The organism is Actinomadura sp. 9N215, assembly GCF_044326345.1.
Classification (GTDB): Bacteria; Actinomycetota; Actinomycetes; order Streptosporangiales; family Streptosporangiaceae; genus Spirillospora.
This window is the reverse complement of the sequence record NZ_JBIRBA010000004.1, coordinates 287,316-509,957: the sequence shown is the minus strand read 5'-3', so window position 1 is coordinate 509,957 and position 222,642 is coordinate 287,316. Positions and strand designations below refer to the sequence as shown.

At 70.8% G+C, this 222,642-nt stretch carries 171 protein-coding genes, 2 tRNA genes, 2 pseudogenes and 2 riboswitches (1 of these 177 cut by a window edge); of the genes and pseudogenes, 102 read left to right on the top strand and 73 right to left on the bottom strand.

What is annotated here, in order from left to right:
- Positions 1-355: 355 nt before the first annotated feature.
- Positions 356-838 carry a hypothetical protein gene (locus tag ACH34T_RS10350; protein ID WP_395991788.1) on the bottom strand — a complete coding sequence of 161 codons (483 nt, stop codon included), beginning with the start codon at positions 836-838 and terminating at the stop codon, positions 356-358.
- A 1,410-nt stretch (positions 839-2,248) separates the two neighbouring features.
- Between ACH34T_RS10350 and ACH34T_RS10345 the strand changes: the two genes are divergently transcribed.
- The 10 genes from ACH34T_RS10345 to ACH34T_RS10300 all read left to right on the top strand — a co-directional run bounded on the left by ACH34T_RS10345 (position 2,249) and on the right by ACH34T_RS10300 (position 14,309).
- Positions 2,249-3,325, top strand: a complete 1,077-nt coding sequence (locus tag ACH34T_RS10345; RefSeq protein WP_395991787.1) for a methyltransferase — start codon at positions 2,249-2,251, stop codon at positions 3,323-3,325.
- Positions 3,326-3,405: 80 nt separating this feature from the next.
- Positions 3,406-4,314 carry an aromatic prenyltransferase gene (locus tag ACH34T_RS10340; protein ID WP_395991786.1) on the top strand — a complete coding sequence of 303 codons (909 nt, stop codon included), beginning with the start codon at positions 3,406-3,408 and terminating at the stop codon, positions 4,312-4,314.
- A gap of 196 nt (positions 4,315-4,510) precedes the next feature.
- Complete coding sequence (locus ACH34T_RS10335; RefSeq protein WP_395991785.1) at positions 4,511-5,167, top strand: undecaprenyl diphosphate synthase family protein; 657 nt, start codon at positions 4,511-4,513, stop codon at positions 5,165-5,167.
- A 341-nt stretch (positions 5,168-5,508) separates the two neighbouring features.
- Positions 5,509-7,086: a vanadium-dependent haloperoxidase gene (locus tag ACH34T_RS10330; protein ID WP_395991784.1), complete on the top strand. Its 1,578-nt coding sequence runs from the start codon at positions 5,509-5,511 to the stop codon at positions 7,084-7,086.
- Between the two features lie 91 nt (positions 7,087-7,177).
- On the top strand, positions 7,178-8,080 hold the full coding sequence (locus tag ACH34T_RS10325) for an aromatic prenyltransferase (RefSeq protein ID WP_395991783.1): 903 nt from the start codon (positions 7,178-7,180) through the stop codon (positions 8,078-8,080).
- A gap of 68 nt (positions 8,081-8,148) precedes the next feature.
- On the top strand, positions 8,149-9,675 hold the full coding sequence (locus ACH34T_RS10320) for a DUF6851 domain-containing protein (protein WP_395991782.1): 1,527 nt from the start codon (positions 8,149-8,151) through the stop codon (positions 9,673-9,675).
- A gap of 115 nt (positions 9,676-9,790) precedes the next feature.
- Positions 9,791-11,326, top strand: coding sequence for an MFS transporter (locus tag ACH34T_RS10315; protein WP_395991781.1), 1,536 nt, complete (start codon positions 9,791-9,793; stop codon positions 11,324-11,326).
- A gap of 11 nt (positions 11,327-11,337) precedes the next feature.
- Positions 11,338-11,967: a TetR/AcrR family transcriptional regulator gene (locus ACH34T_RS10310; protein WP_395991780.1), complete on the top strand. Its 630-nt coding sequence runs from the start codon at positions 11,338-11,340 to the stop codon at positions 11,965-11,967.
- A gap of 258 nt (positions 11,968-12,225) precedes the next feature.
- Positions 12,226-13,188 carry a 4-hydroxy-3-methylbut-2-enyl diphosphate reductase gene (locus tag ACH34T_RS10305; RefSeq protein ID WP_395991779.1) on the top strand — a complete coding sequence of 321 codons (963 nt, stop codon included), beginning with the start codon at positions 12,226-12,228 and terminating at the stop codon, positions 13,186-13,188.
- Between the two features lie 65 nt (positions 13,189-13,253).
- Positions 13,254-14,309: a polyprenyl synthetase family protein gene (locus ACH34T_RS10300; RefSeq protein WP_395991778.1), complete on the top strand. Its 1,056-nt coding sequence runs from the start codon at positions 13,254-13,256 to the stop codon at positions 14,307-14,309.
- Positions 14,310-14,457: 148 nt separating this feature from the next.
- Here the strand turns inward: ACH34T_RS10300 and ACH34T_RS10295 are convergent, their stop codons facing one another.
- The gene (locus ACH34T_RS10295) at positions 14,458-15,684 is read right to left on the bottom strand and encodes a cytochrome P450 (RefSeq protein ID WP_395991777.1); all 1,227 of its coding nucleotides are present in this window, start codon (positions 15,682-15,684) and stop codon (positions 14,458-14,460) included.
- 368 nt (positions 15,685-16,052) lie between these two features.
- Between ACH34T_RS10295 and ACH34T_RS10290 the strand changes: the two genes are divergently transcribed.
- On the top strand, positions 16,053-17,561 hold the full coding sequence (locus tag ACH34T_RS10290) for an SAM-dependent methyltransferase (RefSeq protein WP_395991776.1): 1,509 nt from the start codon (positions 16,053-16,055) through the stop codon (positions 17,559-17,561).
- A 5-nt stretch (positions 17,562-17,566) separates the two neighbouring features.
- Here the strand turns inward: ACH34T_RS10290 and ACH34T_RS10285 are convergent, their stop codons facing one another.
- Both ACH34T_RS10285 and ACH34T_RS10280 read right to left on the bottom strand, forming a co-directional pair.
- A complete protein-coding gene (locus ACH34T_RS10285; RefSeq protein WP_395991775.1) occupies positions 17,567-18,799 on the bottom strand; it encodes a cytochrome P450 in 1,233 nt (410 codons plus the stop codon).
- 123 nt (positions 18,800-18,922) lie between these two features.
- Positions 18,923-20,578 carry a tannase/feruloyl esterase family alpha/beta hydrolase gene (locus tag ACH34T_RS10280; protein WP_395991774.1) on the bottom strand — a complete coding sequence of 552 codons (1,656 nt, stop codon included), beginning with the start codon at positions 20,576-20,578 and terminating at the stop codon, positions 18,923-18,925.
- 169 nt (positions 20,579-20,747) lie between these two features.
- On the opposite strand from ACH34T_RS10280, the gene ACH34T_RS10275 reads away from it, so the two are divergent.
- The 17 genes from ACH34T_RS10275 (at position 20,748) to ACH34T_RS10195 (ending at position 38,384) form a co-directional block, all read left to right on the top strand.
- On the top strand, positions 20,748-22,349 hold the full coding sequence (locus ACH34T_RS10275) for a CehA/McbA family metallohydrolase (RefSeq protein WP_395991773.1): 1,602 nt from the start codon (positions 20,748-20,750) through the stop codon (positions 22,347-22,349).
- A gap of 31 nt (positions 22,350-22,380) precedes the next feature.
- A complete protein-coding gene (locus ACH34T_RS10270; RefSeq protein ID WP_395991772.1) occupies positions 22,381-23,193 on the top strand; it encodes an SAM-dependent methyltransferase in 813 nt (270 codons plus the stop codon).
- Positions 23,194-23,590: 397 nt separating this feature from the next.
- A complete protein-coding gene (locus ACH34T_RS10265) occupies positions 23,591-24,964 on the top strand; it encodes an NtaA/DmoA family FMN-dependent monooxygenase (protein ID WP_395991771.1) in 1,374 nt (457 codons plus the stop codon).
- Positions 24,961-26,169, top strand: coding sequence for an LLM class flavin-dependent oxidoreductase (locus tag ACH34T_RS10260; RefSeq protein WP_395991770.1), 1,209 nt, complete (start codon positions 24,961-24,963; stop codon positions 26,167-26,169). Before ACH34T_RS10265 ends, ACH34T_RS10260 begins: the two co-directional genes overlap by 4 nt.
- A gap of 73 nt (positions 26,170-26,242) precedes the next feature.
- A complete protein-coding gene (locus ACH34T_RS10255) occupies positions 26,243-27,358 on the top strand; it encodes an LLM class flavin-dependent oxidoreductase (protein ID WP_395991769.1) in 1,116 nt (371 codons plus the stop codon).
- A gap of 288 nt (positions 27,359-27,646) precedes the next feature.
- Positions 27,647-28,696, top strand: coding sequence for an ABC transporter substrate-binding protein (locus ACH34T_RS10250; RefSeq protein ID WP_395991768.1), 1,050 nt, complete (start codon positions 27,647-27,649; stop codon positions 28,694-28,696).
- Positions 28,693-29,562 carry an ABC transporter permease gene (locus tag ACH34T_RS10245; RefSeq protein ID WP_395991767.1) on the top strand — a complete coding sequence of 290 codons (870 nt, stop codon included), beginning with the start codon at positions 28,693-28,695 and terminating at the stop codon, positions 29,560-29,562. The genes ACH34T_RS10250 and ACH34T_RS10245 overlap by 4 nt, the downstream gene beginning before the upstream one ends.
- Positions 29,559-30,323: an ABC transporter ATP-binding protein gene (locus tag ACH34T_RS10240; RefSeq protein WP_395991766.1), complete on the top strand. Its 765-nt coding sequence runs from the start codon at positions 29,559-29,561 to the stop codon at positions 30,321-30,323. Before ACH34T_RS10245 ends, ACH34T_RS10240 begins: the two co-directional genes overlap by 4 nt.
- The gene (locus tag ACH34T_RS10235; protein WP_395991765.1) at positions 30,320-31,348 is read left to right on the top strand and encodes an ABC transporter substrate-binding protein; all 1,029 of its coding nucleotides are present in this window, start codon (positions 30,320-30,322) and stop codon (positions 31,346-31,348) included. The genes ACH34T_RS10240 and ACH34T_RS10235 overlap by 4 nt, the downstream gene beginning before the upstream one ends.
- Positions 31,345-32,274, top strand: coding sequence for an LLM class flavin-dependent oxidoreductase (locus tag ACH34T_RS10230; protein ID WP_395991764.1), 930 nt, complete (start codon positions 31,345-31,347; stop codon positions 32,272-32,274). The genes ACH34T_RS10235 and ACH34T_RS10230 overlap by 4 nt, the downstream gene beginning before the upstream one ends.
- A complete protein-coding gene (locus tag ACH34T_RS10225) occupies positions 32,264-33,457 on the top strand; it encodes an LLM class flavin-dependent oxidoreductase (RefSeq protein ID WP_395991763.1) in 1,194 nt (397 codons plus the stop codon). The genes ACH34T_RS10230 and ACH34T_RS10225 overlap by 11 nt, the downstream gene beginning before the upstream one ends.
- Positions 33,454-34,359: an ABC transporter substrate-binding protein gene (locus ACH34T_RS10220; RefSeq protein ID WP_395991762.1), complete on the top strand. Its 906-nt coding sequence runs from the start codon at positions 33,454-33,456 to the stop codon at positions 34,357-34,359. Before ACH34T_RS10225 ends, ACH34T_RS10220 begins: the two co-directional genes overlap by 4 nt.
- Before the next feature lie 239 nt (positions 34,360-34,598).
- Positions 34,599-34,817 carry a hypothetical protein gene (locus ACH34T_RS10215; RefSeq protein ID WP_395991761.1) on the top strand — a complete coding sequence of 73 codons (219 nt, stop codon included), beginning with the start codon at positions 34,599-34,601 and terminating at the stop codon, positions 34,815-34,817.
- A gap of 17 nt (positions 34,818-34,834) precedes the next feature.
- Entirely contained in the window at positions 34,835-35,401 is a 567-nt protein-coding gene (locus ACH34T_RS10210) for a MauE/DoxX family redox-associated membrane protein (protein WP_395991760.1), read from the top strand.
- 9 nt (positions 35,402-35,410) lie between these two features.
- Entirely contained in the window at positions 35,411-35,968 is a 558-nt protein-coding gene (locus tag ACH34T_RS10205; RefSeq protein WP_395991759.1) for a TlpA family protein disulfide reductase, read from the top strand.
- A 41-nt stretch (positions 35,969-36,009) separates the two neighbouring features.
- Complete coding sequence (locus ACH34T_RS10200) at positions 36,010-37,851, top strand: ABC transporter ATP-binding protein (protein ID WP_395991758.1); 1,842 nt, start codon at positions 36,010-36,012, stop codon at positions 37,849-37,851.
- Entirely contained in the window at positions 37,848-38,384 is a 537-nt protein-coding gene (locus tag ACH34T_RS10195; RefSeq protein ID WP_395991757.1) for a S26 family signal peptidase, read from the top strand. Before ACH34T_RS10200 ends, ACH34T_RS10195 begins: the two co-directional genes overlap by 4 nt.
- Here the strand turns inward: ACH34T_RS10195 and ACH34T_RS10190 are convergent.
- The 3 genes and pseudogenes from ACH34T_RS10190 to ACH34T_RS10180 all read right to left on the bottom strand — a co-directional run.
- Positions 38,366-39,493: an alpha/beta fold hydrolase gene (locus ACH34T_RS10190; RefSeq protein WP_395991756.1), complete on the bottom strand. Its 1,128-nt coding sequence runs from the start codon at positions 39,491-39,493 to the stop codon at positions 38,366-38,368. The two genes, ACH34T_RS10195 and ACH34T_RS10190, sit on opposite strands and share 19 nt — an antisense overlap.
- A 266-nt stretch (positions 39,494-39,759) precedes the next feature.
- Entirely contained in the window at positions 39,760-39,957 is a 198-nt protein-coding gene (locus ACH34T_RS10185; RefSeq protein ID WP_395991800.1) for a YdeI family protein, read from the bottom strand.
- Positions 39,958-39,987: 30 nt separating this feature from the next.
- Positions 39,988-40,170, bottom strand: a pseudogene (locus ACH34T_RS10180) (DUF1905 domain-containing protein); the annotation flags it as partial.
- Between the two features lie 26 nt (positions 40,171-40,196).
- Between ACH34T_RS10180 and ACH34T_RS10175 the strand changes: the two are divergent.
- A complete protein-coding gene (locus ACH34T_RS10175; RefSeq protein WP_395991755.1) occupies positions 40,197-40,895 on the top strand; it encodes an LLM class flavin-dependent oxidoreductase in 699 nt (232 codons plus the stop codon).
- Positions 40,896-40,943: 48 nt separating this feature from the next.
- Here the strand turns inward: ACH34T_RS10175 and ACH34T_RS10170 are convergent, their stop codons facing one another.
- Positions 40,944-42,212, bottom strand: a complete 1,269-nt coding sequence (locus tag ACH34T_RS10170) for an MFS transporter (RefSeq protein ID WP_395991754.1) — start codon at positions 42,210-42,212, stop codon at positions 40,944-40,946.
- A 60-nt stretch (positions 42,213-42,272) separates the two neighbouring features.
- Complete coding sequence (locus ACH34T_RS10165) at positions 42,273-43,061, bottom strand: MBL fold metallo-hydrolase (protein ID WP_395991753.1); 789 nt, start codon at positions 43,059-43,061, stop codon at positions 42,273-42,275.
- An 87-nt stretch (positions 43,062-43,148) separates the two neighbouring features.
- Here ACH34T_RS10165 and ACH34T_RS10160 point away from each other — a divergent pair, with 87 nt between their 5' ends.
- The 10 genes from ACH34T_RS10160 (at position 43,149) to ACH34T_RS10115 (ending at position 53,019) form a co-directional block, all read left to right on the top strand.
- On the top strand, positions 43,149-43,748 hold the full coding sequence (locus tag ACH34T_RS10160; RefSeq protein WP_395991752.1) for a CGNR zinc finger domain-containing protein: 600 nt from the start codon (positions 43,149-43,151) through the stop codon (positions 43,746-43,748).
- Positions 43,749-43,907: 159 nt separating this feature from the next.
- On the top strand, positions 43,908-45,068 hold the full coding sequence (locus tag ACH34T_RS10155; protein ID WP_395991751.1) for a glycosyltransferase family 4 protein: 1,161 nt from the start codon (positions 43,908-43,910) through the stop codon (positions 45,066-45,068).
- A gap of 32 nt (positions 45,069-45,100) precedes the next feature.
- Positions 45,101-45,862 (top strand): DUF2334 domain-containing protein, encoded by a 762-nt coding sequence (locus tag ACH34T_RS10150; protein WP_395991750.1) that lies wholly within the window; start codon positions 45,101-45,103, stop codon positions 45,860-45,862.
- Positions 45,859-46,986: a glycosyltransferase gene (locus ACH34T_RS10145; RefSeq protein WP_395991749.1), complete on the top strand. Its 1,128-nt coding sequence runs from the start codon at positions 45,859-45,861 to the stop codon at positions 46,984-46,986. The genes ACH34T_RS10150 and ACH34T_RS10145 overlap by 4 nt, the downstream gene beginning before the upstream one ends.
- A 202-nt stretch (positions 46,987-47,188) precedes the next feature.
- Positions 47,189-47,680, top strand: coding sequence for a TetR/AcrR family transcriptional regulator (locus ACH34T_RS10140; RefSeq protein ID WP_395991748.1), 492 nt, complete (start codon positions 47,189-47,191; stop codon positions 47,678-47,680).
- A 132-nt stretch (positions 47,681-47,812) separates the two neighbouring features.
- Positions 47,813-48,385: an ester cyclase gene (locus ACH34T_RS10135; protein ID WP_395991747.1), complete on the top strand. Its 573-nt coding sequence runs from the start codon at positions 47,813-47,815 to the stop codon at positions 48,383-48,385.
- A gap of 8 nt (positions 48,386-48,393) precedes the next feature.
- Positions 48,394-49,143 (top strand): MBL fold metallo-hydrolase, encoded by a 750-nt coding sequence (locus ACH34T_RS10130; RefSeq protein WP_395991746.1) that lies wholly within the window; start codon positions 48,394-48,396, stop codon positions 49,141-49,143.
- Between the two features lie 80 nt (positions 49,144-49,223).
- A complete protein-coding gene (locus ACH34T_RS10125; RefSeq protein ID WP_395991745.1) occupies positions 49,224-50,369 on the top strand; it encodes an MFS transporter in 1,146 nt (381 codons plus the stop codon).
- Positions 50,366-51,754 (top strand): flavin monoamine oxidase family protein, encoded by a 1,389-nt coding sequence (locus ACH34T_RS10120; protein WP_395991744.1) that lies wholly within the window; start codon positions 50,366-50,368, stop codon positions 51,752-51,754. Before ACH34T_RS10125 ends, ACH34T_RS10120 begins: the two co-directional genes overlap by 4 nt.
- A 2-nt stretch (positions 51,755-51,756) precedes the next feature.
- Positions 51,757-53,019 (top strand): aromatic ring-hydroxylating dioxygenase subunit alpha, encoded by a 1,263-nt coding sequence (locus ACH34T_RS10115; RefSeq protein ID WP_395991743.1) that lies wholly within the window; start codon positions 51,757-51,759, stop codon positions 53,017-53,019.
- 60 nt (positions 53,020-53,079) lie between these two features.
- Here ACH34T_RS10115 and ACH34T_RS10110 read toward each other — a convergent pair whose 3' ends face one another.
- Complete coding sequence (locus tag ACH34T_RS10110; RefSeq protein WP_395991742.1) at positions 53,080-54,270, bottom strand: winged helix DNA-binding domain-containing protein; 1,191 nt, start codon at positions 54,268-54,270, stop codon at positions 53,080-53,082.
- A gap of 93 nt (positions 54,271-54,363) precedes the next feature.
- The gene (locus ACH34T_RS10105) at positions 54,364-54,996 is read right to left on the bottom strand and encodes an IclR family transcriptional regulator (protein ID WP_395991741.1); all 633 of its coding nucleotides are present in this window, start codon (positions 54,994-54,996) and stop codon (positions 54,364-54,366) included.
- 516 nt (positions 54,997-55,512) lie between these two features.
- Between ACH34T_RS10105 and ACH34T_RS10100 the strand changes: the two genes are divergently transcribed.
- The 3 genes from ACH34T_RS10100 to ACH34T_RS10090 all read left to right on the top strand — a co-directional run bounded on the left by ACH34T_RS10100 (position 55,513) and on the right by ACH34T_RS10090 (position 59,108).
- A complete protein-coding gene (locus ACH34T_RS10100) occupies positions 55,513-57,138 on the top strand; it encodes a flavin monoamine oxidase family protein (RefSeq protein ID WP_395991740.1) in 1,626 nt (541 codons plus the stop codon).
- Positions 57,139-57,417: 279 nt separating this feature from the next.
- Entirely contained in the window at positions 57,418-57,762 is a 345-nt protein-coding gene (locus tag ACH34T_RS10095; protein ID WP_395991739.1) for an ArsR/SmtB family transcription factor, read from the top strand.
- 2 nt (positions 57,763-57,764) lie between these two features.
- Positions 57,765-59,108: an alpha/beta fold hydrolase gene (locus ACH34T_RS10090; RefSeq protein WP_395991738.1), complete on the top strand. Its 1,344-nt coding sequence runs from the start codon at positions 57,765-57,767 to the stop codon at positions 59,106-59,108.
- Between the two features lie 154 nt (positions 59,109-59,262).
- Here ACH34T_RS10090 and ACH34T_RS10085 read toward each other — a convergent pair whose 3' ends face one another.
- The 7 genes from ACH34T_RS10085 to ACH34T_RS10055 are packed head-to-tail and all read right to left on the bottom strand — an operon-like array spanning position 59,263 to position 67,026.
- The gene (locus tag ACH34T_RS10085) at positions 59,263-59,784 is read right to left on the bottom strand and encodes a GNAT family N-acetyltransferase (protein WP_395991737.1); all 522 of its coding nucleotides are present in this window, start codon (positions 59,782-59,784) and stop codon (positions 59,263-59,265) included.
- Between the two features lie 56 nt (positions 59,785-59,840).
- Complete coding sequence (gene dgoD / locus ACH34T_RS10080; RefSeq protein ID WP_395991736.1) at positions 59,841-60,986, bottom strand: galactonate dehydratase; 1,146 nt, start codon at positions 60,984-60,986, stop codon at positions 59,841-59,843.
- Between the two features lie 10 nt (positions 60,987-60,996).
- A complete protein-coding gene (locus ACH34T_RS10075) occupies positions 60,997-61,776 on the bottom strand; it encodes an SDR family NAD(P)-dependent oxidoreductase (protein WP_395991735.1) in 780 nt (259 codons plus the stop codon).
- The gene (locus ACH34T_RS10070) at positions 61,773-63,911 is read right to left on the bottom strand and encodes a beta-galactosidase (RefSeq protein ID WP_395991734.1); all 2,139 of its coding nucleotides are present in this window, start codon (positions 63,909-63,911) and stop codon (positions 61,773-61,775) included. Before ACH34T_RS10070 ends, ACH34T_RS10075 begins: the two co-directional genes overlap by 4 nt.
- Positions 63,908-64,768, bottom strand: coding sequence for a carbohydrate ABC transporter permease (locus ACH34T_RS10065; protein ID WP_395991733.1), 861 nt, complete (start codon positions 64,766-64,768; stop codon positions 63,908-63,910). Before ACH34T_RS10065 ends, ACH34T_RS10070 begins: the two co-directional genes overlap by 4 nt.
- Before the next feature lie 17 nt (positions 64,769-64,785).
- On the bottom strand, positions 64,786-65,751 hold the full coding sequence (locus ACH34T_RS10060; protein WP_395991732.1) for a carbohydrate ABC transporter permease: 966 nt from the start codon (positions 65,749-65,751) through the stop codon (positions 64,786-64,788).
- A 21-nt stretch (positions 65,752-65,772) separates the two neighbouring features.
- A complete protein-coding gene (locus ACH34T_RS10055; protein WP_395991731.1) occupies positions 65,773-67,026 on the bottom strand; it encodes an ABC transporter substrate-binding protein in 1,254 nt (417 codons plus the stop codon).
- Between the two features lie 255 nt (positions 67,027-67,281).
- Between ACH34T_RS10055 and ACH34T_RS10050 the strand changes: the two genes are divergently transcribed.
- Both ACH34T_RS10050 and ACH34T_RS10045 read left to right on the top strand, forming a co-directional pair.
- Complete coding sequence (locus ACH34T_RS10050) at positions 67,282-67,608, top strand: hypothetical protein (RefSeq protein WP_395991730.1); 327 nt, start codon at positions 67,282-67,284, stop codon at positions 67,606-67,608.
- Positions 67,590-68,084 carry an ATP-binding protein gene (locus tag ACH34T_RS10045; RefSeq protein ID WP_395991729.1) on the top strand — a complete coding sequence of 165 codons (495 nt, stop codon included), beginning with the start codon at positions 67,590-67,592 and terminating at the stop codon, positions 68,082-68,084. The genes ACH34T_RS10050 and ACH34T_RS10045 overlap by 19 nt, the downstream gene beginning before the upstream one ends.
- A gap of 57 nt (positions 68,085-68,141) precedes the next feature.
- Here ACH34T_RS10045 and ACH34T_RS10040 read toward each other — a convergent pair whose 3' ends face one another.
- A complete protein-coding gene (locus ACH34T_RS10040; RefSeq protein ID WP_395991728.1) occupies positions 68,142-68,831 on the bottom strand; it encodes a TetR/AcrR family transcriptional regulator in 690 nt (229 codons plus the stop codon).
- Positions 68,832-68,905: 74 nt separating this feature from the next.
- Between ACH34T_RS10040 and ACH34T_RS10035 the strand changes: the two genes are divergently transcribed.
- From ACH34T_RS10035 to ACH34T_RS10020, 4 genes are all read left to right on the top strand, one after another.
- A complete protein-coding gene (locus tag ACH34T_RS10035) occupies positions 68,906-69,331 on the top strand; it encodes a nuclear transport factor 2 family protein (RefSeq protein WP_395991727.1) in 426 nt (141 codons plus the stop codon).
- 95 nt (positions 69,332-69,426) lie between these two features.
- Positions 69,427-71,520: an MMPL family transporter gene (locus tag ACH34T_RS10030; protein WP_395991726.1), complete on the top strand. Its 2,094-nt coding sequence runs from the start codon at positions 69,427-69,429 to the stop codon at positions 71,518-71,520.
- A 106-nt stretch (positions 71,521-71,626) separates the two neighbouring features.
- Positions 71,627-73,054: a beta-propeller fold lactonase family protein gene (locus ACH34T_RS10025; RefSeq protein WP_395991725.1), complete on the top strand. Its 1,428-nt coding sequence runs from the start codon at positions 71,627-71,629 to the stop codon at positions 73,052-73,054.
- A 165-nt stretch (positions 73,055-73,219) separates the two neighbouring features.
- The gene (locus tag ACH34T_RS10020) at positions 73,220-74,299 is read left to right on the top strand and encodes a hypothetical protein (RefSeq protein WP_395991724.1); all 1,080 of its coding nucleotides are present in this window, start codon (positions 73,220-73,222) and stop codon (positions 74,297-74,299) included.
- Here ACH34T_RS10020 and ACH34T_RS10015 read toward each other — a convergent pair.
- Positions 74,278-77,493 (bottom strand): AfsR/SARP family transcriptional regulator, encoded by a 3,216-nt coding sequence (locus ACH34T_RS10015; protein WP_395991723.1) that lies wholly within the window; start codon positions 77,491-77,493, stop codon positions 74,278-74,280. The two genes, ACH34T_RS10020 and ACH34T_RS10015, sit on opposite strands and share 22 nt — an antisense overlap.
- A 163-nt stretch (positions 77,494-77,656) precedes the next feature.
- Between ACH34T_RS10015 and ACH34T_RS10010 the strand changes: the two genes are divergently transcribed.
- From ACH34T_RS10010 to ACH34T_RS09995, 4 genes are read left to right on the top strand one after another with little or no spacing between them, the layout of a single operon-like run.
- Positions 77,657-78,472, top strand: a complete 816-nt coding sequence (locus ACH34T_RS10010; protein ID WP_395991722.1) for a GNAT family N-acetyltransferase — start codon at positions 77,657-77,659, stop codon at positions 78,470-78,472.
- A gap of 26 nt (positions 78,473-78,498) precedes the next feature.
- On the top strand, positions 78,499-79,464 hold the full coding sequence (locus tag ACH34T_RS10005; protein WP_395991721.1) for a pyridoxal-phosphate dependent enzyme: 966 nt from the start codon (positions 78,499-78,501) through the stop codon (positions 79,462-79,464).
- A complete protein-coding gene (locus ACH34T_RS10000) occupies positions 79,458-80,306 on the top strand; it encodes a TauD/TfdA dioxygenase family protein (protein WP_395991720.1) in 849 nt (282 codons plus the stop codon). The genes ACH34T_RS10005 and ACH34T_RS10000 overlap by 7 nt, the downstream gene beginning before the upstream one ends.
- Positions 80,303-81,490 carry a cytochrome P450 gene (locus tag ACH34T_RS09995; protein WP_395991719.1) on the top strand — a complete coding sequence of 396 codons (1,188 nt, stop codon included), beginning with the start codon at positions 80,303-80,305 and terminating at the stop codon, positions 81,488-81,490. The genes ACH34T_RS10000 and ACH34T_RS09995 overlap by 4 nt, the downstream gene beginning before the upstream one ends.
- A gap of 194 nt (positions 81,491-81,684) precedes the next feature.
- Here ACH34T_RS09995 and ACH34T_RS09990 read toward each other — a convergent pair whose 3' ends face one another.
- The 3 genes from ACH34T_RS09990 to ACH34T_RS09980 form a co-directional block, all read right to left on the bottom strand.
- Positions 81,685-83,454, bottom strand: coding sequence for a family 20 glycosylhydrolase (locus tag ACH34T_RS09990; protein WP_395991718.1), 1,770 nt, complete (start codon positions 83,452-83,454; stop codon positions 81,685-81,687).
- Positions 83,455-83,474: 20 nt separating this feature from the next.
- Complete coding sequence (locus tag ACH34T_RS09985; protein WP_395991717.1) at positions 83,475-83,861, bottom strand: hypothetical protein; 387 nt, start codon at positions 83,859-83,861, stop codon at positions 83,475-83,477.
- Between the two features lie 65 nt (positions 83,862-83,926).
- Positions 83,927-84,334, bottom strand: a complete 408-nt coding sequence (locus ACH34T_RS09980) for a zf-HC2 domain-containing protein (protein ID WP_395991716.1) — start codon at positions 84,332-84,334, stop codon at positions 83,927-83,929.
- Positions 84,335-84,661: 327 nt separating this feature from the next.
- On the opposite strand from ACH34T_RS09980, the gene ACH34T_RS09975 reads away from it, so the two are divergent.
- Positions 84,662-86,530 carry a CocE/NonD family hydrolase gene (locus ACH34T_RS09975; RefSeq protein WP_395991715.1) on the top strand — a complete coding sequence of 623 codons (1,869 nt, stop codon included), beginning with the start codon at positions 84,662-84,664 and terminating at the stop codon, positions 86,528-86,530.
- 170 nt (positions 86,531-86,700) lie between these two features.
- On the opposite strand, the pseudogene ACH34T_RS09970 reads toward ACH34T_RS09975, so the two are convergent.
- From ACH34T_RS09970 to ACH34T_RS09960, 3 genes and pseudogenes are all read right to left on the bottom strand, one after another.
- Positions 86,701-86,850: pseudogene (locus ACH34T_RS09970) on the bottom strand (SAP domain-containing protein); the annotation flags it as partial.
- Between the two features lie 138 nt (positions 86,851-86,988).
- Positions 86,989-88,014 carry an agmatinase gene (speB, locus tag ACH34T_RS09965; protein WP_395991714.1) on the bottom strand — a complete coding sequence of 342 codons (1,026 nt, stop codon included), beginning with the start codon at positions 88,012-88,014 and terminating at the stop codon, positions 86,989-86,991.
- Positions 88,015-88,058: 44 nt separating this feature from the next.
- Entirely contained in the window at positions 88,059-88,667 is a 609-nt protein-coding gene (locus ACH34T_RS09960; RefSeq protein WP_395991713.1) for a TetR/AcrR family transcriptional regulator, read from the bottom strand.
- A gap of 115 nt (positions 88,668-88,782) precedes the next feature.
- Here ACH34T_RS09960 and ACH34T_RS09955 point away from each other — a divergent pair, with 115 nt between their 5' ends.
- Positions 88,783-90,282, top strand: a complete 1,500-nt coding sequence (locus ACH34T_RS09955) for an APC family permease (protein ID WP_395991712.1) — start codon at positions 88,783-88,785, stop codon at positions 90,280-90,282.
- A gap of 9 nt (positions 90,283-90,291) precedes the next feature.
- Positions 90,292-91,896: an amidohydrolase gene (locus tag ACH34T_RS09950; RefSeq protein WP_395991711.1), complete on the top strand. Its 1,605-nt coding sequence runs from the start codon at positions 90,292-90,294 to the stop codon at positions 91,894-91,896.
- 195 nt (positions 91,897-92,091) lie between these two features.
- Here the strand turns inward: ACH34T_RS09950 and ACH34T_RS09945 are convergent, their stop codons facing one another.
- Positions 92,092-93,666, bottom strand: coding sequence for an FAD-binding oxidoreductase (locus ACH34T_RS09945; protein ID WP_395991710.1), 1,575 nt, complete (start codon positions 93,664-93,666; stop codon positions 92,092-92,094).
- A 622-nt stretch (positions 93,667-94,288) separates the two neighbouring features.
- Here ACH34T_RS09945 and ACH34T_RS09940 point away from each other — a divergent pair.
- A complete protein-coding gene (locus ACH34T_RS09940; RefSeq protein ID WP_395991799.1) occupies positions 94,289-94,762 on the top strand; it encodes a DUF2637 domain-containing protein in 474 nt (157 codons plus the stop codon).
- An 809-nt stretch (positions 94,763-95,571) separates the two neighbouring features.
- Here ACH34T_RS09940 and ACH34T_RS09935 read toward each other — a convergent pair.
- From ACH34T_RS09935 to ACH34T_RS09910, 6 genes are all read right to left on the bottom strand, one after another.
- Entirely contained in the window at positions 95,572-98,385 is a 2,814-nt protein-coding gene (locus ACH34T_RS09935) for a DUF5682 family protein (protein ID WP_395991798.1), read from the bottom strand.
- A gap of 100 nt (positions 98,386-98,485) precedes the next feature.
- Positions 98,486-99,604, bottom strand: coding sequence for an AAA family ATPase (locus ACH34T_RS09930; RefSeq protein ID WP_395991709.1), 1,119 nt, complete (start codon positions 99,602-99,604; stop codon positions 98,486-98,488).
- 192 nt (positions 99,605-99,796) lie between these two features.
- Positions 99,797-101,035, bottom strand: a complete 1,239-nt coding sequence (locus ACH34T_RS09925) for a VWA domain-containing protein (RefSeq protein ID WP_395991797.1) — start codon at positions 101,033-101,035, stop codon at positions 99,797-99,799.
- Positions 101,036-101,202: 167 nt separating this feature from the next.
- Positions 101,203-102,600, bottom strand: a complete 1,398-nt coding sequence (locus tag ACH34T_RS09920) for a hypothetical protein (RefSeq protein ID WP_395991708.1) — start codon at positions 102,598-102,600, stop codon at positions 101,203-101,205.
- Positions 102,600-103,049 (bottom strand): hypothetical protein, encoded by a 450-nt coding sequence (locus ACH34T_RS09915; protein ID WP_395991796.1) that lies wholly within the window; start codon positions 103,047-103,049, stop codon positions 102,600-102,602. The genes ACH34T_RS09920 and ACH34T_RS09915 overlap by 1 nt, the downstream gene beginning before the upstream one ends.
- A 143-nt stretch (positions 103,050-103,192) precedes the next feature.
- Complete coding sequence (locus ACH34T_RS09910; protein WP_395991707.1) at positions 103,193-103,477, bottom strand: hypothetical protein; 285 nt, start codon at positions 103,475-103,477, stop codon at positions 103,193-103,195.
- Positions 103,478-103,480: 3 nt separating this feature from the next.
- Between ACH34T_RS09910 and ACH34T_RS09905 the strand changes: the two genes are divergently transcribed.
- On the top strand, positions 103,481-103,777 hold the full coding sequence (locus ACH34T_RS09905; protein WP_395991706.1) for a hypothetical protein: 297 nt from the start codon (positions 103,481-103,483) through the stop codon (positions 103,775-103,777).
- A gap of 748 nt (positions 103,778-104,525) precedes the next feature.
- On the opposite strand, the gene ACH34T_RS09900 is transcribed toward ACH34T_RS09905, so the two are convergent.
- From ACH34T_RS09900 to ACH34T_RS09890, 3 genes are all read right to left on the bottom strand, one after another.
- Entirely contained in the window at positions 104,526-104,651 is a 126-nt protein-coding gene (locus ACH34T_RS09900; RefSeq protein WP_395991705.1) for a hypothetical protein, read from the bottom strand.
- 376 nt (positions 104,652-105,027) lie between these two features.
- Positions 105,028-106,719 (bottom strand): hypothetical protein, encoded by a 1,692-nt coding sequence (locus tag ACH34T_RS09895; RefSeq protein WP_395991704.1) that lies wholly within the window; start codon positions 106,717-106,719, stop codon positions 105,028-105,030.
- 13 nt (positions 106,720-106,732) lie between these two features.
- On the bottom strand, positions 106,733-108,340 hold the full coding sequence (locus ACH34T_RS09890) for a hypothetical protein (protein WP_395991703.1): 1,608 nt from the start codon (positions 108,338-108,340) through the stop codon (positions 106,733-106,735).
- A 348-nt stretch (positions 108,341-108,688) separates the two neighbouring features.
- Here ACH34T_RS09890 and ACH34T_RS09885 point away from each other — a divergent pair, with 348 nt between their 5' ends.
- From ACH34T_RS09885 to ACH34T_RS09860, 6 genes are all read left to right on the top strand, one after another.
- The gene (locus ACH34T_RS09885; protein WP_395991702.1) at positions 108,689-115,321 is read left to right on the top strand and encodes an RHS repeat-associated core domain-containing protein; all 6,633 of its coding nucleotides are present in this window, start codon (positions 108,689-108,691) and stop codon (positions 115,319-115,321) included.
- Positions 115,322-115,345: 24 nt separating this feature from the next.
- The gene (locus tag ACH34T_RS09880; protein WP_395991701.1) at positions 115,346-117,445 is read left to right on the top strand and encodes a WD40 repeat domain-containing protein; all 2,100 of its coding nucleotides are present in this window, start codon (positions 115,346-115,348) and stop codon (positions 117,443-117,445) included.
- Positions 117,446-119,676: 2,231 nt separating this feature from the next.
- Positions 119,677-120,336: a hypothetical protein gene (locus tag ACH34T_RS09875; protein WP_395991700.1), complete on the top strand. Its 660-nt coding sequence runs from the start codon at positions 119,677-119,679 to the stop codon at positions 120,334-120,336.
- Positions 120,337-120,562: 226 nt separating this feature from the next.
- A complete protein-coding gene (locus ACH34T_RS09870) occupies positions 120,563-121,762 on the top strand; it encodes a tetratricopeptide repeat protein (protein ID WP_395991699.1) in 1,200 nt (399 codons plus the stop codon).
- Between the two features lie 612 nt (positions 121,763-122,374).
- The gene (locus tag ACH34T_RS09865; RefSeq protein ID WP_395991698.1) at positions 122,375-123,388 is read left to right on the top strand and encodes an alpha/beta fold hydrolase; all 1,014 of its coding nucleotides are present in this window, start codon (positions 122,375-122,377) and stop codon (positions 123,386-123,388) included.
- Positions 123,389-123,939: 551 nt separating this feature from the next.
- Positions 123,940-124,794: a hypothetical protein gene (locus ACH34T_RS09860; RefSeq protein ID WP_395991697.1), complete on the top strand. Its 855-nt coding sequence runs from the start codon at positions 123,940-123,942 to the stop codon at positions 124,792-124,794.
- 655 nt (positions 124,795-125,449) lie between these two features.
- Here the strand turns inward: ACH34T_RS09860 and ACH34T_RS09855 are convergent.
- Positions 125,450-125,908 carry a DUF3085 domain-containing protein gene (locus ACH34T_RS09855; RefSeq protein WP_395991696.1) on the bottom strand — a complete coding sequence of 153 codons (459 nt, stop codon included), beginning with the start codon at positions 125,906-125,908 and terminating at the stop codon, positions 125,450-125,452.
- A 399-nt stretch (positions 125,909-126,307) separates the two neighbouring features.
- On the bottom strand, positions 126,308-126,799 hold the full coding sequence (locus ACH34T_RS09850) for a hypothetical protein (RefSeq protein ID WP_395991695.1): 492 nt from the start codon (positions 126,797-126,799) through the stop codon (positions 126,308-126,310).
- Positions 126,800-127,300: 501 nt separating this feature from the next.
- Here ACH34T_RS09850 and ACH34T_RS09845 point away from each other — a divergent pair.
- A complete protein-coding gene (locus tag ACH34T_RS09845) occupies positions 127,301-127,813 on the top strand; it encodes a site-specific integrase (protein WP_395991694.1) in 513 nt (170 codons plus the stop codon).
- 9 nt (positions 127,814-127,822) lie between these two features.
- Positions 127,823-128,098, top strand: a complete 276-nt coding sequence (locus tag ACH34T_RS09840) for a TetR/AcrR family transcriptional regulator C-terminal domain-containing protein (RefSeq protein ID WP_395991795.1) — start codon at positions 127,823-127,825, stop codon at positions 128,096-128,098.
- Here the strand turns inward: ACH34T_RS09840 and ACH34T_RS09835 are convergent.
- The 3 genes from ACH34T_RS09835 to ACH34T_RS09825 are packed head-to-tail and all read right to left on the bottom strand — an operon-like array spanning position 128,095 to position 130,767.
- Complete coding sequence (locus ACH34T_RS09835) at positions 128,095-130,128, bottom strand: hypothetical protein (protein WP_395991693.1); 2,034 nt, start codon at positions 130,126-130,128, stop codon at positions 128,095-128,097. The genes ACH34T_RS09840 and ACH34T_RS09835 overlap by 4 nt on opposite strands.
- 6 nt (positions 130,129-130,134) lie before the next feature.
- A complete protein-coding gene (locus tag ACH34T_RS09830; protein WP_395991692.1) occupies positions 130,135-130,383 on the bottom strand; it encodes a hypothetical protein in 249 nt (82 codons plus the stop codon).
- A gap of 21 nt (positions 130,384-130,404) precedes the next feature.
- Positions 130,405-130,767: an SCP2 sterol-binding domain-containing protein gene (locus tag ACH34T_RS09825; protein ID WP_395991691.1), complete on the bottom strand. Its 363-nt coding sequence runs from the start codon at positions 130,765-130,767 to the stop codon at positions 130,405-130,407.
- A gap of 649 nt (positions 130,768-131,416) precedes the next feature.
- Between ACH34T_RS09825 and ACH34T_RS09820 the strand changes: the two genes are divergently transcribed.
- Both ACH34T_RS09820 and ACH34T_RS09815 read left to right on the top strand, forming a co-directional pair.
- Positions 131,417-132,010, top strand: a complete 594-nt coding sequence (locus ACH34T_RS09820; protein WP_395991690.1) for a hypothetical protein — start codon at positions 131,417-131,419, stop codon at positions 132,008-132,010.
- Entirely contained in the window at positions 131,943-132,347 is a 405-nt protein-coding gene (locus tag ACH34T_RS09815; protein WP_395991689.1) for an integrase core domain-containing protein, read from the top strand. The genes ACH34T_RS09820 and ACH34T_RS09815 overlap by 68 nt, the downstream gene beginning before the upstream one ends.
- A gap of 112 nt (positions 132,348-132,459) precedes the next feature.
- Here ACH34T_RS09815 and ACH34T_RS09810 read toward each other — a convergent pair.
- The 4 genes from ACH34T_RS09810 to ACH34T_RS09795 all read right to left on the bottom strand — a co-directional run bounded on the left by ACH34T_RS09810 (position 132,460) and on the right by ACH34T_RS09795 (position 138,933).
- Positions 132,460-132,532, bottom strand: a tRNA-Lys gene (locus ACH34T_RS09810).
- Between the two features lie 69 nt (positions 132,533-132,601).
- Positions 132,602-133,171 (bottom strand): response regulator transcription factor, encoded by a 570-nt coding sequence (locus tag ACH34T_RS09805; RefSeq protein ID WP_395991688.1) that lies wholly within the window; start codon positions 133,169-133,171, stop codon positions 132,602-132,604.
- A 302-nt stretch (positions 133,172-133,473) separates the two neighbouring features.
- Positions 133,474-136,944: a CHAT domain-containing protein gene (locus tag ACH34T_RS09800; RefSeq protein ID WP_395991687.1), complete on the bottom strand. Its 3,471-nt coding sequence runs from the start codon at positions 136,942-136,944 to the stop codon at positions 133,474-133,476.
- Between the two features lie 42 nt (positions 136,945-136,986).
- Positions 136,987-138,933 carry a CHAT domain-containing protein gene (locus ACH34T_RS09795; protein ID WP_395991686.1) on the bottom strand — a complete coding sequence of 649 codons (1,947 nt, stop codon included), beginning with the start codon at positions 138,931-138,933 and terminating at the stop codon, positions 136,987-136,989.
- Positions 138,934-139,443: 510 nt separating this feature from the next.
- Here ACH34T_RS09795 and ACH34T_RS09790 point away from each other — a divergent pair.
- Together ACH34T_RS09790 and ACH34T_RS09785 are read left to right on the top strand one after the other, a co-directional pair.
- The gene (locus tag ACH34T_RS09790) at positions 139,444-139,914 is read left to right on the top strand and encodes a CATRA system-associated protein (RefSeq protein ID WP_395991685.1); all 471 of its coding nucleotides are present in this window, start codon (positions 139,444-139,446) and stop codon (positions 139,912-139,914) included.
- Complete coding sequence (locus tag ACH34T_RS09785) at positions 139,874-141,625, top strand: CATRA conflict system CASPASE/TPR repeat-associated protein (RefSeq protein WP_395991684.1); 1,752 nt, start codon at positions 139,874-139,876, stop codon at positions 141,623-141,625. Before ACH34T_RS09790 ends, ACH34T_RS09785 begins: the two co-directional genes overlap by 41 nt.
- Positions 141,626-141,641: 16 nt before the next feature.
- Here the strand turns inward: ACH34T_RS09785 and ACH34T_RS09780 are convergent, their stop codons facing one another.
- The gene (locus tag ACH34T_RS09780; protein WP_395991683.1) at positions 141,642-142,514 is read right to left on the bottom strand and encodes a macro domain-containing protein; all 873 of its coding nucleotides are present in this window, start codon (positions 142,512-142,514) and stop codon (positions 141,642-141,644) included.
- A 367-nt stretch (positions 142,515-142,881) separates the two neighbouring features.
- Here ACH34T_RS09780 and ACH34T_RS09775 point away from each other — a divergent pair, with 367 nt between their 5' ends.
- The 3 genes from ACH34T_RS09775 to ACH34T_RS09765 are packed head-to-tail and all read left to right on the top strand — an operon-like array spanning position 142,882 to position 147,094.
- On the top strand, positions 142,882-145,122 hold the full coding sequence (locus tag ACH34T_RS09775) for a serine/threonine-protein kinase (protein WP_395991682.1): 2,241 nt from the start codon (positions 142,882-142,884) through the stop codon (positions 145,120-145,122).
- Entirely contained in the window at positions 145,119-146,456 is a 1,338-nt protein-coding gene (locus tag ACH34T_RS09770) for a hypothetical protein (protein ID WP_395991681.1), read from the top strand. The genes ACH34T_RS09775 and ACH34T_RS09770 overlap by 4 nt, the downstream gene beginning before the upstream one ends.
- Positions 146,453-147,094, top strand: coding sequence for a 4Fe-4S single cluster domain-containing protein (locus ACH34T_RS09765; RefSeq protein ID WP_395991680.1), 642 nt, complete (start codon positions 146,453-146,455; stop codon positions 147,092-147,094). The genes ACH34T_RS09770 and ACH34T_RS09765 overlap by 4 nt, the downstream gene beginning before the upstream one ends.
- Positions 147,095-147,174: 80 nt before the next feature.
- On the opposite strand, the gene ACH34T_RS09760 is transcribed toward ACH34T_RS09765, so the two are convergent.
- The 3 genes from ACH34T_RS09760 to ACH34T_RS09750 form a co-directional block, all read right to left on the bottom strand.
- Positions 147,175-147,250 (bottom strand) — tRNA-His (locus ACH34T_RS09760).
- A gap of 54 nt (positions 147,251-147,304) precedes the next feature.
- The gene (gene orn / locus ACH34T_RS09755) at positions 147,305-147,901 is read right to left on the bottom strand and encodes an oligoribonuclease (RefSeq protein ID WP_395991679.1); all 597 of its coding nucleotides are present in this window, start codon (positions 147,899-147,901) and stop codon (positions 147,305-147,307) included.
- Positions 147,902-147,953: 52 nt separating this feature from the next.
- Positions 147,954-148,604, bottom strand: a complete 651-nt coding sequence (locus ACH34T_RS09750) for a pyridoxamine 5'-phosphate oxidase family protein (RefSeq protein ID WP_395991678.1) — start codon at positions 148,602-148,604, stop codon at positions 147,954-147,956.
- A gap of 69 nt (positions 148,605-148,673) precedes the next feature.
- On the opposite strand from ACH34T_RS09750, the gene ACH34T_RS09745 reads away from it, so the two are divergent.
- Positions 148,674-150,062 carry a PLP-dependent aminotransferase family protein gene (locus tag ACH34T_RS09745; RefSeq protein ID WP_395991677.1) on the top strand — a complete coding sequence of 463 codons (1,389 nt, stop codon included), beginning with the start codon at positions 148,674-148,676 and terminating at the stop codon, positions 150,060-150,062.
- Between the two features lie 46 nt (positions 150,063-150,108).
- On the opposite strand, the gene ACH34T_RS09740 is transcribed toward ACH34T_RS09745, so the two are convergent.
- A complete protein-coding gene (locus ACH34T_RS09740) occupies positions 150,109-150,804 on the bottom strand; it encodes a hypothetical protein (RefSeq protein ID WP_395991676.1) in 696 nt (231 codons plus the stop codon).
- A gap of 424 nt (positions 150,805-151,228) precedes the next feature.
- Between ACH34T_RS09740 and ACH34T_RS09735 the strand changes: the two genes are divergently transcribed.
- Positions 151,229-152,359, top strand: a complete 1,131-nt coding sequence (locus ACH34T_RS09735) for a phosphotransferase family protein (protein WP_395991675.1) — start codon at positions 151,229-151,231, stop codon at positions 152,357-152,359.
- Between the two features lie 37 nt (positions 152,360-152,396).
- Here the strand turns inward: ACH34T_RS09735 and ACH34T_RS09730 are convergent, their stop codons facing one another.
- The 3 genes from ACH34T_RS09730 to ACH34T_RS09720 all read right to left on the bottom strand — a co-directional run bounded on the left by ACH34T_RS09730 (position 152,397) and on the right by ACH34T_RS09720 (position 158,296).
- A complete protein-coding gene (locus ACH34T_RS09730) occupies positions 152,397-153,851 on the bottom strand; it encodes an RNA polymerase sigma factor (protein WP_395991674.1) in 1,455 nt (484 codons plus the stop codon).
- Between the two features lie 227 nt (positions 153,852-154,078).
- A complete protein-coding gene (locus ACH34T_RS09725) occupies positions 154,079-155,578 on the bottom strand; it encodes an RNA polymerase sigma factor (protein ID WP_395991673.1) in 1,500 nt (499 codons plus the stop codon).
- Positions 155,579-155,920: 342 nt separating this feature from the next.
- Positions 155,921-158,296: a substrate-binding domain-containing protein gene (locus ACH34T_RS09720; RefSeq protein ID WP_395991672.1), complete on the bottom strand. Its 2,376-nt coding sequence runs from the start codon at positions 158,294-158,296 to the stop codon at positions 155,921-155,923.
- Between the two features lie 764 nt (positions 158,297-159,060).
- Between ACH34T_RS09720 and ACH34T_RS09715 the strand changes: the two genes are divergently transcribed.
- The gene (locus ACH34T_RS09715; RefSeq protein WP_395991794.1) at positions 159,061-159,876 is read left to right on the top strand and encodes a TrmH family RNA methyltransferase; all 816 of its coding nucleotides are present in this window, start codon (positions 159,061-159,063) and stop codon (positions 159,874-159,876) included.
- A gap of 18 nt (positions 159,877-159,894) precedes the next feature.
- Here the strand turns inward: ACH34T_RS09715 and ACH34T_RS09710 are convergent, their stop codons facing one another.
- From ACH34T_RS09710 to ACH34T_RS09695, 4 genes are all read right to left on the bottom strand, one after another.
- Positions 159,895-160,929 (bottom strand): hypothetical protein, encoded by a 1,035-nt coding sequence (locus ACH34T_RS09710; protein WP_395991671.1) that lies wholly within the window; start codon positions 160,927-160,929, stop codon positions 159,895-159,897.
- A 109-nt stretch (positions 160,930-161,038) separates the two neighbouring features.
- Positions 161,039-161,407: a hypothetical protein gene (locus tag ACH34T_RS09705; protein ID WP_395991670.1), complete on the bottom strand. Its 369-nt coding sequence runs from the start codon at positions 161,405-161,407 to the stop codon at positions 161,039-161,041.
- The gene (locus ACH34T_RS09700; RefSeq protein WP_395991669.1) at positions 161,404-164,952 is read right to left on the bottom strand and encodes an SseB family protein; all 3,549 of its coding nucleotides are present in this window, start codon (positions 164,950-164,952) and stop codon (positions 161,404-161,406) included. Before ACH34T_RS09700 ends, ACH34T_RS09705 begins: the two co-directional genes overlap by 4 nt.
- A 101-nt stretch (positions 164,953-165,053) precedes the next feature.
- Complete coding sequence (locus ACH34T_RS09695) at positions 165,054-166,391, bottom strand: aminotransferase class V-fold PLP-dependent enzyme (protein WP_395991668.1); 1,338 nt, start codon at positions 166,389-166,391, stop codon at positions 165,054-165,056.
- Between the two features lie 40 nt (positions 166,392-166,431).
- A riboswitch (SAM riboswitch) is annotated at positions 166,432-166,548 on the bottom strand.
- A gap of 50 nt (positions 166,549-166,598) precedes the next feature.
- Here ACH34T_RS09695 and ACH34T_RS09690 point away from each other — a divergent pair.
- Complete coding sequence (locus ACH34T_RS09690) at positions 166,599-166,979, top strand: hypothetical protein (RefSeq protein WP_395991667.1); 381 nt, start codon at positions 166,599-166,601, stop codon at positions 166,977-166,979.
- A 31-nt stretch (positions 166,980-167,010) separates the two neighbouring features.
- Here ACH34T_RS09690 and ACH34T_RS09685 read toward each other — a convergent pair whose 3' ends face one another.
- A complete protein-coding gene (locus ACH34T_RS09685) occupies positions 167,011-169,548 on the bottom strand; it encodes a transglycosylase domain-containing protein (RefSeq protein ID WP_395991666.1) in 2,538 nt (845 codons plus the stop codon).
- A 221-nt stretch (positions 169,549-169,769) separates the two neighbouring features.
- Complete coding sequence (locus ACH34T_RS09680; RefSeq protein WP_395991665.1) at positions 169,770-170,933, bottom strand: FKBP-type peptidyl-prolyl cis-trans isomerase; 1,164 nt, start codon at positions 170,931-170,933, stop codon at positions 169,770-169,772.
- A gap of 394 nt (positions 170,934-171,327) precedes the next feature.
- Here ACH34T_RS09680 and ACH34T_RS09675 point away from each other — a divergent pair, with 394 nt between their 5' ends.
- Positions 171,328-172,152, top strand: coding sequence for an exodeoxyribonuclease III (locus ACH34T_RS09675; protein ID WP_395991664.1), 825 nt, complete (start codon positions 171,328-171,330; stop codon positions 172,150-172,152).
- A 41-nt stretch (positions 172,153-172,193) separates the two neighbouring features.
- Here ACH34T_RS09675 and ACH34T_RS09670 read toward each other — a convergent pair whose 3' ends face one another.
- The 7 genes from ACH34T_RS09670 to ACH34T_RS09640 all read right to left on the bottom strand — a co-directional run bounded on the left by ACH34T_RS09670 (position 172,194) and on the right by ACH34T_RS09640 (position 178,619).
- Entirely contained in the window at positions 172,194-172,781 is a 588-nt protein-coding gene (locus tag ACH34T_RS09670; protein WP_395991663.1) for a hypothetical protein, read from the bottom strand.
- Between the two features lie 97 nt (positions 172,782-172,878).
- Positions 172,879-173,640, bottom strand: coding sequence for a class I SAM-dependent methyltransferase (locus ACH34T_RS09665; protein WP_395991662.1), 762 nt, complete (start codon positions 173,638-173,640; stop codon positions 172,879-172,881).
- A gap of 26 nt (positions 173,641-173,666) precedes the next feature.
- Positions 173,667-174,713 (bottom strand): hypothetical protein, encoded by a 1,047-nt coding sequence (locus ACH34T_RS09660; RefSeq protein ID WP_395991661.1) that lies wholly within the window; start codon positions 174,711-174,713, stop codon positions 173,667-173,669.
- Positions 174,714-174,833: 120 nt separating this feature from the next.
- Complete coding sequence (locus ACH34T_RS09655) at positions 174,834-175,283, bottom strand: SAM-dependent methyltransferase (protein ID WP_395991660.1); 450 nt, start codon at positions 175,281-175,283, stop codon at positions 174,834-174,836.
- Positions 175,280-175,798: an ATP-binding protein gene (locus ACH34T_RS09650; protein WP_165969268.1), complete on the bottom strand. Its 519-nt coding sequence runs from the start codon at positions 175,796-175,798 to the stop codon at positions 175,280-175,282. The genes ACH34T_RS09655 and ACH34T_RS09650 overlap by 4 nt, the downstream gene beginning before the upstream one ends.
- Positions 175,799-176,131: 333 nt before the next feature.
- Positions 176,132-177,190 (bottom strand): restriction endonuclease subunit S, encoded by a 1,059-nt coding sequence (locus tag ACH34T_RS09645; RefSeq protein WP_395991659.1) that lies wholly within the window; start codon positions 177,188-177,190, stop codon positions 176,132-176,134.
- Positions 177,183-178,619 (bottom strand): N-6 DNA methylase, encoded by a 1,437-nt coding sequence (locus ACH34T_RS09640; protein ID WP_395991658.1) that lies wholly within the window; start codon positions 178,617-178,619, stop codon positions 177,183-177,185. The genes ACH34T_RS09645 and ACH34T_RS09640 overlap by 8 nt, the downstream gene beginning before the upstream one ends.
- A gap of 121 nt (positions 178,620-178,740) precedes the next feature.
- On the opposite strand from ACH34T_RS09640, the gene ACH34T_RS09635 reads away from it, so the two are divergent.
- The 5 genes from ACH34T_RS09635 to ACH34T_RS09615 all read left to right on the top strand — a co-directional run bounded on the left by ACH34T_RS09635 (position 178,741) and on the right by ACH34T_RS09615 (position 187,493).
- A complete protein-coding gene (locus tag ACH34T_RS09635) occupies positions 178,741-179,976 on the top strand; it encodes a glycosyltransferase (RefSeq protein WP_395991657.1) in 1,236 nt (411 codons plus the stop codon).
- 122 nt (positions 179,977-180,098) lie between these two features.
- Positions 180,099-182,159 carry a UvrD-helicase domain-containing protein gene (locus ACH34T_RS09630; RefSeq protein ID WP_395991656.1) on the top strand — a complete coding sequence of 687 codons (2,061 nt, stop codon included), beginning with the start codon at positions 180,099-180,101 and terminating at the stop codon, positions 182,157-182,159.
- A gap of 32 nt (positions 182,160-182,191) precedes the next feature.
- Positions 182,192-182,578, top strand: a complete 387-nt coding sequence (locus ACH34T_RS09625) for a DUF6221 family protein (protein WP_395991655.1) — start codon at positions 182,192-182,194, stop codon at positions 182,576-182,578.
- 122 nt (positions 182,579-182,700) lie between these two features.
- A riboswitch (S-adenosyl-L-homocysteine riboswitch) is annotated at positions 182,701-182,781 on the top strand.
- Positions 182,782-182,801: 20 nt separating this feature from the next.
- Positions 182,802-186,401, top strand: coding sequence for a methionine synthase (gene metH / locus ACH34T_RS09620; RefSeq protein ID WP_395991654.1), 3,600 nt, complete (start codon positions 182,802-182,804; stop codon positions 186,399-186,401).
- A gap of 120 nt (positions 186,402-186,521) precedes the next feature.
- Positions 186,522-187,493, top strand: a complete 972-nt coding sequence (locus ACH34T_RS09615; RefSeq protein ID WP_395991653.1) for a suppressor of fused domain protein — start codon at positions 186,522-186,524, stop codon at positions 187,491-187,493.
- Positions 187,494-187,513: 20 nt separating this feature from the next.
- Here ACH34T_RS09615 and ACH34T_RS09610 read toward each other — a convergent pair whose 3' ends face one another.
- The 3 genes from ACH34T_RS09610 to ACH34T_RS09600 form a co-directional block, all read right to left on the bottom strand.
- Positions 187,514-188,341 (bottom strand): NAD(P)H-binding protein, encoded by an 828-nt coding sequence (locus ACH34T_RS09610; RefSeq protein ID WP_395991652.1) that lies wholly within the window; start codon positions 188,339-188,341, stop codon positions 187,514-187,516.
- A complete protein-coding gene (locus ACH34T_RS09605; RefSeq protein WP_395991651.1) occupies positions 188,338-188,877 on the bottom strand; it encodes a TetR/AcrR family transcriptional regulator in 540 nt (179 codons plus the stop codon). Before ACH34T_RS09605 ends, ACH34T_RS09610 begins: the two co-directional genes overlap by 4 nt.
- Before the next feature lie 127 nt (positions 188,878-189,004).
- Positions 189,005-189,529, bottom strand: coding sequence for a hypothetical protein (locus tag ACH34T_RS09600; protein WP_395991650.1), 525 nt, complete (start codon positions 189,527-189,529; stop codon positions 189,005-189,007).
- Between the two features lie 182 nt (positions 189,530-189,711).
- On the opposite strand from ACH34T_RS09600, the gene ACH34T_RS09595 reads away from it, so the two are divergent.
- Positions 189,712-190,083, top strand: coding sequence for a hypothetical protein (locus tag ACH34T_RS09595; protein ID WP_395991649.1), 372 nt, complete (start codon positions 189,712-189,714; stop codon positions 190,081-190,083).
- Positions 190,084-190,178: 95 nt separating this feature from the next.
- Positions 190,179-191,630, top strand: coding sequence for an MFS transporter (locus ACH34T_RS09590; RefSeq protein WP_395991648.1), 1,452 nt, complete (start codon positions 190,179-190,181; stop codon positions 191,628-191,630).
- Positions 191,631-191,756: 126 nt separating this feature from the next.
- Here ACH34T_RS09590 and ACH34T_RS09585 read toward each other — a convergent pair whose 3' ends face one another.
- On the bottom strand, positions 191,757-192,320 hold the full coding sequence (locus tag ACH34T_RS09585) for a snapalysin family zinc-dependent metalloprotease (protein ID WP_395991647.1): 564 nt from the start codon (positions 192,318-192,320) through the stop codon (positions 191,757-191,759).
- Positions 192,321-192,403: 83 nt separating this feature from the next.
- Entirely contained in the window at positions 192,404-193,150 is a 747-nt protein-coding gene (locus tag ACH34T_RS09580) for a S1 family peptidase (protein WP_395991646.1), read from the bottom strand.
- Between the two features lie 412 nt (positions 193,151-193,562).
- On the opposite strand from ACH34T_RS09580, the gene ACH34T_RS09575 reads away from it, so the two are divergent.
- The 18 genes from ACH34T_RS09575 to ACH34T_RS09490 all read left to right on the top strand — a co-directional run bounded on the left by ACH34T_RS09575 (position 193,563) and on the right by ACH34T_RS09490 (position 220,816).
- Positions 193,563-194,777 (top strand): tetratricopeptide repeat protein, encoded by a 1,215-nt coding sequence (locus ACH34T_RS09575; RefSeq protein ID WP_395991645.1) that lies wholly within the window; start codon positions 193,563-193,565, stop codon positions 194,775-194,777.
- 120 nt (positions 194,778-194,897) lie between these two features.
- Entirely contained in the window at positions 194,898-195,596 is a 699-nt protein-coding gene (locus ACH34T_RS09570) for a Crp/Fnr family transcriptional regulator (RefSeq protein ID WP_395991644.1), read from the top strand.
- Positions 195,597-195,759: 163 nt separating this feature from the next.
- Positions 195,760-197,034 (top strand): tetratricopeptide repeat protein, encoded by a 1,275-nt coding sequence (locus ACH34T_RS09565; protein ID WP_395991643.1) that lies wholly within the window; start codon positions 195,760-195,762, stop codon positions 197,032-197,034.
- A gap of 301 nt (positions 197,035-197,335) precedes the next feature.
- Positions 197,336-199,684 (top strand): VWA domain-containing protein, encoded by a 2,349-nt coding sequence (locus tag ACH34T_RS09560; protein ID WP_395991642.1) that lies wholly within the window; start codon positions 197,336-197,338, stop codon positions 199,682-199,684.
- Positions 199,685-199,710: 26 nt separating this feature from the next.
- The gene (locus ACH34T_RS09555; RefSeq protein ID WP_395991641.1) at positions 199,711-202,857 is read left to right on the top strand and encodes a tubulin-like doman-containing protein; all 3,147 of its coding nucleotides are present in this window, start codon (positions 199,711-199,713) and stop codon (positions 202,855-202,857) included.
- Positions 202,854-205,037, top strand: a complete 2,184-nt coding sequence (locus ACH34T_RS09550) for a hypothetical protein (protein ID WP_395991640.1) — start codon at positions 202,854-202,856, stop codon at positions 205,035-205,037. The genes ACH34T_RS09555 and ACH34T_RS09550 overlap by 4 nt, the downstream gene beginning before the upstream one ends.
- Complete coding sequence (locus ACH34T_RS09545; protein WP_395991639.1) at positions 205,034-206,089, top strand: hypothetical protein; 1,056 nt, start codon at positions 205,034-205,036, stop codon at positions 206,087-206,089. The genes ACH34T_RS09550 and ACH34T_RS09545 overlap by 4 nt, the downstream gene beginning before the upstream one ends.
- 3 nt (positions 206,090-206,092) lie before the next feature.
- Complete coding sequence (locus ACH34T_RS09540) at positions 206,093-208,042, top strand: hypothetical protein (RefSeq protein ID WP_395991638.1); 1,950 nt, start codon at positions 206,093-206,095, stop codon at positions 208,040-208,042.
- Position 208,043: 1 nt separating this feature from the next.
- Positions 208,044-209,732, top strand: coding sequence for a hypothetical protein (locus tag ACH34T_RS09535; protein ID WP_395991637.1), 1,689 nt, complete (start codon positions 208,044-208,046; stop codon positions 209,730-209,732).
- Positions 209,733-209,749: 17 nt separating this feature from the next.
- Positions 209,750-210,619 (top strand): hypothetical protein, encoded by an 870-nt coding sequence (locus ACH34T_RS09530; RefSeq protein WP_395991636.1) that lies wholly within the window; start codon positions 209,750-209,752, stop codon positions 210,617-210,619.
- Positions 210,616-211,503, top strand: a complete 888-nt coding sequence (locus ACH34T_RS09525; RefSeq protein WP_395991635.1) for a hypothetical protein — start codon at positions 210,616-210,618, stop codon at positions 211,501-211,503. The genes ACH34T_RS09530 and ACH34T_RS09525 overlap by 4 nt, the downstream gene beginning before the upstream one ends.
- The gene (locus tag ACH34T_RS09520; RefSeq protein WP_395991634.1) at positions 211,500-213,794 is read left to right on the top strand and encodes a hypothetical protein; all 2,295 of its coding nucleotides are present in this window, start codon (positions 211,500-211,502) and stop codon (positions 213,792-213,794) included. Before ACH34T_RS09525 ends, ACH34T_RS09520 begins: the two co-directional genes overlap by 4 nt.
- The gene (locus tag ACH34T_RS09515; protein ID WP_395991633.1) at positions 213,791-214,591 is read left to right on the top strand and encodes a hypothetical protein; all 801 of its coding nucleotides are present in this window, start codon (positions 213,791-213,793) and stop codon (positions 214,589-214,591) included. Before ACH34T_RS09520 ends, ACH34T_RS09515 begins: the two co-directional genes overlap by 4 nt.
- Positions 214,588-216,804: a hypothetical protein gene (locus ACH34T_RS09510; RefSeq protein WP_395991632.1), complete on the top strand. Its 2,217-nt coding sequence runs from the start codon at positions 214,588-214,590 to the stop codon at positions 216,802-216,804. Before ACH34T_RS09515 ends, ACH34T_RS09510 begins: the two co-directional genes overlap by 4 nt.
- A 5-nt stretch (positions 216,805-216,809) precedes the next feature.
- Positions 216,810-218,000: a hypothetical protein gene (locus tag ACH34T_RS09505; RefSeq protein ID WP_395991631.1), complete on the top strand. Its 1,191-nt coding sequence runs from the start codon at positions 216,810-216,812 to the stop codon at positions 217,998-218,000.
- Positions 217,988-218,875 carry a protein phosphatase 2C domain-containing protein gene (locus ACH34T_RS09500; RefSeq protein WP_395991630.1) on the top strand — a complete coding sequence of 296 codons (888 nt, stop codon included), beginning with the start codon at positions 217,988-217,990 and terminating at the stop codon, positions 218,873-218,875. Before ACH34T_RS09505 ends, ACH34T_RS09500 begins: the two co-directional genes overlap by 13 nt.
- A complete protein-coding gene (locus ACH34T_RS09495; protein WP_395991629.1) occupies positions 218,872-220,080 on the top strand; it encodes a hypothetical protein in 1,209 nt (402 codons plus the stop codon). The genes ACH34T_RS09500 and ACH34T_RS09495 overlap by 4 nt, the downstream gene beginning before the upstream one ends.
- A gap of 43 nt (positions 220,081-220,123) precedes the next feature.
- A complete protein-coding gene (locus ACH34T_RS09490; protein ID WP_395991628.1) occupies positions 220,124-220,816 on the top strand; it encodes a VWA domain-containing protein in 693 nt (230 codons plus the stop codon).
- A 25-nt stretch (positions 220,817-220,841) separates the two neighbouring features.
- On the opposite strand, the gene ACH34T_RS09485 is transcribed toward ACH34T_RS09490, so the two are convergent.
- Together ACH34T_RS09485 and ACH34T_RS09480 are read right to left on the bottom strand one after the other, a co-directional pair.
- Entirely contained in the window at positions 220,842-222,086 is a 1,245-nt protein-coding gene (locus tag ACH34T_RS09485; RefSeq protein WP_395991627.1) for an acyltransferase family protein, read from the bottom strand.
- A gap of 291 nt (positions 222,087-222,377) precedes the next feature.
- Positions 222,378-222,642, bottom strand: the 3' portion of a protein-coding gene (locus ACH34T_RS09480; protein WP_395991626.1) for a glycosyl hydrolase family 18 protein. It continues 2,300 nt past the right edge of the window; 265 of the gene's 2,565 nt are visible here — the last part of the coding sequence; its start codon lies off the right edge, out of view — the gene reads right to left on this strand; its stop codon occupies positions 222,378-222,380.

Below are 222,642 nucleotides of genomic sequence, written 5' to 3'. Positions count from 1 at the left end.
TCACCGGTGGCCTCGGTCAGCACGGCTCAGGTACGAGGACGAGGACGAAGTCGGCCTGGCGAGGGATCAGAGAGCCCACGGCCGCCGCGCCTGGGGTGCTCTCGTTCCCGTACGGCGCAGGCGCGTGCCCGGGTGGAGCGGCTACCCGCCCGACCACGTCGCGGACCTCGTCAATGGATCGCGAGGACTTTTGCCGGCTTGGCGGTGCCGACAAGTGCGGTTCGAGCCTCGCTGAACGGCGACGCCCGAGAACCGCCACGAATTCGGCAGGTAATTCCCGACCCGAGACGCCGGTGGTCGCGGCCGTTGGCCCGCCAGGGGCAAGCTGCGATATCAATGGGAAGTCGATGCGGGGTTAGGAATGCCGGCTTCCCCCTCCTTGGCTTTGCTGCATCTTGCGGGCGAGCGTTGCCCACCGGGTGGCCGGCCACGAATGGTCCGGTGCGGTGGTGCAGACGATTTCGGACGGAAGCGGATCGTCCCGATTGCGCATGAGGACGACCAGCTCCCCATTGCAGGTGGGGCAGTCGCCGACGCGCACTCGCCCGGCGCCGTTCGGATAGGCGACTTTGCGAGCGGAGCGCGTGAGATCGCCGATCTCGTCCACCATCTCGCCCGCGGCGGGATGGCTGGCGATCCACTCGGCGTGCCGGGAGAGGAATCGAGCGAGTGCTCCGATGTCCCGTGCCGGAGGATTAAGCCGGCGTTCGTCGGCGACGAGGCTGGCCCAGGAGGCCAGGACCGTGCGAATGGCGGCGCGCGTCTCGGTCGCGGCGGGACTCAGCAGATCATTGACGGCGCTCTTCCGGGGACCATTACGTATCACGCGTGACGGCAATGATCCCGAGTCCCTGCGGATGATGCAGTCGTCATATAAAGCAGGTAAGTTCCGTAAGTCGCCTAACAAGCGCTCGGAACACACCGAACACACGAACCAGCCGTCGCCGGCTCTGCGCACCCCCTTCCCGATGTCCGCGTTGCGCCGTGGTTGACACGAAGCAGCCTGACACAGTATGCGTCCTGTCATGATCTCCCCCGTAGGAGACTGGTTCACGAGCCTTGCGGGCGGTCACATAGAACCGGTCATTCTCTCTGTATGGTCTTCAAAACGCTCAAGCACGTCAACAGGCACGGAGCAAACACAGGAAGTAAGTAGCCAAACAATCCGCTGAACTGCGAAGACTCCAGGCCCATCCTCGATCTTTCCAGGAGGGCCGCCATTGGGTCGTTAGGCGACCCAACGAGGCGCCGTTTGAATGACGCGTCGGCCAGGAGCTCCGCCAGTCGCAGCGGGTAGGCCGGGGTTCTGCGAAGCGCCCGTACGGTCGCCTTTCCCGACGCCGCTCAGGCCACATTTCAGCTGGTCAAGCGGATGCCGTACCCACAGGGCCTCCGAGAGGCCTGCCGCAGCGGTGATCACGTCGGCCCATTTCCAGTTCGCGACGAGGCCCCCAGTCGGAGACGTCGTCCGTATTCGGCCAGGGCGCTCCGCGGCAGCGAACCGGCGTCGGTTCAGCCGTTTGGATTCCCGCAGTGACCGGATGGTCATGGAGAGCGACCATCCGCGTTCAGGCCGTCAACTTTGAAGTCGGCGCGGCCCGTTCTCGGCAGGCCTCGATGCGAGATGAAGCCATGCGGCGGGAGAGGCCGCGATCATCAGCCTAAATGATCGGAGAACGCCCCGGCAGGGCCCAAAGATCGGCGATCGGTGAGAGCCTTGACAACCAGCGGCGAAGAACCTATATATATGATCGTACCTCTGGATTTTGCCCACTCGCCCTCTCTGCTCGCGAGATGCATAGCGACAGTGCGCACTTGATGACGTAGCCACTCCGTATTCCGTGCGACATCTGGACGTCACCACGCGGTCGCCATCCGGTACTACAGGTCGCAAACGCGCGACGCTGGACTGTCACCTTTGCGATCGGCATTGCCACAACGTCATCGCTGTTGTACCTTCTGCGCGATCAGCGTTAGATCCGACATTACCGTAAAATGCACTATTTGTTCGGCTTCAGCAACACCAATGACGCCAACGCCACCATTCTCGTCCCCCGCCGATATATGGAGGTCGCCGACGCCGCCGACCGGCAGGTACGGGGATGCGGTCACCCGCGCGGAACACGACCGCACCCCCCGCCTGGCGGCGGCCACGGTTCGCCTCCCGACGGTGATCGACCAGCCTGATGATCGACCAGCCTGATGATCGACCAGCCTGATCCAGCCGCCACCTGAAAGGGCCTGTGTGATGACTGCGGATGCCACGCTCGCGCGATTTCGTGAATTCATGGTGGGACCGACGCGGTTCATGACGCTGTTGTCATGTTTCGAGCTCGGTCTGATCGACGCCATCCGGACCCGTCCCGGGCAGAACGCGGCCGAGCTCGGCGCGGCGGTCGGTGTCCGCCCGGACGCGGTGGAGCAGTTGTTGTTCCTGCTGGTCAAGGAGGGCTTCGTCACCCACGACACGGGCACCGGCGGCGGCGGGTATGCGCTGGGCGCGCTGGCCGAGGTCGCCGAGCGGGACCTGAGGCGGGCGTTGACGTACATGAACATGATCAAGGTGGTGGCGTTGCGGCAGTTGTTCTATCTGACCGAGAGCGCGCGGTCGGGGACGCTGGTGGGGTTGAAGGAGTTCTACGGCGCCGAGGGCACCCTGTACGGGGCGGTGGCCGAACACCAGGACCTGCGTGAGTCGTGGGCCACGCTGATGGACACCGTGACCGCGAACATCGATCCGTGGTTCTTCGGCACCATCGACCTTCCGGCGGGGGCGCGGGTGTTGGATCTGGCCGGTAACACCGGGCTGGGTGCGGTGCATGCGCACCGGTTCAAGCCGGATGCGGGGTTGCGGGTGACCACGTTCGATCTGCCCGACAAGGAGCGGGAGTGCCTGGCGACGTTCCGTGCGCATGGGCTGGAGGGGGTGTGCTCGTTTGTCGGGGGTGATGTCTTCGAGGGTGTCCCGGGCGGGTTCGAGGCGGTGTTGGTCAAGCATTTCCTGGACATGTTCGATCGGGAGGCGGTGTTGCGGATCTTGGCGGGGGTGTACGGGGCGTTGGAGGTGGGTGGTCAGGTTCATGTGCTGGTGCCTGTGTATCCGGAGGATCTGACCGAGGCGGGTAACTACAACGTGGACTTCTTCCCGGCGTTCTTCGTCGGTTGCACGATGGGGCAGGGTGGGCCGCAGAAGTTGTCGACCTATCGGGGCTGGTTGGAGGAGTCGGGGTTCAAGGTGACCAGAGCGGTGACCAAGGACGCGGCCGAGTTGCCCCCGGACGTCATCCCGGTCCCGGCCGTCCTCAGCGCCACCAAAACCGAATGACCCGGCCGAGCCCAGGCCCGGCGGTCCGTCCGATGATTCGCCAGATTCACCCGAACACCAAGATCGACGTGGGAGGAAAAATGACCGGGACAAGCGAGCTGGAAGCCCTCTACTCCGACATCGAGAAGGCGGCCGGCCTGCTGGACGCGTCCTGCTCGCGCGACAAGGTCTGGCCCATCCTGACCGCGTACGCCGACGTCATCCCTCCGCAGGCGCAGATGGCCTACAGGGTGGCGACCAACTCGGCCGGCCTCGACTTCCGTATCGCGTCGCTCGCCGAGGACCTCGATCCCTACGCCCTCGCGCTGTCGAACGGCCTCACCGAGAAGACGGACCATCCCGTCGGCACGCTGCTGTCGGACATCCAGGAACGCTTCCCGCTGGACTACCACGGAATCGACTTCGGGGTCGTCAGCGGCTTCAAGAAGACCTGGACGTTCTTCCCGCTGAACGACCTGCAGAAGGTGACGGAGCTCGCCCACGTCCCGTCCATGCCGCGCAGCCTGACCGAGAACCTCGACTTCTACACCCGCCACGGCCTGGACGGGAAGACGAGCCTGATCGGTATCGACTACCCGAGCGAGACGCTGAACATCTACTTCCTCGGCGCGCCGGACGAGACCCGCGAGCCGGAGGCCGTCCGATCGATGCTGCGCGAGTTCGGGCTGTCGGAGCCGAGCGAGCAGATGCTCGCGCTCGCCAAGCAGTCGACCGGCTTCTACACCACCCTGAGCTGGGACTCCTCGAAGATCGAGCGGATCACCTTCGCCGTGATCGTCCCGGACCTGACGGCGTTTCCGGACCGCGTCGACGTCGATCGGAAGATCGAAAAATTCGCGCGGAACGCACCGCACACGTACGGTCCCGCCGATCGCAAGGGCATCTACGGCGTCACGGCGTCCCCCCGCGGCGAGTACTACAAGCTCCAGTCGTGGTACCAGATGCCGGCGCAGATGGTGAAGATGCTGTCGCCCGACTCCAGCCAGTAGCACTTCGCACTGACCCGCACGGTCACTTCATCGCAGCGAGCACCCGCCACCGGGTCTGGTCCGCACAGGCCGGCATTCCGGTCGGCGGGTGCTGCCGTCGGGGCGCCGGGGTCGGCGGGCCGAGTCCACCTCGGTGCATCGACATTCCACCTTCAGTGAGTTCCCGCACAGATGACAGAGAGGTAGGCGTATCACGGTGACCAACTTGATGCTGCTGCCGGACGGAATGCGCCGCTGGTCCCAGGAACACGGCGTCTCCCTCGACGACGGCTACACGGCGATGGCGGACAAGCTCATCGAGTTCATCGGCTGGGCCAGGGGAGAGGGCATCACGACCCTCTACATCACGACCTCGTCCGCCGCGAACTTCAGCCGTCCCGAGTCCGCGGTGACGACGTTCCTGGTCGCGTTCAACGACGTGGCGCGCCGATGCCACGACACCTGCAACTTCGACTTCACCGGGTCGCTCGACCTCGTGCCCGACCGCTACCTCACGGAGCTGGAGGAACTGCGCGACAAGTCGGACAAGGCGTCGGAGTTCACGCTCCACTACATCCTGGGAATGTCCCTCTCCCGGGAAGTGATCAGCATCTTCAACCGGTTCAACGGGAAGATTCCCGCCATGACCGAGGATCTCCTCGCCGAGAGCGCGTACGTCCCCAAACCGGTCGACTTCATCATCCGCACCGGCGGGGCGATCCGTATGTCGTCCTTCTTTCCGCTGATGTCCCCGTACGCCGAACTGCACTTCTCCCCGGTGCTGTTCCCGGACATCACGCGAGCCGAATTCGACACCGCACTCCAGGACCTCCGACGGCGGGAGCGGCGCTTCGGCGGCTACCCGGCGACATGACAGGTCCGTGCACCGGCGAAAGGCTCGGTCGCGGAGAGGACGATCGGCGTCGAAACCGACCCGGACCGCCCGGAACGCTCAGACCGTCCGGACCGTCCGGAAAACCCTGGCCGCTCAGCCCGAACGAGCGGATTCGGGCGTTATGCCATAAGCGCGGTGGAATGGGAGCTCGCGGCCCACCGGCAGGTTTCGACCCCCCGAATCGGCGCCGCAGGTACGTATGGCGACGCGGGCCAGCGCGTCGCAGCGAACCGGACGGCGTTCGTGCATAAAATGGCCCACCCCCAGAAAACCGTGCCATAGAAGCACCCCAATCCACCGCGAAGACAGGGAATTCGCCCATGACGAAGTCCAAGCCTTCTTCCGCCTCAGACTTCTCGCCGCAGCGCAGATCGCTGTTGCTGTTCGGCGGGCTCAGCGTCGCCTCGACCGCGGCGCTGAACCTGGGAACCCCCGGCGCGGCCTCCGCCGCCAAAGCCGACGCCCCGCCCCAGATCGAGTTCGACCTGGACAAGGACAATTACCTCAAAGCGCTGGGGCCCAACGAGCAGAACCCCAGCCAGTCGATCAACGAAGACATCTTCGGCTCCATGGACATCTCCGCGTTCCTGTGGCTGAACCGCATCACGGCCATCGCGGCGTTCGACGCGGTGGCGCCGTACCACAAGACCGCGGTCGGCATCTATACCAAGATCGCACGCCGTCCCGCCAAAGAGGCGACCATCCGCAATATGAACATCGCCGGCCTTTTCGCCGGATGGCGGGTGTGGCAGGGCGTGTTCGGGGAGTCGAGGCCGGCCGTCCGCGAGTTCATGAAGCAGATCGGCCTGAACCCCGACGACCAGTCGACGGACCCGGCCACCCCGGTCGGCATCGGCAACCTCGCGGGCAAGGCCGCCTTCGAAGCTCACATACGGGACGGCATGAACGTCCTCGGCGACGAGGGCCGGAAGTACAACCCCTCGCCCTGGGCGGACTACACCGGCTACAAGCCCGTCAACACCGCCTTCGAGGTGACCAATCCTTCGCGCTGGCAGCCGCAGCTCGGCAGGCACAACGGTCGCCGCGTCGGCGGGGGACACGGTGACATGGGCATCTACGTGGTGCAGCACATGATCACGCCGCAGGCGGGACGGGTCAAGACGCTCACCTACAAGTCCCCGAGCCAGTTCAAGGTCCCACCGCCCGACTTCAGCGACCACACCGACCGCCGCGCGTACAAGCGCTCGGTGGACGAGGTCCTGAAGGCGTCGGCGTCGCTCACCGACGAGCAGAAGGTCCTCACGGAGGTCATGGACGACAAACGCTGGGGCATCGGCTTCTCGGCGGTGGTCATTCTCCTCAAGCACGATCAGAAGGGCGAGCAGGGCATTCCCGGCTGGGCCTTCTTCCTCCTCGTGCACACGCTGGCGACGTTCGAGGCGGCGATCGCCGCCTGGTACCAGAAGGTCAAGTACGACGCCGTGCGTCCGGTCACCGCGGTCCAGCACGTGTACGGCAAGCGCGCGCTGACCGCCTGGGGCGGCCCCGGAAAGGGGACGGTCGACGACATCCCCGCCAATGAGTGGACCAGTTACCTGCCCGTGGGGGACCACCCGGAGTACCCGTCGGGTTCCACCACCCTGTGCGCCGCCTCGTCGCAGGCCGCGCGGCGCTACTGGGGCAACGACGTCCTGGACTGGAGGTTCACCTTCAAGGCCGGCGCGGGGAAGACGGAGCCGAAGCTCGTCCCGGCCAAGGACATCGAGCTGCACTTCCCCACCTGGACCGACTTCACCACGAAGTGCGGCCACAGCCGGGTGTGGGGCGGCGTGCACTTCCGGCAGACGATCGAGACGTCCTTCGTCTTCGGTAAGCAGTTCGGCGATCTGGCCTACGACTTCGTGCAGCGGCACATCAAGGGCGAGGTCAAGGGATGACGGCCGCGGCGGCCGCGGGCCTTCGCCCCCGCGGCCGCCGCGCGCGGAATTCCCGTGCAAACAAGCGTCAAGGTCGATAATTGGAGGATGAATGTCCGGGGCCGCTGGGATCGAAAACATTTACTCGGCCATCGAGGAGTCGGCTCGGCTGCTGGGCACGCCCTGCTCGCGTGACAAGGTCTGGCCGATCCTGACCGCGTACGGGGACGCGCTCACCGAGGTCGCGATCATTTTCAGCGTCTCCACCGGCAGCCAGGAATTCGACTACACCATCCAGGTGCCTTCCGGGATCGACGACCCCTATGCGCACGCGGTCTCGCACGGCCTCGTCGCGGAGGCGGACCATCCCGCCGGCTCGCTGCTCTCGGACATCCAGGCGCGCGTTCCCGTCAGCGAATACTTCTCCGACTACGGGGTCGTCGGCGGCTTCCAGAAGCTCTACGCGAGCTTCCCCAAGGAATTGCAGGCGGCCTCAAGCCTTGCCGACATCCCGTCCATGCCGGACGCCGTCGCAGAGAACCTGGATCTTTTCACCCGCTACGACCTGGGCGACGTGGCGCTGGTGGGGATCGACTACAAGCGCAAGACGATGAACCTGTACTTCCAGCTCCCCACCGCTGTCGCGGGTGACGTGGAACCGAAGCTCATCCGGTCGCTGCTCGGCGAAATCGGAATGCCGGATCCCGACGAGCAGATGCTGGAAACCGCGGTCGGAGCGTACCGGGTCTACGTGACCCTCAGCTGGGAATCCCTGAAGGTCGAGCGGATCTCCTTCGCCCCCCGGCCGACCCAGGGCCTGGACCTGTCGGCGATCCAGGCCCGGCTGGAACCAAGAATCAAGCAGTTCATGAGCGACGGCCCGTACGCATACGCCGAGGAGCGCGTCAGCATTTCGGTCCCCAAATGGACGCCCGACGGAAGCCACTTCAACCTCGGGTACTACTACCAGATCTCCCCTCAACTGAGGGCGATCATAGCCACCCACGGATCATAGCCACCCACGACGAATGATCAGCGGTACCGCAAGCAGCTGCTAAGAGAGCAAAGAAAGGACACAGCCCCATGACGACGTCCGATCATTCTCCTGCCTCGACCGCAGCGCAGGAAACCGGGGACGACCCCGACACGGCCGCCGCCGACAAGCCCGCCCCGCAGCCTGCGGAGCCGGCCGCCCCGCAGATCGCCTACGACTTCGACAACGGCAACTTCATCCGGGACCTGATCACCACCAATGCCGACGGCCAGTTCCCCGCAGAGGACTCCATCGGCCCCACGGACGCGCCCATCTATATCTGGATCAGCCATTTGTTCATGATGTCGTGGTTCGACGCGCTGGCGCCGTACCACCCCACCGCGGTCGGCGTGTGCTCCCGGATCGCGCGCCGTCCCGCCAGTGAGTCCGCCACGAACAGGAACAAGAACATCGCGGGCCTGTACGCCAGCTTGCGGGTATTGCAGAGCGTGTACAAAGAGCGTTCGGTGGTCATGGGGCAGGCGCTGGGCCTGTTCGGCCTGGACCCCGACGACGAGTCGGAGGACCCGACCACCCCGATCGGCATCGGCAACATCGCAGGCAAGGCCATCGTGAAGGCCCGCGTGCGGGACGGCATGAACCACCTCGGCGACATGGGCCGCACATTCAACCGTGAGCCCTTCGAGGACTACACCGGCTACGAGCCCGTGAACACGCCCCGCAAGCTGGTCAACCCCTCGCGCTGGCAGCCGGCGGTCCATCGCCACCGCCGCCGCCTCGGCGACGGACCCGGCGACAGGGGAATCTTCGTCGCCCAGCAGTTCATCACCCCGCAGGTGCGGCTGGTCAAGCCCTTCACCTACAGCGACCCCGGCGAGTTCGAACTCGCCCCGCCCGACCACACCGACCACACCGACGCCGACCGCTACAAGAAGTCGGTGGACGAGATCCTGGCGGCGTCCGCCGGACTCACCGACGAGCAGAAGGTCAAGGCGGAGTTCTTCGACCACACGGGCGCGGCCATCACCCTGGCGCCGCGCGCCGCGGCCCTCGCCCACGACCTGGACCTGGACGGCTGGGCCCAGCTGTTCATGGTGACGTCCCTGGCCCGGTTCGACGACATGATCGCCGCCTGGCACCAGATACACAGGTACGACGCCGTGCGGCCGTTCAGCGCGGTCCGGCACGTGTACGGCGGCTCCAAGGTGACGGCCTGGGGCGGAGCCGGCCTGGGGACGGTCGACGACATCCCCGCCGAGGAGTGGTCCGGTTACCTGCCCCCTGGCGACCACCCCGAGTACCCGGCCGGCTTCGCGACGATCTGCGCCGCCCAAGCGCAGGCGGCGCGGCGCTTCCTCGGCGACGACGTCCTGGACTGGACCTTCCCCTACGCCGGAGGCTCCACGCTGACGGAGCCGGGGCTCGTCCCCGCCAAGGACCTCGAACTGCACTACGCCACCTGGACCGACTACGAGCGCGACTACGCCCACAGCCGGGTGTGGGCCGGCGTGCACTTCAGGGAGACGGTCGAGCGGTCCCTTCCGTTCGGCGCGCAGTTCGGCGACCGGGCCCACGAGTTCGTCCAGCGGCACATCAAGGGAGACGTCGAGGACTGACCCCCCGCCCGCGCCGAGGGGCCGACGCGTAACGATCCGGTAGCCGGAAGACGGTGCCGAGTCGAACACGCTAGGTCACTCTTGCGTCGTTCGCGGGATGGACTATCATTTGAACATGGCTCTCAAAAACCGTTGGTTGGCGCTGATCAGCCTGATCATCAGCGTGATCGTCCTCGGGCTCGACCTGACGATCATGAATGTCGCCCTACCCACCATGGCGGCCGACATCGGCGCCAGCACGGGCCAGCTGCAGTGGATCGTCGACTCGTACGCCCTCGTCTTCGCCGCCACCATGCTCCCCGCCGGACTGCTCGGCGACCGCTTCGGACGGCGCAAGCTCCTCATCGCCGGGCTCGCGATCTTCATGGGCGGCTCCATCCTCGGGGCGCTCGTGTCCAGCCCGGACGGCGTCATCGCGGCCCGCACGATCATGGGTCTGGGCGCCGCGCTGATCATGCCGCTCGCGCTGTCCGTCATCCCGACCCTCTTCGAGGGCGAGGAGCAGACCAAGGCGGTCGCGGCCCTCACCGTCGGGATGTCCGCGGGCCTGCCGTTCGGACCGCTGGTCAGCGGCTGGCTGCTCGACAACTTCTACTGGGGCTCGGTCTTCGTCATCAACATCCCGCTCGTCGCCGTCGGGATCGTCGCCTGCCTCGTCCTGATCCCCGAGACGCGCGACCCGTCGTCCCCCCGCATCGACATGGTGAGCACGGTGCTCGGCATCCTCGGCCTCGGCGCCCTGGTCTACGGCCTCATCGAGGCGCCCGTCGAGGGATGGGGCGACCCCGTCATCGTCGCCTCGATGGCCCTCGGCCTGCTGATGCTCGTCGGCCTCGTCCTCCGCGCGCGGCGCGAGACCCGGCCCATGCTGGACCTGGAACTTCTGAAGAACCCCGCCTTCCGGTGGAACGTCGTCATCGCCACGCTGGCCATGTTCGTGATGATGGGCCTGGTGTTCGTCCTGCCGCTGTACCTGCAGGCCGTCCTGCACTACGACGCCTTCGACACCGGCCTGCGGCTGCTCCCGCTCCTGATCGGCATGATCGTCGTGGCGCGCGCCGTGCCGCCGCTGACGACCCGCTTCGGCTCCCGGCCGGTGATGGTGGCGGGCATGGGCCTGCTGGGCATCGCGATGCTGCTCGGCAGCAGGACCGACGCCGACTCCGGGTACGGCTTCGCGGTGCTGTGGATGACCATCACCGGGCTGGGCGTGAGCTTCGCCATGATGCCGGCCATGGACAACGCCCTCGCCGCGCTGCCCAAGGGCCGGGAGGGCATCGGCACCGGCCTGCTGACGACCCTGCGGCAGGTCGGCGGCGTCCTCGGCGTCGCGCTGCTGGGCAGCCTGCTCAACGCGGTCTTCACGGACCGGATCGACACGGCCGGCCTGCCCGCCCAGGCGGCTGAGGCGGCCGAGGAGTCCGTGGTGGCCGCGCAGGCCGTCGCGGCGCGGCTCGGCATGTCGCAGCTGGCGGAGTCCGCCGAGGCCGCCTACATCGACGGCATGGGACTGGTGCTCCTGGTCTGCGGCATCGCCGCGCTCGCCACGGCCGTCCTCGGCATCTTCGTCCTGCCGGACGACCGGAAGGAGAAGGAGCCGGAGGACCAGACCCTGGTGGAGTCCCACTCCGGACCGGCCGACGGTGCCTGACAATGAGCCGTATGTCCTCAGCCACGCCCAGCACGCCGACATCGCCGCCCGCGGCCGCCAAAGCAGGACTCGGCCTGCGCGAACGCAAGAAGCTCCGTACCCGCCAGGCGATCCGGGAGGCGGCCCGCAGGCTGATCGAGAGCCGCGGGTATGACGACACCACCATCGAGCAGATCGCCGCGGCGGCCGAGGTCTCGGTCAGCACCATCTTCCGGTACTTCCCCAGCAAGGAGCACATCGTCCTGACGGAGGACTTCGCCGCCTCCGGCATCGAGCGCCTCCGCAGCCGGCCGGCGGACGAGCCGCCGCTGGTCGCCCTCCGGGAGGCGCTGACCGGGATGGTGCGCGAACTCCACGAGGACTACAGCGCCGAGTACCGGTGGCGGAGGGAGCTGGTGCGGACGGTGCCTTCGGTGCGGGCGTACATGCACGAGGCCCAGGACAGGATGATCGAGGCCGCGAGCGCGGCGCTCGCCGAGCGGACCGGCCGCGCGGAGGACGACCTCGAACTCCGCATCCTCGTCGGCGCCATGACGGGCGCTCTCCACCAGGTGCTGTGGGGCAACCACAGCCAGGAGGGCGACCTGATGAAGATGATCGACCGGGCCCTGACGGTGCTGGAGCGCGGCCTGACCCTCTAGGCCGCCCGCCGTACCCGGCGAGCGCCGGCTGAAGCCTCGGGAGATCTTCTCCTGGTGCGAGTACGAAGCAGGCCCGCGGCGACCCTTCGCCGCGGGCCTTACCCTTGCCCGGACTTCACCGGACGGACGGTGGCGATGTGCGCCGCCCTTCCCAGCCGTGCCTTCACCGATATCCGCCTCCAACCCGGGTAGGCCTTCGCGACGAGGGACTTCAAAATCTGATCGTCGAGTTTTGTTCTTGTCTTCTTGAGAGGGATCATGTCGTTTTCGCGAGGTCGGGTTCTGCTGGCCAAGCCGCGTGGGTTTTGCGCGGGGGTGGAGCGGGCGGTCAAGACGGTGGAGGTGTGTCTGGACAAGTACGGGCCTCCGGTCTATGTGCGTAAGCAGATCGTGCACAACCTTCATGTGGTGCGGTCGCTGGAGGAGCGGGGGGTGGTGTTCGTGGAGGAGACCGAGGAGGTGCCTGCGGGCGCGATCGTGGTGTTCTCCGCGCACGGTGTCGCCCCGACCGTGCACACCGAGGCGGAGGTGCGGAGTTTGACCACGATCGATGCGACGTGTCCGCTGGTGGGGAAGGTGCATCGGGAGGCGGTGCGGTTCGCTGAGGCGGGTTACGACATTCTGCTGATCGGGCACGAGGGTCATGAGGAGGTCATCGGCACCGTCGGTGAGGCGCCCGACCACATCCACCTGGTCGATGGCCCCGACGATGTGGCCAATGTCGAGGTGCGTGATCCGGATCGGGTGGCGTGGTTGTCGCAGACGACGTTGTCGGTGGATGAGACGTTGGCGACGGTGGCGGCGTTGCGGCGGCGGTTTCCGAATCTGTTGGATCCGCCGTCGGATGATATTTGTTATGCGGCGCAGAATCGGCAGTCGGCGGTGAAGGAGATCGCTGTGGGTTCTGATTTGGTGGTGGTGGTGGGGTCGGCGAATTCGTCGAATTCGGTGCGGTTGGTGGAGGTGGCCAAGGAGCATGGGGCGGCTGCGGCGTATTTGGTGGATCAGGCGCAGGAGATCGAGGAGTCGTGGTTGGAAGGGGTGGGGACGGTCGGGGTGACCAGTGGCGCCTCGGTGCCGGACGAGCCGGTGCAGGGTGTGCTGGACTGGCTGGCCGAGCGGGGGTTCGACGACGTCCAGGATGTTGAGCTGGTCAAGGAGACCATGCACTTCGCGCTGCCCCGCGAACTGCAGCTGTCAGCCACCACAGACACTCTCTGAGAGAAGTGACGTCCGAACCGGCGGCACAGACACGCCGACGAAATCACCGAAGAGGAGATTCTGGCATGAGCGCCAACCAAGTGGCCGCCGCTGTGCCCGCCGAGGCCAGGGACGCGCTGCTGAGCCGGGTCGAGGACCGCCTGCGCGACCTGTTCGCCGGCGAGAAGTCCCGGTGGTCCGCCGTGGACCCCCGCGCGGCGGTGCCCGTCGAGGCGGTGGCCACGCTGGTGGGAGCCGGTGGCAAGCGGCTGCGTCCGTCGTTCTGCCTTGACGGTTTCCTCGCCGCCGGCGGCGATCCGGCGCTGGAGCCGGTCGCGGTGGACGCCGCCGCCGCGCTGGAGGTCCTGCAGGCCTTCGCCCTGCTCCACGACGACGTCCTGGACGACTCACCGCTGCGGCGCGGCAAGCCGACTGCGCACGAGCGGCACGCCGCTGCCCACCGCGACGCCGGTTGGGCCGGAGAGCCGCGCCGGTACGGCGAGGGCGTGGCCGCACTGGCCGGGGACCTGGCGCACGTCTACGCCTCCCGGCTGGTCAGCGCGCTGTCGCCGGCCGCCAGGGAGATCTGGCACGAGCTGAGCATCGAGATCATGATCGGCCAGTATCTGGACATCCGCGTGGCCGCCGAGCGGATCGCGGATCCCGAGCTGTCCCGTTGGATCGCGCTTTGCAAGTCCGGGCGGTACACCGTCCACCGTCCGCTGACGCTCGGCGCGGCGATCGCGGACCGGCTCGACCTCGCGCCCGCGTTCGAGCGGTACGGGGCCGCTCTCGGCGAGGCGTTCCAGCTGCGCGACGACCTGATCGACGCGTTCGGCGACAGCACCGTCTCCGGCAAGCCGACCCAGCTGGACTTCGCCCAGCAGAAGATGACCCTGCTGGTGGCCCTGGCGATTCAGCGCGACGACCGGATCTCCCGGCTGCTCGCGGACGGGGGCACCGGCGACGGCGCCACCCTCGCCCAGATGATCACCGACCTGGACGTGCGCGATGAGGTCGAGCGCCGCATCGACCACCTGGTGGAGCAGGCCCAGGCCGCGATCGAGGCTGCCCCGCTCGACGCCGGATGGCGAGAGGAACTGTCCCGCGTCGCGGTCCAAGTCGCCTACCGCCAGAAGTAGGCGGAGGCAGCTGGCACCCGGCGCTCCGCCATTTGCAAAGCGCCTGAGAAAGCTAATGCGCTGAGCGTGCGAGCGGCGGGCAGCGGGCAGTCGGCGGCGGTATCGAGTTAGCTACCGGTGCCCGGGGCCATTGACGGGTCTCCGGGCGTTAACCCCAGGTCACGTGGAGTGCCTGGGGGCCGCGGTGCATCAGGCTGGGGAAATACGTCGGCGGACGACTGGCGTCCAATTTCGGGTCGGGGAGCCGTTCGGCCACGGTGTCGAGAACGATCCGGGTTTCCAGGCGGGCGAGTGACGCGCCGAGACACGCGTGAATTCCGTGGCCGAATCCGAGATGCCGGTGGTTGTTGGCCCGGCCCGGATCGAACAGGTCGGGGTCGGCGAAGACGGCGTCGTCGCGGTTGGCCGAACCGAACAGCACCATTACCTTCGCGCCCGCGGGAATGCGCGCTCCGCCGAGCGCGACGTCCTCCGTCGTCGTGCGGAATGTGCCCTGCACCGGCGTGTCCATCCGCAGACCTTCGGTGATCACATCGTCGGTCAGGGCCGGGTCGTCCCGGAGGGCGCGCAGCGTGTCCGGACGCGCGAGCAGCAGCACCAGGAGGTTGCCGATCAGGTTGGTCGTGGTCTCATGGCCCGCGAAGATCAGGACGATGAGCAGGTTGACGAGTTCGGCGACGTCCAGCGGCTGCTCGCCGTCGACGCGCGCGTTGATCAGCGCGGTCAGCAGGTCGTCTCGTGGCGCGCTTCGGCGCGCCTCGATCTGCGTCGCCAGGTAGTGCTGGAACGCGACCGAGCTGCGCGCGCACTCCAGCTGCCGCTCGCCGCCGGTGCCGGGCGCGCCGAGCGCGACCAGGTCGTCGGTCCAGCGTTTGAGCTGGTCACGCGCCTCGACCGGAAGGCCGGTCAGCGTGCAGATGATCTCGATCGGCACCGGGTAGGCCAGCTCGGCGATCAGGTCGGCGCCGCCGTCGGGCGCGAAGCCGTCCACCATCCGCGTGACGATCGCCCGAACGCTCGGTTCGAGCGCCGCCACCAGCCGCGGCGCGAACGCACGGCTCACGAGACCGCGCGTCCGCGTGTGGCTCGGCGGGTCGTCGTTGACCAGCATCGGCAGCTCGGGGTACGCCTCCCGCAGCACCTCGTCGACCGCGGGCGGCGCGTCCGGTGGCGTGCGCATCAGGAACCGCGACGAGAAACGCGCCGTGTCTTTCAGCACCGTCCACGCGTCGTCGTAGCGGGTGACGAACCAGAGCCCGAAATCCGGACTGTAGAACACCGGCGCCTCGCGGCGAGCGCGTGCGTACAGCGGATATGGATTCTCCAGGTAGGGCGGCTCAAGCCGGTTGAACACCCACGGCAGCGCAGTTTCCACCCGTCCTCCTCGCGGGACCGTTCCCAATGATACGGGCAAGCGGCGCGGCCGTCCGCAATCTGCTTCAGAATTGTCATAGCGCTCGTCGTCCAGCTGCGGCTTCCCCGGCATGGGGGTCGCTCTGACCGGCTTCCAGTCACCGATCAGTCATTGCGTGTTGTCAGTCCGCCTCGCCAGCTGAGTCGATACGGTGTCGTGTCCGGATCCGGTCATCGGGTGGTTGGTCAAATGGCCATCTCAATAGCGTTCAGCCCTGGCCGATATCTGACCCGACCGAAGCGAGGCGCTGGGTGGAATTCCGTATCCTTGGCAGCCGGGTCGACGTTCGGAATGACGGCGGCGAATCCATCGGCATCACCCGGCCTCGCGTGCGTCGACTGCTGGCGGTGCTCCTTGTCGAGGCGGGCGGACCGGTCCCGGCCGACGTCCTCGCCGAACGGCTCTGGGAGCCAGGCGATGGCGATGGCGATGGCCTGGACGCGGGCGCCGCGCTCAGGGAGATCGTCCAGGCCGCGCAGCGAGCGTTGCCGCCCGGCCGGCTTGTCGCCGAGGCCGCCGGATATCGGCTTCGGCTGGAGAAGCACGACTATCTGGATCTCGGCGAGTTCCGGGAGCTGGCCGCGCGTGCCCGGCGGCTGCGGCGCTCCGACGCCTCCTCGGCGATCGTGAGCTACCGGGAGGCGCTGGGGTTGTGGGGGGATCAGCCGTTGCGCGACCTGCTGGCCACCAACGCGATGGAGCCGATCCACCGCTCGCTTCTCGGTGAGCGGGTCGACGTGTGCGAGGAGCTCGCCGAGGTCCAGCTCGCGGACGGCCGGCACCGCGAGCTCGTCGAGCCGGGACGGGACTGGGTGGCCCGGGAGCCGTCGAACGACCACCTGCGGAGCCTGCTGATGCTCGCCCTGCATCGGACCGGGCGAAAGGGAGACGCGCTTCGCCTGTACGAGGAGGCGGCGGCCCGGTCGGAGCCGGCCGGCCCCGGACCTGCGCTCCAGCGGATGGCCGCCCAGATCACCCGCGACGACCCGAGCCTGGACTACAGGCCCCGTCCGATCGTGACGCCGCTGGCCCCCGACCGGGCCGCCGACCTGTCCATCGACACCCACCAGGCCTCGCCGGCGAGGATCTACGACTACTTCCTGCACGGCAAGGACAACTACGCCGTCGACCGGGAGGCCGCCGAAGAGATCATGAAGACGGTGCCGGAGGCCCCGGCGTGCGCGCGCGCCAACCGGGCCTTCCTGACCCGGGCGGTCCGGTACCTGGCGGGGCAGGTCGGCATCCGGCAGTTCGTCGACATCGGCCCGGGGCTGCCCACCCAGGGCAACGTCCATGAGATCGCCCACGATGTCGCGCCGGACGCGCACGTCGTCTACGTCGACAACGACCCGGTCGTGCTGGTGCACGGCCGGGCGCTGCTGGAAGGCAGCCCTGACGTGGCGGTCGTCCAGGGCGACCTGCGCCGTCCAGAGGAGATCTTGGCCGACCCGCGGCTGAACGAACTGGTCGACCTCGGCGAGCCCGTGGGCCTGCTTCTGGTTGCCATCCTGCACTTCATCCGGGACGACGAAGACCCCGCCGGGCTCGTCGCGCGGCTCGTGGACCAGCTGCCCCCGGGCAGCCATGTGGTGATCTCACACGGCTATGAGGGAGGCATGGACCCGGACGCCACCGAGCACGCCACGGCCGTGTACCGAAAGTCGCGCCTGCCGATCTGTTCACGGGATCCCGCCCAGGTGGCGGAGTTCTTCGCCGGGCTCGACATACTGGACCCGGGCATTGTCTGGGTTCCCGAATGGAGCCGTCCACGCCGCCCGGCCTTCATGCCGAACCCGCAGCTGAGCCATTTCATCGGCGGCGTCGCCCGCAAACCCTGAACCGGTCAGCCCCTCTTGGACGTTATCGCGGTCGGCAGGCATGCGAAACCGCGCACATACGGTGAATTGATGCGGCGAGCGCCGGATTCGTCGATGGTGTAGTCGCTGACGCGTGCCGTGAGCTCCTCCAGCGCGACCCGGGTTTCCAGCCGCGCCAGATGGGCGCCGATGCAGTAATGCCGCCCGGATCCGAAACTGATCTTCGCGGTGGTGTCGCGGTCCAGGTCGAATCGGTCGGGGTCGCCGAACGCGCGCGGGTCGCGGTTGGCCGAGCCGATCACCAGCAGGGTCCGGGCGCCGGCCGGGACGGTGACGCCGTGCAGCGTGAATTCCTCGGTCGCGGTCCGCCCGTTCGCCTGTGCCGGCGATTCCAGCCGAAGCGTCTCCTCGATCCAGTCGCCGATGCGGTCGAAGGCGACCGATGGGCGTTCCAGATGCCACCACGCGCAATGCCAGGCGTTGGATATCAGATTGGTCGCGGTCTCGTTCCCCGCCGCGATCAGGATGAAGATCACGCCCAGGGCCTCGCCCTCGGTCAGGCGATCGTCGCCCTCAGCGGCGTCCAGCAACGCCGACACCAGGTCGTTCCTGCGTTCCCTGCGGCGTTCTTCGATCAATCCTTGGAAGTAGCCCATCAGGGTGCGGACCGCTTGGCGCCCGGCGGACGACAGATCCTGGACACCTTCCTGGTGACGCACGATGGCGTCCGCGAGCCGTCGCAATTCGGCACGGTCAGCGGCCGGGACGCCGACCAGTTCGGAGATGACGTCCATCGGCAGCAGGGCCGCGAAGTCCTCCACCAGGTCGAATTCGTCGCCGTCGAGGGCCCGGTCCAGGTGACCGCGCGCGATATCGCGGACGCGCGGCTCCAGTTCGGCGACGCGTCGCGGGGTGAACGCCTTGGAGACCAGGCCGCGTATCCGGGTGTGCTCGGGCGGGTCCATCGCCAGGAACGAAGCGTGCGTACGCGCGTGCGGCCCCCACACCGACGGCTCCAGCAGGATCCCGTTGGCATTGGAGAACCGCCGGAAATCCCGGAACGCGGCGGTCACGTCTTCGTGCCGCGACAGCGACCAGAAATCCTCGTCCTCGTTCCGGTAGACGGGTGCCTCGTCCCGCAGTCGCGCATACACCGGATAAGGGTCCTGCTGAATCCGGTAATCGTACAGACTGTATCGGAAGCCCATCTGCGCGCTCCTCACCACTTGTCCATGAATACCTAGCAGGGCCTTCAGCACCTGCAAGTCCAGAGCTGCCCCCACCTCATGGGTGGGGGCTTTTCGTCGTGTCAGGCGATTTGCCCCCAGAGATCGAAGACCCCTATCTCCGGCAGGCGTTCACCGTGGTCGATCATTGGAGTGTCAGGGCGCTGTGGGGCCGGGGAGTGCGTGGAGGTAGCTGCCGGTCCAGCGGATGGTGTCGTCCGGCGTCTTGGACGGGTTCGTGGGGGTGAAGTTGGCGGCGTCGTTGATGTCGCCGGAGCCGTCGTAGGTGGCCCGTTGCGGGTAGGGGAAGACCGGGCGTGTGCGGGGGTGGCCGTTGGCGTCGGTGCCGGTGGCGATGATCCGGTCGGGGGCCTTGCCGTGCTCGACCCAGCCGGTGAGTTGGGGGAACGGGTCGAACGCGGACAACCGGTAGCCGCCGAGGGTGCAGTGGTACATGGTCGGCACCATGAAGGCGCGGGCCCAGGTCCGGGTCTGGTGGAGGCCGCCGTTGCGTTGGGTGAGCTGCTGGTAGTAGTCCAGCGTGCCGGCCGCCGGGATCGACGCATCGTCCCGGCCGTGCCAGAGCAGCAGCTTGCCGCCGCGGCGGCGGAACGCGCTCAGGTCGAGGCTCATCGCGTTGCCCTTGGCGCCCTCGGGGGTGAGCCGGTGGAACTGGCGGGCGGTGAACCGGAAGTCGGCGAGGGAGGAGTGTGGCTTTCCGACCGGGTAGCCGACGTACTTGAGGTAGTTGTCGGGGAGTTTGGCGAGGGAGCCGTACTGGTTGGGGATGATCGATCCGTCCCAGGCGAGTTCTGAGCCGCGGCTTTGCCAACCGGGGTAGAGCCGGCGCCCGTGCGGGTCCCGGGGGCCGTCGTAGAGCTTGCGCGTGACGGTGACCTGGGCGGGGGTCAGGCAGTTCGGCTGGTCGGCGCCGGGCTCGCACTGGATGGCGACGGGGTCGAAGCGGCACGGGTAGGGGTCGTCGATCTGACCGTCTGTGAGCCCGTCCCCGCCGTCACAGGCGCGCAGGACGGCGCCGTGCAGTGCAGGCAGCTTGGCCGCGGTGACGATCGGCGAGCCGTTGCGGTCGTTGTTCACCGTGGAGAGCCAGGTGAAGTAGACGCCCAGCAGCGGGCCCATGTAGGCGGCCGGGGCTCCGGCGACGATGCCGTCGAAGTCGGCCGGGTAGCGCTGGGCGAGCAGCAGTCCTTCCCGGCCGCCCGTGGAACAGCCGTTGAAGTACGAGTACTTCGGCGCGGACCCGTAGAAGGTCTTGATGATCTGCTTGGCGGCCACCGACACGACATGAGGCGCGCGGTAGAAGTAGTCGGCACGGGCGGCCGGATCGCCGGCGAGCGCGCGCCCGTCGACGATGGCGTCGAAGAAGCCGCCCTCACCGACGTGGCCGTCGTCGGTGGCCGCGACGGCCATGTCCCGGGCCGGGGGCCCGCCGCAGGCGGGGAACGCCGGCTCCGCGATGGATCCGCAGAGGCCGCCACATCCGTGCTGCATATAGCGTCCGCCGTAGGTGTCCATGGGCAGTTTGAGCTGGAACCTCACGGCGGGTTCCACGTAGCCCTCCAGCAGACAGTGCCGCGGCTGGCCGGTGACGGTCCGGACCTGCGCCTTCTCGACGTGGGTGACCGCGCCCGGGATCGTGAAGATTCTCGCCAGCTCCTCGCAGGTGCCCACCGGCCGTAACGCCGGTGCCGGCTCGGCTGCGGAGGCGTCAGCGGTGAACGTTGTCGCCGCCGGTAGCCCTGCTACGGCGGCGAGGAGCGCGATGACTACGCGCAGGACTCTGGATCTCATCGTGATTGCTCCGTTCCGCCGGGACTCGCGCTTGGCGCTGCGCCGTCACGACTCCTCGCCCTCGGGCTCCTCGCCGGTCGCCGAGGAGGTGTGATCAACGATGCCACCCGGGGCGAGGGGATCACAGGTCCTGTGATCAAGCCGCTGGCCAAGGCCGAGGCATCTTGACATGGCTGCGCCACATTTACCCGGCATACCCGAAATGGTTACGTGGGGCTGGCTGACTTCGTCTGGCCGTACGCGAATCAGAGGTCGGCGTGAAGAACCGGAGGTCGGCGTGAATCAGTTGAGCAGGCGTGGTCTTCTCGCCGCCGGAGGCGCCATCGCGGCGGCGAACCTGTTGCCGGGGGTGGCGTTCGCCGAACAGGCCGGAGGCGACAAGACACGCACGGTCACCGGCCATTTTCCGCCGAGTGTCGACGACTGGTTCTACCTGCCGGTGGAAGTGCCGCACGGGGTCAACGAGATCGAGGTGATCTACTCCTACGACAAGCCCGCGGTCCCGGCGGGCACTCGCGGAAACGCCTGCGACATCGGGATATTCGGACCGGAGGGGCATGAGCTGGGCAACGCGCGCGGTTTCCGCGGCTGGTCCGGCGGGTTCCGGGACCGCTTCACCATCAGCGCGTCCGGCGCCACCCCGGGCTATCTGGCCGGTCCGATCAGGCGGGGCACCTGGCATGTCATCCTCGGTCCGTACACCGTCGCCCCGCAGGGCATGGCCTACCGCGTCGACATCACGCTGCGCTTCGGGCCGCCCGGCGCGCCCTTCAAGCCCAGACCGGCTCCCGAGAGCGCCCCGGCCCGGGACCGCGGTCGCTCGTGGTATCGCGGCGACTGCCACCTGCACACCGTCCATTCGGACGGCCGCCGGACCCCCGAGGAACTCGTCGCCGCCGCGCGTGCCGCGGGATTGGACTTCATCACCTCCACCGAGCACAACACCTCCTCGGCGTCCCTGCAATGGGGCCATCACGCCACCGACGACCTGCTGATCCTCAACGGCGAAGAGGTCACCACGCGTTCCGGGCACTGGCCCGCCATCGGCCTGCCCGCCGGAATGTGGATCGACTGGCGCTACCGGGCCGGGGACTCGCGCGATTACCGGCGCTTCGTCCACCACGTCCATAAGGCGGGCGGACTGGTCACCGCCGCGCACCCCTTTGCCACCTGTTTCGGGTGCAGCTACGAATTCGCCTATGAACTGGCGGATCTCGTCGAGGTGTGGAATCAGAACTGGACCGAAGAAGAGGAAGCGGCACTCAACCACTGGGACGGCCTGCTGCGCTCCGGCCGATGGATTCCGGCGATCGGCAATTCCGACGCGCACAACCCGCAGAACACCGTCGGGTCCCCGCAGACCGTGGTCCTCGCCGATCGCCTGCGCCGCGACTCCCTGATGGCCGGGTTGCGCGCGGGCCGTTCCTGGCTGGCCGAATCGTCCAAGGTCGACCTGAGTTTCACCGCCACGGACGGAAAACGAGCCGCCGGGATCGGCGAACACCTCCGCGTGGACACCGGCACACCGGTGACGTTCCAACTATCGGTTAGCGGTGTGCCGGGCACGAGAGTGCGGCTTCTGGACCAGGTGGGACAGCAGCACACCGAGGTCGTCCCCGACACCGGCACCGTGACCGCGCGTTGGACGACCTATCGCCGCTACACCCGCTGGGTGCGCGCGGAAGTGCGCAGGTCCGGCACGATGGCGGCCATGACCAACCCCATCTTCCTGGACGCCCCCGAGCGGCAGGAGCACGCCGGGTCAACCTGACAGGTCGCGCCGCAACTGCAACAATCCGGTCATGGCCGATGACCCCCAAGACCCGGACCGGTCGCGGATCGACAGTTCCGTTCCGCATTCGGCGCGGATCTGGAACTACTGGCTGGGCGGCAAGGACAATTATCCGGTCGATCGAGCGGTCGGCGAGGACATCAAGAAGGTGTTCCCCGGCATCGTCCTGACCGCTCTCGCCGACCGGGCATTCCTCGGCCGCGCGGTGTGGCATCTCGTCGACGAGGTGGGCATCCGGCAGTTCCTGGACATCGGCACCGGCCTGCCGACCGTGGACAACACCCATGAGGTCGCCCAGCGGATCGCACCGGAATGCCGGGTCGTCTATGTCGACAACGACCCGCTGGTGCTGACGCACGCTCGGGCCCTGCTGACCGGTAGTGCTGAAGGCGCCACCTCGTATATCGACGCCGACGTTCACGACCCCGGGCACATCCTGGCCCGGGCGCGCGAGACTCTCGACTTTGACCGTCCGGTCGCCATCATGCTCCTGGGGATCGTCCATTTCATCCTGGACGACGAGGAAGCTCAGGCCATCATCAAAAGTCTCGTGGACGCCGTACCCTCCGGCAGTTATGTCGCCATGACGCACGCCTGCGACTTCGTCAACGCCGAAGAGATCCACGCCAACGTCAGGGAATGGAACAAGCACGGCACCCCGAAGATGACCGTTCGCTCCTACGACCAGGTCCGCCGTCTGTTCACCGGCCTGGAACTGGTGGAGCCGGGACTGGTGTCGCTGCCGCGGTGGCGCCCCGAGGCCAGCCCGTGGGGCGAGCCTCCTGAACTCCCCGGAATCTGCGCCCTCGCACGAAAGCCCTGACAGCCCGGCTCAAAACCGTCGGCAAGAGTGGCGGGTCACCCGGCGTCCTGGCGGCTACCTTCTGGGGGCCGAGGAATCCCACGTTGATCTGTACCAGTTCCGGCGGATGTCGAGGGCCCTTGGGCGAACGCGGGCATCACGACCCGGGCAGGCGTGCAGATCCAGCGCCCGGCTGTGTGGACGTCCTACCGGAACTATCGGACCTATAAGGCCTGCAAGACCCAGGGTCACGCGTAACCCTCCTCCAGACCACCGGCGGCCGCATCTCGGGACTCACCGATGCGGCCGCCTTCTTGACGATCAAACCAACTTTTCCTACCTTAAAAGTAGGATTGAAACCGTTCCAGTGCGACGGCCGCAGGTTCCCGGACCGCCCCTCGTTGGAGGAACACTTCCGATGTCCGTCAAGCCCGTCCATCTCGCGGCGCACTTCCCCGGAGTGAACAACACCACCGTCTGGTCGGACCCCGCCTCGGGAAGCCAGATCGACTTCGCCTCGTTCGTCCACCTCGCGCAGACCGCCGAGCGCGGCAGGTTCGACTTCCTCTTCCTGGCCGAGGGGCTGCGGCTGCGCGAGCTGAAAGGCCGCATCCACGAGCTGGACGTGGCCGGACGCCCCGAGTCGCTCACGGTGTTGTCCGCGCTGTCCGCGGTCACCACGCGCCTGGGCCTGGCCGCGACGGTCAACTCCACCTTCAACGAGCCCTACGAGGTGGCCAGGCGGCTGGCCACGCTCGACCACCTCAGCGAGGGCCGCGCCGCCTGGAACGTGGTGACGAGCTGGGACGAGTTCACCGGCGAGAACTTCCGGCGCGGCGGCTACCTGGACGAGGCCGACCGCTACGGCCGCGCCGCCGAGTTCCTGCACACCGCCCGCGAGCTGTGGGACTCGTGGGCGCCAGGCGATCTGGTCGCCGATCCGGGGACGGGCGAGTTCGCCCGTCCGGGGAGCGGCGCGTTCGCGCACCGCGGCCCGCAGTTCGACATCGCCGGCCGGTTCAACGTGCCGCGCGGGCCGCAGGGCCATCCGGTGATCATCCAGGCGGGCGACTCGCCGCAGGGACGCGAGTTCGCCGCCGCCGACGCCGACGTGATCTTCAGCCGGCACGGGACGCTGGAGGACGGCCGCGCCTTCTACAAGGACGTCAAGGGCCGGCTGGCCCGGTACGGCCGCCGCCCGGACGAGCTGAAGATCATGCCCGCGGTCACCTACGTCCTCGGCGACACCGAGGAGGACGCGGTCGAGCGCGCAGCCGAGATCCGCCGCCGCCAGGTCGGCCCGCAGACCGCGATCGCCTACCTGGAGGGGTACTGGGGGCGGGACCTGTCCGCCTACGATCCCGACGGACCGCTTCCCGACGTCGAACCCGACCTGGGCGAAGGCGTCTCCCGGGGACGGGCCCAGTTCCGCGGCGACCGGAGCGAGACCGTCCGCAGGTGGCGGGCGCTGGCCGCCGAACGCGGCCTCAGCATCCGCGAGCTGGTCATCGAGGCCACCGGGAGGCAGACGTTCGTCGGCACGCCCGCATCGGTCGCCGACCAGATCGACGCGTTCGTGCAGACCGACGCCGCCGACGGTTTCGTCTTCGTGCCGCACCTGACCCCGGGCGGCCTGGACGACCTGGTCGAGCACGTCGTGCCGCTGCTGCAGGAGAAGGGCGTCTTCCGCGCCGACTACACCGGGCCCACGCTGCGCGACCACCTCGGTCTCGGGCCCCCGCGCACACCGAGGGCCCCGCGCGCACCGCGCGCACCGAGGAAGGTCTCATGACCGGTCTGCACCTGTCCGCCGCCCTGAACGACGCCGGCTGGCATCCGGCCGCCTGGCGCGACCCCGGCGCCCGCCCCGCCGGCCTGTTCACCGCCCGCTACTGGACGGACCTGGCCGCCGAGGCCGAGCGCGGACTGCTCGACTTCGTCACCATCGACGACTCCCTCGGCCTCCAGTCGTCCGGTTCCACCGCGTCGGGTTCCACCGCGTCCGGCGACCGTACCGACCAGGTCAGGGGGCGGATGGACGCCGTCCTGGTGGCCGCCAGGATCGCCCCGGCGACCGAGCGGATCGGGCTCGTCCCGACGACGATCACCACCCATACCGAGCCGTTCCACGTCGCCATCGGCATCGCGTCCCTGGACTACGCGAGCCAGGGACGCGCGGGATGGCAGCCCCGGGTCGGCGACCGGCTCTCCGACGCCGCCCATTTCGGCCGGCGCGCCTTCCCGGACCTCGACCGGCCGTGGTTCGCCACCGCGGAGGGCGCGGCGCTCGGCGCAGAGCTGTTCGGCGAGGCCGGCGACTTCGTGGAGGTCGTGCGCCGGCTGTGGGACAGCTGGGAGGACCGCGCGGAGATCCGGGACGTCGCGACCGGCCGGTTCCTGGACCGCGGCAAGCTGCACTGCATCGACTTCGAGGGGCCCCACTTCAGCGTCCGCGGACCCTCGATCACACCGCGGCCGCCGCAGGGCCAGCCGCTCGTCACCGCACTGGCGCACGACGTCCTGTCCTACGAGTTCGCGGCGCGGGGTGCGGACGTCGTCTTCGTCACCCCGCGTTCGCGGGCGGACGCCGTCACCGCCGTCGCCCGGGTCCGCGAGGCGGAACGCGCCGTCCGCCGGCCAGGCGAGCCCCTCCGGATCCTCGCCGATCTGGTGGTCTTCCTCGATGAGGTGCCGGGCGCGGCCGCCTCCCGCAAGGCCCGCCTCGACGACCTGGACGGCGCCCCACTCAACTCCGACGCCGAGGTCTTCACCGGCACGCCCGGCGAACTGGCCGACCTGCTGCTCGACTGGCGGAACGCGGGCCTGGACGGTTTCCGGCTGCGCCCCGGCGTCCTGCCCTCCGACCTCGCCGGGATCACCCGGGGCCTCGTGCCGGTGCTGCGGGAGCGCGGCGTTTTCCGGACCGGCTACCAGGCCGCCACGCTGCGGGGCCATCTCGGTCTGGCACGTCCCGCCAACCGTTACGCGGCGACGTGACGGGCCCGGACCGGCATTTTGCGGGCGGCTGTCCGTTCCCTCCGAATCCCGCCGTCGCTCATGGGAGGCGTCCGTGATCCCCCTGTCCGTCCTCGACCTCGCGCCCGTCACCGCCGGCGCGACCGCGCGCGACGCCTTGCGCAACACCCTTGACCTGGCGCGCCGGACGGAGGCCGCCGGCTACCGGCGGTACTGGCTCGCCGAGCACCATCTCGCTCCGGGCGTGGCCAGCGCGGCGCCGCAGGTCCTCATCGCGGCGGTCGCCGCGGCCACCTCCCGGATCCGCGTCGGCTCGGGAGCGGTGCAGACCGGCCACTGGACCGCGCTGTCCATCGTGGAGCAGTTCGGCACCCTCGACGCGCTGCACCCCGGCCGGATCGATCTCGGACTCGGCCGTTCCGGGCAGCGCCGCGCCGAGATCGCCCGCGGGGCCGCCGCCGCGTCCGGTCCCGCCCGCGACGGCAGGGTCGCCGAGGAGGTGGACGGGCTGCTCATCCCCGCGCCGTTCGACGCCGCCAAGCTCGCGACGTCCCCGAAGTTCGCCCTGCAGGACGCGCTGCTCCGGCAGCCGGGCGCCGAGCCCCGCGACTTCGGCGACATCGTGGGGGACGTCATCGCCCTCCTGGACGGCGGCTACACCTGGGACGGGCACGAGGCCCACGCGAACCCGGGCGAGGGCGCCGGGCTGGAACTGTGGATCTTCGGCAGCAGCGGCGGGCAGAGCGCCCGCGTCGCGGGGGAGCGCGGGCTGCCGTTCGCGGCGAACTACCATGTCAGCCCGTCCAACGTGCTGGAGGCCGTGAAGGCGTACCGGGAGGCGTTCCGGCCCTCGGACACGCTGGACGAGCCCTACGTCGTCGTGTCCGCGGACGTGGTGGTCGCGCCCACCGACGAGGAGGCCCGGGAGCTGGCGTCGCCGTACGCGCTGTGGGTCCACAGCATCCGTTCGGGGCTCGCCGCGATCCCGTTCCCGACGCCCGCGCAGGCCGCCGCCCACCGGTGGCGTCCGGGGGAGCGCGACCTGGTGGCCGACCGCGTCGCCACCCAGTTCGCCGGCGCGCCGGACACCGTGGTGGCGGGGCTGGAGACGCTCCGGCGCGTCACCGCCGCCGACGAACTGCTCATCACGACGATCACGCACGATCACGCCGACCGCGTCCGCTCCTACGAACTGCTGGCCGACGCCTAACCGGCCGAACTGCCGAACGGCAAGGTGTAGAAGGGGATCGGTCGGCCTGACCTGCGCAATACGGGCTTGACACATATTTTTCCTACCATAATTATAGGAATATGGCGCACGCACTGACCGTCCGGCGTGTGGTGGACCACATGCGGCTGGACAGCACTCTCTGTCGCTGATCCGGATCTGCCCTCTCCCCTCCTCTCCCCGAGTTCTCCTCCCGCGAGAACCCGCCGCCGTCTCCTGTCCGGACGCGGCGGCGGTCTTCTCGCTCGTTCGTGAAGGGCCAAGTCAGCCATGTCGAGTTCTGTCCCGCACGCCTCCCGGGCGAAGTCCCCGCGCCGTCGGCCACCGTTGGTCTGCGCCGTCCTCGCCCTGCTGCTGAGCCTGGCCGCCGCCTGCGGCGGGTCGGCCACGGCCGGGGGAGGCGGCTCCGGGCCCGGCTCGGTGATCAAGCTGAAGGACCCGGGCAACGCCGGTGTGCTCGCCTACGCCAAGCGCGAGAAGATCTTGGAGGAGCGGCTCAAGGCCGTCGGCGCGCGGGTGGAGTGGGGCGGCTCGTACGCCTCGTTCACGGCGACGATCGACGCGGTGCGGTCCCGGTCGGTGAACGTGCTGGAGGGCGCGATCTCACCGGCCGTGGGCTACCTGGCCAACGGTCGCGACCTGCGCATCTTCGCCGCCGCCGACCGGGTCGCCGACAAGGCCGCGCCGCACGAGGACGGCCTGGTCGTCAAGGCGGACAGCCCGGTCAGGACGGTCCGCGACCTGGTCGGCAAGCGCGTCGCCGTCAACAAGGCCGGGCGCGGCGAGTACCTGCTGCTGCTCGCGCTCAAACAGGCCGGGATTCCGGCCTCGCAGGTCCAGCGCGTCCATCTGAACCCGGCGCAGGGCGCGTCGGCGTTCGCGACCGGCAAGGTGGACGCTTGGTGGGCGATCGTCGACGCCTATCCCGAGGTGGTCGCGAAGGGTGCGCGGGTCCTGGTGCACGGCCGCGACCTGCCCGATCGGGACCTCACCATCTTCGCCGCCCGCACCGAGGTGCTCCAGGGCAACCCGCGCGCCGTCCAGGTCTTCCTGGACGTGGTCCGCGAGCTGACCGAGCAGGAGAAGCGCGACCCGCGCAAGTTCCAGAACGTGTTCCTCGACAAGGGCCCGACCGCCCTGTCCGGCGCACGGCTGGACGACGCGATCGCCAAGGCCCGCTTCCAGAGCGTGCCGCGTCCCGTCACCGACGCCGACGGAGCGCACGTCACCGCGGTCGCCGGTCTGTTCCAGGAGCAGGGCGTGCTGCCGAACGCGATCCGTCCCGAGGACGTCCTGTTCAAGCTGGGGGCCGCCCGATGACCGCGGAGATCGCGTCCGATGCCGGGGCCGTGGGGCGGCGTCCGGTAGAGGAGACCGCCGGCGAGCTGCGCCCGCCGCCGTGGCTGGGGAAGCGGCGGCGGCGTCCGGCGACCTCGCTGGCCCTGCGGCTGTCGGTGCCGCTGGCGCTGCTGGTCGCCTGGTGGTGGGGGGCGAGCAGCGGGCGCATCCCGCCGGACGTCCTGACCGGGCCGGGCGCGGTGCTGTCCGCTCTGCGGGAGCTGGCGTCCACCGGGCAGCTCGCCGACTACGTGCTCGCCTCGGCGCGCCGCGCGGCCCTCGGCGTCCTGGTCGGCTGCGGTGCGGGGCTGGTGCTCGGCGCGGCCGCCGGGCTGTCCGCGCTCGGCGAGGAACTGATCGACCTGACCCTGCAGATGAAGCGGGCGGTGCCGTTCCTGGCGCTGGTGCCGCTGTTCATCTCCTGGTTCGGCGTCGGCGAGACGTTCAAGGTCGCGCTCATCGCGGTGGCCGCGTCCGCGCCCATGTACGCCTACGTCTACCTGGGCGTGCGCAGCGTCGACCGCAAGGTGGTGGAGGCCGCGCGCGGGTTCGGGCTCCGCGGGGCGCGGCTGGCGGTGGCGGTGGTGCTCCCGTCCGCGCTGCCCAGCGTGCTGATGGCGCTGCGGATCAGCCTGTCGGTGTCGCTGACCGGGCTGATCGCCGCCGAGCAGCTCGGCGCGACCGAGGGCATTGGCTACCTGGTGACGCTCGCCCAGCAGTACTACCGCAACGACTACATGGTGCTGTGCATCCTGATCTACGCGCTGCTCGGGCTGCTCATCGACCTGGCGATCAGGGGTCTGGAACGGCTCGCCACGCCGTGGCGCGGGCAGGTGACGGCCCGATGACCCGCGACGGGCGCGAGGTGGCGGTGCGGGTGCGGGGGCTGCGCAAGGCGTTCGGCGCCAAGACCGTCCTGGACGGGATCGACCTGGAGGTCAGGCGCGGCGAGTTCTTCGCGCTGCTCGGCCCGAGCGGCACCGGCAAGACCACGCTGCTGCGGCTGCTGGCCGGTCTGGAGCGGCCCGACGCGGGGACGGTGCTGACCGCGCCGCGCGTCACCACGGTCTACCAGGAGCCCCGGCTGGTGGTGGCCAGGCGCGTGCTGGCCAACGTCACGCTCGGGCTGCCGCGTTCGATGCGCGGCAAGGGCGGCCGCGCGCTCACCGAGGTCGGCCTGGGCGGACGTGAACGCGCCTGGCCCGCCACCCTGTCGGGCGGGGAGGCGCAGCGGGTGGCGCTGGCCCGCGCGCTGGTGCGCGACCCGCAGGTGCTGCTGCTGGACGAGCCGTTCGCCGCCCTGGACGCCCTGACCCGGCTCCAGGCCCAGGACCTGGTGGCCGAACTGTGCGCCCGGCACCGTCCGGCGGTCGTGCTCGTCACCCACGACGTGGACGAGGCCGTCCGCCTGGCCGACCGGGTCGCGGTGCTGGACGACGGCGCCTTCGTGGTGGACCGTGCCATCGATCTGCCCCGTCCCCGCGGCGTGTCGTCGGCCGCGTCCGACCCGGTGGTGCTGGAGCACCGCCGTGAGCTGCTGGCCCGCCTGGGCGTCTCCGTGCCGTCCGAGCAAGTAGTCCTGCCGTCCGACCGAGGAGTGATCGCATGAGCAGTCCGCGTAACCGTGGTGTCGACAAGATCTGGTTCACCCGCTGCCCGGTTCCGACCGCCAGCGGCCTCGCCCACCGGCTCGGCGGGCTGGCCGAGGCGTTCGCGCCGTACGGGCTGGAGGTGGGCGTCCTGCAGGACGCGGAACCCGAGCTGGCCCGCCACCATTTCGACCACGACCTGCCGGGGCTGTTCCGCGAGGGCGGCAACGTCCCCGCGCTGGCCGCCCGCAGCGAGGGCGCGCCGACCAGGCTGATCGGGCTGACGTGGATCGAGGAGTGGCAGTCGGTCCTCGTCCGTCCGGGCTCGGGTATCGGAGGGCCGGAAGATCTGCGCGGCGCCCGCGTGGCGCTGCCCGGCTGGGCGCGGACGAGGGCGCAGAGCTTCCCGCGCGCGATGGCGCTGCACGGCGTCAAGGGCGCGCTCACTCAAGGCGGCCTCACCCTGGACGACGTCACGTTCGTCGAGGTCGCCGCCGACCTGTCGCCGTCGGTGGGACGCGACGCGCGCGGCGGCCGCATCGCCTGGCCCGGCCTGGACGAACTCGCCCGCGGCCAGGTGGACGCCGTCTACGTCAAGGGCGCCCGCGCCGCCGAGCAGGCCGCCGCTCTCGGCCTCGTCGTCGGCGTCGACCTGGACGCCCATCCCGACCCGTCGACCCGCGTCAACAACGGCACGCCGCGGCCGATCACCGTGCACGAGCGGCTGCTGGACGAGCGGCCCGAGCTGGTGACCGCGTTCCTCGCCGCCACGCTCCGCGCCGCCGACTGGGCCGCCGCCGACCTGGACGGCGTGCGGCGAATTCTCGCGGGGGAGACCCGGTCGGGCGCGTCCGGCGTGCGCACCGCCTACCGCGACGGGTTCCACCGCACGCTGCGTCCCGACCTGTCGCCCGAACGCCTCGACCTGCTCGTGAAGCAGAAGGACTTCCTGCTGCTCCACGGATTCCTGGCCGCCGACGTGGACGTCGTGTCGTGGGCGGCGCCCGAGCCGCTGCGCGAGGTCTCCGCGAGGGCGGCGGCATGACGCCGCCGCCCAGGTTCCTGCTCACGCTGCCGACCACCGGGCCGGACGCAACACCGGCGCCGCTGCCGGAGTTCGTCACCGACATCCGCCAGGGCAGGTACGGGCCCTTCGACAGGATCGGTGAGGTGGGCCGCGCCGCCGAGGTCACCGGGTTCGACGGGGTCGTCGCCCCCTTCGCGCCGGACGCGGAGGAATCGCTGGTGGTGGTCGCGGGGCTCCTGCGCCATAACCGCTGGATCCACGGCGTCGCGGGCTTCCATCCGGGCGTCGGGACCCCGGTGTACGCGGCCAAGCTGTCGGCGTCGCTGCAGCGGTTCGCCAAAGACCGCTTCGGCTGGTGGCCGGTCGTCGACCTCCCCGCGGCGACGGCGCGCGCGCACGGCGACTTCCTGGACGGCCCGGACCGGTACGCCCGCGCCGACGAGTTCCTCACCATCGCCAAGGGCGTGTGGAAGCACGAGGACTACACCTACGAGGGCAGGTTCTTCCAGGTTCTCGCGGGCGGCTTCCAGGGTCCGCTGGCCGGACGGCGCTTCCCGGCCGTCCATCTGTCCGGCGTCTCGGCCGACGCGCTGGACCTGTCCGCGAAGCACGCCGACGTCCACGTCTTCGACGTCACCGACGACCTCGACGCGCTCATCGCCGACCTGGGCGAACGCGCCGCCGAGCGCGGCCGGAGCGTCGCCTCGGGACTGCGGCTGACCGTGGCGGCGCGCGAGGACGAGGTCGAGGCGCACGCCGTCCCGAACGTCCCCGAGCATGCCCTCACCGGGACGTTCGAGCAGGTCGCGGCGCAGCTGCGGGCCTATGCCGGCCGGGGTGTGAGCACGTTCGTCCTGGAGCCGGCGCCGCACGTCGAGGAGATCTACCGGCTCGGGGAGCAGCTGCTGCCCCTCTTCGTTCGGGAGCGAGCCCATGTCGATTGACATCTACTGGCGCATCGGGACGCACGGCGACCAGCCGTCGCTGCGCCGCCGCCTGGTGACCCGCGGCGACTGGTCGCCTGGCGTGCCGGGCAGCATCACCCCGGGGGTGCGCGAGGGCCGTCCGGACGGGTACAGCCACCTGGACCACATGGCCGACGTCGCCCGCTCCACCGAGCTGTCCGGGTTCGTCGGCGGGCTGCTGCCCTCGTTCCCCTTCACCGACGACCCCTGGGCGGCGGCCGCGAGCCTGGCACGCGAGACCACCACCTACCGGTTCATGATCGCCTTCCAGCCCGGTTTCCTGCACCCGGTGCAGGCGGCGCGGATGTCGGCGAGCCTGCAGCGCGCCACCGGCGGACGCGTCGTCTACAACATCATCTCCGGCGGCGGCGGCCCCGCCCAGCTGTGGTGGGGCGACAAGGTCGGCCACGACGACCGGTACGCCAGGACCTCGGAGTTCCTCGACGTCCTCAAGGCCGTCTGGTACGGCGGCCCGGTCACCCACAACGGCCGCTTCTACCGGGTCGAGGGCGCGGGTCTTCCGGAGCGCCTCGCCGGGCAGCCCTTCCCCGAGATCTACTTCTCGGGCTCGTCCAAGGCGGCGATCGAGGCCGCCGGGCGGCACGCCGACTACTACCTGTCGTGGCTGGAGCCGTTCCCCGCGCTGGCCGCGAAGTTCGACCAGGTCCGCGAGCACAGCGCCGCGATCGGCCGCTCGTCCAGGTTCGCCGTGCGCATCGACGTGCTGGCCCGCGAGACCGAGGACGAGGCGTGGGCGGAGATCCGCCGCGGCTGGCGGCACGTCGACCCCGAGCGGCTGCGGGGCCCCGAGTCCACCGGCGACTCCGTCGGCTGGCTGCGCAGCTCGCGGTTCGTCGACTGGCCGGTGCGCGCGCCCCGCGAGCTGGAGGCGAGCCCCAACGTGTGGGGCGGGTTCCACCTGCTGCGCGGCGGTCCCGCGTTCGGGCTGGTCGGCAGCTACTCGCAGGTCGCCGCCCGGCTCGACGAGCTGATCGCGCTCGGCGTGGACGCGTTCATCCTCGCCGGGGTGCCGCACCTGGAGGAGGCGCGCCGCGTCGGCGAGAACGTCCTTCCCCTGCTGCGCGGCCGCTGGCCGGACACCGCGCCCGACACGTCCGTCCCCTCCCTCGAAAATCTCCAAGCGAAAGGATCCACCCGATGACCCGCGTCGGCTTCTTCCCCCACAACAACTCGCTCTGGGTGCTGCGTCACCGGGGCGTGCTGGAGCGATCGCTGCCGGACGTGGAGTGGGTGGACCTGCGGTCGCTTCCCGCGGGCGACCGTCCCGCGCCCACGGAGGGCCTGCCGTCCCTGCACGGCGACCACCTGTTCGACGGCGGCTACGACTTCATCGGCACCGGCTCCACGCCGCCGGTCACCGCGCAGGCCCGCGGCCACGACATCGTCTACGTGGCGATCTCCGGCCCGCGGGTGGACAACGGGCGCCTGGTCGCCCTGCCGGGCTCCGGCATCGCCTCCCCGGCCGACCTGGCCGGGAAGCGGGTCGCCCTCGGCCACGGCTCCTGGCAGACCACGCTCCTGCTGCTCGCGCTCGACCAGGCCGGGCTGACCTGGCGCGACATCGAGCCGGTCGACGCCGGCGCCGAGGGCGCGCAACTGCTCCTCGACGGCAAGGTCGACGCCTGGACGGGCAGCTACCCCGCGCTCGCCGCGCTGGAGAGCGAGACGGAACCGCGGACGCTGATCGAGACCGAAGGGCTGTTCAGCCACCGCTCGCTGTGGTTCACGCGGCGCGACTTCGCCGTCCGGCACCGCGACGTCCTGGCGACCATCGTCGGGGCGCTACAGGAGTCGGACGCCTGGATCCGCGCCAACCCCCGCGAGGCGGCCGCGCTGTTCGCCGCCGACGCCGGCGACGACCTCGACGCGTGGGAGCACGCGCTGCGCGGCCGCCCGTTCGGGCTCCTCCCGGTCGGCGACGACTTCGTCGCCGAGCAGCAGCGGGCCGCCGACCTGCTGCACGCCAACGGCCTGCTCGACCGGAAGATCACCGTCGCCGACGCCGTCCTCCCGGACCTGGCCGACCTGATCACCCGCGCGTAGCCGACGCTCCCGAAGGCCGTAGCCGGCGGACGACGACGCCGAGCACGCCATCGCCGGAAAGGTAGCCGCATGTAGCAATTGGTCGCCATGGAACCACGATGTGTTCGACTGTCGGTGTGGCGTGAGCCGAATGTCCGGACAATGTCCGGTCGCCGCCCTCGGACGGCCCCGTCCGCTCATCCAGACTCTGCGCAGAGACTGCGCCTTCGCCGGGTGCAGCGGAGAAAGGGACCACTGCCATGACGCTCATCACGAAGACCGCCCGCCTAGCCGACCGGCTGCTCGCCGGCCTGGTGCCGAACATCACCGCCGCCGCCGCGGACCAGTGGTACGAGGACTGTTCGTGCCGTTGCCACACGATCTGCCAGCGCTCCTGCACGCGGTACCAGAGCGGCCAGGTCGTGTGCGGCCCCTGCAACCGGAACTGCCGGAGCACGGCCGGCTGCTCCAGCTGCTGAGGCGACCGGCGACCTTGGTGCACTACTTGCACTTCGCGGACACGGTCCTGCTCACCGTGGTGTTCGCGGTCGCGGCCTTCGCCAAGGCCCGCTCCGCGGACGCGTTCCGGGACTTCGCCCGGTCGCTGCGACGGCTCGGCGTGCCCGCCCCCCGCGCGGGCACGCCGATCGCCGTCGCGGTCGTCGCCGTCGAGGCCGCCGTCGCGGTCCTGCTGGCCTGGTCGGCGGCGCTGACGGCGGCCGGAGCGGACGGTCCGTGGCGGACGGCCCCCGGCTCCGCCGGCCTCGCCGCCGCGGCCGCGCTGCTCCTCGCCTTCAGCGCGGGAATCGGCGCGGGCCTGCGCCGCGGCGGACGGACGACGTGCCAGTGCTTCGGGCCGTCGGCCACGGTGCTCGGCGTGCGGCACATCGTCCGCAACCTGCTGCTGGCCGGCCTCGCCGCGGCGGGCCTACCCGGCACCGGCGGGGACGGTCACGCGGCGGGCCTGCTCGTCGCGGCCTGCGCGGGCGCCACGGCGGCGCTCCTGGTCATCGCGTCGGACGACATCGTCCGGCTGTTCCGCGCGGACATCGTGTCAAGCTGAGGAGTTCCCATGCCCTACCTGACCGCGGCGGTCGTCCTCGTCGGCGCGCTCTGCCTGGCCGACCTCGTCCTGAGCCTCGGGATCGTCCGCCGGCTGCGGGTCCACGGCGCGCTGATCGAGCACGTCCTCACCCGGAGCACGGAAAAGACGCCGATCAAGCGGACGGGCGAGCGCGTCGACGCCTTCTCCGCGGTCACGTCCGGCGGTGGGCTCGTCACGCGGGAGTCGCTGACCGAGTCCGCCGAGAGCGTGCTCGTCGGCTTCTTCTCGCCGGACTGCGCGACCTGCCGGGAGCGGCTGCCGGGGTTCGTCCGCGAGGCCTCGCGACGGGACGAGACGATCGCCGTCGTGGTCGGGGACGAGCCCGCCGCCACGGAGCTCGTCGGCTCGTCCGGGCTGGACAGGGCGGCGCGCGTGGTGCTGGAGAGCCCGGCGGACTCGCCGATGGCGGATGCGTTCGGCGTCAGCGCCTTCCCGTCGGCGTGCGTCGTGGACGGGACGGGCGTCGTCCTCAGCAGCGACGCGGACGGCCACCGGCACGAGTCCGCCGCGGCGAGCGCACACTGAGCGGCCGTCGCGGAACCACTGTGAGCGCATCGCGAACACCGGTGACGCCGAGACGGGATCTGCTGCGGAACTGCGGGGCGGCGGTGGTCCTCGCGTTGCGCGCGGCGCCCGGCGTCGCGTCCGCGCAGATCGCGGCCACGCTGGCGACCGGGTTCGTCCCGGTGGCCACGGCCTGGACGACCAAGCTCGTCCTGGACAAGATCGTCGCGCACGCGCCGCGCGGGGAGCTGATCGGGACGGTCACCGCGCTGGCGTGCATCGGCTGCGCCGGCCTGATGCTCGCCCAGGTCACCCGGTACCTGACGAACGAGCTGGGCCGGGCGGTCGCGCTGGACGCCAAGGACCGCCTCTTCGACGCGGTCAACCGGCAGACCGGCCTGTCCCGGCTGGAGGACCCGGGCTTCCAGGACCGGCTCCGGCTCGCGCAGCAGGCGGGCGGCTCCGGTCCCGGGCAGGTCCTGGAGGGGATGGTCGGGATGGCGCAGAGCGCGGTCACGCTGGCCGGGTTCCTCAGCGTGCTCGTCGTGCTCCATCCGCCGATGGCCGTGCTGCTGCCGGCGGCGGCCGTCCCGGCGATGCTGCCGGAGCTCGCGCTCAGCAGGCGCCGGGCCCAGATGGTGTGGGGCGTCGGCCCGGCCGAGCGGCGCGAGCTGTTCTACGGCGACCTGCTGTCCAGCCTGACGGCCGCGAAGGAGGTGCGGCTGTTCGGGCTCGGCGATCTGTTCCGGACGCGGATGCTCGCCGAGATCCGGACGGTCAACCGGGAGCGCAGGTCGATGGACCGGCGCGAGACCCGCGCCCACAGCGCCCTCGCGGCGTTCTCGGCGCTGATCTCCGGGACGGGGCTGGCCTGGGCCGTCCTCCTCGCGGCGGAGGGCCGGCTCTCCGTCGGCGACGTCGCGGTCCTCGTCGCGGCGGTCGCGGGCACCCAGGGCGCGCTCAGCGCCGTCATCGGAGAGGTCGCGACGACCCATCACGCCCTGCTGCTCTTCGGCCACTTCCGCCACGTGACGTCCCTCGAACCGGACCTGCCCGCCGCGACGGCGTCCCCGGTCCGCGCCCAGGCCCGGCGGCCCGGCATCGAGTTCGAGGACGTCTGGTTCCGCTACGGCGACGACCTCCCGTGGATACTCCGGGGCGTCGACCTGACCATCCCGGCGGGACGGTCGCTCGGGCTGGTCGGCGCGAACGGCGCGGGCAAGAGCACGATCGTCAAGCTGCTGTGCCGGTTCTACGACCCGACCCGCGGCCGGATCCTCTGGGACGGCACGGACATCGCCGCCCTGCCCGTCGCGGACCTGCGGCGGCGGATCGGCGCGGTCTTCCAGGACTACATGTCCTACGACCTCCCGGCGGCCGAGAACATCGGGATCGGCGACGTCCACGCGCTGCACGACCGCGCGCGGATCGAGCGCGCGGCCCGGGAGGCGGGCGTGCACGAGGCGCTCGCCGCGCTCCCTCACGGCTACGACACCATGCTCTCCCGCACGTTCTTCCTCGCCGCGGACGGGACGGGCCGCGACGAGGACGACCCGGAGACGGGCGTGCTGCTGTCCGGCGGGCAGTGGCAGCGGGTGGCGCTGGCCCGCGCCTTCCTGCGCACCGGCCGCGACCTGCTCATCCTGGACGAGCCGAGCTCGGGCCTGGACCCGGAGGCCGAGCACGCGATGCACGTCCAGCTGCGGGAGTTCCGGCGCGGCGCCACCAGCCTGCTCATCTCGCACCGGCTCGGCGCCGTCCGCGACGCGGATCTCATCGCGGTCGTCGACGCGGGCCGGGTCGCCGAGACCGGCACCCACGCCGAGCTGCTCGCCTCGGACGGGCTGTACGCCCGTCTCTTCCGGCTCCAGGCCGGCGGGTACGGCGTGGAGACACCGGCATGATCGGCGCGGCCGTCGCGGGCGCGGCGGGCGCGGGCGCGGCGGGTGCCGCGCTGCTCGCCGCGGGCGCGTGGACGCTGCGCCGCCGTCTGGTCGTGGTGACCGTCCGCGGGCCGAGCATGGAGCCGACGCTCCGCCATGGGGACCGGCTGCTGGTCCGCGTGCTGCCACCGCACCGGCTGTCCGCCGGGCAGGTGGTCGTCCTGGCCGACGGGAGCGGCGCGCACGAGTGGATCGTCAAGCGGCTGGCCGCGCTGCCCGGCGACCCGGTGCCGCACGACCGGGTGCCGTCGATCACCGACGCGCGGGTCCCGCCCGGATGCCTGATCCTGTTCGGCGACAATCCCGAGCGAAGCAGGGACTCCCGGGACGCCGGCTATTTCGCGACCGGCTCCGTCCTGGGCGCCGCCGTCCGCAGACTGCCGCCTAGATCGCCGCGTTCTGTGCGGGCTGCCAATTCGCCGACCGTCGTGCCGGGATGCCTCAGCCGAGAGGAATCACTGGGCGGACGAGGATTTCACCGGCGTCGTCTTTGAGACCGGGGTCGTGTGTATTCGCGTCGTAGGAAGTCGATCAGGTGCCGGTTCACCTCGTGCGGCCGTTCCTGCTGGGTCCAGTGGCCGCAGCCGGGCATGACGTGGATTCGGCGCAGGCCCGGCACCATCTCTCGCATCGGATCAAGGGAACCGCCGAGGCGGTAGGCGGAGTCGAGTTCTCCGGTCAGATAGAGCGTGGGCTGGTGCACCTTCAGCGTCCCCTCCTGCGGTAGGTCCGACCAGTCGAGGTCGAGGGCGCGGTAGCGGCGGAGCGCGCCGCCGAACCCGGTGCGCCGGAACTCGCGGGCGAACCGGCCGAACTCGGCGTCGCTCACCCAGCGGCACCAGCGGGACGGCCGTCCTGGGTCGGGGAGCGGGTCGAGAAAGCCGGCGCCCTCGGGGGTGTTCAGCAGCCAGCGCGGTACCAGGTCGAGAGGGGCCTGCCCGGACAGCGCGTACAAGGTCATGCGCAACGTCCGGGCCGGATCTGCGTCCAGTTCGGCCTCGGCGACTCCCGGCGGCTGGAAGTAGAGCACCACGTTGAACTTGCCCGGGTTGTTGCGCCGGAGGTACTCGGTGAGCGGCATGGGGAGCCGGGGCGAGTAGGCGACGCCGAGCGCGACCATCGCCGGGAAGCGGTCGGGATGGAACTGCGCGCCGGCCCAGGCGATTCCGGCGCCCTGGTCGTGTCCGACCAGCGCCGCGGTACGTACGCCCAGCGCGTCCAGCAGGCCGGTGAGATCGGCCAGGTTGCTGCGCAGGGTGTAGCCCCTCACCTCGGCGGGGGCGTCGGTACGGCCGTAGCCGCGCAGGTCGGGAGCCAGCGCGCGGAACCCGGCCGCGGCGAGCGCGGGCAACTGGTGGCGCCAGGAGTACCAGAGCTCGGGGAAGCCGTGCAGCAGCAGGACTGCGGGCCCGCGGCCCGCCTCGGCCACGTGCATGTCGATGCCGTTGGTCCGCACGATCCGGTGCGTGACCGCCGTGGTCCGGGACGTGCCGGCCGCGGCCGACGCGGGCCCGACGCCCGTCGCGAGCCCGGCGGCCGAGACGCCGGTCGCGAGGCCGGCCGCGCCGGAGATCTTCATGAACTGTCGACGATCGAACGCCATGGATATCGCTCCTCGGTTGAGGATGTCGCGGTGTCGGAACGTGGTGTTGGCGGCCGCCACAAGAGCGAAGGGACGAGGCCTCCATGAGCGCAACGTTGACGGCCCGGCGATGCGGTCGGCGTCCCCCAGCAGGAGTAACCAGACCTACCGCGGCGGGCGTACCCGGGACACACCGGCGAGCCCGTCCCCGCCCGGCCACCACCACAAGGATGACCACGCACGACGCCCTGGTCGGCCGCCTGCACGTGAAGATCTTCCCCGGTTTTCTACCGGCGTTTGCGATGGTCCCGCAGCGCGGTCATGGTCTCCTCCAGCCGACGCTGCCGGGTCTCCGGCTTTCTGGCCTGCTCGATCCATTCGGTGTAGCCCCGTTGCTGGCTCGGCGTGAGCCGATCGAAGAACGCTCGCACCGCCGGCTCGGCGGCCAGGGCCGCGTCCAGCTCGTCGGGTACCGGTACGTGCACAGGCAGCGTGGACAGCTCGATCTCGACGTCGAGCTGCTCACCGGCCTCGACGCCCGCCGCACCGCGGACCGCGGCGCTGACCGGAATCATGACCTCGCCCGCCATCGACCCAAGGCTCGTCTGGAACGCGTAGCCGTTGAACGAAACCGCGACGCGTGGCCGACGGCCGCCGCCCAGGGCCTCCACCACGCTCTCCGGGACCGGTATTCCGGTGGCCGTCTTCCCGTTGAGCCGGGCAGATGGGAGTGCTGCCTGACCGGCCTCTCGCGGCGGTCTTCGAGACCTTCGATGCGCTGCGTGCGCTCCTGGCCGGGCGCACCGTCAGCGGGACCTACGGGCCGCACCGGTTCGAGGAGGTGCGGCTTGACTTCCCGCCGGAGCGGCCGCCGGAGTTGTGGGTCGGTGCGGTGGGGGAGCGAGCCCTACGGCTGGCCGGGGCGAAGGCCGACGGCGTCCTCCTTTCGGTGCTGTCGGGGCCCGCGTACGTCCGGTGGGCGCGGGAGCGGGTCGCCGAGGGGGCGGCGGAGGCCGGACGGACGGCACCGCCGCCGATTACCGCATACGCGCTGGCGTCCGTGGACGACGATCCGCGGATCGCGCGGGACGCCGTACGGGACGCGGTCGGGTTCTTCCTCCGGGCGGAGGCGCACACGGCGCTGGTCGGGCGGTCGCGGTACGCCGACGAGGTACGGGAGCGGGGCGCGGCAACGGTCGGCGACGATTGGCTACGGGAGTACGCGGTCGCGGGGACGCCGGAGGAGATGGCCGGGCAACTCCGCGGCCTGTACGACGCAGGAGCGGACACGGTGGGCCTGTGGGTCTTTCCGGCGGCCCGGTTCGCCGGCGTCCTGCGGGACATCGCAGCCGAAGTGCTGCCCAACGCTCAACTCGGGACCACCACCGCCTCCGGCAGGGCCGCCCCCGGAGGCGGGCAATAGCCGATGCACCCGCGGGGTGGCCGCTCAGGCGGGGCGTCCGGTGGCTGATCATCGGCTGCGCGCGGTGGCGACGGCCGCCGGGACGATCGCCATTGCCAGGATGCCGCCGCAGATGGCCAGGAACGGGTAGCCGGCAGTGGCGACGACGAGGCCCGAAGCCATTCCGCCGGTGGCGCCGGCGACGGCGATGGCGACATCGACCAGGCCCTGGGTCTTGGCGCGGGTGGCCAGCGGGACGGCGTCGGTGACGATCGCGGTGCCGGTGACGATGCCGAAGTTCCAGCCCAGACCCAGCAGCGCGAGGGCGACCACGAGCGGAGCGACGGAGCCGCCGGGGGCGTTGGCGGCGAGGATCCCGGCGGCGAGCAGGGTCAGCCCGGAGGCGGCGGCGATCGTGAGGCGGCCGAAGCTGTCGACGAGCCGTCCGGTCAGGGGCGAGGGCAGGTACATCGCGCCGATGTGGACGGCGATGACGAAGCCGGAGGCGCCGGTGCCGTGGCCGTGGTCGTGCATGTGGACGGGCGTCATCGTCATGATCGCGACCATGACCAGCTGGGTGAGCACCATGACCAGCGCGCCGACCAGCAGGCGGGAGCGGTGTTCTTCGACCGCCGGGCGTGGCCGGCCTGTGGCGTCGCCCGGCTGCGCGCACGCCTCGGCGGTGCGTCCGGCTTCCAGGGTGCCGGCCAGGAGCAACGGATCGGGACGCAGCCAGAGGGCCAGGATCAGGGCGGCCATCGCGTAGGCGGCGCCCGCGAGAAGGAACGGCCCGGCCAGGTAGGGGACGCCGAGGATGTGAGCGAGGTCGCCGGTGGGTGCGGCGAGGTTGGGCCCGGCCACGCCGCCCAGGGTGGTCGCGACGAGCACGGTGGACACGGCGCCGGCGCGGCGCGCGGGGGATGCCAGATCGGCTCCGGCGTAGCGGGCTTGCAGGTTGGTGGCCGTACCGGCGCCGTAGACGAACAGCGAGAGGAACAGCAGGACGGCGTCGCCGACGACGGCCGCGGCGATGACGCCCGCGCTGCCGACGGCACCGGCCAGATACCCCGCGGCAAGGCCGGGGCGGCGGCCGCGGGCTTGGGAGATGCGCCCGACGGCGAGGGCCGCCAGCGCGGAACCGGCGGTGCCCAGGGCGCTGGGCAGACCGGCGAGGCTGGTGGAGCCGAGCGTTTCCTGCGCGAGCAGGGCACCGACGGTCACCCCGGCCGCCAGTCCGGCGCCGCTGAGGACCTGAGCGGCGACCAGGACGATCAGGATGTGACGCTGCACCTGGGCACGCGGGAGGTCCTCGGCCCGGGCGGGCACGGTATTCGTCACGAGGGAGTTCTTTCGGTAGGCGTGAACCGTCCGAGCGGAGCCGGTGCCCGGCTTGCCCGGTCAGCTCGGGTCGCCGAAGTCCAGGCGGTCGACCAGCCCGGCGGCGGTGAAGGCGGCCACCAGAGCGTCACGGCCCTCGGTGAAGTGCGCCCAGCCGTCGTAGTGGACGGGAACCACCCGGCGGGCGCCGAGGATCTTGACGGCCTCGGCGGCCTGGGCGCTGTCGAGGACGAGGGGCGCGTTGTCGAAGAGGTCGGTGAAGCGGGGAGCACCGGCGAAGAGGATCGCGGTGTCGACCGGGTCGAAGCGTTCGGCGATCTGCTCGACCGCTTCGAGCGAGGCGTTGTCGCCGCTGACGTAGATCGTGGGGAGGCCCTCCCCGGTCAGGACGAATCCGACGACCTGGCCGGTGATCGGTTCGACCTCCTCGCGTGTGCCGGGCCCGTGGACGGCGGGCACGCCCGTCACGGTGATCGTGCCGCCGCCGGGACGATCCAGCTCGATCGGCTCCCAGTCGGCCAGTCCCTTGGCCCCGTCCCCCAGACGCTGCCCGGCCCCGAGCGTGGTGAGGGTGAGCGGGACGTCGGCGAGCAGTGCCCGGCCGGAGTCGTCGAGGTTGTCCGGGTGCTCGTCGTGAGAGAGCAGGACCACGTCGATACGGCCGAGGTCGCCCGGTGCGGCGGAGGAGTGCGCCGTCTTGGCCAGCCGGCCGCCCGGGACGTCGTACTCGCGGGGAGGGTCGAACGTCGGGTCGGTCAGGAATCGCAGGCCACCGTACTCGAAATGGGCGGTCGGGCCGCCGAGGACGCGGACGGGGATCTGCCCGGGGGTCGTGCTGGTCCTGGCCATCAAGGCACCTCATGGATGAGAAGTGGTTTATCCGTGAAGGACGGTAACGGCTTCTCACGGAAGAGCGCAAGCCCTACCATGAGAGCCATGAGTGGGACGCTGACCGCCGAGCCCGTGCTGCCGCCCGCGCCGGGGGCGGGGGACTATCTCGCCCTCGACTTCGTCAACAGCGCCGTCGCGCTGCCCGGCGGGCAGCTCATCGATCTCCTCGGCACACCCGCGGCGACGAATCAGTGGCTCACCGAACGCGGCCTCGCTCCGGCCGATGCCGGGGTGCAGGAGATGTGCGCTGCGCAGCTGCGCGCGCTGCGCGAACACCTCAAGGCGTTGTTCGCCTCCCATGTCGCCGGGCTGCCCGCTTTGCCCGCGGCTCTGTCCGCCGTCAACGACGCCCTGAGCAGGGCCCCCACGGCCGCCCTGCTGTACTGGGACGAGAAGAACGGCCCCTATCGCGCGGCCCCATGCCCCACCAACGAGATCCTCGACCACGCCCTCGCGACCCTCGCAGCCAACGCGGCAGACCTCCTGACCGGTCCCGATGCCGAGCGCATCACCGCGTGTGGTTCCACCCCCTGCAACCGCTACCTGCTGCGTCACGGCCGCCGCCACTGGTGCTCCGTCCGCTGCGGCGACCGCGCCCGCGCCGCACGTGCCTACGCCCGGCGCACCCAGCCGAACGCAGACTGACGAACGTTCCGCGTAGCGCTCGGCCCGGTCCGTTTTCAGCCGCCGCCTCTGGTCGGACGGACGGATCCAAGGTTTTCGTGTTGTTCGTCTTTTCGGATGGCATGCGCGGTTGAGAGGTCGTACGAGGCGATCACTCTGTGTGCCGTGAAAGTCGCCATTGTGACCGAATCGTTCCTGCCGCAGGTCAACGGTGTCACCGGCTCGGTCTGCCGCGTCCTCGAACAGCTCGCCGCGCGCGGGCACCAGGCGCTGGTCGTCGCGCCCCGTCCTGGGCTGGTCTCCGGTGGAGACCCCCACGCCCCCTGGATCTGCCCGGAGTCCTACGCCGGGGCCCGGGTGGAGCTCCTCCCCGGCGTCAGGCTCCCCTTCTACTCGTCGGTCGTCGTCGGGTTGCCGACCCGGCGCGTCACCGCGGTGCTGCGGGACTTCGCGCCCGACGTCGTCCATCTCGCCGCGCCGATGGTGCTCGGCGCCTCCGGGCTGGCCGCGGCGGAACGGCTGGACGTCCCGGCCGTGGCGGTGTTCCAGACCGACATCGCCGGGTTCGCCCGGCGGTACGGGCTGCGCGGCACCGACCGGGCCGTGTGGTGGTGGCTGCGCCGCCTGCACGGGCGCGCCGACCGTACGCTCGCGCCGTCCACTCCGGTGCTCGCCGAGCTCGACCGCCGCGGCGTTCCGCGGCTGTCGCTGTGGGGACGGGGCGTGGACCGGCAGCGGTTCCACCCCGTGCACCGGTCCGCCGGGGTGCGGGCCGTGCTCGCCCCAAACGGTGAGGTCCTCGTCGGATACGTCGGACGGCTCGCCGCCGAGAAACGTCCGAAGATGCTCGCGACGCTGGCCGGCCTTCCCGGAACGCGGCTGGTGCTCGTCGGCGACGGCCCGGAGGAACGCCGCCTGCGCCGCATGATGCCGGACGCGGTGTTCACGGGATTCCGCACCGGGACCGAACTGTCGCAGCTCATGGCGTCCCTGGACGTCTTCGTCCACACCGGCGCCGACGACACGTTCTGCCAGGCGATCCAGGAGGCGCTGGCCTGCGGGGTGCCCGTCGTCGCGGCCGCGGCGGGCGGTCCGCTCGACCTCGTCCGGCCAGGGGTGAACGGGCTGCTGTTCTCACCCGACGACAGCGACGGTCTGCGAGCGGCCGTGTCCGCGCTGGTCGCTGACGCCGAGCTGCGCCGCCGCCTGGGCGGCGGGGCGCTGGCCTCCGTCGAGGGGCGCGGCTGGGACGTCGTGTGCGAGGAGCTGTTCGGCCACTACCGGCAGGTGTCCGGCGGCGCGTGCACGGCGGCCGTCCAGCATGCCGACGACGCCGCATGAATCCGCCGAGCCGCATGAATCCGCCGAGCCGCATGAACTCGCTGAGCCGCATGAACCCGCCGGAGAGCTTCCCGTTCGTGGTGTCCGTGCACGACGTGGCCCCGAGCACCGCGACGGCGACCAGGCGGTGGCTCGCCGACCTCGACGAGCGCGGCGTGCCCGCCACGTTGCTGCTCATCCCCGGGCCGTTCGGGGACGGCCCGGCGCTGCCCGGCGACCCCGTCCTGGTCGAGCACCTGCACGAGGCGGCCGCCCGCGGACACGAACTCGCCTTGCACGGATACCGGCACGAAGGCGTCCCCGGCGGTCCGCACTGGCGGCGGGGCGTGAACCGGGTCCTGGTCAGAGGGGCCGGGGAATTCTGGACGCTGACCGAGCAGCAGGCCAGGCAGCGGCTGCGCGCGGGCCTGGACCTGCTGGCGGACGCGCGCATCGAGGCGGCCGGATTCACACCGCCGGGCTGGCTGGCGTCGCCCGGCACCCGGCAGGCGCTGGCCGCGCTCGGGTTCGCCTACTGGACGAGCCACCTGGCCGTCCACTGCCTGCCGGACGGGCCGGTGCGGCGGATGCCCGCGCTGTCACACCGTCCGGGAGGAGCAGGGGAGCGGGCGGGCGCCCGGCTGATGGTCGACGCGGCACGGACGTTCGCCCGGCTGCGGATGCCGTTCCGGATCGCGCTGCACCCCGCGGACCTGACGCGTCCCGGCCTGCGCCGCGCCGCGCTCGCCGCCGTCGACCTGGCCGTCGCGGCGGGCGGGCGCCCGACGACCTACGAGGCGCTGGTCACGGCATGAGGATCGTGCAACTCGCCAACCTGTACAGCCCGGTGTCCGGCGGGCTGCGCACCGCCGTCGACATGCTCGGCGCGGGCTACGCGGCCGCCGGTCACCAGCGGGCGCTGGTGGTGCCCGGCCGCGCGCACACCCGGACGGAAAGCGAGAAGGGCCTGCTCATCACGGTGCCCGGTGCGTCGGTCGCGCCCGGGTACCGGCTCGTCCTGGACCCGCGCCCGGTCCTGCGCGTACTCGCCCGCCTAAAACCGGACGTGGTGGAGGTCTCAGACAAGGCCAGCCTCACCGTGGCGGCCCACTGGGCCCGGCGGCGCGGGGCCCGCGCGGTGCTGTTCTCCCACGAACGGCTGGACGCGATCCTGGCGCCGCACCTGCCCGGCCGCCTGCCGCTGGACCGGGTCACCGACCGCTGGAACCGGCGGCTCGCCGCGATGTTCGACGAAGTCGTGACGACGTCGGCGTTCGCCGCGGCCGAGTTCGCCCGGGTGGGGACGCCGCGCCTGCACCGCGTCCCGCTCGGCGTCGACCTCGCCACGTTCCGTCCCGCCGACGACACCGCCGAACGCCCAGGCTCATCGTGCGGGGCCGCCCCCGCGAAACGTTCTGGATCGTTCCGGCTCGTTCATCTGGGGCGGCTCTCCCGGGAGAAACGTCCCGACCTGGCATTGACGACGGTGCGGGAACTACGGCGGCGCGGCGTTCCGGTGCACCTGGACGTCGTGGGCACCGGGCCGCTGCATGCCGCGCTCCGCTCGCTGGCCGTCCGGGAGGCGCTGCCCGTCCGCTTCCACGGGCACGTGCACCGCCGCGAGGACGTGGTCCGGCGGCTGGCCGCGGCGGACGTGGCCCTCGCCACCTGTCCCGTCGAGTCGTTCGGCCTGGCGGTGCTGGAGGCGCTGGCCTGCGGCGTTCCCGTCGTCGCGGCCGACCGCGGCGCGGCCCACGAACTGCTCGCCCCCGGCGCCGGGGTCGCCGTCCCGCCCGCCCCCGAACGCTTCGCCGACGGAATCGAAGAGCTTCTCCGCGTCCCGCGTCCGCTCCGCCGATCCGCCGCCCGCACCCGTGCCGAGCAGTACCCCTGGGCCACCACGACCACCCGGATGCTGGAGATCCTCGAAGGCCCCTGACCTCTTCGTCAGGCGCCGGGGAGGACGCGGGACGGTCCTCCTCGCCCGGGTGACCGCCGGGCTGTTGACAGAGGGCAGAGACGTGCGCGTATATTTTGAGACATCATTGTCTCGTTCGAGACGATGATGGAAAGGGGCGATGGTGAGTGCGAGGCGGGCCGCCGAGGGGGCAGTGTTGGACGTCGCCGCGAGGGTGCTGGTCATGGACCGTGGGTCGTCGATGCAGCGGATCGCGGACGAGGCCGGGATCGGGCGTGCGACGTTGCATCGCCGATACAAGTCGCGGGAGGAACTGCGTCAGGCGGTCACCCGGCACGCCCTGCAGGAGATCGGCGCGGTGATCGATCGGGTCGGGCTGGAGGACGGCGGCCCGGTCGACACGGTGCTGGCGCGGCTGGCCGAGGCGCTGGTCCCGATGGGGGAACGTTACGCGTTCCTGCTGCGCGAGCTTCACCACGATCGGGAAGTGCAGGTCGCGGTGGACGAGTTCGCCGAGGAACTGGCGGCGTTGATGCGGCGCGGCCGGGCCGACGGCCTGCTGCGCGCAGACGTCCCAGTGGTGTGGGCCGTCGACACGTGGCTGGGGCTGGTCGAGATGGCCTGGGAGGGCGTCCAGCACGGACGCCTCGCGCCCCGCGACGCGCCGCACCTGGTGCTCACCACGTTCCTTTCCGGTATGCGGGCGGACGCCTGAACTCCGGACGCCTGAACTCCGGACGCCTGAACTCCGGACGCCTGAACTCCGGACGCCTGAACTCCGGAGGCTGAACGCCGGCCGGCCGAAGGGGGCCGCCGCATCGATCAACAGAGCGACCAGGAGGTAGCCATGGGTACAGCACAGACACCGTCCGAGGACCGGCGGCGTCGCGTCCACGAGACGGTCATGGCGTTCGTGGCGGGAGGCGACGGCGACACGGCGAAGCTCCGGGCCCTGATGACCGACGATGTGCGGCTGCACGACTTCATGGGCATGGGCGCGGCCCTCGTCGGATCGGACGCGGTGCTGGAGGAGTTCTTCGGCCCGCTGGCCGAGGCGATCCCCGACGCCCGTTTCGAGGTCGCCGACGTGCTCGTCAGCGACGGCGGCGCGGTCGTGCGGGGTGAATTCTCCGGCACGTTCACCAGGGAGTATTACGGGCTGCCACCGACCGGACGCCGGGTGCGCTGGACCGCGCACGACATCTACCGCACCCGTGGCGGGCGGATCTGCGAGATCTGGCTCGGCAATGACACTCTTCAGGTGGCCAGGGAACTCGGCGCCGTCCCCCGGGACGTCCAACCGTGGACGGCCGCCGAAACAGCCGCCGAAACAGCCGCCGAAACAGCCGCCGAAACGGCCGCCGAAACGGCCGCCGAAACGGACGGCGGCGGAGAGACCGCCGGATCGGCGGGCCGGTGAGTGGCGCCGTGCGATGGTTCGAGGAGATCCCGGGCAGCGACGGGATCACCGGTTGGACCGAGCCGCACGTGCACCCGTTGCTGCGCGCCAACTTCTGGTGGGTGCGCGGCCGTGACCGCGACCTGGTCGTGGACTCCGGCTGCGGGATCGGCCGGTTGCGCGCGGCCCTTCCCGAACTGTTCCGCCACGACCCGCTGCTGGTGTGCACCCACGGACACTACGACCACGTGGGCGGCGCCGCGGAGTTCGCCGACCGCGCCGTCCACGCCGCCGAGCAGTCAATGCTGTCGACCCCCGAGCCGGCGACGCTGCGCGGCGAGGACTTTCCGGCCGAGTTCCGCGTGGAGATGGCGCGGCTGGGCATGGCCCTGGACGGCGTCCTGATCGACGCGCTGCCCGAGGACGGCTACGACGTCGACGCCTACGCCGTCGCCCCGGCTCCGGCGACCCGGCTGCTGAGCGACGGCGAACCGATCGACCTCGGTGACCGGTGCTTCGAGGTGCTGCATCTGCCAGGACATTCGCCCGGGTCGATCGCGCTGTTCGAGCTCGACACCGGCGTGCTGCTCTCCGGCGACACGATGTACGACGGGCCGCTGCTGGACGGCCTGCCCGGCTCGTCGGTCGACGACTACCGCGGCAGCGTCAAGCGTCTGCGTGCGCTGGCGGTCGGTGTCGTGCACCCCGGGCATGACGAGAGCTTCGGCACGGACCGCCTGGCCGAGCTGTGCGACGCCTATCTGCGGGACACCGGGTGAGACGCCTGTCTGCGGGACAGCGGGTGAGACGCCTGTCTGCGGGACAGCGGGTGAGGCGCCTGTCTGCGGGACGACGGGTGATGGGACGGCGGGCGGTCGCGGCGCTGACGGCCGGCACGGTCGCCGGGCTGATGGCCTCGACCCTGATGCCCGTCCTGCTCGCCGACTACCGGCGGGACCTGGCGCTCAGCCGGTCCCAGGCCGGGCTCGTGGCGACGGCGGCGCTGCTGGCCGCCGCGATGGCCGCGTTCGCCGCGATCCGTCCCCTCTCGCGCCGGAACCCGCGCCCGGTGGGAACGGCCGCGCTGCTGCTCGCAGCGGTGGGATTCCTGCTGGCCGCGGCACTGCCCGGATGGCAGGGACTCACCGCGGGACAGGTCGTCGCGGGGATCGGGTCCGGTGTGGCCGGGGCGACGGCCAACGCCGCCGTCGCCGTCACCCCCGACCCGGACCGGATGACGGCGCTGGCGATGTTCTGGAGCACGCTGATGATCGCCGCGCTGCTGGCAGCGCTGCCGCCGCTGACGTCCGCCGGCGGCCGGGCCGGGTCCTTCGCGATGCTCGGCCTGGTGTGCCTCCTGCTCGCTCCGCTCAGCCGCTGGCTGCCCCGCGCGAGCGGCCGCCTCGCCTGCGGGTCGCGGGGGCCCCGCAGGCAGGACGCGATGCTGTTGCTGTGCGCCGGGGCGATCTTCACCGCCGGCGAGTCGGGGCTGTGGGCGCTCTCGGCGGAGATCGCCGCCGACCAGGCCGGGATGAGCACGGGCGTCGCCGCCGCGGTCCTTTCGGGCGCGGTCCTGGCCGGCATGCCGGCCTCCCTCGCCGTCGCCCGGCTGGCGGACCGGTACCGGCGGATGGGCCCGCTGCTCGTCACCATCGTGATCGGCACCCTCTGCAAGGTCGTGTTCGCCGTCACCGCGAGCCCGGTCCTGTTCACCGTCGCGCAGCTGGTCTGGGGCGCGGTGATCGTCGCGAGCCTGACGTATCTCGTCGTCGCCGCCGCGGTCCTGGACGTGCGAGGCCGGTGGGCGGCGGCGATGGCCGGGGCGCTGTCGCTGGGCGGAGCCGTCGGCCCCGCCCTCACCGGCGTCGTGGACGAGGCGAGCGGCCACCGTGCCCTGGCCGTCCTGGAACTGGCGATGGCCGCGGCGGTCGTCGGAATGCTGCTGCTGATGGGTCCCGCCGCGCGGCGCGGCGGCGAACCCGCCACCGAAAGGATCACCGCGTGAGTTCCGCCATCGAGACCGATGTCGTGATCGTCGGCGCCGGGCTGTCCGGGCTCGCCGCCGCGCGCCGGCTGGCCGCCGCCGGGACGGAGGTGATCGTGCTGGAGGCCGGCGACCGCGTCGGCGGCCGGGTCCGCACCACCACCGTGGACGGCGTCCCGATCGACCTCGGCGGCCAGTGGAGCGGCCCCGGACAGGACGCGCTGTCCGGACTCGCCGCCGAACTGGGCGTCGACACCGTGCCCACCGAGACGGACGGCGACCTGGTCGAGTGCGAGAACGACCGCCGCCGCGCCGCGCCGGACTGGCCTGCGCTGGAGGCGGCGGCGCGGGCCATCGAGCAGGCCGACGCCCTCGCGCCCGGGCTCCGTCCGGACGCGCCATGGACCTACCGGCACGCCGCGGCGCTGGACCGCCGCCACGTCGGCGACTGGCTCGCCGACGTCGCGCATCCCGGGGCCCGATGGCGGCTGGAGACCGGCCTGCGCGGCCTCTGGGGGGTCGAGCCGCACGAGATCAGCCTGCTCCACCTGGCCGTCTACGCCGCCGCCGACGGCGGGCTCGGCTACCTGCTGGGCATCGACGAGGGCGCGCAGCAACGGCGGTTCGCGCCAGGCGCCCAAGCGATCGCGGAGGCGATCGCGGCCGGCCTCGGCGCCAGGGTCCGCCGGGGCGACGCGGCCCGCACGATCACCTACCACACCGACGCCGACGCCGACACTGCCGACGTGCGGCGGGCCGGCTCTGCCGTGACCGTGACGACGGCGGCCGGGTCGCGCGTCATGGCCCGGCGGGTCGTCGTGGCGCTGCCGCCCGCGCTGGCCGGACGCCTCGCCTTCGACCCGCCGATGCCCGCCGACCGCGACGCGCTCGGTCAGCGACTGCCGCTGGCGGCCGGCTTCAAGGTCGTGGTCGTCTACGACGAGCCGTTCTGGCGCCGGGACGGCCTGTCCGGGCAGGCGCTCGCCGACACCGGCATGATCCGCTACACGCTCGACTCGTCCCCGCCCGGAGGCCCGGGCGTGCTCGTGGGGACGATCGACGGCGACGACGCGCGCCGCGCCGCGCACATGCCGTCCGCTGACCGCAGAACGGTGATCCTCGCCGAACTGGCGCGATTCTTCGGGCCGCGCGCCGGGCGTCCCGTCGCGGTCCTCGACCACGACTGGGGCGACGAGCCGACCGTACGCGGCTGTGTCACCACCTTCCCCGTGGGCGCATGGAGCGGCTACGGGCGGGCGTTGCGCACACCCGTGGGTCCCGTCCACTGGGCCGGCACGGAGACGGCCACGACCATGCTCGGCCAGATGGACGGCGCCGTGCGCGCCGGACGCCGGGCAGCCGACGAAATACTGCGCGGCCTCGCCGGCTGCGAAGGAAGGGAATGACCATGAGCGACGCCAGCACCACGGAGCCGGCCGGCGACGTGGAACCACCGCGCACGGAACCGGCCCGAACGCCACTGGTGCGCGTGCTGGACCAGATCCGCCGAACCGCAGGCCTCCCGCTCGAACTCGGCGAGACGCTTCCGCCGGCCGCCTATTCCTCGCCGGAGCTGTACGACCTGGAGGTCGAGCGGATCTTCCGCCGCGAGTGGCTCTGCGTGGCCCGCGCCGACCAGATCCCCCGTCCCGGGGACTACCTCGCGCTGGACGTGCTGACCGAGCCCATCGTGATCACCCGGGACGAGGACGGCGCCCTGCACGCCCTGTCGCGAGTCTGCCGGCATCGATTCATGGACGTGCTGCCCCCCGGCCACGCGCCACGCCAGGGCAACCTCAGCCGGCTGACCTGCCCCTACCACACCTGGACCTACCGCCTCGACGGCCGGTTCGCCGGGCAGCTCACCGGAGCGCCGCTCATGCACAAGGTCGACTTCGACCGCGCGAACTGCCGGCTGCCGCTCGTCCGGCTGGCGGTCTGGAACGGCTTCGTCCTGATCAACCTGGACGCGGACGCGAGCCCGCCCCGGCTCGACGGGCCCGCCGGGGAGCTCGCCGCCTACGGCCTCGACGACTGGGTCACCGCCGAACCCCTCACCTGGACGGACGTCGCGGCGAACTGGAAGGTCGCCGCCGAGAACGGCGCGGAGAGCTACCACCACCTCGGCACGCACGCCGCGACCCTGCAGCCGCTGCTCCCAGGCCAGGCCACGCAGATCACCGAATGCGGCGAGAACTGGTTCTCCATGCGCAACCCGCTCCACCCCGACGCGGCCCTGAACAGCGGATTCCCTCCGGTGCCCGGGCTGAGCCCCGAACAGCGCTCCGGACTGCTGATCACCGGCGTCTTCCCGACGTTCGTCCTGACCGTCATGCCCGACCACGCCGCCTGGTTCCGCTGGCTGCCCACCGGCCCGGCGACGCACGAGACCCAGATAGCCATCCTCACCCCCGGGACGACCCGCGACCGTCCCGACTATCAGGAGGTCATCTCGACCTACCGCGCCTTCTACCACCAGGTCCAGACCGAGGACCTCCTCGCCATCCACGGCGTCCAGCGAGGACTGGCTTCGACCACGTCCCACCCCGGCCGGCTCTCCCACCTGGAACGACCCATCTGGCAGTTCCAGCGCTATCTAGCCAAAGCCCTGACAGACCGCCGCAACGACCAGACCCCTCCCGCCGGCGACTCCGCCGGTAAAAGCCCGTGAAGCGATCGAGGTGTTGACGTAAGAGTGCGACAGCGGTGCACTCGCCCGGCGCTGCATTGGTCAATACGAGTCGAACTCGACGTCGACGGATGAGGCGCCCCGCAGTGTTGCGACCTGCTCCGCCTCTGCTTGCAGTGGCTTCTTGGTCCGAACTGGCAAGGTGCCGAAGGATTTCAGAGAGATGGTCAGCTTCCGCCCGCGCTTGCGCGGACGCCAGACACCGGCGATCTCGCCGTCCACGAGAACGGTGCCCGGGTCGCCCACGGGCCTCCACACGTCCCGGTGATACTGCTTGTCAACGGTTGTCTCGCGGTCACGGGACTGCGTGTAGGGGTCGCGAGGGGGAAGCAGACGTACCCCCTTGGGCATCGTGGCTGACTGCAACGCATCGAGGTCCTCGGTGAGTATCCACGTCTTGCGGCCGAACTCGACCTCTGTCATCTCGTCCTCGACCAGGCTCCACCAAGGGCCGGCGTCGCCGGCGCGGACGCCCAGCCATGCGGCGAAGTCCGCTCGGGTCGACGGACCGTAGCAGCGGAGGTATCGGCGAAGCAGCTCGGCCCGCGCGGTCTCCGGGTCGGTATCCGGGATCGGATCACCCAACCACTCATCGACCAGCACGAACGGTGCCGTGTTCCCGTCGCGTGGCGCGAAGCAGACCACTTTCTGCAAGGTGAGGATGCGGATGCAGAAGTGCACGACGGCCTCGCCGAGCGGTTGTCCGGCGGCATGGGGACCTTCTTGTTCCCAGATGTCGCGTTGCTTTCTCGACAGCCTGGGGGCGATCCGTTCGGCGAGTTCTGCGCCGAGTTCGTCGATGGCGAGTCGGCGTCCGGTCAGGACGTCGCCGATCTCGGCGCCGGTCAGCGCAACGGTCTCGGTCAGGCTGAGGCTGAGCTTGTCGACCGACTGCCCTGCCCCGAGGACGAACTGGCGCATCGCCTCCTCGGTCGGCGGGAGCACTCCGGTGGTGAAGACCGGTGCGTCAGCGGTCGGGAAGTAGAACGGTGAGCCGCGCATGCACCAGCTCTGCAGGAGGCTCTTGTCCTCGGCCACTGCTTCGTCGACCCGATCCCGCGAGAGATCGCGCACCCGGGCGTGCAGGGCCAGCATCGCGGACCCGGGCGGGCTGTTCTGGACACCGCACAACCCGGCCGCGTCGAGCAGCTCCTGCTCGTCCAAGCGTTCGGTGAGGTGCTGGGAGTGGAGGCGAAACGCGATGACGTCGTCTCTGGAAGCCTTCACGGCCATCAACTCAGGCTACCCCCCGGGGAGCCGCGACGGGCCGAGGGCTGCCCAGCCCGTCCGTGATGTGGCCGTACCACCCACGCCGCCCCTTCGGTCTCAAGCGTCGGGGGCGAGTTGGGCGGTCAGCTCGCGGGCGTGCCTCGCCACCAGGGCACCGATGCCGGCCAGGTCGTCGTCGCCGATCCGGTAGGTCGGTCCGACGACGCTGATGGCGGCGGCCACGCCGCCGCGCGGCCAGTGGACGGTCGCGGCGATCGCGGTGACGCCGGTCTCCACCGTGTACCGGGTGCTGACGAAGCCGCTGGATCCGCATTGGTCCCGTAGCGCCGCGCCGATCGCGGTGCTGCGCACCGGAACGGTGCGGCCCAGCCAGTTCGCGTGCCGGATCGGCTGGGGACTGTCGGCGATGCGCGCGTACAGGACGGTGTCGCCCGGGCCCGGCACCCCCAGGTAGGCCGACTCTCCCGTCGCGTCCCGCATCGCCTCCAGGTGCGGAGTGGCCAGCTGGTAGAGCGGTGTGCTGGTCATCGCGGTGACCGCTATCTGATGCAGCCGCCCGCCCGCGTGGTACGCGCGGTCGCCGTCACGCTGGACGAATCCTTCCTCGGCCAGCGTGTTCAGTAGCCGCGCCGCGGTGCTCAGCGACAGCCCCGTCGCCTGAGCGGCCTCGGTCAGCGCGATGCCGTCGTGTTCGGCGACCTCGCCCAGGAGCGCGAGGGCCCGCCGCACGGTTCGCGTCGTCCCCTTTCCCGGCTCTCCCTCGGAGTCGTCCCGGGGGCGCCGGGCCGGTCGGGCGCCGGACTGATCGCTTGCCACATCCCCTCACATGTGCTGTCATCTGTTGGGAGTGAGCTTCCACTGAATGGCAGAATTGCAGATGATGGACGAGCTGTCCAGGTCCCTGGAACCGCTCGTCATCGGATGAGCCGGCCGGCGCCGGCTCCCACGACTTCACCACCGACACCATTCCCGCCCCGCCCCCGCCCCGCTTTGCCGAGCCGGGCGGCCTGCACGCCGCCGTCGACGACGAGCAGAGGCCTCTTCGACATCGCCGACCGTGGCCGCGGCCCGGCGACATGCCATATCCGCACGACCACTCGAAGCCGCCAAGCGAGCCGAAACACCTCCCAGCCCGGTAAGGGCGCCAAACACCCGTGAATGGTCGCGTGTTTCTGCCGACGTCTCCCCGGAAGGAGCATGATGGAGCAACGACACAATGGCTCTTCGCGTCGCACATTCCTGGGCGTGGCCGCGTCCGCCACCTTGGTTCAGGTCATGACCGGCGCCGTCCCGGCCGACGCGGCGTCCGCGCCGACCAGTCTGCTGACGCCGCCCCGGAGGAAGGCCGGCGGTAAGACCGTCGCGATCCTCGGCGCCGGGATCAGCGGGCTGACCGCCGCGCTCACATTCGCCGAGGCGGGATACCGGGTGACCGTCCTGGAGGCGCAGGGGCGCATCGGCGGCCGCAACCTCACCGTCCGGCGCGGCGACACGGTCACCGAGGTCTGGGCGGACGGATCCGCACGCACCCAGACGTGCCGGTTCGACCGCGGCCTTTACGCCAACCTCGGCCCGGGGCGCTTCGCCCACCAAGACCAGCGGGTCTTCGCATTGTGCCGCAGGCTTCGCATCCCGCTCGAACCGTTCCTCGTACAGACCGCTGCGAACCTGCATCAGACCGACCGGGCATGGCAGGGGGCGCCCATCCAGCACCGCCGGATCGCCAACGACACGCGCGGATATGTCGCCCAGTACGCGGCGGCCGCCGTCAAGAAGGGGCTGCCCGACGATGGCGGACTGAGCGGCGCCCAGCGCGACCTGTTGCTGGCCCTGCTGGACGAGTTCGGCGATCTCGACGAGACCGACCACGCCTACACCGGGTCGCTGCGCTCGGGACTGGCCAAACCGCTCGGCATGACACAGCAGCCCGAAAAGCTCGACCCGCTGGCTCTTTCAGATCTGCTGGCAAGCAGATTCTGGGAGCGTCAGTTCTATTTTGAATTCGAGCACGACTACCAGCCCACACTTTTCCAGCCGATCGGCGGAATGGACGTCCTCGCCCGCCGCCTCGCGGCCGCGCTGCCCGACGGGACGGTCACGCTCAACGCGCCCGTCCACGCCATCAGGTCAGCGGAGGACGGGGTACGGGTCGCGTGGAAGCACGCCGACCGCGAGCACGACAGGCGGTTCGACTACTGCCTGAGCAGCGTCCCCATTCCGGTCCTGAAACAGAGCGTCGAACTCGAAGGGTTCTCCGGCGAATTCGCGCGCGCCGTCGCGAACGTCGAGTTCGCACCCGCGTTCAAGATCGCCTGGCAGGCGAACCGGCGGTTCTGGGAATCGGAGAAGTACCGGATCTACGGTGGCATCAGCCGGGTCGACAGCGATATCAGGCAGATCTGGTACCCGTCGTCCGACTATTTCTCCCGCACGGACAAGGGCGTCCTCATCGGCGCCTACAGCTCATACGAGAGGGCCGAGAAGCTCGGCGACCGCCCGTACGACGAGCGCCTGAAGATCGCCCGTGAGGCCGGGGCGAAACTGCACGGGGAATTCGCCGACCCGTCCATCGTTCCGGACCGGCAGGGCCTGTCCATCGCCTGGCACAAGATGCCCTACCAGGCCGGCGCGTGGACCGACTGGGACCACACCGTCCCCGAACAACGAGAATGGTACGAGACCCTGATCAACCTCCAGGGGCACGGCAACGTCATGGTGATCGGCGACCAGATCGGCCCGCTGCCCGGCTGGCAGGAAGGCGCGATGATGTCCGCGGAATGGGCTTTCGCGTCCGTCCACGGCCGCCGCCGCGGCGGCCGCGTGGCTGTCCAGCGGATCCCGAATTCCAAGCTGCTGACCGAAGGCCACTGACACCCGGCGCCCCGCGCCGCGCGATGCCCGCCTCTCACATGGGTCGCTCCGGAACGTCCGACGTCACGGCCTCTACGGGATGGGATGCACCCGGGACCGCTGTGTCACGGGCACGCCGTCGACGCCTACCTGGCGTCCGGCAACTGCCCAGCACGGGCGTGACCCGCGACCGGGAATCCTGATCGTGTCAGCGGCAGGGCCACAACCTCGCTACATACATTTGCACATATATATGTGCTCGTGTATCTTCGAGGTGTGGTCAACAACGTGCAACAGCGAATGACGGCGATCTCGGAGCCCAACCGGTTTCAGATCGTCGAGTTGCTCAAGGACGGCCCGCGGTCGGTGGGCGCGATCGTCGACGCGCTGGGCCTGGGCCAGCCGCAGGTGTCCCGGCATCTGCGGCTGCTCGCCCAGGCGGGCGTAGTTGAGGTGACCAAACGCGCCCAGCAGCGGATCTACCGGCTGCACCCCGAAGCGATGCGCGAGCTGAGCGACTGGGCGCAGGGGTTCGCCGCCCTGTGGTCGGAGCGGATGGACCGCCTCGGCGCCTTCCTCGAAGACGACGACCCTGCACCCGACGATGACCCTGCACCCGACGACGCGAACCAGCAAGGAGGTTGAACATGCCCGAAGGCACCGCGGACGGCATCGTGATCGACAGGTCGAGCAACACCATCCATATCAGCCGTACCTACGCCGCCGGCGTCGAGCGTGCGTGGTGGGCATGGACCGATCCCAAGGCGATCACTCGCTGGTGGGGCCCGCAGGGCTGGGCCGCGACCGTGTACGAGATGGACGTCCGTCCAGGCGGACGCTGGCGTTTCCAGATCGCGCCAGTCGACGGATCGGCCGCCCCGGTCCGCAGCATCGCCACCTACAAGACGGTCGTCACCCGCGCCGAGTTGCGCTACGACGACGAGTTCGCCGACCAGGCGTGGCAGTCCGACGGCACGGGCACCTTCCCCACCGCGGTCACCTTCGTCCCGACCGGAACCGGCTGCACCGTCGAGGTCACGGCCGGCTTCCCCGACGGCCAGGCGCTACAGCGGGCCGTCGAGCTCCAGATGGCCGAAGGCTACGCCGAGGCCCTGGACCGGCTCGGCGACCTGCTGGACACCCCGCACACCGACACACCTTCACCCGAAAGAGAGACGATCATGTCCGACCTTCGCACCGTCACCTCCGCCGACGGCACCACCATCGCCTACGAGAAGACCGGTTCCGGCCCCGCGATCATCCTGATCAGCAATGTCGCCGAAGACCACACCGGGGTCGCCGGCATGGCCCAGGCGCTGTCCGAGCACTTCACGGTCATCAGCTTCGACCGCCGCGGGCGCGGCGCCAGCGGCGACCCCCAGCCCTACGACCCGGCGCGCGAGATCGACGACATCGCGGCACTGATCGATGTCGCGGGCGGCTCCGCGGCCCTGACCAGCGGATCGGGTGGCTGCGGCCTCGCCCTCGACGCCGCCAGCGCGCTGGGCGGCAGGGTGACAGGCCTCTACCTGTACGAGCCGCCCTTCATCGTCGACGACTCCCGCGCTCCGGCGCCCGCGGACTACCTCGAACACCAGGAAGCGCTGATCGCGGCGGGCAAGCGCAGCGAGGCGGTCGAGTACTTCATGACCGAGATGATCGGTGTCCCCGCCGAGTACATTCCCGCGATGAAGCAGGACCCTTCCTGGGACGCCATGGCCAAATACGCCCACACCTACACCTACGACGGCCGCATCATGCGCGGGCTCCAGGACGGCAAACCGCTGCCCGCCGACCGCTGGTCGATCGACGCGCCGATCGCGGTGGCCGTCGGCGGCAACGGCGAGGAATTCATCCGCCAGGGCGCCAACGCGCTGGCCGCACTCCTGCCGAACGTCACCGTGCTGACCCTGCCCGACCACGACCACTCCGCGTTCTGGATGGCGCCGGGACCGGTCGCCGAACAAGCACGCGCCTTTCTGCTCGGCTGACGACCACTGCCATCCCTGCCCCTGACGACGTCATGGGGCAGGGATGGCTCATTCGTTTGATGTGTACGACTCGCCGATCGAGACCGCGACGTACCGCGACGTACCGCGACGTACCGCGACGTACCGCGACGTACCGCGACGTACCGCGACGCGATCAGACCTCGGGCGGCCTGTCGAGCCGCCAGTGCCACAGCTCGCCCCGTTCCACGCAGGCGAAGCCGAGACGTTCCAGGACGGCGATCGACGGATCGGCCGGGAACCCCTCCTCCGGGGAGACGGCCCCGGCGGGGAACGTACGGGCACCGACCGCCCTGGCCTCGGGGTGCGCGAAAGCGGTCACCACGAGAAATCTGGCGAACTCCGTCGCCAATCCTTTCCCGCGATAGGCCGGGACGAGGCCGTACCCGAACACCGCTTCACCGCTTTCGTCGGGTGGGACGAGCCCGCCCTCCAGGATCAGCACCGAATCGGCGGCATGAACGGCCCAGTAGGGACGCCACGGCGAGGTGTCTTCAGGCACCTGCTCAGGACGGGCGATGCTCTCGGGAAAGAGCGGCCATTCCTGCGGCACCTCCGCACCGATCAGCGCCGCCAGGCCGTCGCGCCCCCGCTCCGCCAAGGCATCGAAATGCTCCAGTGCGGGACGCACGATGACCAGCCGCTCCGTCCGTTCCATGTTTCCACCCTTCCGGATCAGCGATCGCCTTCACCCTTGCGGATCAGCGATCGTCTTCACCATTCGGCGAAGCCGCCGTCGTCGTGCCGCCAGATCGGATTGCGCCAAGCATGGCCCGTCCGGCCGGCGCGGCGTACGGCCGCCTCATCGATCCGGACGCCGAGGCCCGGGTCGGACGGCGGTCCGGCATGGCCGGCGGTGAACTGGAAGACCGCTGGATCGAGAACATAGTCGAGCAGGTCGGCGCCGGTGTTGTAGTGGATGCCGATCGAGTGTTCCTGGATCAGGAAGTTCGGGGTGGCGAACGCGACCTGCAGGCTGGCGGCGAGGGCGAGCGGACCCAGCGGGCAGTGCGGCGCCAGGTGGGCCCCCCACACTTCGGCGAGCGCGGCGATCCGCCGGGTCTCGGAGATCCCGCCGGCGTGCGAGACGTCCGGCTGGACGACCGCGACGCCCGCTTCGAGCACGGGCCGGAAGTCCCAGCGCGAGTAGAGCCGCTCGCCCGTGGCGATGGGCACGCCGCTGGCGATGACGACGTCGCGGAGGAGATGCGGGCTGTCGGGCAGCACCGGCTCCTCGGCGAACAGCGGATGGAACTCCGCCAGCAGCGGTAGCAGCCGCCGGGAGTCGGCCGGGGTGAGACGGCCGTGGAAGTCCACCGCCACGTCGCGTTCCGGGCCGAGCGCCTCGCGGGCGGCGGCGACCCGGTCGACCACCGCGGTCATGGCGGCGCTGCCGGCCAGCGGCGCCATCCTTCCGGAGGCGTTCATCTTGACGGCGGTGAACCCCTCCTCCATCCGGGCCGCGATGCCGTCCGCCAGCGCCGCGGGCTCGTCGCCGCCGACCCAGGCGTACATCCGGACGCGATCGCGTACGGGGCCGCCGAGCAGCGCGTACACCGGTACGCCACGGGCTTTCCCGGCGATGTCCCAGAGCGCCTGGTCCAACCCCGCGAGCGCACTGGACAGCACCGGCCCGCCCCGGTAGAAGCCGCCCTTGGCGAGGACCTGCCAGTGGTCCTCGATGCGCAGCGGGTCACGTCCGATGAGCTGCTCGGCGAGGACGTCCACCGCGGCGCGGACCACCTCGGCCCGGCCCTCCACCACCGGTTCGCCCCAGCCGACCAGGCCGTCGTCGGTCTCGACCCGGCAGAACAGCCAGCGCGGCGGGACCGGGAACGTCTCCACCCTGCTGATCTTCATAGCGACCCCCTCAGGCCGAGTCCTTCTTGGCGCTCCAGCCCCCGTCGACGAGCAGGCTCGCCCCGGTGACGTAGGAGCTCTCGTCCGAGGCGAGGAAGGCCACCGCCGCGGCCACCTCGTCGGGCCGGCCGAACCGTCCGGCCGCGGTGCCCGCGACGCTGCGGCGGCGTCCTTCGTCGTCGATGCCGTCCCAGGCGGGGGTCAGGATCGGTCCGGGGAGGACGGTGTTGACACGCACCCGCGGCCCGTATTCCACCGCGAGCTGGCGGCCCAGCGAGCACAGTCCGCCCTTGGCCGCGGCGTAGGCGGGACGTCCCGGCAGCCCCGCGGTGGCGTGCACCGACGACGTCAGCACGACCGCGCCGCCCGCGTCCCCGGACGGCGCGTCCCCGGACGGCGGGGCCTCGGCCAGCAGCCCGACGCAGGCTCTGACCCCGAGGTAGGCGGCCTTGAGGTTGACGGCGAGTTGCCGGTCCCAGTCGTCCTCGTCGAGCTCGTGCGCCGGAGCGTGGACGCTGAATCCGGCGTTGGAGCACAGCACGTCCAGACGGCCGATCTCGTCGCGGGCCAGGCCCGCCACCTGCGCCCAGGTATCGGCCCGGGAGACGTCGCCCGGCACCGGCCGTACCGCCGCGCGGCCGGCGGCGACGTCGCGCAACGGGTCCGCGGCCACGTCGACGGCGATCACGGTGGCGCCCTCGGCCACGAACCGGTCGACGATCGCGGTGCCGATGCCCGACGCGGCGCCCGTCACCACGGCGCACTTGCCGTCGAGCAGCTTCGCGGTCATGCCGGACCTCCGTGCCGAGACCCCGTGGGGGAGGGCGGATAGCGGACGACGAGGACCCCGCGGGCGCCGAGCCGGTACGGCGCGACGACGTCCGTGCCGTCGCGCGGATCGACGCCGCCGGGTGGCAGCGGTACGGTCACCGGCCCGTCGTCGTCGTGGTTGAGCACGATCACGAAGCGGGTGCCGTCCTCGGCGTGGCGGACGGCGGCCTCGGCGCCCTCGGGGAGGTTCGGCAGGTCGGGCGCGGCGCCCGCCTCCCGGCACACCCGGCGGAGCACCGAGTTCATCGCGGCGGGGTCGGGCCGGGTGGCGAGGTAGTAGGCGGCGCCGCCGCCGAACCGGTTGCGGGTGGCGGCGGGACGGCCCGCCAGAACGCCGGAGGCGAACGTGGCCAGCGGGGACGCCTCGTCCAGCCGGACCTCCTCCGACCACAGGGAACCGCGCGCCGCGCCGCCGTCGAACCAGCCGGGCTCGGCCTCCTCGACGTCGACGTGCTCGCCCTTCGCCAGCGGCCAGAACTCCGCGACCCGCAGGCCGAGGACATCGGCCAGCGGTCCGGGGGCGCCGCCCGGGTGGACGCGGTCGCGGTCGTCGACCACGCCGGAGAAGAACGACACCACCAGACGGCCGCCGGCGCGGACGAAGCCCGTCAGGTTCGCCGCGTCCGACTCGGTGATCATGTACAGGTTCGGGACGACGACCAGCCGGTACCCCGACAGATCCGCCGACGGCCGGACGACGTCGCACGCCACCCCCGCGCCGAACAGGGGTGCGTAGTGCGCGAGGTTCGCCTCCCGCTGCCTCAGCAGGCCGGACGGGTGGCCGTCCTGCTCCAGCCCCCACCAGCTCGGCCAGTCCAGCACCAGCGCGACCGGCGCGCGGACCCGCGTACCGGCGATCTCCGGGACCGCGGCCAGTTCCCGCCCGAGCTCGCGGACCTCCCGGAACGTCCGCGTCCCGGTGCCCGCGTGCGGCACCATCGCCGAGTGGTACTTCTCCGCGCCGCCGCGGGACGCCCGCCACTGGAAGAACATCACCGCGTCGGCGCCGTGCCCGACCGCCAGCCAGGACCACAGCCGCATCTGCCCCGGCGCCTTCGGCCGGTTGACGCGCCGCCAGTTCACCGCCGCGGGCGCCTGTTCGAGCAGCAGCCACGGCGCGCCGTCCTTCAGCGACCGCATCAGGTCGAAGCCGAACGCCGCGTCGACATGGGCGCCGGGGTCGGCGGGGTCGGGATAGGAGTCGTAGGAGACCACGTCCTCGTGCCGGGCCCAGGCGTGCAGGTCGAGCGTGTCCCGCAGCGGAACGAAGTTCGTCGTGATCGGGACGTCCGGCGTGACGCGCCGCAGCACCTCCTTTTCGGCCAGGAAGCATTCCAGCAGCGCGTCGGAGGAGAACCGGCGGAAGTCGATCCGCTGGGCGGGGTTGGGGAAGGTCGGGGTCTGCCGGGGCGGGTTGATCTCGTCCCACGCGGCGTACCGCTGTGACCAGAACGTCGTCGACCACGCCTCGTTGAGCGCGTCGATCGTCCGGTAACGGCGCCGCAGCCAGTCGCGGAACGCCACCGCGTCGACGTCGCCGTAGGAGCCGGACACGTGGCAGCCGTACTCGTTGCCGACGTGCCATGCGGCGAGCGCGGGATGTCCGGCGTAGCGGGTCGCCAGCCGCTCGACGAGGCGGGTCGCGTGGTCGCGGTAGACCTGGCTGGACGGGGTGAAATGCTGCCGTGCGCCAGGCCACAGGACGGTGCCGTCCGGCCGGACCGGCAGCGTCTCCGGATGCAGCCGCGCCAGCCACGGGGGAGGGGACGCGGTCATGGTGGCCAGGCACACGGCGACGCCGCCGTCCGCGAGCAGGTCCATCACCCGGTCCAGCCAGCCCCAGTCGAAGGTCTCCGGGTCCGGCTGCACCCTCGCCCACGCGAAGATGCCGAGCGACACCAGGTTCACGCCCGCCTCGGTCATGAGCCGGACGTCGTCGGCCCAGACGTCCTCGGGCCACTGCTCGGGGTTGTAGTCGCCGCCGTAGCCGATGCCGCCGAGCCGCGCGCGCAGAGCCGTGGCGAGCCGCTCGCCGCGCTCGTCTTCGCCCCGCTCGCCGCGCTCGTCCGCGCCCTGCTCGCCTCGATCAGTCAAGCCTTGACGCTCCCTTCGGTGAGTCCGGTCCGCCAGAACCGCTGGAGGACGACGATCGCGACGGCCAGCGGCACCACGGACACCAGCGCGCCGCCGATCGCGAGCTGATAGAGGATCGGCTGCCTGTCGACGATCGACTGCCACGACAGCAGGCCGAGCGGGATCGGGTACAGGTCCGGGTCGGACAGCATCACCAGCGGCAGGAAGAAGTTGTTCCAGATGCCGATGAGCTGGAACAGGAAGACCGTGACCAGCGCGGGCGACATGATACGCAGCACGACCGTGAAGAAGATGCGCAGCTCGCCGGCGCCGTCCACACGCGCGGCCTCTAGCAGTTCGTCCGGCACCGCCGCCTCGGAGTAGATCCGGCACAGGTACACCCCGAACGGGCTGACCACGCTGGGCAGCAGCACCGACCAGTACGTGTTGGCGAGTCCGATCCTGCTGAACATGAGGTAGAGCGGCAGCGCGAGCACGGTGGTGGGCACCAGCACACCGCCGAGCACGACCTTGAACGCCGCCTCCCGGCCGCGGAAGTCGTACTTCGCCATCGCGTGCCCGGCACCGGCCGCGAGCAGCGTGGCGACGAACGCGCCGACACCCGAGTACAGCACCGTGTTGCCCAGCCACCGCAGGTAGATGCCGTCGTCGTAGGTCAGCAGGTCCGTCAGGTTCCGCCACGGCCGCGGCTCGGCGAACCAGAGCGGTGAGCTGCCGAGAAGCCGGTCGGTGGTCTTGGTGGACGCCACGACCAGCCAGTAGACCGGCACGAGGAAATAGCCTGCCGCGACGGCGAGGACCGCCACGACGAGGACGCGCGCCCCGATCCCTGCCGGGCGGGCCGACGCCCCGTCCATCGCCCTCCCTCGCGCGCTCACCGGCCCCCGCCTCCGGCCCGTCCGCCTCCTGACCGTCCGCCTCCTGCCCGGGCGCCTCCGGTCCGTCCTGTCCGGCCGACGAGGCGCAGGAAGCCGAACGAGAGGGTGAACGCGGCGAGCGCGAGCAGCACCGCCTCGGCCGCCGCGAGGCCGTAGTCGTTGTACGTGAACGCCTGGTTGTAGGCGGACACGTTGGGCGTGTAGTCGTTCGTGACGGCGGGCGCCGCCCGTTCCAGCACCAGCGGCTCGGCGAAGAGCTGCACCGTCCCGATGATCGTGAAGACCGTGGCCAGCACGACCGCCGGACGGATCAGCGGCAGTTTCAGGTACCGGACGAGCTGCCACGCGTTCGCCCCGTCCACCCGGGCCGCGTCGTACAGCTCCCGCGGCGCCGCCTGCAGCTGCGCGACGACGATCAGCATGTTGTAGCCGGCGAACTCCCAGAGCACGATGTTGGCGATCGCCCACAGCACCGAGTCGCCGGCGAGCGGCTCGAAGGTGATGCCGGCCTTCTGCGACACCTCCAGGATCGGGCTCAGCTCCGGCAGGTACAGATAGCTCCACAGGATCGACGCGATCACGCCCGGGACGCCGTAGGGCAGGAAGTAGACCGTCCGGAAGAACCGCGGCCACACCGCCGCCGCCGAGTCGAGCAGCAGGGCCAGGACGACCGCCGTGAAGATCATCAAGGGCACCACGACGAGGCCGAAGACCAGGATGCGCAGCAGGCTTTCGGTGAACCCCGTCTGCGTCAGCGCGTCGGAGTAGTTGCTCAGCCCCGCGAACGTCGTCTCGCCGGCGCCCAGCCCGAGCGGTCCTGAGCGGCGCACGCCGGTGAAGCTCTGCCACACCGCGTACCCGATCGGCACGATGAAGAACGCGAGGAACATCACCGCGAACGGCCCGAAGAACAGCAGCGGAGCGTGCCGCCGTCCCGGCGTGCGAGCTGTGGGGCGGGTCATGGGCGCCTCCTCGATCGCTGCTCAGTCATCGACGGTGAGGCCCTTGCGGCGCATGTCGCGCACCGTGCTCCGCTGCGTCGCCTGGACGGCCTCGACGAAACCGCCCCGGCCGCCGACGGCCTCGGTGAACCCGCTGTTCAGCGAGTCGAGCATCGCCGCGGTGGTCGGGACCCACCGCCACCCGGTGTCGACGTGCCGGTCGGCCTCGGCGAACACGTCGTTGTAGCGCTGGCCGCCGAAGAACGGGTCGGCGCGGTCCAGCGCGGATCCCCGCGCGATCCCCGCGGCGGCGGGCCAGCCGTACCCGCCCTCGATGAGGTGATCGACGCTGCGCCGATCGGTGTTCAGCCACACGGCGAACCGGAGCGCCTCGCGCGGATGCCGCGTGCCGCGCAGCACCGCGGTCGACGAGCCGCCCCAGTTCGCGGACGCCCGCGCGGCGGTGCTCCACTGCGGCATCGGGGCCACCCGCCACTTCCCGGCGGTGTTCGGCGCGTTGCCCTTGAGCAGCGCGTCCCCCCACTGCGGCCCCAGCCACGCGACGATCTTCCCGTCGCGGACGGCCTTGTACCAGGCGGTGTGGACATCGGGCATGGTGAAGATCAGCCCTTTCCGGCGCAGCCCGTCCCAGTACGCCGCGACCCTGCGGGTCGGACCGTCGTCGATGTCCACCGACCATCGGCCGTCGGCGCCGAACCAGCGCGCACCCGCCTGCCAGGCCAGCGCGACGAACCACTGGGAGTTCGCCGGCGGGAACGTCCCGATGCGGGCGGACGGGTCGGCGCCGCGGATCCGCCGGGCGGCCTGCTCGTACGCGTCCCAGGTGGCCGGCGGTTCGACGCCCCATTTCTGGAAAAGGTCGGCGCGATAGTAGAGCGCCATCGGCCCGGACGCCTGCGGGATCGCGTACACGCCGTCGTTGAATTCACCCTGCCGCCACTGCCACGGCACGAACTGTCCGGCATGCTGCCGGGCGCCGTACCGTCCCAGCTCGACCAGCCCCTGTTCGAGCAGGAAAGCGGGGATCTCCCAGTATTCGACCTGCGCCAGATCCGGTGCCGCGCCTGCCTTAACCGCGGAGAACATCTTCGCGTAGCCGCCGTCCACCCCGCTCGTGATGCTTTCGAGCTCGACCTGGACGTCCGGGTTCTGGGAATTCCACAGGTCGATCGACTTCTCGATGCCCGGGACCCACGTCCAGAAGGTGAGCGTCACCTGGCCGGGCCGACCGCCGCAGCCGGTCACCGCGGCCAGAACGACCAGCACGCTGAACACGGACCGGAGCCGAAGCGCTCGCCCCAACTTGATCACTTCCCTGCGTACGCGGTCGGGCAGCAGTGATCAAACTTTCCCGCAGTATTGTTCCCGGTCCATGCACGGCCAAAAGCGATGCGAGCGCTCAGTTTTATGTCGACGTCGGCCGCCCTCGTCGCCGAACAGGACTGCGTACGCCCACAATTACCTTGTTCCTAATGGCCTTGATCAGGACACTGGCTCACGGGACGGGCCCCTGTCGGAACGGAGGCCGGTATGACACGCAAACAGGCACGCATCGGCCTGGTGATCTCCCTGCTCCTCACGCTCGGCGCCTCCCGACAGGCGGCGCAGGGGCCCGCCGACCTCTATAACCGTCCCGTCGAGGCTTTCTTCCTTTTCTTCGGACCGCTGATCAGCCTGGTCTTCCTGGTCCTGTCGTTCGTCGGCCGGAAGGACAAGCTGGCCTCGGCGATCGACGCGACCGGCTTTTCGCTGGGGAAAGCGGAAGGGCGGTATGAACTCGGGGCGCGAGGGCGAAGCGGGCCGCCGCCGGGTGGACGGGGCTGGGTGACACTGGCTGGGTGGAGGAACCGTTCGTAGGGCGCAGGCGGGAGTTGGCGGAGCTGGAGCGCGCAGGGGCGGAGGCATCCGAGGGGCGCGGGTCCGTCGTGCTGGTCAGCGGCGAGGCGGGCGCCGGCAAGTCCGCCCTGGTCCGCCGGGCCGTCTCCCGGCTCGGGGACGCCGTCGTGCTGACCGGACGCGCCGTCCAGGAAGAGGGGGCGCCGGACTTCTGGCCGTGGTCGCAGCTCATGGAATCGCGCGCGGCCCTGGGGCTCGGCCTGCGCGTGCTCACGCCGCCCGGGCAGGACGCCGCGAGCCTGCGGTTCGAGGCCATCGACCGGGCCGTGCACGATCTGGCTGAGGCGGCGGAGCGGCACCCGCTCGTGCTGGTGCTGGAGGACCTGCACTGGGCCGACGAGGCCTCCAGGCGGCCGGGTGCGGTGGATCCATCGCCAGGACCCTGGGCGTGCTCGCGACCTGCCTCCGCCGGTTCGACGACGCCGAACGGCACCTGACGGCGGCGGCGAGGATGGAGCGCGTCCGCGCGACGGGCCATGGGCCCCACCTCGGGTTCAGGTGGTTCGTCCCGCTTGCGGGTGACGATGGCGGGCGCCCAACGGCTCAGGGGCGCCTTGGTCGGCGCCTTGGTCGGCGGCTTGGGCGAGTGCGGCTTGGATGAGGGCTTGGGCGGCCCAGCGCATGACGTCCTTGGCTTCGTCGGGTTGGAGTCCGCAGGCGTCTCTGGCGGCGATCATGGCTTCGACGCCGAATACCAGGAGCACGGACATGGTGAGTTTGCGGTGGAGTTCGGGCGGCAGGGCGTCGCTGAGCGGCGCGAGCGCTTCTTGGGCCATGGTCAGGCGGTGGCTGCCGCGGATCGGCAGGCGGTCGGCCTCGGGAAGGTCGGCCTGGGTGAACCAGCGCTCCAGGGCGGCGCGCATTATCGCCCGCCAGGTGGCCTCATCGGCCAGTTGCGCGTCGGCGACGGTGGCGATGACGTGGTCGATGCGCGCGGCGGGTTCCGCGGGCGCGCCGTCCAGGGTGGTGTCCACACTCAGGGCGCCTGCGTTGAGGTTGGCGACCTCCTCCCACAGTGCTTGGGGGTTGGGGAAGTACCGGTAGGCGGTCGCGGGGGAGACGCGTGCGGCCTCGGCCACCTCGGCGATCGCCAGTGACCGGCCCTGGCGGGCCAGCTCGCCGGCGGCGTCGACGATGGCGTCGCGGGTGCGTTGTTTCTGGTTGAACCGTTCGCTGCTCGACACACGACGAGAATATACCCTTGACATGAGAGATGATTCTCATAATGATATGGGTATCTTAATTGAGAGGAGGCGGGATGACCCGCGAGGAGATGGATCGGGTATTGGCGAGGCACTTCCAGGCGGAGGCGGCCAACGACCTGGACGGGGTGCTGAGCACCCTCACCGACGACGCCGAACACGACACCGTCGGTGACCCGACCCCGGTGCTGCGCGGTCACGCGGCGATCAAGGATCGGTACATGCGGGTGTTCGCCGACTTCGCCGAGGAGCGGTTCGAGCCCGTCCGCCGCTATCACGGGCCGGATTTCGTCGTCGACGAGTGCGTCTTCACCGCCCGCGCCGTCGGTGAGCCGTTCGGTGTCCCCGGAGACGGCCGCGAGGTGTCCTTCCGGCTGCTGCATGTGTGCGAGTTCCGCGACGGCAAGATCAGCCGCGAGAACGTGTGGATGGACACCGCCGCCGCCCTCGCCCAACTGGGCGCCCTGCCCGCAGGCGCCTGACCCGCCGGGGCGGATACCCGTGGTGTAAAGCGGCACGTTTGGGAATCAGGTAGCGGAAAGTCCTGGTGAGCAGCGGGCGCCGATCGGGGGATGATGTGGCCGCGATAGACCGGGTTACCGCGTTCGTCTTGGGCCGGCGCGGCAAGTGGGTCGTGCTGGCGGTATGGGTGCTGGTCCTGGTGGTGTCGGCGCCGCTGGCCACCAAGCTCGCCGGGGCCCAGGACAACGAGGCGTCCTCGTGGCTGCCCAAGGACGCCGAGTCCACCCAGGTCCTGGAACAGTCGGAGCGGTTCGTCCCCAGCGACGTCCTTCCGGCCGTGGTCGTCTACGACCGCGGCGGCGCGGCCGTCACCGACGCCGACAGGGCCAAGGCCGCGGCCGACGCCCGGCGGTTCACGACCGTGCGGGACGACGACGGCGCGAAGATCATCACCAAGGTGCAGGGTCCGATCACCTCCCAGGACGGCCAGGCGCTGCAGACGATCGTCGACATCAAGGTCGGCGAGGAGGGCTGGGAGAAGCTCGGCCCCGCGGTCGAGGACATCCGCGACATCGCCCAGCGGGACGACGGCGCCCCGGGCCTGGCGGCGCACGTCACCGGGCCGGGCGGATACTCCGGCGACTTCGCCCAGGTCTTCTCCGGTTTCGACGCCACCCTGCTGTACATCACCGCGGTCATCGTCGTGGTCATCCTGCTGATCACCTACCGCAGCCCATTCCTGTGGGCGGTGCCGCTGATCTGCGTCTTCTTCTCCCTGACGGTCGCGCAGGCGCTGATCTACCTGCTGGCCGAGCACGCGGGCCTGACCGTCAACGGCCAGAGCGCGTTCATCCTCATCGTCCTGATGTTCGGCGCGGGCACCGACTACGCGCTGTTGCTCATCGCCCGCTACCGCGAGGAACTGCGCCGTCACTCCGACCGGCACACCGCGATGGCGATGGCGCTGCACCGCGCCGGCCCGGCGATCCTGGCCAGCGGCACCACCGTGGCGCTGAGCCTGCTGTGCCTGCTGATCGCGACGCTCAACTCGTCCAAGAGCATGGGACCGGTGATGGCCATCGGCGTCGCGGTGGTGCTGGCGTCCATGCTGACGCTGCTGCCGGCGCTGCTGGTGATCTGCGGACGATGGCTGTTCTGGCCGCGACGCCCTCACCACGGCTCGTCCGAGCCCACCGAACGAGGCGCCTGGGCCCGCATCGGCGGCGCCATCGCCCGGCGTCCCCGGATCACCTGGATGGCCACGGCGCTCGTCCTCGGCGTCATGGCCATCGGCATGACCGGCCTCAAAACCGAGTACCTGGCGCAGCGGGACGCCTTCTGGGGCGAGAAACGCGACTCGGAGATCGGCGAGGAGGTGCTGGTCAAGCACTTCCCGGCCGGCGCGGGCGCCCCGGTGCAGGTCGTCGCCTCGGCCGGCTCGGCGCGGGCCGTCGCCTCGGCGCTGGACTCGGTGCCGAAGATCAGCGACGTCCGGCAGGTGGGGCCGCCACGCGACGGCCAGGCCTTCCTTGAGGGCACCCTCGACGCCCCGCCCGACGCCCAGGAGGGCTTCGACGCCATCGAACGGGCCCGCGACGCCGTGCACGCGGTGCCCGGCGCCGACGCCAAGGTCGGCGGGACCACGGCGGTCACCCTGGACGTCAACGACGCCGCGAGCCACGACCAGAACGTGGTGATCCCGCTGGTGCTCCTGGTCGTGCTCATCATCCTGGCGGTGCTGCTGCGCGCCCTGATCGCCCCGCTGATCCTGGTGGCCACGGTGGTGCTGTCCTTCGCGGCGGCCCTGGGCGTCAGCGCGCTGGTCTTCAACCACGTGTTCGACTTCGCCGGGGCGGATCCCCAGTTCCCGCTGTGGGCGTTCGTCTTCCTGGTCGCGCTCGGAACCGACTACAACATCTTCCTGATGACGCGGGTGCACGAAGAGGCCAAGCAGCACGGCACCCGCCGCGGGGCGCTCATCGGACTGGCCGCCACCGGCGCGGTCATCACCTCCGCCGGGACCGTGCTGGCCGGCACGTTCGCGGCGCTGGGGTCGCTGCCGCTGGTCTTCGTCACCGAGCTGGGCTTCGCGGTGGCCTTCGGCGTGCTGCTCGACACCTTCATCGTCCGGTCGGTGCTGGTCAGCGCGCTGACGATGGATGTACGCCGGTGGATGTGGTGGCCGAGCGGCCTCGCCCGCAAGCGGTAATACACGGATTTGTTTGTCAGTTCAGCCCCGGAACCAAAAAACTTCCGAGTGCTAGAACTAGATGAACGTCACCACGGCTGTTCGTCATAGGGACCGAGGAGAGTTCATGATCGCTCGATTAGGCGTCGTCGTGCTCGCATTGTGCGGCACGTGTTTTTCGGTGCTGCCTTCAGTGGCGGCGGGTGCGAGGCCGGTGGCCCGCACGTTATATGTGACCAGCTCGGATACCGGGACGGTCACGGCATTTCGGATCGGGCCCGCCGGAGGTCTCACCCGCATCCAGGATCCGCTCGCGGCCGGAGAGGCGGCGCGGGCGGTGGTGGTGACGCCGGACGGCGGGTTCGCCTATGTGGGAACCAGCGACGGCGGCGGCCGGATCTTTGCTTACCGGGTCACGGCGTCGGGCGCGCTGGCCGCGACCGGTAGAAGCTTCGACACGGGCGGAAGAGTCTTCGGGATGGCCATCGCGCCGAACGGCGCCACGCTCTATGCGACTGATCAGACGAACCATCGCATCCTGGCGTTCGCGGTCGCCCGTGATGGCGGCCTGGAGCTGATCGGCGCGAAGTCCTCGGGTGGGGTCAACCCGCGCGGTGTGGCCGTGGCTCCCGATGGCCGCCACGTCTACCTCGCCAACGGCACCCGTACGGCCGAGCCGGACACGTTGATGTCGTTCGCGGTGCGCGCGGACGGCGGCCTGGCGGAGGGCGTCCGCCAGGAGGTCGTGGGCGAGTTCGCGGCACAGATCTCGATCAGGCCCGACGGGCGGTTCCTCTACGCCAACGCTCAGGCCGACAACGAGATCTGGGCCTTCCGCATCCGCGCCGACGGCGGGCTGACCGCGGTGCCCCGCTCTCCCTTCCCGGCGCCGAACGCCCCGGAGGGCAGCAACCTCACCCCCGATGGGCGGCACCTCTACACCCAGAACGTGCACGGCGACCTCAACCCGGACGGGGCCAACGCCGTCGCGGGCTGGCGCATACGCCCCGATGGCCGGCTCCGCGGGATCGACGGTTCCCCGTTCAAGGCGGGCGGCTCGCCCGTCGCGGGCACCACCTCCCCGGACGGACGGTTCATGTACGTCTCCAACGTCGATTCCAACGACGTCTCCGGGTTCGCCATCGACCCGTCGGGGGCCCTCCGCGAGGTCGACGGATCACCCTTTTCCGGCGGGCTGTCCGGCCCCTCCTTCCAGTCCGTCGCGGTCTCCCCGAACCAGGGCCCATCCGCGCGCTTCTCAGCGGACCCGGGTCCGGACCCGGGTCCGGACCACACCGTACGGTTCGACGCCCGCGCCTCCTCCGACCCCGACGGCCACGTCGTCCGCTACAGGTGGGACTTCGGCGACGGAACCGGGCTCCCGGACGGCGGGCCGCGCCCGGCGCACCGCTACCCGCGGCCGGGCACCTACCGCGTCACCCTCACCGTCACCGACGACGAGGGCTGCTCCGATCACTACGTTTCCTCCGGCCAGTCACCGCTGTGCAATGGCACCCAGGCCGCCCGTTTCCAGCTCGGCGTCGCCGTCCCCTGACGCCGCACCTGCCGGGGACGAGGCGCCCGACGTCGGTCTCGGCCTCGGCCGACGTCGGTCGAGGCCCGGCTTCGGCATGACGTACGAACGATTCCCGAGCCGTTCCCGCCACCCATGCTCACGGTCGAGACAACCGGCCTTCGAAAGGCCCGAAAGGTGTGCACCATGCACGGGATCCGCACGATATCCGCTGTCACCGTACTCATGACTCCCCTCGCGCTCATCGGCACCGGACCCGCCGCCGGTCCGGCATCCGCCGAACGCAGCGACGCGCGGCCGACGATAGAGCAGATAATGGCCTCCTTCCGCGACCAGTGGGGGCGTCTCACGTTCCCGGGAACCGGCGTCGTCGGATGGCTGGCCGATTCCACCTGGACCACACGATCGCAGTTCGGATTCGACCCCGGCACCGACGAGACCAACGCCAAGCCGAAGCCACAAACGCCCACCCGGGACATCACGTACGACATTTTCCGGCGCACCATCAATGGCACCGACACCGCACCGCCGCCCCAACGCGAGCTGGAGTACCAGATCGTCGAGGACGTCAAGTCGAAGGACGGGACCCACGCGGTCAACCGGTTCCCGGTGTTCCTCGGCACCCGGGCCTCGTTCACCTTCTACAACACCGTCGCGCACCCGCCCCTGCCAGGTGAGTTCGAATACACCTGCCGGACCTTCCGCAAGGCAGGGGACGAGTTCCTGCCGTGCAGGATCATCACACCTGAGCGCGGTATCAACTACCAGATCAATATCGCGAAAGGCACCGACCCGGGCGTGCTCCCGACGGACGAGGAGGTGCTGAACGCGTTCCGCGACCAGTGGGGCAAGGTCACCTTTCCCCGGCTGAACGTCACGAACTGGGCACCGCACGAGACCTGGCCGCGGCTGGCGGTCTACCCGCTCGCGGAGGGCCAGACCGAGTTCACCACGATCCCGCGGCCGCAGCCCACCTCCAAGCCGCAGGTCGCCACGGTCTTCAACCGGAAGGCCGTGGGCCGCGACGAATATCAGGTCATCGAGGACACCACCGAGCCGGACGGCACGCACTCCCTCAACAGCTTCCCGGTCTTCAATGGGCAGCCCGACTGGTTCGTCTTCTACAACACGGTCGCCCGCAACGTCCCGGTCCCCGGCGAATACCAGGAAACCTGCCGGACCCTGTCGAACCAGGGAAAGAAATTCCTCGCCTGCCGCACTCTCACCCCGAGCAGAACCATTATCTACGAGCTGCACGGAAGGTAGCCCTCAGCCGACCAGTCCGTGCTGTCTGGGACGCCCAGTTCGGTGTAGCCGGTCAGGGCCTGTCGCCGGTGCTCACGCGCCTGGCGGTGGTGGCCGAGATCGTGGTGGGCGCGGGCGAGGCCGTCGTGGGCGCGGGCCTGCTCGTATCGGTCACCGATCTCGGCGGCGATGGCCAGGGCCTCCTGGTGGTGGGCGCGGGCGCGGTTCGGATCGCCGGTGCGGCGCACGGTCTCACCCAGCCTGTTCAGCGTCTCGTCTTCGAGCGGACGATTGGCGGTGGCGCGGGCGAGGTCGAGCGCTTGGTGCAGATGGTCTAGCGCTTGGTCATGGTGTCCCGTCCGTCCGTAGACGCCGCCGAGTTCGCACAATGCTGAGCCTTCGAGAAGAGCGTTGGCGGTTGAGCGGGCGAGATCGAGTGCTTGGTGAAGGTGGTCTAGCGCTTGGTCGTGGCGTCCCGTCCGGCTGTAGGCGCCGCCGAGTTCGCACAATGCTGAGCCTTCGAGGAGACGGCTGGCGGTGGCGCGGGCCAGGTCGAGTGCTTGGTGAAGGTGGTCCAGTGCTTGGTCGTGGCGTCCCATTCGGCCGTAGACGCCGGCGAGTTCGCACAGCACGAAGGGCTCGTGCCGGTGGTTTCCGCTGTCGCGCGTCAGGACGAGGGACTGCCTGTAGTGAGTGATGGTCCGGTCGTAGCGTCCCTGCTGCTTGTAAACGGAACCGAGGCCCTCCAAGGCAATGCATTGGAGAGCGAGATCGCCGATCTCGCGCGCCAACGTCAGGGCCTGCCCGTAGCGGTCGAGCGCATCGTCGCCGCGCCCCAGATACCACAATGTGGAGCCGAGGTTGCCGAGAATGCGGCCCTCAAGGACGCGATCGCCCGTGTCGCGCGCCAGGGCGAGGGCCTGCCCGTGGTGGACGAGGGCCTGTTCGTTGCGCCCTCGGTGCCGGTGGAACAGACCGAGGTAGTGCAGCGCCTGGCTCTCGTGTTCGCGGTCGCCGGCGCCGCGCGCGGATGCGAGCGCGTGCGTGTACAGGCCGACGGCCTCGTCATGGCTGCAGCGGTGCTCGATGAAGCACCACAGGGAGTTGGTGAGATCGGCGACATGGGCCGGCCAGCCGTGTTCGGCGGCGTGCGTGGCGGCGGAGACGAGATTGGCCCGTTCGGCCTCCAGCCACGCCACCGCCTGGTCGAAGTCGGCGAAGTGCGGTGCCGGGGTCGTCGCGGCGGGGATGCCGGGCCAGTAGTACTGGTCGTAGCAGACGGCGGAGTTCACGGCGAGGGCGGCGGCGTGACGATAGTGGTCGAACGCCCGGGTCAGAGCGGCGCGCCGGTCCGTTTCGTCGTCTTCGGCGTTCGCGAGGTGGACGGCGTGCAGGCGCAGAAGCCGGTGGAAGCGGTAGCGGTCGGCGGTGGGCTGCTGCAGCAGGTGTACGTCCACGAGCTGCTGAAGGAGGCGGTCCGCCTCGTCCAGCGTCATGTCCGCCAGCGCGGCGGCGGTGTAGGTGTCGAAGTCGGCACCGGGGTGCAGCCCCAGCATCCGGTAGAGACGTTGCTGGTCAGCGGTGAGGTGCTGGTAGGAGAGCGCGAAGGCGGCGGCGACGCCGCGGTCTCCGACGGCGAGTTCGCCCAGCCGCCGCTGCTCGTGCCGCAGCCGTTCGATCAGATGGGCGAGGTCCCAGGCGGGCCGGGTGCGCAGCCGCGCCGCGGCGAGGCGGACCGCCAGGGGCAGGCGCCCGCACAGCCGGACCACCTCCTTGACGCCCTCCGGGTCGGCGGGCGCGCGGGCATCGCCGACGATGCCGGTGAACAGCTCCGCCGCCTCGTCCCGGGACAGGACGTCGAGCGAGAGGGCATGGGCGCTCTCCAGGTCCGCGAGCCGGCGACGGCTGGTGATCAGCACCATGCAGCCGGGGGTGCCGGGCAGCAGCGGCCGGACCTGGGCGGCGGTGGCGGCGTCGTCCAGCACCACCACGGCGCGGCGCCCGGCGAGCCGGGCGCGCCACAGCGCGGCCCGTTCCTCGGCCCCTCCCGGGATCATCTCGCTGGGGACCCCCACCGCGCGCAACAGCGTGTCCAGCGCCGTCGCCGCGCTGATGGGCTCCTGCTCGGGACTGTGCGCATGGAGATCGACGAACAGCTGGGCGTCCGGGTAGCGGTCGGCCATGCGGTGGGCGGCGTGCACGGCCAGGGTGGTCTTGCCGATGCCGGCCATCCCGTCGATCGCGCTGATCACCACGGCTCCGGTGTGTTTCCCGTCCGCCGGCAGGACGGAGAACAGGCGGTCCAGTTCAGCCGTACGGCCGGTGAAATCGGTGATGGCGCGCGGCAGGAAACGGACGCACGTCGTGGACGGTGCCGGCGCGGGCGGGGCCGATGACGACATCGGCGTGGAGGAGGCTGGCCTCAGGGAGGTCGATGACGAGATTGGGACGGGCGAAGCCGGTGATGGGGAAAGCGCGGCGTCACGAGTGAGAATCCGCTGGTGCAGATGCTGCAGTTCCTCGCCGGGCTCGATTCCGAGCTGCTCGATCAGCAGACCCCGGACGTCGTGGAAGCCTCGGAGCGCTTCTGCCTGCCGGCCGGATCGGTACAACGCCAGTATGTAAAGGCCGGTGAGACGCTCTCGCAGCGGATATTCCGCCACCCATTGGACCAGCTCGGCGGATAGCGCATGGTGTCGGCCCATGGCCAGTTCCAGGTCGACGCATTCCTCGAGGGCGGCGAGGCGGTTCTCGTTCAGAGCGTTTCGCTGCGGCGCCAGCGCGGGACTGTCCAGACCCGCCAGCGCCGTGCCCCGCCATAACGCGAGCGCGCCGCGAAACTCGCCGACGGCGGCGGGGCCCCGGTTCTCGGCGGCGGCCATGCGGGCCCGGGAGACCCGGTCGTTGAACACGAGTGCGTCGAGTGCGTCCGCGTCGACCGACAGCCGGTAGCCGCTTTGACCCGCCGTCACCAGATCGGCCGCCGCCGTGCCGTTCAGGACGCGCCTTAGGTCCGAAACAATGTTACGGGCCTGCTTTTTCGCCGTGGGAGGCGGGTCTTCGTGCCAGGCGGCATTGACCAGGCGGTCCAGTGAGACCACCTGATCGGCGGCCAGCAGCAGGGCCGCCAGCACTTTCTGATGGCGTGCCGTGCCCGGGCGCAATGGTTTGTCGGCCGTCCATAATTCCAACGGCCCCAGGATCTTGAATTTCATCGCCCTCACCGATGGGATTCGTCTGACCATCACCACACACTGTGTCAACTCGCTTTGCAAGCACCCGTGGCGGTACGAGCCTGCCGACTGCGTGCACGAGAACTGGGACGAGAGCAGGACCCGGCGAGGACGGGACCAGGATGGCGGTATCTACGTTGCTCGCATGCCAGATCAGGAGCCGTCACACAGGGGCGCGTCGCTGATAACCGGACGTCGCGGCAAGCACCCGTTGCTGCGAACGGTGAAGTCGAACCGGTACGCGACACTCGCGTCGTTATTCGGGCCCTCCTATCCCAACCTCGCGTTCGTCCATGCCGCCGTTGAGGGGAAGATTCCCGCGAAGGCGTGGGCGCAGCACGAAGGCGATGGCGTTTCGGCGTGCCTCATCACCACGCGGTCCCGCTTCTGCTTCGTCGCCGGGACGATCACTTCGGATCTCATGGACGAAATCTACGCGCTGGTGCGGGGGAGGCCGCCCATCACGCTCATTCACCCCGCGGGAAGTGACGTCGTCCCACGATCGGGCTTCGGTAAGTCCGAACGTGTCCAGTTCAGCCGTCATCACGATGCCGATGGGACACGGTGCGCGCCGCCCGAAGAGTTCGATCTGCTCAGAGTCGACGCACGGTTGTTCGAAAAGCTGAACTGGCGGGACATGGTCCTTTCCATCTTCGGATCGGCTGCCAACTACCTGAAGAACGGCTACGGGTTCTGCCTGGCCCGTGATGGGCACGTCGTGGCGGAAGGTCATGGGGTGGTGGGCGGCGGGCTGGTCGAACTGGGAGGCTTCACCCATCCGAAGTACCGGCACCGGAATCTGTACACCGCCATGAGCGCTCAGGTCATCGGATACGGCGCGGAACTCGGCCTGCGCCCGGTGCTGTCGTGCCAGGCCGACAATGAGGCGAGCGTCGCGGTGGCGAAGCGCATCGGCCTGACCGAGGACTTCCGCTATGAAGTCGCGTTGTCGGGCTCATGAGCGTCCATGCACCGGCGCCTTCACTGGTGGCCGACGTCCATCAGATGATCTCGCCCCACATCCGGCGGACGCCCCTCGTGAGGTCGACGGGACATGGGGACGTCTTCCTCAAATGTGAGAATCTTCAGCTCACCGGATCGTTCAAGGTGCGCGGAGCATTCGGCGGTCTCCTCGGCTACAGGCGCTTCCAGCCCGAAACGTGGGCCCGGATGAGAAAGCACGGGGTGGTGACCTGCAGCTCGGGAAACTTCGCGCAGGCGCTGGCGCACACGACGGCCCGTCTGACAATGGATTACACGGTCATCGTGCCCGAGCACATAGCGCCCGCGAAGCTGGCCGGCATCGTCGAGAACAATCCACTCACACGAATCGTGCATGTCCCGTACAGAATGTGGCGGGAGACGATGCTGGCCGGGGAGCATCCGGATTTCGCGGGCTTCTTCCTCTCCTGCGAGACGGACGAGTACGTCACGCGGGGCAACGGCACGGTCGGCCTGGAGATACTGCAGGACCTTCCCGCGGTCGACGCCGTCCTGGTCCCCTATGGCGGCGGCAACCTGACCTACAGCCTCGCCACATTGTTCGCCGAGCGGAACATCGGCGTCTTCGCCGTCGAGATCACCACCGGCGCCGCCCTGTCCGCCTCGCTGCGGGCGGGAGAGCCCGTCGAGGTGGAGTACTCCTCCTCCTTCGTGGACGGAATCGGCGCCAGCTTCGTCCTCCCGGAGCAGTTCTACCGGGTCAAGGACGTCATCGCGGGCGTCCTCACCGTGACGCCGTACGAGGTCGCCGAAGCGCTGAGCTCGCTGCTCCTCGACGACAAGATGCTGTCCGAAGGCGCCGGAGCGGCAGCCTTCGCGGCAGCGCAAAAGTACTCGGACGCCTACCGATGGGAATGTCCATGCGCCATTGTCAGCGGCGGGTCGATCGATCTCCACAGCCTGCTGGGCGTACTCAACGACACACCTGAGAAAGGGGAGACAATATGCTAGCCATCGAACAGGTCAGCGTGGCCGCCGGTGCCCGGGTGACCGGGGTCGACCTTTCCCGGGAACTGCCCGCCGACCAGTGGAAGGAGATCAGGCAGGCCTTTCATCGGCACAGCCTGCTCATCTTCCCCGAACAGGTGCTCACCATCGCGGATCAGAAAAGGTTCTCCCGCCGATTCGGTGACCTGCTGATCCAGGAGCACCTGCTGCCGATGACGGTCGAAGGCCACCCCGAATGCATGCGGCTGCACAATGACGCGGACAACCCGCCCGGCCTCAACACCTGGCACACCGACAACAGCGGCTGGCCCGAACCGCCTCTGGGCACCGTCCTCTACGCGAAGAAGACACCCGCCGTCGGCGGTGACACCCTGTTCTCCAACATGTACCTGGCTTATGAGACGCTCTCGCCGCCGATGCAGGAGATGCTCGGCCAGCTGACCGCGACTCACGACGTCAAGAAGGCCTTCGGCGCCGACTACCCCGAACTGAGCGAAATGCTCAAGAAGAAGTCCATCGAGATCAACGACAGGTTCGGGGGCGGCGAGGCCGTGCATCATCCCGTGGTGAGAATCCACCCCGAGACCAAGAGGAAGGCCCTTTACCTCTCGGCCCCCTATGTCACGGGAATCGACGGCCTGTCGGCGGCGGAAGGCCGGGCCCTCCTCGACTTCCTCTACCGGCACATCGAGACGAACGAGTTCGTCTACCGGCACCGATGGCAGGCCGACGACCTCCTCATCTGGGACAACCGCTGCCTGCAGCACTACGCCGTGGCCGACTACTTCCCCCACGAGCGATTGATGTACCGCATGAACGTCCTGCAGAACGGGGACGGACGATGACCGACGTCCTGAGCGGCAATCCCGCCGCCCTGCCCTGTCCGGCGGCGGCCTACCACCACGCGCGTCAAAAGGGTGTGCACTTCTCCGAGGCGATGAACGCCTACGTCGTCAGCTCCCATGAGGACGTACTTCGCATCGTCCTGGACGCGCAGACCTTCTCGTCCTCCAATGCCCTGGGCGCGCCGGCGCCCGGCCCCGAGGAAGAGATGTCCAATTATCTGCCCTACTTGCTGACCTCTTCCGAGCCCGAACATGCCCACCGCCGGTCGATCGTCAATCGGGCGTTCACTCCCAGGCACATCGCCGAGCACGAACCGGCCATCGGGGCCATCTGCCAAAGGCTCGTGAACTCACTCCGGCACAAGGACGAGGTCGACTTCGTCAAGGACATCGCGGTCACCCTGCCGATCTCCGCCATCGTCCACGTTCTCGGCCTACCCGACGAAGACCTGCCCGACCTGCTGCGATGGTCCCAGGCACTCGTCGAGGCCACCGTGGGCGTGGAGGAATTCGACGCTCAGCGGATCATCCCGCCGGGGCGCCCTCTCGCCGCCCGGATCACCCAGCGTCTCAGCGGCGCGCGCCGGGGCGTCCTGCGCCTCATCGACCAGTCCGGCATTCCACCCGCCGATGCCGCCCGCTTCGTCATCGATCTCCTCGTGGCCGGGAACTTCACCACCACCGCCTACTTGTCCAGCGCCGTGCACGTCCTCGCCCGCGCTCCCGAACTCGCCGACCACCTGCGCGCCCACCCCGCCGACATGGCCGGGTTCGTCGAAGAGACCCTGCGCCTGGAAAGCCCGCTGCAAGGGATGTACCGGAGGGCGACACGCGACTGCGAAATCGACGGCGTCCCCATCCCCGAGGACGCACGAATCCTGCTGCTCTTCGGATCCGCCAACCACGACCCGGCCAAGTGGCCCGCCCCCGCCATTTTCGATTCGCAGCGCACCGACGCGGCCAATCACCTCACCTTCGGCCACGGCACGCACTCCTGCCTCGGCTCGGGACTCGTACGGCTGCAAAGCCGGCTACTTCTCCAAACCCTGCTGGCCAATACCGTGCGGATCCGCCCGGCGGACCAGATAATCACCTACCTGCCCAATCCCATCTTTCGCTGCCCGGCCGCACTTCGGCTAGGAGTGACCTGGGCAGCTCCGAACACATGCAGTCCTGACCCGTAGGACACGCTCTCAGGCCTGCGAGCGGTTGCCCCGACGCATTGGCGCCCATGACCGCGCACTTCCAGAGCAATTCGGCCCCGCCCCAGGTCGGCAACGCTTGCCGGGCTGATTGACATCGAATACATCGACATCTTCATCCTGCTGGCTCCGGTCGGGTCACCTTCGCCTAGATGGGTCGGCCGGTTCGCCGGCCGTCAGCATGGCCCGTTGTCGGTCCAGACGTCCTGGGAGTTTTCGCCGGGAACGTCACCCCGGGTCCACCATCTGGCGGTCCAGGTGTGGTCGTTGTACGACACCTGCTGACCTCCGGTGTAGGCCACCGAGGACTCCCACGCGGCCGCGGAGCACGACCCCGGTGGGCCTGGGTCGCCGGTCTTCCACGGCACCTGGCTCGATCGATAGAAGTCGACGCCCATGACCTGCCATCGCGGTCCCTGCGCGCCCAGCCGCTGCCGGAAGGCGCTCCAGTTGTGGGTCGACTGCGGCGACCAGCCGAGCTCGGCGATGGCCGGCAGCCGGGGAAACGCCATGAACTCTATGTCGTCGATGTTCTGCAGGGTCTCCGACCACAGCGGCGCCTCGACGCCGAACACCTGCGACTCGGTCACGCCGGACAGGTGCGCTCCGGGATTCCACTCGTAGGCGGTCTGCACCTCGATGAAGCCCGCCCAGCTCAGCCCGAGACGCGTGCTGGAGTTGTACTTCATGTCGAGGTAGGCCTTGTTGGCGGGGGACATGAGGATCTTGTTGCCTCGCCTCGCCGCCGCCTGGACCCCCGCGTGCGACGTCCCCGTCTGCCAATACTGCGGCACGGCCGAGGTGGGCGGGGTGGCGTCGACGATGTCGTGCCAGCCCATCGCGGTCTTTCCCTGCTGCTGGACGAGCGGCAGCACCTTGTTGAGGAACGTGACGTAGTCCTGCTGGGACGTGGAGTTGGCCTCGTCGCCGCCGATGTGGAGGTAGGGGCCGGGGGTGAGCGCCGCGACCTCGCGGATGACGTCGGCGACGAACCGGTAGGTGACGTCCTTGCCGATGCACAGCGAGCTGTAGCCGACCTCGATGTCGGTGCGGCGCGGCGGCGCGGTGTTGTTGCAGTTGAGCTCCGCGTACGAGGCCAGCGCCGCGTTGGTGTGGCCGGGCATGTCGATCTCGGGGACGACGGTGATGTGGCGGCTCTGCGCGTACGCGACGATGTCCCGGTACTGGTCCTGGGTGTAGTACCCGCCCGGGGTGCCGCCGACTTCGAGCTCGCCGCCGTACGTCGCCAGCCGGGGCCAGCTGTTGATCTGTATCCGCCAGCCCTGGTCGTCGGTCAGATGCAGATGCAGATGGTTGACCTTGTACAGGGAGATCTCATCGACGTACCGCTTGACCTCGTCGACGGTGAAGAAATGGCGGGCGACATCGAGGTGGGCGCCGCGATAGGCGAACCGTGGATGGTCGACGATGCGGCCGCCGGGGATCGTCCACGGACCCGGTTGCGTGCTGGTGTTCTCGACCGCCGCCGGGAGAAGCTGCCGCAGCGTCTGCACACCCGCGAACAGACCGGCGGGCTGATTCGCCCGGATCACCACCGCGGACGCCGTGACGTCCAGCTGGTAGCCCTGGTTGCCCACGGTCGGGTCGGCGCCGGTGAGCAGCAGCGATATGCCGTCGGTGGGCGTAGCGGGCGCGGTCTTGACCGGCAGCGGGTAGCCGGTCGATCGGCGCAGGAGGGCGGCGAGGTAGTCGCCCACTCCGGCCGAACCGGGCTGGACATAGATCGCCGTGTCGCTTGTGATCGCGTGGTCGGCGCCTGTGGCCGGCTCGGTCTTGACCGGCACCGGAACCACGTCCTGCATGCTCGCGACCTGGGCGGCGGCGGGCGCCGGACGCACGCCCGCACTCACCGCCGGCCCCGCACCGGCCACTGACAGCATCAGCGAGGAGAGGATGACCAAGAGCTGCTTGGAGCGCGATCGCACGCGCGGAAGTCGGGTGGAGTTCATGGGAGCGGACCGTTCAGCGGCGGGAAATTGAAAGGTTTGTTGTCAGTTAGAACTCTTCCCGGCCCGCTGTCAAGGGGTGTCCACCCTCCAACCAACCCGGTGCGGTCACGGCGGTACGGGGCATGGCCCCGGTGGACTTCATCGTTCGCCTCGGTGCCGACCGCCGCATGGCCGAACGGCCCGTGCCGTTCAAGGATTTCGACCGGCGGAGCGTGGACTTGGCCGACAGTGTGGCGATGTTCGGCCGCAGCGGCGATTGGACGTACGTTCTGGAGGTCGAAAAGTCCACCTGGCACCTGATCTTCCTCGACCGGCTGGGCCAGGACACGTTGGTGGGGCAGGGCGAAGAACTTGTCCGCTTGGATCGCTTCCTGCATGAGCATCCGTGGACGTACTACATCGACGCCGTCGGCGAAGTGCGTTCTAACCTGCTCTGTCTTCGCTGCTGCTACACCACGTTGCCAGAAGTGCCCGGCAGCATTGATCGACAGGCGTCGCAATCAAGGGTGTGGAGGGACGCCCGCCGCCGGGCAGCTGGTGACAGTTCCCCGTCCACCCAGGCGGCAAGGCTCTGTCCCGGGACCAAGTGCTCCTCCGCCACGATCGATCGCGCCTTCGCCATGCCGTCCGGGCTGAGCCGGTACCTCCGTTGACCACGGCCCTGAGTCTTCGGATCCACATACGACTCGCTGATCACCCAGCCGTCCCGCTCTAACCGGGCCAGGATGGGCAACACGCTGCTGGCGGGACGGCCGGTGGCTTTGGCGATCTGCGATGCATCGGGCTTGTCCTCAGGGCCGAGCAGCGCGCCCAGTACGTCGAGTGTCGCTCCATTGGTGCGGAGTCGCTCGCCCATCCCTGAACTCTAGAAGTGATGCCCGGACGCGCGCCACTCCGATCCGCGAGCGGACAGGGCCTCACCGGACCCAGTGGACTCCCGTTGGCGGTGGGTCAGGTTGAACTTCGCAAATAGCTCATACGGCGATTTGTTGACAGAAGCTCTCATACTGCTCGCCGCGCCGGGACTGCCGCTCGGCGCAACGCTCCGGCCGTCCTCCTGACCGTCCGACATGATCATGCGATGCTCCGGCCGACGATGTCGAGCGGTCGAGAGGCGATCCGGCGGCCGGCCCGCGGGTACGGCGACCGGCCCCGCCGGCCTCGACCGGGAAGGGATGCGGCCATGACGGCAAAGCGGCGAATGACCTGGGCGGGCGGAGGAAGCCGGGGCTGGCGGCTGGCGGTCGGAGCCGCGGTCATCGTGCTCGGCGGCACGGTGAGCGCCCCCGGCGCCGGGGCCGCCGACGTCCGGTCGGCGCCCAGCCGCTGCGAGTACACCGTCCAGAAGGACGTCCCGGCCACCATGCGCGACGGAACCGTGCTGCGCTCCAACGTGTTCACCCCGAAGGGCGAGGAGGACTTCCCGGTCATCTTGATCCGGCTGCCCTACAACAAGGACGGCGCAGAAGGCTTCTTCTACGGCGACCCCGCCCTCTACGCCCAGAACTGCTACATCGTCGTGTCGCAGGACGTCCGCGGCCAGTACCAGTCGGACGGCACCTTCTACCCCTACCAGGCCGAGGCCGAGGACGGTTACGACACCGTCGAGTGGGCCGCGAAGCTGCCGCACTCGAACGGCAAGGTCGGCATGTACGGGTTCTCCTATCCGGGGCTCACGCAGTGGTTGCCGGCCACTCTCACACCACCGCACCTGGTCACCATCGTCCCGGCGTACACGTCCTCCGACATCTATGACGGATGGACGTATGAGGGCGGAGCGCTGTACCAGTCGTTCACCCAGGACTGGCCGCTGAGTTTCCTCGCCAGAGGCGCCATCCGCCGCCTTCCCGACGGCGCGAAACTCGCGGCGGAAATGACTCAGGCGTCGAGACAGCTGTTCAGCAAGTGGTACTGGCATCTGCCGCTGGACGAATTCCCGCCCCTGTATCCCAAGGACGAGCGCGTCGCGCCGTACTGGTACGACTGGGTCGACCATCCGAGCGACGACTCCTACTGGAAGCGGTGGAGCATCCGCACGAAGTATCCGAAGGTCACCGTGCCGTCATTGAACTTCGGAGGCTGGTCCGACATCTTCCTGAACGGGACGGTCGAGAACTTCGCGGGAATGCGCGCGCAGGGCGGGTCGCCGACCGCCCGGCAGGGCACGAAAATGCTCATCGGGCCATGGACGCATGGAGGTGCGGGCCGCCGGACGGGCGCGGTCGACTTCGGCCCGGACGCCGTGGTCTCGGTCTCCGGCATCCACCTCCGCTGGTTCGACCGCTGGCTCAAGGGCGAGCGCAACGGCACCGACACGGACCCGGCCGTGAAGATCTTCGTGATGGGCGCGAACAAGTGGCGCACCGCTGACTCCTGGCCGATCCCCGGCACCCAGAACACCACGTACTACCTGCACAGCAATGGCGACGCGAACACGCTGACCGGCGGCGGTACGCTCAGCGCCGCCCAACCGGCGACCGGGGAGACGCCCGACCGCTACCGGTACGACCCGGAGAACCCGGTGCCGAGCTTCGGCGGACGGTTCCAGAGTTCTGTGCCCGGCGGCCCCCAGGACCAGCGGGTCGTCGAGCAGCGGCGGGACGTCCTCGTCTACAGCACGCCGCCGCTGGCGAAGGACACCGAGGTCACCGGCCCGATCTCGGTGACGCTGTACGCCTCGTCCTCGGCGCGCGACACCGACTGGACGGCGAAGCTCACCGACGTCCAGCCGGACGGCAGCTCGATGCTGATCCGGGACGGTATCCAGCGGGCCCGCTACCGGACCTCGCTCGAACGGCCGTCTCTGATCCGTCCCGGAAAGGTCTACGAATACACGATCAAGCTGTGGCCCACCAGCAATCTGTTCAAGGCAGGTCACCGTATCCGGCTGGAGATCTCCAGCAGCAACTTCCCGATGTTCGACCGCAACCCGAATACGGGTGGAGAATTCGGCGCGGACGATGAGACGAGGGTCGCTTCACAGACGGTCCTGCACGACGCGGAGCACCCGTCCTCGATAACCCTGCCGATCGTCCCGCAGCCCATCGACTGATAGCGGGTTCCGGACGCCGGACGGAAACCGGGTTCGATTTCGGCCGCCTCACGCTGGATGAACTCCTTGGTCGTCTTGTCGCCGGTGTAGTTCACGACGGGGAGATCGAGGCGCAGACCTTTGTCCACGTCACGCTCGCCGGATCTGGCGGTGGGTCGTCGAGGCGGGCTCGGGGGCCCGCCAGTGCGGATGAAGTGCTTGATGGCCGCTTCGAGCTCGTCCTTTCGCAGCCGCGCGGAGGACGGGATGCCGACCGCTCTGGCGAATCTTCTGAGATCCGTCACGTACCAGTAGCCGTTGTCGAACTCGTCTTCAGTCATTGATGGCGAGAGTTCGGGCTCTCTGTCCATGACGTGTCCCTCCTCCGCGCGTGCCGTCGCCGAAAGGCCGTCGTTCTTGGACGGCAAGCGTACGGCCGCCCTCGGCGACTGGTCGAAGGGATGCCCGTCCCGTTCGGATCAGGTGTCTGTGCCGCGGGCGGAGAGCAGTGGCTGGCGAGGGTCCCAGATCGCGTCGTTGGTCTGGTCGTGCCGGCGGCGGGCGAAACCCGACAGGGCTTCGAGTATCACGCGGTTGGCGAGCATGCTGGTGATGTCGGCCTGATCGTAGGGTGGCGACACCTCGACTATGTCGATGCCGGTGACGGGCAGTTCGTAGCAGATGCGGCGGACCGAGTCCAGGAGCTGGCGTGCGGTGAGCCCGCCGGGTTCCGGGGTGCCGGTTCCGGGGGCGTGGCCGGGGTCGCACACGTCGATGTCGACCGACAGGAACACGCCGTCGCAGTCGTCGGTGGCGATGGCGAAAGCCTCGGTGAGGCAGTCGTCGAGCCCGCGGTTGACGATCTCGGTCATCTCATAGGACCGCATCTGCTCGTCGGCCATCCAGTCCAGGGTTTCGGGGCCGGGCGAGTAGCCGCGGAGCCCCATGTGCAGGAACCGGTCGCCGCGGACCGCTCCGGATTCGATGAGGCGGCGCATGGGCCGGCCGTGGCCGGTCAGTGAGCCGGACTCGGTGTCGCCGGTGTCGGCGTGGGCATCGAAATGGATCGTGGAGAGGCGGCCCAAGCCGATGTGCTGGGCCACGCCCGCCACGTCGGGCCAGGTGATCGTGTGGTCGCCGCCGATCACCAGCGGGAGCGCTCCATGGGAGGCGACGGTGTGCACCGCCTCCTGGAGGCTCTTGGCGGAGGCGACGGCGTCGCCGGAGTACGACTCCACGTCCCCGGCGTCGTAGACCCGCAGATCCTTCAGGCCGTCGACGCGCAGCGCGAGCGACGGGCGCGAGCCGTCCTGGGGGAGGTAGCAGGACTGGCGGATGTGCCGGGGGCCGAAGCGCGTCCCGGCGCGGTGGGAGGCGCCGTCGTCGAACGGCGCGCCGAGGATCACCACGTCGGCGTCGGCGTAGGTGCTCGGCTCCGACCAGTCGCACGGGTCAACGCCGAGGAAGGTGATGTCGGGGCCGTATTGGGCGCCATAGCGGGTCATCGCGAACTCTCCTTAGTCGTTCATTTCTCTAGTCGTTCATTTCTCTAGTCGTTCATGGCTCTGAGGGCGTTGAGCAGGGCGCTGAGGCCGAACTCGAATGCCTGGTCGGAACGGGTTTCCGAGGTGGCCTGGGCCGCCAGGGCCCGGGACAGGTGCGGGGCCTGGACGCCGGGATCGACCTCCCACATGATCTCCGGGGCGGCCAGGTCGAGCGCGGAGCCCAGCAGGAAGTTCTCCAGGGCGGTGTAGGACGGCATGACCTGCTCCGGGGCGAAGCCGCCCTCGATGAGCAGCGCGGCGATCGTGTCGTAGACCGCCACGACGCGGGGCGCGTGGACCGTGGTGGTCGCCAGGAGCGGGATGAGGCGGGGGTGGGCGGCGAACGCGGCGCGGTGGGAGCGGGCGTAGGCGTCCAGCGCCCGGTCCCAGGGGCGCAGGTTCAGGAGCTCGGAGTCGATCTGCTCGTCGATCTTGGCGCGCAGCAGCTCGATGACTCCGGCCCGGCCGTCCACATGGTGGTAGAGCGACGGGGTCTGGACGCCGAGCCGCCGGGCCAGTCCGGGCATGGTGAACTCGCCGTCCTCGTCGACCAGCTCCAGCACGGCGGCCGCGATCCGGTCGTGGTCGAGCAGGGGTTTGCGTGGACGTGCCATCCCACCTCCTTCATCGATCCGTGACATGAACCGTCTGGTGCGACGTGGTCATCGGCCCTAGCATGCCGAAAACCTAAATCTAATAGATTTAGGTTACAGTATGGAGGTGGGTTCCATGGCCGGGGCAACGAAGCCAGCGAAGCCGCAGACGGAGCTGCGGCGCGGGGTGCTGGGCACCGGCGCCATCACGTACTACGTGGTGTCCGCCGCCGCACCACTGATGATCATGGCAGGGCTGGCGCCGTTCGCGCTGCTGGCCGGCGGGATCGGCGCCCCGGCGGCCTATCCGGCGGCCGGGGTCGTCCTCGCGGTCTTCGCGGTCGGCTTCACCACGATGTCGCGGCACGTCACCGGCGCGGGCGCGTTCTACACCTACGTCGCCCGCGGGCTGGGACGTCCGGCGGGCGTGGCGGCGGCCGTGCTCGCGCTGATGTCCTACAACGCCCTCCAGATCGGCATGTACGGCCTGCTCGGCGCGGCCGCCCGGAGCACCGTCGACTCGCTGACGGGCGTCGACCTGCCCTGGCCCGGCTACGCGATGGCCGGGATCGCGGTCGTCTGGTACGCGGGATTCCGCAGCGTCGAGTTCGGGGCCAGGATGCTGGCGGTCCTGCTGCTGGCCGAGACCGCCGTCCTCGTCGTGCTGAGCGCGGCGGTCCTGATCGACGGCGGAGCGCACGGGCTGGGCGCGGAGCCGTTCGCGCCGTCCAACGCGCTGGACTCCGGGACGAGCGCCGCGCTGCCCTTCGCCTTCGCCGCGTTCATCGGCTTCGAGTCCACCGTGCTCTACCGGGCCGAGGCCCGCGACCCCCGCCGGACCATCCCGCGGGCGACCTTCGCCGCGGTCGGCTTCCTCGCGATCTTCTACGGCTTCGTCGCCTGGATGATCGTCCAGGCATACGGCCCGCGCGAGATCATCGCGGCGGTCGCCGCGGACCCGGAAGGGCTGTTCTTCGGCGCCGCCGCGACCCACCTCGGATCCTGGGCCGCCGACGTGATGCACGTGCTGGTGGTGACCAGCCTTGTCGCCTCGCTGCTGGCATTCCACAACGCCATCAACCGCTACTCCCTCGCGATCGCCCGGGACGGGCTGCTGCCCGCGCGGCTCGGCGTGACCCATCCGCGCACGCACTCGCCGTACCGGGCCGGAGCCGTCCAGACCCTGCTCAGCGTGCTGGTGGTCGGCGCCTTCGCGCTCGCCGGCGCCGACCCGACCAGGCAGTTGCTGATCTGGGTCAACACGCCCGGCCTGGTCGGGCTCATCCTGCTCCAGGTGATGGTGGCGGTCGCGGTCCCGCTGTTCTTCCGCCGCTTCCCCCACCGGGAGGGCGCGGTGCGCACGGTCTGGGCCCCGGCCCTGGCGGCTCTGCTGCTGTCGTGCGCGCTCTATCTGGTGATCGACAAGACCGCGCTGCTGACGAACGCGTCGCCCCGGGTGAACACGGCGATCATCGTGATCGTCCCCGTCGTCCTGGCCGCCGGGTTCGTGCTCGCGGCCTGGCTGCGGCGGGCGCGGCCCCGGCTGTACGAGCGGTTCGGCCAGGACGCCCCCGACCCCGACGATCGGGGCGGCCCGGCCGACCCGGCCGCCTCCGTGCCCGAGACGACCCGCTGAGGAGCGACGATGACCATTGCCGAGACCCTGCTCGTCGGCGGCCGGGTGTTGACGCTCGACCCCGTGCGGCCGTCCGCCACCGCGGTCGCGATCAAGGACGGGACGATCGCATGGGTGGGTGACGCCGCCGGGGCCCGCGAGTGGCGGGGCGCCCGCACCACGGTGATCGACCTGGACGGGGCCACGCTGACGCCCGGGCTGGTCGACGGCCACACGCACCCCGTTTCCGGCGTCGACGCGGCGGGCGGCCTCGACCTGTCCGGCTGCCGGACGGTCGACGACCTCCGCGCCGCCCTGGCGGCCGCGGTCCGCGACGTCGGCCGCGGGGACTGGGTGGAAGGCCACGCTCTGGATCACAACGTGTTCGGCGGCCGGCGCATCAGCCGCGACCTCATCGACGACGTCCTCGACGGCGTCCCGGCCTTCCTCCGCCTCTACGACGCGCATTCCGCGCTGGCCGGCTCCGCCGCCCTGGAGGCCGCGGGGATCACCGGCCCCCGCGCGTTCGACCAGCGTGCCGCCGTCGTCTGCGACGCCGACGGCCGCCCCACCGGCCACCTGCTGGAGCACGCCGCCATGGACCTGGTGCGCCGGCTCATCCCGCCGGCCGACCGGAGCGCTCGCCGTCGGCGCCTCCTCGACCTGCTCGCCTCGATGGCCGCGACCGGCCTCACCGGCGGCCACGTGATGGACGGGCAGCCCGACGCCCTCGCCCTCGCCGCCGAGATCGAGGAGGACGGGGACCTGCCGCTGCGGCTGCGATTCGCGCCCTGGTGCATGCCCGGCGACGACCTCGACGCGGTCCGGGCACTCCAGCGCGAGCACGGCCGCCGGTGGTCCGTCGGGGCCGTCAAGTTCTTCGTCGACGGAACGGTCGAGGGCGGCACCGCCTGGCTGGAGGAACCGGACTGCCACGGCGAGAACACCGACTCCTTCTGGCGCGACCCCGCCGAGTACACGCGCGCCGTGCACAAGCTGGCCGCCGACGGAGTCCAGACCGTCACCCACGCCATCGGCGACGCGGCCGTCAAACACGCGCTCGATTCCCTCGAAACCGCCGAACGCACGAGCGTCCGTCACCGCATCGAGCACATCGAGACGGTCGGCCGAACCCAGATCGACCGCTTCGCGTCCCTCGGCGTCGTGGCGTCCATGCAGCCCGCTCACTGCACCTACGCCCGCGCCGACCAGAGCGACGGGTGGTCCCGCCGTCTCGGTCCCGAACGGGCCCGGCGCGCCTGGCGCTGCCGCGACCTGCGCGAGGCGGGCGCGATCCTGGTGCTCGGCTCGGACTGGCCGGTCGCCCACTTCGACGCGCGTGAGACGCTCGTCGCCGCCCGCATCCGCACGTTCCCCGGCTCCGGCGCCGCTCCCGTCAACCCGGCACAGGCCCTGACCCCTCGCATGGCCCTTGAGGGGATGACCACTCACGCGGCCCTGGCCGCGGGTGAACCGTCCCAGACGGGACGCATCACCCCCGGCTCCCGAGCCGATCTCACCGCCTTCGCCGTGAACCCCCTGCGGGCCACGTCGTCCGAACTGGCCGACGCTCCCGTCCGCCTCACCCTGGTCGACGGTCGCCTCACCCACATCGCCGACGACGGGCCCCGTTGACACCGATCGGCGGGGCATGGGCGGCGACCGGCTTCGCCGGCCCGCTGGACGCTCCCGGCACCCGCCAATCCAACCTGGAGAACCCTGGCCTGCGACTATGTCGCGAAGCCGACCATCAACCCCACCCTCGCGCACGGCCTCGCCGACAAGGTCACCTGCTGGCGGGCTGCTGCGCAGGTGTGCGCTGTGGTGCTATCAGGTCTTACGGCGTGGTGCGATGGACTGTTTGTGGCGGAAGATGTTGAGCGGGTCCCACCGTTTCTTGATTTTCTTGAGTTCGTCGTAGTGGTTCCCGTAGTAGAGCCGGGTCCAGGGTACGCGCGAGGTGTTCCATTTCCGGTCGTTGAGGTCGACGTCGGGGTATCCGATGTAGCAGCCGTCGGTGATGTGCTGGTTTTTGTGGCCGTTGGGGACGGGTACGCCCCCGGTGGGGGCGTACATCTTCTGGTACAGGGTGCGGATCCACCGCAGGTGATCCTCGCCGTTCTGGCCGGCCGGCCAATAGATCTGGTGCTGGAGTTTGAGTACCGAGTCGCGCTGAATGACCGCGGTGTCGGCGGGCTTCTTGGTGTTGATCGCCGCGCCGTAGGAGTCGATCTGGACGACCGCGTCGCGTTTTGTGTCGGGGTCTTCGAGGGCCAGGGCGTTCCACAGTGCGTCGATCTGGTGGACCGGGAGCGGTTTGCGCATGTAGGCCGATTTGTGTTTGCCGCAGCGGAGATTGTCCACCGGTCCGAGCAGCCGCTCCACGGTGTTCCAGGGCAGCATCGTCGGGGTGTCCAGGCTCGTCAGTGCCGGGTATTCCCCGTACGCCTCGGTCAGCGGTTCCCGTCCGGCAGCGGCCTTGTCGTCCATGGCGGCCAGGAACTCCTCCAGCCGGTCGCGGGCCTGGGGGACCGAGGCGTCGATCTGGGCGATCAGCCCGATCTTGTCCTGGCTGCGGTGGGTGAGCAGCAGAATCGCGAACAGCGGACCGTAACGCCCCTGGGCGCTTTTGCCGGTGGTGGCGAAGAAGTCGCCGAAGTTGTTGATGATCTGGGTGAAGCTCGCTTTGTTCATCTCCGACCAGTTCCACCCGCTGGCGGTGAGCAGCACTCGCTCCGGCGCCTGGGGGAGGTCGCGGAACCAGAACCGGGTGACGATGCCGAAGTTGCCCCCGCCGCCTCCGGTGTGCGCCCACCACAGATCCCGGTTCGGATCCTTCTTGTTCCGGGTGGCGACCACCAGCCGCACATTCCGGTCCTTGTCGACGACGGCGACCTCGACCGCGTACAGGTAGTCCACGGTGAGGCCGAACTGCCGTGACAGCAGCCCGAAGCCGCCCACCGGGACGTGCCCCCCGACCCCGACCGACGGGCACGAGCCGCCCGGCAGCACCCGGCCCGTCCGCAGGAACAGGTCTTTGCGCAGGTCACCATTGGTGGCCCCGGCCTCGACGCAGATCGCCTTCATGTCCGGGTCCGCATAGATCTCGTCCATCAGCGAGACGTCGATGATCACTCGGACGTCCTCGGAACAGACGAAATCCTCATAGCAGTGCCCGCCGGAGCGGACCGTGATCCGATCCCGCCGGTCGTCCGGGGAGGGCTCGGTGACCGCCTGCTGCAGCGCCACACGGACCTCCTCGCCGGTCCGCACCAGCCGCACATACTCCGGATCGGCCCGCCACCGCGGATTGAACCCCCGGCACAGCGCCGCGAAGCGCCGATCCCCCGGCATGATCTTGATCCCACCCTCATCGACCACCGCTCCCGCCGTCTCCTCACTCACCGCGCCTCCTCACCTCACCATGGACAACCCTCCGGCCAGGGAGCCGCCGACCACGGATCAACCCCGCCGCGGCCCCGGTCACGGGGTCCCTTCCACAACCCGGGCAAACCCCACCCCAACGAAGCGGACACATCGCCCCACCAAATCACTTCTAGAGTAGGTCCGATTACACAGGGTCGCGAGTTGGTTTCCGCGTTCTGCGACCCGTCCGAAGGCCGGTAGTCCAGGGCAGGGCCACACTGGATCCACCGCGACGGCCCGCCACGCTAGCTGTACTGGTCCCGCACCGGGTTACGGCGTCCTCGGCCGGTACTGGGATTCCCATATCTTTCCCACACCCACCCGGGAAGGACGAAAGGCGCTCTTCAAAAGAGAAGAACGCCCAAGTCAGAGGGAAACGCGGGTGCGCCGTCAGGGACTTGAACCCCGAACCCGCGGATCAAGAGTCGGCGACCAGCCTAATCAGGACGGTTCTGGCGGTGACAAATGATGCCGATTCGTGCCATTCCGTCCGGGTTTTCAAAGCCGTTCGTGCCATCCCGTGTCGATCCGTGCCGGGCCGGTCTGGTCCTGCCGTTCCCATACCGTTCCCATCCTGCTCCCTCTCATCCCCTGGGGGTGGATGACCGTGGCTGAGGGACGTGGGGGATGGGCGGATCGGCTGGTGCGGTGGACGACCACCGGGTGTGTGGTGGTGCTGGCACGGATCGCCGCGGTGATCTCTTACAAGCACATGTTCGTGCTGGTGCAGCGGTATGGGGAGACGTCGTGGACGGCGGCGTTGTTGCCGGTGTCGGTGGACGGGATGATCGTGGCGTCGTCGATGTCGTTGCTGGACGATTCCCGCGCGGGTCGACGGAGCGGCCTGCTGCCGTGGGTGCTGCTGGTGATCGGCAGCGCGGCGAGTCTGGCGGCGAACGTGGCGGTGGCCGAACCGTCTGTGGTTGGCCGGGTGATCGCGGCGTGGCCGAGCTGCGCGCTGATCGGGGCTTATGAACTGCTGATGCGCCAGGTCAGGCAGGGCTCATGGCATCAGTCCGCCGTCATGGGAGAGTCCACGCATGAGGGTGGCGGAGAACGAGCCGGATGCTTCTGACGCCGCAGCTCCTGCGGGTCTCTCTACGAGGCTGCTCGAGGTAGGCGCTTCATACGAGACTCATATCTCCCGTGCCGGGTGGTTGAACGGCTCCGATGGTGCGCGGACGAAGGGCGCCGGGAGCCTCATGTGGGACGCGGGTCGGGTCCAGGCGCAGGAGGCTCCTGCGGACGAAATTCGGAAGCATCCGCAGGCTGTGAGCCGGTCTCGGTGCTGCAGCGCGAGGCGTGGCAGTGGGCTTTGGCCCATCGCACACCGGCGGGAGATCTTCCTTCGGGGAAGGTGATCGCGGAGCGTTTCGGGCGCCGCGAACGGTGGGGGCGGCTGGTCAAGCAGGCCGGGGCGACCGGCCGCCTGAATCCCCCTGCCACCAGGTAGCCGGACTCGGTCGGCATCACATCACACGCGGCCGGGGAGGCACGGCTTCGGCTGGGCCACAAACACACATGCCGATGAGCGGTTGAGGGATCCGGTGTATTACGTCAGGGTCTGCAATTAGCAGAGCGCCCTTAGTCGCCTCGCACTGGTGAATTCCTCCGCTGCGAGGCGGCTCGTGTATTCGTAGGCGGCCGTTGATGAAGCGCGCTCACCCCGGCGGGCTTGTGGTAGCGCGCGTTCCTAAGTTTCTTGTCGCTGGCGCGCACCCGCCCCCACAGGGTGGTGAGGGCGGCGCCGATTTCGGTGTCGGTGACCTCGGCCAGGCGGCTTGTTCCGCCGAGTTCGGCGATGGTGCAGTCGGTGACTGCACTCCACCTGGTCTAGAACCGAGGTCGGCGCGCCAGGGCTTGGCAGGCCTGGTGCGCGTTCGGCTAGGGGGCAATGAGTGCGGCGGCCGCTTCGGCGGTTTCCGGGTGGGCGCGCAACAGCGAGCCGACCTTGGGTGAGGGCGCGGTTGTCGTGGTTTCCGCTGGGTTCGGCCAGGACGGGTCGTGGCCCAGCAGGGTCGCTATCGCGGAAACGGGCTCATGGTGCGTGGCCAGGAACGTTGCTATCGCTGTGTTGGTCGGGGCTGCTCGCTGGGGCTCGGGAGGTTTCGGGGAAGGAGTCCAGGGGGGTGTCCAGGTGTCCACGGCCGGGAGGGTGGCTGGGAAGGTGCGGTCGGCCTCGCGGATCAGGACGGGAAGCATCTCCGCGGCCTGGTCCTTGAGCGTGGTGATCAGCCTGGGCAGCCAGGGCAGCAGGATCGTGTCGGGCAGGCGGGCGAATGCCTTGGACAGCAGCTCCACGACCAGCGGGGAGAGCGACGGGACGGCGTCCAGAGCCTGCACGAAGCCGCTCAGGTACTGCGGGAACGCACCGACCAGCATGGGGTTGTCCAGCAGTTCGTCGCAGCGCTGACGCAGGTCGGCGAGCGGGAGCAGGCCCAGCTGGGACTCGGCCGCCCACAGCAAGGCGACCTTGGCCGGGTCCTCGGGATGGGACTGCTTGACCGCCAGTTCCAGCTGGGTGTGGTCGCACCCCAGCGAGATCGCCAGGCTTTCCAGGCTGACCAGGAAGCCCAGCATCGCCGCGACCTGCCGTACGCCGGTGTCGTCGGCGGTGAACGCCGTGGGCAGCAGCGTGCAGTAGTGGGCGTAGCCGGTGGTCACGAAGTTCTCGCACCAGCGGGGAAGAGCCGGTTCCGTCGCCCTGTAGTGGGTGAGGAGCCGGCGGACGCGGCGCAGGACTTCGGGGGCGTCGTCCACGGTGCGTTCGGTCGAGAGCAGTTCGACCGCGCGGGCGCCGAGTTCGTTCGTGAAGCGGCGGCTGCGCAGGTAGAGGAGGGATTCCTCGACCGCTTCCAGTGCCGTGGCGGCCGTCGCCTTCGGATTGTGGACGGATTTGCGCAGGCGCTGCTCCAGGACCTGCTCGACGGTGACGCCCTCGTAGCCGAGTTCGACGAGGTAGCGCTGGTTGCGTCCGATCGCCAGGTCCCAGCTCTCCTGGATGGGACGTTCGCCCAGGCGGTGCGAGCCCATGATCGGGCGGACGGCGTCGTCGGGCAGGAGGCGGCGCAGGACCCACAGAAGGTCGGAGCAGGGTTCGAGGTCGGGCTCGGTCGCGAAGTCGAGCAGGGCCCGCTGGATCTGGCGTTTGTCCAGGGCGAGGCCCAGCGGGCGGAGCCGGTCGAAGACGTCCTTCGCCAGCGGCGGGAGCGCCTCGTAGCCGACCTGGCCGATCCGGTCGCCTCCGAGCAGGATCTCGCACAGCCGCCGGACGTCGCGGCGGCCCGGCACCGAGTCCTTTTCGATACAGGTGATCGCCGCGTCCTGGAAGTCGTACGGCGTGGGACGGGCGCGCCCCCGCAACCCGGCCAGCAGGATCGACGTCTCGAACACCGCGATCGCGTCGGCCGTGCTGGACAGGTAGCCGTTGCGGCGCGCCAGCCGGACGATGTCCACGCACCAGCCGAGCAGCTCGGCCTCGTCCAGGCCGTCCGGCGCGGGCGCGTTCGACAGGAACCCGCTCAGCCGGTCGGCCACCGGAGCCGAGGGGGCGAGCGCCGGTGGCTTCGGCGCGGCGGTCTTGCGCGTGCCGCGCTGCCCGGCCAGGCGGAACGGCTTGTCCCGCGTACGCTTGAGCGCCTTTTCCCAGGTCGTCGCGGCGATCGACACCGAGCCCGGCGCCAGCCCGAACTGCGCCTCGATCGCCGAGTGGCTGGACGGGATCAGCCCGTACTGCCACCGGGTCGCGGTGCGCGGCGCGATGTCGAAGCTCGCCGTGGACCGCAGCCCGAACTGCTCCACGCGGCTGGCGGCGTGGAAGGCGCCGCACACGTGCAGGCAGCGGGACGGGTCGGCGCCGGACGAGGCGAGATGATCGCGGATCCGCGTCCACATGTACCGCTCGCGGTCCTCGTCGGTGGCCAGGCGCCGGTCGCCGCCGGGCCGCAGCCGCCGGAACAGGCTGCCGATCAGCACCATGACCTGCCGGTAGGTGTCATGGTCGGCGCCGGTCAGCGGCTGCTCGACGTACTGGTCCCACCATTCGGACCAGTGCCTCACCTTGCCGTGCCGCAGCAGATGCTCCTCCAGCTCGGTGAACCCGGGACGCAGATCGCCGATCTCGATCCCGACCGCGTCACCGTGCAAGGCCCCGTCCTCCTCGTCCTCACTCGCTCGGACGGGCGACTCGTCGGGACGGTCCAGGGGTTCCCACTGGAAGACGTGGTCGGACGAACGGTCGACCAGCACCAGCTCCACGTCCGGAGTGTCCAGGGCGTAGGCGATCGCCTGGTACTCGGCCGACGCCTCGGTGATCGGCGCGACCACGCTCAGCGGCGCTTGGTCCTGCGGGAAGCCGTCCAGCTCGGACGCGAACGCCTGCAAGGCCACGGGCAGCCGGCAGTTGCGCAGCTCGTCCAGCAGGGGACGCAGGTCCTCGCACAGCTCCAGGTAGATCACCTGCGGCTGCTTTTCCCGCAGCCGCCGCGCCATCGCCAGCGCCGAGGCGGGCGAGTGATGGCAGACCGGGAAGATTTCCAGCTCCTCGCGCAGCGCCCGGTCGACGTCGTCCACCAGCCCGGCGAGAATGTCCGGCAGCCCGCGCGGCTCACCGGCGAACTCCTCGGCGGCCCCCAGCAACTGCTCCCGCAACGCCCCGAACGGCCCGGTCGAGGCCCCGCCGGCGGCCCGGGCGGTCACGGCGTCCGCTACGTTCTCGACGGATCCGACGTCGCTCACGCCTGCCTCACTTTCCTCTTGGCGGCCCTGCTCGCGTCGCTCTTGGCCATGACGGGCTTGGTCACGACAGCTTCGCGATCGCTTCGCGGCCGCCTTCCAGGAAGCCCTCCCAGGGGCCGCCCTCGTCCTTGCGGCCACGGGGCTCGACTACGCCGTGCCAGAACTTGTTGAGGATGGCCAGGTCCTCGGGGGAGCGGCGGGCGAGCGATCCGACGAGGGAGCTCGCCAGGGTCTCGGCCTTCAGGGCGTGGTCGCCGAAGAACTGGCTGTGCAGGATCGCGTCCTCCAGCACGCCGATCTGCTCGGCCGTGGACAGCGCCGACTCCAGTTTCTCGTCGTCGGTGGTGGCCGAGGTGGACGCGGCGCGCAGGTCGGCGAAGCTTTGCAGCAGGATGTCCAGCAGCGTCGGCGGGACGTCCAGCTCGATCGAGTGCCGCCGCATCAGCTCGGCCGTGCGGAACCGGACGATCTCGGCCTCGCTCTTCTTGTTGGTCACCACCGGGATGCGGACGAAGTTGAACCGCCGCTTCAGCGCCGACGACAGGTCGTTGACGCCGCGGTCCCGGCTGTTGGCCGTCGCGATGATCGAGAAACCGGGTTTGGCGAAGGCGATGTTGTCATCGTCCAGCTCCGGGATCGAGACGTACTTCTCCGACAGGATCGAGATCAGCGCGTCCTGGACGTCACTGGTGGAGCGGGTCAGCTCCTCGAACCGGCCGATCACGCCCTGCTCCATCGCGGTCATGATCGGGGACGGGATCAGCGACTCCCGGGACTGCCCCTTGGCGATCACCATGGAGACGTTCCACGAGTACTTGATGTGGTCTTCGGTCGTGCCGGCCGTGCCCTGGACGACCAGGGTGGAGTTGCGGGAGATCGCGGCGGACAGCAGCTCGGCCAGCCAGCTCTTACCGGTGCCGGGGTCGCCGATCAGCAGCAGGCCGCGGTCGGACGCCAGCGTCACGATGGCACGCTCGACGAAGCTCCGGTCGCCGAACCACTTCTGGCCGATCTCGCGGTCGAGGCCGTCCGAGCGCTCGGACCCGAGGACGAACAGCCGCACCATCCGGGGGCTGAGCCGCCAGGCGAACGGCTTGGGACCGTCGTCGACCGACTCCAGGTAGTCGAGCTCCTCGGCGTGCTTGACCTCGGCGGGCGCGCGCAGCAGTTCGTCGGACATCGCTCTCCTCGTCTCTCTCGGGACGTCGGGCAGATCAGGCTTCCCGGTGCGGCGGCGTTCTCCGGCAGGTCGGGTTTCCGGAAGCAGCCCCGTTCTCGGGCGGTCAGAGTTCTGGCAAGGCGGGTTCTTGCTCGGGACGGTTCTTGTCTGGAGACGCGAGCGCCGACTCAGGGGCCCGGCCGCCAAAGGAGGTCACAGGAGGAAGTTCTTCAGCTCGTCCACCAGCTTCTGGATGCGGCCGGAGATCACCGGGGTGCCGAGCCGCTTGAAGCGCTCCCGGAACCACGGGTTCACGATCTGGGTGCCTGAGCTGGTCACCGACCCGACCGGGATGAACTTCACCCCCGATCGGTGCACCGCCTCGATCCCCTCGAACAGCGGCTGCGAGGCCCCGAACTCGTAGAAATCCGAGATCCACACCATCACCGTGTTGCGCGGAGCGGTGATCTTCGGGCGGGCCATGTTCATCGCCACCGGCCCGTCGTTGCCACCGCCGAGTTTGGTGCGCAGCAGCACCTCGAACGGGTCGTGGACCCACGGCGTCAGGTCCAGCGCACGCGTGTCGTAGGCGATCAGGTGGACGTCCACCTTCGGCAGCCCGGCGAATATCGACGCCAGGATCGTGCAGTTCACCATCGAGTCGACCATCGAGCCCGACTGGTCCACCACCACGATCATCTTCGCGGGCGTGGTGCGCTTGGCGGTCTGCTTGTAGAACAGTCGGTCGACGTACAGCCGCTCGTCCTCGGGGCTCCAGTTGGTGAGGTTCTTCCAGATCGTGCGGTCGATGTCGAGGTTGCGGAACACTCGCTTGGGCGGGACGGAGCGGTCGATGGTCCCCGACGAGGACTTCTCCACCTGCGTGCGCAGCACCTGGGCGACCTCGTCGACATACCGGCGGATCAGCGACTTGGCGTTGGCCAGCGCCACCCCCGACAGGTTGGCCTTGTCCCGCAGCAACTGCTCGATCAGCGACATGCTCGGCGTGAGCTTGCTCGCCAGCTTCGGATCGGCCAGCACCTCGCGCAACGCCATCCGCTTGACGAGGTCACCCTCCATCTCCGACAGGGTCCCCGCGAATTCCTGGGCGCCCTTCTCGCCGAGCGCCGCCTTCAGACAGGAGGCGTCCTTCTGCCAGGCCGCGAGCTGGGTCGCCGTCACGTTGCCGTTGCCGTTGCAGGGCGCGAACACGTTGAGCAGCAACTTCGACACCAGCGCGGCCCGCCGCACCTGCATGGCCGAGCCGCCGGAGTCGTCCGCGGGCGCCATCAGGCCGTCGAACTCCGGCTCCAGCTCGGGGAACCGCTGGAGGACGTTGTCCATCGAGACGCCCGGGTCGAGCAGCGCCGGAGGCAACCCGAGATCGTCGACTATCGCAACACTGGCCGATTCGAGCGCGGGCTGCTCATCGGGCGCGAACAGCCGCGCCATCAGCCGCCAGTAGAGCACCTGCCGCCGATTCGCATCCGGCCCTTTCGCAGCCACGGACGCGCCCTCGACGCCCTGCGCCCCGGCCGCGCCGTCGGTCTGCGCCACCGGCGCGCCGACGCCGTGCGTCCCGGCTTCACTGCCGGCCTGCGGCCCGTTCTGCAGCTCGGTCACTTCCGCAGCAGCCTTCCCGCGCGTTCGCGCAGCACGGCCACGGCGTCACCGGCACGGGCCTCGGCCTTCACGACCTTCGGATCCGTCGGGCCGAGCGCCCAGTCCCCCGTGTGCGCCTCGACCGGCTTCTTCTTGATCGTGGCCTGGAGCGCGAGGGGCTGCAGCAGCCAGCGGCCGCCGTCCCGGCGCACCAGTCCGATGCAGGCCGTGGACGCCTTCACCAGCGATGGTGTGATCGGTCCGCACGCCGGCAGCCGACCGCTGTCGATCTCCAGGGTGGTGCCGTCGAGCGAGACGGCGCCGTCGTCGTACCGATAACCCTCCAGCAGCACCGGCTCGGCGATGCGCACCGGATGCCGGTCCAGCGGCGGGACGGAGGGAGCGGTCGCCTCGCCCAACTGGACCCGGGCCGTGGTGAACGGGTCGGCGGGCTCCCCGGCCTGCGCCGCGTCCTCTCGCCAGAGCAGGTCGCCGCCGACGGTCAGCGGCATGTCCGCCACGTCCAGGACGCGCCGTTCGGCCAGCGCCGCCAGGAGCACGGGATAGGCGTAGAGCAGCCGCCACACCGCCGGGCCGACGATCGTGTCGACCTTCGCCGCCGCCACACCAGTCCGCACTAGCCGCGCTTCGCCGCCGTCCGCGGGCTCCAGCACCCCGTGGACCTGCACCTGGACGGCCGTTCCGTGCTCGTGGACGTCCACGCCCAGCACCAGTAGCCGTCCCGACACCGGCTCCGCGTCGCCGCCCGTCCACGATCCGGCGCGGGCGAGCAGGATGGCCCGCGTCCACAGGTCGGCCCAGCGCCGCTCGGGTACGCGCTCCATGGTCGCGACCGGGCAGGACGCACGCAGCTCCGAGGCCAGACCGTCGAGCAACACCGCGAGCCGCCGCAGCGACGGTACGCCCCACAGCCCCTCGATCGTCTGACCGGCCGCCGAGACCAGGTCGTGGTCGACGCCGCGCCACCCGGCGATCGCCAGCTCGTGCAGCCACGACCGCGCCCCGGCCAGCAGATTCTCCGGCGCCGTCCCGGCGCTGGGCTTGCCGGCGCGCTCCTCCCAGGGCGACCTCGACCTGCCCAGTGCGCTGTCGAGGCGTTCCAGCAGGGCGTCGTGGACGGCGCCGAGCAGCGCGGCCCGTCCGCCCGCCAGTGCCGCGAGCCGGTCATCGCCGATCGATCCGGCGACCACCCTCTCGGCCGCCTCGCCTACCGGCCCGCCGAGCGGCGAGCCGGCCAGCGCGCCCGCGAACGCCGACAGCGCCGCCTCCTGCCGGTCGCCCATCCGGCCCAGGCCGCCGGTGAGCGAGCCGTCGAACCCGGCCACCAGGTCGAGCGCCTCATCGACGGGCACGGGCGCGCCGCCGACCAGTTCCCGCAACTGCACCGCGAGCATCAGCCCACCGCCCCCGCCGCGGGGAACCAGTGCAGCTCGGGAACCGGCTCGGTGCTCTCCGGTACCTCCAGGTAGGCGAGATGCCGCAGGAACCTGCTGAACACCGCCGCCGCGGACGCCGGGTCCTTGTGGCTGTTCAGGCAGTCGATGAGGTCCTTGCCCTCGCCGACCTCGACGCGCAGGTAGCGGGCGACCCGTTCCTGCCCGTACTGGCGGATGCCCTCCGTCACCAGCGCGTCGAGGTGCTTGCACAGATGGAGATCGGTCAACCCGCCGCACGGCCGGTTGTTGTTGGTGCTGCAACTGTTGCCGTGCGTTCCGGCCATGATGGACGAGACGTACACGCGGGACGCGTCAGACCCGCTCGACACCACGCCCTGCAACCGACCGTCCGCCAGTTCGACGAACGGCACCTTCGCAAGCTTCCGTGCCTGGACGGGCGGCACCACCCTCACGGTGCTGCGCCGCTCCCACGCGCCGTCGTCCTCGTCCAAGACCCATGACCTCCAATCGGCCATCGCGATGATGCGTTCGATGATGTCGACCGCCACCGACAGAATCCGGCGTCCACCTGTCATGGATCTTGAGCCGGTCAGCCGGAGACCTCGCCGAAGAACGTGCGGAGGTCGACGAGCAGCAGGTCAAGGTCTCCCTCCCCGGTCGAACTCCGAAAGCGCACCACATTGTGGATCTTCCCCGCCGGCGAACGGACCGGAAAGTCGGTCGGGAACACGTCCATCACCGCAGGGTCACCGGTGGGAAAGGTGGGGACGCCGCTGACGTGAACGCAGATGACGTTGGATCCGTGAGCGGCGGTCTCCGAACGCCTGGGCCGAGCGACGGCCAGATCCGGCAAACGCCAGATGATCGATTCCAAGGGATGCTGTCAGGCCATCCCGGCGAAGGCAACAGCCGTTGGGTAATTCCTGCCGACGGCGACGACTCCGTGGTGATCAAGATCAACAACCGCCGATCCGTCCTGAAGGAGGCCCGGCATGCGGTGGAGACTCCTGCCGATGTGGTGGCATGGGTATGCCAACGTGCCGGAACCCTCGTGCTGCTGACAGTGGTGATGGAACGGGACTGGGAACTGCTGGGACGGCTCTGCGCCGGCACCGAGGCCATACCGGTCACCGTGGGTGAACCGGTCGCGTACGTGCTGGGCCCACTTGAGTGAAAGCGCGGTCTTGCCCACACCTGCGGTTCCAGTGACCGCAGTGATCACCACCGCGCCACCAGTGACGCCTATCTGGTCCAATTGCTTTTGGAGGAACGTCAGTTCGGGAGCGCGGCCCACGAAATCGGCAATCGCGCCCGGCAGTTGACGAGGTGGGTCTGGTGTAGTTTTAGTCTGCACTGTTCCGAATTCACGCCAATTCTCCAGGTTGTCTCTCGCTGTAGCCAGGCGACTCTGTTCCGAGGGCGAGACGCCCAGCACATTCAGGATTCGGTCAAGCCGGTCTGCGGGTGGAAGAGCCTCTCCTTTTTGTAAGAATACAGACTACTCTTGCTAACTTTAGCCGAGCTGGCAATTTCCTCAATTTGAAAATGATTTGCTCATCTTCCGGCGATACTCGTTGATTAGACGGTTGATCTCATTACCAAGATCGGCTATCAACTGGACCCGGGCATCGGCCGACCGGGGCTGTGGGGGGCGCACCTCTTCCGACAAGACATCCCTTCGGGAATCACTAAGGGAGGTCACGGAGTTCGCATGGCGAAGTCTAACGCTGGCGTTCCAGCTTTTTCCAGGATCTTCCACGATCGGCATCATCGTGGCTGAGCCCGTGGTCTTCTTCCTTTGCGACGTGTGCTCGGATGGATTGCTGATCGTCGGCTTGGGCGAGCGCGGCCACATCCGCAGCTCGAGTATCCGGCGGCCGTCAGGGCCGTGGCCGTGCTTGGAGCGGTCACGTCGCGGCCACCTATTCGGCGAGGCCGAACACCTCGGACACCTGCCGTTCGAGATCATCCTCGGCGACCGTGGAGTCCACAGCGAGCCCGTGCAGGCCGAACCGCCGGGTCTGCTCGGCGAGCCGGTCGGTGAACATCGCGTCGCGCCGCAGCAGGTTGCTCAGCGCCTGCGCGGGGTCGCTGGTCCTAGCGATGAATCCCCATCCCGTACCGCCCCGGCGATCGAAGACCGCCTGCCGGAACCCGGGGGGTCGGCAGAAGCCACACGGCGTGGCTCATCTCGGCGAGCAGCGGCCGCACGAGGGCGGGAAGCCATTGTGGGCCGCGTTCGGCGACGGCATCGTCTGGTCCGGATCCGGAGTTGATCGGCCACTCCTTGGGAGTAGCCCGGGTCCTCCGCGGTGGACCACGCGGGACCTGTGGAACCGGGATGACGAGCCGTGGCTATCTGCACCATTGGCCTGCTCTGTTACCCGTTGTTGCGGTTGTGCGGTGGTTGTCGCCGAAGTGTCGTCAGCCGGCTTGGGCCGGGTCGCTTCGGGCGGAGCGGAAGCGGTTGTCGAAGGGGTCGATGGCGCGGATGGAGTAGGTGTGGGTGCTGCCGGGGGACAGGCCGGCGTCGGTGTAGGTCGTGGTCTGCAGGTTCCAGAACCGGGATGTGGCGTCGAGGGTGTGGATGACGGTGTTGTCGTCGCGGATGATCTGGTACTTGAGTTGTTCGTTGTCGCGGTCCCAGGTTTGGGTCCAGGTGACGGTGAGGGTGCCGGTGGTGCCGTCCGGTTTGGTGACGGTGGGTTTGCGGACGGGTTCGGACGGGTTGACGTCGTCGGTGACGGCCAGCGAGCCGAAGCGGGTCAGGCCCTGCTGGGGCCGGCTGTTGACGGTGGTGAAGTCGCCGCCGACCCACAGGTACCGTCCGTCGTTGTCCATGGCGCGGGGGCCTTGGCTCTCGGCCGTGGGCCCGCCGTTGGTGTTGGGGAACCAGTGCAGGATCGGCGGGGTGTCGTACTGGGCGGTGGGGTGGGTGGGTTCGGCGAGCAGGCGCTGGTAGGGGTGGCCGGGCACGATGCTGGGGAAGCCGCCGGGCTGGGTGGAGCAGTCGTGGGCGTGTGAGCCGCTGTAGAGCAGGCCGTCCATGACGGTGATGGCCTGGGTGGCGCCGCGGCAGTTGTCGATCCAGCGGAGGGTTCCGTCGCCCGGATCGAGGGCCATGCGGCCGTCGAAGGTGCTTTCGCCGTTGGCGGAGGCGTAGACGGCTTCGCCGTCGGTGACCAGGTCGGTGACCCAGGAGCGGCGCTTGTCGTCGATGTGGTCGACTCCGGTGGCCCAGGGGGCGCTGGTTCCGGTGGTGTCGGTGTGGATGGCGCCGAGCCCGTGCGGCGGGTTGCCGTTGAGGCGGTGGAAGTCGCCGCCGATGACGATTCGGCTGCCGTCGGGTGAGGCGAGCATGGCGTGCACGCCGCGGTCGGCGGTGGGCGTCCAGGCGGTAAGGGCGCCGTCGGTGGCGGTGAATGCGGCCAGGCGCTGGCGGGACGTGCCGTCGACGGTGATGAAGTAGCCGCCCGCGTACACGGTGGTGGGGGTGACGGCGAGCGCTGTGACGCGGCTGCTCATCTCGTGCTGGAAGGCGGTCAGCGCGCCGGACGCCAGGTCGAACGAGGCGATCTTCCCGCGCCGCAGGCCGTCGATCTTGGTGAAGTCGCCGCCGGCGTAGAGGCGGGTGCCGTCGGGGGAGGGCTTGACCTCCCAGACCGCGTCGCACACCCACCGGTCGTCGCCGAGGTCGTCGCAGTCGTTCTGCGGGGTGGTGCTGGTGAAGGGGGTGCCCTCGACGACGGGTGCCCAGGGCAGGGGTTCGCCGGTGGCGGCGTCGAAGGCGGCCAGGTTGCGGCGCGGCTGCTCCCGCGGGTCGCCGGGTGCCGTACCGGGCGGGCGGATGTGGTCGAAGTTCCCGCCGGCGTAGACGACGTCGCCGACGACCGCGAGCGACCAGACCACGCCGTCGGTCTGCCAGGTGGGCAGGTCGTCGGCCGTGATCGTGGCGGGCACCCCGGGCGGCGGCGCGGTGTCGGCGTTCGCGGGCGCGGTCAGTGCCGCCGGCGCGAGTGCGGTCAGTACCGCCGGCGCGAGCGCGGTGAGGCCGAGCCCCGCCAGCAGTTTCCGGTGGACCTTCACCCGCGTCCGTGAACGCTTCTCGTCAGCCACAGCGCTTCGCCCTCTATTCCGCCGACCTCGCCTGGACGGGGTCGCTCGCACGGGATTGGATCGTGTTTCCGAAATGGTCAATGGCACGGACCGTGTACGTGTGCGTACTTCCGGGAGTCAGACCGGTATCGGTGTAGGTGAGAGTCTTCAATTCCCAGAACCTGGACGATGAGTCAACGGAATGGACGACGGTGTCATCGTCGCGGACGACCTGGTAGGTGAGCGTCGCGTTGTCGCGGTCCCAGGTCTGGGTCCAGGTGACGGTGAGGGTGCCGGTGGTGCCGTCAGGCTTGGTGACGGTGGGTGCGCCGATCTTCTCGGGCGGACCGACGTCATCGGTGACGGCCAGCGAGCCGAAGCGGGTGATTCCCTGCTGAGGCTGCTTGTTGACGGTGGTGAAGTCGCCGCCCACCCACACGTGGCGGCCGTCGTTGTCCATGGAGCGGGGCCCCTGGCCGCCGTCGGGGCCGCTGTCGGTGTCTGGGAACCAATGCAGGATCGGCGGGGTGTCGTACCGAGCGGGATCTGGACGGGCGGGTTCGGCGAGCAGGCGCTGGTGGCCGTCGTTGGCCAGTTGAGGGAACCCGCCGGGCTGGGTGGAGCAGTCGTGGGCGTGTGAGCCGCTGTAGAGCACGCCGTCCAGGAGGGTGACGGCTTCGGTGCCGCCTTTGCAGCCGTCGATCCAGCGCAGGTGTCCGCCGTTCGGGTCGACGGCGAGGCGCCCGTCGAAGGTGCCGGTGCCGGCGGCGCTGACGTAGACGGTGTCGTCGTCTTTCACCAGGGCCGTCGCCCAGGACTGGCGGGAGTCGCTGACGTACTCCAGGCCGGTCTCCCAGGGGGCGCTGGTTCCGGTGGCGTCGGTGCGGACGGCGCCGAGCCCGTGGGGCGGGCTGCCGTTGAGCCTGTTGAACTTGCCGCCGATGACGACCTGGGAGCCGTCCGGCGAGAGCACCACGGACATGACGCGGCGGTCGGCGGTCGGCGCCCAGGCGGTGAGCGCGCCGGTGGCGGTGTCGAAGGCCGCGAGGCGCTCGCGGGGGACGCCGTCGACGGCGGCGAAGGAGCCGCCCGCGTACAGGGTGGTGCCGGACACGGCGAGGTCCTCGACGGCGGCGTCCGGGTCGTGCCGGAAGCCGGTGAGCGCTCCGTCCGGCAGGGAGAAGGCCCCGATCCGCGGCCGCGACAGCCCGTTGATCTTGGTGAAGATGCCGGCGACGTAGAGGCTCCGGCCGTCGGGGGAGGCCTCCAGATCGTTGACGACCACCTCCTTGCCCGGGTTGGACTCCACGCTGGGGTTCCAGGCGAGCGGCTCCCCGGTGGCGGCGTCGAAGGCGGCCACGTTGCCGCGCGGAAGCTCGCGCGGGTCGCCGGGAGCGGCGCCGGGCGGCCGGATCGCGGAGAAGGATCCGCCGGCGTAGACCGTTCCGCCGACGGTCGTGACCGTCCAGACGGTGCCGTTGGTCTGCCAGGTGGGCAGCGGATCGGCGGTGACGGTGGGCGGCTCCCCGGGCGGCGGCGCGGTGTCGGCGCTCGCCGGCGGCGCGGCGGTGAGGGTGAGTGCGGACGTGAACGTCGCGGTCAGTGCGGCGGCCAGCGTGGCGGCCGTTGTGGCAGAGCGCATCGGTGCCTCCCCGGGGTGCCGAGGTCTCGTCGCCGTGATCATGACATTCGGCCGCACCCCGGACAAGATCAGCCTGACCGATTTTGAAATTTTGGGTCATCTCTTTTGTTTTAGACCGTGACACTTGTTTTCCATTACCCGCGCGGACGCCTTTTCCGGGCGGCCGGTTGTCACCGTGTCCGAAAATGGTCTTGATCCTGCCGCCGACCTGCCGTCCCGTTCGCGGCGACGCATTGTGACCGAACGCGAATCTTGATCATTTTTGTCGCTGATCGCATCGTCGAGGGCGTTGACGGACTTCGGGTGCGTGATTCGCGCCCACTTCGCTGCGGAAGGTCTGGTGACGGGATGGGCAGGCGGCTGGTGCTGCACACGGGACGTCCGCTGCGTGTCGTGGCCGCCGGACTGGTGGTGGTCTTGGCGGCGGGATTGGCCACCGCTCCGGCCGCGCAGGCCGATCAGCCGCGTTCGGGGCGTCCGGAGGTCGCCGACCGCGAGCGCAAGGTCGACGGCAAGAGGGCGAAGGTCCGCCCCCGCACGCCGGATTCGTCCGCGCGACCGGACCCGGCGACCAGGGCCGCCTGGCCGAAGCCCGGGACGGTCGAGCTGGAGGCACTGGGCCGTCAGGCAGAACGTTCCGGCTCGTCGCAAGGGTTGGCACGCGCCAAGGGCTCACCGGTCGCGCTGGCGTCGCCGGGACCGGTCGCCAAGGGCGCGGCGGCTCGTCCGGTGCTGAAGGGCCCGGTGAAGGTCTCGGTCCTGGACCGCGAGACCGCCGGACGGGCCGGAGTCAACGGCCTGATGTTCACCGTGACCCCGGGCGAAACGGACGCTTCGGGTCGCGTCGGGGTCCGGGTGGACTACTCGGCGTTCACACAGGCGTTCGGCGGTTCCTACGGCACCCGGCTGCGTCTGGTCCAGTTGCCGTCCTGCGCCCTGACTACACCGGCCAAGGCCGAATGCCGGGCCTCGACGCCCGTCCCCACGAAGAACGACGGCGAGGCAGAGCTCCTCACCGCCGACGTCGACGCCGGCGGACGGACGGGCCCGGCGCTGCTGGCGGCGGTCGCGGCACCCGAAGGACCGCAGGGCGACTACGCGGCCACCAAGCTCGCCGCGTCCGCCACCTGGGCGACTTCCGGGAACACCGGGGACTTCACCTGGTCGTACCCGTTGAAGGTCGCGCCCGTCCCAGGGGGACTGGAGCCGGGGATTGGTCTCACCTACTCCTCGCAGAGCGTCGATGGGCGGACGGCCAACACCAACAGCCAGCCCTCCTGGGCCGGTGAAGGGTTCGACTACTGGCCCGGGTTCATCGAGCAGCGCTACAAGTCCTGCGCCGACGATGGCGCGCCCAAGAACGACCAGGGCGAATCGCCAGGGGACCTGTGCTGGGGATACGAGAACGCGACCGTCACCTGGAACGGCAAGGGCGGCGAGCTGATCAAGGCCGCCGACGGGACGTGGCGGCTGAAGAACGACGACGGGACCCGGTTCGAGAAGCTCAAGTCGGACGAGACCGGCAACGGCGACCACGAGAACGAGTACTGGAAGGTCACCACCACCGACGGGACTCAGTACTTCTTCGGCCGGAACCGGTTGCCCGGGTGGGGTTCGGGCGGCCCGGAGACCAACTCGACGTGGACGGTCCCGGTGTTCGGCGACGACGAGACCGAGCCCTGCCACAAGGACACCTTCGCCGAGTCGTGGTGCCAGCAGGCGTGGCGGTGGAACCTGGACATGGTCGTCGACCCCAACGACAACGCCGCCATCTACCTGTACGAGAAAGAGACCAACCACTACGGCCGCAACCTCAAGCCCGCCGACGCCACCCCCTACACCCGCGGCGGCCACCTGACGTCGATCGAGTACGGGCTGCGCGGCGACAACGTGTTCGCCGGGGCACCCCCGGCCCGCGTCCTGTTCGACAAGGCCGAGCGCTGCATCCCCACCGGCACCTTCGACTGCGCCCCCGCCAAGATCGACACCAGCCCGGAGCAGTGGCGGGACGTGCCGTGGGACATGAACTGCAAGGAGAGCACCCGGTGCGAGGACGGCCACGGCTCCACCACGCCCACCTTCTGGTCCCGGTACCGCCTCAAGAAGGTCACCACCCAGTACAACCGGGGCTCGGGCTGGGGCTACCGCCCGATCGACTCCTGGACGCTGGATCACCAGTGGGGCGCCGTCACCGACGAACGCGACCTGCTGCTCAAGGAGATCCAGCACACCGGCCTGGCGGGAGCGACCGCCGAGGATGACATCAAACTGCCCAGGGTGACGTTCAACCACGTCCCGAGGGACAACCGGGTCGACCAGGCCGGGGACGGTCTGCCGGCCTACACCCGGTACCGGGTCAGCAAGATCTTCGACGAGTCCGGCGGCGAACTCGACATCACCTACTCCGGGCAGGAATGCGCCCGGACGTCGCTTCCGAAGCCGGAGAGCAACACCAAGCGCTGCTATCCGCTGGTATGGCATCTCCCGGATGAGCCCGAACCGTTCACCGACTGGTTCAACACCTATGTCGTCACCGCGGTGGTGGAGAGGGACCGCACCGGCAAGTCCCCCGACATGGCCACGCGGTACGAGTACCTCGGGGGAGCCGCGTGGCACTACGACGATGACGACGGCCTGACCCGCGAGAAGAACAAGACCTGGTCGCAGTGGCGCGGCTACGGCCAAGTTCGGGTCACCACCGGCGCCCCGGACGCCCCGGCCACCCGGACCGACTCCCATTACCTGCGCGGCCTGGACGGCGACCGCGCCGGGCCCGACGGCGGCACCAAGAACGTCACCGTCCCCGACGGTGAGGGCGGCACGATCGTCGACCACGACGCCTGGGCCGGGTTCAAGTACCGCACGGTCAACTACAACGGGCCCAGCGGCGCCGTGGTCAGCAAGACGGTCGACACGCCGTGGCGGCACCAGACGGCGTCCCGGACGCGTTCCTGGGGGACGGTCACCGCCAACCTCTCCGAAACCGCGCGCCACCGCTCGTTCACCGCGATGGACGGCGGCGGCTGGCGCGAGACCCGCGTCGACAACACCTTCGACATCGACGGGAACGGGGGCACGGGCGTCACGGTCGGCCGGATCACGATGAGCGCCGACCACGGTGACGTGGCCGACCCCGCCGACGACCGCTGTACCAGGACGACCTACAAGGACAACGAGACCGGTTGGCTCCTGGCCTATCCCAACCGGGTCGACACCGTCGCCGTCAATTGCTCCACCACGCCGGACCGGAAGACCAAGGAGGACGGCCAGCCCGGCCAGGTGATCTCCGACGTCCGCACGTCCTACGACGGCAACGGCTGGAACGCCGCGCCGACGCGCGGAAACGGCACCGTGATCGAACGGCTCGTCGCCCACGACGGCACCGAACCCACCTACCAGCGGATGACGTCCACCGCCTACGACGGCTACGGGCGGCCGACCACGGTCACTGACGCCAAAGGCCAAGTGACCACCACCACCCACACCGACCAGGACGGGCTCACGCGCCGCACCAGGGTGACCAGCCCTCACACCAACCCGAACGACCCCGCTAGCGCGCAGACCACCATTACCGACTACGAACCGGCGACCGGCCGTCCGCTCACCAAGACCGACCCGGCGGGCAAGCGGACCGACATCGCCTACGACGCGCTCGGACGCGTCACCAAGGTGTGGTACCCCGACCGTCCCAAGGCCCGCTTCACACCCACCCTGGAGTACAGCTACCAGGTCGAGGACGGCAAGATCGTCGCGGTCGGCGCCCGGACGCTGAACGCGGCGGGCGAGCAGCGCCCGCCGACCTACACCCTGTACGACGGGCTGCTGCGGCCCCGCCAGACCCAGGTGCACGGCCCCGGCGGCGACCGGCTCATCTCCGAGACGCTCTACAACAGCATCGGCAAATCGCACCGCGCGTACGCCACCTACCACGCCGACGGCGCTCCCGGCCCGTCCCTGTTCGCCCCGTCGACGCCGTCCGACATCGAGTCACAGACCGAGTACACCTACGACGGCATGGGCCGCGTCACCAAGCAGGCCCTGATCGACGGCGGCGGCGACGGCCCGCAACTGTGGGCGACCACCACTTCCTACGGCGGCGGCCGCGTCACCGTCGACCCGCCGCAGGGCGGCACGCCCAGCACCACCTACGCCAACGCGCGCGGCCAGACCACCGAACTGCGGCAGTACCGCGCAGATGCCCCGACCGGCGACGACTACGACGTCACCCGCTATACCTACGCCCCCGGCGGCCAGACCAAGACGGTCACCGGCCCGGTGAACAGCAAGTCCGCCGGTGACCCCGCCGCCACCTGGACGAGCTACTACGACCAGGCCGGACGCAAGATCAAGACCGATGACCCCGACAAGGGCGTCTCCACCTACGCCTATGACGAGCTGGACCGGATCACCACCGCCACCGACGCGCGCGACCAGAAGATCACGACCCACTACGACCCGCTCGGCCGCGTCACGCAGACCACCGACGGCACCGGGAACGTCCTGACCAGCAACGTCTACGACACCCTTGCCAAGGGGCAGTTGACGTCCAGCACCCGCAAGGCCAAGGACCGCAACGGCGCCATCGCCGACTACACCTCGACCGTCGGCGGCTACGACGACCTGTACCGTCCGACCAGCAGCACCGTCACGATCCCGGCGTCGGAAGGTCTGGGCACCCGGTTCACCTACTCCAGCACCTACAACGCCGACGGCACCGTCAAGACCACCACGATGCCCGCCGCCGGGGACCTGCCCGCCGAGACGCTCACTCACGGGTACGACGACCTCGCCCGGCCGACCACGCTCACCGGCAACCTGTCCAGCTACGCCACCGGCAGCACCTACTCGCCGACCGGCAAGCCCCTCCAGTTCGAGTTGTCCGCCGGGCAGAAGAAGTCCTGGCTGTCGTATGAGTACCAGGACGTCACACAACGGGTCTCCAACTTCCAGGTCACCCGCCAGGACACCGCGGCCGCACCCGACATCGACGCCACCTACAGCTACGACGACGCCGGCAACATCCGCCAGATCGCCGACGCCGCACCGGCCGGGCAGGACACGCAGTGCTTCCGCTACGACCACATGCGCCGCCTGACCGACGCCTGGTCCCAGAGCGCGGCCGCCTGCCCGTCGGACGGCACCACGCCGACCATCGGCGGCCCCGCCCCCTACAGGTTCACCTACCAGTACGCCACCGACGGCAGCCGCACCGACGAGAAGCAGTACCACAAGGGCGCCGACGGAAACGTCCAGACCACGACCCGTGCCTACACCTACGCCTCCGACCCGGACGTCACCGGTTACACCGGCCACCAACTCGCCGACGTCACCCAGAACGGCGCCAGCCCCTTCAGCGGCGCCCCGGGCAAACAGACCTACACCTACGACAAGACGGGCAACACCACAGCCCGCACCTTCACAGAAGACGGCGGCTCAAAGACCCGCACCCAGACCTTCAAATACGACACCGAAGGCGAAATCAGCTCCATCACCCAGCAGCAGACCGGAAAACCCGACGAAAACCACAGCTTCGTCTATGACCCCGACGGGCAGCGCCTGATCAAACGCGACGCCACCGGCGCCACCCTTTACCTGCCCGGCATGGAGGTCAAACTCCCCACCGGCACGGCGCAACCCACGGCCACCCGCTACTACAGCCACGGCGGCCAGACGATCGCGACCCGCACCGCCACCGGCGTCACCTTCCTGGCCCCCGACCACCAGGGCACGAGCCTGCTCTCCTTCGGCGCCACCGGCCAGAACCTCTCACAACGCCGCACCACACCCTTCGGCCAAGAACGCGGCACCACCGGCACCTGGCCCACCGGCATGGACAAGGGCTTCGTCGGCGGCACCAAAGACAGCACCTCACTCACCCACCTGGGCGCCCGAGAATACGACCCCGACACCGGACGCTTCACGACCGTCGACCCCGAATTCGACATCAGCTGGCCGCAAAGCTGGAACGGCTACGCCTACGCCGACAACAACGTCCCCACCAGCGCCGACCCGACCGGGACCGACGGCCCGCTCACCGGCAACACCGAGTGCTACTACTCCGGCACGAACTGCGGCAGCAGCGCAGGCTCCTCCTCCTCCGGCGGTGGTGGCGGTACACCCCCGGCCCCGCCGCCGGTCAAGAAGAAGAAGTGGTGGCAGAAAGGCCCTGTCAAACACGTCGTCAACGGCTTCAACGGCTTCGTGGACGGCGCCGTCACCCAGGTCGTCGAAATAGCCCGCTTCCCCGGCCAACTCAGCAGATCCATGGCGGGCGCCGCCGCGGGCCCCTACTGCTCCATCGGCCAGCGCTCCGCCTGCGGAATCGTCGGCAAGGCCACGGAGGAACCGCCCCCGGTCCACGTCCCGATCGGCGGCGACCCCAAATCCAAGATGTACAAGGTCTCCAAGATCGTCGGCGAAGTCGTCGGCATCCCCGTCCCCACCGCCGGAGCCCTCCGCGCCCCCAGAGTCGTCGCCAAAGCCCCACGCCTGATCAGGACCCTCGCCAACGCCTTCCGCAAGAAGACCCCGCGGACCACTGTGCAAGAGTCCGGGGCTCCCCCTGCCCAGGTGTTCGAGCGCGGCGGCCCCAACCGCCCGGGCCCGGACGACTCGGAGCAGGCGTCGGTGCCCGCGTCCGCCGGGATCAAACCCGGCGAAACGCTCCGGCCAGGCGAGTACAACTATGTGGTCAAGCAGGACGGATCGCTTCGAGCGATGCATACGGATGACTTGTACCCATCCGGCGCAGGACACGCCAGCCTGGCCGAAAAGCAGCCAGTTATCATGGCGGGAACCTTTAAAGCCGACGAGGCGGGCGCGATCACGGGGTTCGACAATTTCTCGGGCCACTACTGGCCCATGGACAAGTCCGGATTCATGCCGCTGGAGGACATCGCACGAGCCGCCCTCGCCCAGCACGGTCTACCGGAACCCCCGGCGGGAGCTTGGAACCCCCACCCCTTCCCGGACGAGCCGTAAACGCCGGCCGGTCAGTGAGGACAAATGGATTTGCGTTCGATCGAAGCATGCGACAGCGCATCAGGGCGGCCGCGGCTGAGCGACGCCGATCGGCGTCAGCTGCTGTACCTCGACGCCGTCCGCCGGGGTGCCGCCGTCGCCGCCGACGACCTCGCGGGCGCCGGTCCCGGTGCCGCGCTCTGGCGGGCGGACTGGGCGACCGGCACGGACCTCGATCCGAGGTTGCTCCTGAAGCTGCACGTCGGGCCCGTCATGTCGGTCGCGTGGGGTGAGATCGGGGAGCGTCCGCTGGTGGCCGTCGGCACCCGCGAGCAGGATGAGGCGCTAGGCGGGGCGAGGTATCGGCTGCGGGTGTGGGACGTCCTGTCCCTGCGGTCGCGCGACCTGCCGTGCGCCGAGCCCGTCCGGTGCCTGGCGTTCGCGGTGACGGAAGAGGGTCCCGTCCTCGTCTCCGGGCACGACGGGGGACGGCTGAGAATCTGGGACGTCGCGGACGCGTCGCTACGGAAAGCCGTGGAAACGGGCGGGGACGATCTGCACGACCTGTACGTGGTCGACGACCAGTACGGGGCGGAGTCCGACCGTCGGACTCCGATGGTGACCCTGGACGCGCGCGGCCGCGTCCGGCTCTGGTCACTGCCGACCGGCGAGCAGGCAGGTGAGCTGGACGCGCCCGTGGCGTACACGATCCGCGGTGGCCGGCTGGCCGACGGGCGGCGGGTCCTGCTGACGGGCGGCCACGGCCTGTCGCTGTGGGATCTCGACGGCGGGGGCCGGCTGCCTCTGCCGGTGCCGCAGGAATCCAGGCGGGTCCGGGACGTCGTGCTGTTCACCTCGGACGGCCGCGACCGCGCGGTGATCATCAGCGACTACATCTCGATCTCCGCCTACGATCTCGCGACCGGTGCGCGGCTGAGCGACCCCATCGACGCCCATGTCAACCGCAGCCCGGACGGGCTGATGCGCGTCTGGAGCGATCCGGGCCCCTCCGTGAAGCTGGCCGCCGTGTCGGGGACACTGGCGGTGCCCACGCCGCAACGCGTGCACCTGTGGGATCTGGAGACGTCGCAGCAGCGGCACCCGCCGCTCGTGGGGCCGGTCGCGTGCTCCACGGTCCAGACGGTCAGATGGCAGGACCGCGACCTCCTGCTCACCGGGTCGTCCTATGACGGTGTCGTGGCCCTGTGGAACCTGGACCGGCCCGTCACCCGTGCACCGGGCCACGGCCGGCACATCAACGGCGTGACCTTGGCCGGCACCGCCGGCGTCGTGGTCAGCGCCGACGAGGGCGGCACGCTTGTCGCCCGCCACGCCGTGAGCGGGCGACCGGTGACCGCCCCGCTGGCGACCGGCGTCGAGCGCACACGCGGGCTCGCGGCGTGGGCCGACGGCCGCGAGATCTTCGCCGCGACCGGCGCCGGCTCGCGATACGTCCCGGACGGTCGGCTCCGACGATGGAACATGACCGCCGGCGTGCAGCACGGACGGCCGGTCCAGACGCATGGCACCTATCTGCACTGCCTGGCCCGCGTGCGGGTAGGGGGAGACGACGTCCTGGTCACGTTCGGTCCCGACAGGATGTTCAAGCTCTGGCGGCCCGCCGACGGTGCTCTGCTCGCCGAGACCATGACCGGGCTCTCGGCCATGGTCACCGGCTTCGCGACCGGGGCGGACGGCGGCAGGCCGCTCGCGGCGGTGTCCACCTACGGCCGGCCCATGACGCTGCACGCTCTGGACGACCTGACGCTGACGCCGATCATCATTCCCGAGGCCGGCGACGACATCGTCCTTGACGTCGCCGGTCCGCATGTCGTTGCCGGGCACGCCGTCCACGAACGCGGCGGCCCGACGACCGTCCGCGTCTGGAACGTCTCCGGCGGCCGGTTCGGAGCGGACGTCCGCGGCCCCGCCGAGGTCACGTCCGCGGCGGTGCGGGCATGGCCCACCGCGTACATCGGACGCGCGGACGGCACCGTCTCGCTGACCGATCTGGAGACCGGCGGCGATCTCTGCCCCCCGGTGTTGCTGCCCAGCAGACCGAACGCCATGACCGTGACCGGCGACGGGGACCTGATCGTCGGGTTCGGCGCCGACCTGGCGCGCCTCCGTCCGCCCGCCGCTTGAGGGCCACCCGCGTGGGCGGATCAAGGGTGGGTGAGGCGCTCTTCGAGGAGGCCCTGCCAGGCTGGGTTGGTCTTCTTGGTCGAAGAACCATCTACCGGAGGCCTCGCTGCTTATCGGTCAGTGACACACGACCAAACCGACCGCACCAGCACCCTTTTGAAACACGCCCTAGGGCCCGTTGGTCGGCGGCTTGGGCGGCGTCGGGTTTGTCCAAGGCGCGGAGGAATCGAGGGCGAGTGGGTGTTCAAGCCCGGCTCCTTTGAGATTATGAACCGGTATCGCGATACATGGGAATCATCAAGTTCGGCGAGTAGAGGCCTGACGAAGAATCCTCAAGCCAGCGATATATCGCGAGCAAGATCAAGGCGAGTTCCCTACCTCGGCCCTCGAAGGGTGGGGGAGTACTGGATCCATGAGTGGCGCGTTACAGTGCCCTCGGGTTCCGACTTGCGGGACTTTGATCCACCACCGCCATTTATCGACGTCAATGGCGTGGCCTTTCTTATCGGCAACGGAGCCGACCTCAGACTCAGATTGCTTGAGCGATCGGAAGTCGCGTCACCGGAGGGGCTCATCTTTGCCTCGCTGCTGGTCAATCGCCTGCGCGCCCAAGTACGGCGAGGATGTGGCCGTGGACGGGAAAAGACAACACCCTGTTCATGGTTGCAAGAGCAGGTGATCTCCCAGACTCCCGTGCCCGGGCCTGACGTGCCTCGGCCCCTGTGCGATGAGGGGCGTCAGGGGTGGGTGAGGCGCGCAGGGGATGGGCACCGCAGTGTTGGCACCGGTGAGACTGACCGTCCGCACCGCGACGTTCCTCGAAGGGCGGTGCCACACCCGCAACCGGCGATCTGGACGGTGGTGAGCCTGGCGGGCGGCGCGGCGGACAGCCTGACCGCGCTGTCCCGGCGCTGGATCCTGCTGGTCAACGTACCGATCAGGGCGGCGGTGATCTTCCTGGCCGCCTCCGTCCTAACCGCCGGCGCTCCGTCCGGACGGACGCGAGCCCGCCTCGATCTCCCGGTGCCACCTCCGTCACCGCCGACCGGGCGCTGCTCTCCTAGGGTGTTGCAGGCCGCCCCGCAGCGGCAGCATGCACCACACCACGTTGATCGCTGACCTTCCGGCCACGAGTAACGGTCGAGCGCGGGGAGAGCGCCGTGTGCAACGGCAGCACCACCCTACGGATACCCCGACGATCCGCCCCTCTGTTGAAGAGTGCCGGGACCACAGGCGGCGCCCGCTGCTTCTACGACTGCCCGACCGGTGGCGAGCCGCCGGTTGACTGACACGACGACATAACACCCCAGACCAGGAAGAACTTCTCATTGTCGAGATGGGATCTCGGTCTGGGTGGGTGACGCCTGAACCGCTCTGGAAGCCCTGGACGAGAGCACCGACCCGGCCGTCATCGCCGGATGGATCACCGAAACCCAGCAACAACGCGCCGCCGCAGCCCAGCTACGCCAAGGCCCGAGGCAGATACACGTGAACCAAGAGCAGCTCACTGACCTGATCGACCAACTCGGTGACAAAGCCAGGCGATCGCCACCGTGGACCCTGTCCTGCAGGCCGACCTGTACAGCAAACTCGGCCTGCACTTGATCTACCACCCCCCAACAGCAAAAAGTGCGGGTCGAGGCGCACCTCGAAACCCGCACTACGTGGGAGAAAGGTTTGTGTCCGAGGGGCAAGCGCAACCGTTTGCACATATATCCGGCATTCCGGTTGGTGAACCGATCCGAATCATGCTCCGGGAATAACAAAGCGCGCGTTGCGCGAACAGTACCCGGCAAGTTGTTCATCGTTAGCTCACCAGGCATCGTGATCGACGTCGACGGCCTTACCCGCACGTACTCCAAGGTCAAGTTTCACTCCAAGGACGCCGCTGCCGATCCCCTTCTCCGCATCGCGTCCGCTGGTTCACTCCTTCATGCAAAGGTCATCGAGCAGCGGCCGCGGGCGTTAGCCTGCAGGAACGAGAACGCGAGCGCTGTCTGCTCTGTGCAAGGTCGCGCCTGGCCAGACAACCGCCAGCGCGCCGGGCGCCCACGCAGTTTGAGATCAGGGGGCGTCGTGGGTGATGGACGGAAGCGATCTCGGGTCGGACGCGCCACGCGCGACCCTGGTCTGTCGGGTGGCGCGAGACCCGACAGAGGGGCGGTGCGGGATGCTGTGAGGTTGCAATTTGTGATTGGGGGTGGCGTTTGGGGGTTTGGCGCTGGGTGTGGATGATCACGGCTGTGGTGTTGGCTGTGGCTGGTGCTGTTGCGGCGAACCAGATCCTGAACGATGGGGTGTGGCGGTGGTGGCCGTGGGCGCCTGTGGCCGTGGGTGCCGCGCTGGTGAGTGTGGTGGTTGAGGATCGGCTGACGCGCCTGCCGCCTGCCGATCTTCCTGCCACGTCGGACTCGGACAGTGGGCAAGGGGGACGGCAAGCGGGCGATGCCCTTGCGCTACCGGGCTTGGGGCAGCCGCCCGGCGGGCTGAATTCTTGTGAGGCGGCGCAACCTTCGTCGGCATGGCCGGTGCGATTCGGCGCGGTTCCGCCGCTAGCAAGCTGCTTTCAGGACCGGGACCTCGCTGGTTCGCTGGCCCGGCATCTCGAGCAGGGTGACACCGTGGTGCTCACCGGGATCGACCTGTCCGGTACACAGGTGCTGGCCGGGTTGGGCGGGGTCGGTAAGACCCAGTTGGCCGCCGATCACGCCCACCGTCTGTGGACGCATCGGCGGTTGGATCTGCTCGCCTGGATCACGGCCGGTTCCCGCCGGGATATCCAGGTCGCCTATGCCGGGGTGGCCGCGCGGGTCCTTAGCCCCGACATGGACGATATCGACTCCGGCCCGCAGGGGACGCCGTTGCCCGGCTGCTGGATTGGTTGGCCATGACCCGTCGGCGGTGGCTGATCGTCTTGGACGATCTCATCGAACCGAATGACCTGCGTGGGCTATGGCCGCCGCACCAGTCTGGCCGGCGTACTGCCCACGGAGCGGGAACTTCCTGACGATCAGCATCACACGGTGGCGGCCACGCGGTCGCTGTCGATCGAGCGCGCCGACCAACTCGATCCCGTCGGATTGGCCAAGCCGATACTCGAGTTGATGTCCGTGCTGGATGCCGCCGGAATCCCTGCCGACCTGTTCGGCACCTCGGCGGTCAGCTCATATCTCGCGGGTCGGTTGGGGCGGCCGCTCGACCCCAGGGCAGACGAAGGACGCCATTGGGTGCCTGTATCGGCTCAGCCTGCTCTCGCTGGACACCGATCAGCCTGCTCGCGCAGTTCGCGTCCACGCACTCGTACAACGAGTCACCCGCGAGTCCCTGAGCACCGCCGATCTGGCCACGACCGCCGGTGTCGCAGGGGAGGCCATCCTGGAGGTCTGGCCCGACCGTGGGGCCGAGCTGAGTACTTCACTGCGATCAAATGCCAATGCCCTGCTCGACCACGCCCGAGCACTCCTGTGGACCTCCAATGCCCGTCGGCTGCTGCTGTTGGTCGGCGACGACCTGGTCGATCAACACCTGGACGCCGGTCCCTACTTCCAGGGATTGCTCGATGAGGCAGTACGGCATGTCGGGGCCGACCACCCTGACACCCTTGCTATCCGTGACCGCCTTGCCAGTTGTCACGCCGAGGCCGGTGAGTTCGACCGCGCCGTGACCCAGGGCAAGCACCTGTTGGCATGGCGCCTGCAACTGCTGGGCGACGAGCATGTCGACACACTAACCGCACGCCACAATGTCGCTCGTTGGCACACAAAGGCGGGGCACCCGAACGAGGCGCTGGCCGAACTGGAAGAGCTCGTGCCAGCCCAGACAAAGGTCTTCGGCAGCGCCGACCGGCGCACATTGAAGACCAGACTCGAGCGAGCGATTACACGATCCGAAGCCGGAGATCCGGCTACCGCCATAACGGAATTGGAACGGCTGCTGGCCGACCAGATCGAACTTTTTGGACCCGAACACGGGATTCTCTTTTATGCTCGCGCCTATCTGATCCACGTCCGCACAAAAGCAGAACAATATGTACTTGCAACAGCAGAATTCGAACAGCTCATCGCCGACCGCATGCAAATCCAGGCTCCCTGTGAGAGGATCATCCCCACCCTTGAATATTCCTACACGACACGCTACGAAAAGCAGGGGCAAGCGAGCGGATGGAATATACAGCGGATGGAGCTAATGATCGACGTAGTGGGCCTCCCATACCGCAGCAGTTACCGGTACCTGCTGGGGGAGATACGATGCTATCCACGGAAATGCCGCATACCGCACAGGGTATGCGATCAAGGAACTCACGGCTTTACTGGCTGATGCGATCTACGTCTGGGGAAGCGAAAGTCCGCTGACTCTGGCAATGCGGCACAACCTGGCAAAATGGCTAGAGTGGTCAGACGACACCGTCGGCGCAATAGTCGAATGGGAACTATTGATCATTGATCAGCTGCGCATACTGGGACCGATCATTCCGACACCAAGGCCACGCAACGGAGCCTTAGCGGACTGAGCCGAAAGAGTAAAGATTTGCGCCTCGTGCAACTTTGGCAAAAACGCCGATATCGACGGCTAGCGCTAAACAGTAAATCCAAAAGACCCAAAAGATGGCCCAACAGAGCGCCCATCGACGAAACGTTGGAGAACATGCGAACACAGACGCCACCTATCGATAATATTCACCACCCGACTACCTGAAGATCGTTGACAAGACTATCTGCCACAGCACGATGTCATCGGGATGAGAGGACGTTGCGCCTCGCTCGACTTTGTCCGGTGCGATGATGAGACTCTCCGGCCACCAAATACGGTGACGGACCCTTGGCCGAGCTGTTCGACGGAGACGGTGAGCTGGAGGTCGACCCGGGGTAGCGCCGGTGGTACCGGCCGAGCAGCGCGGGGACATCGGGGCGACAGCTTGGCGTGCACGCCGTGACCGCGCTCGCGACCGATGAGCCGGACCCTGTGCCAGGTCCGGTAGTCGCTTTCCCACTCCAAACCCTGTCCCAGATCGGGATAAGGCGTGGTGAAAGACATCAGACCAGTTCCTTCTTCACCGGCAGAATGGTGATCATGAGTGTTCGGGTGGGCGGACCCGCTCGGCTGGGTGCGGTCCGGTTGCCGGACGGCCGGTTGCTCGGGTGGGCCGAGTGGGGGCTGCCGGACGGTGTCCCGGTCCTGCTGTGCCCGGGCGCGGCGACCAGCCGATGGCTGGGCTTCGGCACAGATGCGGTGGAGGCGCTCGGAGTGCGTCTTGTCTCGGTGGACCGCCCGGGACTGGGCGTCTCGACACCCGCACCTGGCCGGACGTTCGGCGACTTCGCCGGCGACATCCGCCGGTTGGCCGTGCTGCGGGGGCTGGGGCGTCCACTCGTCGTCGGGAACTCGCAGGGTGCGCCTTTCGCGCTCGCATGCGCCGAGAAGGGAGTCGCGTCCGCGCTGGCTCTGGTGTCCGCCGCAGACGAGGTCGCCGCGCCGGAGTTCTCCGGCACCCTGGCGGCGGACCTGCGCGGGCTCGTCGAGAGGACCGCGTGCGATCCGGCCGGTGCCGAGGCGTTCTTCGCGGGCTTCAGCGCGGACACGATGTGGGACATAGTGATGGACACGAGCCCGGAATGCGACCTGGCCGTCTACCAGGATCCCGGATTCGCGGCCGCCTATCGCCGGGCTTTGGACGAGGGCTTCGCACAGGGTGGCGTCGGCTACGCCAGGGACACGGTTCTGGCCATGGGGCGATGGCCGTTCACTCTCGCGCAGATCACTGTTCCGGTCGATATCTGGTACGGCGAGCAGGACACCGCCCATTCGCCCGACAATGGAGCGTTTCTCAGCACACGCATTCCCGGCGCTGATCGCTGCGTCGTATCGGGGATCGGCGGTGCGCTGCTGTGGACACGTCCGAAGCAGATCCTCAGCTCGCTCCTTGAAAGGACCGCAGGCAACTGACATGCGGCTGACACCCGCCCGACCGGCTTTGCGCATAAGGAGGCCTGCGGGAGCTAAGCGGTCGCGGTGAACTCAACTCTCCGTTGGGGGAAGCGGGCGGGACCCCTCCCGCCTGTTGCGATAGAGGATAAGGCCCCTGGAAGGGTGATCGTCGCGGGCGGAGGCCCGCGATGCCGCCTGATTCCCGTCTTGCTGACCGTCGAACCGACGCAGCACTTGGAGGCTTCCGTGAGCATCGAACCGGGCCCGGATCTGCGTGAGTTGCTCGTACCCACCTCGCACGTGGCGATGCGGGCTCTCCCGGTCCCGCCGCTGGCCGATGATCGTGACCGTTACTTGCGTCTACACACCCTGGTCGTGCATGTCTTTCCCGCTGTCTCCGAGGCTGAGACGTTGGAGGAGCTCCACCAGATCGACCAGGAACCCGAGAATCAGGGCCGGATCCAGCTGTTGGAAGGGGCATGTGGCCTGGCCGAGGGCACGAGGTCTTGCGCGCCTCCCGCCGCAACGCCCCGGTCCTTGCCGCCGCAGTCCGGCGTGAGGAGGCGGTCTTGGACGGCTGGAGCGACGAAGGCCGCGCGCAGCTGGCGCGTGAACTGGGCCGCCGCACTGCTGGGGAAGACGTCTGGGAGCTGATCCTCATCGCCGCCGACTACCACCGCGGCCTGACCCGGCAGACCGCCCGGCGGCTGATGCGCGGCGGCCTGGCCACGGACAACTACAGCGATCATCTGTGGACCAGCGACGAGATCGACCACCAGGTGCTCAGCGCCTGGAATCCGGTCCCTTATCTGCAGCCGCCCGTCAAGAGCGGCGGATCCGGCGCGATCGGGTCGGCGGACGTCGACCACCTGTACGCCATAGCCGCCCTGCTGGGGGGCAGTCCGACATCCCACGACCCCGGTCGATTCACCGTGCTCGCCGAGTTCTTGACGGGCTTCGAGGAGATGACCCGGCAACGAACATTGCGGGTTGAGGAAGAAGACCACAAGGACCATCAAGTATCCAGGGAGCAGGCGAAAGATCAGCGAGAAGAGCTGGCCCGACTGCGTTTCCGCGAACGGCACGAACTGGCGCGCACGTTCAAAAGGGAAAACGCAAAGCTCGAACAGGGGCGGACCATACGCAACGAGCGCGAGCAACGTAACTGGGATGTGACGGTGCAGAACTACCTTGACCGGGCGTCCCTCCAACAGCGTGAGGAGTTTGCTCAGCTCACCCACGAACTGGAGACCGCCGTCTTCCTCCGTCAGGTCAAACAGCTCGTCGGAACGGAGACCCGGCTTGTGGACGGCGTGGTCTGGCGGCGCGAGCTTCGGTATTTCTGCGACTTGTGGGGCGCGGGCATTGATTACTCCATCGCCACCGAGCAGCGCACCGGCGTCATCATCACTCCCGCTCCCTAACCGGCGCCGCCCTCACGTAACGTCCCTGGCCGTTGGTCTGGGGATGTGAATGCCAGGCCATCGTGTCGATCACTAGGGGTTCGTGGACTGTTTCGACGAGTTCCTTGGTGATGGTCTGCAGGTCGCCCGGTTGCTCGGTCCCTCTCGGCTGATCTCTTAGCGGTTTCGGTGAAGTCAACTCTCCGCCGGGGCAGGAGTTCTGGCGGATGTGGCGGTGATGCCGAAGATCTTGCCGGTGGAGTTGACGCCCGAGCAGCAGGTCGGGATGCGGCGGCGGTTGGCCGGGGGGTGATCTGAGCTGGAATGAGCGTCGGCGGTTGGAGTGCATCCGGTTGCTGAGCCGGGGCATGACCGTGTCGCAGGTCGCCGACCTGGTTCCGTCGTCGCGGGTGTGCCTGACTACAATGGGCATATCAATACCCCCAATAGAGAAAAGAGCCGAGCCCGGGTATTTCCCGGAAGGTGAAGGAAGTTGCCTCAAGCTCTGCTCGCTCGGAATCGGGATATTGGGTTCGGAAGCCGTACCTGCGACTGGGCTTCGCGCCTGGGAGGCTGGACGAACCTTCTTTGGACGAGCCCTGTCTGAGGCGGTCATCGCAAAGGGGGTCGTGGCACCCGACATAGTCTCCCGTCTGCAACGGGAATCTTGATCTACCTACTGATCTGGAAGCCCCTCGCCGGGCGTCGTTGGAATGCAGCGCTCGAAGTTGAGGCTGAGGTCGTCCTCGCTCAAAGTGATGACGAAGCAGCGGTAACCGCGCTCGACAGCTGCGCGCAAATCATTGAGCAGACCTGATTCGATCACTTCCAGATACTCGCCGAAGTCGTCGCCGGGCAGCCCGGTGCGATTCCACCGGCTCCACCAGTCCCCAGATCGGGGATCGAAACCACTGGCATAACAGACCGGGAGGCGACCGTCGGCGTCCCTTGGTGCGTTCTTGTCGGTGGACATCAGGTGGACGCCGTCGTCGCGGGCCAGCACCAGGCAAGGACCAGCATCGACGCTGAAACCGGGGTGGTTCAGGACTGGCCCGGGTTCCCAGCGTGTGGTGTTTTCTCTGGCCGCGGCGGCGGCTTCAGCGAGCCGCAAGACAGCGGCCAGGTCGAAGCACAATTCTACCGAAGGTCTAGGCATGTCAATGCACCCTTTCATTCCATAAATTGCATCCCTGTCCGTCGACATAGGGCACGAAAGATGCGCGAACTGATTGGCCAGTCATCAACCGCTAGCAACATGATTGTGGAGGCGGAGCACCCATCATTCAATGGTCGGAATCAGGAATTGCGGGGTTGCCGGGTGGGGCTAACCTGGCCGGTCAGCGCGCTCGGAAAGCGATGAGCAGAACAGCGTTTACGATCTTCCGTCCGAAGGCGACGAAGCTGACGGCGGGTATTCGTAGACGAACACGGTCTTTATCTCATCGGCCATCTTGTTCCTGTGAGTCGAATCCCGTTGGAGAGGCATGCTCTAGTGGCTCCACGTGCCCAAGTTAGAGGATCGCGTATGGCGCGGCTAACGGCTCACGTTGGCACGCACAACGCCGAGATCATCGGTGAGGCTCGAATCGGAACCGACCGACAGCTCAACGGAGCTGATCGTGGTGCCGTCCGGCACGGCCGCATAGGACTCGGTTTCGCCGGTCATGCCAGGATTCGGTTGCAGGTTTTTGTCGCCAATCACGGGCGAAGAGTCGTACTGGCGACCGTGAGTATCTGTGAGGGTGAAAACCGACCCGTACACCGATGTCGGTGCGTTGTTGGTGAACTTGACCGTGACGACAGCAAAGCGGTTACCGGGGTCCAGAGTGAACCCACTGAATCGCTCAGAGATCTGAGCGCGCGTCAGGTACTCCACTCGCGCGCTAGCCACCTTCACAGGTGGGGTGGTGGCAGGTTGAGTGGCGGCCGGGGGGTTGTTCTGCTGAGGGGTCGGAGCCGGATCATTTCCGCACGCAGCGAGCGCGATTGACAGAGCAAGGGCCAGATTGGCAAGTTTGCGTTTCATGGCACCTATCTCCCTAGTAGGCGGGTTGCCAAGGCAGCCGATCCGGCGGAATCGGGTTGGTCCCCGCCTTGTGTGTGCCCTCCCCAGACGCGGGTGCCGTATGACTTTCGCGGGACGAATGGCGCCCGAGGGAAGGTGACCACGGCGCAGCGAGACTATTGGGTTACGTGCCTAGCTTGGCCGTCCCCTACTTTCTTTCTGTCTACCCACTGACCTGGTCGAACGGAGCCACCAGCAAGGTAGATCTTCTAGCGAGTGCCTCACCCTCGTCCCGCCCCGAGGGTGTGAATGGTGTGACTCCAAGAGATCTTGGACAGAACGAATCCAGTAGCTGTTTGACGGGTCCGGGAGATCGTTGACGGTCTCACGAGATCGTGGACGATGGCTCGCTGGGCCGCTCCAACTTAGTTGGTGAGCCCGTACGCCGGACTTTTGCGGTCTGCGTGACGAGATGGATGCAGTGGGTCACGCTTGTGCTCGCGGGTCAGTAGTGCCTGTGGCGTGCCCCAGAGGCTTCCTGTCTCTTCCTGGCTGGCGGAGACCGCCCGCGTCGAGGTCGGGCAAGGTCTGGCCTACTGGACTCTGCTCAGCGGCCCGACGCTGCTTCCGGTCCTGCCCGCTGATCATTACGTGCGGCATCTGCGGTTCGCGCGCAGTCGTGCCGAGTCGACCACCAAGTCCTACGCGGGGCACCTCAAGCGGTTCGAGCAATGGCGGTGCGTCCGTGGGCTGAGTTGGGAGGAGGCCGCCCGCGACATCGCTGGGCACTTCATCGAGCGCCGGATCACGCCACGCGCTGGGCCAGGTCGAGGTCAGGGACGGACGCCCAGCGACGCTGGGCTGGCGCCTGCGCTGGCCGCTATCCACGGTTTCTACCGGCACGCAGCCGACCTCGGTGAGGTGGACCGCAGCGTCTTGAGGGTGCTGGAAGAACAGGGTGCCGCGGCCGCGGCCGCGCCGGCACCATCCAGTACCGTGCCGCGCCACCGCCCCCCCCCCGCAGCGCCGAGTTGACCCGTCGGCCTGGAGGGCCTGCGCCTCACCGCCGCCGTGAGCGCGGCCAGCGGCTACGTCCACGGCTTCTTCGCCGAGGAACTGGCGTGGCGCTCCCGCTTCCGTGACCCGTCCGCCGAAACGTCCCTCCGCGCCCGCGCGGACGACCTCCTCCTCCGCCGCCACGCCGCCGACTATCCGACCTTGGCCGCGCACTTCCGCGCCAACGAAACCGACTTCGCCACCGGCTTCACCCTGGGCCTCGACATCGTCCTGGACGGAATCGAATCCCAGATCCCGCGCTAACGCATCCGGCTGGGTGGGCTGGTGGACTCGGACGTCGTCAGGCCGTTGGTCGCGATCACGCGGACGGTGACCTCGCCGCGCGCCGTGAAGTCGGCGATGGGCAGGTGGAAGGGCGGCTCCTTCAGGCCGACCCCGATGGTGCCCCAGGTGCGTCCGCCGTCCTCGCTCACCTGGAGCGCGAACGTGTCGCCCGGCTCGGCCGGACGGTCGAGCTCCACCCCGATCCGCACCTCGTCGCCCACGGGCGCGACCTCCACCGCGCCGACGCGGGGCGGCGGGCCGCCGAGCCGGAAGGTGTCCACGACCTGGCCGCCGACCAGCAGCTCGATCGCGGACGCACCGGCCGGGACGTCGGTGACGGCGTCCACGATCCCGGTGCGCTCGTCGCCGGGGCCGAGTTCGGAGTCGAGCTTGACGGGCACGGGGCGCTCGTCGAGCAACGCTCCGGACGGGTCGACGACGCGGACGGCGGCCTCGACGGTCTCGGCGGGAGGCGTCGCGCGCAGGTTCGGCACGGCGTTGACGTAGGAGATCTTCCCGTCCCGCCGGGTGATGTTGACGCGGGCAACGATGCTGGCCGTCGCCGCCTCCCGGGACGGCGCGCCGGCGCGGGCGGCCGCGGTGGGGAACCGCCGCTGGTCCGGACGGCCGCCGCCGCTCGGCACGGCGGGGCGCTGCGGTCCCGGGCTTCCGGATGGCAATGCGTCCTCCCCGCGAAGCCGTTCCCTGATTCCGAGATAGGTGTAGACGGACAGCCACTGGCGATTGCAATAAGTCATCACATCATGCCACTGGGTCCCGGGGAGGGCCTGCATGGGCAGGGCGTTCGCGGGGTCGCCGACGTCGAACCCGGCGAAGCCGTCGTCGGTGGCGGACAGCTGCCCGGCGGGGAACGGGTAGTTGTTCAGGTCGTCCTCGCTCTCCCCGCAGAAGCCGGGGTGCAGCCGTCCCATGGTGTGGCCGATCTCGTGGCCGCCGTACCAGTCGCCGTAGGACCCGTCGAAGTCCCAGCCCCAGTCGTTGGGCCCGGTCGGGCCGCTCGCCACGGTGGCGGGGTCGGGGGAGCCGGGGATTCCGGCGGCGCAGCCGCGCATGAAGAAGCCCACGTCGCTGACCATCCCGTAGTAGTGGGTGCGCGGGTCGGTGCCGGCGTTGACGTCGACCGCGCGGATCGCGGCGAGCTGGGCGTTCACGTCGCCGCAGCCGAACGGCGGCGCGGCCGCGGTGGCGACGGAGCCGCGGGTGCCGAGCACCCGGTCCGCCGGGTAGGCGCGGCCGAGCCAGGACATCAGCAGGTCGAAGTCGCGGTCCGTCGGGGAGATCGTCCGCGGCGGGGTGTCCCACTGGTAGGTGAAGCCGAGGATCCGCACGCGCAGCGGCGCGCCCGGGTGGAGGTACAGGACGGGACGCCGCTCGCCGCCGACGGACAGGGTCGTCCCCGCGACGGTGTCGGTCACCTTGCTCACGCGGAAGGTGATCTGTCCGGGCGGGTCGTCGCCGGGCAGCACGAAGTTGAGCGTGCGGGACGCGTCGGAGCGGCTGAGCCGGACGTTCCCGGCGTCCGCCGGGTTCAGCGTCGCCACGTTCTCCGACGGGACGATCCGCTCGGCGCCGCCGGCCCGCACGGTCAGCTCGCCGGAGACCGTGATCGGCGCGGCGCCACTGTAGCTCAGGTAGACGCGCACGACGGTGCGCCTGCCCGTGATGAGCGGCACGGAGTGGGACAGGTCCTGGACGGCCTGGGTCACCTCCATGGCGTCCATCTGCAACGGCTGGGCGGCGATCTCGGGCGCCGGGAGCTCGACGTCGAGGATCGACGCGGAGTCGTCGGGATGGGTCACCCTGACCTGCCGGCCGCCCATGACGGCCTCGACGAGCGAGTCGCCCATGCCGCTGTCGGCCGACTCCGGGGGGCCGAGCATCAGCAGTTCGGACTGGGCCGGGTCGTCCCCGACCCACACGCACGCCATGGGCCCGGACAGCCAGGACATCCGCTGGACGAAGCCGAGCGTGTCGGCCATCTCCGTCACCCCCTCCTAGACGGGCTCGAACTCAAGCGAGAGGACCTTGGCGCTGTCGTCGGCGTGCTGCGCCGACACCACCCGGTAGTTGGCGGCCGCCGCGGACAGCGTCTGGGCGTGGGTGGCGGCGAGCGCGATGTCGGCCGCGGTGCCGTCGTTGGTCACCGTGAGCAGCTCGACGTTGTTCGGTGTGGGCCCGATCCATGCGCAGGTGAACGCCGATGAGACGGACATCCGCTGGACGAGGCCGGTCGTCGTGGCCATGGGACGCTCCTTCCGGCGCGCTCAGAGCGGGGTCTTGAGCAGCCCGAGTTCGAGGGCCACGTCGCTGAAGTACCGCAGGTCGCCGCGAAGCCTGAGGCCGCCCTGAAGGAAGCGCTCGCGGGCGTCGACCTCGCCGTCGACGATCGCCCGCACGACCTCGGCGTCGCCCATCACCTCGACCAGCGGAGCCCCGCTGACCCCCTCGGCCGATTCGGCGACGGACACCTTGCGCTGGTGGCTGGACAGGGCGTACGTCCCGCCGCCCACGCCGGTCAGCCGCAGCACGACGTCGCCGTCGCGCGCGGCCCGCGCGTTCTCCAGCCTGCTCGCCAGGTTCTCCAGCGTCCGCCGGACGGCACGGCGCTCCTCGGATGCGTCACTCATCGTGGTCCCCCGTTCCGATGTGTTCGCAGGGCTGTCTCCCCGCCCTTTCACGGTAGGCACGGCCCCGCCGCCACACGAAAGGGTATTGTGGACTATTTGCGAAGAATAATGGTGGACGCGGTGTTCGGTGCCCGTCCGGCATGCCGGGCTTGGCGGGGTGGTGACGACGATCAAATGCCGCGCCCGCCACCGAAGATCGGCAATACAGCGCTTTTCTGGAATGCATCCATTTTGCCCGGGACGGAACCATCGCCGACTGAAAAGGTCTCACCCGAGCCGCGGGGCGAGGGATGTCGCGGAGGCTGCTGCGAGCCGGGGCGAGGATTGTGCCGACGCCGACGTCCAGGAGGTAGGGGCCGGGGGCGGCGAGCGCGCGTTCCATCACCGTGCGGACGGTCGGACGGGTTTTCTATCTGGGACGACTCGATTCCGATCGCCTTGGCAATGGCGGCGCAGTCGACCGGCTCGTGGTCGGTTTCGAAGACGGGGAAACCGACCACCAGCATTTCCAGCCGCACCGCGGTCACAGCCCTGTGCCTGCCGAAAACTACGTCTGTGCAGGCGGGATGTGCAGGGAGTGGGCTCCGGTGTGGGGCTTGATCAGTCGCAGGGACAGGCCGCGGCGAGGCGGTCGTCGCGATGAGCGGCTGTGCTGTTGCGACTGGCCTACTTGACGGTGACGAATACGTTCGCAGTGCTGCGTCTGCTTCCGATGACCGATCGGGACAAGGACACCGAGATCTTGGTGTTGCGGCATCAGATCGCTGTGCTGGAGCGCCAGCTGGGTGGGAGGAGGGTGCGGTTCACTGCGGCGGACCGGGCACTGCTGGCGGCGCTGCTGCACCGGTTGCCTCTCGTGGCGTTGCGGCGGATGCGGTTGCTGGTACGGCCGGACACGGCGCTGCGCTGGCACCGCGACCTGCTCGCCGGCCGGCACGCTGCCCGCTCGAAACCCAAGCGGCCGGGCCGCCCACCGACCGTCCGCTCCATCCGGCTGTTGGTACTTCGCCTGGTGCGGGAGAACCCGAGCTGGGGCTACCGGCGGGTGCACGGCGAGTTGCTGGTGCTCGGCGTCAAGGTGGCCGCCTCCACCGTCTGGGAGATCCTCAAGGACGCCGGTGTCGATCCGGCACCCGACCGCCTTGTGGGTGACCCAGGCGGCGCGGAACCTGGTCATGGATCTGGAGGACCCGGGCTGCCGGGCACGGTTCCTGATCCGCGACCGGGACGGCAAGTTCCCTGACCTGTTCGACGCCGTCCTGGCCGATGCCGGCATCGGGGTGGTGCTGACCGGGGCGCGGATGCCGAGGATGAACGCGGTGATGGAGCGGTGGGTGCAGACCTGCCGCCGTGAACTCCTGGACCGCACGCTGGTCTGGAACCAGCGGCATCTGCTCCATGCCCTCCGCGAGTTCGAGACCTTCTACAACGCACACCGCCCGCACCAAGGCGACGCCAACGCACGCCCGTTGAAGCCGTTGCCTCCGTCGATCACCGAACCAGGCCAGATCGCCCACCTGAACATTCGAAAAAGGCAATGTTTGGGCGGAATCCTCAACGAGTCCGAACATGCTGCTTGACCTGCGCGGACGAGGTTTTCGGCAGGAACAGGGCCTCAGGTGGGCCACGGTCGGGCCCCATACAAGATCAGCAGTGATCCCAGATCCGGGGGTTGTTGCTGGTGAGGGCGGGTGCGCCGTCAGGGACTTGAACCCCGAACCCGCGGATTAAGAGTCCGCTGCTCTGCCAATTGAGCTAACGGCGCCTGTCGGAGGGCCTCCGGCCCTTGCGACAGGAAGAACAGTATCAGGAGCTTGGGACCTGTGCGAACCGGTTAGTCCCTGGCGGGGAGGACGCTGACCATGCCGCGCCAGAGGGCGATGGCGGTGGCGCGGGAGCTGACGCCGAGCTTGGAGTAGATGCGGTTGACGTGGTTCTTGACGGTCTTCTCGCTGAGGAAGAGCTGGCGGGCGATCTCGCCGTTCGAGCGGCCGGTGGCGATGAGGTCCATGACCTCGGATTCGCGGGCGGACAGGCCGAGGGACGTGCGGGACGCGTCGCGGACGCCGCGGATCAGGTCGGGGACGGTGAAGGCGCCGGGGACGAGGTGGCCGCAGGCGCCGGCGCGGAGGGCGTCCTGGACGGCGGGGTTGTCCGCGCCGGCGAGGACGAAGACGCGGGACGTGTGGCTGAGAGGGGTGGCGTGACCGGCGGAGGCGGCGTCCAGCAGGACGATGTCGGGCCGCAGGCGCTCGGCGAGGGAGACGGCCGCGGCGGCGTCGGAGGTCTCGGCGACGACCGTGAGTTCGTCGCTGGCGTCGAGCAGGGTGGTCACGGCGGCCCGGACCTGGGGGTCGCCGTCCACGACGAGGACGCGGAGCGGGGCCGTCTCATCGACACTCATCCGTTGCCCTTGGGGTGTCGTTGGATGTATAGGGTGGGAGCATAACGGGCCGATCTTCCTGAGTCGACGCGTCGAGCATGAAGGAGGCCCGGCCGGGGTGGCCGGGGCTGCAGGGCCTGCGTCCGGGGTGGGTGAGGGGACTAGAACCCCGACATCTTGGACTATAGCGGGGCAGTGGGTCCCCGGCCCGCCTGCAACGATCAAGGTTGTGGCAGGTCAGGTCCTGGGGGTCGCCCGGCGTCGCCTGGGCTGACGGAATGCCTGGTGGCCGCGTCGCAGAGCCCTGATCAGCCGGCGGCGGGCTATGCGCCCACGTGGATGAACGCCGCCCAGATCTCGGGATGTCCGGGCCAGCGGTCGCGCAGCCGGTGCGTGGTCGCGTGCAGGGCCTGGGCGGTCATGTCCGTTCCCCGCGCGGCGATCGCCTTGTAGATCCCGCGTGCGAAATGAACGGCCGGACGGTCGGCGACCGGCCACAGGGTCCCGATGACGCTGCGGTAGCCGGCGAGCTGGAAGGCGGCGGCCAGGTGGATCGCCTCGTCGGCCAGGGCTCCGCCGGTATGGGCGGTCGAGCAGGCCGACAGGTAGGCGAGCTCGGCGTCCTCCAACCGCAGGCCCGCGATGTCCAGCACGGTCAGCGGCCGGTCCTCGTGGTCGCCGAGCAGCAGGTGGCTCGTGGACGGGTGATCGGAATCGCTGAAGGCGTGACAGGCGAAGTGCGCCACCTCGTGGCGGGGGAGTTCCGCCAGCACCCGGCCGCGGCGGGCGTCCGGCTCGGCGAGGACGGTCACCCGCTCGAACAAGGCGTCGAACAGAGCGGCCTCGTTCGCCGCTCCCGGCAGGTTCTGGGCCCCCGACGTGAACGGCATCGGCACGACGAGGGAGCTCACCGCACGCGCCGCCTTCGCGGCCTCGCGGGCGTCGCCGGAGCCGGAGGCCCGGTCCGCCCGGTCCCGGCGGGCGTGCAGCAGCGCCCGCACCGTGGGCGTGTAGGACGAGATCACCTGGTCGATCACCGTCGGCGCGTCCGCCGCGTCTGTGTGGTGGCCGGCCGCGTGGAGCGGCAGCAGTGACAGCGGCCCGGTCGGGCACCACCACATCCGGGACGGTGCGCCCGCCGCAGCGGTCAGGTCCAAGCGGTCCAGGACGGGCCCGGCGATCATCTCCCAGAGCCAGGTGAGGGTACGTGCGACCTGCCGTCCTCTCTCCGCGTCCGTCGCCGTGGACGGGCCGGCCGCGGGCTCGCCCATGGCGGTCAGGAAGCCGCGGACCTGCTCCTCGACGGCGGCGGGCGTGACGCCGGGCAGCGCGACCACGTCGAGGCCGTCGGCGGTGAGCAGGAGCGCGTCCGAGCGGTGCTCGCTGATCGAGACGACCACCACGGGCCGCCCCGGCCCGGCGGCCGCGAGCAGCTCCTCGACCGACGGGGGGAGTGCGAAGCGGGCGAAGCCCGGCAGCTTCCGGATCTCGGCGATCAGCAGGTCCCACTGCGCCGCCAGCGCGTGATGCTCGTCGGGGTCGTCCAGCGGGTCCGGCGGGGCGGCCAGCCGGGCGCGCAGATCGTCGAGCCGGTTCGCGATGGCTGGATGGCGATCCCGCAGTTCGGTGAAGTCGCTGCGGGTCTCCAGCAGCTGCGCGAAGAGGATGCCCCGGCCGTTCTCCAGCAGGGTGAGGGCGCGTCCGGGCTCCCCGGCCTGCAAGGCGCTGGCGCAGGCGTCCTGCGCCAGCCCGGCGATGTCCTTAAGCAGCCGTTCCTGGTCGCTCCGCGCCAGCCCGCGGGCGGCCAGCCGGGGCAGCAGCGAGATGGCACGGTCGAGCATGTCGGAGGCGGTGCGCCAGTCGCCGTCCCTCATGGCCACGGCCGCCGCCAACCTGCAGCAGACGATCTGGTTGGTCGGCGGGCCGTCGAGGAGCGCCGCGTCCCGGAACGACGACCCGGCCTCCCGCAGGCACGCCGGGTCGTTCACCTCGTCGTACCTGTGGCTCAGGAGCGCGCCGAGCGCCATCAGCAGTCCTTGCTGGTCACCGTGGCGGCGCTGCAGATTCTCCAGCCCGGCGCGGGCCATGGCGATGGCCTCGTCCAGCACCTCGGGCCGCCTGGTCTCCTGGTAGAGGCTTTCCAGCGCCATGGCGGCGAGGTGGAGGAAGTGCGGCCGGTCGGGGACGGTCTCCGGCAGCGCGGCGACGACCTCCCGGAGCAACCCGGCCGCCTCCTCCGGCGCGGACGGATCGCCGGTGCGCACATAACGCAGCCGCAGCCGGTGGCCGAGACGCGCCGCCGTCCCGCATCGCAGCCGGTCATAGGGCGGACGTGCGGAAAGAGCGGCCAATGCCCTGCGGCCGAGCGTGATCGATTCGTCGAGCGCCTCCAGGTCGCCGAACTGGACGTACCGATAGCCTTGCGCCTCGGCCAGGTTGGTCAGCCGGGCCGGTAGCTCGGGGTCCCGCTCCGGGGTCCCCTCCACGGCGCGTTCCAGCAGGTCGACGGCCTCGTCCAGGACGCGGCTGTCCCTGGTGCGGACGAACCGCTGCACCAGGGAGGAGCCGAGGTTGTTGAGCGTGCGCAGGGACTGGCGCGTGGAACCCTCCGCCTCAAGGGCCGCGCGACCGGCCGCGACCGCTTCGTTGTGCGTGCTCTCGTTCCCAGTGCGCTCGTACATGTAGTACAGAAATCCCGAAAGGTTGCCGAGCAGAGTGGCGTAATGCTCGTCGTCCGCCGGCATCCCGTCGCGGGCCTGGTGCACCGCCAGTATCGCTTGCTGCAGATCGTCGAGATCGCCGGTCCGCTCGTAACGGAGACGCCGTGCATTGCCCAATTCCAGCAGCACGTGCGCCCGCGCCACGACGGCTTCGTCCGGGCACTGCGCGAGACAGATGGCGTACTGTTCGATCGCCTCGTCCACCACCGCGACGTCGTTGTTCACCTCGTGCAGACACAGCAGGGCCTGGGCCAGGTGCGTCCGTGGCTGCCAGACGCCCGGCATTTGGCGCGCGTACCATCGGACGGCCCGCCGCGCCAGCGCGACGGCTTCCGCCAGTTCCGCCTCTTGGCCGGCGTCCCTGTACCGCTGCGTCAGCGTCTGCGCGGCGATCCCCAGGACGACGCCGAGCCGGGGATGATCGGCGCCCGTGGCTTCGATGGCCCTCCGGGTCCAGCGCATCGCCTCGGCTGTGAGCACCGGATCGGCGGCGGAGCCGTCGCATCGGTCGAGGAAGGCCGCCCCCAGCCGGGCCATGAGCTCGGCCGTCTCCGGATCGTCCGGCGCCATGAGCGGGACGAGTCTCAACCGGGCGTTGATGAGCGCGTCCAAGGCCGCGGCGCTGGGCGCCAGATCCATCCGGACCGTGGCGGCGTGCTCGGACAGGTAGTAGCCGAACCGCCGGAGCGGATGGCCTTCCGGGTGCCGTTCCGCCTCCGCCGACAGCACCGTGTCCGCGTCCGGCATCGCGGCGAGATCGCCGTCGCGCTCCACGAGGACGCCGAACGCGGAGGCGTAGTAGTGGACGAACCGCCGGCGGAGCGGATCCCGCGGCGCGGTCTCGTCCAACGCGAACTCCATGAGCCCGGCCACGACCAGCGCGGCCGGACGGCTCACCTCGGCGAAGTCCCCGGCGAACACCTGCTCCGCGATCAGGACCCAGTCGGCGGGCTCCGCGGTGATCCGCTCCAGCGCCCGCCTCGCGTCACCGGGCAGATCTCCGGCGCGGACCTCCGGGCCGAGCCGCGCCTCGGCCGCCGCCCGCGGACGGCGTGCCCGCGTCGCCTCGTCCATCCGACCCCCATCGCCAGGCGTCTGCCCCGCCTGGGCGGCCGGTCACACTCCGACGTGCAGGAAGGGCACCCAAGCACTCGGGTGATCGGGACGTCGGGCGCGTTCTTCGCGGACGGCGCGGTGCAGGGCACGCGCACTCTCCGACGGCCGAAGCCGCCCGCCGGCGGTGAGCTCACCGTATACCGACCGTGTGACGCGCACCGCACAGCTGTCCGGGACCGTCCACAAGATGCCCACGACCTCCTGGTAGCCCGCGAACTGCAACGCCGAGGTCAGGGTGATCGACTCGTCGGGCAGCCTGTCGCCGCCGACCGCGGTGGCGCAGGCGGCGACGAAGGCGAACTCGGCCGAGTCCCGCCGGTCGCCCGCGAGATCGGCCACGGTGAGGGTCCCGTCGTGCAGGACGAGCCCGCCTTGGGAGGGGTCGTCGAGGTCCTGCATGCCGTGGCAGTCGAACAGGGCCCACGCATGCCGCGCGAGTGCCGCCGTCACCGCCGTCCGGGTGGCCGCCGCTCCTTCGAGCGTGGTGCGGGCGTCCGCGGGGACGCGCTCCTCGATGTGCGCACGCGTGCGGGCGGCGCCCGGCAGGCCCACCCGGCCAGGGCCTTCGGTCACGATCACATGCAGAAGCCGGCGGCCGATGCCCTCGTTCACGGTCTTCGCGGCATCTCGATTCTTTCTGGCCCGGTTCAGGGCGAGGAGGGCGGGCGTGTACGACGGGACGACGCGGTCCAGGAGCGCCATGCCGGGCGAGTCCTGCTGCGGGAGCCGGGCGGCGGCGTGCAGCGGAAGCATCATCAGTGGTCCCGTGGGACACCACCACAGACGTGCCCGGATCTCCTCGGCGGACCGGCCGGACTCGGAGGAGGCTTCGGCGGACTCGGCGGGATGGGTGGATCCGGCGGGATGGGCGGGCCCGGTGGCGTCGGCGTCCGCGTGTTTCCGCTGGTCGAGTGCGTCCAGGACGGGAGCGGCGATGGTCCGCCACAGCCAGTCGAGGGTCGCGGTGACGACGCGCTCCCGCTCCCGCTCGTCCCCCTCGGACGACATCGCGGCGATGTAACGCTCCGCGCGGGCGTGGGCGTCCTCGTAGGTGAGCTCGGGAAGCTCGATCACCTCCGGCAGCTCCTCGCCCTCCTGGACGATCACCGCATGGCACCGCAAGCGGCTGACGTTGACGACGACGACCGGCCCTTCGGCACCGGCGGGCCGGAGGTCAGGACCCCAGCCGGGCATCGTGAAGACACCCTCGGGCACCGCCTTCTGCGCAAGTATCGCCAGGGAGTTCCACTCACGCTGCAGTTTCGCGTTCGCCCGACGCTCCATTCTGGACCAGCGGCGCACCAGGGCCAGCCGTTCGTCGGCGGGCACGCCGCGGCGGTCCTGCTCCAGGGCGGCGGCCACCCGGTCCATCCGCCTGGCGAGCCTCGGCTTGACCCGGCGCAACGCGGACCGGTCGTTACGAGTTCTCAGCAACTGCTGCCACAGCACGGCCCGGCCGCCTTCGAGCAGCTCCATCGCGCGATCGGGACGGCCGGCGGCTATCGCGCACGCCGCCGCATCGGTGGCCAGCCCGATGTTGTCGGCCAGCACACCTTCGCGGGTCTCACGACGGTGCCCCCACCATGCGGCCTGGGGCAGCAGCTCGACGGCGGTTTCCAGACCGGCCAAGCCCGAAGCGGCCCCTTCGGCGTCGGCGACCGCGTAGCCCCACGCGCGGGCGCTGGCCAGCCGCTTGTGGACGGGAGCCGAGGGCATGGTGCTCAGCTCACGCCGCAGGTCGTTCAGGTCCGGCAGGAGCAGGTCCCGCCGGGGCAGGGCGAGGCGGGCCTCGACCGCGGGGATGAGGTTCGCGAGCGCCCTGGCCCGGGCCGGACAGTCGCCGGGAAGCGCGTCCGCCGCCCTCCGCAGGTACTCGACGGCATCGTCGAGCGTGGTCGCCTTCCGCGTGTCCTGGTACTTCCGCGTGGCCTGGTATTCGTCGAGCAACGCGACACCGAGGTCGTTCGCGTACGCGGACCAGCGTGACCGGCCGGTCTTGACGTTGGCGAGTGCCCAGGCCCGTCCCCAGACCGCCGCGGACAGATCCCGAATGGCGTCATTGAGGTCGTCGAGGTCGCCTGTGGACTTCCAGCGCGCATACCGTCTGATGCCGCGCCGATGAAGGAAACGGGATCTGGAATTGCGCCAGCGGCGCCATCCCGTTTCGATTTCGTGATGCGGATCGGGCGTATGCCGCGAGGGACCGAACCGTTCTTGGTGAGAAACTACATAAACCATCCCCATGGTGAGGGACGCTAGCAGAGCCGTGTCGTCGACGGCACTGAAATGAATTTCCTCGTGGCTGCTGTCGCAAATATGCCGAATCGCTCTTATGGAGCCGTCCGGCGGAAATGAGCCGTCAGAATGGCACGGTCCCGGCTTTCCAGATCGTCCAGGCGATGCCCGGCGTTCGCGACCTCACGGACAGGCCAGCGGCCCATTGCTAAGATCGGTGGCATGCGATTGCCTGACGGCGCATTCGCCCCCCTCGGCCCCTCGCCCGCGACGATGGAGATCATTGAGGACGCTCTGGACGTTCTCGGGGATCTGCTGATGTGGAGGTTCCCCCTCGAACGCTGGGCCCGGATCGAGCCGGTCGCGGCTCGCATGCAGGAGGCGTGCGCCGCCGGTGATGAGGCGGCGCTCCGGAACGCGACCGCCGACCTGGAGCTGATGGGGCCCGACCGCATCACGCGGATCGGCGACACCCCGGTGGTCCCGCCTCCGCCGCGGATCAGGGAACGCGCGAACCAGCTGATCCATTCGCTCGGAGGGAACGCGGCTCAGCCCCCAGGCGGCTCCGGCACGGACGGCACGGACGGCACGGACGAGGCCGACGCCGGAGACACCGATGACACCGGAGACACCGGAGACACCGGAGACAGCGATGACATCGATGGCAGCGATGACCGGACCGCGGATCGCTGACCAGGAGTTCGTCGTCCACCTCTTCGCGCCGCTGGAGGGGCCGCACGCCGTCGAGTGCGAAAGGTGGATTCGCACGCTGTGGCGGGGTCTGCAACGCAGGCTGGGTCCCGCGGAGGCGATTCCGGGAACGCACCTGCCGACCGACCTTCCCGCCGCGTTCGACGCGACGGGTTATGCCATCGCCGCCTTCGAGGAGCCAGGGGCGAGAGTTCAGGCGATCATCCGGCGGGAGCATGACGTCCTGAATCTTTCCTGCGCATTCACCTCGACCGATGGGTCCAGAAAGGTCCGCCGCGAGGACGGGGAAAGGCCGCCTTTTCCACGTGGATGGGCCGAATTCGACCGGTGGTGGGACGAGCTTGCCGGTGATGTCCCTGATCCGTTGTTGGGCGTGGCACGCCTGTATCTCGCCAAAGTGCCCAGCCGCGGCGGCGGTGAATCTCGTCCTTCCGCCGAACTCGCCAGGGCCATTCGTCCGTCGCTTCCCTTCGCTACCGACGACAGTGACTGGTGGCACGATGCCTACCGCCCGCGTGACCAGCTGACCCTCTGGGAACCGTCCGCCCAAGACGACGAACGGATCGAACGCCGGATCGTCGTCGTGGCCCCCGATGACCAAGATCCACAGCTGAGCGCCTGGACGTGGTCGCGAGGCGACACGCGAACACCGCCCTTGGCGCGCTACCTCCTTCACGCCGCGAAAACCCGCTACCTGCTCCGGGTGTACGACGACGGCCGGCGAGTCCGCGAGCTTCACGAGCGTACGGACAGGTCCACGCGCGACTTGGCGGCGCCGGAGGAGCGGCTGACCCGGCTGCGCACGGACGAGGCCGAGCTGCTCGATGTGATCAGAAGGCTGGAGATCATGCGGCAGACCGTCGGCATCGCCGCGGCCAACATGGCCGAGGTCCTCGGCGAGGACGGCGCCGACCGCCTCTTCGCCGACGACAAGGCCCTGGCGACCTGGTTCGGAGAGCAGCTCAAGGACGACCTGGCGATCCTGGAGGCCGCGCGAAGCCACACGCGACGCCTCCGCGAAACCCTGAGCGACGACCCGCGGCTCCGCCCTGCGCCGGCCACCCGCTCTCCGCAGACCGCCTCGTTCGGGGGCGGGTCGGCGGTTGTGCGGGACGGGGGCGGTGCGTCCGGGGTGGACGTTCGGCGCAAGGTGTTCGTCGTTCATGGCCGTGACGAGACGGTGCGGGAGCGCATGTTCGACTTCCTGCGCGCCCTCAACCTCTGGCCCCTGGACTGGGAGCTGCTGGTGGCGGCCACCGGCAGCACGGCGCCGTTCCTCGGGGACGTCGTGCAGCGCGCCCCCGCCGACGCGCAGGCGGCCGTGGTGCTGATGACCCCGGACGACATCGTCCGGCTGCACCCCGACCTGCACGGCGAGCGGGAGCCGGGCCACGAGACCGGGCCGTCCGGGCAGGCGCGTCCCAACGTCCTGATCGAGCTCGGCATGGTGCTGATGGCCTATCCGGAACGGACGATCATCGTCCATTTCGGCGACCTGCGTCCCATCGCCGATCTGGCCGGGCGCAACTACATCCGCTTCGACGGATCGTCCGCGGCCGCCGGCAAGCTCGTGGAGCGGCTCAAGCTGGCCGGGTGCGCCGTCGTCGACCAGGGAGGCGACTGGCGGAACCCCGCGCGCTTCGCCGACCTGGACGTCTACGGCCGTGAACCCACGTCAGGCGATCCCGTCTAGACGGCCTTGAGACCGTCTAGACGGCCTTGAGAAAGGCGGCCACCTCCAGCAGGTCGATCTCGGCCAGATCGTCCGGGTGGATCACGATGAGCAGGTCGTCGCAGATGAGCGCCTGCCGGGAGCGGGCGACGAACGAGAGCAGGATCATCCGCAGCAGGCTCTCCCGGCTGAGCGCGTCGATGCGCGCCAGTCCGGAGCCGACGACGGGCATCGCCAGCCGGCGGCGCTGGCCCGCCTCGTAGACCGCGTCCCAGAGCCGGTCCAGGCTCGACCACAGGTCCTGGACCGAGGAGCGGGCGACGTTGTCCGGGTCCATCCGGCTGTAGGCCACGGCGAAGACGCGCTGGCCGGCCCGGCTGATCAGCGCCACCGTTCCCAGCGGGAAACGCAGCAGCTTGCCGTACGGCTTGCTCTGGCGGGTCTCCCGCCCGGTAGGGACGGCCCGCGACAAGGCGCCGTCTAGATCCTCGTCCAGCGGCCCGGGGTCACCGTCGTAGCGCCGCAGCACCAGCTGTCCCTGCACGGTGGACGTGCTGATCACGCGATCGTCGGCGACCGATGTGTCGAAGGTGTCGGTGAACCCCACGACGATGTCCGCGTCCTGCTCGAACAGGTCGCCGACGGCCACCGAGACTCGCGTCCGGAGTGCGGGGATCTCGTGAACCAGCCGCCGCCGCGGTGCGGCGCGGGCCGCACCCCACCCGAGGCACGCGAGGAAAACGGCCGGGACCGTTATCTCTGTGTCGGGCAATAGTTCGGGCGTCAACTGGCCGAAGAACTGGATGAATGTCGAGGCGAGGCCGAAGGCCGCCAGCGTGTTGGCACCGAGCGAGCGGCGTCCGCGTGCGCTACCGCCGAGAGTCCGCAGCGTGTAGCGAAGGCTCAGCATGTCGCGATCACCAGAGTGCGCACCTTCCAGACTCCGTGCCGCTTCCGGGGATCAGTATCCGCTAGTTGGCTGCGCTATGTCTGGTCTGGTGACGCAAACATGGCGTCCATCCGGGTTTGGCCCATGATCAGGTTCCAATGTCCGCGAGGTTTTGGAGAATAAGCGGGACGGGCCTCGGTGGCTGATGTCGGTCAAACGTTCCAATTTGGGAGCACGCTCGCGAAGGGGGCGGCGGATGGTTAGCATTTAAGGGTCGGTCCCAGAGGTACCTTGCGGGGGCGCGAAGATGCAGGATTCCGACGGCTCTGGGCGAACGCGACGGGAGCCGCACGCCACGTCGCTCGACCCGGACACCGGGACCGTATCGATGGACAAGGGGCCGGCAGGCGCCACGCGGCGAGAGGACGTCGTGGTCGCCGGCGAGGAATCGCTGATAGCGCTGCCGCCCGAGTTCGCCGCGCGTTTCGACGTCGTGACCGAGCTGGACGCGTCCGGAGCCGAGGCCGACATGCTGCGGGTGCGTGACCGGGCGGGGGAGGAACTGGTCCTCAAGCTCTACCGGCGAGGGATCACCCCGAACCGGGAGATGTGGGAGACGCTGCGCGGTGTGCGCTCGCCGCACATCGTGGGCCTGCGCGAGACCGGGCAGGCCGCCGGACGCGCATTCGAACTCATGGAGTACCTGGCCCACGGGACTCTGCGCGATTTCATCAACGATTTCAACGACGGGCCCGCCGACTTCAACGACGGGTCCGGCGACTTCAACGACGGGTCCGGCGACGATTCCGGAACCGCCCGGAACGGCATCTCACCGGAGGAGATCGTCGAAGTCGTCAGGCAGGTCGCCGGCGGGCTGACCGTCCTGCACGAATGCCGGATCATTCACCGCGACCTCAAGCCGGAGAACATCCTGCTCCGCTCTCGCGAGCCGTTCCGGTTGGCCCTAGCAGACTTCGGACTGAGCCGTTATGTCGAACAGACCGCGATGTTCTCCTCGGCCGGCCACACGCTCGCCTATTCGGCGCCGGAGACCTTCGCGGGATTCGTCTCGGTCATGCGCGACTGGTGGTCGCTCGGCATGATCGTGCGCGAGCTCGCGCTCGGCGAGCCGCCCTTTCCCGACCTGGTCCCCGAGGCGGTGATGCTGCACCTGGCCTCCCGTCCGATCGACGTGTCCGGGGTCGAGGACGAGCGCCTGCGGCTGCTCTGCCGCGGGCTGCTCGTCCGCGACCCGGAGGACCGGTGGGGCGGGCCGGAGGTGGCGGAATGGCTCTCCGGAGGTTCTCCCGCGGTTCACGACAGCGCCCTGCCGCCGCTCGCCGAGGCGGACGTCAAGCCTTTCCTGTTCGGCGACCGGCTCTACACCGACGGGGTCGCGCTGGCCTCAGCAATGGCGGAGCACTGGGACGAGGCGGCCCAGCGCTATTTCCTCCGCGACGGCGAGGCGCGCAGGACGCTGAAGACCTGGCTCCGGCAGTTCGACGACCCTCGGCTCCACGATGTCGAAGAGCGCGACGACATTCTGGACCAGCTGGACGGCCCGCTTCCCGCCGGCGTCCGATTGCTCAGGCTGTTGCGCTGGCTGAACCCGGAATTGCCGCCGGTGTACGCCGGAATCGCCATTTCCGTCGACAGCCTGCGGGCGCTGGCCGCCGCCGTCCTGGACCCCGGCGCCGAGGGGCACCGCAGAGCGGGACCCGTGGTGAGCGAGCTGGCCGAGCATCGCGTCCTCGCGACGCTGGCGGAGTGCCCGGGCGGCGCGGAGCTCGGCGCGGTGGACGCCAGGCTGCGTGCCGTCACCGACCGCTGGGAGCAGGTCACCGCGCGGGTCAGCGGACACTCCCCGAATCTGCCGCGGGCGCCGCGGCGAACCCCGGCCGCCGCGGCGGAGCTGCTGCTGATCGCGATCGACGCCGAACGGGCGGCGGCCCGGCTGGCGGAGCAGGTCATGGCGGGCCTGCGATCGCTGCCCGTCCCCGTCCCCTGGTTCGACGCGGTGTGGCGGGACGCCGGCGACGACGCGGTCGGCTCCCTGGTCGTACGCCAGGCGCTGCCCGTCGCGGCGGAGGAGGCCCAGCGGATCCACCGGGAGGTCACCGCGCGGCAGCGGCAGCAGGACGAACGCATGATGCGCTGGCAGCAACGGGAGGCACAGCGCCTCGCCGGACGCGGGGCAGCGGTCGCGCTGGCCGTCGCCGGCGCCGGTCTGATGACCGTGGTCTGGTTCGGTTTCTTCTTCCTGTCCTCGTTCTCCGGTAAGACCGATATCGCCTTGGTGGTCGCCGTCCCGGTGCTGCTGGGCCAGGTCGGCGTGGAGATCGCCTTGGCGGTCCAGATGGGAACGATGTATCACCCGCAGTATTCGCTCCTGCAGAAGGTCGGCGTTCTCGGCGGGCGCGCCGGCGAGCGCGTCAGGGACGCGGGAGGCTGCGGCGGCTGCCTGATCATCGCCCTGGCGATCGTCGCGCTCAGCGTCTTCACCTACGTGTTCCCGCCGATCGTGCCGCTGGTCGTCGCGGCGGTCTACGGCGTCTGGACGTATTCGCGCTGGTCGGCCTGGACTCGCTGGCACGAGGGCGAGACGCGCGAAGCGCTGGAGGGACGATGAGCGCCGCCGGTGTCTACGAGGTAGCGGTGGTGCTCGGCGGCGCCGCCGTCCTGGCCGCGGGCGGAACCGTGCTGGCGGCCAGGGCCGCCGGTGCCGTGACCGTGGCCGCGGGCGGCGCGATGGCGTCGCTCGGCGCGCACATGGAGGCCCGTCACGCGGCCTGGCTGCGGGAGCGGGAATGCGCGTCCGAATGGGAGAGCGCGGCGCTGCGCGTTCTCGACCGCAACGCGCGCATCGCGGTTCTGGCGGCCGACTGCGCCGCCGTGACGGCCGACACCGGGCTGGCCGCTCCGCGTCCGCTTCCCGACCCGATGGCGCTGGCCGGCCAGGTCGAGGACCTCACCTCCTGGTGCGCGGACGCGGACGCGGCGATCGCGGAGATCGAGCACTGGCTGGGCCGGGCCGCCGCGACCGAGATCGAGCGGCGCATGACCGAGGCCTGGCAGGTCGCCAGGCCCGGTGAGCCGCGACCCGAGGTCTTCTCCGCCGACAGGGTCGTCGAGGCGCTGCGCGCCGCGTCCAAGTCCGCCGCCCGGACGGCGGCCGCGCGTGCGGCCGATCCGGAGTCGCAGGCGGCCGACGTCGCCCGGATCGTGGCGCGTCTCGCCGTCGACGTCGACGCGGAGGATCTGGCCGCCGTCCAGCGGGCGGCCGGGAAGGCCCTGGTCCGCGACCTCGGCGAGGCGCGCACCCGCCTGGCCGATCTGCGGCAGCGGGTCGACGCGGCGAACGAGCACGCCGGCGTCCGGCGGGCGGACGCGGCCGACGCGGCGATCATGCTGCAGGCCCTCGCGGCCGCCGACGATCAGGAGGACGCGGCGCTCCGGCAGGCGCTCGGCGAGGTCGTGGCGCGGCGCCGCGAACTCGACCCGGCGCTGCGGGAACGGGCCGCGAGCCGGTGCGCGCGGATCCAGGCCGCCGCCGAACAGGACTATCTCCGCCAGGCCGTGCAGGCCGCCGCGGCCGACCTCGGCTTCGAGGTCTCCGCGGACGTGGAGACCCTGACCGGCGGAAACGGACGCCTGGAGCTGTCTCGCGACGACTGGCCCGAACACGCCGTCGCGCTCGTGGTCGACGACGGCGAACTGCGCTCCATGGTGTTCCGCACCGAGCAACGGGAGGGACAGGACGCCCAGCGCGTCGACGTCGAACGTGAGCAGGCCTGGTGCGACACGTTCGAGGAGGTGCGTGAGCGCCTGGCCGCCGGCGGCGTCGACGTCGACACGCGGATGGAGCTGCGGCCCGGGGAACGGGAGCGGGTTCCCGTCGCGAAGCCGCAGGCCGCGCGGCCCCGGAACCGTCCCAAGGCGCGGGAGCGGGAGCTGCCTGGATGACGGGTCTCCTGCTCAACCGGGTCCATTACCCGGTCACGACGCTCGGCCCCGGCCGCCGCGCCGGCATCTGGGTCCAGGGCTGCACGATCGGCTGCGACGGCTGCGTGGCCAGGGACACCTGGGACGGCGGTTCCGCCTCTCCCGTCGAGGTCGCCGAGGTGCTGGAATGGCTCGCCTCGGTGCGCGACGGCATGACCGGCGTCACCGTCTCAGGCGGCGAGCCGTTCCAGCAGCCGGAGGCGCTGGCCGAACTGCTTCGCGGGATCCGCGCGCGGCGCGCCGGACCGCCGATCGACGTTCTCGTCTACTCCGGGTATCCGATGAGCCGGCTGCGCCGGGACGCGGCGGCGCGCCGCGTCCTGGAACTGTGCGACGCGGTGATCGCGGGCCCGTACCTGGCGCGGCGTCCGACCGACCGGCCGTGGCTGGGGTCGGCCAACCAGCGCCTGGTGCCGCTCACGCCGCTCGGCGAGGAACGCTACGCCGCCCCGCCGCCTGACGCCCCGCGCATGCAGGTGGTCCAGAACGGGAACCGCGTCTGGTTCGTCGGCGTGCCGCGTGACGGCGAGATGGAACGCATGGCCGATCGGCTGAACGAGCTGGGCATCACCTTCGACGAGGCGACCTGGCGCGCTTGACACCCGGAACCCCGTTCAGGGGCTCCCTGGGGAACAGCATCTTCGCTCTCCGCGCCAAGCCCCGCAAAGGAACTTGACCTTGGGGTGAGTGAGGGGACTTGAACCCCCGACATCTTGGACCACAACCAAGTGCTCTGCCAGCTGAGCTACACCCACCGTGGCCGGGATCGATCCCGGCTCCCAGTAGTGTAGCGGCTCCGGGCGAGTGGGTCAGCCTGAGGCGACCCTGGCGGCGACGGCGCGGGCCGTCTCGGAGTCGGGGCCCGGCTGCGGGACGAAGACGGCGGCGCGGTAGTAGCGCAGTTCCTGGATGCTCTCGGTGATGTCGGCGAGGGCCCGGTGGCCGCCCTTCTTCTCTGGGCTGGCGAAGTAGACGCGCGGGTACCAGCGGCGGGCGAGCTCCTTGATGGACGACACGTCCACCATGCGGTAGTGGAGGTGGCCGTCGAGGGCGGGCATGTCGCGGGCGAGGAACGAGCGGTCGGTGGCGATGGAGTTGCCGCAGAGGGGCGCCTTGTTGGCCTCTTTGACGTGGCCCCTGACGTACTTGAGGACGATGTCCTCGGCCTCGGCGAGGGTGACGCCGGACGGCAGGGCTTCGAGCAGCCCGGACGCGGTGTGCATGTCCCGGACGACCTGCGTCATCTGGGCGATCGCCTCGGGCGGGGGCTTGATCACCACGTCGACGCCCTCGTCCAGGAGGTTGAGCTCGCTGTCGGTGACCAGTGCGGCTATCTCGATGAGTGCGTCGTTGCGCAGGTCGAGTCCCGTCATTTCGCAATCGATCCAGCAAAGCCGCTCGTTCATGGGTTCACCTTACGGCCATGAACGACCGTGCGGGCTACCGAGTTGGAACGAGTTAACTGGTCACGCGGCGGGCGATGTGGCCGGGGACGGGGATGCCGGGACGCAGGGCGGGGTCGGGTGAGGGCGTACCGAACGTCTGGTGGACGGGGAGGACGCCCGCCCATATGTCCAGCGCGTAGTCCTCGTCGTCGTCGCTCGGGCCGCCCTGGCGGATTTTGACGGACGCTTCGTCCAGGGATAGGGCCAGTACGGAGACGGCGGCCATTTCCTTGCGAGTGGGCCCGCGAGCCACGTCCCATTGGCCGGGTGTCAGGTTCTCGGTGACGACGCGAAGGCCGGTCAGTTTCTCGTCCGGGTCGGTGACGATTCGGGGCGTGCCGTAGACGACGGCGCTTCGGTAGTTGATGGAGTGGTGGAAAAGGGACCGGGCGAGGACGAGTCCGTCGACGTGGGTGACGGTGACGCACACCTCCTGGGACGGCCCGGCCCTGAGGCTGCTCGCCCCGGTGGAGCCGTGGAGGTAGAGGGTGTCGTCCAGGCGGCCGTAGGCGGTGGGGATGACGCGCGGCGAGCCGTCCACGATGACGCCGAGGTGGCAGATCATGCCGTCGTCCAGGATGCGGTGGAGGACGGAGCGGTCGTCGGCGGCGCGCTCCGGCAGCCTGCCGAGCCGGGTGCGGGCGGTCGATGAGAGTGCGGTCATGTCCGTTTAGTCTAGGAAGAGAGTGGCCTGGTCGGTAGGGCCACTTAGTGCCGATAGCGGGAGACCACTTTGTCGATCGACCTGCCCCTCGCCGTCGACCGGGACGGGGACGAGCCGATGAGCGCCCAGCTCGTCGGCCAGTTGCGCGCGGCGATGGGGGAGGGGCGGCTGGCGGCGGGCGAGCGGCTTCCCGCTAGCAGGGCGCTGGCCGGGCTGCTCGGGGTGAGCCGGACGGTGGTGACGGAGGCGTACGAGCAGCTGTACGCGGAGGGCTGGCTTGAAGGGCGGCACGGGTCGGGGACGTACGTGACCGACGGCGTAGCCGCTCCGCGTGGTGAGAGGCCGCCGCCGACGAAGACGAGGACGGTGCGCCGGACGGCGGCCCCGCACGAGATCGATCTGCGGCCAGGGCTCGCATGGGTCGGAGCGCTCGACACTCCCGCGTGGCGGCGTGCTTGGCGGCTCGCGTCCGGCATGCCGCCGCAGCAGCGCCAGGACCCGCACGGCCTGCCGGGGCTGCGCATCGCGCTGGCGGACTACATCAGGCGCAGCCGCGGCGTGCGGTGTCCCGTGGACGGGCTCCTCGTCACGCGGGGCGCGACGAACGGGCTGGATCTGCTGGCGGCGACCGTCCTGCGTCCGGGGGACCGGGTCGGGGTGGAGGAGCCCGGCTACCGGCGGGCGCGGGCGGTCCTGGCGGGACGCGGCGCCGAGCTGGTGCCGTGCCCGGTCGACGGGCACGGCCTCGTCGTCGACGGCCTCCCGGACGATCTGCGCCTCGTCTACACGACGCCGTCGCACCAGTTCCCGATGGGCGGCGTCCTGCCCGTCCCGCGCCGCCAGGCCCTGCTCGCGTGGGCGAGGCGCACGGGCGCGCTCGTCGCCGAGGACGACTACGACGGCGAGTTCCGGTACGACGTCGCGCCGCTGCCCGCGCTCTACGGGCTCGACCCGGACGTGGTCGTCTACCTCGGCACGACCGCCAAGATCCTCACCGCGGACATGGGGGTCGGGTGGCTGGTGGGCCGTCCCGACCTGGTCGCGGACGTCGCGCTGCGCCGCGAGGAGCTGAACGACCGGACGGCCGTCGTCCCGCAGGACGCGCTCCGCCTCCTGCTCGAACGCGGCGACCTGGACCGGCACGTCCGCCGGATGCGCGGGGAGTACGCGCGGCGGCGGGACGTGGTCGTCGAGACGCTGGACGGGCTGCCCCTGCGCGGCGACACGGCCGGGCTGCACCTCGTGGTGGACGTCCCGGCCGCGCTCGCGGGACGGGTCGTCCGCGCGGCGGCGGAGCGGGGCGTCCTCGTGGAGACGCTGGAACATCACCACACGGGTCCGCGGCGGGCGTCCGGCCTGGTCATCGGCTACGGGTCGGCGGCGGGCACGGCCGAGCTCCGCAAGGGCTGCGAGGTCGTCCACGAGCTGGTGGGAACGGGGGAGGCAGGGGAGGTCTGAGGCGCGAAGGGAGGCGCCGGGTGCTGCGGGCAGGGCGGCCGGGCGGTCAGTTGGACATGGCCGACTGGGCGACCGGTACGGGTTCGGCGGCAGGGGGCAACCGTCCGGGGGGCTGCGGGTCGTTCTGCGGCGGGCGGACGGGCTCGGACGTGCGCGGGCTCCGCGGCATGAGGCGCGGGGCGGGCGCGGCGTCCGGCAGGGGCGCGCGGGGCTTCGGGATGGGCGCGACCGGGGTGTCGGGTCCGGTGACGCGGCGGATGTCGATGCCGCCCGGGTCGGGCCGGTCCACGAGCGGGACCTGCGACGCCCCGTAGTGCCCGCCGCGGGCCCAGTCCTTGCGGCTGCGGTGCGCGTGGTAGGACTGCGGCGACGGCAGCGGGGGTCCGGCGGGCCAGCGACGCGCGACGCCCCACGCGTCCAGCCACTGGACGATCGCGTCGAGGCCGGTGAGCAGCGCCCCGGTGAACGGGGCCCGGGACTGGCCGACCACCATGATCTGCAGGCAGACGCGCCCCTCGCGGCCGACGCGCCCGCCGAGCAGCCGGGCGGCGCGGGTGGCGGGCAGGAGCTGGACGATCTCGCCGGTGCCGGGATGCCAGACCAGGTGCGCCGGGCGATCCTCCTTGATCAGGTCGGCGGCCACCGAGCGGGCGGACACCGTGCGCGGATCATGGTCGCCGGCGCACCACACGACCCGGGGAGCACCTCCTCGCAAAGCTCCGCCGTCCTGTCGCGCCGGCATGCGGCCGGCTCCCGGCAGCCATGCGTCTGCCACGGTGCGTCCCCCCAATCGGGCGGTCTAGCCCCGAATGGTCTAGTCCTGTGCGTGCGCCCGGCGGGACTTCGGTAGTCCAGCCCGCCGCCATGGGCCGGATATGACGGCTATTGACCTCCGCGCCGGGTAGAGACCACTCTGCTCGGGTGTCGTCGCAGATGCGTACCCCGCGTGTCCGCCGAATCCACCTGGCGTCCCTTTTTTCCTTTGAGACTCTCTGCAAATCGCCCGGCCGATAGTGGCCGCCGCCACGTTTCCGCAGGTCAGAGCGAACTCTGGAGGCCAGGTGAAGCCTTCCTGCAAGTCGGCCGGAAGTGGCCGGAAGGTTACGGACCGCAGGGGGCGGGCCCCGGTTCGCATCCCGCACCGAGCAGCGTTCTAATAGGAAGTCATGACCGTTGACGCAGAGCCGCCCGCGGAGCCCCCGTCCGGGGTCCCCGGGATCGACGTCCCGCGGCTCGCGGACTGGCTGGCCCGTGAGCTGCCCGGATCGGGACGCATCCGCGCGATCGACCTGATCGCGGGCGGGCGCTCCAACCTCACCTACGCGATCACTCTGGACGGCGGCGGCCGCGTCGTGCTGCGCAGGCCGCCGCTGGGGCACGTCCAGCCGACGGCCCACGACATGGGACGCGAACACCGGGTGCTGACCGCGCTCGGCGACGCGACGGCGGTGCCCGTGCCGCGGACGCTGGCGTTCTGCGCCGACGAGGACGTCATCGGCGCCCGCTTCTACCTCATGGACCACGTCGAGGGCCGCGTCCTGCGCACCCGCGAGGACGCCGCCGACCTCACCCCGGACCAGGCCCGCGGCCTCAGCGAGGCGCTCGCGGAGGCCCTCGCGGCGATCCACACCGTCGACGTGACGGCCGCCGGCCTGGACGACTTCGGCCGGCCGAGCGGCTACATGCGGCGCCAGCTCGACCGCTGGAGAAGGCAGTGGGACGGCTCGCAGGAGGCCATCCGCGCCGCCGGCCACGTCCGCGACCTGCCCGAATACGACCGGCTCGTCGAGCGGCTGGCCGAGCGGACGCCCGCGGACGCCCCGGGCCGTCCCGGGGGGTCGTCCTCGCAGGAGGGACGGGCGCGGCTCGTCCATGGGGACTTCCGGCTCGACAACGTCCTCGCCCGGCTGGAACCGCGTCCCGAGATCGCCGCCGTGGTCGACTGGGAGATGTCGACGCTCGGCGACCCGCTGTCCGACCTCGGGCTGACGCTCGTCTACTGGGCGGAGCCGGGCGACGCCGAGCGGCTCCCCGTCGGCGCCACGATCACCTCGGCGCCCGGCTTCTTCACCCGCCGGGAGTTCACCGACCGGTACGCGGAGCTGACCGGGTCCGACCTCGGCGACCTCGACTTCTACGTCGCGTTCGCGTGCTTCAAGCTCGCCGTCATCCTGGCGGGCATCCACGCCCGCTACCTGCAGAAGGCGACGGTCGGCGAGGGCTTCGACCAGATCGGCGACGGCGTCCCGCTCCTGCTCCGCCGCGCGCACCGCACCCTCGACACCGGCACCCTCTGACGGCTCCGGGGTTCGGCGTCCGGCGACGGGTCCGGCGTCAGCAGAAGTAGGACGCCGACGCGGAACCGCCGGGCGAGACCGTGACGGACCCGCTCTGGCCGCCGAGGCAGATGGTCGGCTCGTCGCGCGACACCCGGATGCCGCCGCTCTGACCCGCGTTGAGGTGCCCGGCGCCGCCCGCCCGGATGGGCCCGGACGTGCCGGTCACGCGCCAGTTCACCGGCCCGCCGACGGCGGTGATCGTGATCACGCAGGAGTCGCCTCTGCCCATCTCGCACCCCGACACCCGGAGGCTTCCCGGCTTCGGGGGCTTGGGGTCGTCGGTGTCCGGGGGAGGAGGCGACTTGGTCGTCGGGGTCTTCGACGGCGTCTTGGACGGGGACTTCGACGGCGACGTCGACTCGGTCGGAGACGCCGACGTGTCCGTCGGGGCCGGGCCGGACGACGACGGGTCGCCGCCCGAACTCGATCCGCCGCCCGGCACCGGGTCGTTCGACGCCGCGTTCGACCCGTCGCCGCCGCCGAGCCACGACATCGCGCCGACGAACAGCACGACGGCGCCGATCGCCACGGCGACCGCCGCGATCAAGGGCGCGCGGCGGCGTGGAGCGCGGTCGCGGGCGCGGGCGGGCGACGGCTCGTAGGGGAGCGGCCAGCCGTACTCGTCGAACGGCTCCGTCCACGCGGCGATGGCGCGGCGGTTTCCGGCGCGGTCCTCGGCGGTCGCGGCGGTCAGCACGTCCAGCCGCAGCTCGGCGGGGATCGCCGCGATCGGCAGGACGGACAGCAGCCGGTCCGGCGGCAGCGGCGGGGTCTCCCGCTCCCCGCACACCGGGCAGTTCTCCACATGCCGGACGAGCGCGGCGGACGTCTGCGGGGACAGCGGCCACGACTCGGTCAGCGCAGCGACGCTCGGGCAGTCCTTCCAGTGGTTCTGCGCGATGAGGGACGCGTGCAGCGCGGCGGCGAGGTCCTCGCGGGCCTTCTCCACGAGCGCGAGCGTCTCCTCCAGCGGCATGCCGAAGATGCCGGACAGGTCGACCTCGTCCAGCTCGTGCCGGACCGACAGGTCGATCGCCTCGCGCTGCCGCCCGTTGAGCGCGGCGAGCGCGCTGTGCGCGAGCAGGCGGCGCTCCTCGCGCCTGGCGAGCTGATCGTCCGTCAGGTCGTCGTCGGCCTCCGGCGCCTCCTGCCCGGTGTGCCGGTTCGGGCTGTCGCGGCGGCGCATGCACTCCTTGCGGGCGATCGCGTACAGCCAGCCGCGCAGCCGGTCCGGCTCGGTGAGCCGGTCGATGTGCTCGCGGGCGGCGATGACGACGTTGCGCAGCGCGCCGGCCGCCTCGACACGGTCGCGGAGCAGCCCATGGCAGTAGTCGTAGAGGAACGGCGCGTAGGTGTCGTAGACCTCGGTCAGCGCGATGACGTCCCCGGCTCGCAGCGAGTTCGCGAGCCTGAGGTCGTCGTCCCGCCCGGGCCCTGGCTCACCGGCCACAGGGAACCCTCCCAGTCGAATTCGGTGTGTTCTTGATCGAGCCCCCGTGAGCGCCGACACCCCGTCGGCCCACTCTTGGTTGCCTGATCTTGCCACCAAGTTGCTGAGATTTCTCCACTATGAGCGGATATCAGTGACCGAAGCGGTACACGCCGTGGCCGTCTCGCCTAGTGAGCAGGCCCCTCCGGCCACAAAATGTGATCTAGGTCACGTTTAGCTCAGCGGCCTCAGCCGCCACTCCGGTCGCCGCCCCCGTCGCCCGGGCACTGCCAGGAGACGGACCGGGACTGGCCGCCGGGGGAGAAGGACACGGCCGCGGAGCCCGAGCCGGCCTCGCGCCCTTCGCAGGAGAGGCTGACCGTCGCGCTGCTCGACCGGCCGTTCGGGAGCGTGCCGCCGCCGCCACCGGTGAGCGGAGATCCTGCGGACGCCGACCATCTGACCGTCCCGCCGGACGCGCTGACCGGGATCGTGCAGCTGTCGCCAGGGCCGAGGACGCCGCACTGGGCGCCGCCCACCGTGAGCCGTCCGGTCCTGGGCCTCGTGCGGGTGGGCGTGGGCGTGGGTGTGCGGCGTGTGCGGGTCGGCGTGGGAGTGGCGCTGGTGGGGGTGGGAGTGGGGGTTTCGCTTTCGGTGGGCGTCGGGGACTCTGACGGTTCCTCGGATTCGGACGGCAGGCTCGAATCGGGGGCGGACGCCGACGGTCCGGGCGGTGAGCCCTGTGCGCTCGTCCCTTTGCCGGGTGAGTCGGACATGACGAAGTAGGCGCCCACCACGATCACCACCACGGCGGTGACGGCGGCGAGCACCGGCCAGAGCGCGCGCGGGCCGTTCCGTTTCGACGCAGGGGGCGGGGCCGCGCGGTCGATGCTGACGGGCCAGCCCCAGGCGTCGAACGGTTCGGCCCGGTGCGCGATCGCGGCGAGGTCGGGGGCGAGCGCCGGGTCCGTGGCGGTGGCCATGACCAGGCCGCGCAGGTCGGTCGGCATCATCGCGACGGGCAGCACCTGCAGGAACCGCGCCGCCGATATCGTGCGGTCGCGCCGCGCGATGCACGCCGGGCACGTGTCGATGTGGTGGACGAGCTTGCGGACGGTCGGCGGCGGCAGCGGCCATCCGCCGTCGTCGGCGAGCGCGGCGACGCTGGGGCAGTCGCGTCCGTCGCGCGCGATGGCCGCGGCGGCGAGGGCGTCCTCAAGGCGGACACGGGCCTCGCCGGTCAGGTCCGTGGCGGCCTCCGCGTCGATGCCGAGGGCGCCGCCGATCTCCACGACGTCCAGGCCGTGCCGGAGCATGAGGTCGAGCGCCTCGCGTTCGCGTCCGCGCAGCCCGGACAGGGCGCCGTGGACGAACTGGCGGGCGTCCTGCCGCTGCGCCAGCTCGACGTCGTCCAGGAAGCCCTCTTCGACCTCGGGCGCCTCGTGGCGCTCGGCGGGACGGTTCGGGTCGCCGAGCCGCCGCATGCACTCGTTGCGGACGAGCGCGTACAGCCAGCCGCGGAACCGGTCCGGCTCGCGGAGGAGGGGAACGTGCGCGTAGGCGGCGATGAGGGCGTCGTGCAGCGCGCCGGCCGCCTGTTCCTGGTCGCGCAGCAGAGCGTGACAGTAGTCGTACAGGCGTGCCGCGTAACGATCCATGACCTGGATGAGGGCGCTTGGATCGCCTGCGGCCAGCGACCGCGCCAGGCGCTCGTCGTCGGCGCGGTCGAGAGTGGGCCATCCGGACACAAGGTCCTCCCGGGGCTGAGTCAGAATCCTCGTCCGCATCATCAGGGACGGGTTTGAAGATCCGCTGGGGGCGAACGCGCTCTCCCGGTCGGTCTTCCGGCCGGCGGCCTGGGAGCCGTCTCAACCGGTGGCCGGGGGTGCCGCCCCCGCCGGCCGCCCGGAATGAGGGCGGCTCACTCTCCCTGGACTCGGGCCAGAGGGGAAAGCGGGTCGGAGGCCCGACGGCCCCGCTCCCCGTCGGGCCTCCACCTAAATTGACGATCGACGCCCGCGCCCGGTTGACACGGATCGAGGGAAAAATCCGGAACTACCTGGCGCAATCAGATGATCACCGGATGGGGGTCATTGAATGCGGCGGGACAGCATCTGCAGAAAGATCTTCTTGATCTCCTGCGGCGTCATCGCGATCTGGACGCTGCCGTCCGTCGCCTGGGCGATCTGCTCCAGCTCGTTCCGGTCCACGCCCTTGCCGAATCCGATCATGTTGACCTGGATCGGCTTGTTCGGGTCCTGCATTTCCTTGAGCTGCTTCAGGGTCTGCTGCAGCGAGGGGCCGCCCGGGTCGTCGTTCTTCCCGTCCGTCAGCAGCAGGATGGAGTTGCCGAACTCCGGTTTGTACGACTTGTTCATCGCCTGGTAGGCGGCGAGCATCGTCCGGAAGAGGCCGGTGTCGCCGTCCGGCTTCGGCTTCATCTGCTGGAGCGTGGACAGGAAGAGCCCGCGCCGCGTGTTCGACCCGATCCGCTCGTTGAGCGGGCCGATCGAGATCATCTCCCGGTACGGGCTGTCGCCGTTCATCTTCGTCGAGAACAGCCACTGGCCGAGTTCGGTGTCGTCCGACATCATGCTCAGCCCGCCCTGCGACACCTGCGCGATGGCCTGCAGCCGGTTGACGTTGGGCCCGACCTGCTCGGCCATCGAGCCGGACACGTCGATCAGCGTGAGCATGCGCAGCCCGAGCGTCAGCTTCGACCACGCCTGCATGATCTTCGCGACGTCGGCGCTCTTCGGGGCGGGCAGCTGGCGCGGCCTGGCCGGGCTGACGCCGGCCTTGGCGTCGAAGCCGTTCGGCGCCTTGCCGTCCGGCGTGCGGAACCCCAGCGCGTGGACGTCGCTGCGCGTCGCCTCGGTGCTCATCGCCTTCTCCAGCAGGCGGGCGCCCTCGCGCCTGCCGTCGTCCTCGCTGGTGACGGTGAACGGGTAGTCCATCGACAGCGTGCCTTCGAGCGGGTACAGCGCGACCGCGGGCTCCTCCGGCCCGGCCTGGTTGTGCTTCCACAGCGCCTGCTCGGACGACAGCGAGATCGGCTGCTTGCCGGTGCGGCCCTTGCGGAAGTGCTTGAACTCCGCGGGCACGGTCGGGACGATGCTCTCCCTGACGGTGCGGACGATGCCGGTGAAGATCGAGTCCCGGTTCGGGTCGTTGGCCAGCAGTGTGCTGGTGATCATCAGCGAGCCCATGCCCGCCGCGTTCCGCATCGGGTCGGGCACGACCAGCCGCACCGAGCCCGCCGGGATCATCTGGTTCTTGGTCACCGCGCCGCCCGCGACGCCGCCCGCCGCCTTGAGCAGGTTGTCCCAGGACGGGCTCGCGGTGATGCCCTGCTGCTTGAGCTGCTGCGCGAGCGACTGCGGCAGCCCGACGACGATCGGGCTCGTCGCCACGGACGTCTTGGACGACACGGCACCGCCCTTACCGCCGCCCGCGCCGCCGCCCGCCTGCGCCAGCGACAGCCACAGCGACGAGTCGGGGATCCACACGTCCGGACGCTCGTTGGACGGGTTCGCCACGCCCTGCCCGGACAGCAGCGTCGACACCGTCGCCGGCTCGGTCTTCTTCACGGTGGCCTTGACGCACTTGCCGCCGGCCTTCTGCTTGGAGTCGTTGAAGCGTCCGGCGGCCTTCTCCACGACCGGCGCGATGTCGGGCGCCGCCGCGACCGTCAGGTTCATCGCGTCGTCGCCCGAGCAGCCGCCGCCGCTCTCGGCGAACGCGTACACGCCGACGCCCAGCAGCAGCGCCAGACCGACGGCACCCGCCATCGGCCCGATCAGCGCGGTCGCGCTCCGCTTGCGCTTGCGCCGCCCGGAGTCGTAGCCGCCCGATCCGCCGCCGTAGCCCCCCGACCCGCCATAGTCGCCGGACCCGCCGTAGTCACCGGACCCGCCGCCGTAACCGCCGCCACCGCCGGGCCCGCCGCCACCGCCGGGCCCGCCCGGACCGCCGCCGTAACCGCCGGAGTCACCCGCTCCGCCGGACGCGGCGCCGAAGAACCCCGCCTGCCCGCCGTCGGAGCTGCGGATGGAGTCGTAGTCGCTGTATCCGGTCCCGGCGAGCGGGGAGGAGCCCTCGGGCGGCGGGCCCTGCCGGCTCTCGGCGACGGTCTCGTCGAACCCGTAACCGCCGCCGCCTCCGGTCCCGTATCCGCCGGACCCGTACACGGGCTCCTCGCGCGACTGCCGTGGCGTGAACCACTCCGGCGTCTCGCCCGACGACGCTGGCGTTCCGGGCGGCGGACCGGACGGAGTTCCTGGCGGGGCTCCTGGCGGGGTTCCCTGCGGGCCCGCGGGCGGCTGGGCGACCGGCTGGCCTTGGCTGTCCCGCGTCCCGAACCAGTCGGAGGACCCGTCGTTGGCCGGGCCGAAGACGGGCGTGGACGGGTCGTACCCGCCCTCGCTCGCTCCCTCGGGGAAGTCATTGCGATGACGTCCGCTCATGCCCTGCCCTCGATTCACCAGAAACCCACCGATGTTCCACGGCACTGTAGTAGTACGAACTAGAGGTTACAAAGAACTCAAAAGTGATAATGACGCAGGTCATGAGCGTATGTCTCACCGATGTGGGAACCGCTCAGGGCCGTCACACCCTGCGAGCGCAGCGCCACGCTCGACTCAGGATCCGCCGTCCGCGCGGCGCGTGGGCCCCTGCCGTCCGGCCAGATCCGGCCTCGCGCCGTCCCCCGTCGTGTCGCGCGGCTCCTGTGCGTCCGGCGCCGGACGGTCACCTCGACGGAGCGCCTTCGCGACTCGAACGGGACCCGCGCCCCTCGCTCCACCGCGTGGCGTATTTCACTCCGGGGGTCGGCGTGCGTGCGTCGATGAACCTGTGGCGGTGCTCCGGCCAGCCCCGGCTTCCGCCATCCGGCATCCGGCATCGGATGCCTTGAGGCTGCTCGTCCGTCCCGGCTCACGAAGCCCCGGCCCGCACAAAGGCGTTCGATTACGCAGTGCATTCGCCGCATACCGCACTTCTCCGATGGGCCGACGCCGTTGTGCCGTCCCCAGTGCCCGCCCCGGAACGGTGAATGTCAAGGTCATCGCCTTACCGCTTCTGACAGAAGACGGAGACCGTTCCCGGCGACCGAATAACGTTCTTGACCGCCGAAGTCGGACGGTCCGCGGAAATGGACGCGCCGGACGCCGCCCATGGCGCGGTCGACGCCGCGTCCACGCCCCCTGACGCTCTGCGGGAGACTTGGGGGATGGCCAGCCTGGTTCCCGTCTCCGACCCCGCGGACCCGCGCCTCGCCGACTACGTGCGGCTCCGCGACGTGAACCTCCGCAAGAGCCTGGAGGCCGAGCACGGCCTGTTCGTCGCCGAAGGCGAGAAGGTGATCCGCCGAGCGGTCGCCGCGGGCCACCCCGTCCGCTCCCTGCTGATGGCCCGCCGCTGGTTCGAGCCGCTCGCCGACGTCCTCGACGGCCTGGACGCCCCCGTCTACGTCGCCGACGACGCGACCATGGAGTCGGTCGCCGGCTTCCAGGTCCACCGCGGCGCCCTGGCGTCGCTGGAACGGCTCCCGCTGCCCACCGTGGACGCCGTCCTCACCGGCGCACGCCGCGTCATCGTCTGCGAGGACATCGTCGACCACACCAACATCGGGGCCATCTTCCGGTGCGCGGCCGCCCTCGGCGTCGACGCCGCCGTCCTGGCGCCGCGCTGTGCCGACCCGCTTTACCGACGTTCGGTCAAGGTCTCCATGGGCGCGGTGTTCGCGCTGCCTTACGCCCGCATGACCGACTGGCACAACGGCCTTTCGACGCTGCGCGGACACGGCTTCCAGCTTCTGGCCCTGACGCCCGCGCCCGACGCCGTCCCGATCGACGACCTACGGACGGCCACCGGCCGCCGGGCGCTGCTGCTGGGTTCCGAAGGGGACGGGCTGTCGTCCCGCTGGCTGAACGAGGCCGACCACCGCGTCCGCATCCCGATGAGCGAGCACGCCCTCGCGCGCGGCGTCGACTCGCTGAACGTCGTGGCCGCCGCCGCGATCGCCTGCTACGGCCTCACCCGCTGATCACTTGCCGAACGCTGATCACTTGCCGAACGAGCCGTGGCGGGGACGCCGGTGCGTGCCCTTCGCCCGCTTCGCGGCCCCGGCCGACAGGCGCTTGCGGCCCAGCCGCGCCTGCGTCAGCAGCAGCGAGAACGCCACCATCAGCGCGGCCAGCCACGCGATCTGCGTGCTCGCCATCCGCTCGAACGTGAGGTCCTGCGCGACGGGCGCCTTGTTCCCCTGCAGGCGGCTCTGCGGCGACGAGATCTGCCCGGGCGCCACCGACGGGTTCGGCGCGTTCGGGCTCGTGATCGGCGGCAGCGCCACCTGCGGGTTCCGCGGATCGAACGACGAGTTCGGCGCGGGCGGAATGACACCGCCCGTCGTCCCGGTCCCGGACGAACCGCCACTGCCGGACCCACCGGACCCGGACCCGGACCCGCCAGAACCGCCGGAGCCGCCCGAACCACTGGAAGTGCTCCCCGAACCGCCGGAACCGCCGCTCTTGGACGGCGTGGCCGAAGGCTTCGGATCCTTCGTCGGCTTGGGCACGGTGAAGGTGACCTTGGCGGGCGGCGCGGCCTTCTTCTCCACATCGGTCGCGCTCACGGTGACCGTGATCGTCAGCGTGACCGCCTTCTTGGTGGACCTGGGGACGCTGACGCCGAAGTCGATCTCGTCGAACTTGGTCTCACCGGCGCTGTCGAGATCCTTGAGGGCGCAGCCCTGGCCGGTGAACGGCTCCTTGCATTCGCCGGTGATCGCCGCCTTGGCGGTGGTCGGGCTGGCCGCGATGTCCGTCACCTTGACGCCCTTCAGGATTCCGCCGTCGGCTTCGATGCGCACGCGGAACTTGGCTTCCGTGCCCACCAGCACCGACTTGTGTACGGCAGGGGTGACGGTCATCTTGAGCGCGCCGACCACCGGCGCCGACGTCCCCGTACCGGTCCCGGAGCCTGACGGGGTGGGGGACGGCGAGTCGGTCCCGGCGATGGCGGTCGCACCACCGGCGGCCAGTACGGCCGCGGCGCCGAGACCGATGAAGGCGGGTATGACCGCTGATCGGCAGATCACTGCCGCAGCACCTCCGTTGCGTCGCCGTTGAGCGCATGTGTCATCGCGAGGGTTCGCCTCGGGACACATGCGAACACGGATCTAAGGGTCAAATCAACCCCATCCAGAATCATGTGAACTCTTCACGAACATCTTCGACTTCTGTTTTCGGGGCCCATGTCTGCCAGATCCCCTGGTCGATGCGGTCCAGCCCGAGACTTTCAGCGACCGGGGCGCGTCCCCCTGAATATTCGACCCGCAGCCAAGTCTCGTGCTCGCCGACGACGACGAAGCGTTCACCGCGCCAGCGGCAGGTGGTCCGGACGTAGCGGAGATCCTCGATCTCGGACGCGGGGACGACGCGGCGGTACCGTCCGGGGCGCAGCTCCTCGAAACCGTCCGTCGGCGCGGGCGCGTACAGCCGGATCTCGCCGTCGGCGCCGGGCGCGGCCTCGAAGTCGCGGCCCAGCCAGCGCGCGACGTACCCGTCGCGGATCACTGCGCGGCCTCCGTCCGTCCTCCGCCCGAGGCGTCGGCGGACGCGTCCGGGCGGAGCCAGGCGAGCCGGTCGGGGTCGTACATGGCCACGAACCGCTCGGACCGGTCGACGCCCAGGTAGTACATCTCCGCCCCGAACGGCAGCCGGACGCTGTCCACCTTGTACTCGCGGATGGAACCGGCGCTGCCCGGCGCGAAACCGCCGCCGAGGAACGGCGGACGTTCGATCACCCATCCGGCGTCGCCCCAGGCGGCCAGCTCCTCCTCGTCCCGTCCGCCGAACGGGATCCGGTACAGGCCGGGACAGTAGGCGGGCCACCGGATCACGTACACGCCCTCGTCGCCGGGCGAGAACGACGAACCCTCGTACAGGAGACCCAGCGCCTCGTACAGCTGGACGGGCGCCTGCAACTCCGCCACGTCGTTCGTCAGATGCACGAAGCCGCCGACCCTGTCGTAGCCCTGTTCCAGGTACCAGGCGACATGGCCGTGCGGCACGACCTTCTGCATGATGGCCGGGGAAGCGCCGCGGTCGTCGAGGTCGGGCGCCGGCTGCTGCGGCGCCGGTTCGCGCCGCGGCGGCGGGAGCGTCCGCTGGACGGGCGGGACCTCGGGCCGCGCCGGGACGAGCCCGACCCGCGCCGCCCACTCGCTGAGCTCCCGCACCTGGTCGCCGCGCAGGGACGCGCCGATGTGCGTGCCCGGGTTGAGCAGCATCGCCCAGTCGTCCCGGGGCCACGCGCCGATCAGCTCCCGGAAGTCGGCGTACACGAACCGCGACTTCAGCAGTACTTCACGAAGCCGCACCAGCGACGTGAACACCTGCACCGACGACTCGGTGCGCAGCGCCGCGTCCCAGCGGAACTCGCGCTGCGTCGGCGTCACTTCGAGCGGCGCGTCGTCCGGGATCGGGACCAGCACGTTCGCGTTCAGCAGGACCCGCAGGAACGCGCCGGAATCGCCGGTCGACGCCGACTCGTACAACTCCTGGTCGATCCGGTTCCCGGCCTCGAACGCGGCGGCCTCGGGCTCCCGGACCGCCCGCAACGGCCGTCCGCCCGGCTCGGCGGCCTCGGGCCGTCCGGTGCCGGGGTGCCCGGTACCGGGGTGCCCGCCGTCCTCGCTCGCGTCGGCGCGGCCGCTCGGCCCTGCCGGATCGGACGCGTCCGCACCGCCGTGCGCGGCTTCACGCGCGAACCCCGGTTCGCCGGACGCTCCCGCACGCTCGGCGGCCGCGACCCCCGGCTCCTGCACGACTCCGAAGGGGCCGCCGAATCCTTCGGAAGCGCCGACGTCCGGCTCCTCGCGGGGCTGTGGCAGGCCGTTCCGCGCGTCGCCGGTGAACTTGGCCTGCTCTTGGTCGCCCGGCGGCGTCGGCGCCGGGGGTACGTTTTGCGCATCCCTGGGGTCGGCTGGCGGCGGCGAGCCGGCGGCGTGCCTGCCGCCCGGCGTTCCGCTCATGTCCGGCAGCGGGGACGGGCCTGTGGGGCTCTCTGCCGCTTCGTCCGTCCCGCCGCCCGGCATGCCGGACGAGCCCGGACCTTCCTGCGCGCCCGCCCCAAGCGCGGCGGAAATGTCGGACTTGGCCGGGCCTTCCCGTCCGGTTCGGGCGTCTTCGTCCCGCCTCGCGTCCGGAGCGTCCCGCCCGGTTTCGCCAGGCTGAGGGGCCGCACCAGATGCGGCGGGACCATGGTCTGCGGCAGGCACAGCCGGCATGTTCGGGCCGGGCTCCCCGAGCCCGCTCGGCTCAACGGACATACCCGGGAACCCGGACGCACCCGGAACACCGGACGCGCTCAGGTCGCCAGGCGCACCGGGATCGCTGGGCGCAGCCGGATCGCTCGGGGCGGTGGATGCCGTCTCATCGGCCGGGCCTGCTGATGCGGCGGGCGTCGTGGACACGGCGGGGTCGCGTCCGGTCTCGCCAGTCCCTGCGCCGGGCATCGCCGGTGCGGCGGGTTGCGCGGGGGTGGCGGGCTGCGCAGGGACGTTGGGTTGTGCGGGGGTGCTAGGGATCGCGGGGGTGTTGGGCTGTGCGGGCTCATCGAGGGGTTCGGGTGGGCCGGCGTGGCGGCCGCGTGGACGGTCCGGCCCCGCATCGCCTGGGACGCCGACGCCCGGGCCCTGCGCGGCCGGTGCGTCGGGCTCGGCAGGGACGGCGGGCGCCACCGGCACGGCAGGGGTCTCCGGCGGCGGAGGTGTGGACGCGGACGGAGGCGTCGCCGCGGTGTCCGGGCCGCGCAGCGAGCGGACCTGGTCGCCGGGCATGGTCGCGTCGATGGGCGTGCCGGGGTTGAGGACGAGCGTCCAGCCATTGTCCGGCCAGGCGGCGACCATGTCGTTCAGGCTCGGCATGACGAACCGGGACGAGCCGATGGCCTCGTTCATCCACTTCAGCGACGTGAAGATCTGGATGGAGGTGCGGCCGTGGACGGGCACGGGCCGCCACGGGAACCCGGGGTCGCCCGGGTCGATGCCCCACGGGGTGTCGGGCTCTGCCGGGACGAGGACCTGCGCGCCGAGCAGGATCGAGAAGAAGGTGTCGGTGTCGCGGCGGCGGGCGGTGTCGAAGAGGCGCTGCTCGATGTCGTTCTGCGGGTCGAAGCCGTCCGTCATGCGCTGCGCGGCGCGCTGGTCGGCCCAGGTGGCGAGGCCGGGGAGCTGCTGGGCGAGGACGGTGCCTCCGGCGGGGGAGCCGGAGTTGATGGCGAGCAGCCAGTCGTGGTCGGGCCAGTAGCGCAGCGCGACGGTGAACGGCAGCTTGATGTACTCGGTGCCGGTCCCGGCGGCGTGGGCGGCCTCGATGAGGCGTTCCGGGGACGTGAAGACGGGCACGACGGTGGAGCCGTCCACCTCCCGGGTCTGCCAGGGGAAACCGGGACGTCCAGGACGCAGCGTGTAGTCGGTGTCGTCCGGGACGGGCAGCAGCACGTCCGTGGCGGCGAGGGTCTGCAGGAAGAGGTCGTGGTCGTTGTTGGCCGCGGCGCGGAGCAGTTCGCGTTCCACGTCGTTGGCGGGCTGGAACTCCGTCCGGGACGACGACGATTCGCGGGGCAGGTCGCGGTGCTGGTCGCGGAGCTCCTCCCAGGGCGCGGCCGCGCGGCCGACCTGCGGCGGGCGCCCGTCGCCCCCGGCGACCTGCCGGACGAACCAGGACGGCAGCCGCGACTCGATCGGCAGCGCGGCCCCGACGCCGCGGGCCGGGACGTCGACGGCGAGCCACCAGCGGTCGTCGGGCCACGTCTCGGCGATGTCGCCGAACCTGACCGTCATGAAGTGCTGGTAGGTCTGGCCGAGGCAGGCGCGCATCGCCGCCGCCGACGTGTAGACCAGCACGTGGACCCGGCCGTCCTCCTCCTGGGTCGGCCAGGACGGCTGCGTCTCGTTGGCGAGCACGCCGTCCACGACGTCCGGCGGGACGGGGACGACGAGCTCGCTGTCCGCGAGGAGGCGGAAGTAGCTCTCCTGGTCTCCGGCCCGTACGGTCTCCTCCAGTCGGTGCTCCAGATCCGACGTGGGTCGCCACGCGTCGGCCACGGTCGCCACCCCCTGTTTCTTCCGTGCTCGTCCCCGCGCGACTGTCTACGCTACATGGGCGAACAGGACCAAAGAGCCTCTTCGCCCGACCGTGCGGGAGTGTGCGCTGGTCAGCGCGCTGTCAGGTCGGCGAGGGCGGTGCAGAGGCGGTCGACGTGTTCCTCACTCGTACCAATGCCGAGGCTCGCGCGGACGGCGGTGTCCCGGCCCGAGGCGCAGTCCGCGTCGTTCCCACCCAGCAGGTGACTGACGAAGGGGTGGGCGCAGAACTTCCCGTCCCGGACGCCGATGCCGTACTCCTCGGACAGCGTGAGCGCCACGTCCCGCGCGTTCCAGCCGTCGACGACGAACGACACGATCCCGACGCGCGGCGCCCGGTCGCCCCACAGGCTCAGCTCGCGGACGGACGGCACCGCCGCCAACCCCGACCGCAGCCGCCTCACCAGCGCCTCTTCGTGGGCGGCGACCGGTTCCCACGCGTCCGACAGGGTTTCGCAGGCGGCGGCGAGCGCGATGGCGCCCAGCACGTTCGGGGACCCGGCCTCGTGCCGCTGCTCGGCGGACGCCGCCCACCTGGTCGTCCGTCCGACGGACGCGCTGGCGCCGCCGCCCTTGAGGTAGGGCGCGGCGGCGCGGAGCCAGTCGGCGCGCCCGGCGAGGACGCCCGCGCCGAACGGCGCGTACAGCTTTTGCCCGGAGAACGCGACGTAGTCGAGGCCGAGCGCCGTCATGTCGATCGGCCCGTGCGGGACGAGCTGCGCCGCGTCCACGGCGATGCGGGCGCCGTTCCGGTGCGCGACCTGCGCGAGCTCTTCGATCGGCCACAGCTCGCCGGTGACGTTGGACGCGGCCGTGACGACGAGCAGCCGCGACCCGATGGGGGATTCGCGCAGCGCCCGGTCGGCGGCGGCGATGGCCTCGGCGGGGGTGGCGGGCGCGGGCAGCCGCAGGGCGCGCTTCCACGGCAGCAGGCTCGCGTGATGCTCGGTCTCGAAGACGACGACGCTCGTCCCGGCGGGCACGGCGTGCGCGAGCAGGTTCATCGCGTCGGTGGTGTTGCGGGTGAACACGACGGCGGAGCGTCGCCAGGCCCCGACGAACGAGCGGACGGTCTCCCGCGCCTCCTCGTACGCCCCGGTCGTGACCTGCGACGCGTAACCCGCGCCGCGGTGCACGCTGCTGTAGTACGGCAGTGCGCGGGTGACCGCCTCGTGCACCGCCTCCAGACAGGGCGCGCTCGCGGCGTAGTCGAGGTTGGCGTACGGGACGCGACGGCCGTCCCGCACCGGGACCGGGACGTCCGCGCCGATGACACGCGGAACCTGGTGAACCCCGACCCCCTCACCGCGCGTCACAGCAGTCGTGATCGCGGCGCGAGCGGACGGAGCGGTGCGGGTGGCGTCGGTGGCGTGGCTGGTGGGGGCGGAGCTGGCGAGCAGCGTCGGCATGCCGGAACCTTCCGGGTCAAGGACCCCGGAAGTCCACCGGGATCCGCGCTTGCCGGAACGCGGTGCCGCGTCCGGCCAGGTCTTCACCCGGGGCACCCCATCGCGGACGAAGGGTTGCCGGCCAGCGAGCCGGGGCTTGGCGCTGGCGCTCATGACCTCATGCGGAAGTATATGCGGGGCCGAAGCGGGATCAAGCAGGAGGATGCGATGCGACACGGGGTGGTTCGGACGCTGGCCGCGGGCGCGGTGGCGCTCGGCGCGTCCGGTCTGCTGGGCGGCTGCGGGGCGCTGGGCGGTGACACCGGCCAGGTCTGCGCCGACACCAAGAAGGCGTTCCAGCAGTACATCACCCAGGTGCGGACCGTCCCGGCGGCCGAGCCCGCGCGGTGGCGGCAGGCGACCGAACAGCTCGCCGGACGCCTGGAGGCGCTCGCGAAGAAGACCGGCGACGACGACCTGAAGAAGGCGCTCAAGGCCGAGGCGGGCAGGCTCCGCGCCGCCGCCCCGGCCGTCGGCACCGGAGACGTCGCCCAGCTCGACACCGTGATGGAACAGACCCCGTCCAGCATCGGCAAGGCCTGCGAGTAGCCGAGCAGGCGTCGACCTCGCGGGTCGGGGGTCAGCCGATGGCGCCTGGGCGGCCTCCGCCGCCTCCGCCTCCGCCGCCGGGATCCCCGCCACCGCCGTCGTCGCCTCCGCCGCCGTCGTCACCGCCCCCGCCGCCGTCGTCGGGCGGGAGGATGGTCGGCAGGTCGGTCGGCGGCGTCGGCAGGTCCGGCTCGTCGGTGGACGGCGGCGGCTCGGACTCCCCGCCCGTGTCCGGCGGCTCCGTCGACGGCCCGACCCCGTCCGGCGGCCTGGTCCAGCCGCCGCCCGGCCTGGACGACGGCGACCCGAACGACTCCGGCTCGAAGCCCTTGATGTTCACGGCGTCGCTCATGTACGTCCGCCAGATCTGCGCGGGCAGCTGCCCGCCGTACGCGCCGTACCCGGGGATGTTCAGCGGTTTGCCGTCGCTGCGGAACATCGCCACCGACGTCGCCATCTGCGGGATGAAGCCGTTGAACCAGATCGCGCGGCCCTCGTCGGTCGTGCCGGTCTTGCCGGCGACGTCGCGGCCGTCGGGCAACTGCGCGCCCGTCCCGGTCCCGCCGCGGACGACCTGCTGCATCGCGTACGTCGCGTCCCGCGCGTTCTGCTGGCTGAGCGCCCGCTCGCCCTTCTCGGTGAACGTGCGCTTGTGGTCGTCGTTGTCGGTGACGGACTTCACCACGAACGGCTCCCGGTGCACGCCCTCGGACGCGAACGTCGCGTACACGCCCGCCTGCTGGACGGGATGCAACGACACGATGCCGAGCGGGAGCGTGGCGGCGCTCCGCTGCGCCGGCTTCATCTGCGAGGCCGGGATGCCCATCTTCTCGGCCATCTCGACGATCTTCTTGTTGCCGATGTCCTTGCCGAGGTTCACGTAGGCGGTGTTGACGGAGTGCTGGGTGGCGGTGACGAGGTTCACCGTCCCGAAGCTCTCGCCGCTGTCGTTCTCGATGGACGACCCGCTGAAGTACTGCGGGGAGCTCCCGTCGTAGGTGGAGTTGAGGGACTTGCCGTCCTCCAGCGCGGCGGCCAGCGCGATCGGCTTGAACCCGGACCCGGCCTGCGCCCAGTCGCCGAACGTGCTGCTCAGCGCCTCCTCCAGGTACCCACGGCCGCCGTAGAACGCGAGGACCTGCCCGGTGGCCGGGTCGATGGACACGGCGCCCGTGCGGATCTTCTTGTTCATCCCGTCCGGGGTGCTCTGGTTCACGGACCGCTTCAGCGCGTCCATCAGCCGCCTGTCGAAGGTCGTGGTGATCTTCAGGCCGCTGCGGTTGATCTCGTCCTCGCTGTAGCCGCGGCGCTCGGTGAGCTCCTTCTTGGCCACGTTGACCATGTAGCCCTTCTGGCCCTTGAGGACGTCGGTGATGTGCGCCTTCCGCGGCGCCGGGAACTTCATCGACGCCGCCTCGGCGGGGTTCAGCGCCCCGTCCCGCACCATGTTGTCGAGGACGGACCGCCAGCGCTGCTCGGCGTGGACGCGGTTCGCGCCGGACGGGTCGGCGAAGCGGCTGGGCTGCTGGATCGCGGCGGCGAGGTAGGCGCCCTCGGCGGCGGTCAGCTCCGAGACGTCCTTGCCGTAGTAGGCCTTGGCGGCGGCCTGCACCCCGTAGGCGTCGCGGCCGAAGTAGATGGTGTTGAGGTACTGCTCCAGGATCCAGTCCTTGGACTTCTCCCGGCCGACCTTCAGCGACACCATGACCTCTTTGAGCTTGCGGGTGACCGACACCTCCTTGCCGATCCCGCCGTAGTAGTTGCGGACCATCTGCTGCGTGATCGTCGACCCGCCCTGCAGCTGCTGCCCGGACACCGTCGACCAGAACGCCCGCGCCGTGCCCGACACGGACACGCCCGGGTCGCCGTAGAAGCTGCGGTTCTCCGCCGCGATCACCGCGTCGCGGGTGCTCTTCGGGATGCGGTCGAGCTTGACCGCGTCCCGGTTGACGCCGGTCTTCGCGATCTGCGTCTTGCCGTCGGAGTAGTAGAACGTCGGGCCCTGCGCGATCGCCTGCTCCTGCGGCGACGGCACGGGCGTGAACAGGTAGGCGACGGCGAACGCGGCGATGAAGAACCCGATGAACCCGAGCAGGACGAACAGCGCCCGCCGCAGGTAGCGCGACCGGCGGCTCCGGGGCTTGCGCGGCCCCTTCCCGCCGCCGCGTCCGGGGCCGGGCCCGCGCCCTGGCGGCCCTCCTTGCTTGGACGTGGCGGCAGGCATGGTCTTGGTATCTCCGCTCGCGGACTCCCCGACACCCCCGGCCTCCGCCGTTCCGTTCGCGCGGGGCGCCGCTGTGTTTTCGGCGTCGCCGGTGATATCGGCGCCGGAGGATTCGGTCTCGTCCCCGGGCGGGACGGCGTCGTCGTCGCTCTTGTCACCGTTCTGAGATATGTCGTCCTCGTAGACGAATTCCGTGTCTTGGGCGGATTCTCCGGTGTGCACGGTCAGCGTGGCGGTCGTTGGACCGTCCCCGCCGACCGGCGGCCCGACCTCGGCGTCAGGCCGGTCCGCTTCGCCCGGCCCGGTGCGCTCCTCGCCCTCCGGACCCTTTCTGCCGTTGCTCACAAGCCCCCCGTGATTAATGCGTTACCGACGATACCTGAGGGGATCAGTGGGATGGGCCGCCCAATGCACAGTCCCGTGGTTCCCAATAGGAGGACGGGCAATGCGCCGCTCCGGTTGTCGTGGCGGATGCGGCGCCGCGGACTTTCTCCGGAAACGCCGAGGGGCGGGACCCGTGCGGGTCTCCGCCCCTCTCAGGTGGCACGGCCGGGGCCGTGCGCGCCTCACTTCTTCTGGATCTTGGCGAGGACGTCGATGACGAACACCAGGGTGTCGTCGCCCTTGATCTTCGGCGGGCTGCCCTTCGAGCCGTAGCCCTCCTTCGGCGGCAGGATCAGCAGCAGGCGGCTGCCGATCTTCGCGCCGGTGAGGCCCTTGTCGAAGCCCGGGACGGTGGCGCCGGTGCCGACCGCGAACTTGGCCGGCGCGCCCTCGGCGCCCCAGCTGGTGTCGAACTCCTGGCCGGTCTTCCAGATCTTGCCCTGGTAGTTGACGACCGCCTCGTCGCCCTTGGCGAGCGCCGGGCCCGTCCCCTCGACGAGGGTCTTGACCTGGAGCTTGTCGGGCGCGTCCTCGCCCTTGGGCATCGTCACCTTGGGCGCCTTGCCGGGGCCCTGGTCCTCGACCTTCGGGAGCTTCTTGTCGGCGAGTTCCTTCTTCGTTCCCTGCGGGGCGGCGTTCTTGGGGACGACCGCCTGGACGTCCACGATGAACACCACCCAGTCCTTCTCGCCGAGCCCGAGCTGCTGACCGTCCTTGCCGAAGCCCTGCGACGGCGGGATCTGCAGGACGACCCGGCTCCCGGCGGTCTGGCCGACCATGCCCTGGTCGAAGCCCTTGATGCCGCTCTTGCCGACGACCAGCGGGCGCGTGGGCTGGCCCTGCGCCTCCTGCTTGTAGGACGAGCCGAGCTGCTTGCTCGTGCTCTTCTTCGAGCTGTCCTCTTCGTCCTTGTCCTTGGACCACTGGTAGAAGGAGTACTGGACGAACAGCGTGTCGCCGCTGGCGATCTTGGGACCGGTGCCCTTGATCGAGGCGGTCGCCTTGCGCTTGCCCTCGGGAGCGAGGTCGGTGGGGATCTTGACCTTGGGCTCGGCCGCGAACTTCCCGGTCACCTCGATCTCCGGCCCGGGCCGGCTGATCCAGTATCCGATGCCGCCCGCGATCGCCAGCGCGACGGCGACCAGGCCCGCGATCATCAGGGTCCGCCGCTTGCGCGCCTGCTTGGCGGTCAGCGCGGACGGCGCGGACGGCCGGTTGAGACCGCTGCCGCGCCCGGCGCTGATGCCGTGCGGGGTGAACTCCGGGCTGCGGATGTTCTTGGCGTTCGGGATCTTCGCCTTCGCCTTGATCGCCGGCTTGCCCCCGGGCTTGTCATCCTCGGACATGATTCCTCACTTGCTCCGGGTTCGACGACATCACGGAAGTGACCACCCTTCCAGGGTCGGTCTAAGCACAGCGTGAAAACCGCGCAAAGAAGGCCGACCCGCAATGTACCGGTCACGCGGGCCTGTGTGGCCCCCGGCAACAGGGACGGGCAACCCGCAACCTATCGGTCACGCGGCCTTGCGTGGCGCCGTGCGACTGGGACGGGGCCAACCCGCAATGTACCGTTCACGCGGCCTGAACGGGCGCCGCGTAACAGGGACGGGGCCGACTCGCAATCTACCGGTCACCCGGCCCCCGTGGGGCCGTGCGCCGAGAGGCGGGGGAGCCGCAAGGATACCCCGCCCGCCGCGACGCTCACACCCGTGCGCCGCCGCGGGGTGGCAGGCTTGGAGGATGCGCCTCGCGACGTGGAACGTCAACTCCGTCAAGGCCCGCCTGCCGCGCCTGCTCGGCTGGCTGGCGGAGACCGGGCCGGACGTCGTCTGCCTCCAGGAGACCAAGTGCCGCGCGGACCAGTTCCCGGCCGCCGAGGTCGAGGAACTCGGGTACGCCACCGCGGCGCACGGCGACGGACGGTGGAACGGTGTCGCCATCCTGTCCAGGGTCGGGATCGAGGACGTCTCCAACAGCTTCCCCGGCGAGCCGGCGTACGAGGGCGAGGTCGACGACGCGCAGATCACGCTGACCGAGCCCGTCCTGCAGCGGGCGCCGGAGGCCCGCGCGGTGGGCGCCACGTGCGGCGGCGTACGGGTCTGGTCCCTGTACGCGCCGAACGGCCGCACACCCGACTCGGCCCACTACGCCTACAAGCTCGAATGGTTCGCGGCGCTCCGCGAAGCCTTGGCCGCCGAGCTGGCCGCGGGGACGCAGCTGGTGGCGTGCGGCGACTACAACGTGGCCCCCACGGACGACGACGTCTGGGACCCGGCCGTGTTCGTCGGCTCCACGCACGTCACCCCGTCGGAGCGCCAGGCGCTCGCCGAGCTCCGGGCGCTGGGCCTCCACGACGTGGTCCCGACCCCGATGAAGGGCCCGCACCCCTATACCTACTGGGATTACCGGGCCGGGATGTTCCACAAGAACATGGGGATGCGCATCGACCTGTTCTATGCGAGCGAGGCCGTGGCCGGACGCGTCCGCTCCGCGTATGTCGACCGGGAGGCACGCAAGGGGAAGGGGCCGTCCGACCACGCTCCCGTCGTCGTGGACCTCGACTAGGCCGCGCGGCGGGCGGGGGTGGGCGGCGGGCGTGGAGGCGGCTAGGTCGCGTGGCGGGTGAGGAGGCGGCGTTTGCCGGTCGCCGGGACGTCGGCCTGCTGGAGGACGGTGAAGCCGCGGGGGAGCAGCGAGGCGGGCTCTCCGGCGCGCAGGCACCATTCGGCGGGCAGGCCCGGGCGGTCGCGGCGCGCGTCCTCGGAGAACGCCTCCCAGGCCAGCGCGCCGCCGTCCAGGACGGCCCGCGCCGCGCGCTCGAACACGGCGCGGTCCCAGAAGCCGGTGCACAGCACGAGCGCGTACCCCGGCGGATCCGGACGCCACAGGCCCAGATCAGCCTGGACGAGCGTGATCAGCGAGCCGAGCCCGCGGCGCCCGGCCTCGGCGGCGAGGCGTCCGAGCGCGAGGTCGGAGATGTCCACGGCCGTGACGGACCGGCCGGTCCCGGCGGCGAGCAGGGCGCCGCCGGACGGCCCGGACGCCAGGTCGAGCACGCCGCCGTCCGGCAGGTCGAGCGCCAGCGCCCGCTCCGCCAGCGGATGGACGGGCGAGAGGGCCGGAGCGTCCCCGTATTTGGCGTTCCACCGGAGCCTGTCCGGGTGCCCGGCCAGGTCCGGTGGCACGTCCTCCATGCGGCCGACTCTACGCCCGGCCCTCCCGCCTCGCGCTCACGCTGCCGGGCGGCGCTCCCGCCTGCCCGCTCCCGCCTGCCCGCTCGCGGTCCCGCGGCTAGCGGAGCTCCGCGATGAGGAGGAGGAACATCGCCGTCGGGAAGCCTCTGCTCCACCACGGGTCGTCGCGCATCTGCTCTTCCGTGGGGTGCGGTTCGCGGAGGTCCGCGATGACGAATCCGGCGTCTCGGAGCGTTCCAGCGTAGAACTCCAGCGGCCGGAGCCATGATGTGACCATCGATGGGGATTCGAGCCCGTCCACCAGGAACCGCTGGTCGATGCCGCGGGACGCGAAGTACTGCGCCGCCGGGATGCTGGCCGCCGCGCCCCGCTCGGCGTGCTCCACGTAGAAGCAGGGGTGCAGGGTCAGCAGGATCAGCCGCCCGCCGCTCTTCAGGACCCGGCCGATCTCGCGGAGCGCGTCGGTCGGGTCCGGCAGGTGGCTGAACAGGTGGTTGCAGACCACCAGGTCGAACGTGCCGTCCTCGAAGGGCAGGTCGTCGACGCTGGCGTAGGCGAACCGCGCCGCGCCGTCCGGCGAGGGGTGCGAGGCCGCCGCGTCGACCAGGCTCTGGCAGGCGTCGATGCCGTCGACGTCCGCGCCCGCGGCGGCCAGCGTGCGGGAGAGATAGCCCTCGCCGCAGCCCGCGTCGAGGACGCGCAGCCCCGCGCAGGGGCCGATGGCGTCGAGGACGGCGGCGTCGGTCAGTTCCGTCCGGTACCGGTCGCGGCGCTCCCTGATGACCTTGACCCAGTACTCCGCGTTGGCCTCCCATCGTTCCTGCGTCAGATTGGCAATGGCCTGCGCCGTGTCCTCCACCGGCTCCCCATTCTCCAGAAGCTGGTTCAGACGATGCCCTTGAGCTGCCGAACCAGCGCGTTGCACGTCTGTCTGATCCTTCTGTCCCGGCAATCGACCCCGCGGAGTTCCACGGCCTGGATCAGCTCGACGATCTTGCCGCCGAACGCGGGGTCGCGTTTCAGCGCGAGCGGAATGTACGTCGACACCAGGTAGTAGAAGTAGGCGTCGTTGTACACGGCGATCTCGCGTAACACCTCGGTCGCCGTATTGCGCAGTGATAGGGAGCTCGGAAGGGTGAAATCGCTGCTCAGGCGGCTGTCACGGGCGTAGGTCGGGAACGCCCATTCCTCCAGTGCCGCGTACACGGGCGTCGTCTCCAGCTCTCTGCGGTACCGCTCCGCGAGCTCGACGTCGTCGGTGTTGATCAGGATGCCCATGACGACGCCGCGCGTCGTCCACGCGGTCTGCCGGGCGGGGTCGTTGAAGCCGAGATCGGCGCCCAGCGCGTCGGTCACCTTGCTGGCCTGGTGCGCGATGACGTTGTGCGCCAGGATCGAATGGAACGAGTAGGCCTTGCGGTGCAGCCGGGGAGCCAGGTCGACCGAGGAGTCGCGGAGGATTTTCGGATCTTGCAGGATGCCCCGGCCCGGCTCGTCGGAGTAGACCAGTTCAAGGGCGCGGTCAGGCTCGCTGCCCCAGAAACGGGCGATGAACGACGACGTCTTCTGCGTCGGCTCGCCCCGGACGATGCACAGCGCCGCCTCAAGCGCGTTCAGCAGATTCTGCTGCGGGACGGGCGCGTTCTCCAGCGCGGCGAGGTCGACGGAGAGACCGACGTCGTGCAGGTCGCCGATGAGGATGTCGCGCCTTTTGTGGACGGCGTGCGACATCGAGTACTCGGCGATTCCCGGGATGGACGACATCAGGCTCTGCAGGGACCGCCCGCTGACCCGGTCGAGCCATTCGACGTTGTCCCACAGCCGGAAGACCGTGCTTTCGTCGAGCCCGGAGAAGGCCGCGACGTCGGACATGTTGAGGCCCATGTCCTTGGTGATCTCGGAGAGTGACTTCGGCTCGCCGTCCGCGGTCATCGCTCGCCCTAGATGTGGCACTTGTTGGCGGTTCGATCGTACCGAAGCGCGGGGCGCGGCGTGCGAGGTGACGGCGGTTGTGTTCGTTCTGTCATCGACGACGGCGAGCATGGCGGGCGGTCACCCCGTCCGCACGGCGTCGCCGAGGTCCAGCACGGTGCGGCTGAGGTTGAGCGTGGTGCGGCTGAGGTCGAGCGTGGCGTGGCCGAGGGTGGGCGTGGTTCGGCCTACGTCGAGCGTGGTGTGGCCGAGGTTGACGGGCGCGGGGAGCCCGCCACCAAGGTCCGGGAACTGCCGCGGCCCGGTGGCCCGGGGGAGCGGCGCGGCGGCATGGTCCAGGAAGCCCCTGTTCGCCTGGAAGGTCCGGCCCGCGACCGGGCACCTGAGCGGTGCCCGGTCGCCGAGTTCCCGGCCGGCGGCGCGGTCGCCCGCGCCGCCGAGGAAATGGTCGTGCCGAGGAGCGACGCCGGGGGCCGGCGCGGTGAGCAGCGGCCCGCGGGCGTCCGCCTCGTCCTCCCGCGGGTCGAGTTCTGACCGTCGGGTCAGGCTCGGCGCCGGCCCCTGCGTCACGGCAGTCGCCATCCTTCCCGGACGCCCACCCCGAACCAGAACGTCGCCCCGTTCTTGCTCCGATGGGTGCCGAAGTCGGTGGCGAGCGCCTTCATCAGGAGGAGCCCCCGCCCGTGTACTGGCAAGGGCTCCTTCGGCGCGCGCGGCTGCCCGGGCGCGGCGCCGCCGTCGGTGACCTCGACGCGGACGTACCGGTCGAGGTGCATGACGGACAGCGTGATCGTCCCGTCCGGGCGGGGCCGCGCGTGCAGCACCGAGTTGGTCATGGCCTCGCTGGTGAGCAGTTCGAGGTCGCCGAGCTCGGACCGGTCGGCGCCGAAGTGCTGCCCGACGAGTTCCCTGACATAGGATCTCGCGAGCCGCACGGCGGCCGGGGTCGCGGCAAGGTCGATCTCGCCGATGAGCCGCCCGCAGGACTTGCCGTTGTTCCAGGCGGACGGGATTCCGAGTTCCAGCGACGGTGCGGGCGCCGGGACGAGTACGGGCGTTCCGGACCACGCGTCAGATGCGTTCATGGCGGCGTTGGCTTCACGTCTCCGTGTCGGGCTGTATGCGAACATGTGTTCTTCGGCCTGGTCGAAGTGAGCATTTCCAGCCGGCCCGTTCGCGGGAGCCGTGGCCTGTGCGGACCTGCCGGGTTGAAAAGTGCTCAGTGGACGTGGGGAGTGGAACAACACACACTCTTACGCACCGCGCACCTGCCAGTCACCGACTCTTGCGCGCATGCAAGAGACTTGCCGCACGCTGGGGATCCTTACCATCCGTCCAAGATCCGCCACACTGGCGGCGGGCGGACCTCGCCTGCCGGGCGGGTTTTTCAGGCGGCGTTCAGTGATCACCGAGGGCCGTTATGGAATGAGCCGCTGAAGGAGGGTGTCGCGGAGGCGGGCCAAGGTCATGTTCTCGGCCGCGGCGGCCTCTACTCGGCTGGCCAGGGGTTTTACGAAATCGTTGAATACGCGGGCGCGGGCGTCGTCCGGCCATGGCACCTCGTGGACGGCGAGGTCCGGCCATTTGGCGCGCGGCATTCGGGTGCCCTCGCCGACCGCGGACGCGTGGGCCACGACCCCGTCGCTCGACAGCGCCGCGAGGAGCCAGCCGCGATAGGCGTCCTGTTTCGGACGGACGACGAGAATGTCGGTCGAGGCGACGCCGTCGACGAAGGCCAGGCCGACCTTGTGGAAATAGGGGCGGAGCTTGCCGAACAGCACATCGCCGGGCGCGAATCGTCTCTTCGCGCTGATCACGGCGGACGAATCCGTCCAAGAAGTGAGCCACATGTGGCGTTTCGGCATGTGTTCGAGGGCGATGTAGTTCTCGTCCCGGTGCATCCGCGCGGCCTGAATGTTCGACCGCACCAGCGAGCCGAGGCGCTCTATCCGGATCGTGGTCGCCGACGCGGCGGCCAGCTCCTCGAAGCGTGCGCGGACGAGTTCGTCCGCCAGCGCCGCGATGCGGCGGTTCACGGCGATCTTCTCGTCGAGGGCGGCGAGGACGGACGCCGCCGAATCCTGTTCCGCGCGGGTCGTCCGGGCGACGGCGAGACGGCTCAGAATGCCCTGGGTGAGCAGCGGCTGGCCCGATCCGATGCGGTACCGGTTCAGGTCGAGCCTTTTGAGGAGGTAGTAGACGTAGCGCGGGTTCACGCCGTCCTTCGGCGTGGCGATGATGGCGTTGTCGGTGACCCAGCAGCGGTCCGGGCTGTAATGGACGGCGCCGCAGTACGATCCGACGCGTCCGATAATGGTGGCGTGGGCGCCGGCGTTGAAAAGTTCGGACGCGCCTATGACGCCGTTGGCGCCGTAGGTGCGGTAGGCCGGTCCCTTGCCGGCTCGCTTGCCCGACGCCTGTGACCTGCCATTCGAGAAGGCGACGATTTCGCCCAGGCGTATCTGCTCGTCACTCATCCAGGCGCCCCAGTTCCGTGCGGACGACCTGGTCGAGCCGCGCCGACTCCTCGAACTGCGTGAACAGTTCCTTGGTGAGGCGCTCGACCTTGTCAGCAATGGGCTCGTCGCCCGCGGCGGCCGTCGCGGCGCCGACATAGCGTCCCGGGGTGAGAACGTGGTCATGGGAACGGATCTCGTCCAGGCCGGCGGCGTAGCAGAACCCGGGGACATCGGAGTGTGCGCCGTCCCGCCAGGAATGGTGGGCACCGGCTATCCTGCCGATATCGGCGCTGGTGAGGACGCGTTCGGTGCGATCGATCAACGTGCCCATGGCGCGTGCGTCGATGAACAGCACCTGATTTCGCATTGTCTTGCTCTTGTCGAAGAACCAGAGGCATGCCGGGATGGGCGTGCTCCGGAAGAGCTGCCCAGGCAATGCGATGACGCACGAGACCAGGTCGGCCTCCACCATCGCCGCGCGGATGCCGTGCTCGGCCGACTGCCGTGACGACATCGACCCGTTCGCCATCACCACGCCCGCGGCGCCCTGCGGGCCCAGCTTGGCGACGATGTGCTGAATCCAAGCGAAATTGGCGTTCCCCGCGGGCGGGACGCCGAATCGCCAGCGCGGGTCGCCGGTGTCGCGGTACCAGTCCGACATGTTGAACGGCGGATTGGCCAGCACGTAGTCGGCGTGCAGCTCCGGATGCGCGTCCTCGTAGAAGGTGTCGGACCACCGGCCGGAAAGGTCGCCGGCGATCCCGTGGACGGCCAGGTTCATCTTCGCCAGCCGCCACGTCCGCTCGTTCGCCTCCTGCCCGTAGACGGCGATGTCGTCCAGCCGTCCCCGATGGCTGAGGACGAACTTCTCCGCCTGCACGAACATGCCGCCCGAGCCGCAGCACGGGTCGTACACGCGTCCTTTGAACGGTTCGAGGATCTCGACCAGTACCTTCACCACGCTGGGCGGCGTGTAGAACTCGCCGCCGCGCTTTCCCTCGGCGCGCGCGAACCTTTCCAGAAAGTATTCGTAGACCTCGCCGAGCACATCACGGGCGGATTTGCCGCCAGGCCCGCCAGGCCCGCCGTGTCCGTCGAACCGTACGTCGCCTATCAGCCCGACCAGTTCGCCGAGGCGGCGCTGGTCGACTTCGTCCCGTCCGAAAAGCTTCGGAAGGACACCGGCGAGCGGGGGATTGGCGTGCATGACCGCGTCCATGGCCGCGTCGACCGCCGCACCGATCGTCTCCGGCCGCGCCTGCGCGGCGACCTCCTCCCAACGGGCCCCGGCCGGTACCCGGAAAGGACCCTCGCCGGACGAGTCGGACACATACTTCAGGAACACCAGCCCGAGTACGAAGTCCCTGTAATGGGCCGCGTCGACGGACCCGCGCAGCTTGTCGGCCGCCTTCCAGAGAATCTCCTTGAGGTCCGGGTCAGGTCTCATAAGCCGATTCTCCCGCGTCGAGCCCACCGCCCACGCCCGCCGCGCGGCATTTCCCTGGACGCGCCTGTTGGCCGGCCGCGCCTGTTGGACGGCCGCCCGTTACGGTGCGAGGCTGCCGTGCGTGGTGGTCGTGGGCGTTCTGGCACTGGCCGCGCTGGCGGGATGGCTGTACCTGGCATTCGGCCACGGCGGTTTCTGGAAGACCGGCCCGCGCCTTTCCTCGGGCGCGGACCCGCCCGAATGGCCGGACGTCGTGGCCGTGATCCCCGCCCGCGACGAGGCCGCCGTCCTCCCGGAGACCCTGCCGACCCTGCTGGCACAGCGCTATCCAGGCGATTTCAGCGTCCTCCTGGTCGACGACGGAAGCACCGACGGCACCGCCGAGACCGCCGACCGCCTCGCCGCCGAGACCGTGCGCCGCCTCGCCGCCGAGCCCGTAAGCCAGCTCTCCGGGGAGTCCGCCGAGTCCGCGGAGGGCGTCCGCGGCGGCCCGGCGGGTTTCCGCGTCGTGCGCGCGAGGGACCGTCCCGAAGGCTGGGCGGGCAAGGTCTGGGCGATGTCGGAGGGCGTCCGGGCGGCGGGCGGGCCCGAGTTCCTCCTGTTCACCGACGCCGACATCGCCTACGCGCCCGGAACCGTGACGGACCTCGTCCGCGCCGCCACGTCCGGCGGGCGCGACCTCGTGTCGCGGATGGCGACGCTCAGCACCCGCACCGGCTGGGAACGCGTGATCGTCCCCGCCTTCGTGTACTTCTTCGCGCAGCTGTACCCGTTCCGCCGCGTCGCCCGCGACGGGTCGCGCACCGCCGCCGCGGCGGGCGGCTGCATGCTCGTCCGCCGTGCCGCCCTCGCGCGCGCGGGCGGGCTCACGGAGATCAGGGGCGCGCTGATCGACGACGTGGCGCTCGGACGCCTGCTCAAGCGCGCCGGCGGCCGCTGCCGCCTCGACCTGAGCCGCGACGTCGTCAGCCGCCGCCCCTACCCGCGCCTCGCCGACCTGTGGACGATGGTCGCCCGCAGCGCCTACCACCAGCTCCGCTACTCGCCGGTCCTGCTGGCGGGCACCGTCCTGACCCTCGTCCTGATGTACGCGGTCCCGCCCGCCGCGGCCGTCGCGGGCCTGACCGGCCTCGCCCTCGGCGCGGACGCCGCCGCGCTCCCCGCCGCCGCGGGCCTCCTCGCCTGGACGATCACGACCGCCACCTACACGCCCATGCTCCGCTTCTACCGCCTGTCGCCGCTGCGCGCCCCGGCCCTGCCCCTCGTGGCCCTCATGTACGCGGCCATGACCGTCGATTCGGCCCGCAGGCACTACGCGGGCAAAGGCGGCGCCTGGAAGGGCAGGACGGCCCCGTGAAAGGGTTCTCGCGCGGCAATTATTGGTGCTATCTGTAGTAGTCCGTACCTTTTTGACAGGGGTGGGCGATGGCGGCCGGCGGATCGGCGGGGGAACGGGCGCGCCGCATTCGCGAGGAGGCGATGAGGTTGCAGCGCCTCTCCCGGGAGGCGCACCGGCAGGCGGGCCGCTGGGAGGCCGCGGGGGAGGCCGAGCGGCAGGTGGCCGCCACGCTGATGGCCCTCACCGCCACCGGCTGGCAGCTGCTCGTCGACCGGAGGTGGCCCGGGACCCCGGCCGCGAACGTCGACATGATCCTCATCGGGCCGCCGGGCGTGTTCGTCATCGACGTCAAGCGGTGGCGCGACCCGCCGGGCGTCGGCGGCGGCCGGCTGCTGTCCGGCGCGGAGCCCCGCGACGGCGAGGTCGCCAAGCTCCTTAACCTCACCCGGACGGTCGAGGAGCACGCGGCCGAGCTGGGCATGTCGCCGGTCGCGGTGCGGCCTCTGATGATCTTCGCCGGGCACCGGCTCGACACGCGGGCCGGACGCGTCCGCCTGCTGGGCCGCGACGACGCCGTCCCCGCCCTGTTCGGGGAGCAGGACCTGCTCAGACCGGCGATGGTCCGCGCGATGTCCGGGCATCTGGCGGACCGCTTCCCCGAATACGACACGACGTCCCTCGACGAGCCCGCCGCGTCCGCCGCGTCCGCGTCCCCAGGCCCGGCGGCGGGGGACGACGCGTTGTTCGACGCCGAGGAAGTGGAGCGCGTCGCGGCGGAGTCGATGCTCCAGGCGCCCATCGAGCGGTGGATGACGTTCCTGCACCCGGACCAGGTGTCGATCGTCCGGCGCGACTGGAGCGGGCCGGCGCGCGTCAGCGGGCCCGCAGGCACCGGCAAGACCGTCGTCGGCCTGCACCGGGCCGCGCACCTGGCCGGACGCACGACCGGCCGCATCCTGTACGTCACGTTCGCCAACAACCTGCCGCGGGTGCAGTGCCGCCTGTTCGGGACGATGGCGGGCGCGTTCGCCGGGCGCGTCGAGTTCACCAGCCTCCACACCTGGGCCAGGACGTTCCTGGACGGCCGCGGCGTCCACCTCAACCTGGTCGGGAGCCGCGCGGACGACGCCTTCTCCCGCGCCTGGGTGAGCGCGGGCCGCGACAGCGTCCTCCCGGAGATCGAGGCCACGCCCGGCTACTGGCGGGACGAGATCAACTACGTGATCAAGGGCCGCGGCCTGACCTCGCTGGAGGAGTACCGCACGGTCGCGCGGCCGGGCCGCCGCACCGCCCTGCGGACCGCGCACCGCGAGGCCGTCTGGCTGCTGTACGAGGAGTACGAGCTGCTCCTCGCCGAACGCGGCGTCTGCGACTTCAACGACGTCCTGCTGGCGGCGCTCGCGGAACTGGCCGAGCGTCCGGTCGAGCCGCCCTACGCGGCGGTGATCGTCGACGAGGTCCAGGACCTCACGCTCACCGGCGTCAGGCTTCTGCACGCCCTGGTCGGGGACGGCCCCAACGGCCTGCTGCTCATCGGCGACGGCCAGCAGGCGGTGTACCCGGGCGGGTTCAGGCTCGCCGACGCCGGAATCCGGGTCAAGGGCCGCGGGGCCGTGCTGCGCACGAACTACCGCAACGCCGCGACGATCCTGGAGGCCGCGCTGGAGCTGGTCTCCGGCGACCCGTTCGACGACCTGGACGGGCCGAGCCCGAACGGCCGCCGCACGGTCGACGCGACCTACCACGACGGCCGGGTCCTCCGCGAGGACGCCGCCGACGCCGCGGACCACGACCGCCGCCTCATCGCCGCGATCAACGACCTGACCGCCCCGGACGGGACGTCCTCGCTGGCAGGCGCGGCGGTCCTGTGCCGGTCGCGCCGCGACATCGACCACTACCACCGCTGCCTGAGCCGCGCCGGGATCCCCGTCCTGCGGCTGGAGCGCTACGACGGGCGTCCCGTCGAGGCCGTCAAGCTCGGCACCTACCGCCGTGCCAAGGGCCTTGAGTTCAAGCAGGTTTTCCTCCCGCACCATGACGCCGACGCCGCCGCGGCCACCCCGAACGGCCAGGGCGAGCCGGGCGAGGCGGGTGATCCGGCCGGTCGGGAGCGCGCGGAGCTGGCGCGGCGCCAGCTGTTCGTCGCGATGACCCGGGCCCGCGACCTGCTCTGGCTCGGCTCGGTCGCGGGCCCTCGCTGACACCCCGGCCTCCCGCCGGGCAGGATGGCCCCATGGACTTGGTGGAGTTCCTCCGCGACCGGCTGGCCAGGGACGAGCAGATCGCCCAGGCGTGCGCGGGCGCACCCTGGAAGGCCGAACCGTCCGGAACGATCAACACCGACGCCGCGGACCAGGACGGCGGGCCCGCCTTCGTGGCGACGGCGGAGAACGGCGCGTACGCCGAGCACATCGCCCGCCACGACCCGTCCAGGACGCTGCGCGAGGTGGCCGCCGCGCGACAGATCATCGACGACCACGAGAAGGGGACCTGGCTTCTCGGCCAGGGCCACGGCACCCCCGAACTGGACGCGGCCCACGCCGTCCGCGAGTCCGTCCTCCGCCTGCTCGCCCTCCCTTATGCCGCGCACCCGGCCTACCGCGAGGAATGGCGCCCTTGAGGTCAGGAATGGCGGCCTTGAGGCGGCCTTGAGGCGGCCTTGAGGCGGCGCGTCCCGGCGACGACGATGATCAATGTGGGGCGCGCCTGACACAACGGACCCGGTGCCTGTAACCTCGATGGGGAGCCGAGAGGCGCTGCAACGGGCAACGGCCCGCCACGCTCGGCTCCATCTCACCGGATCGACAAGGGCGCCTCCCACGTGAACTGGGAGGTGCTTGGAAATGACCGAGAACAAGCTTCGCGAACTTCTGGACCAGCGGATCGCCGTTCTCGACGGCGCGTGGGGCACGATGCTCCAGGGCGCGGGCCTCACCCCTGGCGACTACCGCGGCGACCTCATCGGCGGCGACCATCCGAAGGACGTCACCGGCGATCCCGACGTGCTGAACCTGACCCGTCCCGACGTGATCCTGGACGTCCACCGGCAGTACCTCGACGCCGGCGCCGACATCACCACCACCAACACGTTCACCGCGACGAGCATCGGCCAGGCCGACTACGGCCTTGAGGGCCTCGTCCACGACATGAACGTGCAGGGCGCGCGGCTGGCCCGCCAGGCCGCCGACGAGGCGGGCGGCCGCCTCGTCGCCGGTTCCGTCGGCCCCCTGAACGTCACCCTCTCCATCTCGCCCGACGTCGACGACCCGGCCTTCCGCGCCGTCACGTTCGACCAGGTCAAGGACGCCTACGCCGAGCAGATCGGCGGGCTCGCCGAGGGCGGCGCCGACCTCCTCCTCATCGAGACGATCTTCGACACGCTGAACGCGAAGGCCGCGATCGCCGCCGCCCGCGAGGTCGCCCCGCACCTGCCGCTGTGGATCTCGCTGTTCGTGGACGTGTCCAGGCGGACGCTCTCCGGCCAGACCGTCGAGGCATTCTGGCGGTCCGTCGAGCACGCCGAGCCGCTCGTCGTCGGCCTGAACTGCTCGCTCGGCGCCGACGAGATGCGTCCCCACGTCGAGGAACTGGCCCGCATCGCCGGGACCTACACCGCGAGCTATCCGAACGCGGGCCTGCCGAACGCGTTCGGCGGCTACGACCAGACGCCCGACGAGACCGGGGCCAAGCTCGGCGAGTTCGCCGCGTCCGGCCTGGTCAACGCGGTCGGCGGCTGCTGCGGGACGACCCCGGACCACATCGCCCGCGTCGCCCAGGCCGTCCGGGAGAAGGCGCCCCGCGAACTCGCCAGGCCCGGCCGCGCGGCCCGCTTCAGCGGCCTGGAACCGTTCGAGATCGGCCCGGACACCGGCTTCGTCATGATCGGCGAGCGCACCAACGTCACCGGCTCCAAGCGGTTCCGGAAGCTGATCGAGGCGGGCGACCACCAGGCCGCGGTGGACGTGGCGCTCGAACAGGTCCGCGGCGGCGCGAACCTCCTCGACGTCAACATGGACGCCGACCTGCTCGACAGCGAGCGGGAGATGACGACGTTCCTGAACCTGATCGCGACCGAGCCCGAGGTCGCCCGCATCCCGATCATGGTGGACAGCTCGCGGTGGAGCGTGCTGGAGGCGGGGCTGAAGACCGTCCAGGGCAAGGGCGTCGTCAACTCGATCAGCCTGAAGGAGGGCGAGGGCCCGTTCCTGGAGCAGGCCAGCCGCGTCCGCGACTTCGGCGCCGGAGTCGTCGTCATGGCGTTCGACGAGACGGGCCAGGCCGACACCACCGAGCGCAAGGTTGCGATCTGCGGCCGTGCCTACGACCTCCTCACCCAGAAGGCCGGGTTCCCCGCCGAGGACATCATCTTCGACCCGAACGTCCTCGCCGTCGCGACCGGCATCTCCGAGCACAACGGCTACGCGAAGGCGTTCATCGACGCGCTGCCCCTGATCAAGGAGCGCTGCCCCGGCGCCCGCACCAGCGGCGGCATCTCCAACCTGTCGTTCTCGTTCCGCGGCAACGATGTCGTCCGCGAGGCGATGCACTCGGCGTTCCTGCTCCACGCCGTCCGCGCCGGGCTCGACATGGGCATCGTCAACGCCGGGCAACTCGCCGTCTACGAGGACATCCCCGCCGACCTGCTCGAACTCGTCGAGGACGTGCTGTTCGACCGCCGTCCCGACGCGACCGACCGGCTCGTCTCGTTCGCCGAGAACGTCAAGGGCAAGGGCACGAAGCGGGAGGTCGACCTGTCCTGGCGGGACGCGCCCGTCGCGCAGCGCCTCTCGCACGCCCTCGTCCACGGCATCATCGACTTCATCGAGGACGACACCGAGGAGGCCCGCGCGCAGGCCGCCCGCCCCCTCGACGTCATCGAGGGCCCGCTGATGGACGGCATGAAGGTCGTCGGCGACCTGTTCGGGTCCGGCAAGATGTTCCTGCCGCAGGTGGTCAAGAGCGCCCGCGTGATGAAGCGCTCGGTCGCCTACCTGGAGCCGTTCATGGAGCGGGAGAAGCAGGAGGCGCTGCGCGCCGGGCGGATCACGTCCGACCGCGGCCAGGGCAAGATCGTCCTCGCGACGGTCAAGGGCGACGTGCACGACATCGGCAAGAACATCGTCGGCGTCGTGCTCGGCTGCAACAACTACGACGTCGTCGACCTCGGCGTCATGGTCCCCGCCGCCAAGATCCTCGACACGGCCGTCGCGGAGGGCGCCGACGCCGTCGGCCTGTCCGGCCTGATCACGCCGTCGCTGGACGAGATGGTGTCCGTCGCGTCCGAGATGGAGCGCCGCGGGCTGCGGCTGCCGCTGCTGATCGGCGGCGCGACGACGTCCAGGCAGCACACCGCCGTGAAGATCGCGCCCGCCTACGACGCGACGACCGTGCACGTCCTGGACGCGTCCCGCGTCGTCGGCGTCGTGTCCGACCTCCTCGACGAGGGCCGCGCCGAGACGCTCGACGCCGCCAACCGCGCCGAGCAGGCCAGGCTCCGCGAGCTGCACGAGAACAAGCAACGCACCCCGCTCCTCACCATCGGGAAGGCGCGCGCGAACCCGGAGAAGGTCGCCTTCGACGACCTTCCGACCCCCGACTTCACGGGCGTGCGCGTCGTCCAGCCGGACCTGACCGCCGTCCGCGAGATGATCGACTGGCAGTTCTTCTTCCTCGCCTGGGAGCTGAAGGGCAAGTACCCGGCGATCCTCGACCAACCCGTCGCCCGCGAGCTGTTCGACGAGGGCAACGAGCTCCTCGACCAGATCGTCGCGGACGAGGCGTTCGAGGCCCACGGCGCCTACGGGTTCTGGCCCGCGCACTCCGACGGCGACGACATCGTCCTGCCGCAGGCCCGCTTCCCGATGCTCCGCCAGCAGACCGCCAAGCCGGCGGGCCGCCCGAACCGCTGCCTCGCCGACTACATCGCCCCGTCCGGCGACCACCTGGGCGGCTTCGCCGTGACGATCCTCGGCGCCGAGGACCTCGCCGCCAAGTACGAGGAGGACAACGACGACTACAAGGCCATCATGGTCAAGGCCCTCGCCGACCGGATGGCCGAGGCGTTCGCCGAGTACGTCCACCTGGAGGCCCGCCGCGCCTGGTTCGAGCCCGGCGCCGACCCCGCCCTGGAAGACCTGCACGCCGAGCGCTTCCGCGGCATCCGCCCCGCGCTCGGCTACCCGGCGAGCCCCGACCACAGCCTGAAGCAGACCCTGTTCGACCTGCTGGACGCGGGCCGCCTCGGCATGAAGCTCACCGAGTCGTACGCGATGACCCCCGCCGCCAGCGTCAGCGGCCTCATCTTCGCCCACCCCTCGTCCCGCTACTTCACGGTCGGGCGCGTGGGCAAGGACCAGGTCGACGACTACGCCGTCCGCTGCGGCCTCCCCGTCCCGGAGGTCGAGCGCTGGCTGGCCCCCAACCTCGCCTACGACCCGTCCTGACCGGATCAGCACATTTCTGGGTGGCCGGGATACGGCCCCCCAGATCGTGTTTTTTCGGGTCGAACATTGATCGCGTTCGCTGCGTCGGTAAGGGGCAGGGTCATCGACGAGGGGGCTGTGATGCTGAACGTCCACGGGTGGGAAGCGATCGACGGGGCGTTGAAGGCGCGGTACGGGGACGCCGACCGCCTCGAATGGGACGCGCCGATGCCCTACCGCCCGATGGGCGGCCCCATCCCGATGGGCCAGTTCGTCACCAACACCATCGCGATCTACCCGCGCGACGAGCCCGTCCCGCACTGGCACCTCATCGGCTACGCGCTGACCGCCCCGTACGAGGAGCGCGGCTACGAGTTCACGCTCCGCGTGCCCCGCCTCCCGGACGAGCCCGCCCCGCCGAACTGGGCCATGGCCCACCTGGAGAACCTCGCGTCGTACGTGGCCAAGAGCGGCAACGACTTCAAGCCGGGCCACTACATCGAGTTCCCGAACCCCCTCGACCCCGACCGTCCCGGCTCCCTGGTCAAGGCGGGCGCCCTCGTCCTCGACCCGGAGCTCGGCCGCGCGGACACGCCCCTCGGCGAGGTCGCGTTCCTCCAGTTCGTCGGCATCACCACGGACGAACTCCACGCGGCCCAGTCATGGAACGTCGACGGCCTGATCGAGGCCCTCGCCCCGCACCTGCCCGTCCTCGTCACCGACCTGGACCGCTCCTCCCTGGCCGACGTCCCCGCCGTCGCCCGGACGGTCAGCGAGGGCTCCCGGCGGGACGGGTCCGGCACCGGCTTCCTCTTCTTCCACCAGCTGGACGCGGACACGTCCGACGGCGTCACCCTGGAGATCGGCGCGCAGCATGTCCCGCAGCTCACCCGCGTCCTCCCGGCCCGCGTCCCGCACGGCAACCCGCTCATCCTGCGCGGCCCCGGCACACCGGTCGTCCTCGTCCCCGGCCAGGTCTTCGCCCACCACGAGACCGACGAGGCCCTGGAGATCACCGTCCCGAACGCCGTCTGCACCGCCGTGGCCGAAACAGTGCGCCCCACCCCCGGCACCTACACCATCGACGCCCTGACCATAGAAGTGGTCCCCTAACCCGCAGTCTTCGGGCAGGATCAACCGATCTCCCGGACGAAGTCGGTGAGTGCGCGGGGTCGGCGACCCGTCACCTGTGCGATGTCGTCGGTGATGGCCGACGCGTGGCCGGCAGCGATGCTGCGGAACAGGCCGGAGAGGCTGTCCACGTAGTCCGGGTGCCATCCCAGCTCTGCCGCGTTCTGACGGAAACGAGCATCCGACACGGGCTCGTAGGCGTGGAGTGGGAGGCGTGAGTCGCGACAGGCCTGGGCGACCTCGGTGAATGTCAGGCTCGCCGGGCCGGTCAGCGCGTACTCTTCACCCTTGCCCGTGCCGAGCAAGGCTTCGACCGCGACCGCGGCGATGTCGCGGGTGTCGATGAAACTCACCGCCGCATCGCCCGCCGGCAGCCTAAGCACTCCGTCGCCGGCTTCCGCGAGTACCTGCAGGGGCCCGTGGCGGAGGTTCTGGAAGAACCAGTTCGGCCGCAGGATCGTCCAGGCCGGCCCGCCGGCCTGAAGATGAATTTCGACGGCGCGCTGTTCGACCTCGGGCGGGGCGAAGTCCATGCCCAGAGCGGTCATCAGCACCACCCGGGATACGCCGGTCGACGCGGCGAGGTCGAGGAACTCGCAGACCCGTGGGCCCAGGCCGGTGACCGACCGATGGCCGTCGTCTCCACCCGGCACCACCAGGAAGATCCGGTCGACACCGTCCAACGCGTTCGGCCAGCTCGTGGCGTCGGTCCAGTCCAGAGGGATCGTGCTCCGCCGCGTGGCGGGGCGCACGTCCACGTCCCTGGCCTCGAGTTGCGCGACGACCTCGCGGCCGACCTTCCCGCTTGCCGCGGTCACCAGCACGGTCATGCGTCCGCCCCGAGCGCGAAGGCGAGCTGGGCGAGAACCACGTCGCGATAGTCGGCCTCGGAGGACGCGCGGTGATCCAGCACGACGGGATACAGCAGGCCGTCCATCGTGCCCACGACCACGTCCACGATCGCGGTCACCTCGAATCGCGGCGTGAAGACGCCTGAGTCCACACCCCGATTCACGGCCTCCGCGAAGGGCCGGCGGTACAGCTCGGCCAGGGACGCGGAATGGTCGCGCAGCTCGGAATCGTGGGCGGCCGCCGTCCAGAACTCCATCAGCGTCCGCCACGTCTCCACACTCGTCGACAGGCCACGATCGACCAACGCCACGAGTTGCCGCCACGGGTCGTCGAATCCCGCCGCGATCCGCTGCAAAGCCTCGACCTCGCCGCGAGTCGCCGTCTGGAGCGCTTCGATCAGCATGTCCTCCCGGGACCCGAAGTAGCCCTGCAACGTGCTGACCGCGACCCCCGAGGCCGCGGAGACATCAGAGAACCGGGTACCGGCGAAGCCGCGCTCGGACAGTACGGACACCACCTGATCCACGACCGCCGCCCGTCGAGCGCCACCGGCACGACGAGCGCGTCTGCTTCCCACAACGCTCATGGCTATACCGTATCACCATACGTATCCTGATAAGCAAACGACCTTCGTAGCCTCGTCATGCCATGCCCGGAGGAGGGTGAGATCGCCCGGCTTGGAGGGAAGTCCACAACGCGGACGAGACCTTGGCGACGGTGACCGTGCCCCAGGACTTCTGCGGTTCGGGGAGGATCTGCGCGTAGCCGGTGTCCCACATGACCGCGACGGTGTGCTGGAACACCGTGCGTTCGTCACGCCATCTGTAGCCGTCCTCAGCCACCGTGCCGACAGCGAGGACTTCCTTGGTGCCCTTGTTGGCCACCACCAAATCACCCGGTTCGAGCTGGTAGAGCCGCCAAAGCTCATTCGCCTTCGCCGAGATCTTGCTCTTGTTGCCCCTGTACGTGGCGTAGTACGCCTCCTCGAACGCGACCCGGAACTCCTCCTTCGAGCCGAACTCGGTCAGATCGCCGACGTCTTCCCAGCCGATGCAGATGTATCCGCCTGCCAGACACTCGTCCCAGTACGCGGCGTTCTCTCCGGGCGCGACCTTGAGGACGGTGGTGGCCTTTGGACGCGGGTCGGCCCATGAATACAGGAACAACGTGATCTCCTGTGGATGCGATTTCCGGATTGTACGTTCCGGAGACGCCGGAGTGATCGGGTCGGCGCGACGGACGTGATGTCGGCGTCTCTGGGTAGCGGGGTGGTATGCGGACCTTTATCAATGCGGTTATCGCTGGAGCCGCGGGGACCAGTGCGCTCAATGCCGTTACCTATCTCGATATGGCGGTGCGGGGGCGGGGGGCCAGTAGTACGCCGCAGGAGACTCTGGAGAGGCTGGCGGACGATGTGCACGTCGACCTCGGTGAAGGGGAGAAGGCGGAGAATCGTCAGGAGGCGCTGGGGGCGCTGCTCGGGTTCGGTGCGGGGGTCGGGGCGGCGCTCTGCTACGCGCCGCTCGCGCGGCGGCGGGTGCCGTGGCCGGTCGGGGTGGTCGCGCTCGGGGCGCTGGCGATGGCCGGGGCGAACGTTCCGATGACCGTGCTGGGCGTGACGGATCCGCGGGAGTGGTCCGCGGAGGGCTGGGTGTCGGACGTGGTGCCGCACCTGGTGTACGGGGCCGCGGCCTATGCCGCGTTCGAGCGGTTGTGCTGAGTGTGGTGTGGGCGGGGTCCTAGGTCGATTGGACGTGGCGGTCTGGGTCCGGTGGCCGAAGCGGGCGGGAGTGGAGCAGGGGCAGCCTTTAGGGCATGACCACGACCCATGAGCCCGATGTCGCCGGCAGATCAGCGGAACGTTCGTCGACGCCCGGGTGGGCGGCGCTGCTCGCCGCGTCCATCGGGCAGTTCCTCGTCGTCCTGGACATTTCCGTCGTCAACGTCGCGCTGCCCGACATGCGCGCCGGGCTCGGCCTCGGCGCGACCGGCCTGCAATGGGTCGTCAACGCGTACTCGCTGACGTTCGCCGGGTTCCTGCTGCTCGGCGGGCGGGCCGCCGACCTGTTCGGGCGCAAGCGCGTCTTCGTCGCGGGGCTCGGGCTGTTCACCGTGGCGAGCCTCGCGGGCGGGTTCGCGCAGGACGCCGGCATGCTCATCGCCGCCCGCGCCGTGCAGGGGCTCGGCGCCGCGATCCTCGCGCCGGTCACGCTGTCGCTGATCACCGCGACGTTCCCGGACGGGCCCGCCCGGACCCGGGCGATCGCGATGTGGACGGCCGTCGGCACGGCGGGCGGCGCGACGGGCGGGCTGGTCGGCGGGCTGCTCACCGACTATCTGAGCTGGCGCTGGGTGTTCCTGATCAACGTTCCGGTCGGCGTGGTCGTGGGGTTCGTCGCCGTCCGGTGGCTGCGCGCGGAGCGCCTCGCGGGCGGGCGGCAGCGCCTCGACCTGCCCGGCGCGGTGCTCGTCACGGCGGGCGTGGGGCTGCTGGCGTTCGGCATCGGCGAGACCGAGAAGCACGGGTGGACGGCGCTGTACCCGCTGGTGGCGGGGCTCGCGCTGCTGGCGGCGTTCGTCGGGGTCGAGGCGCGGACCGTGCAGCCGCTCGTGCGGTTGGGGCTGTTCCGGCTGCGGAGTGTGGCGGTCGGGAACCTCGCCACGCTCGTCGGGACGATGGCGGGCTTCGCGCTCTGGTACTTCCTGTCGCTCTACATGCAGAACGTCCTGCACTACAGCGCGGTGCGTACCGGGCTGTCGTTCCTGCCGCACACGGCGGGCATCATCATCGGCTCCAGGCTCGCGCCGACGCTCATGGCCCGGATGGACGCGCGGCTCCTCGCCGGTGTGGGCGGGCTGCTGGCGGCGGTGGGCTTCGCGTGGCAGAGCGTGGTGCTGGACGCCGACGGGACGTTCCTCGGCTCGATCCTCGGCCCCGGCGCGACCATGGCGCTCGGGTTCGGGCTGCTGATGACGCCCCTGGTGGAGGCGTCCACGGCGGGTGCTCCGTCGTCGGAGTCGGGGGCGGTGGCGGGCGTCGTCAACACGTCCCGGACCATCGGCGGCGCCATCGGCCTGACGGTGCTCGGCACGGCCGCGGCCCGCTCAGGCGCCGACCTGGTGGACGGATACTCGACGGCATTCGTGGTCGCCGCCGTCATCACGGCCGTCGGAACGGCGCTCGTCGCGTTCCTGCCTCGCCCGGCACCCCGTCCGGGGGCCCTGCCGGAAACTCTTCTGGAAACCCGTTCACAAAAGCGAACCTGAGGGCGCCTGCCGGAAGGAACGGACGCCCTCAGGTCGCGTCGAGGGGCGGCGGGGATCAGTGAGCCCTTTTCATCCGGCCCGTCCGCGACGGCATGACCTGCGCGGATCGGCCGGGGAGAAAGGCGCTCAGTGGCGGGCCAGGGCCGGCGCCTCGCTCAGGACGGCGCCGGGCTTGACGCCCATGCGGCCGAACTGGAAGTTGCGCTCGACCTCGGCGATCTCCGCCGCGTTGGGGTTGGGGTTCTTGCAGGACGTGCCGGCGCTGGCGCCGGACATCAGGTCCGTGCACAGACCGGTGCGCCGGTCCGGCAGGCCAAGGATGTGACCCAGCTCGTGGGACGCGATCCGGATCACGTAGTGACCCTCGTTGGTGGCCTGGCGGCCCATCCAGACGGTGCCGCGGCCGAGGCTCGTCACCTGGGCGCGGGGCCAGCCGTTGTCGGCGAGGATGCGGACGTCGGCGGGCGTGCCCGCGACGAACTGGACGTTCTTGACGCGCTCGTTCCAGATCTTCGCGCCCTCGTCCCACGCCTCCTTGAACTCGGCGGCCTGGCTGGTGTCGTACCGGACCGTACGGACGTTGGACTGCGGCGCCTCGGGCGCCGCCGAAGCCGGCACGCCGGTGCCGACGAGGAAGGCGAGGCCGAGCAGCAGCGCGGCGCAGACCCTCAGGAACTTGCTTGCGACCATGGATACCTCACAGTGTGGGAGCGGATGAGGCGCCCCCCGCCGGGCACCGCGCTCCGGCGGAGGGCACGTTCATTCCTGAAGGGTCAGCGGGCCGCGCTCGCGGCGCCGCCGATGATCTGGAGGATCTGGCTGCGGTAGGCGGCCGTGTCGCTGTAGATGGCCGGGGCCTGCGCGCAGGTCTGGCCGCCACGGCTGGTGGCGCCGACGAGCTCCCACGCACCGGGTCCGCCGGTCACGGCCGGTCCGCCGGAGTCGCCGTAGCAGGCGCCCTTGCCGTTGCCGCCGTCGGTGCAGATCTCGGTGGCTCCCGTGATACCGGAGCACCGGCTGTCCGCGACGATGGTCGTGTCGAGCTGCTGGAGGTTGATGGGAGCTCCGCCGCAGCCGCGCGTCGGACAGGTCTGGCCCCAGCCGATCAGGCGGGTGGCCGAGCCGACCGGTGCGCTCTGCGCGATCGGGATGGGCTTGGACGTGGCCGCGCTGGCCAGGCGGAGGATGGCGAGGTCGCCGCCGATGACCTGGCGGCTCGCGACGCGGACGACTTCGCCGCCCGCGTTGTAGGTCTTCGTGCCGATCCTGACCTGGGCGGGCTGACCGCAGTGCGTCGCGGTGATGACCCACTGCGGCGCGACGAGGGAGCCGCCGCAGCTGTGCGAGCCGCTGCTGCCCTGCAGCGAGGCCATGAACGTGTAGGTCTCCGTGGCGGGCACGCCGCCGACGATGTTCGTCCTGGGCGGCGGCGACGGCGCCGTCGCCGCGTCCGCCACGGACGTACCGGTCAGTGTCAGAACCGCGATCGGTACCGCGGCCAACAGTCTGCGCTTCCTCATGAGCGGGGGGTCCTTTCACGGGGGTGGAAGAAGAAACGTGGTGACCGCCTGGCCCTGCCGGTCCCCGGCCGGCGTCACGGAAGCGTTCGCGGCGCCGACCCCATGCCCCCCGACTATTGACCACTCATGCAGAAATCACCAATTCCAGATTCCGCGTCCGGCACCCGGATAGAACGCCTTCTGCGGAAATAGCGGGGACGACCTGCGAATCTTCGACCGGTACGGCGCGTGACTGAACGCCGACCCATTTTTTCAATCCAGCCGCTGAGCTGTGAAAACAACGTCCCGGCCGCGTGGCGGGCGGCACGGGCTGTGAACACGTCCGCGGCCGCCCCAACCCGCATTGCGACGGGATGCGCGGACGCGGGGTGGGGGAGGGTGAGCGGAACCGCACGGCACCTGGAGGTCGGGATTGGACGGGGACGCGCGCATCACCTGTGTCGGATTCAGCATCGGCGGATGGTGGCGGCTGACCACGCCGGAGCGGATCCGGGCGCGGGTGGAGTCGGTCGAGAGCGTGCGGCGGTCCGGCCGCGGCGACGTCGAGGCGGTGTTCGCCGCCGGTGAGGTCATCGTGCTCGTGCTCCGGGCCGAGCCCGCGGGCACGGTGGCCGCGCTGATGGACGTCCTGCGCCGCCACGATAGGGAACACGATAGGGAAAAGGCGGGGCGCACCGGTACGCGCATCCGAGCGCATGCCGGAACGCGCATCGGTACGCGTATCGGCGTCGCGGGCGGCTCGACGGGGCCGAGGTCGGGTGCGGAGGTGGTCGCCGAGTCCGTCCGGCTGCTTGGACGCGGGCGGCGGCACCGGGCGGACGCGCCGTTCGCCGTCCTGCTGAGCGACCTGCTGCACTGGCATGTGCAGGGCGCCTTCGCGCCGTTCACGCCGCCGTTCCAGCGGGTCGCGGGCGACGCGTTCGGACCTGGCTGCTGGATCTGGTCGCCGGACGTCCCCGTCCAGCCGGACCCAGCACCGGACACGGAACCCGAACCAGACCCGGACGCGGGGCCAAGGCCGGAGCCGGACGAAGCGGGTCCGGACGGGGCGCGGGCGGACGGGGCGCGGGTGACGGCGCGGGCCGAGGTGCGGGCGACGGCGTTGCTGCGGCGGGCGCGGACGCAGATGCGCGCCGGCGACCACGGTGCGGCGGCGGAGTCGCTGCGGCGGATCCTGCGCATCCGGCCCGGTCCCGAGCCGCTGCTCGCGCTCGGCGAGTGCCATCTGCGGCTCGGCGAGCGGCGCGCCGCGGTCGAGACGTGGCGGTACCTGCTGCGGCGGCATCCGCTGACGCCCGCCGCCTATCCGCTGATGGACCTGGCCGAGCCGGACGACGTGGCGCGCGCGTACCTGGAGGACGGCCTGCGCATCGTCCAGGCGGAGCCGGGCCTCGCGGCGGAGCCGGAGCGGCTGGAGCACGACCTGCTGCTGGCGCTGGCCGCGCGCGCGTACCGGCGGGGCGAGCAGCGGGCGGGCGACCGGATGGTGAACGCGGCGGCCGACGTCCATCCGGCGGGCGGCGGGCCGCTGCGGGTGCTGGCCGTGGAGGCGCTCAGGCGCGGGGATCGGGCGGGCGCGAGCCGGTTGCTTTCCGCCGCGCTCGCATGGGAACCGGAGGGAAGGTAGATATGTGTCGTGTGACCCGGTTCGGCCGTGGGGAAGCTGCCATACTTGGTCCCCGTCCAGGCGGCGTCCGATCCGGGCGGGTCGGTGCGGCGAGATGCGCGTGCGCTGAGGAGACGTCCCGTGACGAGCTCCGGTTGGCATGACCTTTCCTATCTGGGGCGGCTGTCCCCGCCGGTTCAGCGGACCGTGCTGAGGCTCGGCAGGCCGAAGACGGTGCAGCGGGGCGAGCTGCTCATGCGCCAGGGTGAGCCGGGCACGGCGGTGTACGTGCTGCTCTCCGGCCGCGTCGGGGTGACCAGGATCGTGGAGAACGGGTCGCTGTCGCTGCTCGGCATCCGCCACGCGGGCGATCTCGTCGGCGAGATGGCGGTGCTCAACGAGGACGTGCGCAGCGCCACGGTCACCGCGCTGGACCGGTGCGTCGCCTCCATCATCCCGGCGCGCGACTTCATGCGGTGCCTCGCGGAGTGCCCGGAGGCGATGCTCGCGCTGAACCGCATGACCGGCGACCGGCTCACGCAGGCCAACACCTACCGCGCCGACGCCGCCGGCTACGACGTCGAGGCGCGGCTCGCGCGGGCGCTGCTCTACCAGGCGCGACGCTCGCAGGACTGGGAACGCGACCATCCCGTCGTCAAGCTCAGGCAGAAGCATCTCGCGATGCTCATCGGCGCGCAGGAGGGGACCGTCCAGAAGGCGCTGAACGGCCCGGCGCTGCGCGAGCTGGTCGAGTGCGGCCGCGGCCGCGTGGTGCTCCGGGACGTGCCCGGCCTGGCCCGGCTCGCCGACATGGACCCGCCCCCCGAGCTCTGCCGCTGACGACACCCACCGCGGCCCGCACCCCCGGATGGGGCCGCCGTGGATGTGTGCCGCGACGACTTCTGAGCCGAAATCGCTCTTCCCGTACTGATGCGGGTTGTGGCGTCCCCAGGGCCGTGAGACTTCAAGCCGAGGCCCGGGAGGGGGCCCGGAAGGGGGACGCATGGGGGCCCGGTCGCGTCGTTCGCTGTGCGCGGGATTGGACATCAAGGGGTGGAGCAGCCGGCTCGTCCCGGAGCAGATCCGTGCCCAGCAGGCGCTGGTGGGAGTGGCGCTGACGGCGTGCAGGGAGGCGGGGCTGCCCGAGGAGATCGTGCAGAGCAGCGGCGACGGCGTGCTGATCATGCCGCCGAGCGACATCGACGAGAGCGCGGTGATCCCGGCGCTGGTCTCGGAGCTGGAGGTCGCGCTCTGGCAGGAGAACCGGCTGCTGGCGGACGCCGCGCGGATCCGGCTGCGGCTCGCGCTGACCAGCGGCCTGGTCACGCCGGGCCCGGCCGGGTTCAACGGCACCGCGGTGATCGACTGCTTCCGGCTGCTGGACAGCCCGCCGGTCAAGGCCGCCCTGGACGACTTCCCGCGCGCGCAGCTCGCGGTGATCGTCTCCGACCACCTCTTCCAGGACGTGATCCGCAACGGCTTCCGGTCGCTGCGCGCCGAGGACTTCTGGCAGGTGCGCAGCTCCCTCCCCGGCAAGGGGTTCTCCATGGACGCCTGGCTCTACGTCTCGGACCGCGCCGGCGGTCCGGCGGTCGCGTCGTCTGGCTCCACGGGGGCGCCGGACGCCGCGCCTCACACGAGCCACGCCGAGAACCAACCCGCCGGGTCGCCCGCAACACAGACCGCAGGGCTGCCCGCAGGCCCGACAGCCGGGCCGACCGCAGGGCGGGCCGCCGAGCCGTCCGGGCGCGTCGCGCAGGCGCGGGCGCTCCTGGCGGAGGCGCGCCCGCAGGACGCGATGCACCTGCTCGACGACGTCTCGCCCGACGGCCGCGAGGAATGGTCGGCGCTGCTGGACGTCCGCGCCGAGACGCTGATGCGGCTCGGCGAGTACGAGCGCGCCCGGCTGGACCTGGAGGAACTGCTCGGCATGGGCGACGATCCGGTGTCGCCGCCCGGGCCGTCGGCGCTGCTGCGGCTCGGCCGCTGCCAGGCCGCGCTGGGGGCCGTCCAGGAGGCGCGGCAGACCTGGCTGTTCCTGCTGGAGCACCGGCCCTCGTCGGTCGAGGCGTATCTGGAGCTCGGCCGGCTGGAGCGGCGTGCCGGGCGGTACGCGACGGCGCAGAGCTTCCTGGTGGAGGGCCTGCGGCTGGTCCGGGGGGAGCCGCGCGGGATGGACCCCGCGACGGCGGACCGGCTGCTGGACGGCTTCCTGCGCGAGCTGGCGGCCCTCCCGGTCCTCGACGACACGGACACGGAGGACGATGCGACCGTCTAGTTCGGACAACTCTAAAAACCGATTCTAATCACGCATTCTAGCGACGTGCGCCGGGGCCCGCCGTCAAATAGGTCGATCCCTCATATAAACGAAAAAATCGGACACGAATCCGTTCTTGATCGTTAAAAGCGGGCGCCGCGGCCGAATTCGTAACAGTCGGATAACTGATACTGACTCCCATGTCGCGGTTGAGTAATCATCGGAAAAGTTGAGGCCGTACGGGGTGGACATTGCACAGGGGTTCAGGAGAATGATGCGAAGAACGGGCCGCGTATTCGCGCGCCCAACGGGGAGGGCCGCCTTGGCGGCGGCGTTCCTGGCCGTCCAAATGTGGCCATCGGCCATCGCCGCGAACGCGGCGCCGGAGAGCGCGCCTTCCGCTACGGCGGACGCGAAGGCGCCGAGCACCGTTCCCGAACCGACGCTGATGGACGTGTCCATCCTGGTGGACGAGTCGGGCAGCCTCTCGGACGCCGACGTCCGCGAGGAGATCAAATCCGCCACCACCATCGCGCTCGGCGGCCTGAATTCCCGCAGCCGGGTCTCGATCTACGGATTCGGCAGCCAGAACCAGCCGGGGCAGAACGCGATCACCGAAGCGTGCCCGCCCGTAATTCTGGACAGTTCCGTAAAGAAGGACTCGCTCGGCGCGTGCGTCCGAAAACTGCACCGCCGCGCCGACTCCGAAGGAAATGACACCGACCACGCCGCGGCACTGGCCAAGGCGCTCGGCACCCTGAGCCAGGGCGGGCCGAAAGACGCCCTGAAGGTGGTGTTCCTGCTCACCGACGGGCGGCTCGACGTCCACCGCAGCCCCAATTACGGACGCATTGAAAGCGACCGAAACAGCGAGGCGCGGAAGCAGGTGGAGACCCAGCTCGCGCTCGCCCGCACCAACGGCACGCAGGTGTGGCCGCTCGGCTTCGGCGACCAGATCGACCGGCCCGCCCTGGACGGGTTCGCCGCCGGCGGCTCCCAGGGCGCGTGCGACAAGCGCGCCGACTCCAAGCCGCGGGCCCGCGTCGTGCGCGACTCCGGTGACGTGCTCCGCTCGCTCGCCGAGGCGTTCGCCGCGGCCGGGTGCGCGGGCGTCAGCCGCAGCGACGAGACGACGCTCGGCGCCGGCGAGACCCGCGAGCTGAAGATCGACATTCCGATCATCGCGACCGACGGCAACATCACCGTGGCCAAGGGCGACCCGCGGGTCCGCGTCGACTACGTCGACCCGTCCGGCCGGACCGTGCCCGCCGAGGGCAAGATCGGCGACAGCGAGTTCCGGCGCGCCGGCGAGAACGCGACGGTCGAGACGCTGAGCGTCGTCAACCCGCAGAACGGCGGCTGGAAGATCCGGCTCACCGCGCCCGACAGGCTGTCGAAGCAGCTCGTCAGCGCGACCGCGATCTGGCAGGGCGCGGTGAGCACCTCCCTGGTCGTCGAGCCGCCGAGCGCCCGCACCGGCCAGCCGCTCACCGTCCGGCTGTCGCTGGTCACCCGCAAGGGTGCGATCACCGACGCGAAGGCGCTCGCGGAGCTGACGTTCGCCGTCCAGGCCGCCGGGCCCTCGCTCGGCGCGGCCCGCAGCATCGTCATCCGCGACGACGGCAAGGCCCCCGACGACCGCGCCGGAGACGGCCGCTACGCCGGCACCTTCGACGCGCCGCCGCAGCCCGGCGACGTCACCCTCACCGGGGTCGTCAGCGGCTACGGCATCCGGGCGGAGCAGGTCCCGGTGACCGTCGCGGTCAGCGCGCAGGGCCCGGCCCTGCAGGGCCGGGTGGCGTTCTCGTCCGACCCGGTCGTGCACCCGGGCGACGAGGTCACCGGCAAGGTCACGATGGAGAACGGCGCGGCGCCGGTGCGCGGCCGCCTCGTGCTGGACGGCTCCGGAAGCGCGCGCGCGTCGCTCACCGGCCCGGTCGACCTGGCGATCCCCCAAGGCAGGACGACGCATCCGTTCACCGTGCGGATCCCGGCGGACGCCGGTCTCGGCGGCACGTCGCTGACCGTGAAGGTCGTCGACGCCGCCGACCTGTCCAAGGTGTACGCCGTCAATCAGCTCACGGTCACGGTCGAGAACCCGCCCGGCTGGTTCGAGCGGCACCGGTACGAGATCGCCGCCGCGGTGGTCGCGCTGCTGCTGCTGGCACTGCTGCTCTACCTGCGGCGCCGCGCCCGCCGCGCCCGCGTCGGCGTGCGCGGGCTGCGCGCCCTGCTGCGGCGGGACGGCGACGAGCTCGCCGTCCTCAAGGCCCCGGGCAAATGGGCGCCCGAGTTCCGGTTCGTCGTCCACGACGCCGCGGACGGCCGCGATCCCGGCCTCGACTACCCGCATCCGGGCGACCGGCCCGTCCGCGCCCGCCGGGGCGCGCCGGGCAAGGTCGTCGTGCAGCTCCCGGACGGCCCGCGCTACGAGATCGAGATCGGCGGCGAAGGCGAGCCGTTCGAGGAGACCGGCCTGACGCTGGCCTTCACCGACACCCGCCCCCGCCGCGCCGCCGGACGGACCGCCCCCCGGCGCACCACGGCGGAGCGCGGCTCCCCGGCGCCGGACGGCGGCGCCGGAGCCCGGAACGGATCCGGTCCCGGCACGGACCACGCGGAGCAGCCCCCCGCCCCCGCATCGCCGACCTACGACGACCCCTGGCTGTAGCGGCCGGTCAAGAAAGAAGTCCCCCCATGAAGCTTTACCAGCCAGTCCTGTTCGTGGGGCTCGGCGGCACCGGCTGCCTGATCGGGGCGGAGCTGGAGCGCCGGCTCAGAGAGGAACTCTGCGGCCCGGACGGCACCGCGTTCCAGCGGCTCCGCGAGGACGCGCTGCCCTACCAGCTGCCCGACTGCATGCAGTTCGTGTACGCCGACGTCAACCAGGCCGACCTCGACCGGTTGCAGACCAACGTGGTGCCCGGCGCGCAGCACGCCCCGGCCGTCCAGCGGACGGCGCACTACGTCCGCGGGCTGGTGCCGCAGGTGGACACCTATCCGGAGGTGGCGCGCAACCTGCGGCTGACCGCCGGACGGGAGGTGGCGTCGTGGCTGCCGCCTGAGCAGGGCGAGCCGAGGGTGACGCCGTTGCAGCGCGGCGCGGGCCAGCTGCCGACCATCGGGCGGGCGGCGCTGTTCGAGACGTTCCGCAACGGCATGGGCCAGGCCACCGCCGACCTGAACGCCGCGATCGGCGGCCTGTCGGGCCCGCAGGCCGCCACCGACCTGTACAAGCTCGGCGGCAAGTCCAGCAACAAGAACGCGGTGGACGTGTTCGTCGCGTTCTCGGTGGCGGGCGGCACCGGCGCCGGCGTCTTCTACGACTACCTGCATCTGATCGGCGAGCTGTTCGAGCGCACGGACCTGCGGCCGAAGATCTATCCGCTGGTGCTGATGCCGTCGGCGTTCGTCGAGGGCCTCGGCGGCGGGCGTCCGGCGCAGCTGAACGCGGGCCGCGCGCTGCTGGACCTGTTCCGGCTCGTCGACCAGCAGAACGGCGGCGGCGCCCGGCGCGACCTGCGCGGATACACCGCCCGCGCCGACATCGACCCCGACGAGGTCGCCGTCCACTACCCCGTGGACGGACGGATCACGCTGCGTCCCGGCACCGCCCAGACGGGCTTCCTGTTCTGCCGGCCGGTCGGCGCCGAGCCGGGCGACCTGCGCCGCTCGGTGGTGTCGCTGATGCTGTCGCTGCTGGGCACCGAGCTCGACCAGCGCACCAGGTCCGACGGCGAGCAGCACCAGTCGTTCGCCGACAGCTTCATCAACGCCAGCGTCGACCGGCAGATCCCCGCCGAGAACGGCATCGGCAACCGCGGGGCGTCCACGGCGCTGGTGGCGTCGCTGACGGTCCCGGTGGACGAGCTCGCCGACCTGGTCGCCGGGCGGCTGCTGCGCGCCGGCATCGAGGACCTGCGCGGGTCGCTGCCCGGAGTGGAGTCGAACCGGTCGCTGATCCAGGAGTTCTTCGCCGTCGCGAACATCTCCGAGATCTTCAGCCGGCCGGCGCAGGACCACGCCGAGCCCGACCCGGTCACCGGCGCGAAGGAGGTCACGACCGCGCTCAACGACCGGGCCGAGGCGATGCGCGCGGCGCTGGCCCGGCTGCGCGCCCGGCTGGATCGCGACATCCCCGAGCGGGTGAGCGCGTTCGACCCGCGCGACGCCGTCCCCCGGATGCTCGGCGGCGTCGACCCGTTCCGGCTGACGCGCGCGCTGTTCGGCAACCCCGAGTCCGCCGACGAGGTGGAGCGCGGCGGCGCGGTCGGGCTGATGCAGCGCCGCCGGGTCGAGCCGCCGGCGCCGGAGGGGCTCGGCCCGAACCCGCCGCCGCTGCCGACGCTGCGCGACCGCAGCCTCGGCATGGTCAAGGTCAAGTGGGCCGACCCGGACCCGGTCGACGCCCGGCAGCGCCAGGACCAGTGGTACCGGTGGCGGACCAACGTCGCCTGGACCGAGCCGTGGTCGCAGCTCGCGCCGCGCTGGCGCAAGCCGCTGGACCAGGTCGAGGCGGTGCTGCGCGCGATGACGCGGGCGCTCGCCGACCACGCCGCGCAGGACCGCGACCGGTTCCGGGACCGTGCCGCCGACCTGTCCAAGTCCCGCGTCGGCGTGTCGTACCTGCTGCCGCCGGGCGGCGACCTGGAGCGGTTCTACACCCGGGTGGTCCGCCGGATGACCGACGACCTGACCGGCAAGGGCCAGCTCCAGCCGAGCGCGACCGGCGCGGACCTGCTCGGCGTCCTGCTCGGCGGCGACGCGTGGCGGGAGGCGTACCGGACGGCCTGGGAGACCAACCCCGAAGCGGCCGTCACCGAGCTGCGCGAACGGGTGAAGGCCGAGGTCAAGGTGTACTTCCGGATGGCCGAGCAGGGCCGCACGCCGCTGCTGCCGACCCTGCACGACCTGGTCGCGCAGGCCGCCGGGCAGGCGCCCGCCGAGTTCGGCGAGGCGGAGCTGGAGGAGTTCCGCGGCAAGCTCGCCGGGCTGGTGCCGGCGAACTTCAGCCCGCAGGGCACCGGACGGCTGAAGGTCCTGGTGTCCTACCCGGCGGGCGCGGACGACCCGGGCATCGAGTCCTACCTGCGCGACGCCGTCAACCTGCCCGCCGGGCCCGACATCGTCTACGACTTCACCCACACCACCGCCGAGTCGATCGCGGTCGTGCTGTTCCGCTCGTCGATGGGCATCACCGACGTCCGCGAGGTCCGCGACGTCCTGCGCACCTGGGCCGACGCGATCGACCGCCCGCAGCGGCAGGACTATCTGAAGTGGCGGCAGCGGCTCGGCTACGACTTCGGTTACCTCGCCACCCACGAGGAGCACCGCGTGCAGATCCTGCACCGGATCCTGTGCGCGATGTGGAACGACAAGGTCACGGTCGACGGCGACCCCGCCTCGCCGATCAGCGTGTCCGTCGAGCTGGCCGGCGGTGTGTCGATGACGCTGGAGCTGACGCCGCTGGAGCACGCGTCGTCCTGGGGCAGCCTGCTCCAGGCCTACGAGCTGTGGACGTTCGCCGACAACGCCGGAATCCGCCGCGACTTCTGCGCGCAGCTCATGCAGGAGGCGCCCGACGGGGTCGGCAGCATGCCCAAACCCCCCGGAGACCTCTACCTGGTGCTGCGCGACATGGCGGACGCCCAGCTCCGCCGGATCGACGAGATGCTCGGTGAGCTCCACTCCTCAAGCCGCTCCCGCGCCAAACAGCTGCGCGACTTCTGGGCCCGCACCTATCCGGCCGCGCTGGACGCCGAGTTCACCGACGTGTCCGCGGTGCGCGCCAACCTGCGCGCGCTGGAGCGGCCCGCCATGGAGACGCCGGGGGAGGGACGGTGAGCACCCGCGTCGTCCGGCTCGACCTGAAGGGCTGCGACGCGGGCGAGGCCGCGTCCCGGGTCAGGGAGCTGCTGCACACGCCGCAGGACCTCGGCATGCTCCTCGTCGAGGACACCGCCGCCGCGGTCGTGCGGCACCGCGCAGCGTTCGAGGCGCTCGACGGGTCCCGGCAGGTGACGCAGCTGCTGTGCCTGGTCGTGGGCCGTCAGCCCGGCGCGGGCCGGGGCCCGGGCGACGGGCTCCGGCTGCCCGGCAACATCCAGCGGCGCACGCTGTGGGTGATCGAGGAGACCGGGGTGGACTGGCCGCTCAGGCCGGGCGCCCGCGCCCGCCGCCGCGACGGCCGCGACGGCGACGGCCTCGGCCGCCTGTCGGAGCTGCTGCGGCTGCCCGGCGTGTTCGAGCGCACCCACCGGCTGCTCGCCGACGTGCCGTTCGGCGCGGCCGTGCCAGGACTCCACATCGCCGGGGCCGCGGGCACCGGGCAGGAGGACTTCCTGTACGCGCTGCGGTCGGCGATCCGCCGCCTGCTCGACCCGGCCTCGCCCGCGCCCGCGCCGCGCGACGACGACGCCCCGTCCGCACGGGTCCCGCTGCGGCTGGCGAAGGACGGCGTCCTGCAGCGCGCCGTCGACGCCGCCGACCTCGCGCTCGACGAGGCGCAGGAGGCCGCGGCCGAGCTGCCGGGCGTGGGGGCGCTCATCCGGGAGCTTCCGGCGGACGTGCCCGTCGAGGCCGCCGGCGAGCGCCTCGCCGAGCTGCGGGACCGGGTCGCCGACCTGTTCCAGGCGGTGCCGGGCGACGACCGGGTCACCGAGGACCGGCGGGTCGCGATCGCCGCCCGGGGCGTCCACCCGCCGGAGCCTGAGCCGTTCGACGCCGAGCGGTTCCGCGAGAAGCTGCGCACGTGGCTGCGCGACAGCCTCGCCCGCGGCGCCTCGCTGACCCGTCTCGAACTGGACCTGCGCGACTGGACGGACACGCTGGAGCGGCGCGGCGGGCACGCCCGCCGCCTCGGGCAGGTCTGCGCCGACCCGATGCTGCACCGGCTGCGGAACCCGCCGCCGCTGCCGCCGCCGCAGGGCTGGCTGCCGCTGCCCGGCGCCGCGTGCGCCGCGCTGGCGGGCCTGTCCCCGCTCGGCGTCGCGGGCGGGCTGGTGATGGCGCTGCTGTGGACGGCGCTGGTCGTGCTGACCGTGATCCGCGGCCCCGGCGGCCGGATGGACGCCCACTCCCGCGCGCTGGCGGTCAACGCGCTCGCCGCGCTCGCCGGCGCGATCGGGGGCGGTCTCGGCGGCGACGCCGCCGCGCTGCCGGCCGGGGCCTGGGCGGCGGCGGTGTTCGCGGCCGTCGCCGGGGCGCTGGCCGCGATCGTCCAGTCGTGGCGGTCCCGGGCCATGCGCTGGGTGGACGACGCCGGGCTCGACCTCGCCGAGCGGGCGCTCCAGGACGTGCAGCACCTGCTCGGCCAGGCCGTGACCGGCTGGTCCCGCCTCAACCGGAGGCTCGACACCGTCGACGCGCTGAACCTGCTGCGCCAGGGGCTCGGCGGGGTGCGGGACGAGCTGGAGGAGCGATCCAGGGAACTGGACGGGGAGACGCTTCCCCGTCCGGCGAGCCCCTTGGCGGGCTACGGCGACGCCGTGCACTTCTGGCTCGCCGAACTGGTGCTGGGGGCGGTGCGGCCCGCGCAGCAGGCCGCGCCGGACGGCGAGGCCGCCCGGCTCGCCCGCAAGGAGACCAGCCAGTACGTCGACGCGTGGGAGAGCGTGGTGGAGCAGGGACTCCCCGTCGACACGCTCCCGTTCGTCACCGACGCCCGTCCCGCGACCCGCATCGGCGGGGACGACCTGGCGTTCCTCACCGAGCACGTCACCTACGACCCGGCCGGTGAGATGTGGCAGCTGTGCGCGCCGGGGGACCTCGGGCTCCTGGACGTCGCGGCCGGGCCGCGCACCGTCCGGTTCGGGCCCGTCACGCGCGGCAGGGCGGCGGGCGACGGCGCCGCGTTCCCGCCCGGCACGGTCCTGGTGTCGTCGTCGGCGCACTGCGGTGTGCTGCGGCTCGTCCCGCTGCAGGCCCAGGTCGTCGAGTGGACGTGGACCGAGGACGACCCCGGCGACGGCCAAAACGACACCGGCAACGGCGACGGCTACGGCGACGACGGAGGTACGGCGTGAGCATCAGGCTGAGCTACCGCGACGTCCACGGCGCGAAGGTCGACGCGAAGGCCGTCGAGCTGGACGCGGCCGAGCCGCCGCTGCGGCCGCCGCTGGAGGCCGGGCGCCTGGACCTCGAACTGCCCGACCGGACGGTCGCCGTCCGCCGCGTCCGCCCGGTCGACCGCGGCCCCGGCGGGCTGGTCGCCGGATACCGGCAGCTCGACGCCGAGATCCTCGCCGGCCTGCGGCTGGCCAGGCTCTGCGACGGCGGCCCGTATCCGCGGGCGGTGACGCGCCTGGTCGGCTACGACGCCGACGCCGCCGAGCCGTTCGCGCTGCTGGAGCCGCTGCGCGGCGTCGAGGTCGGGTCCCTCGCCGGGACGCTGCCGACCGAGCAGCGGCGCCGCTTCCAGATCCGGCTGCTGCGCGCGGTCCGGCTGCTGAGCGCCGCCGGCGTCGCGCACCGCGGCATCGGTCCCCGCACCGTCCGGTGGGACGGCGACGACGTGCAGATCACCGACTTCTCGCAGGCCGCGCTGATCGGGTCGCCGCGGACGGTCACCGGGGCCATGCCGTGGCAGGCCCCCGAGCAGCGGCCGGACACGCCGCCCGGCTGGGACCGCGGCGACGTCGGCCCGAACGACGACGTCTGGGCGGCCGGCCGGCTGATCTTCCACATCGTCACCGGCGACGACCTCGACGACACGGCCAAGCTCGCCGCGCGGCCGGAGCTTGAGGCGCTGCTCGCGGGCGTCATCGAGCGGCCGGAGCGCCGCCCGGACGCGCAGACCCTGCTGCGCCGCCTCGGCGAGGCCGACCCGCCGCCGCGCCCGCTCGCCGCCGACCCGGCGTTCACCCGCGGCCGCGCCGAGTTCTTCGCGCAGCGGCGCCGCAAACATCCGCAGACGGCGCAGGACACCGGCCGCGAGCAGCCCCCGTCCGCCCCCGCGGCCGCCACGGCCCCTCCGGCGCCGCCCGCGGAGCGTTCGCGGCGCGACGGCTCGTGGCTGCTGTGGGCCGGGGTCGCGGCGCTGATCGTCGTGGCCGTCCTCCTCGTGTTCGGACGGTGACCGGTGACCACATCGCTGCTGCATCAGACGCTGTACCGCTGGGGCACGACGGGACGCCTCGGCGACACGACCGAACCGGGGCTCTGGCCGGTGGCCAGCTCGCTGGACCCGTCGTCCACCGACGAGCTGCGCCGCTGGCACGGCCTGGTCAAGCCGTGGCTGCGCGCCGGCGGACTCGGCGCGTCCGAGCCGAGCCTCTTCTACGCCGCGTTCGACGACGACGCCGTGCTGATCAGGCGCACCCAGCCTCCCGGCGGCGCCGCCGCGCACCTGCTGTTCGGGCCCGCCGGCGTCCTCACCACCCGGCTGGCGCTTGAGCTGCGCGACTGGACGTGGGCGCCCGCCGACATCCCCGGCCGCGCGCCGATGGTCAACCCGGGCTCGCTGATCCCGCACCGGTCCGACCTCGGCGTCCACGCGCGGGCCGACGGGCTGCGGGACGAGCTCGTCACGCTGCTGTCGCGGATGCTGGCCGGACTCGGCCCGATCGAGGCCCCCGCCACCGACGACGCCTGGGCGCTGCTGTGGGCGCTCAACGACATCTGCACCGTGCTCGGCTCCGGGTTGCGGGACTGGCCCTACTGGCGCCTCGCGTTCGAGACCGGCGACGCGCGGCGGCAGACCGCCGAGCCGCCCGGCGTGTTCCTGCGGTTCCGGCGGGACACGATGCAGCCGACGCCCGATCCCAGCACCCGCGCGGCGGCCGTCGCGCTCGTCCGGCTGTACGTGATGGGCGGCACCGACGCGCTTCGGGACATGCGCGGAACCGCCGGGCTGGTGGAGCTGGACTCCATGGCGGCCCGCGTAGCCCGGCTCGTCGAGACGGCGCCGGCCGAGGCGGCGGCGTCCCCGAGGCCGGGCCCGAGGCCAGGCCCTGGACCGGACCCGAGGCCCGCCGAGCCCACCGCCGCGTCGGTCACCCCGGCCAGCACCCTGCCCGCCACGGGCGATCAGGTGTCCTGCCCCATCTGCCTGGGCCGGCTCAACTGGGGCGGCCTTCCGCTCTACACCTACGACCGGGGGCTCAACCAGTACACCGAGCTGGCCCTGCCGAAGGACGCCAACGCCGAGCAGCGGGCCAGGCTGACCAGGACGGCCTCCGTCCGCTGCCCGAACCCGGGCGCCACGACCACCACGCACTACCTGCCCGCCGGGTACGGGCAGTACGGGTCGCCGGCCGTGTACGGGTTCATCGGCGGCACCACGTCCGGGAAGACGCACCTGGCCGCCACGATGGTCGCGGCCATCGAACGCGGCGCGCTCGGCGCCTACGGCATCACCGCGCAGCCGGTCGACCTGGACCGGCACCAGATGTTCCTGCGCGACATGGTCCGCCCGCTGTTCACCGAGTCCACCTGGCTGACGCCCACCCGCGAGGGCGAGGTCGCGTTCGCAGACGCCTTCGTCGTGTCCGGCGGCGGCGGGAAGCCGCGGGCGATGGCGCTGTTCGACGTGGCGGGCAGCGAGCTCGGCAACGTCGGCGACGCCAAGCGGTTCCTCGACATCGCCGACGGGCTGATCTTCGTCGCGGACCCGACCAGGTTCGGGCCCGGCAGCCTCGGCGACCCGGCGTTCAACACGGTGCTCAGCCTGCTCCGGTCCTCGGGCCGGCTGCCGCGGGTCAGCGCCGCGGTCGTCCTCAACAAGGCCGACCTGTTCAAGTTCGACGACCCGGTCGCGCGCTGGCTGAGCCGCGACGCCGCCGTGCTGGACCCCGCCGAGACGCTGGAGGAGAGCGCCGACGTGTTCGCGTACATGCACCAGCGGGACGCCGAGGCGTGGACGCGCCCCTACCAGGAGTGCGACCGGGCCACCCTGCACGTGGTCTCGGCGACCGGCACCGACGCGGTCGAGCGCGGCGTCCGCCCGCTGCGCGTCCTGCGCCCGCTCGTCGCGCTCATGGCGATGACCGGCCTGCTGACCTCCGCCGAAGCCCAGGACATAGGGATCTGAGATGACCGACGCGCCCATCGACCAGATCGAGTTCCGCTGGGACTCCCGGGACGACCTCACCGGCATCGCCACGTCGTTCGGCCGCGACGGCTTCCGCCGCTGGAACGAGCTGCTGCGCCAGTACGCCGGAATCTCGGGGCGCGGCGGCTCGGCGGCGGCGGAGGCGCCGTCCAGCGCGGTGTACCTCACGCAGCCGGACGGGATGGCGGCGCTCATCCTGCGCAGCCGCGACCCGCACGCGCTGCGCCTGTACGACGCGGACGCCCGGCACGCGCACGGCGCCGGCGCGGACCGCCTGGACCTGGTGGCGCGCGCGCTGATCGCGCCGAGGCTCGTGCTGACCGCGCAGAACGCCATGCGGATCGCGGTGACCGAGCCGAAGGACCTGTTCGACCCGCCGCCCGGGCAGGCGGAGCGCGGCGTCCTGCCCAAGCTGACCTGGCCGCCGCCGGTGCCCGTCGTCGCGCGGGGCATAGAGCCGTTGGCCATGAGGGCGCGTGGTCTCGCGCCGCTGATCGCGGCCGTGCTGGCCGGCCCCGGGCGGCCGGTGACGGTGGTCCTCCCGCCGGACGACATCCGCCAGCCGGCGCACAGCAGCCGGGCGCTCGCACTGCTGTGGGCGTCGCGCGTGCTCCTCCAGCCCATCTTCCGTGCCGCCGAGGACGGCCTCGCGCTCTTCGACTGGCGGCCCGCGTTCTCCACCTGCGAGGCGCCGCTGAGCTCCAGCGACGGGCGGGCGGAGCTGTGGCTGACGTTCCGCGAGCGGGGCCTGGACGCGCCGCCGGTCGGCGAGGCGCCTGCGGTGGTCCACCTCGACCGCGCCGCCGCGGGGCAGGGCGCCCTGGAGATCGCCGCCAACCGGCTCGCGGAGGCGTACGCGGCGTACGGCGACCAGTGCGTCAGCCTCGTCGAGCGGGCGGTGCGCGGCCACCGGACCCTGGACGACAGGATCGAGGCCGTCGCGTGCAGCGAGGAGATCGCCCGCGTCCTGTCCTCGCAGCCCGCGGCCGAAGCGCGCCGCCCGGCGGTGCGCCGCCCCGCGGCCGTTTCCGTCCCGGCCGCGGATCCCGCCCCGGCGGAGCCTGCGCTCCAGGCGCCCGCCCCGTCGCGGCCGGCCGTCCAGGAGCAGGAGCCGGCGCCGCGGCCGCAGCGCGCCGACCGGCACCTGGTCGGGCTCTACCAGCGGCTGGACGCGGCGCACGACGAGCAGGAGTTCCGGCGCCTGCTGACCTGGATCGCCGCGCGCACCGCCTGGGGCGCCCGGCTGGACCGGGACGGGTTGATCACCGTTCTGAAGATCATGGACGGCCGCCGCTGGTTCGCCGAGCCGGTGGGCGCGCTGGGCGCCGCCGCCGAGTGGATGGCCGCCCTCATCTACCCGATCTTCGCGTCCGGGGCCGACGACGGCAGGCTGGAGGAGCGGCTGGCGGCGTGGCACACCGGCCGCTCGCCTTCGCCGCTGCTCCTTGAGGCGCTGGGCGTCCTGGCGGCGCGCCTGGAACCCGACCGTGCCGACTGGCTCGCCGACCACTGCCTGCGGCACGCCTCGCCCTGGCCGCGGCCGGCGGGGGCGGCCTTCCTGCTCGCCCTGGTGCGGCTGCCCCGCAGCTGGCCGGCGGAGGTGGCCGGCCCGCTCGCCTGGCTGTCGCCGGTGCTGCTCCTGGTCGTCGCCCTCATGCTGCTGACCTGACGCCGAAGGGCCCGGCCGTGAACCCGTTCGAGGACGAGATCGAGCACATGAACGTCTGCCCGGACGTCGAGGACTGCCCGCGCCTCATCGCCGACTTCAGGCGCTTCTCCAACGCGCCGCCGCCGCTGCCGCTGAAGCAGGTCCGCGGCAGCGTCGTGCTGGTCGCGGGCTGCAAGTCGTACGGCAAGTCCGTCTACGGCCATCGCCTGCTCCACGAGTACCAGGCGGAGGGCCTGGCGCCGCTGGAGCTGCTGGACGACGGCCCCTTCGAGGACTGCCCGGCCCGGCGGAAGGACGTGCTGCGCAGGCTGTGCAGCAGGACCGGCCTCCTGGACGCCGACGACATGGCCGGCGCGGAGTTCGACAAGCACGAGTGGGCCGCCAGGCTGAGCACCGTCATGTCCCAGGCGGGCGGCGAGATGGTGGTGCGGCTGCCGGGGATGATGGCGAACGCGTCCGGCGTCGAGACCACCGACCTCGCCTGGGAGGTCTTCCGGTACGCGGCGGCCGCCAACCGGAGCAAGAGCGTCTTCATCTACGAGTACAACGCGCAGGACTGGCCGCGCGACTGGGAGGTCCTGCGCGCCGCGATCGAGCAGAACAACGATCACAAGGTCAGGACGCGCGTCCTGGAGCCGTTCAACCCGGACGAGCTGTGGGCCTACGCCGAAGAGGTCATGGACGTCTCGCCGCACAAGGAGATCACCCTGGAGGAGCGGGCCGCCGGATGGCTGAGGAACGTGTTCGGCGACCGGTCGCTGCACCCCAAGAGCGTGCACCAGCTCATGCGCCGGAGCTTCGCCAACGCCATCGACGGCCGGAGCGCCACGGTCACCTTCGATCATCTGTGGGCGGCGGTCGAGCAGCTGGGGAGTGAGAGCACATGAACGCCGGTCCCGCCGCGCTGGTGCACAACCCGTTCCCGTCACGGCCGCCGGACCTTGGCGTCCACGACGCGGCCTGCACGGGACCCGAGGGACGGGACGGGTACGTCGCGTTCGCGGGCCGTCCGGAACCGCCCGACCCAGGAGGCGGCGGAGTGGTGCTGATCGGCGGCCGTCCGCACCTCGGCAAGTCCGTGCTGGCGCACCGCTGCCTGCACCGGTACGAGGCCGCGGGCCACCTGCTGGTCGACCTGGCGGCGGGCCCGTCCGGCGGTCTCGCCGGGCCGGCGGACTGCCTGGCCCGGATGCGCGGCGCCCATCCGCTGCCGGACGACCTGCGCTCCGCGCTGCGCGAGGTGCGGTCCGCCGAACCCGTCGAGGGCCACGCCGAGCTGGGCCGGGCGCTGGGCGTGCGGCGCCTCGCCGTCCGGCTGCCGCGCCCCGACCCGAACCTGCGGCCCGCCGCGATCGCCGCCCAGGTGCAGGCGTACGCGCGCGCCGCCGCCGCCGCGAACTCCAGCGTCTACCTGTTCGAGTACCCGTACTGGGTCGAGAGCGACTGGACGCTGGTACGCGAGCAAGTCGCGCGCGGCCCGGACGAGGCGCTGGTCACCCCCGTCGCGTTGGAGTCGTTCGACGACCGGGAGCTGCTGGAGTTCCTCCGCGCCCGCGTCGGCGGGAGCGACGCGCTCGACGCGCTGCTCGACCTCGACCCGCAGATGCTGCTGCGGGCGCTGGCGCGGCGGCGCACCAGCGTCAGCCCGAACAACCTGACCTGGTTCAACGTGCTGTGCCATCGGGCGTTCGCCGCCGCGATCGAGGCCGGCGCGGCCAGGATCGCGATCCACCACTACCTCACCGCGGCGGTCAGGACCGGTGCGCCGTGAACGAACCACAGCCTCGCCCTGAGCCGCGCGGCTCAGCCCGCAACCCGTTCCCCGAGGTGCCGGAGGTCAGCCTCGGCGGGGTCGGCGCGACGGTGCGCGTGGAGACCGACGCCGTCCGCGCCGTCCGGCGGCTCGCGCTGGACTTCCTCACCTCCCGCGCCGACGTCGGGCCCGCCGCGCCCGCCGCGCCCGGCGACCTGCGCGACCTGCTGCTCAACTCCGGACGCGTCGCGGCGATCCTCGGCGAGTACGGCACGGGCAAGAGCCACCTGGCGTGGACGCTGATGGACGAGGTCGTCCGCATCGCCGGGACCCGGCCCGTGGTGCTGGTGGCGTCCGGGCAGCCGCGGGACACCGTCCTGTCCATCCACCGGCGGCTGCTCGCGCCGCCCGGGTCCGGCACCGGCGGGCGTATCCGGCCGGTCGACACCGCCGCCGGGGTGCTGCTGTTCGGCACCGTCGAGTCGATGGTCGCGGACCTGTGCGCGGGCCTGCGCGGCGGCGGGAAGGCCGGGCGGGACGCGCCGCCGCCGGCCTCGTCCGACGACCTGCCCGTCAACGAGGTGCACGCGCTGCACGAGCGGCTGACCGAGATCGCCGAGCCCGACGAGGAGCTGGCCACCGTCCTCGGCCTGGTCTGGCACTCCGCCGCCGGGGAGGCGGCGTGGCGGTGGCTCCGCGGCGACGAGCGCTGGACGGCGGACGACGAGCGGCTCCTCGCCGACCGCGGCGTGGAGTCCCCGCCCGTCGGCGACGACCAGCGGGCCGCCCAGGTGCTGCGGGCGCTGGCCCGGCTCTGCGGCGCGACGAGCCGGCGGATGGTGCTCGTCCTCGACGAGCTGCACCAGATGAGGCCGCAGCGCGGCGACGGCCTCACCGAGACCGCCGCGATCCTCATGGAGCTGATCGGCTGGGCGAGCGAGACGGGGACGCTGCTGGCGATCTGCGGGCTGCTCGACTACTGGGAGGCGCTGCCGCAGAGCGTCCACCAGCGGGTGCCGGTCACCAAGATCAAACCGTCCGGGCTGACGGAGGCGCAGATCAGGGCCTACGTCGTCGCCGCGCTGCACCCGGAGGGCGGCGGGGACGCCGGGACGCACCCGTTCACGGCCGAGGCGGTGCAGGAGCTGTGGAAGATCACCGACGGGCATCCGCGGCGGACCATCACGCTCTGCCACCACGCCTACAAGCTGGCCCGCGGCGGCCTGATCGGGCCGCTGCAGATCCAGAAGGCGAGCCGCGAGCTGTGCGCGCCCGACACGCCGGACCACGTGCGCGAGAAGCTGTTCCGCTGGTGCACCGAACTCGGCTACCACGTCCGGCGCGGGCCGCGCGGCGGGCCGTCCCGCCGGGAACCGGACCTGTGGGCGGGCTCCCGGCACGGCGGCGGCGAATGCGCCCTGGTGGTGAGCGGCCCGGTCGTGGAGGTCTCGGAGCTGACCGTGCTGCGCGACCGGGCCTTCACGATCGCCGGGGGGCACCGGGCGGACCGGCGCGACGTCGTCCTGGTGATGGCGGGTCCGCTGGCCGCCGCGTTCAGGGACGAGGTCGAGGACGCGTTCGCGCACGTCCTGTACTGGGACCTCGACACCTTCCGCGACGACCTCGCCGCCGCGCTGCGCTCCTACGTCCCGGCCGGCGACCTGGCGGCCGCGAACGCCGGGCTGTACGAGCTGGTCCTCGACATGCGCAGGGAACTCCGCGAGCTGAGGGCGCCCGCGTCCCCGGCCCCGGTCTCGTCCCCGGCGGAGGCGCCGGGCGAGGCGAGGGCGTGGCGGGACCCTGATCGCCGCACCCGCTTCGAGGAGGCCGACCGGCTCTGCCGCCAGGCCCTGGAGTTCCTGGACGACGCGTACGGCAAGGTCCGCGCGTACTGGCGCGGCTGGTTCCATCCCGACGAGAAGGGCGTCCTGATGCCGCGCTTCGCCGCGCCGGGCGACCGGGGCGTCGCGCTCAGCGACATCGTCGGCCGCGAGGTCCTCAAGGCGCGCGGGACGCTGCTGTCCCTGGAGGACGCGGTGCGGGAGTTCGCCGCGCGCGTCCGCGACCTGGTCGGCGACGAGGCCAGGCCGCTGCCGCAGATCCGGGAGGAGCTGCGGTACCTGCAGCGCAAGCTCGACCACGCCGTGGAGGACGCCGTCCGGAGGTTCCCCGACGAGCACGAGGACGGCCGCCACACCATCAGGTACCTCCTCGGCGTCGACCGGGCGCGCCTCAACGAGCACCTCGCGGGCCTCGGCGAGACCGTCTACAGCGTCGTCGTCACCACCCGCCCCAAGGACGGCCCATGAGCTACCGGACGGTCATGGCCGTGGACCTCCAGGGATACGGGTCCACGCCGCAGAACGTACAGAACGTGCTGCAGGAGAACCTGGTCCGCTGCCTGCGCGAGGCGGCGGCGAACGCCGGCCTGGACGACAAGGCCTGGAAGGACCAGGGCTGCGGGGACGGGAAGCTGATGGTGCTGCCGCCCGGCATCGCCGTCGAGGTCCTCGTGGGGCGGTTCGTCCGCGAGCTGAACTTCGGGCTGCGCGCCCGGAACCGGGTGGCGAGCGCGGCGGCGCGGACGCGGATGCGGCTCGCGATCCACCACGGGCCGGTCGCGGAGGCGGCCAACGGGTACAGCGGGTCCGCGCCGGTCGTCGTGACGCGGCTGTGCGACGCGGGCCCGCTGCGGGACGCGCTGGACGCGGCCGGCGTCGATCTGGGCGTCATCGTGTCCGCGTTCGTGTTCCGCGGGTCGATCGAGGCCGGCATGACGTCCCTGGACCCGGCGCACCTGCGCCGCGTCCGGCTGCACGGTCTCGGGGACGACTCGGACGCCTGGCTGTGGCTTCCCGGCGGCCCCGACCCGCACACCCTCGACATCGCCGACGGCCTGACCCCCGGCGGGGACGACCCAGGCGACGACCCGCCGCCCGCACCGGGACCGCCCGAGAACCCGCCGCCCGAGAACCCGCCGCCCGGGGGCCCGCCGCCTGAGGGCCCGCCGTCCGGAGACGGCGGGCCCCGCGGGACGCCGATCAACGTGACGGAAAACATGATCATCTTCCGTGACCAGAACAACTTCTACGGAGGCCGGCCATGAGCGAGCCGCCCGCCCCGCCCAAGCCCGAGGACCCGAAGCCCAAGGCCCCGAACGCCAGGGACCCCAAGCCCGAGGACCCCAAGGCCAAAGACCCCAAAGCCAAGGACCCGAAGGACCCCAAGGCCGCGGGCCCCGGGTCCGCCGAGCCCGGCACCGGCGACGGAGCGGAGGGCAAGACCCCGTCCCGGACGGACGTCCTCAACGACCGCGGCCAGCGCGGCACCATCCAGGACCGGATCGGCACCGAGCGGGACGCGCTGGCGGGCTACGCGCCCGGCGGCACCGCCATCGGCCGCGACCAGCACAACCACTACTACGGCGCGCCGGGCGGGCGGCGCGGCCGGGTCGCGCCGCTGCGGCCCGAGGAGGTGCGCGAGGCGGAGCGCGCCTTCGTCGCCCCGGAGGACTTCGACGACCTGTGCCGCCACGCCCGGGACCGCAGGATCGTGATCCTCCAGGCCGACCGGGACAGCGGCCGGTTCGCCGCCGCGCGCCGGCTGCTGTGCGTCCTCGCCGCCCCGTCCGAGCCGCGCCTGTACGGCGTGAACCCGGCCGTCCGGCTGGACGAGCTGACGAGCGACGACCTCACCGAAGGCGCCGGGTACGTCTACCCGGACCCGGTCCGCCCGGACGCGCTCACCGCGTTCGGGCTCGACAAGGCGGCGGGGCTGCTGGAGGACGCGAACGCCACGCTGGTCGTCACGGTCGACGCGGCCCGGCCGCTCGCCGACGACCGCGCGGCCGACCTGGTGCTGCGGCTCGGCCGCGTCCGCGACCGGCGGGAGATCGTGCGCGGCCTGCTCGCGCTGGAGCTCGGCGCGGACCGGGCGGACGTGGTCCTCGCCGAGCCGGACGTCCGCGCCCTCGTCGACGCGCAGCTCGGCGAGGACGGCCCGCCGCGCCACGCCAGGGCCGTCGCGGTCGAGCTGCTCAGGGCCTACCGGCAGGCGCTGCCGCTGGCCGGGACCGCCGGGCAGTCGCTGCGGCTGCGCGACGACGAGCAGCGCGCCCAGTGGTTCGCGAGCCTGGAGACGCTGTCCCTGCAGTGCATGGCGGTCGCCGCGGCCGTGCTCAACGGCGAGCCGTACGAGACGGTGGCGCTCGCCGCGATGGAGCTCAAGAACGGCCTGGAGACCGGCGACCCGCACGCCGACTCGCTGCGCGGGCTCGACGCCCCGCTGAAGCCGACGAGGCGCAAGTGGCTGAGCAGCCTCGGCGCGCGGACCGTCAGGTCCACGGTCCAGCTCAGGTTCGGGGCGACCGCGCCGACCGAGGTCATCCGGTACCTCGACCCGTACGCGCAGGGCAAGGTGCTCGGCTATTTCTGGAGCGAGTTCGACGAGCAGCGGCCCCGGCTGCTGGACTGGCTGCGCTGGTGCGCCGTGCATCCGCTGGAGAGCGTCCGGACGCGGACGGCCGTCGCCACCGGCTTCCTCGCCGCCCGCGCGTTCGACCTGGTCCGCGCGTTCGTGATCGAGCCCATGGCGCGCGGCGACGACCCCCGGCGCCGGACGGTCGCCGCCGCCGCGCTGCACGCGACGGTGACGCAGCGGCCCGCGCTGCGCGAGCCCGTCCGGGAGCTGCTGCGCGACTGGAGCGGCAAGGACGAGCACGTCGCGCTGCGCGCCACCGCGGCCCGCGCCTGGCGGGTCGAGTACGAGGACGGCGACGCCTCCGCCGCGCTCGACCGGCTGGAGGAGTACGCCGCCGACGACGCCGTCATGGTCACTGCCGCGGTGTGCGAGTCCGTGACCGAGCTGTGGGAGACCGAGGGGCCCGGCGGATCGACGCCGGCGCGGCTGCTGGACTGGACGTCCGGGGCGGACGAGATCCGCCGCCTCACCGCGCGGCTGGCGTTCCTCACGGCGGCGGCGCAGCTCGTCCGGCGGCTGCCGGGCGACGACTTCGACTGGCCGGGCCTCCTGCACATCGCCGCGATGGACGCCGACCGGATGCGCGGCGTCGCGGCGCTCTGGCGCGACGTCCTCAACGATCCGCTGGTGCAGGAGGACGCCCAGGACACCCTGCTCGACTGGGCCCGCATGGCGGACGAGGCGCCGCTCGTCCGGCGCTCGCTGGCGCGCCTCGCCCGGGCCGTCGCGACCGACGACCTGATCGCCGGGCGGCTGCGCTACGCGGCCCGCGCCTGGGCCGAGGACGACCGCGCGCCGGCGAGCTCCGCCGACGTCCTGACCGCACTCAACGGAAGGTGATCCGCATGGCCGAGAAGCCGGACGACCTCGAACCCGACGCCGCCGACTCCGACTCCGAACCCGACGCCGCCGACCTCGCGCCGGCCGAACCCGCCGGGCGCAACCCGGATCCGTCCGCCAGGCGCGGGGCGGCGCCGCTCCCCGAGTCGCTCCCGGAGCGGTTCGCGCCGGTGGAGTCAGGCCCGTCCGAGCCGCTCATCATCGGGCGGGAGCAGGCCCGCGGTCCGAGGCCCGCCGCGGCGGCCCCCGGCCGCGCGTTCGTGTTCTCCGACCGCGACGGCCGGGCCGTCCACCTCGCCGCGCAGCCCCGCCGGTTCCCCGGGCTCGGCGGCGCCCGCTACGAGTGGCGGATCGAGGTCGACACGACGCTGCGCTCCGACACGTTCGTGGCGGCGATCCCGAGCCGGACGGAGACGTCCAGGTTCGAGGTGGCGGTGGACGTGGAATGGTCGGTGACGGACCCGGTCCAGGTGGTCCAGCACGGCATCGCCGACGGGACCAAGATCGTCCGGCCCCGCGTCATGAGCGTGCTGCGGACCGTCGCCCACGGGTACCGGATCGAGCAGGTCTCCGAGCTGGAGGACGCGCTCACCGACCGGCTCGCCGCCGAGTGCCGCGCGTACCCCGAGGGCATCACCGTCCACCGCTGCTACGTCACGGCCGACCCCGACGAGCGCAGCCGCGCGAAGCAGGAACTGCTCGACGGCGCCCGCGTCGTGCGGCGGGTGGACGAGGAGGAGATCGCCGCGCTGCGCTCCTCCGTGAACAGCAGCTCCGACCTCTTCCTGCTGTACCTGGCGCGTGACCGCGACCGCGTCGGCGCCCTGATCAGCGACATGCGCGAGCACGAGACGATCAAGGAGAACCGGGTCATCGAGCTGTTCAACCAGGCCGTCGCGCAGAACATCATGCAGCCCGCCGAGGTCAACGAGATGCTGCGCCGGCTGCTCGGGCCCATCACCGGCGTGTTCCAGCCGGGCGGCAGGACCGACATGTTCGGCACGCAGCAGGTCCCGGCCGCCGCCGCGCCCCCGGCGATCGAGGGCGCGCTCGCCGACCCCGGCTCCGGCTCCGGCTCCGGCGGCGGCGCTGGCGGCGAGGCCGATGCGGACGACGAGGAGGTCATGCCCGCCGAGCTGCGGCGGCGCGCCGAGGACGGCGTGGACGGCTGGAGGCCGGTGCCGTGGGACTCCTGAGCCGCCGCAGGCGCGCCCGGCGGGATCCGGCCGGCCCGCCCGCGATGGAGTTCCCGCGCCCGTTCGGGACGGGCGCGCGGCAGTCCAGCGAGCCGTGGCGGCTGCCGGACGAGCCCGCGATCTCCGGCATCGCCGCCGACGCCGTCCGCGTGGGGTCGCTGACCGTCCGGGCCGCCTCGCTGGTCGGTCCGGGACACCGCTGCGCCGAGCCCGCCCAGCACCGGCAGGACGCCTACCGGCTCGGCCGCGACCCGGGCAAGCGGCATCTGCTGGTCGCGGTCGCCGACGGGATGTCCGACAGCAGCCGGTCCCATCTCGGCGCGAACGTGGCGGTGACCGCGCTGGTCGGACGGCTCCGCGCCGACCTCGGCGGCGGCGCGCCGCTGGACGGTCCCGCGCTGTTCCTCGACGCCGCGCGGCAGATGTCGGGCATGGCCGTCCGGCAGAAGGTGACGGAGAACGACGTGCGGGCCGCGGCGCTCGCCGTGGTCGTCCCGGTGGAGCCCGAGGACGACGGCCGCCGCCGGGTCTGGGCCGCCTGGATCGCCGACGTCGGCGCGTGGGTCCGCGGCGACGCGGGCTGGGCGCGCGTCGTCGGCGCCGACAAGCGGGGGCTCGACGGCGACGTCCTGACCGAGTTCCTCCCGTTCCATCCGGACCGGGTGCGGACGGCGGAGCTGACGCTGGAGAGGGGCGCGGTCCTGGCGCTCGCCACCGACGGGATCGGCGACGTCCTCGCCGACGGCGGCGCGCCCTGGTTCGCGGACCGCTGGGCGGCGCCGCCGCACATCGCCTCGTTCGTCGCCGACGTCGGCTACGACGCGACCGGCCGGCTCGACGACCGCACCGCCGTCGTGATCTGGTGCGACCGGTGAGGGCCTGGTCGGACCGGCCGTTCGCGCCGGTCACGCAGCTGGCGGAGGTCGCCGCGGCGGGTGCCAGGATCGCCGGTGAGAACGGGCAGTCCACCGCCGTGTACGAGAGCGCCGCCCATCCCGGCTGGCTCGTCAAGCGCTACAAGCCCGGCTTCCCGGACGAGCCGCCCGAGGTCCTGGACCGGCTGATCGGCCTGCCCGCGACGATGACGCCCGGCGAGCTCGCCGTCGTGGACGCCGCGACCTGCTGGCCCGTGAGCCGCGTCGTGTCGGGCGCGGCGACGGTCGGCGTCATCCTGGCGAAGGCGCCCGCGGAGTTCTTCACCGAGGTGCGGACGCCGTTCGGGCCGCCCGAGTCGGTGCCGCTCAGCCTGGACCAGCTCGTCCAGGCCGACCCCGAGTTCTACACCGCCCGCGACCTCGCCGTCCCCGACCGGCGGGAGCGCGTCCGCGTGGCGCGGAACCTGCTGCGCCTCGGCGCGCTGCTGGAGCGCCGCGACGTCGTCTACGGCGACTGGTCGTACGCGAACCTGTTCTGGGAGCGCGGTGCGGGCCGCGTCTTCCTCATCGACATGGACAGCTGCGGGCTCTCGTCCCGTCCGTGGGTGGAGTGCAACTCGTGGAACGACCCGGCGGTGCCGCAGGGCGAGCGGCTCACCGTGCGCACCGACCGGTACAAGATCGCGGTGGCGGTGCTGCGCGTGCTGACCGGCGTCCGCGGCGAGGACCCGCACCCCGCCCTGGACGCCCTGGACACACGGCTGCGCACCGCCCCGTTCGGCGACGCGCTGCGCTGCTCCCTGGACGAACCGCCTGACCTGCGGCCCAGCTCGGGAGAACTGCTGGAACTCCTGGAAAGCGAGCTGGACCCCCGCCCGGCCCGGCGCGCCGTACCGGCCGACCCCACCCCCGCGTCCGCGCCACCCAGGCGCCCCGCGCCACCCGCGCCCGAACCCGCACCTGCGCGCCCCGCGTCCGCACCACCCGCACCTGCACGGGCGGTCTCCGCGCCGCCGACCGGACCGGCGCGGGCGGGGCGTCCGGCGCCCGCGCCGCCGTCCGGCGAGAACGACCCGTTCGCGCCGGGCTACCACCCCGGGGCCGGGATCGGGGCCGAACGGCTCGTCGTCCCGTTGATCATCGCCTGTCTGGGCGTGCTGGCCCTGCTCCTGCTGAGCGGCGTCATCGCGGCGCTGCTGCCCTGACCCACGGCCCCTGCGAAACGGCCCCTGCGAAAGAGGACCCGACATGACCACCTCCACCGAATCGGCGCCCGGCCGCGGCAAGGGCATGCCGACCTACCTCGCGCTGGACGTCTCCAGGTCGATGCGGAAGCACGAGGACCTGCTGAACGAGACCCTCGCGAAGATCATCAACACCCTGTACCTGAACCCGCGCGTCTCGGAGTTCGTGCACCTGTCGATCGTCACGTTCGCCGCCGAGCCCACCGTCGTGGTGCGGATGACGGAGCTGACGAAGATGCGGCAGATGCCGGTGCTGCGCTGCGAGGGCGCCACCAAGTTCGGGCCGCTGTTCACGCTGCTCCGCGACCGGATCGACATGGACGTCCCGCTCCTGCAGGACCAGGGCTACAGCGTCGTGCGCCCCGTCGTCTTCCTGCTGACCGACGGCGCGCCGGCCGACCGTCCGACCTCCGCGTGGCAGGAGCCGCACCGCGCGCTGGTCGACCCGGAGTGGAAGCGGCATCCGCGGGTCATCAGCTTCGGGTTCGGCGACGCGGTGGAGGCGGTCGTGCGCCGGATGTCCACCGTCCAGACGTACATGGCGGACCCGGCGCTCGGCGACGCCACGAGCGCGCTCCCCGAGGCGATGAACGGGATGCTGAGCAGCATGGTCGCCTCCGTCCAGGCGCGGGAGCTGCGGCTGCCGAACGAGGTGGCGGGCTACCGGGTGCTTCCCGAGGAGTACGTCGAGGAGTAGCGCCCCGGGGGCGGGAAGGCCGGGCTCAGGAGGCGAGGACGTGGGGCTCGACGCTCGCGTCCGGGCGCGGCCGCCGGATCAGGCGGCGTCCGAGGCGCTGCGCGGGCGCCTCGATCCAGCGCTGCGACGCCCAGCTCACCGCCAGCAGCACCAGGACGAAGAACCCCAGGCCCACCACGTCCTCCCGGCCGGACGCGCCGAGGAACTGCGCCGCGACCATCAGCAGCAGCGGGTGCAGCAGGTAGACCGAGAAGCTGATGGTGCCGAGCCCGGTGGCCCAGCGGGGGAACCTGCGGTGCCGCCACCGCCACGCCGCCGCGAACGCCGCCGCGGCCCCCAGCACCGTGGCGCACCAGGCGAGCTGCGCCTTCCAGCCGTAGGGCGCCGCGTGCCACGTCCCGGTGCCGAGCGCGCCCGCCAGGACGACGGCCGCCGTCACCGCCGCGGCGCGCCGGGTGATCTGGCCGTGCTCGGCGCGGTGGACGGCGGTCCCGGTGAACATGATGGCCAGCATGATGAGGCCCTCCCAGGCGTCGATGCGCCCGTTCGCGGTGACCAGGAGGGCGGCGAGCAGCCCGCCGAGCAGGCCGCCCGCGGTGCGCGGTACGGAACGCCCCGACACCGCGGCCGCGATCGCCACCGCCACGCCGACGGCGGTCAGGGCGACGACCAGGCCGGTCCCGGCGGTGCGCGACAGCAGGGTGGCGGGCGCGTACGCGCCGGTCAGCAGGCCGGTGGCGGTGAGCGCGGCGGCCACGACCGCGACGCCGGTGAGGACGGCCGCGGCCGGCGCCGACCGCCGGTGCCCGCCCACCACGAACAGCGCGACGATCAGCAGGTAGAAGGCCATCTCGTACGACAGCGTCCACAGGACGTTCATCACGTTCGGGACGTTCAGGACGTCCTGCAGCATCGTGAGGTGCGCCAGGACGGCGGTCGCGGGGGAGTACTGCTCCAGCCCGCCCCGGAGCCCGAGCACGCCCAGCAGGAACGGCAGGACGGCGAAGAAGCACGCCACCGCGAGCAGCGGGTAGATGCGGAAGAACCGTCCGATCCAGAATCCCCGCACGCTTCCGCGGCGCTCCAGCGACGCCGGCACGATGTATCCGCTGACCAGAAAGAAGACCAGCACCCCGGCCATGCCGGGATCGAACCAGTCGGCCATCCAGATCCGCAGGGACGGCAGGTACACGTAGCTGGCGTGGTGCAGCGCAACCGCCAGCGCCGCCGCCCCGCGCAGCGCATCGAGCCACCCAAGCCGGGACGTCACGGAGGAAACACCCGAGGCGGGAATCATCCCGACAGACTAGACGGAGCCGGGCCGGGCGCCGGGGAATGGACGATTATGGTCGAGGCCCCCTCCGCTTTTCGGTGCCGAGTCGCGGGGATCCTGCCCGCGACCGCATTTCGCTCGACGGTGATTTCTTCGCTCAAAGCGCGTTTCCTTTCCCGGCCCCCGCTCAAGATCATCGATGTGAAGGCCGCAGGTGCGAAAGGGCGGACATGGGTCAGGGCCGGTGCCGTGCTGGCGCAAGGCGGCACCGGCCCTGAGTTCAGGGGATCAGCTGCCCAGGCTCTCGTCGAGAGTCTTGGTCAGGATGCCCGGGTCACCGGACATCTCCCAGATCATTCCGCCGAGCAGGTTCTTGCTCTTCAGCCAGGCGACCTTCTTCTGGATCGACCAGGCGTCGTCGAACGTCCACCACTGGCCGTTGTTGCCGGTGTAGCAGGACGTGGCGACCGCCTGCTCATCGTGGACGATCTTGCAGTTCGGCACGCTGGCGAGCAGGTTGCTGTAGCCGCGCGTCCCGGCCTCTTCCGCGAAC

What these genes read in the sequence shown, in the direction of transcription:
- ACH34T_RS10345 (WP_395991787.1), top strand. Translation starts at nt 2,249, where the DNA reads ATGACTGCGGATGCCACGCTCGCGCGATTTCGTGAATTCATGGTGGGA.
- ACH34T_RS10340 (WP_395991786.1), top strand. Translation starts at nt 3,406, where the DNA reads ATGACCGGGACAAGCGAGCTGGAAGCCCTCTACTCCGACATCGAGAAG.
- ACH34T_RS10330 (WP_395991784.1), top strand. Translation starts at nt 5,509, where the DNA reads ATGACGAAGTCCAAGCCTTCTTCCGCCTCAGACTTCTCGCCGCAGCGC.
- ACH34T_RS10325 (WP_395991783.1), top strand. Translation starts at nt 7,178, where the DNA reads ATGTCCGGGGCCGCTGGGATCGAAAACATTTACTCGGCCATCGAGGAG.
- ACH34T_RS10320 (WP_395991782.1), top strand. Translation starts at nt 8,149, where the DNA reads ATGACGACGTCCGATCATTCTCCTGCCTCGACCGCAGCGCAGGAAACC.
- ACH34T_RS10315 (WP_395991781.1), top strand. Translation starts at nt 9,791, where the DNA reads ATGGCTCTCAAAAACCGTTGGTTGGCGCTGATCAGCCTGATCATCAGC.
- ACH34T_RS10310 (WP_395991780.1), top strand. Translation starts at nt 11,338, where the DNA reads ATGTCCTCAGCCACGCCCAGCACGCCGACATCGCCGCCCGCGGCCGCC.
- ACH34T_RS10305 (WP_395991779.1), top strand. Translation starts at nt 12,226, where the DNA reads ATGTCGTTTTCGCGAGGTCGGGTTCTGCTGGCCAAGCCGCGTGGGTTT.
- ACH34T_RS10300 (WP_395991778.1), top strand. Translation starts at nt 13,254, where the DNA reads ATGAGCGCCAACCAAGTGGCCGCCGCTGTGCCCGCCGAGGCCAGGGAC.
- ACH34T_RS10280 (WP_395991774.1), bottom strand. Translation starts at nt 20,578, where the DNA reads ATGAGATCCAGAGTCCTGCGCGTAGTCATCGCGCTCCTCGCCGCCGTA.
- ACH34T_RS10275 (WP_395991773.1), top strand. Translation starts at nt 20,748, where the DNA reads ATGGCTGCGCCACATTTACCCGGCATACCCGAAATGGTTACGTGGGGC.
- ACH34T_RS10270 (WP_395991772.1), top strand. Translation starts at nt 22,381, where the DNA reads ATGGCCGATGACCCCCAAGACCCGGACCGGTCGCGGATCGACAGTTCC.
- ACH34T_RS10265 (WP_395991771.1), top strand. Translation starts at nt 23,591, where the DNA reads ATGTCCGTCAAGCCCGTCCATCTCGCGGCGCACTTCCCCGGAGTGAAC.
- ACH34T_RS10260 (WP_395991770.1), top strand. Translation starts at nt 24,961, where the DNA reads ATGACCGGTCTGCACCTGTCCGCCGCCCTGAACGACGCCGGCTGGCAT.
- ACH34T_RS10250 (WP_395991768.1), top strand. Translation starts at nt 27,647, where the DNA reads ATGTCGAGTTCTGTCCCGCACGCCTCCCGGGCGAAGTCCCCGCGCCGT.
- ACH34T_RS10245 (WP_395991767.1), top strand. Translation starts at nt 28,693, where the DNA reads ATGACCGCGGAGATCGCGTCCGATGCCGGGGCCGTGGGGCGGCGTCCG.
- ACH34T_RS10240 (WP_395991766.1), top strand. Translation starts at nt 29,559, where the DNA reads ATGACCCGCGACGGGCGCGAGGTGGCGGTGCGGGTGCGGGGGCTGCGC.
- ACH34T_RS10235 (WP_395991765.1), top strand. Translation starts at nt 30,320, where the DNA reads ATGAGCAGTCCGCGTAACCGTGGTGTCGACAAGATCTGGTTCACCCGC.
- ACH34T_RS10230 (WP_395991764.1), top strand. Translation starts at nt 31,345, where the DNA reads ATGACGCCGCCGCCCAGGTTCCTGCTCACGCTGCCGACCACCGGGCCG.
- ACH34T_RS10225 (WP_395991763.1), top strand. Translation starts at nt 32,264, where the DNA reads ATGTCGATTGACATCTACTGGCGCATCGGGACGCACGGCGACCAGCCG.
- ACH34T_RS10220 (WP_395991762.1), top strand. Translation starts at nt 33,454, where the DNA reads ATGACCCGCGTCGGCTTCTTCCCCCACAACAACTCGCTCTGGGTGCTG.
- ACH34T_RS10215 (WP_395991761.1), top strand. Translation starts at nt 34,599, where the DNA reads ATGACGCTCATCACGAAGACCGCCCGCCTAGCCGACCGGCTGCTCGCC.
- ACH34T_RS10205 (WP_395991759.1), top strand. Translation starts at nt 35,411, where the DNA reads ATGCCCTACCTGACCGCGGCGGTCGTCCTCGTCGGCGCGCTCTGCCTG.
- ACH34T_RS10195 (WP_395991757.1), top strand. Translation starts at nt 37,848, where the DNA reads ATGATCGGCGCGGCCGTCGCGGGCGCGGCGGGCGCGGGCGCGGCGGGT.
- ACH34T_RS10190 (WP_395991756.1), bottom strand. Translation starts at nt 39,493, where the DNA reads ATGGCGTTCGATCGTCGACAGTTCATGAAGATCTCCGGCGCGGCCGGC.
- ACH34T_RS10175 (WP_395991755.1), top strand. Translation starts at nt 40,197, where the DNA reads ATGGGAGTGCTGCCTGACCGGCCTCTCGCGGCGGTCTTCGAGACCTTC.
- ACH34T_RS10165 (WP_395991753.1), bottom strand. Translation starts at nt 43,061, where the DNA reads ATGGCCAGGACCAGCACGACCCCCGGGCAGATCCCCGTCCGCGTCCTC.
- ACH34T_RS10160 (WP_395991752.1), top strand. Translation starts at nt 43,149, where the DNA reads ATGAGTGGGACGCTGACCGCCGAGCCCGTGCTGCCGCCCGCGCCGGGG.
- ACH34T_RS10150 (WP_395991750.1), top strand. Translation starts at nt 45,101, where the DNA reads ATGAACTCGCTGAGCCGCATGAACCCGCCGGAGAGCTTCCCGTTCGTG.
- ACH34T_RS10145 (WP_395991749.1), top strand. Translation starts at nt 45,859, where the DNA reads ATGAGGATCGTGCAACTCGCCAACCTGTACAGCCCGGTGTCCGGCGGG.
- ACH34T_RS10140 (WP_395991748.1), top strand. Translation starts at nt 47,189, where the DNA reads ATGGACCGTGGGTCGTCGATGCAGCGGATCGCGGACGAGGCCGGGATC.
- ACH34T_RS10135 (WP_395991747.1), top strand. Translation starts at nt 47,813, where the DNA reads ATGGGTACAGCACAGACACCGTCCGAGGACCGGCGGCGTCGCGTCCAC.
- ACH34T_RS10125 (WP_395991745.1), top strand. Translation starts at nt 49,224, where the DNA reads ATGGGACGGCGGGCGGTCGCGGCGCTGACGGCCGGCACGGTCGCCGGG.
- ACH34T_RS10115 (WP_395991743.1), top strand. Translation starts at nt 51,757, where the DNA reads ATGAGCGACGCCAGCACCACGGAGCCGGCCGGCGACGTGGAACCACCG.
- ACH34T_RS10110 (WP_395991742.1), bottom strand. Translation starts at nt 54,270, where the DNA reads ATGGCCGTGAAGGCTTCCAGAGACGACGTCATCGCGTTTCGCCTCCAC.
- ACH34T_RS10095 (WP_395991739.1), top strand. Translation starts at nt 57,418, where the DNA reads ATGACGGCGATCTCGGAGCCCAACCGGTTTCAGATCGTCGAGTTGCTC.
- ACH34T_RS10090 (WP_395991738.1), top strand. Translation starts at nt 57,765, where the DNA reads ATGCCCGAAGGCACCGCGGACGGCATCGTGATCGACAGGTCGAGCAAC.
- ACH34T_RS10085 (WP_395991737.1), bottom strand. Translation starts at nt 59,784, where the DNA reads ATGGAACGGACGGAGCGGCTGGTCATCGTGCGTCCCGCACTGGAGCAT.
- dgoD (WP_395991736.1), bottom strand. Translation starts at nt 60,986, where the DNA reads ATGAAGATCAGCAGGGTGGAGACGTTCCCGGTCCCGCCGCGCTGGCTG.
- ACH34T_RS10075 (WP_395991735.1), bottom strand. Translation starts at nt 61,776, where the DNA reads ATGACCGCGAAGCTGCTCGACGGCAAGTGCGCCGTGGTGACGGGCGCC.
- ACH34T_RS10065 (WP_395991733.1), bottom strand. Translation starts at nt 64,768, where the DNA reads ATGGACGGGGCGTCGGCCCGCCCGGCAGGGATCGGGGCGCGCGTCCTC.
- ACH34T_RS10060 (WP_395991732.1), bottom strand. Translation starts at nt 65,751, where the DNA reads ATGACCCGCCCCACAGCTCGCACGCCGGGACGGCGGCACGCTCCGCTG.
- ACH34T_RS10050 (WP_395991730.1), top strand. Translation starts at nt 67,282, where the DNA reads ATGACACGCAAACAGGCACGCATCGGCCTGGTGATCTCCCTGCTCCTC.
- ACH34T_RS10035 (WP_395991727.1), top strand. Translation starts at nt 68,906, where the DNA reads ATGACCCGCGAGGAGATGGATCGGGTATTGGCGAGGCACTTCCAGGCG.
- ACH34T_RS10025 (WP_395991725.1), top strand. Translation starts at nt 71,627, where the DNA reads ATGATCGCTCGATTAGGCGTCGTCGTGCTCGCATTGTGCGGCACGTGT.
- ACH34T_RS10020 (WP_395991724.1), top strand. Translation starts at nt 73,220, where the DNA reads ATGCACGGGATCCGCACGATATCCGCTGTCACCGTACTCATGACTCCC.
- ACH34T_RS10015 (WP_395991723.1), bottom strand. Translation starts at nt 77,493, where the DNA reads ATGAAATTCAAGATCCTGGGGCCGTTGGAATTATGGACGGCCGACAAA.
- ACH34T_RS10010 (WP_395991722.1), top strand. Translation starts at nt 77,657, where the DNA reads ATGCCAGATCAGGAGCCGTCACACAGGGGCGCGTCGCTGATAACCGGA.
- ACH34T_RS10000 (WP_395991720.1), top strand. Translation starts at nt 79,458, where the DNA reads ATGCTAGCCATCGAACAGGTCAGCGTGGCCGCCGGTGCCCGGGTGACC.
- ACH34T_RS09995 (WP_395991719.1), top strand. Translation starts at nt 80,303, where the DNA reads ATGACCGACGTCCTGAGCGGCAATCCCGCCGCCCTGCCCTGTCCGGCG.
- ACH34T_RS09985 (WP_395991717.1), bottom strand. Translation starts at nt 83,861, where the DNA reads ATGCTCATGCAGGAAGCGATCCAAGCGGACAAGTTCTTCGCCCTGCCC.
- ACH34T_RS09980 (WP_395991716.1), bottom strand. Translation starts at nt 84,334, where the DNA reads ATGGGCGAGCGACTCCGCACCAATGGAGCGACACTCGACGTACTGGGC.
- ACH34T_RS09975 (WP_395991715.1), top strand. Translation starts at nt 84,662, where the DNA reads ATGACGGCAAAGCGGCGAATGACCTGGGCGGGCGGAGGAAGCCGGGGC.
- speB (WP_395991714.1), bottom strand. Translation starts at nt 88,014, where the DNA reads ATGACCCGCTATGGCGCCCAATACGGCCCCGACATCACCTTCCTCGGC.
- ACH34T_RS09960 (WP_395991713.1), bottom strand. Translation starts at nt 88,667, where the DNA reads ATGGCACGTCCACGCAAACCCCTGCTCGACCACGACCGGATCGCGGCC.
- ACH34T_RS09955 (WP_395991712.1), top strand. Translation starts at nt 88,783, where the DNA reads ATGGCCGGGGCAACGAAGCCAGCGAAGCCGCAGACGGAGCTGCGGCGC.
- ACH34T_RS09950 (WP_395991711.1), top strand. Translation starts at nt 90,292, where the DNA reads ATGACCATTGCCGAGACCCTGCTCGTCGGCGGCCGGGTGTTGACGCTC.
- ACH34T_RS09940 (WP_395991799.1), top strand. Translation starts at nt 94,289, where the DNA reads ATGACCGTGGCTGAGGGACGTGGGGGATGGGCGGATCGGCTGGTGCGG.
- ACH34T_RS09930 (WP_395991709.1), bottom strand. Translation starts at nt 99,604, where the DNA reads ATGTCCGACGAACTGCTGCGCGCGCCCGCCGAGGTCAAGCACGCCGAG.
- ACH34T_RS09925 (WP_395991797.1), bottom strand. Translation starts at nt 101,035, where the DNA reads ATGGCGCGGCTGTTCGCGCCCGATGAGCAGCCCGCGCTCGAATCGGCC.
- ACH34T_RS09920 (WP_395991708.1), bottom strand. Translation starts at nt 102,600, where the DNA reads ATGCTCGCGGTGCAGTTGCGGGAACTGGTCGGCGGCGCGCCCGTGCCC.
- ACH34T_RS09905 (WP_395991706.1), top strand. Translation starts at nt 103,481, where the DNA reads ATGCTGTCAGGCCATCCCGGCGAAGGCAACAGCCGTTGGGTAATTCCT.
- ACH34T_RS09900 (WP_395991705.1), bottom strand. Translation starts at nt 104,651, where the DNA reads ATGTTCACCGACCGGCTCGCCGAGCAGACCCGGCGGTTCGGCCTGCAC.
- ACH34T_RS09890 (WP_395991703.1), bottom strand. Translation starts at nt 108,340, where the DNA reads ATGCGCTCTGCCACAACGGCCGCCACGCTGGCCGCCGCACTGACCGCG.
- ACH34T_RS09885 (WP_395991702.1), top strand. Translation starts at nt 108,689, where the DNA reads ATGGGCAGGCGGCTGGTGCTGCACACGGGACGTCCGCTGCGTGTCGTG.
- ACH34T_RS09880 (WP_395991701.1), top strand. Translation starts at nt 115,346, where the DNA reads ATGGATTTGCGTTCGATCGAAGCATGCGACAGCGCATCAGGGCGGCCG.
- ACH34T_RS09875 (WP_395991700.1), top strand. Translation starts at nt 119,677, where the DNA reads ATGATCACGGCTGTGGTGTTGGCTGTGGCTGGTGCTGTTGCGGCGAAC.
- ACH34T_RS09870 (WP_395991699.1), top strand. Translation starts at nt 120,563, where the DNA reads ATGCCGCCGGAATCCCTGCCGACCTGTTCGGCACCTCGGCGGTCAGCT.
- ACH34T_RS09850 (WP_395991695.1), bottom strand. Translation starts at nt 126,799, where the DNA reads ATGAAACGCAAACTTGCCAATCTGGCCCTTGCTCTGTCAATCGCGCTC.
- ACH34T_RS09830 (WP_395991692.1), bottom strand. Translation starts at nt 130,383, where the DNA reads ATGGCCACGACGACCGGCCTCGTCCAGCGGATGTCCGTCTCATCGGCG.
- ACH34T_RS09825 (WP_395991691.1), bottom strand. Translation starts at nt 130,767, where the DNA reads ATGAGTGACGCATCCGAGGAGCGCCGTGCCGTCCGGCGGACGCTGGAG.
- ACH34T_RS09815 (WP_395991689.1), top strand. Translation starts at nt 131,943, where the DNA reads ATGGATCTGGAGGACCCGGGCTGCCGGGCACGGTTCCTGATCCGCGAC.
- ACH34T_RS09805 (WP_395991688.1), bottom strand. Translation starts at nt 133,171, where the DNA reads ATGAGTGTCGATGAGACGGCCCCGCTCCGCGTCCTCGTCGTGGACGGC.
- ACH34T_RS09800 (WP_395991687.1), bottom strand. Translation starts at nt 136,944, where the DNA reads ATGGACGAGGCGACGCGGGCACGCCGTCCGCGGGCGGCGGCCGAGGCG.
- ACH34T_RS09790 (WP_395991685.1), top strand. Translation starts at nt 139,444, where the DNA reads ATGCGATTGCCTGACGGCGCATTCGCCCCCCTCGGCCCCTCGCCCGCG.
- ACH34T_RS09785 (WP_395991684.1), top strand. Translation starts at nt 139,874, where the DNA reads ATGACATCGATGGCAGCGATGACCGGACCGCGGATCGCTGACCAGGAG.
- ACH34T_RS09780 (WP_395991683.1), bottom strand. Translation starts at nt 142,514, where the DNA reads ATGCTGAGCCTTCGCTACACGCTGCGGACTCTCGGCGGTAGCGCACGC.
- ACH34T_RS09775 (WP_395991682.1), top strand. Translation starts at nt 142,882, where the DNA reads ATGGACAAGGGGCCGGCAGGCGCCACGCGGCGAGAGGACGTCGTGGTC.
- ACH34T_RS09770 (WP_395991681.1), top strand. Translation starts at nt 145,119, where the DNA reads ATGAGCGCCGCCGGTGTCTACGAGGTAGCGGTGGTGCTCGGCGGCGCC.
- ACH34T_RS09765 (WP_395991680.1), top strand. Translation starts at nt 146,453, where the DNA reads ATGACGGGTCTCCTGCTCAACCGGGTCCATTACCCGGTCACGACGCTC.
- orn (WP_395991679.1), bottom strand. Translation starts at nt 147,901, where the DNA reads ATGAACGAGCGGCTTTGCTGGATCGATTGCGAAATGACGGGACTCGAC.
- ACH34T_RS09750 (WP_395991678.1), bottom strand. Translation starts at nt 148,604, where the DNA reads ATGACCGCACTCTCATCGACCGCCCGCACCCGGCTCGGCAGGCTGCCG.
- ACH34T_RS09740 (WP_395991676.1), bottom strand. Translation starts at nt 150,804, where the DNA reads ATGCCGGCGCGACAGGACGGCGGAGCTTTGCGAGGAGGTGCTCCCCGG.
- ACH34T_RS09735 (WP_395991675.1), top strand. Translation starts at nt 151,229, where the DNA reads ATGACCGTTGACGCAGAGCCGCCCGCGGAGCCCCCGTCCGGGGTCCCC.
- ACH34T_RS09720 (WP_395991672.1), bottom strand. Translation starts at nt 158,296, where the DNA reads ATGAGCGGACGTCATCGCAATGACTTCCCCGAGGGAGCGAGCGAGGGC.
- ACH34T_RS09715 (WP_395991794.1), top strand. Translation starts at nt 159,061, where the DNA reads ATGGCCAGCCTGGTTCCCGTCTCCGACCCCGCGGACCCGCGCCTCGCC.
- ACH34T_RS09695 (WP_395991668.1), bottom strand. Translation starts at nt 166,391, where the DNA reads ATGCCGACGCTGCTCGCCAGCTCCGCCCCCACCAGCCACGCCACCGAC.
- ACH34T_RS09690 (WP_395991667.1), top strand. Translation starts at nt 166,599, where the DNA reads ATGCGACACGGGGTGGTTCGGACGCTGGCCGCGGGCGCGGTGGCGCTC.
- ACH34T_RS09680 (WP_395991665.1), bottom strand. Translation starts at nt 170,933, where the DNA reads ATGTCCGAGGATGACAAGCCCGGGGGCAAGCCGGCGATCAAGGCGAAG.
- ACH34T_RS09675 (WP_395991664.1), top strand. Translation starts at nt 171,328, where the DNA reads ATGCGCCTCGCGACGTGGAACGTCAACTCCGTCAAGGCCCGCCTGCCG.
- ACH34T_RS09670 (WP_395991663.1), bottom strand. Translation starts at nt 172,781, where the DNA reads ATGGAGGACGTGCCACCGGACCTGGCCGGGCACCCGGACAGGCTCCGG.
- ACH34T_RS09660 (WP_395991661.1), bottom strand. Translation starts at nt 174,713, where the DNA reads ATGACCGCGGACGGCGAGCCGAAGTCACTCTCCGAGATCACCAAGGAC.
- ACH34T_RS09650 (WP_165969268.1), bottom strand. Translation starts at nt 175,798, where the DNA reads ATGAACGCATCTGACGCGTGGTCCGGAACGCCCGTACTCGTCCCGGCG.
- ACH34T_RS09645 (WP_395991659.1), bottom strand. Translation starts at nt 177,190, where the DNA reads ATGAGTGACGAGCAGATACGCCTGGGCGAAATCGTCGCCTTCTCGAAT.
- ACH34T_RS09640 (WP_395991658.1), bottom strand. Translation starts at nt 178,619, where the DNA reads ATGAGACCTGACCCGGACCTCAAGGAGATTCTCTGGAAGGCGGCCGAC.
- ACH34T_RS09630 (WP_395991656.1), top strand. Translation starts at nt 180,099, where the DNA reads ATGAGGTTGCAGCGCCTCTCCCGGGAGGCGCACCGGCAGGCGGGCCGC.
- ACH34T_RS09625 (WP_395991655.1), top strand. Translation starts at nt 182,192, where the DNA reads ATGGACTTGGTGGAGTTCCTCCGCGACCGGCTGGCCAGGGACGAGCAG.
- metH (WP_395991654.1), top strand. Translation starts at nt 182,802, where the DNA reads ATGACCGAGAACAAGCTTCGCGAACTTCTGGACCAGCGGATCGCCGTT.
- ACH34T_RS09615 (WP_395991653.1), top strand. Translation starts at nt 186,522, where the DNA reads ATGCTGAACGTCCACGGGTGGGAAGCGATCGACGGGGCGTTGAAGGCG.
- ACH34T_RS09610 (WP_395991652.1), bottom strand. Translation starts at nt 188,341, where the DNA reads ATGACCGTGCTGGTGACCGCGGCAAGCGGGAAGGTCGGCCGCGAGGTC.
- ACH34T_RS09595 (WP_395991649.1), top strand. Translation starts at nt 189,712, where the DNA reads ATGGCGGTGCGGGGGCGGGGGGCCAGTAGTACGCCGCAGGAGACTCTG.
- ACH34T_RS09590 (WP_395991648.1), top strand. Translation starts at nt 190,179, where the DNA reads ATGACCACGACCCATGAGCCCGATGTCGCCGGCAGATCAGCGGAACGT.
- ACH34T_RS09585 (WP_395991647.1), bottom strand. Translation starts at nt 192,320, where the DNA reads ATGGTCGCAAGCAAGTTCCTGAGGGTCTGCGCCGCGCTGCTGCTCGGC.
- ACH34T_RS09580 (WP_395991646.1), bottom strand. Translation starts at nt 193,150, where the DNA reads ATGAGGAAGCGCAGACTGTTGGCCGCGGTACCGATCGCGGTTCTGACA.
- ACH34T_RS09565 (WP_395991643.1), top strand. Translation starts at nt 195,760, where the DNA reads ATGGGGGCCCGGTCGCGTCGTTCGCTGTGCGCGGGATTGGACATCAAG.
- ACH34T_RS09555 (WP_395991641.1), top strand. Translation starts at nt 199,711, where the DNA reads ATGAAGCTTTACCAGCCAGTCCTGTTCGTGGGGCTCGGCGGCACCGGC.
- ACH34T_RS09535 (WP_395991637.1), top strand. Translation starts at nt 208,044, where the DNA reads ATGACCGACGCGCCCATCGACCAGATCGAGTTCCGCTGGGACTCCCGG.
- ACH34T_RS09525 (WP_395991635.1), top strand. Translation starts at nt 210,616, where the DNA reads ATGAACGCCGGTCCCGCCGCGCTGGTGCACAACCCGTTCCCGTCACGG.
- ACH34T_RS09515 (WP_395991633.1), top strand. Translation starts at nt 213,791, where the DNA reads ATGAGCTACCGGACGGTCATGGCCGTGGACCTCCAGGGATACGGGTCC.
- ACH34T_RS09510 (WP_395991632.1), top strand. Translation starts at nt 214,588, where the DNA reads ATGAGCGAGCCGCCCGCCCCGCCCAAGCCCGAGGACCCGAAGCCCAAG.
- ACH34T_RS09505 (WP_395991631.1), top strand. Translation starts at nt 216,810, where the DNA reads ATGGCCGAGAAGCCGGACGACCTCGAACCCGACGCCGCCGACTCCGAC.
- ACH34T_RS09490 (WP_395991628.1), top strand. Translation starts at nt 220,124, where the DNA reads ATGACCACCTCCACCGAATCGGCGCCCGGCCGCGGCAAGGGCATGCCG.